This is a genomic window from Xenorhabdus budapestensis, from assembly GCF_017743015.1.
In the GTDB taxonomy this organism is placed as follows: Bacteria; Pseudomonadota; Gammaproteobacteria; order Enterobacterales; family Enterobacteriaceae; genus Xenorhabdus; species Xenorhabdus budapestensis.
Map to the genome: position 1 here is coordinate 2,451,702 of NZ_CP072455.1, position 230,686 is coordinate 2,682,387.

The window sequence follows — 230,686 nt, forward strand, 5'->3', positions numbered from 1 at the left end:
GAATAATATTCAGCCAAACGATAAGCATCACGTTCATATACCAGACGAACAACCATCCTATCTGTAATAAAACGAACTTTAGGCGATGTAAACCGATAACCAAACATGCCTTCTCCTGATATTTATTTTGCAAAAACTCTGAATAATTTATCGCTAATAAAAAGTAATATCATTGTCTCACGATAAAAAAATATCATCTATAAACCCTCTATCCTAAAGATAAGATTACGTCCAGAATGATAGAAATTTCATTATTTACTTCCTTATATCTCAATGGTGCGAAATGTCATCGGTTTCACAAGCCCGTAGTTTAGGAAAATATTTTCTGTTATTTGATAATTTACTGGTCGTTTTAGGATTTTTTGTTGTTTTTCCATTAATTTCTATTCGTTTTGTCGAACAATTGGGTTGGGCGGCTGTCATTGTTGGTTTCGCATTGGGGCTTCGCCAACTCATTCAACAGGGATTAGGGATCTTTGGTGGAGCTATTGCTGATAAGTTTGGCGCCAAACCGATGATTGTCACTGGTATGTTATTGCGTGCATCAGGTTTTGCCCTGATGGCAATGGCCTCTGAACCGTGGATATTAATACTTTCCTGTGCTTTGTCTGCTCTGGGCGGAACACTGTTCGATCCACCAAGAGCTGCGCTGGTGATAAAATTAACCCGCCCTCATGAGCGTGGGCGCTTCTATTCACTACTGTTGATGCAAGACAGTGCAGGAGCTGTGATTGGTGCACTGATAGGAAGCTGGTTATTACAATACAACTTCAATATCGTGTGCTGGATCGGAGCCGGAATTTTTGTTTTGGCCGCAATAGCTAATGCCTGGTTATTACCGGCATATCGTATTTCGACAATTCGATCTCCTATCAAAGAAGGCATGATAAGGGTCATTAAAGATCGACGATTCTTTTATTATGTACTGACCCTAACGGGATACTTTATTTTGTCAGTACAAGTCATGTTGATGTTCCCGATTGTTATCCATGAAATTTCCGGTAGCCATACAGCCGTTAAATGGATGTATGCCATTGAAGCCGCTATTTCCCTGACATTGCTTTACCCTATCGCACGTTGGAGCGAAAAATATTTCCGGTTGGAACAACGCCTGATGATGGGTTTATTTTTAATGAGTTTCTGTATGTTTCCAATCGGTTGGATCGACCAATTACATCTTCTGTTTGCCCTGATTGCCTTGTTTTATTTAGGCACAGTAACAGCAGAGCCTGCCCGTGAAATACTCAGCGCTGGGCTGGCTGATCCCAGAGCACGCGGCAGCTACATGGGGTTCAGCCGTTTAGGACTGGCTCTGGGTGGCGTATTTGGTTACACCGGTGGTGGCTGGCTTTATGATACAGGCCATGCTTTGAACATGCCTCAATTACCCTGGATCTTTTTGGGATTAATCGGCTTATTCACCATTTATGCACTTCACCGCCAATTTAATCAGAAAAAAATTGAGCCAGTCACCATTAGTAAACGTTAATGGTATAAGTAATGGTGTAAAATCTGCCCGTTGAAAATAAAGGAGACAATATGAAAAAATTTTTTTTAGGGGCAGCATTAGTGCTGGTTGGTTTACTCAGTGGCTGTGATCAATTCAAGGATATCAGTATCAATGAAGGTCTGCTTAATGATTATCTATTAAAAAAAATACATTATCAGAAAGATATCAGCATTCCTGGAATAACAAGTGCCAATATTAGCCTGGGAAATTTAACCAGCCAGATAGGCCGTCAGGATCCGGAAAAAATTGAACTGACCAGTCAGGCAAAAGTTGAAATTGCAACAATATTTGGGTCTATACAAACTGATATGAAATTGACTCTCAGAGCTAAGCCCGTATTTGATGCAGAAAAAGGCGCTATTTTTGTTAAGGGACTGGAAATTGTGGACTATCAGACAACACCTGAAAAAACGGCGAAACCCATCAAGGCATTGATGCCCTATCTGAACACTTCGTTAAGTGAATTTTTTGATACTCATCCGGTTTATGTTTTGAATCCAGAAAAAAGTAAGGTTGAAGCTGCTGCTACAAAATTCTCCAAGGAATTGGAAATTAAACCGGGTAAACTGGTTATCGGACTAACTGATAAATAATTTTAATTGTCGTTGAAATAATAAGGGGTAAATTATGATAAATAATTTGCCCCTTATTTTAGCAATAATTCACTCAATCATCGTCTGAAATGGAATTAACAAAGTGACAACATCACTCAGACTCTAATTCTTCACGTAATGCCTGTAATGCCTCACGGCTAATAATAGCCAGAGTTCGATAAAAACCACTGATGGCATGTGCTTCAACTTTTCCAAGAAATTGCCCACACCATGGCAATAAATATTCATCAAACAATGTTATTTGGGCCTGAACTTCATCTTCTGCCGCCTGCTCTTCTAACCATGATGCTGCCAGCAATAAAGAACCAAACTGATCTGCCGCAGTATCCGATAATGGCATTCCCCGCGCTATCAGGAATTGACGCACTTCATTTTCTGTTCCGTCAGTATAGTCAGAGCGACAAATAGCGACCTTAGCTGACTCTCCTACAAATAAAGCCTGATAATCAGACTCTATTACGGACAATTCGCAATTTTGTTGTAAGCGATCCAACAACTCATTTTGCTCTAAAGGCCATGCTTGTTTTAACTTTCCTTCAGCAACCATAGTCATCAAAGGTTGTAACAATGGATCTTGTGGTGCTCGATTAAACAGCGTACCCAGTATGCGGCAAATAATAGAAAATTCGTTCATGATTTAATTTAATCCCAACAACTTAAAATAAAACTACAACTTGAAAGATAATGGATATATTGTCCCTAATCCTCAGCCATGCTGTAAAGCTGCTTATTAATATCCAAGTGACATATCCACAAGGCCAGTTGGTGTTTCCCCTTGTTCTATTCGTTGGATATTTTCACTAATGATATCCATCGCCAGTTCAGGAATGGTCGTTGCGGCAACATGCGGCGTAATATTGATACGAGGATGAGTCCAGAATGGGTGCATATTTGATAAAGGCTCTTCTGCAAACACATCAAGCGTTGCACCTGCGATATATCCTTTATCAATGGCAGTCAGGAGATCTTGCTCAACAAGGTGAGAACCTCTTGCTATGTTAATAATATACGCTGCCTTTTTTAACTGACTGAATAACGATAGGTTTAAAATCCCACGGGTTTCAGGTGTATTAGGAAGAAGGTTAATCAACACTTTACAACCAGAAAGAAATTCACCTAATTGTTCCTTTCCATAAAAACCTTCAACATTATCAAATTCTTTTGCTGTCTTACTCCAGCAACGCACAGTGAAATCAAACTCCATCAACTTCCCAATCACACTACGCCCCAATACTCCTGCACCTAATACCCCAATAACGAAATCTTTCCGATTGTGAGGAAGTAGTAGCTGCCAAATACGTTGCTCCTGATACCGTTTATACTCATCCATTCGGCGGAAATAGTATAAAACTGAACTAATGGCATATTCCTGCATCTGACGCCCCATGCCAGTATCTTCGAGGCGAATCAATGGAACCTTAGCGGGTAACATGCCGGGATTGTTTAACTCTTGCTCGATAATGGAATCAACACCAGCACCCAACGCAAATATTCCTTTGAGATTTTCACGATTCGCTAACATTTCATAAGGAGGATGCCAAACAAGAGCATAATCAGCCGGAGCATGATCTCCACTGACCCAGTTTCTCACTTTGGCAGTGGGCAAACGCTTTTCTATTCCTTGGATCCACTCATCGGCATCAAATGAAGGGCTAAAAAAAATGATGTTCATATAATCTCGTTCCATTATTGTTTTTTGATAGATTTAACCGATTTATGAAAGGTTGCAAGTAACTATAGATGAATAGGATACGAAAATATTGATAATGTCACCCAGTTAACATATTTATTGCGACACGCTATAAAAGTGACATCCACTATTGTAAGTGTTTGCCAGGCAATCAAATTGTTTTTTATTTGTCTAATCAGTCAAAAAGCCTGAAAAAATCGTGACAAGTCTGTTGACGCCTGCACTGCTTTTCCCTATAGTAGCGCCCCGTTGCAGCGACGAACACAGAAAGAATCCCTGCAACAACAAAATATGGTGAGGTGTCCGAGTGGTTGAAGGAGCACGCCTGGAAAGTGTGTATACGTGAAAACGTATCGAGGGTTCGAATCCCTCCCTCACCGCCATATTTTGAAAAAACTAAAAATACGGTGAGGTGTCCGAGTGGTTGAAGGAGCACGCCTGGAAAGTGTGTATACGCGAAAGCGTATCGAGGGTTCGAATCCCTCCCTCACCGCCACTTCTTTAAGAAAGCCTGATTGTCCTCACTAAACCAATTTAGTCATCTTCTTCCGAACCAATTTCTTATCTTTGATTGTTCATCGCAACATAGATCACTTCTCACGAATAATTTTCTAATAAACAATTTATTAAAAATATTGGTGATCATTTTATTTTTTCACCATCTATTGTCTTCGACATTTGACCAACCTCTTTTATCATTACCTTTATTTCCTAACGTTAAGGAGCTATATATGTCCACTGTCGTGTTACCTCGTATTATGGAAATAGGTGGTGGGACTATCATCAATCTTGCGAAAATTATGCAAAGTATCCGCAGTAAAAAACCGCTGATTGTGACAGACAAAATGATGGTTCAGTTAGGTTATCTCGATAAACTGCAATCTATCCTGCAAAAAGCTGGTATTGAAAGTGATGTCTATGCTGACACAATACCTGAACCTACTGCTGCTTCTATTCAGGCTGGGATTGAAAAGGTAAAAAGTGGTTTGTTTGACGCCGTTATTGCACTTGGAGGAGGAAGCCCGATTGACAGTGCAAAGGCCATCGCCGTGATTGGTAAATTTGGCGGAACAATCAACGAATATCGTTTCCCCCGCCAATTCAATGAACAAGGGCTACCTGTGATTGCCATTCCGACAACGGCAGGAACAGGTTCAGAATGTACTCGCTTCACAATTATTACTGATGAAAAAACCGACGAAAAATTGCTTTGCATAGGTACGGGATTCATGCCGATCGCCGCTATTATCGACTATGAGTTGACTATCAGCGTTCCGGCAAGAACGACGGCAGATACCGGCATTGATGCAATGACTCATGCCATTGAAGCCTATGTTAGCCGGAAAGCCAATCCCTATTCAGATAGCCAGGCTATTGCTGCCATGAAACTCATCGGCCCCAACCTGCGCAAGGTATATCATGACGGCAATAATAAAGCTGCCCGTGAAGCGATGATACTGGGTTCAACTCTGGCAGGCATTGCTTTTTCTAACTCTTCTGTTGCACTTGTACACGGTATGAGCCGCCCTATCGGCGCTTTCTTCCATGTTCCACATGGTTTATCCAATGCCATGTTACTTCCTGCCGTTACCCGTTTTTCTTTAGATGCAGCCAAAGAGCGTTATGCCGAATGCGCTCGCGCACTAACTTTTGCAAAACTAACAGACAATGACGATGTAGCCGGTGAAAAACTTCTGATAACTTTAGCCGATTTGAATAAAGAGTTTTCTGTGCCGACACCAGAGCAATTTGGTATCAATAAAACACGCTTCTTTGAGGTTGTGGAAATAATGGCAAAACAAGCTGAAGCCTCCGGTTCACCGGGTAATAATCCGCGTATTCCAACGATTGCAGAAATGGTAGCTATTTATAAGCAATTGTGGAATTAATAGCCTGTTTATTACGGAAAAATAATACCCTGTTAATCCAGGGTATTGCCCAGCACCTGCATTACATGGCCTTCTTATATAATCAACATAATCTTGCCGATATGTTTGCCACTTTCCATCAATGTGTGTGCTTCAGCAGCTTGTTCTAGTGGAAATGTTTTAAAGATTTGGGGCCTAATCCTGCCCTGCTCCAACAACGGCCAAACTTTTTTATATAAATCGTGAGCTATAAATGCTTTATCTTCAATACTACGAGGACGCAACATTGAGCCAGTAAGCGTCAAACGCTTTTGCATCAAAGGGGATAAATTCAACTCTCTCACTTTACCACCCAACAAACCAATCTGAGCAATCCTGCCTTCTACAGCCGCCGCCAGAAAGTTTTTCGCTACATATTCTCCGGCAATCAGATCGACAATCACATCCGCCCCTCGCCCATTAGTCACCGAGTGAGTCTGCGCAACAAAATCTTCAGTCCGATAATTGATAGCAACATCCGCGCCTAATGAGAGGGTCGGTGAATTGGTTAAAGGAAAAGTTGGTCGCGTTTATGGTGCACTTATGCAGATCTTGACCATCAACAAAGGCATCCCGCTCGGCTACAACTGTGACCTGCAAGAAGATAAACCTATGCTGTGGGACGCCATTAATACCGTCAAATCGTCTGTCAGTATTAGTCATCGACAGATGATGACATCGATCTACCAATCTGAGCGGGCAACTGAATTATGCTGGAGAAATTTCTCTACGGTTACGGAATTGGCGAACCTGCTGGTGACTAATAAAAATATTCCTTTCAGGGAAACACACAAGATCAGTAGTATGTTAGTTCGTCAGTTAACAGAAATTCAGTCTGATCTACGAAACTTCGACTATATTCAAAAATACTTGGCTGAACACACGATCACTTTAAATATCGCTGAAATAAGTGAGTGTGTATCGCCAGACAAAGTAGTGCAGAAGGTTGAGGATTAAAACCGAACCAATTAAAGTACAGAGCAAAATATTTGAACGGATTATTGCTGAAGTTCATCACAGACCTCTGTTTGAATTTACAGTAGGTTTGTGGTGATAACTTTATCATCGACTGACTGAAAACCCTTTTTGCTCCACTATATTTAATAACTATTTAATAATATGACTATTTTCCCTAATGTTCTCATCAGTCCCTTTTTCGTTGGCCTCGGTCTGATTGTTGCCATTGGTGCACAAAATATCTTTATTATAAAAGTCGGACTGCAAAAGAAGAATGTATTTCTTACCGCAACAACCGCGGCTACGTGTGATACATTACTGATAGCCCTTGGTACTGTTTTCATGAGTAATTTGGTGCAATTAGTGCCAATGGCCTTATTATTCGCAAAGTGGGCTGGTGTTGTGTTCCTGCTGTTTTATAGCCTTAACTCCTTACTCAATGCATTAAGAAAGCATCCGAGAGGCTGGAATGTTCATGAAAGTCATGCTAACTCTGCTGTATCAAAACTCAGTAAAGGGATACTGATCCCCACTTTGGCATTTATTTTTCATACCGGGTTAATAACTATGTGACTGGGGTGAGCGAGTGAAGCCAACAAAAAAGCAACTTGAAATATAAAATGTATACTTGTATGATTTTTAAAGCTTATTTAACGCCTTTTTGCTTATTTTTATAATAAGGGATATATAAATTAAGTGTTCCTCCCCAAAAAATACCATCTGACAAACCACTGGCAAAGCCAAACAGCAAATTAAAGCTCAAAAAATGCATTAAAGTAGGATGGATAGCTATTGTAGCGGAAAGAATGAATTTGACGCAGAAAATGATAAGGATCACAATCAACGTTAAAGGGGTGCCCTGACGAATAATTAAATCACTTTCAGGTTTTTGTCTTAATCGTGGCTGAGAGTTCCATAATTTCCAGCCTATCGCAATACCTGCCAATATACCCACAATAAGCGACAGCAATGCAAAAACCTGAAAAACCGTTTCATGTAATACGCTGTAAACTGCCCAGATAAAAAACAATATAGGCAATAAAAACAAACGATTGGGATGCATTTCCCTATTGTCTAACGCCTTAATTCCGCGGAAAACCAAAAAGATAAATAAGAGCCAAACCCATATAGGTGTGTTTTTTATAACCATTAATATCGACATATCTTTCACCTTTCTCATATACTCTTCAGTTTTCAAGTTACAGCTTTTCTGGCTATATCTTGAAATCTATTGGTATAAAAAAATTAAGAGCCTAATACTATAGGCTCTTATTATAATTGTTCCTAAATGGATTCTCTATTTTGCTTATTTTTATTGCTGACAAGCTGCTACACTAAACGATCTTCCATATTCCCTAATCCAGAGGACATACCCGAATAATATGACCATCGGGATCTTCAACAAGAAAGGTTCGGCCAAACACCTCGGTATGAGGTTCCTGTAAGACTTTAATTGCAGGTTCCTGTTTCCATTTTTCAAACAATTTATCGATATCTTCACTGTTTGGTAACATAATACCGATTTCAGAAAATCGTGGAATTGCAAGATCTGGTTTTGTTCCTCCTGACCAAATAGCAAACAGCGCTTCTCCATCAGCAGGGAATGCCACATAGCGTGAGCTTACAAATATTGGTTCAGTATTAAAGATCATTTTATAAAACGCGGTTGAACGCTCAATATCAGTAACATAAACAAGCTGAAGATTAGGTTTAGCAAATATAGCCACGATATTACCCCCTATATTCATTTCATTAAATACATTTTTTATCAGTATTCAGATGAAACACTGATATCTCTTTTTTAATTTTTCCCTGGTGGTTCATATTTCTTATTTATTCAACAACTGCTTTCAATCTTAATACTGTTTCAACTAAATCATGTGTAACTTGTTTAAAGAGATCTTGAGACTGAATAACGGGAGTATTTACATCAGGCTCAAGTGACACCGCCAAATTAATACGGCGCGCTATTTTGTTCTCATCAATAATAATTTGATGACAAAACGTTAATATTCCTATGTTCGGTACACTGACCTGATCAGTAAATTCTTTATTTATTTCAATCTTTAAAAGATAGAAACGGATCTCTGGCATACCACTTAAGACCATTCTGCCGTATTGTCCGGTTTTTATTTCACCTTCAAATTGAAAAGATTCAAGATCAATTTCCCATTTTCTTCGTAAGTTAAAATCAACATAATGAGCCCAGATACAAGAGGGTTTGGCATTTACAGAGGAAGAAAAAGCCAAGGTTAACATAAAATATCTCCAACTAATCTATTGAACGTATTACTTAGAATAGTTGTAAAATATCAATACCAAGTGACAGTTTTTGTCAGCAGCCTTCTGGTTAGCAAGTTATTTTTTCAAATTCCCGCCACTCCTTCAGTAAAGATTGCCTTGAACGAGGGTAACACTGCCTTTCCACCTTCAGACTCATTATTCTGTCTGACCTGAAATGACGGAATGCTTCTCGTAATTCACACCAACCAATTACGATACTGATATTTTCAAAGTACCCCAACGCGAATGGCCAAATCGTTCTTTCAGACTCATTATCTTTTAGATCTAAATAAACGAAGGTAACTTTAAGCCTGGTACGGATCGCCTGCCTTATAGACTGAATATCGATCACGGGTTGAATAGTTGTTGCCGCTGGCCCAATTAATAAAGTATTGTTCTCTAAAAGTTGCTTCAATTCTGTTGGGATAACAGCCGCAATTTTACTGACAACGCTGTTTGCCGATTCTCTTAGTTGTGGATCAGCACGCTTGGCTACCCAATTGGCGCCTAATGCCAGTGCTTCTATTTCATTTTGAGTAAACATTAGTGGCGGCAAAACAAAACCCGGTCTCAAGACATACCCTATTCCCGGCTCACCTTCGATAATCGCGCCCTGCTCCTGCAAAGTAGCAATATCCCGATAAAGTGTTCTTAAACTAATATTCATTTTTTGTGCCAATACTTTCCCCTGCACAGGAAAATGATAACTACGTAACATTTCCATTAGAGATAATAAACGCTGTGCTCTGGACAATTCTCTATTCCTATTTAATTTGTTCAAAATAATCTAATAAATCATAAGCCAATTACTGAAATTAACTCAACTGAAACGCTGAAAGCATAATAGCCCTGCTTAAATAAACAAGGCTATTTATGTTTAAGTATATCTTGTGTATCTACCTGGCCTGATCAAGCTGTCACTAGTGGACGACGCCCTTTCCAAGGCATTGCTTGCTCCAGTTGTGCAGAAACCTGAAGCACTGTGGCTTCATCACCATAGCGGCCGACGAGTTGTATACCGATAGGACGCCCGCGGGATGGTTTCAGCCCCACAACGCCGCAACAGGAGGCAGGGATCCGGATAGAGCCTGCTCCGTCACTGGCTTCTCCGATGGGAACAATGCGGGCAGCAACGGCCGCTGCCGTACCACCGATAGACCCTCCGGCAGTAATGCCTTCTTTGCCGGTGTACCTTTCCATTGAGTAACCAGTTCTTTAAGTAAGAATGGTACACCGGCAAAGAGGGCATTATGATCGACAGAAGCAGCGGCCTCTCTGCCAAGATCATATAGCTTGTGGACTACAGCATTAAGCTCAGGATTAAGTCGTTCAATACACGTAACAGCCGCTTCCACCAGTTCCACAGGTGTTACCTCCCCCTTCTTCACCAACTTGGCTAAATCAAGCGCATCCGATTCCGTGTAGGTGTTAATAAGACTTTCAGTTACAGTCATACTCCCTCCTATCGAATAGAGACAAATCTACTTGTAATACTTATCGCTTTATCTATTTCATATTATATTGGTCTATACTTTTTATTTTCCGAATTGTACCTTTATGAATTGTAACTTGTAATTTTTAGATATATTCAACCAAATTTATATATGAATTATAAATAAAGACCTTTTCAGCCGATTTAGGCTAGGACTATCTTATTTATTGTCAATGGCGGGCTTAACAGGCATGAGATGACTTATTTTTATAATTATATTTTCCCGCACATAAACATTTGACATTACACTTTATATTAATAAAACTAACGGTTTTACCTCTAAAGGATTTAGGGAACAATGACTATATATGATTTAAAACCCCGTTTTCAGAACCTGTTGCGCCCTATCGTCATTCATCTTCATCGGCGAGAATGCACAGCCAATCAGGTCACATTGACTGCGCTGTTTTTGTCAATTTTTATTGGCTTGTTACTAAGTTTGTTTCCCTCTCCCCATCTCTATTGGATCCTGCCTATTTTTCTTTTTATTCGTATGGCACTGAATGCCATTGATGGCATGTTGGCGCGGGAACACAACCAAAAATCTCATTTGGGAGCCATTTATAATGAATTGGGGGATATCATTTCTGATGTGGCTCTTTATCTCCCTTTTTGTTTTTTACCTCATGTCAACAGTATCAGTCTGCTGCTTATTCTGTTTCTTACCATTCTGACTGAATTTATTGGCATATTGGCGCAAACAATCGGCGCATCACGGCGTTATGACGGTCCGATGGGGAAAAGTGACCGGGCTTTTGTCTTTGGGGTTTATGGATTGGTTATTGCAATTTTTCCCTCAGCTTTAGATTGGAGCAGTTATTTGTTTCCTATTGTAGCCATTTTACTCTTGATAACTTGCTATAACCGGGTCGTCAGAGCACTAAATGAAATCAGGCTGATCGAACAATCACAATCCAAATAGGCTTTCACATGATGCAGACATTCAATCAGCACATTGTTGAAAAACACTATTTCACCACATCTGATAATATTTCTCTGTTTTATCGTTACTGGTCACCGCCGTAAATAGCAGATTTACGGCTCATCTCATTGAATTAATTTCTCCAATGGTTTTAGTATCGACTCAACAACACTAACATCTCATTGATATGACAAGCCATAATCCCATTTTTGATTGAATGTTTCTTTATTATAGGTTTTAAATAATCTATCCCATACCAAAAATATAAAAGCATAATTTGTGTTATTATTTTCGGGTAATTTATCATGATGAGGTTCATGCTCAATAAACGAACAAGTATAAAAATACTGAACACATTCTTTCACTGTGAAATTATTAAAAAACACTATTCATTTGATTTTTATTTATTCAACGCTAATCTATCAGGTAACTTTTTGACGTATAACACCTTTATTAGACGATAAAAGCAGTATCCTTGTACTAATTACTTATTTTAGTCCACTGTGTGGGCAGCTTATTTTTAGGTCTTATATTAAAATGAATACTCGTAAAATTAATGGCATACGGTTATTTAGTGCATTTATTGACTCCTGTTGGAAGGAATCTTATTCTTTTTCCCGTTTTATCAAAGATGCTATTGCCGGGATCACTGTTGGTGTTATTGCCATTCCTCTGGCAATGGCTCTGGCAATAGGGAGTGGAGTTGCACCTCAATATGGGCTGTATACAGCCGCCATCGCGGGTATGATTATTGCCATTACAGGCGGTTCACGTTATAGCGTTTCCGGACCAACGGCTGCTTTTGTGGTCATTCTTTATCCTGTATCACAGCAATTTGGTTTGAGTGGCTTGCTGATAGCAACACTTATGTCTGGTATTATCCTGATTGTGATGGGATTAGCACGTTTTGGTCGGCTTATTGAGTACATCCCACTATCCGTTACACTTGGATTTACTTCTGGTATTGCTATCACCATCGCCACAATGCAGATACAAAATTTCTTTGGCCTGCAACTCACCCATATCCCCGAAAATTATATTGATAAAATTATTGCTCTCTCTCAATCTCTCCCTTCATTTCAGTTGAGTGATACGCTTATTGGCCTCACCACTCTTCTGATACTGATTTTCTGGCCTAAATTAGGCTTCAAGTTACCAGGTCATCTACCTGCCTTGGCTGCGGGCACAGCTATAATGGGATTGATGCACCTATTGGGGCATGATGTCGCCACTATCGGCTCTTCGTTTAGTTACACACTGGAGGATGGAACACAAGGTCAGGGCATTCCGCCAATCCTTCCTCAATTTGTACTGCCATGGAATTTACCTGGTTCAAGTTCTTCCGATATTAGCTGGAATACCGTCTCTGCGTTACTGCCCGCAGCCTTTTCAATGGCTATGCTGGGTGCTATTGAATCATTATTATGTGCAGTCATTCTTGACGGCATGACAGGGGAAAAACATCACTCCAACAGCGAGCTACTTGGACAGGGATTAGGTAATATTGTTGCACCTTTTTTTGGAGGCATTACTGCAACTGCAGCTATTGCCCGCTCAGCCGCCAATGTGCGTGCAGGTGCAACCTCCCCTATTGCCACAGTCATTCACTCCTTGCTGGTATTATTGGCACTGTTATTTTTGGCCCCAATGCTCTCATACTTACCTTTAGCGGCAATGTCTGCGATTTTACTGATCGTGGCCTGGAATATGAGTGAAGCTCACAAGGTTGTGGATTTAATTCGTCATGCCCCCAGAGATGACATCGTGGTGATGCTGCTGTGTCTGTCATTAACGGTGTTGTTTGATATGGTGATAGCAATTACTGTTGGCATTGTTCTGGCATCACTTCTGTTTATGCGCAAAATTGCCAACATGACCCGAATTAGTACCTCAGCAATGACAGATACTGAACAGGGGTTATTAGTTGTCCGGATTAACGGCCCTCTTTTCTTCGCTGCTGCCGAGCGCATTTTTACTGAATTGAAAGAAAAAAGTGCGGAATATCAGATCATTATTATGCAGTGGGATGCTGTCCCTGTTCTGGATGCCGGCGGGCTACATGCTTTTCAGGGTTTTGTGCGCGAAATGGCGAAAGAACAGAAGCACGTTGTAGTCTGTGACATTCCTTTCCAACCATTGAAAACACTGGCAAGAGCAAAAATCGTACCCATTGAGAGACAACTTAGTTTTTATGCTACCTTACCCAAAGCATTAAAAGAGATGAAGTTTAATTATTCTCCTGAAATTTGTATTTCAGCAGAAAAAACCAGCCATTGTTAAGATTCTTTTGGTTTATCCAAATAGGCATCAAACTGATTCAGTGGAACCATTTTTTTACGGGGTTGTCCATAACATTCATTGCTTTAGCGGCTTAAACTATCTGGGGTGACAACAATCTTGACAATTACCGTTTATAGCCTATCTTTAATAATACACCTTCATTCCACACTTCATTCATAATTTATTGCTTTCATTAAGAACTAACGTGTGTGCAAAATACATATAAACACTTAGAGTTCAAAATATTATAGATATAGCTGCGGAATGTCGGATGTAAAGTTTCTATTTTTCACTATTAAGGGAAACATCATGGAAAGAACATTTTATAACAATGCAGAAATACCTATTATTGTAGTTCTTAGGGGAGACTATCTGGACTCTGGCAGTATTGCTTCAGTCTTCAAGAAAATAATCCAACCTAAAGAAACAGTAACTTTTTCCGTTCATGGAGACTATATATCGAGACTTGAGTTTATTGTAGACCAGGAGGAAATTGAATTTAATATGAGTTTAAGAGTTCTGGAGAAAGTGCCGAAAATAACTAATCTTTTAAAATATGAAAAATTCGTTCTTAATTATAAGGAAATAAATGAAATTATTCCACCTGAATATTTTCAGATTTCTATAATTCCAATGATTTAATCACAATATAATATCGCTTAACATAACTAACAGGGGAGTTATGAAATGGATAATACTCTTCATTTTAATCCTGATAGGTATATAGCTAACTATACTGAATTCAATTTTCACGTATCTATATACCTTTACTTCAATAAAAGAATACCATTCTCAACAAAATATATAGAAGCTAATAAGTGGGTGTCCTTTAAGATTCCAACTCTTCCTATAGTAACTGGCATAGAATTTAAAAGTGTTACAAATGCATTACAACTGCGATATTTTGCACGCTCTATAGGATCAAAAAATCTTATGTCTATTTTTGAAAAACCAAGCATTCATCTTCATCAAGGAAGAGACGTTGAATTTTATTTTTATTTAACAAGTTACGTTCCTGAGGAACAAAGTTAATTTTATTTATATTTTTCAATCGATAAATATTAATTAATGCCAATCTATCCGAGATAAAAGCTAGCATATTGATATCATATCCAAGAACATATTAATTTTAACACAAATTTCTCAGCCATATTATAATGGGGTAATGAATCATTCATCGCTCCATTAAAATAAAAAATCTCTGTATATTCTGTGTAAAATTTAACATTTCAAACTTTTGGTTATCGGTCAGCTTTTTTATCTACGGGTAATTTAACCATTGACTTTAGAGGTCTAAAAAATCAATCATATGGCTTTCAAGCTGCAATTTGAAAAACAACGGATATACAAAAGCGGTTACAATAATATTTATCTGTAACCGCATATTACTCAATATTTCAATCGATTAAATTATTACTTACTGGTATTCAATGCCGGGAAACCTTTCACTACATCATCAACCGCTTTCATCTGCACCAAGAATGGCTCCAGTTTTGCCAATGGTAATGCAGATGGGCCATCGCATTTTGCATTTTCTGGATCCGAATGTGCTTCAAGGAACAAACCAGCAATTCCCACTGCCATTCCCGCACGAGCCAATTCAGCAACCTGCCCGCGGCGGCCACCGGAAGCTGCACCGAATGGGTCACGGCACTGCAAAGAATGAGTTACGTCAAAAATCACAGGTGAACCATTGGTCGCTTGTTTCATCACACCAAAACCCAACATATCAACAACCAAATTATCATAACCGAAGTTACTACCACGGTCACACAGGATCACCTGTTCATTACCACCTTCTTTGAATTTTTCCACAATATTGCCCATTTGCCCCGGACTAACAAATTGTGGTTTTTTAACATTAATCACAGCTCCGGTTTTCGCCATCGCTTCAACCAGATCAGTCTGACGGGCAAGGAAAGCCGGAAGCTGGATAACATCAACCACTTCAGCCACAGGTTGAGCTTGTGCAGGTTCATGTATATCAGTGATGATTTTTACGCCGAAAGTCTGTTTCAGTTCCTGAAAGATTTTCATTCCCTCTTCCAGACCAGGGCCACGATAAGAGTGGATAGAAGAACGGTTAGCCTTATCAAAAGATGCTTTGAAAACATAAGGAATGCCCAGTTTTTGTGTCACTGTGACATAGTGCTCACAAATCTGCATGGCCAAATCCCGTGACTCAAGAACGTTCATGCCACCAAACAATACAAATGGCAGATCATTTGCGACCTTAATATCACCAATATTAACCACTTTCTGTTGCATGCTTATACCTTCTGTTGTTAAGCGCAAATAAATTTGCTGTATTAATAAAACATAAAATCAGGTGCAGACATTTTGTCATCGCACGATAAGTGCTATTTAATTAAATACTATTTAAATTAAGTACTATTTAAATACTGTTAATGCAGTACTATTGGCGGTTGCTCTATAGAGTTAAGCTGCATTTTTATCATCTCTGAAATTGGGTCTTCAGGACAATGCTCCACAAAGTAACTCAAATCCGAAACAGCGATATGATTACAATCAAGCTGAGCATAAATAAGCCCACGATCACGGATTTCATACGGGTCATCGGGGTCAAACATCAATACGACCTCACTGGCTTTGAGTGCAAGTTCCATTTTTTTCTCTTCCATTAAAGAAACTTTGATCGTATCTGTAATCTTGCGCACGATGCTGCTGTTATCCGCTTCCTGCAAATCTTTCTTTTCCAACCGAACAGTCGGGCCAATGTTACCTTTCAACCAAACATCAAGGGTATGCTCATTAAGAGTCTCCCCATTCATGGGATTAATGAACCACGTAGGCTGATCAGGTAAATCGATGCGTAATATCAACTGCGTTGGAAATATTACCGGCTGTACAGGCATTGCCAATGCTTGAGCAATATGAGCAAACAGCGTACCCAGCGCAACTGGAGCGCCTTGACGTGAATGAAGTACACTATCCAACCATAAAGTATCCGATAGACAGTACACCCCATTTGCCCCACCAAATTTCCATTCCCGATAAAAAAGTGTCAGCAATGATTGCAATTTTGCCCTGGTATCATTGACTGAAGAAAGTACCTGCCGCGCTTCGTCAACCAACACAGTTAACTGCTCTGCCACTGAAATTTGTGGGAAATCAGGACGAATAGCCTTTGTAACCAAAATAATACCATCAATCAGAGGAGCATTATTGAATTCATAATTAGCTATGGGGTTCATTTTTATTCCATCGACCTACCGTGATACGTTCATTACCACCATAATCTTGAAAAGTCGCTATCTGATGATAACCCTTCTCTAAAAACAGGCTCCTAACAACAGCTCCCTGTTTCCAGCCATGTTCCAGTAACAGCCATCCATTCGGTAATAAAAAATGGCGGGCTTGTTCCACAATTGCCTTTAAATCTGCCAGACCATTGTGGGCAGCAATCAATGCAGTAGCTGGTTCAAACCTGACATCTCCCTCTTGCAGATGAGGGTCATTCTCGTCTATATACGGAGGATTACTAACAATCATATCAAATTGTCTGTCACCCACTGCAGAAAACCACTCACTTTGTAAAAAATTCACATTGTGAATTACGAGTTGTGAAACGATTTCCCCTGTATTAATTTTTTCCACATTATATTTCGCCAGTGCGACTGCCTCAGGATTGATATCAACCCCTGTCACATGGCAATCACGTCTCTCACTTGCTAATGCCAGAGCAATTGCCCCCGTTCCTGTACCAAGATCCAGAATTTTTGCGGGCGTTTCCGGCAACAACTCCAGCGCTTTTTCAACCAGGCACTCAGTATCAGGGCGTGGGATCAGCGTTGCTGATGATACGGTAAGCGGCAATGACCAGAACTCTTTTTCACCCACAATATAAGCAATCGGCTCACCTTGCATACGGCGAGCCAATAAATCATCGAGCTTGTGAGATTCTTCCTCTGAAATGAAAGTTTCACTGAAAGCAATCAGATAGGTGCGGGAACGTCCTGTCACGTATCCCAACAGGATTTCCGCATCACGTTTAGGGCTGTCACTATCAGACAAGTTATCAGACAACTGAGCCGCTGCGTATTGTAGCCAAAGTTGATAATTCATTAATCCTGCTCTGATAGTTATTCCTGTTCTGATAGGGCAGATAACTGATCGGCCTGATATTCGGTAATGATTGGCTGGATCAACATATCCAGTTTACCCTCCATCACTTCATCAAGACGGTATAACGTCAAGTTGATGCGATGATCAGTAACTCGTCCCTGCGGAAAGTTATAGGTACGGTTGCGATCTGAACGGTCACCAGAACCAAGAAGATTACGACGTTCTGAGGCCTCTGCTTCTTGACGTTTCTGCGCCTCAGCGGCACGAATGCGAGCAGCCAGTACAGACAAAGCTTTAGCCTTGTTTTTGTGCTGTGAGCGCTCATCCTGACATTCCACCACAATCCCTGTCGGAATATGGGTAATTCGAATAGCTGAATCGGTGGTATTAACGTGCTGTCCTCCGGCACCAGAAGAGCGGTAAGTATCAATTTTTAAATCACCGGGGCTGATTTCCGGCAATTCGGCTTCCGGAATTTCCGGCAGAACCGCAACAGTACAGGCAGAAGTATGAATACGACCCTGAGATTCTGTTTCCGGTACACGCTGAACACGGTGACCACCTGATTCAAATTTCAAATGACCATAGACCTGATCTCCTGAAACTTTCGCAATGATCTCTTTGTAACCACCGTGCTCACCTTCGTTGGTGCTCATAATTTCTACTTTCCAACGACGGGCTTCAGCATAGCGGCTATACATACGGAACAGATCTCCTGCAAAGATTGCAGCTTCATCACCACCTGTTCCTGCACGGACTTCAAGAAAACAGTTCCGTTCATCATCCGGATCTTTGGGTAACAGCAACAACTGTAGCTGCTGCTCCAACTCTTCATTACGAACTTTTGCGTCCTTAAGTTCTTCCTGCGCCATTTCCCGCATTTCGGGGTCATCAAGCATCATCTCAGCAGTCTGTATATCATCCTGAATCGTTTTCCAGGCTTTAAAACAGCCAGTTACATCAGTAAGTTGTGCATATTCCTTTGATAATGCGCGAAAACGCTCTTGATCAGCGATCACATCGGCGTCACCGAGATGAGCCAAAACTTCTTCATAGCGTTCTTGCAATGCTTCCAGTTTAGAGACAATAGAAGGCTTCATTCGTAATATCAGACCTTATTTAAAATAGGGTTAGTTGTGATCCAGCCCAAGGCTGTCCCGCAAGAGATTCAAGCGCTCAAAATCGCCATCGCTGGCAGCCTGTTGGAGTGATTTAGTCGGTATATGGATCAGACGATTCGTCAACTGGTGAGTCAATTGGTTGATGACCTGCTCTGCATCAGCACCTTGCCGTATGGATATTAATGCTTTTGCAGTCATTTCAGCCCTGATTTTTTCTGCCTGTTCCCGATATTCGCGAATTGTATTGACTGCTCCCTGGGAACGCAACCAATCCATAAAATGAGCGCTCTCTTGTTGTACAATTCCTTCAGCAATCACAGCAGCAGCTTTGCGCTGGGCAAGATTTTGCTGAATGATAGCCTGTAAGTCATCAACACTGTACAGGTAAACGTCACTCAATTTCTCAACATCCGGTTCAATATCGCGGGGAACAGCAATATCAACCAGTAACATAGGTTGATTACGACGTAATTTTAATGCCCGTTCAACCATACCTTTGCCAATAATCGGTAAAGGGCTAGCAGTAGAACTGATCACAATATCAGCTTCTGCCAGACGGGTATCAATTTCTGGCAGAGAAATAACTTCAGCATTAACCTCATTGGCCAGTGCATGTGCCCGTTCCTTCGTGCGATTGGCAATTATTATACGATTTACCTGATGTTCCTTAAGATGGCGTGCCACAAGCTCAATAGTTTCTCCTGCCCCCACCAGCAGAATATTTAATTGAGAGAGAGATTCGAAAATCTGTCGTGCGAGTGTACAGGCTGCAAAAGCGACAGAAACCGCATTAGCGCCAATCTCTGTTTCGGTTCTCACTCGTTTGGCAACAGAAAACGATTTTTGGAACAGACGTTCCAACTCTCCTGACAAAGATTGGTAGTTCTGTGACTCGGCAAAAGCTTTTTTCACCTGCCCTAAAATCTGCGGCTCTCCAAGCACCAGTGAGTCCAGGCCGCTAGCAACTCTCATTAAGTGGCTGACTGCTTCACTATCAAGATGCCAGTAAAGGCTTGTACTAAGCTCTTCAGGATTAAGTTGATGGTATTCACATAACCAATCGATCAATTGCTCTTTTAGATTATCCTGCTGCTCGACACTGAGATAGAGTTCCGTGCGGTTGCAGGTTGACAACACAACACCACCCCGCACCAACGGTTGCTGAAGCAGGTTATCAAGCGCAAGCCCTATCGTATCTGGAGAAAAGGCTACCCGCTCACGTAAGGAAACAGGCGCTGTTTTATGATTTATACCGAGTGCTAATAAAGTCATCTTAACTGCGTTGAGTTATCACGAGTATAATTCCATGACAATATTAATAATCATTCTCATAAACCTATATCCTTCATAAGGACTCTCATTGGTCGAGCATTCTACTTGATGCGACAATTCAATAAAAGTCAATCGAACAGTTCCGCTGTAATTATTCGAGAAATTTTGGCAAAACTTCGCTAAATTATCCCCTTGATTATAGACTTTGATGGCACATTAGTTCGCCACCAGACCATTTTGTCTGTCTGCCAAAGGTTACTGTATGAAAATAGGATTATTTTTTCGTTTACTTCCTCTCTCCGCTGTTTTGCTGACGGCCTGTACTGTTACGCAAGCACCGGTCGGGACAGGGTCAGCAAATTCTCCGCAATGGAATGATCGCAAACAACAACTACAAAATTTAAAGCATTATCAGACACGAGGTTCTTTTGCTTACCTGGCAAATGAAAAAAAAGTGTATGCCCGTTTTTTCTGGCAACAATATGCCGTTAATAATTACAAACTGCTGCTACTTAATCCATTAGGGACAACCGAGTTGGAATTATTTGTCCAATCAAATATGATCCAGATTACTGATAATGAAGGAAAGAAATATATCAGTGATAATCCTGAAGAGTTGATTTATCAACTCACCCATATGAACATCCCTTTAGATAATCTGAAAAACTGGATTATCGGCCTGCCCGGAAATGCCAAAAATTTCCAGCTAGATAAAAACTATCTGCTCAAATCCATAAGCGATAGCGCAAGTAATGAAGTCTGGCAAATAAATTACCAGGGATACGACACTTCAATCACTCCCGCGTTGCCAAACCGACTGGAACTCACTCAGGGCAATAACCGTATCAAATTAAAAATGGATAACTGGACTACCCAAGAATGACTTTGACCTGGCCTTCCCCGGCAAAATTAAATTTATTTTTATATATCACCGGACAACGCCCTGATGGTTACCACGAACTGCAAACGCTGTTTCAGTTTCTGGACTACGGTGATGAAATTACTATTACTCCCCGTCAGGATAACCAAATTCGCCTGTTAACTGCTGTTGAAGGCGTAGCATATGACGATAACCTGACCGTGCGTGCTGCCCGTTTATTACAGAGCCATTTATTAAAAGGCCATTTATTACAAGGCAATAACAAACTTCCAATTGCCAGCCCATATCTGGGAGCAGATATCCATATTAATAAACGTCTGCCAATAGGCGGTGGGCTGGGTGGAGGTTCTTCCAATGCAGCAACCGTGCTTATCGCCCTGAATTACCACTGGCAAGCCAATTTATCTGATGATGAGCTGGCACAACTTGGCCTCAAACTGGGAGCAGATGTTCCGGTATTTATCAAAGGCCACGCCGCTTTTGCAGAAGGTATCGGGGAAAAACTTCAACCAGCCTCTCCGGAAGAGAAATGGTTTCTGGTTGCCCATCCTGGAATTGAGATTTCAACCCCGACAATCTTCACAGATCCTGAATTAAAAAGAAATTCTCCGATCCGCGCTTTATCCGTATTATTACAGGCGCCATTCAAAAATGATTGTGAACCAATCGCAAGAAAACGTTTTCGTAAGGTTGAACAGCTTCTTTCATGGCTGTTAGAATATACCCCGTCACGCCTGACCGGAACTGGTGCATGTATTTTCGGCGAGTTCGAATCAGAAGCATCAGCCCGTAAGGTGTTTAATCAAGCCCCAGAGTGGATGCAGGGCTTTGTTGCGCGTGGCGTTAACATTTCACCATTGCATACATTCCGCTCTGGGATAAAAACATATTATTGAACCAATGAATAATTATACCCAACAGATTTCGAGTTACATCGCGGCGGAAAGAGAACAAATCCTTGGGAGCATAGATAATTATGTGACCAGGGTGAGTGAACGCAGCCAACAAAGAGGCAACTTGAAAGATAAAGGTAATGTTCAATTGGTCAACAATATCTCTCTGGACGCAAGCCTGAGGTTTTTCTCGTGCCCGATATGAAGCTTTTTGCTGGTAATGCCATCCCTGAACTAGCACAACATGTTGCCAACCGTCTGTACACAAGCCTGGGAGACGCTGCTGTCGGTCGTTTTAGCGACGGTGAAGTCAGTGTTCAAATCAACGAAAATGTACGCGGTGGCGATGTATTCATCATCCAGTCCACTTGTGCACCAACCAATGATAACCTAATGGAATTAGTCGTTATGGTCGACGCACTGCGTCGCGCTTCTGCCGGACGTATTACCGCTGTAATTCCTTACTTCGGTTATGCTCGTCAGGATCGTCGTGTTCGTTCAGCACGTGTGCCTATCACTGCCAAAGTCGTTGCTGACTTTTTGTCCAGCGTTGGTGTAGACCGTGTTCTCACGGTTGACCTGCACGCCGAGCAGATCCAAGGTTTCTTTGATGTTCCGGTTGATAATGTATTTGGTAGCCCAATTCTTCTGGAAGATATGCTCCAGAAAGATTTGGAAAACCCGATTGTTGTATCTCCAGACATTGGTGGTGTCGTTCGCGCCCGTGCTATTGCTAAACTGTTGAATGATACCGATATGGCTATTATTGATAAACGCCGACCACGTGCGAACGTTTCTCAAGTTATGCACATTATTGGTGATGTCGCTGGCCGTGATTGTATTCTGGTTGATGACATGATCGACACAGGTGGCACTCTGTGTAAGGCTGCTGAGGCATTGAAAGAGCGCGGAGCGAAGCGGGTGTTTGCTTATGCAACCCACCCTATTTTCTCTGGTAATGCTGTAGAAAACATCAAGAACTCAATGATAGATGAATTTATTGTCTGTGACACAATTCCTCTGGCTGCTGAGGTCAAGGCGTTGAACAAAGTTCGTACTCTGACACTGTCTGGCATGCTTGCTGAAGCAATCCGCCGTATCAGCAATGAAGAGTCAATCTCTGCAATGTTTGAACACTAAGGTATAGTACAGTGCAGATTTTGAGCACAAACTTATACAAGTGATTAAATAAGTCATCGTTGAAAAAACCCGTTGGTGCACCTGTATCAACGGGTTTTTCTGTTTTCTCTAATCCATGAGTTTAATAATTTCAAATAGTTTTAATTAAAAGACGGGATATTTATAACGTTAAAATAATTATTCATATCAATTAGTTAATTAATTTTACAAACATCATATTAGACAAAACAACAACCTGAATATAAGAACAGAAAAAAACCAACCTCATAACAGCTTAATAAATCATCTGGTACGTCCAGTAATTAACGTGAGTAACAATACTGGTATGGTGCCATGGATACTGCTAACCTGTCGGCCGTTTTCTGCTATGCCTTGTAAAGTATTGATGGTGAAGAATTGATATCCATTTCCGAAATACCTTCAAAAAAGCATGAATGACAAAAAATAGATAAGTCACACAACAATTATTTTGTTAAATATTTTTCATCAGAAAAGTCAAAATTCTCTAATGAAATTAACTTTAGATTAAATAATACAACATTGATTGCCACTTTAGTCCGGTTAATGAAAAGTATAAACACCAAATATTTTTTAGAACACATTATATACAAATAAACCAATGCGATATGGAATATTGTTAACAAGGAATCAGTATTTAATCCAAAGAGTTGTTATCAATAGGTTAACAGCCTGACTAATAGTATATCAATTTAAAATATTCAACCCATCAGCACCTCAAAATCTGACGAAGGGGCGTCAATCAGGCTTTGCTATTAGATGTCGATACGCTGATAAATGATAAATAAGAAAAACTACTTTAAGGAGAATGCTAATGAAAAAGGCATTTTTATTCACACCTGCACTGTTAGCGCTTTCAATCAACGCCGTTTCTAATGCTCATGCTTATGATAAGGTCTATGTTTTTGGAGATAGCTTAAGTGACACCGGAAATAGTAAGACAGATAAACTGGATATAGAACGCTTTACAACAGATGGAAAAAGTGAGCAACTTTATGCTGGGTATATTGCTCGGAAACTTACTGGCAGCGAATTAATACCTTCAAATGAAGGTGGAACTAATTATGCCAAAGGTGGGGCGACTTCTATTTGGGAATTAAATCCTAAAACCCCTGATAATACAACAAACAAACAAGTCAGCAGCTATCTGAAAAGTAATAAGCGAGCAGATCCTAATGGTATCTATATCCATTGGGTTGGTGGTAATGATCTTGCTGCGGCTTTGATAGCTGGTCAGAAGAATCCTTCTATTGCACACGATATTGTGCAAAAAAGTGCAAGTGCAGCCGCAGGACAAATTACACAGTTGGTAGACGCTGGAGCCGGATTGGTTATTGCACCAACCGTGCCTGATGTAGGTACAACGCCTAGACTTCTCGAAACAGTGCTCAAACAAGGTTTAGAAGACTACAAAATTGACAATGCTACAATCGAGTATACTCTGAAAGAAGTGCATCAGAGAATTAATATGCATGATATCCCCAGCGGTGCCGCCCGTGAGTTTGCTTTGCAACAATTATTTAAAGAATTATCGAAAAAGGCCGAACAGATACTAAAGGAAAAACCATTAAAGTCTGGCAAAAAGCCATTATCTGCTGCTGAAATTGAAAAAGAACTTACAAAGGGATATAAAAAGGCCAGCGAGGGTGCAACAAAACTCACCGATTTTTATAATAAGATAGTTGAAGATCAAATCAGCCAGAGCAATGGCAATATCCTGCGTGCTGATATTAACGGTCTGCTACATGAAGTAATCGACAACCCTTATATTTATGGTATTCAAAATACATTAGGTTACGCCTGCCCTCAGGGACAATCAGCTAGTGTATGTAGCTCCGATAAAGATAAAAATCCTGGATTTAATAAAGACAGAGAGTTTTTATTCTCTGATGAATTCCATCCTACCCCATTTGCACACAAAATTCAGGGGCAATATATCGAATCCATTTATGTCGCCCCATCACAAGTAATGACCCTGAACCAAATCAACCGTGCCCCGGTTAAGGGTGCTCGAGCTTCCCTTGATGGCCACCTGCAACAACTGCGCAGCGGGGGCAATGAACTGGGGAAATTTGGCGTATTCGGTGGCTATAGCGGCAGCCGTAATAACACGTTTACATTAGGTAGCGATTATCAACTGACAGAAGGCTTGTTACTGGGTGCACTATATTCTAACGACAAAACTGAACACTCCCCTACCTCTAATTTCACCTATAATGGGAATGCCCATGTAGCAACCGCCTATGGATTGTGGAACGTGTTTAATAACGCATGGTTAAGTGGTGATCTCCATTATGCCCGTATTAATTACGATAGCCTGACCCGTAGTATCCAACTTGGTGAAGCTACCCGCAGAGAATCAGGCTCAACCACAGGTAAACAATGGGGTGCCCGTTTTGCAGCAGGTTGGGATATCCCTGTCGCTGACGTCGTCACCACCAGCCCGATCATCCAGTTCGCCTGGGATAAAGGTGATATAAAAGGCTACCGTGAATCCGGCAACAATAGTACTTCCATGAACTTTAGTGACCAGAACTACACGTCTAAAGTGGGTACATTAGGTTGGCGTGTAGATACCCAATTGGGCCGTTTCAACCCTTATGCATCTGTTCAGTTTAATCACCAGTTCGGCGATACCCATTTCAAACTGCGCAGTGCCATTAATTCCACTAAAACATCGTTTGTTATGGATAGCGGCAAACAAAGCAAAAACTGGCGTCAATATACAGTAGGGGCGAACGCTAATCTGTTCGGTAACGTACGTGGCTTCGCTTCCGTAACCCGTAATGAAGGCAGCACGCAAGATCCTAGCTACAACTTCAATCTGGGTATCAATACCAGCTTCTAATGTTGTGCATGTATAAAGTGATGTATCTGATAAAACCATCGCAATAACACGCGTAACGCTTCAAAAGCGCAAGGAAAATGAAATCTCCTTGCGCTTTTGTATTCCTATCATGCTTTTTTCTCATCGTTCAACCTACGTATACATACGCCTGCATGGTGTTGACTTTTAGTATATATAGCCAGAAGTAATATCAGATAGAAATTATCAAAGGGATCAGCTCTCAACCAAAGAATACATAAACCGATAGGTTCGAGAAAAAATCAAAATAAATACCCCTTAAATATTCAAGGTTTTGTGCTGACTGCAAAGTAATGGCTACATTGACCGGGGAATTCAAATGAAAAAAGCACATTTAAGAATATCAGTGACAACAATATTTTTGGTTAATTTCATTACAAACGCCTATGCTTACGACAATGTCTATGTTTTTGGTGATAGCCTGAGTGACGGGGGAAATTATAGCCGTTTTACAACGGACGGAGCCAATAGCGAACTGTACGATGAGTATATTTCTCATCAACTTACTGGTAAGAAATTAATCCCTTCTAACGAAAAAGGAACTAATTACGCTCAGGGAGGTTCAACAGCCCTACCGATGCCACGGCAAGATCCTTATTTGAATATTCTTCAGCCAAATACTAAAGAACAACTTAATGATTACCTCAAACAACATAACGGAAAAGCCGATCCAAATGGTATCTATATTCACTGGGTAGGCGGTAACGATCTTGCTGAGGCTTTAGTTGCCGATCAGGATGACTTTTCTAAATCACATGAAATTGTCAATACTAGTGCCAATGCTACCACAGAGCAAATCAATCAACTCATTAAAGCTGGTGCTGGACTCATTATTGTACCTACTGCTCCCGATGTGGGAATGACACCTAAATTGTTAGAAACATTGATTAAAAATAGCTTAGAAAAAATAGGTTCTTCTAAAGAGAGGATCCAAGAAATTCTGGATAAAGTTCATAAGAAAATTGACCAGTATGATATCCCCAGTGATAAAGCCCGCAAATTCGCCCTTAAAAAAATATTTGAAGAATTAGCTAAAAAAGCCCAGGAGGAACTTGGAATACCCGCTGAAATAATTGAAAAAAAACTGACTGAGGCCTATGAAAAAACCAATAAAAATGCCTCAGAGCTTACTGATATTTATAATAAAGTGATAGATGATAAAATCAGCCAGAATAATGGCAATCTCCTGCGTGCAGATGTCAATGCTCTGATGCGTGAAGTGATGACAAATCCCTACATTTATGGCATTCAAAATACATTAGGTTATGCCTGCCCTCAGGGAAAATTAGCCAGTAGTTGTTCTTCTAAAGATAAAGAGTTTAATAAAGACAGAGAGTTTTTATTCTCCGATAGTTTCCATCCAACACCATTAGGGCATCAAGTTATTGGCCAATACATTGCCTCTATTTATATAGCCCCATCACTTGTGATGTCACTGACTCAAGTTAACCGACTCGCGGTTAAAGGTGTTCGGGCTTCCCTTGATGGTCATCTGCAACAACTTCGCAACGGAGGTAATCCACAGGGGAAAATCGGTGTTTTTGGTGGTTACACAAACAGTGGTAACCATGTTCTTACATTGGGTAGCGACTACCAACTAACAGATAGTCTGTTACTGGGCGCAGTATATTCTAACTACCAAGATGAACGCACCCTCGCCTCCAGGTTCACCTATGAGGGGCGTGGTCATGTTGTGACTACTTATGGCTTATGGAATCTCTATAACAATACGTGGTTAAGTGGCGATCTCCATTATTCACGAATAAATTACGATAGCCTGACTCGTAGTATCCAACTTGGCAAAGCGACCCGCAGAGAAGTCGGATCAACAACGGGTAAACAATGGGGTACTCGTCTTACGGCTGGTTGGGATATTCCTGTCACTAAGGTCATCACCACTAGCCCAATTATCCAGTACACCTGGGATAAAGGTAATATAAAAGGTTACCGTGAATCCGGTAACTACAGCACCTCCATGCACTTTTCTGATCAGAAATACACTTCCAAAGTAGGCTCTCTCGGCTGGCGTGTAGATACTCAGTTAGGTCGTTTCAACCCGTATGCTTCTGTTCAGTTTAATCACCAGTTCGGCGATACCCATTTCAAACTGCGCAGTGCCATTAATTCCACCAAAACATCGTTTGTTGTGGATAGCGGCAAACAGAGTAAAGACTGGCGTCAATATACAGTGGGAATCAATGCTGACTTTTTAAAAAGTTTACACGGGTTTGCTGCCGTAACACGCAACGAGGGAAGTGCCCAGGAGCCTGATTACAATTTCAGCCTGGGTATTAATGCCAGCTTTTAGCGCTAGTTGTATGTATACCTTTTGCCTTTCAAGTTGCAGCCAACAAGACTGCAACTTGAAATCTATTGGGCGTATGATAAAAATCTACAGTGCAGAGAGCTGACTCGATTTAAATTATAAATCGAGTCAGTTAAAAAGTGAGGTATTCGTTTCATATTATGTGTTTGTTATATCGTGTGTTACGTCAAAATCAGCAACATTTAAAAAATATAACGTAATAAGAATTATGAATGTTTATGTTGTTTTTTACGGCGATAACGCTCATCATAGTTCTTCAACCACCAATACTTATCGGTAACCTGCTCCCGCCCTCCGAGACTGGCTCCCCCCAGCCAAATCAATGCACCAACAAATAACCCCATTAGTGCGGCTCCTGCCAAAAATTCAGATTCACTAAAACTGAATATGTGGCTGAGTAAGACATAGGCTAAACTGATAAGCATTGCCATCATGCCTAATCCCATAAAAATATTACCCAGAATAAAGGCTTTTTTACGTCTCATAACCAACCTCCAATACTTTTTGTGAACGTAGTTTGTGAACGCAATTTGTCAACAAACGAACTCAAAAGCACGAAAGCAGATACCTCCTTTCGGACATTATAGCCATAATATCTGAGAGGTTATTGCGCTGACGATCACAAGCTGTACGATTTTTAACTTATTTCCCCTTTATTATCTAATATCACAATGGGTTTTGTACTCAAGCCTTCAGGCGGGTAAACTAAGCCTCTTTTTTTAATACCTTAATGCCAATAAGCGAAATCAAACTGTGAGTAATATAAAATTAATCGTTGGTCTGGCAAACCCCGGGGCTGAATATGCACAGACCCGACATAATGCAGGAGCATGGTTTGTCGATTTATTAGCACAACGCCATAATCAGCCCTTAAAAGAAGAGAGTAAATTTTTTGGTTATACCGCTCGTATCTATATGAATGGGCAAGATGTCCGTCTGCTTGTGCCAACGACATTTATGAACCTCAGTGGTAAGTCTGTTCTTGCTTTAGCCGGGTTCTACCGCATCCAGCCAAATGAAATTCTGGTTGCACACGATGAGCTTGATCTTCCCCCCGGTGTCGCAAAAATGAAGCTAGGTGGCAGCAATGGTGGGCATAACGGCCTGAAAGATATCCAGAGCAAATTTGGCAACAATCCTAATTTTCATCGTCTGCGTATTGGCATCGGCCATCCGGGTGATAAAAACAAAGTTGTGGGATTTGTTCTCGGCAAGCCCCCCGCCAATGAACAGAAACTGATTGATGATGCTATTGCTGAAGCTCTCAGCTGTACTGACATTCTGATGAAAGATGGTATGAATAAAGCCATTAATCGCCTGCACACTTTTAAAGCCAGCACTTAACAGATCCGGGGAGTAGTGCGTGGCGCGTCAGACTATTGCGTGTATAATAACGCCAATTTTTTATAACTCACCGACAGACTATTATCTGTCGGTTTATAAGTGATCAAAGGTGATAAATCTATGGGATTCAAATGCGGTATCGTTGGCCTGCCTAACGTTGGGAAATCTACATTATTTAATGCGCTGACCAAAGCAGGTATCGAAGCAGCAAACTTCCCTTTCTGCACTATCGAGCCAAACACGGGTGTTGTACCAATGCCGGATCCACGTCTCGACCAGCTGGCTGAAATCGTAAAACCACAGCGCATCCTGCCAACCACAATGGAATTTGTGGACATTGCTGGTCTGGTAAAAGGTGCTTCAAAAGGCGAAGGTCTGGGTAACCAGTTCCTGACTAACATTCGCGAGACGGAAGCGATCGGTCATGTTGTACGCTGCTTCGACAACGATAATATCGTGCACGTCTCCGGTCAGGTTGATCCCGCTGCCGATATTGAAGTCATCAACACCGAGCTGGCATTGTCAGATCTGGATACTTGCGAACGTGCTATCCAGCGCGTTCAGAAGAAAGCTAAAGGTGGTGATAAAGATGCCAAAGCTGAATTAGAAGTGTTAGAAAAATGTCTTCCTCATCTTGAACAAGCAGGCATGTTGCGCTCTTTAAACCTGAGCACGGAAGAAAAAGCTGCCATTCGCTATCTGAGCTTCCTGACGTTGAAACCAACGATGTACATTGCCAACGTCAATGAAGATGGTTTTGAGAATAACCCACATCTTGATATTGTTCGTGCCATTGCAGAACAAGAAGGTTCTGTGGTTGTTCCGGTTTGCGCAGCTATTGAAGCGGATATCGCAGAGCTGGAAGAGGCAGACCGTGAAGAATTCATGGCAGAGCTGGGGCTGGAAGAACCCGGTTTGAACCGTGTTATTCGTGCCGGATATCAGTTGCTGAACCTGCAAACCTATTTCACAGCAGGGGTAAAAGAAGTGCGTGCATGGACAATCCCGGTAGGTGCAACGGCGCCACAGGCTGCGGGTAAAATCCACACTGACTTTGAAAAAGGCTTCATCCGCGCTCAAACTATCTCATTTGAAGATTTCATCACCTATAAAGGTGAACAAGGCGCAAAAGAAGCAGGTAAAATGCGGGCTGAAGGAAAAGATTATATTGTTAAAGATGGCGATGTAATGAATTTCTTGTTCAACGTCTGATCTACGAATAAATTTGTTTATCTTGTCCTATACTAATCGATGATATTTATGCTTAAAATCCGCGTGATGACGCGGATTTTTCTTTTATAAGCCCTCAAAATATTGCAATAATCCTGCCTATTCTTAATATTCCAAGACGAAATTTTAAAAATCCATATTAAGAAATTTTGTTAATGGTTGAAGTGGCATTCAGGTTAACTATATTACAGTGATATTGCATCAGGCAGACCAAATCTACCAACATCACATTGATAAATTGATATTTTCAGCTATTCCTCAAGCCATAATCATTAAATAAAGTATGAAGATTAATTATATATGACTGCTATGAATAAGTTATTTAGGCAAGAAGCCTTAGATAACCAAAAATCCAAATGGACGGGAAAAGCACTATTGATAGCAAAAATTCCGGCATGGGTTATTTGTATTGCTTCATTAACTTTTTTAACTGTTTTATTTATATTTATTACTTTTGGAAATTATACAAGGCGTATTAGCGTTTATGGCGAGGTCATTACTAATCCCCATCCAATAAACATCTTATCTTCTCAACAAGGATTTATTTCAAAAGCATTTGTCAAAGCAGGAGACATAATAAAAAAAGGCCAAAAAATTTATCAGGTAGACTTCAGCCAAATTACGGAGTCAGGCAAAATCAGCACTAATACAAAGAACTCCCTCAAAAATCAATTAACACAAGTCAATAATATCATTCAAAACTTGCAATATAATAAACGCGTCACTTTAGAAAGCCTTGAAGAACAAAAAAGACAGTATGAATTATCCCACGAGAAGGATAGAATTATCGTTGAAAATGCACGTCAGGGCGTTGAATTTGCAAAAGAAAATATGAAAAACTATAAGAGCTATCAGAAACGAGGGCTTATTACTAAAGATCAATTTAATAACTATGGATACTCTTATTATCAGCAGCAAAATACATACCAAAATCTATACAGCCAATATATCAGCGATTCATTAAAAATCACAAATCTGAATAGTGATATTATGCTCAAAAAAGCAGATTTTGATAAACAAATTTCACAATACAAAATTCAACAAGATGATCTACAGCGGCAACTAGCCGAAATGGCTGCCAGTGGCTCCTTATTCATTACCTCCCCTATTGATGGGCGTATTGAATCACTTGGATTTACCGTGGGGCAAATGGTCATTACAAATGATAATTTGGCACAGGTGATCCCAAATGATGTAAAACCAACTTATTATTTAATCCTATGGGTTCCTAATAACAGTTTACCCTACATTACAAAAGGTGATGCAATTAATATACGTTATGATGCCTTTCCATTTGAAAAATTCGGCCAGTTTTCAGGGCATATCAATAATATTTCATATGTCCCGGCCTCCTCTCAAGAAATGTCTCACTATAAAAGTTCACCGATAAATAAGGTTGGGGAAAAAGCCGGATCTTATTATAAGGCGTTAGTCAGTCTGAATAAGAATCAGTTTAGTTATAATGGAAAAAAACTATATTTATCTAATGGCATGAAAGCCCAGTCTACTTTCTTCCTTGAAAAAAGACCTCTTTATCAATGGATGTTCTCACCATTTTATGATATGCAAAAAACATTAACAGGCCCCAACAATGAATAAAGCATCTTTTGACGTCATTACGGAAAAATTGAATTTAGGATTCAGAAGAAGAATCCCCAAGATTTTACAAACTGAAGCAGCCGAATGTGGATTAGCAAGTTTAGCAATGGTATTTCATTATCATGGGTTACAAATCGATTTATCCAGTTTACGCAGTCAGTTTGGAATTTCTACACGAGGGGCGACACTCCCTGTATTGATTAGTATAGCTACTACGCTCAAATTCAAAACCAGAGCTGTGTCGTTAGATCTTGATGAACTTCACGCATTAAAAACTCCCTGCGTTTTACATTGGGATATGAATCACTTTGTTGTCTTAGTGAGTGTAAAAAAAAATAAAATTACTATTCATGATCCAGCATTTGGCCAACGGGTAATGAGTACTCAGGAATTCTCCAAACACTTTACCGGTATTGCATTGGAATTATGGCCGGGTAGTAATTTTACTCCCGTAAAAAAGCAAAATAGATTACGTATCATCTCCTTGTTAAATAATATTCAAGGAATTAAATCTGCTCTGGGGAAAATTTTCTTCTTATCTATTGTCATAGAAGCTATTAATATACTGCTCCCAGTGGGGACACAATTGGTCATGGATCATGTTATCGTTGCTCAAGATCGTAGCCTCTTAACCATTATTTGCTGTGGTTTGCTCTTCTTTATCTTATTTAGAGTCAGTGTGTCAACGTTACGTAGCTGGATATCCATCACTATGGAAGCATTTGTTGATGTGCAATGGAAATCAGGTGTATTCGACCATTTAATGAAATTACCTTTAGCTTACTTTGAAAAACGTAAGTTAGGTGATATTCAGTCACGCTTCGGTTCACTAAATATTATTCGTACAACCTTTACCCAAAATATTGTTAATGGAATTATTGACACCATTATGCTGATCAGCGTCTTTGTTATGATGCTGCTTTACGGTAACTGGCTGGTTTGGATTGTATCAGGGTTCACTATTATCTATATAGTAGTCAGGTTCCTGACCTATCAATATTACAGACAGCTTTCTGAGGAACAGATAGTTAAAGAGGCCAGAGCAAACTCCCATTTTATGGAAACGTTATACAGTATTAATACATTAAAGGCGTTGGGGTTATGTGAAACCCGGGCAAAATCCTGGCTAAACCTGAATATTGATACCCTGAACTCAAATACTAAACTCAATAAGATAAATTCAATTTTTAATATCATTAATGTTTTTATTACTACTTGTGAACAAATTATCATCCTGTGGTTAGGGGCATCATTAGTGATAGACAACCAAATGACACTCGGAATGTTTGTTGCTTTTAACGCATACCGGGGACAATTTGCGGATAGAGCAAGTAATTTGATTGATATGGCAATTAAATTGCGCATGTTAAATTTACATAATGAGAGAATTGCCGATATCGTCCTCTCTGAACCAGAAAGAGAAGCCCCTGCGCGGGAAATCGGCATTTCAGGGCAACCTGTTGATTTGAGAATCCATGATTTATATTATCAATATGATAGCTTATCAAAGCCTGTGATATCCGGCTTTAGTCTTAATGTCAAAGCGGGAGAAAGTGTGGCCATTGTTGGCCCATCTGGGGCTGGAAAAACAACACTCATGAAATTAATGAGCGGGTTATTAGAGCCAGATAAAGGCACTATTTTAATGAATGGGCTTGATATTAATGTCATTGGTCTAAATAACTACCGGAAGTGTATTGCCTGTGTTTTGCAAGATGATAAATTACTTTCCGGCTCTATCGCTGAAAACATATCCGGTTTTGATCCTTCACCCGATATTGAACTTATACAAGAATGTGCTAAACGTTGCAGTATTCATGATGATATTTTATTGATGCCAATGGCATATGAAACACTTATTGGTGAATTAGGCAATGGATTATCTGGTGGACAAATACAAAGGTTATTGATAGCCAGAGCGCTTTATCGTCGCCCAAGCATTTTATTTATGGATGAAGCAACCAGCCATCTGGATTTGACTAATGAAGCGCATATCAATGAATCAATCTCTGCATTGAATATTACCAGAATTATTATTGCCCATAGACCATCAACAATTAAATCTGCCGAGCGTGTTATCTCTATGTTATAGATTTGATTTATTTTTCAATTGATTTTCTGCTATGCCTTGAAATATATAGTGAATATTTTGAGAAAAATCATTAGCCATTCTAATAGAACAGCTAATGATTTATATCTTATATAAAATTTAAAATTGATGTTCAGAACTTATCTGAATTAGTTATCACATACTGGTTCGATATATGGGGGAATAACTGGCCATGCTGGTCGAATGACATATGGCATATAATCAATTATGCGCTTTGCGTATTCGCCAATTTCTTTCAATGCTGGATCATCTTTCTTCATAACAGAGCCAGCACCTGAGACCTGGCCTAATTCAATGGTTGTTAACTCTTTCATATATCACCTCATTATTTAATTATTGATAACAATTGATATTAACTTCCTAGTACATTAATTAAAAATCATATAAAATCTATATTATTCTGTTTTATGAATATGCACTCTGAAATTTGGAATTTATTTATCATCGAAACTATCAATTATATCACAACCAAACTTTTCTAAAGCATCTGCCTCACCTTTAATAAATCCGCCTAAATCTTTCGAGATATAGCCTTCTTTGGTAAGGAAATCAACGGTATTATTAATTGCTTTATCAAGGACGTGAATACCGACTTTTATCGCTTTATGCCAGTCAAAAGCACCACCTGCAACCTGCTCTAATTCAATAATTGTTAACTCTTTCATATATCACCTCATTACTTATTAGTATCATCATTTAACTAAATTAGAACCATAATACATAAATAGATAATGGTTTTAATTATGGCTCCAGAAAAATTAAAATAATTATAAAGTGAGACAAAGAAATTCAAAAAATGACCCTAAAGTCATTGAATAAAATCTTTCTGTGATTCAGATCAAATTTATATTTTTCTGGAGCCAGCTTTCTCCGCTGTTCTGATATCACCATAAATTATTTGTTCTTAACTTTTATTAAACAACCAACCATTTATCACATACTATTTTTTGAGTAGTGATTATCTTTTCTATAAGAAACTATTTTCATCATCAATAGATAAAAGAAACTGATAAAAATTAATAATACTTATTTATTTGGCTACTTTCAATTTATCAATCATGACATACTAAAATCTGAAAATTAATATAAATCACATTAACCTGAGTATAGTTTTATTATTATTTTTTCACAGAAAAATCATCAGTAATTTTTAATAATATCTATACAGAATAGATGAATATCACCCTTAGTTTGATCTGATCAATACAGAAAAAGAGAGATACAAAGAAGGCAATAAACCAGTATTCCAAAGGGATACACCTACCGTTCAGCTGCACCCAACTACTTGCGCGCAACAATGATATGATTAATGCTGTTCACACTACATTAATTAGCGATTCTGGAGAGGCAAACCAACTATGCAGAATTCTCTTGACAGACTGAATCACAATGAAACAGAAAAGACGACTCCTCACGATAATTATTCGGACACACAAGAATGGCAAGAATTATTCAATCAATTTACCACCAATATCGGTGAAAAAGCGTTGTCTGAACTGGAAGAGAAGATTGCAGATGACCCTGTAGGTTATTGTTGCCGTGAGCTAAACAAACCAGTACATGAACTAGCAGAGCTAGAGCAGAAGTTCTCTTCGGTATTCATACCAGAAATTCCCATTGATACCGAAAAATATATCCAAAATTTGAATGAAAATGTTCTTAACCAAGTGATGCCTGTGTCATCCCCTACTTTTGTTGGTCATATGACATCAGCCCTTCCCAGACATTTACCTGCGCTTGGCAAAATATTGACCGCCCTGAATCAAAATTTAGTCAAACTGGAGACATCGCATGTTCTGACCGTACTGGAGCGCCAAGTGTTGGGTATGATGCACAAATTGGTATACGGTTGTGATGAGAGTTTTTATAAACAATGGTTGCACAGTGGTGATTATGCTCTGGCAGCCTTCTGTTCTGGCGGAACACTGGCTAATCTGACTGCCATGTGGGCATGCCGAAATCAGCTCATGCCAGCCGACGAAAATTTTGCCGGTCTCAAGCGTGAGGGACTAGCCAGAGGTTTACTCCATTACGGTTACAATGGAGTGGCGATTTTGGTATCAGAACTAGGACACTATTCGCTGAAAAAAACCGTGGATGTGCTCGGCTTTGGACAAGATGCACTAATCAGTGTTGATGCCGACAAAAATGGACAGATCTGTATTGATTCCCTCTACTCACATCTGAAAAACCTGCGTCAGCGCAATATCAAACTCATGGCAATTGTCGGAATAGCCGGAACAACAGAGACCGGCTCAATCGATCCGCTGGACGTGCTGGCAGATATCGCCGAGCGCGAGCAGTGTCACTTCCATGTTGATGCTGCCTGGGGAGGCGCGAGCTTATTGTCAGAACGCTATCGATATTTATTCAAAGGCATTGAGCGCGCTGATACTGTGACAATTGATGCTCATAAACAAATGTATGTCCCTATGGGAACGGGCATGGTACTGTTCCGCCAGCCTACTCTGACTGATTCTATCGCCCAACATGCCAATTACATTGTACGTAAAGGTTCGAAAGATTTAGGCCGCCACACCCTGGAAGGTTCACGCAGTGCGATGTCACTGATGTTACACAGTAACCTGCACCTGCTTGGCCGGCAAGGTTTTGCCCAACTAATAGATAGCAGTATCGAGAAGGCACAGCAATTTGCGGACATTATCCGCCAGCAGGAAGATTTCGAGTTAGTCAGCGAACCACAACTCTGTCTGCTTACTTACCGATATATACCGCCAATGGTATTGACGGCACTACGCAACGCCCCTGAATCTGTGCGGAAAAAACTACACGATACACTGAATATACTGAACCAAAATATCCAGACTATACAGTGGGCTGCCGGAAAGTTTTTTATCTCACGTACCAGTCTCAGACCCGTACAATGGGATCGACAACCAACAACTGTTTTGCGTGTTGTACTGGCAAATCCATTGACGACTTTGGAAATACTTGAGTGCATGTTGGAAGATCAACGCGAACTGGCACAACAAAATCCGTTATGGCAAACCTTACAGAACTTAATCAATTGAGATAACTTAATATCCGCTTCATCTTTCAATTTGTAATTCGAGCTCTATTGGATATATACCCAATAGAGCTTCTGGGATAATATGTATAAAAAAATAAATCGAAACGATCATTCCAGAATTAAATATATCCACCGCCCAAATAATACAAGACATTATTTAACCGTTTCAGCCATTAGATAAATATTATTTAAAACCAAACCTTTTAATTCAAATAAACATTTATAATGCAATCGATCACTTTCTCACTCTTTTCTGTGCAAGAAGTGAGCGAGTACAGCTAACTAACAAAGAGGCAACGTGAAAGACAGAGGGAACATATACTATGTTAATGAGATGATATAGAATTGTATAGAATTACACCTATGTTACTATCTAATTACTTGGGGAAATTATTTATACCTCTTTATTCTGCTATCACAAATAAACTCTATCAATTAACGAAAAAAATAACACACATAAATTAATGTAATATCTATTACAATCTATTACCTATGAATTGTGACTTTTATCACGATTTAAATTGATTAACATTTATGTTTATAAATCTTCCTTGAAATTTCACCAGAAAAAAATAACCATGTTGAGTCTCATTGACCAGTATATATTTTTTTATATTACTCATAATCTCCTATAATGGTTTATTTCTATGACTCTAATAGCTTATCTCTATCGTCAATCCTGGATATTGCTGCTTCTATCAACAATATTTGCATTAATCAGCGGGTTTACGGGTGCATCAGTAGTAGGCATGATTAGCCAGGGAATTACAGGTGCAGTTAGTCTCTCATCATTTATCTGGAACTTTTTTGGTATCTGCATTCTTTTTTTTATTACTAAGACCTTATCAGAAGTTCTGCTATCACATTTAACCCAGGCAACGATTTATTCCCTGCGACTGAGTCTGAGTAATAAAATATTACGGGCACCTTTCAAGAAACTGAACAATATCGGGAAACATGGCCTGTTGGCTGTTCTGACCAAAGATGTCGATGTGTTTATACACTCCTTTATGTTAGCACCAACCGCCTTTGGCAATATTACACTTATTATCGCTTGTTTCGGCTACTTAGCCTGGATTTCCTGGCAACTCTTTATCATTCTGACCGTTGTCTGTCTGCTCACAATGTATATCTTCTATTTCTTGGAAAAGCGCCCTATACGCCTGATGGAAGAGATGCGTGAGCAGGTAGATAAGATATACCTCAGCTTCCAACAGCTAATCGATGGCAGCAAAGAGTTAAAACTCAATAGTCAGAAAGGCAATGCGTTTATTGACAGAGTCATTTCTCCCGGCGCGAAAAAATTCAAAGAGATCTGTATTAAAGCAAATAACAACTACGCCTGGGTACTGAATGCCGGCTCGGTGGTCTTTTATATTGTCATCGGCTTTATGATTTTTGTTGTACCTATCTGGTTACCTCAAGAGCCTTCTAATTTGATGACAGTCACTCTGATTGTTCTATTTTTATCCGGCCCAATCAGCGAATTGATCGGCGCAATTCCAGAATTAAGACAAGCCGAAATTTCGCTACAAAAAATGAAACAACTGGATAGCGAGTTGGAAGAATCTCTGTATATACAACAAGCTAATACACCAAACCCATTTGCAAATGAACAGTCACTATCGCTTGAATTAAAAGATGTCGTTCACCACTACACTACCGACAAAGAAGATCGGGAGTTTAAACTGGGGCCGATGAGTCTGACTATTTCCCAAGGCGAAATTATTTTTATTGTCGGTGGAAACGGAAGCGGAAAGACAACACTTGCCATGCTGTTAGTCGGCTTGTTCGAACAAGAATCCGGCTCTATCTGGCTTAATGGTGTAAAAATGGATCAGACAAATAACGAACACTATCGTCAATACTTTGCAGCCGTTTTCTCTAATTACCATCTATTCGATCAACTGTTAAATACCGGAGCAAATGTTACCGAAAAAGCGACCCATTATATTGAAGCTTTAAACATGAGCCATAAAGTCAAAATCGTTGACGGACAATTCTCGACAACTGAACTTTCAGCCGGTCAGAGAAAACGCTTAGCCTTAGTGTCTGCTTATCTGGAAGATCGTCCTATTTATCTATTTGATGAATGGGCTGCGGATCAAGACCCTGTATTTAAAAGAATATTCTATACAGAATTATTGCCGGAACTAAAAGCTCGTGGTAAGACCGTTATTGTTATTAGCCATGATGATGCATATTTTGATATTGCAGAACGCGTAATTAAGTTGGAAGATGGACACATTAAAGAGGTAAACACCAATAGCCATCATTCTGGCTGAAAATGATCTAGATCAAAGACAACCTACTTATTATAAATATATCCTCGCCCATTTTGAGAGCCTCGTTAAACAGGCTCTTTTTTTATAGGATATATATATCATTTAGATTATTATGTTATATAAAATATTCATAATAATAACACTTATTACCTATAATAAAATTAGATATAAAAGAAAGGGAATATCACTATGTAAAGTTTTTTTATTTAATATATAATCTAACACCTTAAATACCATAATAAAGAAAAAATACAGCTTATATACAAAATGAAATTAACTTATAACTTTCCTGTGAAATGACATTCATGTCACTGTAATGTTTTTTTTATTACGTTGTACTTCCATCGCATTAATTTTCTGCTGGAAAATAAATTTATTGAACTTTATTTAACCAATATTTTTGGCCTTAAATTCTGTTCTTCTTTTTTGTTTTATCAGTTCTCAAGTTTTTGTTTTTCCATATACCCATAAAAGGGGAGCTATAAAATGAATTATCCTGATACATTGAAATCATTTGCTTTATCAGAAGCACAAAGCAGCCGTTGGTTTCAATATCAAATTAACCCGGCCCAAAGGGGGCAGAATAATAGTGCGTTTTGTGCCAGAGTTAAGGGTTTAACTGCTGAGAAATTAGAAGACGCACTCAATCATCTGATAAAACGCCACCCTATGTTACGGGCTAGTTTTGGTCAATATGACGGTAAGTTAGGATACCAAATAGCAGAAAATGCCGTGATTAAGATCACCAGACATGATGCCAGGGATCTGAGTGAAGAAACGCTACAACAAGTCGTTCGTAATGATTGCTGGCACGCTTTCGATCTGAATAATCCATTACGTGCTTATGCCAGTTGGTATCAATGTGATGATCAGGAAAGCGTCATGGTATTAACCTTTGACCACCTTGCCGTTGATGGCTGGTCTTATTGGATATTATTGGAAGAACTGGGCAAGCTCTTAACCGAACAAGAATTACCCCCTGCATCAGAACGCAGTTACCAAGACTATGTTATCTGGCAACAGCAATGGCTGAATAGTAACAATGCCAAAAAACAACAACAATTCTGGTGCGATAATCTGAGCGGCCATTTAACAGAATTACAATTGCCTATTAGCAATAAACCGGTAATTAACCAATTTCCCTCGGCAACAGATAAAATTACAGTTCCCGGCAAGCTCTCCGATACGCTGGCCAAAAAACTACTTACAATGGCGGAAAAATATGGCAATAGCCTGTTTGCAATTTTTCTGGCTGCCTATCAAATTCTGTTACATCGTTACACTGGTCAGGACGATATTTTTGTCGGCTCTATAATGCCAGGTCGCAGCCGGGCTCCCTGGGGAAAATTGGTGGGTGAGTTTGTCAACCCAGTAGCCTTACGCGGTCAAATCAATGGCGAAATGACTGTACAGGAACATATCTTACAAGCAGTTAAAACTATTCGTCAGGCTATCGAGAATCAAAAATATCCTTTCCCCAAAATCCTGGAACAAATTAAGGTACAACGGCACGCAGATACCCACCCTGTTTTCCAGACGATTATGACCTTTCAACAACCCAGATATATCAGTAACCTGGTATCACTTTGGATGGATCAGAGTGGCAGTACGACTGTGCACTGGGGAGGAGCAGAACTGCGATCTTTCCCATATCCTTATTATGCCGAGATGCCTGTTCCTCTGATGGTTAATGTTATAGAAGTCGATCAACAGATTAATTGCGGTTTTCATTATGATACTAAGTTGTTCGATGCTGAGTTAATCGCTCAACTCATGAACAATTTTTTCAACTTGCTGACAGTAATGGCAGATGATGATCAACAGACTATTGACAGCTTACCGTTGATGGATGAATCAGAACGCCAGCAAATTCTCTATAATTTTAATGCAACTGACGTCTCCTACCCACAAAACATTCTGCTTCACCAATTATTCGAACAACAAGTCAACTATGCGCCGGCAGCAATTGCACTGGTTTGTGATAACCAACAATTGACTTACGAGGAATTGAATCGTCAGGCCAATAAACTCGCACACGCTTTTGTTGCAGCCGGTATTCAGGCAGATAATCGCATCGGTCTCTGCATGGAACGTAGCCCGGCTATGGTCATCGCATTACTGGGAATATTAAAAGCGGGTGCAGCTTATGTTCCTCTCGATCCAGAATATCCGGCAGATCGTCTCAAGCATATTCTGACCGACAGTAGACCGGCACTTATCCTGAGCCATCATGGGTTACAAAGCCACTTACCAGACACTAATGCTCCTTTGTGGATATGGGAAAGCGAAGAATTGCAGGCAACTATCGCTGAGCAGCGGGAAGATAATCTCTCTATCACCGATTTGGGGCTGACATCGCGTAATTTGGCCTATGTTCTGTATACCTCAGGGTCAACAGGTTTACCTAAAGGGGTAATGAATGAGCATCGTGGTGTCGTCAACCGCTTACTTTGGGCTAAAGATGAATATCAATTGAACCCTAACGATCTCGTATTGCAGAAAACCCCATTCAGTTTCGATGTTTCAGTATGGGAGTTTTTCCTGCCTTTGATTTCCGGTGCTCAATTAGTTATGGCACGCCCCGGAGGTCACAAAGATCCCCTTTATTTGCTGGAAGAGATTGAATCCAGAGGTATCACAACCATCCATTTTGTTCCCTCTATGCTACAAAGTTTCATTCATCTCACTCCGGCAGGACATTGCCCTTCTTTACGTCAGATTTTGTGTAGTGGAGAAGCCTTACCGTATTCCCTGCAACAACAGTGTTTATCTCACTTCCCTCATAGTGAGCTGCATAATTTATATGGCCCGACCGAAGCCGCTATTGACGTAACATCCTGGCGTTGTGGATCAGAAAAATATGTCGATTTAGTACCAATTGGTCATCCTATCGCTAATACACAAATCTATATTTTGGATAAACATGATCGGCTTGTTCCTATCGGAGTGACCGGGGAAATTCATATTGGTGGTATTGGTGTTGCCCGCGGTTACTTAAATCGCCCTGAACTAACGGCAGAACGTTTTGTTCATGACCCATTCAGCAATCGCCCGGAAGCACAGATGTATAAAACGGGAGATTTGGGGCGTTGGCTACCTGATGGCAGCATCGATTATCTGGGCCGTAATGATTTTCAGGTCAAGATACGGGGAAATCGCATTGAATTGGAAGAAATTGAAACTCGCCTGGCCCAATGTGCTGGTGTTCAGCAAGTTGTGGTTGTTGCACGTGCATATGACTCAGCAGATACAAGGCTGATCGCCTACATCATCCCCCAATCAGGTACTACACTGAATATTCCTGAACTACGGGAACAATTGGGCAATAGCCTGCCTGATTACATGATCCCCAGCGCATTTGTCATGTTGGATGCTTTCCCACTGACATTAAGTGGCAAATTGGATCGCCGCGCTCTCCCCATTCCCGATCACTCATCAGTGATCACACAAGAATATGCAGCACCACAAGGTGAAATTGAAGAACAACTGGCTGATATCTGGCAAACGGTATTGAAGATAGATCGTATCGGACGTTATGACAATTTCTTTGAGCTCGGTGGGCACTCGCTCTTGGTTCTGCAACTTCAATCAAGAATTAATGAAATCTTTGACGTTGATATCTCTATCCAGCAATTGTTTGCACATCCGTCTATCTGCCAGCTTGAAGAGTGCATTATCAACGCTCAATTACTGCAATTTGACGCAGATTCCCTACAAGATATTTATAAATCAATGGAATAAATCTGGCTCTCAAATGGTACTTAAACATGAATAATAATGAATTAACATCTTTACCATTAGCTGAACGGAAAAGACTACTTGAGTTAGCCAAAGCCGCCAAGCTATCTCGTCAACATACACAAAAAGCAGAAATTCGCCCCCAAACCCGCAACGGCGATGTGCCATTATCCTGGACACAACAACGCCTGTGGTTTCTGACCCAATTAGATCCCGCAGCCCAGACGGCGTATCACATGTCAGTAGGGCTACATCTACAAGGTCAGCTTAACCTGAATGCGCTGCAAGCGGCTTTGGATCGGATTGTTGCCCGTCATGAGAGCCTGCGGACAACTTTTGTAGCCATTGAAGGCACTGCCCGGCAAGTTATCGGAGATGCCAACAGTGGTTTTGCTTTGACGACTGAAGATATCAGCCATTTACCAGAACCAGAACAACAAACAACAGTTGAAGAGCGCGCCCACCTTGAAGCTGTCAAGCCTTTCGATTTTACCTGTGGGCCATTACTCAGAGGGCATTTGCTCCGTTTGGCAGAAGACGAACATGTTCTGCTGTTGACCCAACATCACATTATTTCAGATGGCTGGTCAGTCAAAATATTGATACGTGAACTTTCTGCTCTTTATCAAGCTTTCAGTCAGGGGCAACCCGACCCATTACCTGAATTGATGCTCCAGTATGCTGACTATGTTCTCTGGCAACAACAGTGGCTACAGGGCGATGTACTGGAAACTCAACTAAATTACTGGCGCAATCGTTTACAGGGTGCGCCTGAATTGCTCGAATTACCCACCGACAAACCTCGTCCGATACAACAGAGTTACAGAGGTAACCGCGTCGATCTGGCATTTTCACCAGAATTAAGTGCGGGATTAAAAAACCTCAGCCAACGTCATGGCACAACTTTATTTATGACGTTGATGGCAGGTTGGGCAGTGCTGCTTTCCCGCGTCAGTGGACAATCCGATCTGGTGATAGGAACGCCGATTGCCAACCGTCCACAGCATGAGCTGGAACCTTTGATCGGTTTCTTTGCCAATACACTGGCATTACGCATTCAATTAGGTGACAACCCAAATGTCAGCGCATTGCTGGCTCAGGTGAAAAACTGTGCGTTAAGCGCTTATGAGCATCAGAATTTACCATTTGAACAATTGGTCGAAGCTCTGCGACCAACCCGCAGTTTAAGCCATAGTCCTATTTTCCAGGTTATGCTGACTCTCGATAATAAATCAGAACAAAAGAATTTTGAGTTAGCAGAACTAAAACTGAGTGAACTTCCTCTGGTCAGAGAAAGCGCTTACTTTGATTTGACTCTGTCACTCAATGACACCGAAAACGGGTTAATCGGTGATTTAGAATACGCCAGTGATCTGTTTGATCATGCCACGGTTGAACGTATGGCGGGGTATCTGCAAACCCTGCTGGCTGCGATGGTGGCTGATGATAGCCAGCCGGTGGCCGATCTGCCGCTCTTAACGCCGCCTGAGCGTACCCAGCTACTGACCGCATTTAATGCCCCCGCCGTCAGTTACCCGCCAGATCTGCTGCTGCAACAACTTTTCGAACAGCAAGTGGCGACCTCACCGGCGGCGACCGCGCTGGTGTATGGTGAGCAGCAACTCTCTTATGCCGAACTGAACCGGCAGGCCAACCAGCTGGCCCATGCCCTGATAGCAGCCGGCGTACAGCCGGATGACCGTGTCGCCATTTGTGTCGGGCGCGGCTTTGATATGATCGTTGGCCTGTTCGGTATCCTGAAAGCCGGGGCCGGTTATGTGCCGTTAGATCCGGATTACCCGACCGAGCGGCTGAATTACATTCTGTCCGACTGTGAACCGAAACTACTCTTGACCCAGCAACAGTTACAACCCCGCCTCACCACTGAGGTGCCGGTCTGGGTCATGGATCACAGTGATTACCTGAGCACGGTGACCCAACACCCCGGTCACAACCCGTCACCCCAGCAACTGGGGCTGGCCCCGCACCATCTGGCTTATATCATCTACACCTCCGGCTCTACCGGGCAGCCCAAAGGGGTGATGATTGAACACCGCAATGTGGTTAATTTTGTCCATGTCCAGCGTCAGACCAATGAACTGACCCCGGCGGACCGGGTACTGCAATTTACCTCGGTGGCCTTTGATACCACCGTCTCCGATATTTTCGCCACACTGGCGGTCGGGGCAACGTTAGTACTGCGCCCGGCGCATCTGCGTATCCCGGATAAAGCCTTTAGCCAGTTCTTACAAGCGCAGGCGATCACCGTCTGCGATTTACCCACCGCGTTCTGGCATTTGTGGGTACAGGAGATGGCGGCCGGCCGCTGTGGTTTCAGTACGTCTTTACGGCTGGTGATTGTCGGCGGGGAAAAAGCCGAGCTGCGCCATTTCGACACCTGGCAATCGTTAGCGGAAACCCCATCCTGCCGCTGGATCAACTCCTACGGCCCGACGGAAACCACCGTGATTGCCACAGTATGGCAACCGGACACCCCGGCAACTTGCCCGGCCGGCTCAGTGCCCATCGGCTACCCCCTGACCAATTCCCGCCTTTATATTCTGGATGCACAAGGGCAACCGGTGCCTGTCGGGGTGACCGGTGAAATCCATATCGGCGGCTCAGGCGTGGCCCGCGGGTATCTGAACCGCCCTGACCTGACCGGTGAACGCTTTGTCTCCGATCCGTTCAGCGATCAGGCCGGAGCCCGGATGTATAAAACCGGCGACTTAGGCCGCTGGCGGCCGGACGGCACGATTGAATACCGGGAGCGCAATGATTTTCAGGTCAAGATCCGCGGTTTCCGTATTGAACCGGGGGAAATTGAAGCCCAACTGGCGCAGTGTGACGGCGTCAAAGATGCGGTGGTGACCGCCCATGAAGATGAAAGCGGTAATAAGCGGCTGGTCGCCTATCTGGTGCCGCAACCTGATATTACGCTGGATCTGGTGCAACTGCGTGAGCAGCTGAGTACCCGCCTGATGGAATATATGCTGCCCGGCGCCTATGTCATCTTAGACGCCTTCCCTGTGACCCCGAATGGCAAACTGGATCGCAAAGCCCTGCCCGCCCCAGACAGTGCTGCGTTTGTGCGCCGTGAATATGCCGCACCGCAGGGTGAAATTGAACAGACACTGGCTGAAATCTGGCAGGATTTATTGGGCGTAGAACAAATCGGACGCCATGATAATTTCTTTGAACTGGGGGGACATTCGTTATTGACCGTACAGGTTGCCGCCCGTTTACGGGAGAAGCTGAATCTGGAAGTGACACTGCAAGATCTGTTCACTCACCCGGTGCTGGCCGATTTAGCCCCGTCGCTGGTAAATGCCGCCCAATCCGTCCAGCCGCTGATCTTACCCGCAGACCGCCAGCAGCCGTTACCCCTTTCCTGGGCACAGCAACGGCTATGGTTCCTGGCACAACTGGACAGCGCCGCGCAGGCCGCCTATCACATCGCCGGTGGCTTGGAACTGCACGGCGCTTTAAATCGGGCCGCCCTGCAAGCAGCGCTGGATCGCATCGTGGCCCGTCATGAAATTCTGCGTACCACGATCACCGTTACCGACGGGGAAACGCGCCAGATTATCGGAGAGGCTGACCGGGGCTTTGCCCTGATATACCAAGATCTCAGCCCGTTATCCCCGGCAGAGCAGCAAATGGCACTGGAAGCGGCAACACAGGCGGAAGCCCAGCAGGATTTTGATTTTGCGCAAGGACCGTTAGTCCGCGCCCAATTGCTGAAACTCGCGGATCAACACCATATTCTGTTGGTGACCCAGCATCATATTATCTCTGACGGCTGGTCACTGAATATTCTGACTAAAGAACTTTCTGCCCTTTATCAGGCCTTCTGCCAACAACAGCCAGATCCGCTGCCACCGCTGCCCATCCAGTACGCTGACTACGCCCTGTGGCAGCGCCAATGGTTGCAGGGAGACAGACTGAACCAGCAGGTGAATTACTGGCGCAATACACTACAGGATACGCCGATCTTGCTGGAACTGCCCACTGACCGCGTCCGTCCGCCGGAACAAAGCTATCGGGGAGATCTGGTACGCTTTACCCTGTCCCCTGCACTCAGCACCGGTTTACACACCCTGAGCCAGCGTCATGGCACCACCCTGTTTATGACCCTGCTGGCCGGCTGGGCGGTTTTACTGTCACGGATCAGCGGACAACCCGAAGTGGTTATCGGCACGCCGGTTGCCAACCGCCAGTACAGTGAGTTAGAGCCGTTGATAGGTTTCTTCGCCAATACGCTGGCCTTAAGAGTCCGGCTGGAGGATAACCCTACCATCAAACAGTTATTGGCCCGTGTTAAAGCCCATGCACTGGATGCCTACGCCCATCAGGATTTGCCTTTTGAGCAGCTGGTGGAGGCATTACAACCGCCACGCAGCCTGAGTCACAGCCCGATATTTCAGGTGATGATGGTTCTGGATAATACATCCAATCAACAGCGCTCCACTCTGCCGGAATTAACGCTCAGTGAACTGCCGTTAGACAGAAAAACCACCCAGTTTGATTTGTCGCTGTCACTCAATGACACCGAAAACGGGTTAATCGGTGATTTGGAATACGCCAGTGATCTGTTTGACCATGCCACGGTTGAACGTATGGCGGGGTATCTGCAAACCCTGCTGGCTGCGATGGTGGCTGATGATAGCCAGCCGGTGGCCGATCTGCCGCTCTTAACGCCGCCTGAGCGTACCCAGCTACTGACCGCATTTAATGCCCCCGCCGTCAGTTACCCGCCAGATCTGCTGCTGCAACAACTTTTCGAACAGCAAGTGGCGACCTCACCGGCGGCGACCGCACTGGTGTATGGCGAGCAGCAACTCTCCTATGCCGAACTGAACCGGCAGGCCAACCAGCTGGCCCATGCCCTGATAGCGGCCGGCGTACGACCGGATGACCGTGTCGCCATTTGTGTCGGGCGCGGCTTTGATATGATCGCTGGCCTGTTCGGTATCCTGAAAGCCGGAGCCGGTTATGTGCCGTTAGATCCGGATTACCCGACTGAGCGGCTGAATTACATTCTGTCCGACTGTGAACCGAAACTACTCTTAACCCAGCAACAGTTCCAACCCCGCCTCACCACTGAGGTGCCGGTCTGGGTCATGGATCACAGCGATTACCTGAGCACGGTGACCCAACACCCCGGTCACAACCCGTCACCTCAGCAACTGGGGCTGGCCCCGCACCATCTGGCTTATATCATCTATACCTCCGGCTCTACCGGGCAGCCCAAAGGGGTGATGATTGAACACCGCAATGTGGTTAATTTTGTCCATGTCCAGCGTCAGACCAATGAACTGACCCCGGCGGACCGGGTACTGCAATTTACCTCGGTGGCCTTTGATACCACCGTCTCCGATATTTTCGCCACGCTGGCGGTCGGGGCAACGTTAGTACTGCGTCCGGCGCATCTGCGTATCCCGGATAAAGCCTTTAGCCAGTTCTTACAAGCGCAGGCGATCACCGTCTGCGATTTACCCACTGCGTTCTGGCATTTGTGGGTACAGGAGATGGCGGCCGGCCGCTGTGGTTTCAGTGCGTCTTTACGGCTGGTGATTGTCGGCGGGGAAAAAGCCGAGCTGCGCCATTTCGACACCTGGCAATCGTTAGCGGAAACCCCATCCTGCCGCTGGATTAACTCCTACGGCCCGACGGAAACCACCGTGATTGCCACAGTATGGCAACCGGACACCCCGGCAACTTGCCCAGCCGGCTCAGTGCCCATCGGCTACCCCCTGACCAATTCCCGCCTTTATATTCTGGATGCACAAGGGCAACCGGTGCCTGTCGGGGTGACCGGTGAAATCCATATCGGCGGCTCAGGCGTGGCCCGCGGGTATCTGAACCGCCCTGACCTGACCGGTGAACGCTTTGTCTCCGATCCGTTCAGCGATCAGGCCGGAGCCCGGATGTATAAAACCGGCGACTTAGGCCGCTGGCGGCCGGACGGCACGATTGAATACCGGGAGCGCAATGATTTTCAGGTCAAGATCCGCGGTTTCCGTATTGAACCGGGGGAAATTGAAGCCCAACTGGCGCAGTGTGACGGCGTCAAAGATGCGGTAGTGACCGCCCATGAAGATGAAAGCGGTAATAAGCGGCTGGTCGCCTATCTGGTGCCGCAACCTGATATTACGCTGGATCTGGTGCAGCTGCGTGAGCAGCTGAGTACCCGTCTGATGGAATATATGCTGCCCGGCGCCTATGTCATCTTAGACGCCTTCCCTGTGACCCCGAATGGCAAACTGGATCGCAAAGCCCTGCCCGCCCCAGACAGTGCTGCGTTTGTGCGCCGTGAATATGCCGCACCGCAGGGTGAAATTGAACAGACACTGGCTGAAATCTGGCAGGATTTATTGGGCGTAGAACAAATCGGACGCCATGATAATTTCTTTGAACTGGGGGGACATTCGTTATTGACCGTACAGGTTGCCGCCCGTTTACGGGAGAAGCTGAATCTGGAAGTGACACTGCAAGATCTGTTCACTCACCCGGTGCTGGCCGATTTAGCCCCGTCGCTGGTAAATGCCGCCCAATCCGTCCAGCCGCTGATCTTACCCGCAGACCGCCAGCAGCCGTTACCCCTTTCCTGGGCACAGCAACGGCTATGGTTCCTGGCACAACTGGACAGCGCCGCACAGGCCGCCTATCACATCGCCGGTGGCTTAGAACTGCACGGCGCTTTAAATCGGGCCGCCCTGCAAGCAGCGCTGGATCGCATCGTGGCCCGTCATGAAATTCTGCGTACCACGATCACCGTTACCGACGGGGAAACGCGCCAGATTATCGGTGAGGCTGACCGGGGCTTTGCCCTGATATACCAAGATCTCAGCCCGTTATCCCCGGCAGAGCAGCAAATGGCACTGGAAGCAGCAACACAGGCGGAAGCCCAGCAGGATTTTGATTTTGCGCAAGGGCCGTTAGTCCGCGCCCAATTGCTGAAACTCGCGGATCAACACCATATTCTGTTGGTGACCCAGCATCATATTATCTCTGACGGCTGGTCACTGAATATTCTGACTAAAGAACTTTCTGCCCTTTATCAGGCCTTCTGCCAACAACAGCCAGATCCGCTGCCACCGCTGCCCATCCAGTACGCTGACTACGCCCTGTGGCAGCGCCAATGGTTGCAGGGAGACAGACTGGATCAGCAGGTGAATTACTGGCGCAATACACTACAGAATACGCCGATCTTGCTGGAACTGCCCACTGACCGCATCCGTCCGCCGGAACAAAGCTATCGGGGAGATCTGGTACGCTTTACCCTGTCCCCTGCACTCAGCACCGGTTTACACACCCTGAGCCAGCGTCATGGCACCACCCTGTTTATGACCCTGCTGGCCGGCTGGGCGGTTTTACTGTCACGGCTCAGCGGACAACCCGAAGTGGTTATCGGCACGCCGGTTGCCAACCGCCAGTACAGTGAGTTAGAGCCGTTGATAGGTTTCTTCGCCAATACGCTGGCCTTAAGAGTCCGGCTGGAGGATAACCCTACCATCAAACAGTTATTGGCCCGTGTTAAAGCCCATGCACTGGATGCCTACGCCCATCAGGATTTGCCTTTTGAGCAGCTGGTGGAGGCATTACAACCGCCACGCAGCCTGAGTCACAGCCCGATATTTCAGGTGATGATGGATCTGGATAATACATCCAATCAACAGCGTTTTGATCTGCCGGAATTAACGCTCAGTGAACTGACGTTAGACAGAAAAACCACCCAGTTTGATTTGTCGCTGTCACTCAATGACACCGAAAACGGGTTAATCGGTGATTTAGAATACGCCAGTGATCTGTTTGATCATGCCACGGTTGAACGTATGGCGGGGTATCTGCAAACCCTGCTGGCTGCGATGGTGGCTGATGATAGCCAGCCGGTGGCCGATCTGCCGCTCTTAACGCCGTCTGAGCGTACCCAGCTACTGACCGCATTTAATGCCCCCGCCGTCAGTTACCCGCCAGATCTGCTGCTGCAACAACTTTTCGAACAGCAAGTGGCAAACTCCCCGGCGGCGACCGCACTGGTGTATGGCGAGCAGCAACTCTCTTATGCCGAACTGAACCGGCAGGCCAACCAGCTGGCCCATGCCCTGATAGCAGCCGGCGTACAGCCGGATGACCGTGTCGCCATTTGTGTCGGGCGCGGCTTTGATATGATCGTTGGCCTGTTCGGTATCCTGAAAGCCGGGGCCGGTTATGTGCCGTTAGATCCGGATTACCCGACCGAGCGGCTGAATTACATTCTGTCCGACTGTGAACCGAAACTACTCTTGACCCAGCAACAGTTACAACCCCGCCTCACCACTGAGGTGCCGGTCTGGGTCATGGATAACAGCGATTATCTGAGCACGGTGACCCAACACCCCGGTCACAACCCGTCACCCCAGCAACTGGGGCTGGCCCCGCACCATCTGGCTTATATCATCTACACCTCCGGCTCTACCGGGCAGCCCAAAGGGGTGATGATTGAACACCGCAATGTGGTTAATTTTGTCCATGTCCAGCGTCAGACCAATGAACTGACCCCGGCGGACCGGGTACTGCAATTTACCTCGGTGGCCTTTGATACCACCGTCTCCGATATTTTCGCCACACTGGCGGTCGGGGCAACATTAGTACTGCGTCCGGCGCATCTGCGTATCCCGGATAAAGCCTTCAGCCAGTTCTTACAAGCGCAGGCGATTACCGTCTGCGATTTACCCACCGCGTTCTGGCATTTGTGGGTACAGGAGATGGCGGCCGGCCGCTGTGGTTTCAGTGCGTCTTTACGGCTGGTGATTGTCGGCGGGGAAAAAGCCGAGCTGCGCCATTTCGACACCTGGCAATCGTTAGCGGAAACCCCATCCTGCCGCTGGATCAACTCCTACGGCCCGACGGAAACCACCGTGATTGCCACAGTATGGCAACCGGACACCCCGGCAACTTGCCCGGCCGGCTCAGTGCCCATCGGCTACCCCCTGACCAATTCCCGCCTTTATATTCTGGATGCACAAGGGCAACCGGTGCCTGTCGGGGTGACCGGTGAAATCCATATCGGCGGCTCAGGCGTGGCCCGCGGGTATCTGAACCGCCCTGACCTGACCGGTGAACGCTTTGTCTCCGATCCGTTCAGCGATCAGGCCGGAGCCCGGATGTATAAAACCGGCGACTTAGGCCGCTGGCGGCCGGACGGCACGATTGAATACCGGGAGCGCAATGATTTTCAGGTCAAGATCCGCGGTTTCCGTATTGAACCGGGGGAAATTGAAGCCCAACTGGCGCAGTGTGACGGCATCAAAGATGCGGTAGTGACCGCCCATGAAGATGAAAGCGGTAATAAGCGGCTGGTCGCCTATTTGATCCCACAATCTGCAACAACACAATCTGCAACAACACTGGATATCATTCAGTTGCGCGAACAACTGAGTACCCGCCTGATGGAGTACATGCTACCCAGTGCCTATGTCATCTTAGATGCCTTCCCTGTGACCCCGAATGGCAAACTGGATCGCAAAGCCCTGCCCGCTCCTGACCGCTCCGCTATTATCAGTCGGGAATATCAGGCTCCTCAGGGGGAAACTGAACAGCAATTAGCGTCTGTTTGGCAAACCTTGCTGGGATTGGAGCAAATTGGACGCCACGACAATTTCTTTGAATTAGGCGGGCATTCGTTGCTGGTTGTCAATTTAATCGAAGAACTTCGCCAACGGGGTTTCACTCTGGAAGTCAGTACCGTCTTCTCCTCTCCAACATTGATGGCAATGGCAGCACGCCTGATGGATACTGCATTGGATGATACTGTTACATATGATGTACCACCTAACCTCATTACTGACGATTGCCAATCCATCACACCGCAAATGTTACCGTTAATTACTCTGACCCAGGATCACATTGACCAGATTGTGACTCATGTTTCTGGTGGTGTTACCAATGTTCAGGATATCTACCCGGTAGGGCCGTTACAGGAAGGAATTTTGTTCCATCACTTGCTGGAAACAAAAGGCGATATTTATCTGGACAATCTGCTGATGAGTTTTGACAGCCGGACACGTCTGGATACTTTCCTGCTGACATTGCAACAAGTCATTGACCGTCACGATATTCTACGCAGTGCATTTCATTGGGATAACCTGCCGGAGCCTGTGCAGGTGGTTTATCGCCATGCACCTCTGCCAGTCATCGAATCAGAGCTATCATCTAATATCGACGCCGTACAGCAACTGCGTGATGCGACAGATCCCCGCTCAATACGGATGGATATCACCAGAGCACCATTATTATCCGCCAATATTGTCAAAGATCCGCAAACTGACTGTTGGCATTTGGCATTGCTCTACCATCATCTGGTTTGTGATCATTTGTCGCTAGAAATGATCTTCAATGAAGTTGAAATGTTACTACTTGGGCAAAAAGACCATTTACCGCCTTCACTGCCTTACCGTAACTTTATCGCCCAGATCCGTTCGGTGCCGATTGAAAAACATCAAACCTATTTCCACCAGCTTTTGGGTGATGTGGATGAACCCACTCTGCCTTTTGACTTACTTGATGTACAAGGTAATCACGATGAACACGACGACTCAAATGAAAACAGCAAGATAGAAGAAGCTGAATTTGCTTTGGATGATGAGTTAGCTCATCAGATACGTGACTGTGCCCGTCAGCAGGGGGTCAGTGCCGCTGTTCTGTTCCATGTGGCATGGGCACAGGTTCTCGCACAATGCAGCGGACGGGAAGATGTTGTTTTCGGCACCGTCTTATTGGGTCGTTCTCAACGAGGAACAGATACCACTCAAGTGCTCGGTATGTTCATCAATACTCTGCCTGTACGTATTATGTTACAGGAACGTACTGTGCAACAGGTGGTCCAGGAAACTTACCAGCAACTCAGTGCATTACTGGAACATGAACAAACTCCGTTAGCCATCGCCCAACGTTGCAGTGGTATTCAGGCACCTCAGCCACTCTTTAGTAGTCTGCTCAATTTCCGTCATAGCCAACGACACGATCAACAGGCCAGTTCACCAGTTTGGGAAGGCATTCAGGCGTTCAGCAGTGAAGAACGCAGTAATTACCCCTTGTCATTGGATGTGGATGATTTTGAAAATGGCTTTGCGTTAACTGCTCAATGCAACCGTCAGGTTAACCCAACCCGCATTAACGCTTATATGGATACGGCGTTGAGAGCGCTGGTGACGGCATTACAAAATATGCCAAAGCAGCCTATTCAATCCATCACCATCCTGCCACCAGCAGAACGTACACAGCTACTGGCAGACTTTAACAAGGCCAAAGTTGACTGTCCTCAGGATATGTTGCTCCAGCAACTATTTGAACAGCAGGTTGCGCTCACACCTGATGCCATCGCGCTGATTCACGGCACACAAATTAGCACAGAGCAAATTAGTAAAGAACAGCAACTCACTTACGAAGAGCTGAACCAGAGAACCAACCAACTGGCTCACGCACTGATTGCAACAGGGATACAACCTGACGATCGTGTGGCGATTTGTGTCGAGCGTGGTTTGGATATGGTGGTTGGCTTGTTCGGGATCTTAAAAGCCGGTGCAGGTTATGTGCCACTGGATACAGACTACCCGACTGAACGCCTGAATTACATTCTGTCAGATTGTGCACCTAAGTTATTACTGACTCAGCAACACTTACAGACTCGCTTATCAACCGATGTACCTGTCTGGAACCTGGATAATCATCATCATACAGAGCTGATGGCACAGCAACCCACTCACAACCCAGAACCTCAACAGTTAGGGCTGGAACCCCATCATCTGGCCTATATCATCTATACTTCCGGCTCTACCGGACAACCGAAAGGGGTGATGATTGAACACCGCAATGTGGTCAATTTTGTTCATGTCCAACGTCAGACCAATGAACTGACCCCGGCGGACCGGGTACTGCAATTTACTTCCGTTGCGTTCGACACCACTGTATCGGATATCTTTGCGACACTCGCTGCTGGTGCAACTTTAGTATTACGTCCATCCGAACTGCGTGTACCGGATAACACATTTGCCCGATTCTTACAGCAACAGAAAATCACGGTGACTGATTTACCTACCGCGTTCTGGCATCTGTGGGTACAGGAGATGGCCGCAGGACGTTGTGGTTTCAGCCCTTCTCTACGGCTGGTGATTGTCGGCGGGGAAAAAGCGGAACTGCGTCATTTTATGACCTGGCAATCGCTGCCGGAAACCCGTTCATGCCGTTGGATTAACTCTTATGGCCCAACTGAAACCACCGTTATTGCTACGGTGCTGAAACTGGATAGCTCTGCTGCCTATACCGCAGAGACGTTACCGATTGGCTACCCTCTCGCCAACACTCGCATCTATATCCTTGATACACGGGGAGAGCCTGTCCCGATGGGCGTTTCCGGCGAAATCTATATTGCAGGTGCCGGTGTGGCCCGTGGTTATCTGAATCAACCAGAACTCACAGCTGACCGTTTTGTGCCCGATCCATTTGCTGAGTCACCAGCTGAACAGGCAAATGCCCGCATGTATAAAACCGGTGACTTAGGCCGCTGGCTGCCGGACGGTACGATTGAATACCTCGGACGCAACGATTTTCAGATCAAACTCCGCGGATTCCGCATTGAGCTGGGTGAAATCGAAACTCAGTTAGCGGCTTGTGAGGGAGTTAAAGATGCTATCGCCATGGTTCGTGAAGATGAAACGGGTGATAAACGTCTGGTGGCTTATCTGGTGCCACAACCTAATGCCACTCTGGAAATCGCCAGCTTACGCGAACAACTGAGCAATCACCTGCTGGATTACATGATCCCCAGTGCCTTTATTGTACTGGATGCTTTCCCGCTGAACCCGAACGGTAAACTGGATCGTAAATCTCTGCCTGCCCCTGACCGTTCTGCTACTGCAACGCGGGAGTATGAAGCACCACAAGGAGAAGCAGAACAACAACTGGCCGCTATCTGGCAAACCCTGCTGGGACTGGAGTTGGTTGGTCGTCATGATGACTTCTTTGAACTTGGAGGAAATTCTTTATCAATCATGCAATTATCAACGCGACTGCATGAAGAATTCCATCTGGAAATTTCAATTGCAGATATTTTCCGTCATTCAATCCTATCCAAACTTGCTGAACTTATTCTATCAAAACAAGTAGAAACCTTTTTTGACCAGGATATTAACGATATTCAAAAAGAGCTGGAAAACCTATCCGAGGAAGAGTTGCTTGCCATGCTAAATGGAGATCAACCAAATGGAGGTCAACAATGAATAAAAATGAACAAACACTGAATCAATTAAGGCAAGCAGTACTCCAGAAGAAACTGAAAGAACGCATTCAAAGTAGTCTGACAGCAGGGAAAGATCAGATCCCTGCCAGAAATCCGCAGCAGGAAATACCACTATCCTGGGCGCAACAGCGCCTATGGTTCCTTGCACAGTTAGATCCGGCGGCGCTGACAGCGTACCACATTCCGACCGCTCTTCATCTGCAAGGTGATCTGAACAAGCCGGCCTTACAGGCCGCGCTGGATCGGATTGTCGCCCGTCATGAGATCCTGCGTACTACGATAACATCGGCTGCGCATACGTTGACGACATTGACGGAAGATAAAGTTAAGGTTGAAGGAAAAACTGGGGCGGAGGGAACCGCCCTGCAAGTCGTTCATAATGCAGATTATGGTTTTTCTTTAATGACTGAAGATCTCAGCCAGTTAACCAAAGGGGAACAGCAGGCGACAATTCAGCACGCCATGCAGTTTGAAGCAACCCAGCCTTTCGATTTTGAAAACGGCCCCTTAATACGGGGGCAATTATTTAAGCTTGCAGAAGATGAACATACCCTGTTATTAACTCAGCATCACATTATTTCAGATGGTTGGTCAGTCAACCTGTTAATGCAGGAATTTTCCACCATTTATCAAAGTTTCTGCCACGGGATGCCTGACCCATTACCCCCACTGAAAATCCAATATGCTGATTATACTCTCTGGCAACGGCAGAAATTACAGGGTAAAGAGCTGGAGAAACAACTGGATTATTGGCGTAACGCTCTACAAGATGCCCCGACGCTTTTGACACTTCCGACTGACAGGGCTCGTCCTTCACGGCAAACCTATGCCGGAGGAGAGGCTGTCGTTACGTTGTCACCTGATTTGACCGGAAAATTAAAGGCTTTCGCCCAACGTCATGGTGCTACTTTATTTATGACCCTGCTGGCAGGATGGTCAATATTACTTTCCCGCCTCAGTGGACAAGATGATGTGGTGATAGGCACTCCCGTGGCTAATCGCAAACATCGCGATCTGGAGCCTCTAATTGGCTTTTTTGTCAATACCTTAGCGTTACGGGTTCAATTACAGAATAATCCCACTGTCAGCGAACTACTGGCACATGTGAAAGCGCATACTTTGCAGGCTTTTGAACATCAGGATTTTCCATTTGAACAATTAGTTGAAGCATTAAAACCACCCCGCAGCCTGAGTTATAGTCCTATCTTTCAGGTTATGCTGTCACTGGATAATACTCCCGGACAACAGCAGTTTGAGCTGCCAGAATTGACTATCAGTGAACTGGATCTATCCGAAGACAGTTCACACTTCGATCTTTCATTATCACTGCATGACACCGAAAATGGGTTAATCGGTGAACTGGAATATGCCAGCGATCTGTTTGACCAGGCCACCATGGAACGTATGGCGGGCTATCTGCAAACTCTTCTGGGCGCTATGGTTAGCGATGATTCACAACGCGTGGCAGATCTTCCACTGCTGATGCCACATGAACGTACCCAATTACTGGCAGATTTCAATGCCAGAAAGGCCAGCTATCCACAAGATATGTTGCTCCAACAGTTCTTTGAGCAACAGGCCGGGCATTCACCTGATGCTATTGCGTTAATTAGCGGTAAAAAGCAACTCAGCTACGCCGAACTGAACCAGCAGGCTAACCAACTGGCTCATGCCCTGATTACCGCTGGTGTGCAGCCGGACGACCGCGTGGCGATTTGTGTCGGACGTGGGCCGGATATGATCATTGGCCTGTTCGGCATCCTGAAAGCCGGGGCCGGTTATGTACCATTAGATCCTGAATACCCCACTGAACGTCTGGCTTATATTCTGTCAGATTGTGAACCTAATTTATTGCTGACCCAACATCATTTACAGAGCCGCTTAACTACCGAAGTGCCTGTCTGGGTCATGGATGATGATGACTATCTGGATTATGTGGCACAACAGCCCGACCACAATCCCGAACCACAACAACTGGGATTAGAGCCGCACCATCTGGCCTATATTATCTATACTTCCGGTTCCACCGGGCAGCCTAAAGGTGTGATGATTGAACACCGCAATGTAGTCAATTTTGTTCATGTCCAGTGTCAAATCAATGAGCTGACACCGGCTGACCGGGTACTACAATTTACCTCTGTCGCCTTTGATACCACTGTCTCCGATATTTTTGCCACTCTGGCCGTCGGAGCAACATTAGTGCTGAGAGATGCCCATCTGCGCATCCCTGATAAAAACTTCAGCCAATTCTTACAGGAACAAGCAATCACCGTTTCCGATTTACCCACCGCTTTCTGGCATCTGTGGGTGCAGGAAATGGCGGCAGGGCGTTGTGGTTTCAGCTCCTTTTTACGTCTGGTGATTGTCGGCGGGGAAAAAGCAGAACTCCGTCACTTCAACACCTGGCAATCGTTAGCGGAAACCCAATCCTGCCGCTGGATAAACTCTTACGGCCCAACGGAAACTACTGTGATTGCCACAGTATGGAAACCGGGCAGTCACTCCCCTTGTCTGACGGGCACCGTCCCCATTGGATACCCGCTCACCAATACCCGCATTTATATCCTCAATACTCAGAGGCAACCTGTTCCCATCGGAGTGGCGGGTGAAATCTATATCGGTGGTTTAGGCGTCGCGCGCGGGTATCTAAACCGCCCTGACCTCACCGCTGAGCGGTTCGTGACTGATCCATTCAGTGAACAACCTGATGCCCGGATGTATAAAACCGGGGATTTAGGCCGCTGGCTGCCGGACGGCACGATTGAATATCTGGAGCGTAATGATTTCCAGGTCAAGATCCGCGGCTTCCGTATTGAACTGGGAGAAATTGAAACACAACTGGCTAAATGTGATGGTGTCAAGGATGTCGTCGTTACCGCGCATGAAGATGAAAACGGCAATAAACGTCTGGTGGCGTATCTGGTGCCACATTCTGCAACAACACATTCTGCAATAACACAATCGGCAATAACACTGGATATCATCCAATTGCGTGAACAATTAAGCACCCAATTGATGGAATATATGCTGCCGAGTGCATATGTCATTCTTGATGCCTTCCCGTTAACGCCTAACGGAAAAATCGATCGCAAAGCACTGCCAGCCCCCGATCGTACTGCTATCATCAGCCGGAAATATCAGGCTCCAGCAGGAGAAGCGGAACAACAACTGGCAACAGTCTGGCAAGAATTGCTCGGAGTGGAACAAGTTGGGCGTCATGACAATTTCTTTGAGCTAGGAGGCCATTCATTATTAGTCGTCAGCCTGATCGAACAGCTACGTCAGCGCAATTGTGCTCTTGATGTCAGTGCTGTTTTTTCCGCTCCAACATTGGCTGCGATGGCAACCCATTTAACGATGCACGCCGGTTCAGAGGCAAACAGTCCGGTTATTCCACCAAACCTGATCCCAGATAACTGTCAGGCAATTACACCGGACATGCTGCCATTAGTCACGCTGTCACAAGGTAATATTGATCAGATAGCCGCCCAGGTAACAGGTGGCGTCAGTAATATTCAGGATATCTACCCACTCGGCCCATTACAGCAAGGAATTCTGTTCCAGCATTTACTGGAAACCGAAGGCGATATTTATCTCGATAGCGTCATCATGACTTTTGACAGCCGCCAACGTCTGGATACTTTCCTGCTGGCTATGCAGAAAGTTATCGATCGTCATGATATCCTGCGAAGTGCCGTCCAATGGCATAACTTGCCAGAGCCAGTACAGGTGGTTTACCGTCATGCACCACTTCCTGTTCAAGAGTTAACACTGTCAGGGGAAGACAGCGCGGAACAACAACTGCGCCACCATACCGACTCTCATTCGACACGTATGGATATTACAAGAGCGCCATTACTGTCCGCCAGCATTGCACAAGAACATCCTTCACAAGAACATCCTTCACAAGACCATTCTTCACAAGACCATACTGCACAAAAACCGCGTTGGTTACTGGCGTTACAGCACCATCATCTGGTTTGCGATCATTTGTCACTGGAAGTGATATTCGACGAAGTTGAAACCTTATTACTGGGACAGAGTGAAGATTTGCCTGCGCCCCTGCCTTATCGTAATTTTATCGCTCAGACCAAAAACGTTCCGTTGGAAAATCATCAGGCTTATTTCCAACAGCTATTGGGAGATGTAGAAGAACCGACTCTGCCCTTTGGCCTGCTCGATATACAGGGCAACCGCCACCAGATTGCAGAGTCTGTTTTCACACTGGACAGTAACTTGGCGAAAACGATACGGGATTGTGCCCGCCAGCAAGGTGTCAGTGCTGCGGTTCTGTTCCATGTTGCCTGGGCACAGGTATTGGCGAAATGCAGCGGCCGGGATGATGTGATCTTCGGTACTGTTTTATTGGGACGGTTACAAGGCGGAGAAGACACTGCAAGAATATTGGGAATGTTCATCAACACATTACCTGTCCGCATTGCCCTACAGGGTCGTTCAGTTCAACAAATGGTACAGGAAACGTACCAGCAACTCAGCAAGTTGCTGGCACATGAACAGGCGCCTTTGGCTGTTGTCCAGCGTTGCAGCAGTATTCCGGCTTCTTTGCCACTGTTTAACAGCCTGCTTAATTTCCGTCACAATCCGAGTGACAACGAACAAGACATATCACCTGCCTGGGAAGGGATACAGACTCTCGACACCGGAGAACTCAGCAATTATCCCCTGTCACTGGATGTGGATGATTTTGATGATGGCTTCTCATTGACCGCTCAGTGTAGCCAGCAAATCGATCCTGCTCGCATTAACGCCTATATGAACGTTGCATTAAGAGGGCTGGTGAACGCATTGCAAAATGCGCCTGAGCAAAATATTCAGTCTATCCCTGTTCTGCCACCCGCCGAACGTCGTCAGTTACTGGTAGATTTCAATGGTGCCAGTGTCGCCTCTCCACAAGATATACTGCTGTTACAACAACTATTTGAACAACAGGCATCTCTCTCACCTGATGCCATTGCGCTGGTTAGCGGTGAAGAGCATCTCAGTTATACAGAACTGAACCAACGTGCCAACCAACTGGCGCACGCACTGATTTCAGCGGGTGTACAGCCTGATGACCGCGTGGCTTTCTGTGTCGAACGCAGTCTGGATATGGTGATTGCCATGTTGGCAATATTAAAATCCGGTGCGGGCTATGTACCACTGGATTGCGAATATCCGGTGGTGCGATTGGCTTATATTCTGTCAGACAGCCAGCCTAAGCTGTTACTGACCCAGCAGCATTTACAAACGCGTTTATCAACCGATATACCAACCTGGATACTGGACAGTGACAACCATCTGGATGCGATGGCACAACAGCCGGCATACAACCCTGATCCACATCAGTTAGGGCTGGAACCCCGTCATCTGGCCTATATCATCTATACCTCCGGCTCTACCGGACAACCGAAAGGCGTGATGATTGAACATCACAATGTAGTCAATTTTGTTCACGTTCAATGCCAGACTAACGAACTGACATCATCTGACCGTGTACTGCAATTTACTTCTGTTGCCTTTGACACTACCGTCTCCGATATTTTTGCCACGCTGGCGGTTGGTGCAACATTAGTTCTGCGCTCTGCGGATCTGCGCATTCCAGATATCACCTTTACCGAATTCCTGCGGGAACAACAAATCACCGTTTCCGATCTCCCGACTGCCTTCTGGCACTTATGGGTACAGGAGATGGCAGCAGGCCGCTGTGGTTCCAGCCCATACCTGCGTCTGGTGATCGTTGGCGGTGAAAAAGCCGAACTCCGCCATTTAATGACTTGGCAATCCATGCCGGAAACTCATTCATGCCAATGGATTAACTCTTACGGCCCGACGGAAACTACGGTTATTGCTACCATCCTGAAGCTGGATAGTCATTCACCTTACATGGCAGAAACCCTGCCGATTGGTTACCCGCTCACCAATAGCCGGATCTATATTCTGGATAAAGACGGACAACCTGTTCCTCTTGGTGTTGCCGGTGAAATTCACATCGGTGGAGCCGGTGTGGCCCGTGGTTATCTGAATCGCCCCGATCTTACCGCCGAACGTTTTGTACCGGATACCTTCAGTGAACAACCGAATGCCCGCATGTACAAAACCGGTGACTTAGGCCGCTGGCTACCGGACGGAACAATTGAATATCTGGAACGTAATGATTTTCAGGTCAAGATCCGCGGATACCGTATTGAGCTGGGAGAAATTGAAGCTCAACTGGCGGCCTGTGATGGAATCAAAGATGCCATCGTTATTGCGCGTGAAGATGAAAACGGTGATAAACGTTTGGTCGCATATCTGATACCACAACCGGAAATGACATTAGATATTGTTCAACTACGTGAACAGCTTGGCACTCGCCTGATGGAATACATGCTGCCCAGCGCCTTTGTGGTTCTGGACACCTTCCCGCTGACTCCGAACGGTAAACTGGATCGTCAGGCTCTGCCGGCACCGGATCGCTCTGCAATTGTCAGCCGTGAATATCAGACTCCTCAGGGGGAAACTGAGCAACTCTTAGCAGCTATCTGGCAAACTTTGTTGAGGTTAGAGCAAGTCGGACGGTATGACAATTTCTTTGAATTGGGTGGTCATTCGTTGTTGGTGGTTAGTCTGATTGAACAGTTGCGTCAGCGCGGTTTTACTCTGGCAATCAGTGCTGTCTTCTCTTCTCCTTCATTGATGGCAATGGCGGAACGTTTGACCGCAACAGCAGCAGGAGACTGCATTACCTATGATGTCCCCCCCAATCTTATCTTTGACGACTGTCAGGCTATCACACCGGATATGTTGCCATTGGTCACGCTGACGCAAGACAACATTGACCAGATTGTGGATCAGGTTTCTGGTGGTGTCGCCAATATTCAGGATATCTATCCATTGGGGCCATTACAGGAAGGTATTCTGTTCCACCATTTGCTGGAAACAACCGGTGATACTTATCTGGACAATCTGTTGATGACTTTCGACAACCGCGCACGTCTGGATGAATTTTTGCAGACGGTGCAACAGGTCATTGCCCGCCATGATATTCTGCGCAGTGCCGTGTATTGGGAAAATCTGCCGGAGCCGGTACAAGTGGTTCATCGCCATGCACCAATGCCTGTCACAGAGCTGGGATTGTCATCTGAAACTGATGCTGAACAACAACTGCGTGATTATACCGATCCTGGCGTGGTACGTATGGATGTCACCAAAGCACCGTTATTGTCCGCCAGCATCGCCAAAGATCCGCATAGTGACAATTGGCTGTTATCCTTACTACATCACCATTTAGTCTGCGACCATTTATCGCTGAAATTGGTATTTAATGAAGTCAATGCTTTGTTACAGGGAAAAAGTGAGCAATTGCCAACACCTTTACCCTATCGCAATTTTATTGCCCAGACTAAAAACGTTCCCCTTGAACAACATCAGAGCTATTTCCAGCAACTACTAGGTGATGTAGAAGAACCTACCCTGCCATTTGATTTACTCGATATTCAGAATAATAACGATGAAATTGTGGAAGATGTTCTGACGTTGGATGATGACCTGGTTCAAATGGTCCAGCAATGTGCCCGCCAGCAAGGTGTCAGCACTGCGGTCTTGTTCCATGTCGCCTGGGCTCAGGTACTGGCACAATGCAGTGGTCGTGATGATGTCGTCTTCGGAACAGTTTTACTAGGAAGATTACAGAGTGGAGAAGAGACAGAGCGAATATTGGGAATGTTTATCAACACGTTGCCTGTCCGGGTTATTCTGCGGGAACGCAACGTTCAACAAACAGTACAAGATACTTACAAACAACTCAGTTCATTACTGATACATGAACAAGCACCTTTGGCGATTGCTCAGCGTTGCAGTGGTATTCCCGCTTCTCTGCCGTTATTTAACAGCTTGCTTAATTTCCGTCATAGCTCGGATGAATCTGACGAAGATGAACAGGATCTCTCATCAATCTGGGAAGGTATTGAAACACTCAACACGAAAGAGTCACGCAGCAATTATCCTTTATCACTGGATGTTGATGCTTATGATGATGGATTTGAACTGACCGCTCAGTGTAACCAGCAAATCGACCCTGCTCGCATCAATGCCTATGTGGTGACTGCACTAAGAGGATTGGTGACTGCACTGCAAAGCACACCGGAACAGAATATTCAGACAATAACTATCTTGCCACCAGAAGAACACGTTCAGTTAATGGTAGATTTCAACGGTGCTGAGATTGTTTATCCGCAAGATATCCTGCTCCACCAGTTATTCGAACAACAAGCCGTTGTTTCACCTGATGCCATTGCCCTGATAAGTGGTGAGAAACAACTCAGTTACACTGAATTGAACCAACGTGCCAACCAATTAGCCCATGCCCTGATTGCTGCGGGTGTACAACCGAATGATCGGGTAGCGATTTGTGTTGAACGCAGTCTGGAGATGATCATCGGCCTGTTCGGGATACTGAAAGCGGGTGCTGGTTATGTACCACTGGACACAGATTATCCGACCGAAAGGTTGAGCTATATTCTGACAGACTGCAAACCGAAATTATTACTGACTCAGCAGCATCTACAGCATCGTCTGACAACTAACGTACCGGTTTGGTTAATGGATGGGGAAGATTATTTAACTTCCGTAGCACAATATTCTCCCCGTAACCCTGAACCGCATTTTTTGGAGCTGGCTCCGCACCATCTGGCCTATATCATCTATACCTCCGGCTCGACCGGCCAGCCGAAAGGTGTGATGATTGAACATCGCAATGTAGTCAATTTTGTTCATGTCCAACGCCAGACCAACGAACTGACACCTGCTGATCGCGTGCTGCAATTTACGTCTGTTGCTTTTGACACCACTGTATCCGATATTTTTGCCACATTGGCGACGGGTGCGACTTTAATCCTGCGACCGACTGATCTTCGTGTACCGGATGGCAACTTTGCCCGCTTCTTACGGGAACAACAAATTACCGTTACTGACCTCCCCACCGCCTTCTGGCATCAATGGGTACAAGAATTAGCCGCAGGAAGGTGCGGTTTCAGCCCTTCTTTGCGTCTGGTTATTGTTGGGGGAGAAAAAGCGGAGCTTCACCATCTCAAGCTCTGGAAATCACTGCCTGAAACTCAATCCTGCCGCTGGATCAACTCCTATGGGCCAACGGAAACGACTGTCATCGCCACGGTATTAAAAGTAGATGGTCATGCTGCTTATACTGCGGCAACCCTGCCTATTGGTTATCCATTAACCAATACCCGCATTTATATTTTGGATATACAGGGGCGACCTGTTCCTCTTGGTGTTGCCGGTGAAATCCATATTGGCGGCGCAGGCGTTGCCCGCGGTTATCTCAATCATCCTGAACTCACAGGGGAACGCTTTATTCCTGATCCATTCAGCCAGCCAGACGATGCAAAAATGTATAAAACAGGTGATTTAGGATGTTGGTTGCCGGACGGTACGATTGAGTATCTCGGACGCAACGATTTTCAGGTTAAGATCCGCGGATTCCGTATCGAACTGGGGGAAATTGAAGCCAGATTATTCGCCTATCCTGGTATCAAAGACGCAATTGTTATAGTACGGGAAGATATTCCCAATGATAAACGTTTGGTGGCCTATGTAGTACCACAACCAGAAACAACGGTAGATCTGGAAAATCTGCGCAAAGCCTTACACACTAATTTAGCCAGTTATATGGTTCCCAGTGCTTTTGTGATCCTGGAGACATTCCCGTTGACACCAAACGGCAAATTAGATCGTCGGGCATTACCGATACCGGATAAATCCGCTGTTATCAGCCGTGATTATGAAGCTCCTGTCGGTAAAACGGAGGAGATCATTGCTGAAATATGGCAGGACGTACTCAGGCTGGAACGTGTAGGACGACATGATCACTTCCTGGAGCTTGGGGGTCATTCCCTGTTAACTTTGCAAGTTGCTGTTCGTCTGCAACAAGTATTAGGCAAAGATATCGGGATACGTGATTTGCTTGTCCATCCGACTATCAGTGAACTGGCTGCTTTTATGCAGTCAGACGCTGCGCTTTCTCAACAAGAAAATCTGGTGACCATCCGTAAAGGCAATGGTGACATCGCACTGTTTCTTGTCCATGCGGTAGATGGGGATATTCACTATGCTTACGATCTTGCCCCTTATATTGAAGTTGAAGATAGTGAACTATCAATTTATGGACTCGCGACCAGTGACTCCTACGCAGAAGAAGATGCACAACTCACCGTTAACAAAATGGCTCAAACATATATTGAATGTATCCGTCAGGTACAGGCTCATGGTCCTTATTATCTGGCAGGATGGTCATCAGGCGGAACTATTGCTTATGAAATAGCGTGCCAACTGGTCACCGATGGTGAGACAGTCAACTTTGTCGGATTACTGGATTCCGCCTCCAACTATCTGGAATTCTTCACTCCAGAAGAACAGCAAGCCGGAATACCATTTGAGAAAAGCACCACATTGCTTGAGTTACTGCCAGAAGGCATTCCGGAGCATTTCAGTGATGAACTGTATAGATTGGCTAAAAATCGTGATTACCAGGCAATGCTGACCTTTGCAGAACAGAACAATTTGCTACCACCACAAATCACGCTTGAGAATATCAACGATCTGCTGCAATTACGCCACAATATCGCTGTTGCAGCCTACAGCTATACACCATCTCCGGCAGCCATAGACGTTACTCTATTCAGAGCAACCGAAGAAGCGGCTCAGGGAAATACAACTCTTGGATGGGATAAAATTGTACCCAATGAACGACTGACTATTATCCCGATTAAAGGAGACCACGGTTCTATTGTGACGCAACCAAATATTCAGGATGTGGGTAAGGTATTACTTAAAGCGATTACAGAGAGGAAATAAAAACATGGATAACGCCCGTTTTTGCGGGCGTTATTTTTTAGATGCTAATTATAACTATTTATGCTACTTCCTCAGTATAAATAATACGTTAAAAATCCACTAATAGATAAAATAATAAACTTAAATAATTATAGTCAACAGTAAATTATTTTTATATTAGTTCCCTGGTGTATTAAAAAACAGATAATTTAGTTTTTTATTAATAATAATGAAACTTATATAGTTCACATACTAGAAAATATACTACCTTTAATATTACCTTCTTAATATGTTACTAAGATGCCAGTCTTTCTCTTATTTTTGAGTTCTTGTATTATAAAATATCAACCTATAAGATACGCTTATAAACACCAACATCTGACAAGATAATATCAACGAGATAATATAATGCAAGAGCCGAACAATAAAAAATCAACTGAAGCCGATGCTTTGCTTGCTAACATTTCACAAAACATTGATTTTTTGATGAAAAAAAACAATATAGACTCACAAACCCTAAGTAAATTGACAGGCCTTGGAATTGCTACGATTAACAGCCTTAGGCGTGGTGTTGGAAATCCTACTATTGCTACAGTCTCATCCATTGCTGATATATTTGGTGTGAATGTCGGTGAAATTACCGATGGTAAATTATCTGAATCCTATCGACATGAAGAAATTATTTCATCAATACCTTTAATTCGTTATGATGAATTAGATGGATATATATGTGGGAAAATAATCCACACCAATCTATACAAACTCAGTATCCAGGATAATCAGGAAGACTCACTTTTCGCAGTAGAATTTGGAAACAATCTTTTATCTCCGTACTTTGATAGTAACACCATTGCAATCATTTCCAGAACTGAATCAGTTTGTGACAGTGATATAGTTCTTGTAAAGATTAAAGATACACCTATTTGTTTCAGACAAGTCTTTGTCGGTGAGCGTGGAATTTATTTTTCAATATTAGGTATTGATAATGAGCGAAAAACAATATTCAGTCAAAATTACACAATAATTGGGGTTTTGATTAAATCAATTAAAAATTTAAAATAGGAATTTAATTGTGAATAAAATAATTGATTTTTTCAGAAGCATATTCAAACCTCGTTACATTTACAATTTGCAGAGGTTCGAGCCAATAAAAGAAAACGGATTCTACATCTTAAAAGAATTAGGTACTCATACATGCATAAAAGCAAGAGCAGAAGATATTTTTGAAAGTGATTTATTATATAACATCAATCCTTATGACATTATTTTTATAGCAAAATTTGAAGAACATGACCTGAAAGAAAAACAAAAATTCAAGATAATAGAAGAAAACAGAGATTTGTCATTCACTATACAAAATGAATATTCTCGCAGAACAATAAATGGAAAAGAACTGCTTTCAGAACAGAATATTATAGAGAAATTAGATCCTGCCAGTCTGATAAGAATAGCCTACATATCCGGATTAAAAGACGGAAGAAAAATCTCCGATGAAATTTCAAAATCAGAAAAAATAAAATCATCTAAATCTGCAAACTTAAAGGTAATAAAGTGACTCAAATTTATCCCACCAACTCAAGCTTCAAGTATAATTCTTTATTTATTTCTCTGTCCGTCACAATCATGATAACTTGTGATGTTCTTGTCTATAAGACTCTGGATTTTTATGGTCTTAAAATTACTTTTAGTGGAATTTTATTTTCTTTTTATTTCCTTATATCCACAGTTCAAACAGAAGTTTATGGTTATAGACAAGGAGTAAAAACAGTCTGGATCATGGTTTTATGCCAATCAATTTTTGTAATGGTCATTTTTATTGCATCACATACTCAGCCAGAAAATAACCAGATTTCAATGAATTTTAAGTCATTGTTTGGCGAATTTTGGCGCGTTATGGTAGGTACATGGACTTCTGTACCAATTTCTTACTTTATCAATGGCTTTGTAATATCTTCTTTAAAAAAAGTTTTTTTTGGCCGCTTCTTTTTCCTCAGATATATTATTGCTTCAATGCTCACCCAAGCGTCTCTTTTATTATCATCATACCCTATAAGCCTTTCTTCAAAATATAGTGTAAATGAATTAGTCATAATAATTTCTACAACTTGGTCTTATAAAGTAATAATGTCTATTATACTTTTACCTATCGGCATCATCTTAGCAGCTAAGATAAAAAATTTAGAATCTGCTGATGTATACGATTGGGGAATATCATATAATCCGTTTATTTTTGGAGGCAATAAAAAATGAAAGTGATTCAGTTAACCGATATACATCTGACTCAGAGAAGAGAAAAAACAATATTTGATGTAAACCTTTATGACAACTTCGATATTATTTGTGAGGAAATACGTCGCATTCAGACTATTACCGAAATAGAGTTAATTATAGTCTCAGGTGACATTACAAATGATGGTGACACAGACGCTTACAGCTATTTTTTAAATAAGATGGAATCACTCAATACACCTTACATTGCAATACCTGGCAACCATGATCTCAAGGAGAAATTTAATATTTCCCTTGCAGAAATCAAACCAAAATATCACATTACCTCTCGTGAATATAATCGTGACAATTGGTATATCACTGGTATCGACACTGTTGTTGAAGGTGAAGATTATGGTTTTATCACTAAAACTAACCTTGCAGAATTAGAAAAAAGAATTATTGAAAACAGTCATTTTAATATTGCGTTATTCATGCATCACCATGTCAAATCGGTTGGTACGCCAATTGTAGATAGCTGTATGCTGGAAAACGCTAATGCCCTACTGGCGCTATGTGAGAAATATAAGATTAAATTTATTGGTTGCGGGCATGCACACACTTCACGTATTTGGCATAAAAATGAGATGACAATAAGTGTTGCACCAGCAGTTTCATTCCAATGGTTATTAGGTACAGATACCGTCAAAACGGCAAAAGGCTTTGGTTTTAATATTATTGATTTTTCAACTGACTTATCGGTAGTTTCGTGTAGTTATTAATGTTTATACCCGTCGTCTTTCAAGCTGCATTTTTGTTGGCTGGGCAAATTCGTTCCCGACGAATTTGTCATTCCCTTGCCGCCGCGATGCAGCTTGAAATCCATTGGGTATAGTTTGGAAAGTTAGGCCACCAATTCCCGTGCCCGTTCCTCTATCCAATCAATAACTTCATCACTGGAAAACAAGTAGAAATGTTCACCTGCAAAAACTTTTTGTGTCACGGGCGTAGTAAATATTTCTCGCCACTGTGCCAACCACGGGACAGGAACGTGCTCATCGTGATCCGCACCAATCACATAGGTCTGACAGTTTATCACTGGCTTCGGCAACCGGGACAGAGAAGCCAGCAGACGAAGATCACTTCGCATGGCATCAACCACATATTTTCGCAATTCAGGATGTGTGAAAACATCCTGCGGCGTCTCTTCAAATTCTTCCAGCAAGTCTATTATTTCCGCTTCTGATAATGCCTCATTTCGTAAATCATCCGGAGCAGACGTTCCCCGCGCAGAAAGTATAAGGCCCAATTTCTTCTCCGGTGCCTCACTTTTTAATCTTCGGGCTATATGGTAGGCAAGCTCTGCTCCCAGGCTATGACCGAACAACAGCAAAGGCTTATCTTCTCCCAATTTCAATCGCTTGATCGAAGCAAGAAGGTCAGATATTACCGTTTCAGCATCTGTCTGAAATGGCTGTAAGAAACGCGAGCCCCTGCCTGCCAGTTCCATACAATAAGCTTCAATAAATCCAGACAGCCTCTGAGAAAGTTGCAGATAAGAGAAGCTGGAACCACCAGCATGATGTAAAAACACAAGTTGAACTTTCGCTTCTGCTCTTTCGAACGCAGGGTATAGGATTGAATCAGTCAAAATTAAGGCCTTTAGTTAATCTGGTTATTCGTCAAGTGAGTCAGAAAATACTTGGAAGTATCGGTAATTGGGTTAATACGATCTATTTTCTTCTCTGGTGTACTTTCCAGAGCGGTAACGATTTTCTGTAATATCGTTTGGAAAATGTCACAGACGCGTTCAAGATTAACCCCCTGTTCAGCCTGTGTGTGGATCACAAAGTCTTTGTCGATATCTTCAATACTGATGTAAATCGGGTGATCCGTGTGTTCCATAATGCCAGCGCTACTGAAAGACTCGGCACCAGAAGGCGTTAGTGCTAATAGTGGTTCTGCCGGAGAGATGTGACGTATTTCACTATGATAATAATTCAATATTGAAGTAAATAATGGTGCAGCTCCCGACAATTGTGATAATTGCTGTTGAAACGATTGCCGAGTCAGTGCCTGCGATACTTTTTGATGTTTGACCAACTGTACCAGGTTGTCTTGAACAAGCCAGAGGCACTCAAGCACAGGCAAGTTATCCAGACGCATATGAATTGGTATTATATGGATAAATTGCTCTGTCCCATTCTCAGTATCCGCGCCTGCAAGCATATGCCCTGATAAAACCGTGCCAAAAACAGCATCATTATGTCCAACCAGACAACCCATTGTTTTGCCCCAGGCCAAGTGAAAAATTGCAGCGACACCAACAGCATGGACTTTAGCTTGTTGACGTATTTGATTACACAAATTCTCCGGCAATAATCGCCACGCTTCAACCGCCATAGTACCGATACCTAAATATGTTTCCACATCGAATGGAGTTGAAGGCGGTTTATCATCTTTCAACAAAGGTGCCGTCATTTTAGGGCATTCCATCCCATTGGAGTCGATATCTGTTGAGTTGCAAGCCTGCAAATGAACGGCTAATTCGGACAATACAGGATATTGATACAGCATATGTGCTTCCACCATCAATCCGCGACGCCGTAATTCCTGTACCATTTTTATAGCTGACAGTGAATTACCGCCCAAATTGAAGAATTGAGCATGTCTGCTGACTTTTTTAACCCCGAACAATTCACTCCATACTTCAGCCAGTATTTTTTCAATCCCCTCTTTTGCCGGAGCGGAATCCTGTTGTTTAAGCTTTCCAATAGCAATAACCGGGAAAGCCTTGCGGTCAAGTTTACCGCTGGCAGATAAAGGAAAATGATTGACAATAACAATGGCTGCCGGCCGCATATAATCAGGAGCCACTCTTTTCATGAATTGCTGAATACTCTCTTTCACACTACTCTGTGAATGATGCTGCAAAGCACGTTCTGAAATAATCACGAAAGCAATCAACCGGTTGTCTTCTGAACTTTCACTTTTCTCCCGCGCTGTTTGTATCAGCACAACAGCATCACGCACAGCCGGATGTTTCATCAACAGCACTTCAATTTCACCCAATTCAACGCGATAACCGCGTACTTTGACCTGAAAATCCATCCGGCCAAGAATGTCCAGCAAACCGTCCTTCCGCCATTTCGCTAAATCACCGGTGCGATACATTCGTTTGGGAAGCGCACTATTTACCGCAATATTGACAAATTTAGCCGCGGTTTCTTCCGGGCGCTGATGATAACCTTCAGCCAGTTGTGCCCCCGCAATACACAGCTCACCCGGTGTTTCATCCTTAATAGCACAGTTCTTGGTATCGAGCAGATAGATTTCAACATTGTCAATCGGTGCGCCAATAGGAGGCAGAACCGGCCATTCTTCTGCTTTGCCTTCCAAAGTGTAAGCTGTCACGACATGTGCTTCTGATGGGCCGTAGTGATTATGCAGGCGGCAATGTGGCAGTGCATGGAAAAATTGCCTGATAGCGGTGGTAATAACCAATTGTTCCCCTGCCGTGATCACATCAATAAGGCTCTCTGGATAACATTCCTGTGCAATCGCCGCCATTGCCAAACCATTTAATGCTACATAAGGCAAAAATATTCGTTCAATCCGCTGCTCTGCAATAAACGTAACCAAAGCCAATTGATCCAATCGTAAATGATTGGAGATCAACACTAACTCCCCACCGCTGGATAAAGTTGAAAATATTTCCTGAAATGAGACATCAAAGCTTAGTGGAGAAAATTGCAACGTTTTTTTACCAAAGTAATCGCCTTGCTGATGAATTTGCCAGACCAGCATATTCACCAACGACTGATGAGGCATACAAACCCCTTTAGGCTTTCCTGTCGAACCTGAGGTATAAATTAAGTAGGCGAGATCTTGGGGGGTACAAACTCCTGTCAAGTTTTCTATGTCACAACTATCGCTATTGATATTCTCTTTATTACTGTCGGAAAAATCACACTGAGCTAAATCAATACATGCGATAGTCTCAGGAAATGATAATTCAATATCGCCACGGAAAATAACAACTGAGACATTAGAATCGGTCAAAATGTAGGATTGACGCTCAATAGGATAACTCAGATCAATCGGGACATAAGCAGCGCCGGCTTTTAAAACACCAATAACCGCAACAATCGCATCAATGCTACGTTCAAGACAAATACCTACCGGAGAAATTTTTTCACCATCATGATGGTAATGCTGACGGATATAATGCGCCAACCTGTTTGCTCTACGATTTAATTCATCATAAGACAATGATTGCTCACCAAATCTTATGGCAACAACATCCGGTGTTTTCGCTACCTGCTGCTCAAATAGTTCATGCACACAACAAAATACGGAATGACTTGAATGACGCTCTGACAATGATTCAACACGCATAGTTATCTTCCTTTTATTCCATAAATTGACTGTCATTCATGGTAATCAACTCATTATTCCGCGCAAATATCTGTCCTTCATTTTTTAGTTACCTCTTTGTTTACTGTAAATAGGTTAATTATGAATAGACTAGCTGTGAATAGAAATTAATTGACTCCGATAATATCAACATTGATAAAACGGGTATAGATTAATAATATCGAAACCATCTTTCTATAATAGAAAATATTATTTTCATAACTCTTTTTTTCATAATCATTGTCAGACTGGCATATGTTATTATGCAAATATCACGCTATATAATGGGAATAACAGAAATAATGGAAACACAACTAAATGATGTATCCAAATATTAAGCAAATAAAATTATATCCGGCCTGCACTACCACAGATAATGATTTTATTTTCCACAACTTTCTGCATTGCCAGTTTACCCGGTGTAATATATTTTCGTGGGTCATTGGCATCAGGATATTCTGCAAAATAGGCTTTTACAGCATCAGCAAAAGCAATTTTTAAATCTGTTGCAACATTGACTTTACAGATCCCAAACGTGATGGATTGACGTATCATCTCTTCTGGAATACCCGATGCACCATGTAAAACCAGTGGGATCTCCACATAACGGCGGATTGCCTCCAAACGTGAAAAGTCCAGATGGGGCTCACCGTGATAAAGCCCGTGAGCAGAACCTATAGCAACAGCCAGTGAATCTATCCCGGTTCGTTCAACAAACTCTTTTGCTGCGATGGGATCGGTATAGAAGCTATCCTGGCTGTCAACCTTCAAATCATCTTCCTGCCCGCCCAGTCTTCCTAGTTCTGCTTCCACGCTGGTATCGAAGCGCTGACACAATCGTACCACTCCAGCTACAGTAACTATATTTTTCTCAAAGGACAGATGAGAGCCATCTATCATCACCGAACGTATACCACTTTCTACTTTATGGCGGATATCATTGAGATCTTCATGGTGATCAAGATGCAGTGCCAGAGGAAGTTTATTGACGGCGGCGGCGACTTTACAGATAGAAACCATATATTCAAGGCCAGCATAGGTGAATGTGCCTGGTGTTCCGGCCAGAATGACCGGAGACTCCATTTTTGCTGCTGTTTCAACCACCACTTGCACAGTTTCCAGATTGTGTACGTTGAATGCCGGAACGGCATAACCTTCCCGCTGTGCTTTTTTCAACATTTTACTGTTAGAGATCAACATCATACTATTACCTTATCATTACCCTGCTATCACTTTATTATCGTCTTAGATGCCATCAATATCGGGCAGTGCCTGTTTTGACTGCTGCTGTTCATGCCACAGGCTGGTCAATCCGCGACGACCACACTCCAGAGCCATGTCACGAAATTCAATGGTGTTCATCTCATCACGCATTATCATCATTTCAACAGCCAACTGCATATTAGTCCCCGTAATCACCTGCCATTGCGGATAAACTAATTGTGGCTGTGTTAAAGCCAACTGTGCAGCCTGCCGGAAAGGAGAGCCGCCTAACAGATCTGTCAGGAAAACAACTCCTTTGCCCAAGTCACACACTTTGCTGGCTATGTACAATGCTTGGTACAGTTGCTCTGTCGTCATTCCGTCAGGAAAATCAACGGCAATACACCCCGGCTGTTTACCAATGATCTGCTCTACCGCCTGTAGCAAGCCACTGGCAAACGTTCCGTGCCCGGTTATTACGATACCTAACATTTTTTCTCCTTATAAAATTCCGACCAATTTACCAACAACCCCAAACACGGCTGTAATACCTATCAGCTTCACTGGTGAGAAACCACGTTTCATTAACCAGTAAACCAGCAATGTGAAGGTCAGAGGCAGTAAGTTAGGCATCAGCTTATCGAGTACATCTGTTTGCAGTGCGACTTTTGCTTCCCCTGCTTTCATGACAAAAGGTGTCGAAAGATGAACATAAGAAGCAACAAGAGCACCGATAACCGTCATACCGACAATTGATGCTGCATGAGAAATATTTTTCGTATGGATTTTCAGCATAGCTATGGCTTTGGTGCCGGTAAGGTAACCGTAATGCGCCAAACCAAAACGCAAAGCAAAATGTACAATATTAAACATCAACAGAAACAGAATTGGCCCCAGAACACTGCCTTGCAGTGCTAGTGATGCCCCGATACCCGCACAGATCGGTAATAAGGTCAGCCAGAACAGTGCATCACCGATCCCGCCCAATGGCCCCATCAAAGCAACTTTCACAGCCCGGATGGTAGAAAGTTTCTCCTTACTGCGTTCCATCGCCAGTACTAAACCGGACAGAAAAGTGACATCAAATGGATGAACGTTAAAAAATTCCATGTGCATTTTCATGGAATTTGCCAGATCATCGGGATTTTTATGCAGCTTACGCAGTGCGGGGATCAGTGTGTAGAGCCAGCCTCCCGCCTGCATACGTTCATAGTTAAAAGAAGCCTGTAACAGCAGAGAACGCAGAGCCATAACATTAATATCGCGCTTTGTTAACTCTTCCGCTGGGGTCGTATCAACATAGTCATCACGATCTACTGAACTGCTGTCTTGCTCTATATTCGCACCGTTTTTTTCGGACGCTGTGTTATCCAATGTATTAAATGCCATCTTGCATCTCCTTCGGTGAATTTGACTGGGATGATGTACCCTGTGTATTACCATCGTCGTTACGGGTACGGTTAAAGAAATCAATTAATGCAATCGCAAATGCGCCCAAAGCGATAGCAATAATAGGCAAATGCAGGAAAGTGACAGAAATAAAACCGAGGATGAAATAAGCCACATAGGTCTTTTTCATCATGACTTTCATCAACAGAGCAAAACCGATAGCAGGCATCATGCCACCAGCAACAGAAAGACCATCAAGCAGCCATTGTGGTGCTTTCTGCACGATGACTCTGGCAGTATCTGCACCAAAATAAATAGGTAAAAAAGACACAATGAAATAGAAGCAGAACAGGATAATGACACCAAAATAGTTTACCCATTCAACACCGCGCCAATTGAGCTTTCTGACCATTTGATCGCATTTGTGCATCATCGGTGAGTAAATGGTAAACAGCAGTGTTATACACCCCTGAACAGCAATAGAGAAAGGAACTGCAATACCAATCGCAACTTTGGGATCTGCCTGAGTGAGAATGACAAAAGTTGTTCCGATAATCCCCCCTATAACAACATTGGGCGGTTGGGCACCCGCTAGTGGCACCATGCCCATCCAGACAAGTTCTAATGAACCACCAACCAGTAAACCGGTCTGAATATCTCCTAAAATTAATCCGACCAACGGCCCGATAACAATCGGACGATGGATGTGTGTCAATCCATTGAACAGATCAATACCTGCAATCCCTGCCAGTATTGAGATCAAAAGCGCATCAACGAACATATTCACCTCCGTTATTTCAGAAGATTAGCAATATTTTCGCCTGCTTCGTCTGGCACCCGGCGGACTTCACAGGGAATGCCGCGTTTTTCCAGTTCACGAAAGGTGTCAATATCACTTTTATCAACAGAAATGGTTTTATGGACCTGAGTTTTTCCTTCTGAAAAATGCATGTTACCAACGTTCACAAACTTGATTGGTACATTACCTTTTACAAGCGTCAGCACATCTTGTGGTGTTTTACAGACGATAAAGATTTTCTGGCGCTCCGCAGCTTTATGAATGACATCAATAGTTTTTTGTAGGGTGAAATAGCGGGTCTGAACACCATCAGACATCACCATATCCATAAGCGATTGCTGAACAGGATCATTTGCTGCTTCATCATTCGCTACGACAACAAGGTTGGCACCCAGTGAATTAGCCCAGGTAACGCCAACCTGTCCATGGATCAAACGGTTATCAATACGGGTCAATAGGATATTTGGGGTAGACATTCTAACTCCTGTTACTTTTCTGATTCAGTGTAGGGATAAATTTGAACGCCTTTTACCACACGATTAACTTCACCTGTCGGGCATGGGTTATCAGGAGACAGGCCAAGAGACAGTGAGGTTTCAAAGCCCAGCATTTGAAAAAAAAGCAAATAGGGGAAAATAAGCCAGATATCCGGCAAATCAGTGGGAATTTCCAGAATATGAGTTTCTGCAACATTAGTTTCCAGTATCCCAGGGTAGGGCAAACTGCTTAAAACAATAATTTGTTTGGCCAAACCATCTTGTTTGAGTTCATTGAGTAAATCGATATCATAACGACGGCAATAAGCATCAGCCGAGAGCATGATAATCACCAGCGTATCATGGTCGATGATAAATTTCGGCCCATGCCGCACTCCCATGTTGGAATCGTAACGGGTTGCTATTCGGCCTGCGGTTAATTCCAACATCTTCAACGCCCCTTCTTCCGCAATACCGGTAAAACCACCTGCTCCCAACGCAACCATATGTTTAAATCCCTTCCCGATGATTTGCCGGATCAGCGATTGCCAGGCAGGTGCCTGTGTCTCACAGAGTACAGCCATCGTTTCCAGCGATTGTTTTTTTAATGGCTGCTCTGCTGTATCGAAATCCATATCACCAAGGAGTAACAGAGTCGCCAGCGCCATACAGCTAAAGCTGGACGTCATGGCAAAACTACGATCATTGGCTCCTTCCGGCATAATCAGCGAACAAACATGCGTCTTATTCTTTGCATAACGGGCCAATTCCCCTTCAGGATTACAGGTAAGGATCAAGTGATAACAGTCGGTTAAGAGGGAATCTACCAATTTAACAGTTGCCACACTCTCAGGACTGTTACCGGAACGGGCATAAGAGACCAACAGGGTGGGTTTACTCTTATCCAGATATTGCCAGGGTGTAGGGACAATATCCGTTGAAGCAAAAGCATGAACATTCAGTCCGCATTTCTTGCCACGCCTTCCAACTTCACGTAACCAGGGGGCTACAGCCTTACCAACGAACGCGGAAGAACCCGCACCACATAGAATAATCTGCAAATCAGGCTTTGTGAGCAATGGATGGAGAAAAGGCCGCCAGTATGGTTGGAGCACGTCCAGCTCCTGATATAAGGTGCGCCAAAGTCTGGGCTGATGCTGGATCTCCTCCGCAGTATAGTATGCCTGATGTGCTGCCAGCCACTGGGATGAATAAGGGAAAAAAGGTGTCATAACACAGCTCCTTCTGTCTCAGTTTCACAGGCCTCAGCGTAGTGAACCAATACCGAACGGACTTTATCCATCACCCACTCTTTAGGTTCATCGAGAGAAAGAAGACCCGCTTTGATGGCTTTGGCCTGTTCAGGCAAGTACTGGCTTATCATCGAAAAAGGAGCTGGCTGGCTGCGCAGATTCGACAGTAATTTCTCGACAGCCGCTTCTACTTCAGGGTTCGCCCAGTAATAGCGAATACGATCACTCAAACTGTACTGGCGATCGATATACTGTTGATGTGGATTACCTTTGTAATAAGAACGCCAGTATTCTGGTTGTTCACACATAACCTGCTCCAGTGTTTCACTTAAATGAGCAGCTTTTGACTCTCCATGCCATTCACGATCCAGCTTATCAAGGGCAAACAGACCTTCCCGCAAAGCAAAAGTTAAAGCTGGCCCTACTTTCAGTATGACAAAGTGATCACGAACCAGATTGTGATAAGTTTGTGGGGTCTGATAATCCGTCGAATGGGCTTCATAGACAATATGGGGTTGTGTCTCAATATATTGGCTGAGTGCCTGAGCTTTTCCCGGCTGATAATGTTCAATTTGGTGATGATCGAAATCGACTCCCGGCTGTACAACCAATGCAATGACTCGCGGCCAAACATGAGCCAGATGTGCTTTTTTCCATTCAGCCTGATGAATTTTCAGTGTAGAAGCCGCAGCAGCAGGAGTTGTAACCTGTACGCCGTCCAAATCTTCTTTGGCTCCTCCCGGTACAGGTACTTCTGTGCCAATCACATAGACAGGTGCCTCACCACCATTTACCTGCCAGCTACACTCAGCAACCAAACAAAGCCGGGCTGCACGCTCGGCTACAATTTCATCGGTCAATGGTACAGGATCATCTACACAGGACATAGAACAGTCGAGATGAATTTTACGAAATCCGGCAGCGACATAATCATAGATAAGGGTTTCAGCGAGTGCCATCGCTTCTTCAGCAAGGTGATCCTGCCAGGCATTAGGCCCCAGATGATCACCTCCTAGCCATATTTGTTCTCTTGGAAAACCGACAGAATCCGCGATATTCCATACTTTATTTCTAAAATCAATAGGTTGCATCCCAGTATAACCACCAAACTGATTGACTTGATTGGACGTCGCTTCAATTAATATGGAGGTTCCCCGCTCTTTAGCAAACCGCAGTGCACTTTCCAATACCCAGGGATGTGCGGAACAAATAGAGTAAATTCCAACCAACTCACCAGATTTATGGCGACGGATAAGCTGTAATAGCGATTGCATAATGTTTCATGTCTCCAATACCTTAAATACATTGAGTTTTAGTGTCATTTTTTAAGCTCTGCCGTTGTTGGAATCTTTGGAGAATAGGCAGAGTAAATAGATAATAATAAGCAAGAAATGACGGGTAAAAATTATTAAGCATTGGTATTAATAACACCTAAGCATTACAACAAAGGAAATCAATCGAAACTGTGATCCTGATTAAAAGTTTATTTTTTTAATCAAGCGCGAGTAAAATGCTTTTGTTTCATTATTAGACAAAAGATAATTTTTTCCGATTACTTTCAGTCGAATGTTTATAAGTGTGATATCCAATGGATTAGAAAAACTGTGATGATATATAGAAAGATATTATTCTATTTATCGTAAGTAAGAATAAATCATGGTGAGGAAAGAATGATAAAGTTCATCTGTAAAGATGAAAAAAAGATATATGAGGCTGGGGAAATTATTACACTCTCATAAATTCCCCAGCCAATAATATTTTCAATTAACTAATCGATGTTATTGGAAATCAGAAAGAAAATCAGACAATATCGGATTAAACCTGGCTGGTGCTTCCCAAAACGGTGCATGATCCACACCGACCAAACTAAATACTTGGTCTTGCCAAAGGTTTTGATAATTCAAATTTTCAACATATTCGGCATTGATGAAAGGATCACCTGCACCATTCACGATAGCCAAAGGTATTTTACTTGTTTCAGCCAATAACTTTTGATCTGTTGCCTGTGGGGAAGTAAAAGCTTCAAACATATATTGGCGTGACAACCCATCTGTTCTTGCTACTGCCTCAAGGATAAACGGCTCATGAGGAGCGTTAACGCCCACTGTTTGATAGGCATAATTCTTCACATCTTCTTCAGTGAAATCAACTTTCCCGGCAAGCCTCATATGCTCACTTTGACGAAAACCAAGTGCGACATTTTCTTTACCAGCAGCTACAGGGGGTGTACCACAAATCATCAGTCCAATCATTTTGGGGTACAGTGCCAGCATTTCCAGCCCGATATGTCCCCCTAATGACCAGCCCAAAACAACCACTCTGTTAATGCCGAGCTTATCCAGTACTTCAATAACGGTGCGGGCATAACCTGGCATTGAATATGTCTGACGTGGATCACTGGCATTAGAAGATGCACCATGTCCCGGTAAATCCAGAGCTAAAACCCGATAGTCCTTTTTAAAGTATTCTATCTGGTGGCGAAATATCTCTTTACTACTTGAATTACCATGTATTAAAAGAACCGGGAGCCGATTACCGCCAGTATCTAATACTGAAATACGAGCATAACAGGTGGATATATCATAGTAGTGAATATTAGTGTGTGCAGCAGCCATGATTCTATCTCCTAATGAGTGAATAGCAGAGTAATTTTTCTGCTAAAAAATACAGTAATTTATTGCATTTTATCTTGATACCTTATATGTCTTACATACTAGTGGCATGACACTACGGTATTTTTTGCCCCCTCTCAATTATTAACATTCACATACACCTGATTTTTTTTCTCAATGATTCTTAAATGAATAATAACTTTAGGAATTCATTATCATTATTTTTGAATTTGCCAGATTGATTCTTTCAATAACTTTCGGGTTCCAATATGAAATGTTTTTACTATGAAAAACATTAATTAACTATGGAATTAATTATGTTGAACAAGGACATGATTCCGTTCAAATTTCTAAAAGAATAAGTGGAGAAAACTATTAATTTTATGATTGTGACATCTATCTCTGTTCTCTATATTTCAAATAACTTATTACCCATTAATAGCATCTAATGTTACCAAGCAGTACCTTGCTAAATGAAAAATATGCAAGTCAGTGCGTATTTTAACGACAAATTACACAACATCTGGTCAATCAAACGGTCGTGTATTAAATAATCAACAAAGCAGCAACTTGAAAGATGAAGAGTATAGACTTAAAAAAATCATATTAATCAATAAGCCAGCTTCATAAAATGATGCTGGCTTATTTCTAAAAACTAATCATCAAAACGGTTTCGTAGGTAAATATTTACCATCCAAAGTTATTACTGCTCGGCTTCCGCCTTCTGGATCTTCGACTTTCTTAATATCTAATCTAAAATCAATTGCGCTAATAACACCATCACCAAATTGTTCATGTACTAATGCTTTTAATGTTGTTCCATATACTTGCAACATTTCATAGAAACGATAAATCGTTGGATCAGTTGGTACTCCAGTTGGAATTGAACCTCGCATAGGGACAGCCTGTAGAAGCTTTACCGCATCATCCGTAAGACCTAATTGTTCAACAACCTTCTTTGCTGCCTCTATAGGCAACGGATGTTGCCCAAGTAAAGCCGCCGTGACAAAAGCAACATTCATTCCTATACCATTTGCAATTTCTTTCCATGAAAGATTTTTAGCAAGTTTAGCTGCAATAATACTTTCAGTCAGTTCCAAGCGAGATGTTTGAGTCGTTAATATTTGTAACATGTTACTTTCCTGTGAGACAAATCTTGACGCTATAATGTAACTGCTTATTTATAATGTCTAAGTGTCATTTTTTATGAATCTTATTAATTTTTTTGAATAGTTGGTGTTTATGTAGATAGCTTCACGAAAAACCGTTGGATTTTCGAAATAGACATTATTGTCCGGCTGGCTTTACCCGGATTTATCATCCCTTTTATTTTGGTATACAACCCCGCATTATTGATGCAAGGCAGTGACTTGAATGTGCTGTCCATTCTTTACATGATAATGATGGCATTAATTGGTATTTATTCTCTCTCTATTGCAACCTCCAACTTCTGGATGATTAAGGTCCACTGGCTGGAAAGAGTTCTCTTCACTATTGCCGCTATTCTTTTAATCAAGCCGGACATATGGACAGATTTAGCGGGCAGAATGCCGATTGTGTTATCAGGTGGTATTCATCTCCTGCGCTATAAACATTACCGGACAGTATTACGGGACAATAGCAGCAAGCATGACCTTGGAGCCAATTGAGAAAAAACAATTAATTAAAGAGGCAAAGTAAAAATGTATGACGTTATTATTATTGGTGCAGGATTAGTCGGGCTTGGTACTGCCAATGCCCTGCAAGAACATCATCCACGCTTACGCCTGCTGGTATTGGATAAAGAAAAGAATGTGGCTGCTCATCAGAGTGGTCATAACAGCAATGTTGTCCATTCTGGCATTTACTACACTCCCGGCAGTCTGAAAGCACGTCTGGCGAAAAAAGGCAATCGAACGATATATCAGTTTTGCCAAGAACATGGCTTATATTATGATCGCTGCGGCAAAATTATTGTTGCTACGCAATTAAAAGAACTCCTTTTATTAGAAAATATTTATCAACGAGGTTTACAAAACGATCTTAATGTCAGTCAGTTATCACAATCTGCTTTGAAAGAACGTGAGCCTTATGTCAATGGTCTTGAAGCAATTTTAGTGCCGGATACGGGGATCGTGAATTATCAGGAAATTGCAGCAAAACTGGCTGAGATCATACAAACAAGAGGCGGAGATATTCATTGTCAACAACAGGTAAAAGCTATCCGTGAACATAGTGATTATGTTGAAGTACAAACTCAACAACGCGGTTATCAGGCCAAATGGCTGGTGAACTGTGCCGGACTACACAGCGACAGGATTGCTAGGCTGGCGGGCTATGATACTGGTATGAAGATTGTGCCATTCCGTGGTGAATATTATGTATTGGATAGTAGTAAAAACTATTTGGTCAATCACTTGATTTACCCTGTTCCCAACCCTGATTTTCCGTTTTTAGGTGTTCATTTCACACGCATGTACAATGGTAAACGGGATGTTGGCCCTAATGCAGTATTGGCATTTAAGCGTGAAGGCTATCATAAAACAGATTTCAATCTGCGGGATCTGACGGAAGTAGTGACTTACAAAGGATTCTGGAAAATTGCCACACGCTATTTCGATGAAGGCCTGGCAGAAATACGTCGTTCATGTTCACGTCAGCTTTTTACTGATAATGCCCGTCAGCTCATTCCTGATTTACAGCCCGAAGATATCATACCGGGATCAACGGGTGTTCGTGCCCAGGCATTAACAGTCGATGGCAAACTGGTGGATGATTTTCACTTTGTGACCGGCCATCGCTCACTGCACGTTTGCAATGCCCCTTCACCAGCCGCTACAGCATCATTTGAAATTGGCAGAGAAATTGTAAAACAATATTTTGAAACAATTTAAGTGCTGGATTGCCCAGAAGTAAGCGCACGGTAAACATGCGCTTACTGAAGTGTGAAGTGATCACAAAGCACCTAAAATAACTAAATTTGTTTTTTAGACATACCACTTTCACTAATGCTTATTAAAATAATTTCTCTAAAAGGCTATTAAAGTAATAAATATTATAGATATTAAATAAAATAAAACCTTGTCAAATAAAAACGCTCTCATTTATTAATTTTCATACGTCCAAATTTAAACAAATATTTTTTAAAACCATGTCTCAATATAAGAGTTACCCACTACCTTGACACATAATTCCTGCTCCTTATTCTAGTTTGACATTGTTGCAATAAACGTAAGGAGAATATCTATTATGTCTAAAACTCAGCTCGCCAATGGGGCTATATTTTATACCCAAAAGGATTACACTGGTAGTTCTTATCAATACCCAGAAAATAGTACGGAAGTAAATTTAATAGGCACTCCACTAAATGATAAGTTTCTTTCTGTCGAAGTTGGCCTGGAGTCAATAGTTTTTGCCTGGCGGCATGGCAGTGATAGTCAAGCAGGACAAATTTATCGCGAATGGGATACAAGTCAGGCTGATATTAGTGATATTCAAGGTTTGTCAAAGTTTATTGTATCTCCGTCAAACCGTGATTTGCTGGCAATAAAATTGATTAACGAATCAGGAATAGATCAGGTATTTAGGGCAAATATCCAAACTTATACCATTCCTGATGCAGTAAACTGTTATTCAGATGGCGACTATGAAGTCGTTGGCCTGATACCAAAAGATGGGCAACTATATGTTACCTCCGTAGCTGTATTTAATGATCAGAATATCGTAGTAACTCATGGTGCTGTTTATTTTAAATATAATGGCACCGACCTTGATATTGTTGCTTATGATGAAACAAAACCACCCTATATGCGGTTTGAAAAAGTCAGCAGTTATCATTTTAATTTCTATTTAGAAGAATTTCCTCAAAATGAGTAAAATGAAAACAAATTTGTATAGTGGGGAATTTTAATATAGCCCCTGAAAAGGGGCTTATTAATAATGACTTCAGTTCAAATTAATATCGCCAAACTAGCCCTAATGATAAATTCATTAATATTTACTCATTCGGATGTAAATCCACCCACAACAACTGGCTGTCTGCAACTAACGGTTTAATCGCTCCTTCCCGTATATCTTCCGGCAACCACCATGCACCTTGCCCAAAAGCAAGCTGAACAGAATTTGTGCCGGACATTTCCCAACGCCCTCTCAGAACATACAGCACCCCGCTGTGAGATGTCGGTAAACGACGTTCAGCAGTCACAACAGAAATTTCAGAACCCCAGGAAGAACGGCGAGTCAGGATATTAAAGCATTGAACAGATCCATCCAACAGTTCAGCATGTCCCCGAATATCACCGGAAAAATGGAAGGGGATCATTTTTTTCACCAACTCATGTTCCAGAAAACCCGGACTGGTTAAACGGATGCCTTTTCCCTTCAATAATACAATGGAGCGATCAATATCAGGAAATTGCCCCAGTGCCCCATTTTGATAAATAGATGTGAAGCAGACACGCCAAGCGAAATCATCAGCAACCGGCCAGCAAACAATATCCCTTACTTCTCCGATCCCTCCAGCCCATTGTTCTCTTGGTAACGTTGCATAATCGAAACATTTCATTCTCATGCTCCCCCTTTCACTACTCTTACTGTTCTACTTACACCTGAAGAGGCAATAAACGTCCAATTGCAAACTTCGCAAATAATTTTTCCTGCCGCAACCGAGAAACAATTAAAATGTGATTAATTACCCGTATTCCTTTAATAACATACGGCACAAACTTCCCAATGTTTTCATGGCTGCCGCCTGAATTTCATTCCACGCAAACGAAGTGTTCAACCGGAAAGCGTGATCAAACTGAGAACTGGTGGAAAACATGCTACCGGGTGCAATGCTGATGCCTTTAGCCAGCGCCTGTTGATATAACCGATTAGCATTGAAAGGCGGTTCGAATTCCAGCCAGATAAAATAACCTCCACGAGTGCTGTTAACTTTGACCGACGGAGGGAAATATTCACTGACTGCCCGCAGCATCTGAATTTGCCTTTGTTCCAATTGACGCCGCAACCGCCTTATATGGTTATCATACCCTCCCTGAGTCAGGTATTCCGCAATCGCCAACTGTGTGGGGATACTGGCTGAAACGGTACTCATCATCTGCAATTGTTGGATCTTTATCGCATGTTTTCCCGCAGCGACCCATCCGACGCGATACCCGGGAGCGAGACATTTTGAAAAGGATGCACAGTGCATGAAATTATTTTCCTTGTCCCATGCTTTGATTGGCATCGGCGGATCCTGATCAAAATAGAGTTCGCCATAAACATCATCTTCAATCAGGATAATGCCGCTTCGGTTCAGAATTTCAACTAACCGCTGTTTATTTTCTGTCGGCATACTGACACACAACGGATTCTGAAATCGGGACATCAGCCAGCAAGCTTTTATTTGATATTTACCAACAACTTCTTCCAGTACATCCAAATCAATACCTGTTTTCGGATCTGTTTTTATAGCAATAGCTTTCAAACGTAAACGCTCTATGGCCTGTAATGCACCATAAAAAGCCGGTGACTCAATCACTACCCAATCTCCGGGGGAAGTCGCTGACTGTAAACTAAAACTCAACGATTCCATTGCACCTGCTGTGATCACAATTTCATCAGGAGAAACATGGATACCTTGTGCGGCATAACGGCGGGATATGTTACGCCTCAATCGTTCATTTCCCGGTGGTAAATTAGCCAATGAACTGTGGGGAACAAAGCGACGAGCGACTGAGGCCAGTGTTTTGGCTAACTTGGGTTCTACCAGCAAGGAAGGATCAGGAAATGCGGAACCAAAAGGAACGATTCGTGGATCTTTACCCGCTTGTAAGACATCAAAAATTGAGGCGCTAATCTCCACATTTTCACTCAGATTCAGTTTCTTTCCCCCTTTTGCCGCTGCAAACGGTTTTATCCGCGGGGCAACATAATAGCCTGATTGCGGACGTGCCACGATCCAGCCCTGACTTTCTAATAATTGATAGGCTTGCAGCACCGTCATCAAACTTAATCCCGACGATTTCACCGATTCCCGCAGTGATGGCAGCCTGTCCCCCACTTGCCAAATGTCATCCTCTATCTGTTGGCGGATCGTTACTGCCAATTGTTCGTAGCGCGTCATATGCAGGCCTTTGGTTAAACTGCTATCCCCCCATCTTTCCAATTACAGTTTTGTTGGCTGCATTCTGAAAACTATAGGGTATATATTCAGAGTATTAATAATCTTTCACTATTATACCCGAATCCCTACATTTTATTTGCCTGCACCTTCTCACTTCGCTGGCCAGTTTAAGACCCTGGTATCTATTCAAGATAACAGTGAACCGAATCCCGGAGCGAATGTGCCTAGCCCAAGCTCTCACTCATAAGCGATCATCTTGTGTGGGATTAGCCCAATCAGTACACAAATTAGAATCTGCCTGATCCGATGAATCGGTAAACTGGATCGCATTCGTAGCACGACGATTCACTTTCAAATCGAAAATATCAAAACGGTTGTAATGCCCTGTTATGTCGTGCATCTGGCGGGGTTGAATACAACGGTTCAGATCAATTTCCGCATAGACAATTCCTTCTTTATCAATCAGGGGATGACCAATTACACGCCCATCCGGCCCGACAACTCCCGTAAACGCACTATTAGACCGTGCCAGCAATTGTTCAGCTTCGGGATGGCTGGCTGTCATAGCCTGTGCGATTTCCGCGGAAATAGTGGAACAGGAAACGAGGGTAAAAACCTTACCTTCAAAGCAATGCGCAGCCGCACGTAAACGGATCGCCTCAGCCATATCATAATCTGCTGGTGCAACAGGCAGGGAGATATAACTGGCAACATGTACCAGCTCTCCCTGAGATAACAAAGCAAAACGTGCCAACGGGTTGGTATTCTCACCACAGGCCAGCACCCCCAGTGGGCCAATACTCGTATCATGCACTTTTAATGAAGAAGCATCACCATTCGCCCATGTCAGTTTTTCAGCCCATGTCGGAACCAGTTTACGATGGCGTCCCAAAATACGCCCGTCATCAGAAATAGTCACCAGTGTGTTATAGAGCGTTGCAATACCTGTGGGACTGCGTTCATTCACGCCAATCACAACATTGATATGATGACGAGCAGCAGCTTGAGCGATTTTATGGATCTCAGCCCCCGGCACTTCAATAGCAGATTTGCACAGTTTTTCAAACCACGGACTGCCCTGAACGGGCGTCATTACCCAGTTCCAATAGGGATAACCCGCAATAAATACTTCAGGAAAAGCCACCAGACTGGCGTCATTATCTGCCGCCTCATGGATAAGCTGGCAAACGAGATCAACTGTCGCTTCTGTATCCAGAAAGATCGGCGCAGCCTGTACCGTAGCTGCCTTGAATTTAGGAAGATTCAACATATCAGGCTCCTGTTTTCTTTATACCCGCTATATGAATATTTACACAGCAATAACGGGGTGGCGCAAATCACCTATTTTCTCAAGATGTGCTTCAATGACATCCCCCGGCCATAGCCATTCCTGCGGATCACGTCCCGCCCCGACACCTGATGGCGTTCCTGTAGCGATGATATCTCCCGGCTCCAGTGTAATACCCTTACTGATATCTGCGATCAAAGCATTAACTTTGAATAACATATGATGAGTATTGGAATCCTGTTTAGTCACTCCATTAACTTTCAGACTCAAAGCAAGATTATGCGGGTCGGGAATGTCATCAGCAGTGACAATGCAAGGGCCGAAAGGTGCATAGGTATCCTGACCTTTAGAGTAGATCCACTGCCCGGCACGGCGACAGTCACGGGCACTCATGTCGATAATCAAACTATAACCAAAAACATATTTCAGTGCGTCAGACTCCGGTACACCCTTCGCACGCTGCCCGATAATCACGGCTAACTCCACTTCCCAATCCAATTGCCGGGTGATTTCATGATTGTGTTCAATCGCATCTCCCGGACCAATGATTGTGGTTGGTGGCTTAGAAAAAATAATCGGCTCTTTTGGCAGATCTTTTGCCGTATCGAGAGACAGACTGGATTCCTCAACATGTTCAACATAATTCAGCCCAATGCCGAAAATGTTTTTGCGCGGGCGGGGAATAGGAGCCAGAATTTCTACATTCTCCAATGGCCGGGCCACGCCGATTGGCCATAGACCTTCAAACGAATTTAACAATATGGTTGTACTGTTTACGGCCAATGGTCCCAATTCGATAAAGTCCAGCATGTTATCCGGTAAGACACTTCCGGCATGGGCAGCCAATTTTGCCAAATCCACCACATGATTATTTATAATCGCCCCCAACCGTGCAGCAGCGGTTATTTCGGTACGATAAGTGATTAAACGCATCTTTATTCTCCTACTCGTTGATGTCCGTCGTTATCGGCCAGGGCTTCTTCATAATACAACTGTAATGCCCGTATCACCGGCAGGTCGTTGAAACAGAATAAACAGGCATCTTCCGTTTGTGATGTATTGACATGTTCATGCAGTGCCCATGAAGGAACACAGAAAATATCCCGCTCCTGCCAGTCAAACCGCTGACCATCAATAACAGAATAGCCCTGTCCTTTCGCTACCTGATAAATGAAACTACCAGTATGCCTGTGCGCCTTACCAACGAATCCGGGGCGTAATAGCTGCATACTGGCACCAAGAGTTGGCATCACATGGCCTCCGGTCAGCGGATTAGTGTAGTGCATCAGCATGTCATCAAATGGTGAACCTTCTGAAACACGGGCATAACGTTGCAGCGCTGCATAGGTTGGCTCCCATTGATATTTGAACAATGGAGAATAAGGTTTATCCCAACCGATATTTTGCGGGCGCAAGGCCGGCGCTCCCCAAAGAGCAACAGAGGCATCTACGGGTTCTGTTACCGCCTGACGTAAATCAGGATGTACCTTATAAAAACCAGCTTCCAGTACATTGACCAACGGAATATCCAGACCGTCCTGCCAGATACATTGTGAACCATCAGGATCAACGCCATGTTCATGCCATGTCCCACCGGGGGTCAAAACAAAATCATTCGCTTCCAGCGGCATCTTCTGTCCATTAACAATGGTATAAGCTCCGCGCCCTTCCATAATAAAACGCAGAGCGGACGAGGAGTGAGCATGAGCTGATGCCGCTTCTCCCGGCCGCATAGTCTGAATCCCGGAATAAAGTAGCCCCACGGCACTGGATGAACCCGGATCTCCAGCATTGTTCAGATAGACCACACGACGACCCGCTTTTTCCGGTGTAACCAAATCAGCAGATTTCAGGACATGTTCACGCAGAACGCTATAACGCCAAAGTACCGGAACCGAAGCTGATTTCGGTTGCCACGGTTCAATTTTATTGGCGATTGTCCAGAGTGCGCCTGTTCTGTGCTTCTCCAGTTCTTTGTAATAAGCCAACAGTTCAGGGTTATCGGCTACATTAGCGCGACCGATAATATTTTCCCGATATTGATCATGTGGTTGGACATTTTCTTGTTGAGACATGGGTATCTCCTGTACGGATGGTAACTGTGATTTGGAAGCTAACCTGAAATCTATTGAACACCTCTCTGTATCTGCATCAATTGGTGTTCCAGTTGCTGTTTGCCGTAAAGATAGGGTTTCGGCCAATCAACGTTTGTCCAGCCATATCTGGCACATTCATGTAGCAACCAGGCCGCATCGGATAAAAATGGACGTGATAAAGCACAGAGATCGGCACGACCTGACGCAATAATTCCGTTGATCTGATCAGCGTCTGTAATCGCACCAACCGCTATAACCGGCACATTGCCCTCATTACGAATACGATCAGCCATCGGAGTCTGGTACATGCGCCCGTAAACAGGCCGTTGTTCAGCAGAAACTTCCCCTGTGGAGCAGTCCACCATATCCACCCCCGCATTGTGGAAGTGCCGGGCAATCAAGACAGCTTCATCAATGCTAGTTCCTCCCTCAACCCAATCAGTGGCAGAAATGCGCACAGATATCGGCAAATCAGCCGGCCAGACATCACGTACCGCTTTAAAAACAGCTAACGGGAAGCGAAGTCGATTTTCCAGTGAACCGCCATATTCATCATCACGCAGATTAGTTACTGGTGAAATAAAACTGGAAAGCAGGTAACCGTGGGCAGCCTGAATTTCCAGCCAATCAAAACCCGCATCAATAGCCCGGCGGGTTGCCGCGACAAACTGTGCAATAACCTCACTCATTTGTGCCCTTGTGATAGCTGCCGGAATTTGTGAACTCTCTGATAAATAAGGCACAGCCGATGCTGAAACCAGAGGCCAGTTTCCTTCCGGCAACGGATGGTCAGACTGTTCCCATCCCCGTTGGGTTGAACCCCGTCGTCCCGCATGCCCCAATTGAATACCGATCAGGGTATCTGTGTTCTGATGGATAAAATCGGTAATCAGCCTCCATCCCTGCACTTGTTGGTCATTCCACAATCCTGTGCACGCAGGAGTCACACGCGCCTGAGGTGAAATTGCTGTCATTTCGGCGATCACCAACCCCGCACCGCCCAATGCTCTGCTGCCAAGATGAACCTGATGAAATAACCCCGGAATGCCATCCACTGCCTTATACAGTAGGGTAGGGGAAACCACGACACGATTTTTCAGGGTTACTCCCCGCACCGGATAAGGTGTCAGTATCGGTGGAGTTAAGGGAGATTGTTGGTCAGGCTGCTGATTGAACCAACGTTCATAACTTTCCAGCCACGTTTTATCCCTCAACCTCAGATTTTCATGAGAAATACGTTGTGAACGTGTCAGCAAAGAATACGCAAACTGTTCCGGTGGAAAATCTTCATAGCGCGCTACATTTTCAAACCATTCCGTGGAGTTACGTGCCGCATTCTGGATTTTCAACACTTCCACACTGCGTACTTTCTGGTAATGTGACAAGCCCGCAGACAAATCTCCCTGATGCGTTTTCAGACTGTTAGTCAGTTCAATCGCATCTTCTAATGCCAGTTTTGTCCCGGAGCCAATAGAAAAATGGGCGGTATGGGCAGCATCCCCCATTAATACGATTGGTACATTTTTGCCGTTACCGCCCTCCGGCCTGATCCAGTGCACCCAATGATTACAGATGACACGAGGAAAACGGATCCAAATAGCAGCCCCGCGTAAGTGCGCTGCATTGGATATCAACTCATATCCATCCAGCCACGGTGCGAATATCTTTTCACAATATGCAATGCCCTCTTCCTGTGACATTTTATCGATACCTGCGGCCAACCACTCCCCTTCTGTCGTTTCAACGATAAAAGTCGATAGCCCTTCCTGAAATTGGTAGGCATGAGCCTGAAACCAGCCATGTTCTGTTTCAACAAACAAAAATGTAAAAGCATCAAATACTTTGTAGGTTCCCAACCAGACAAAACGGCAATGGCGTTGATCAACATCAGGTTCAAAGGCATCAGCATAGCGGGTACGGGTTTGGCTGTTGATCCCATCAGAAGCAATCAGCAAATCGGCATCGTATCTTCGGGCGATTTCCTGTTCGTCCTTAACCTGTGTTTCGAATACCAACTCAACCCCCAACTGCTGGCAGCGATCTTGCAGGATATTGAGTAATTTTTTACGGCCAATACCGATAAATCCATGACCGCCGCTACGATTTACCGTTCCCTTGAAGTGGATATCAATATTTTCCCAACGGCTGAATTCTGCACCAATGGTACTGGCTGATACCGCATCTGCCACATTCAGGTTTTCCAATGTTGCGTCCGAAAACACCACTCCCCAACCAAAAGTATCATAGGGACGATTACGCTCGATCACGACAACACGGTTATCAGGATTCTGTAACTTCATCAGCAAACCGAAATACAAACCCGCTGGCCCGCCGCCAATACATACGATGTTCATATTTTTTTTGTTCATGATTTATCTCCTGTTACACCATACCTGCCACGGCGCATAAGTTCAGTTCAGGGATTCAGTCAAGGTATTTAGTTAAGGTTATATAGTTGAGACATTGTTTTAATTAAGGCATTTTTTTAATTAAGGAATTGATTTAGTTAATGAGTAATAAAGTTCATCAGGGATTGGGATGGCCTGATGGGTATCCAGTGATGTCGTAACATAAGTCTGAACAGCACTCATCCTTAATTCTCCTTCCCTGCTGATACAGCGCTGGCGTAGTTTCAGTGATTTTTTGCCTATCTGTTCAACATTTAATTCCAGCCAAACCTGATCTCCCATTCTGCTGATCGCCTTAAACTCTGCCTCTAAATGAACAGTTGGCAGGCCAAAGCGATGCTTAGCAATATAATTGGCATATCCGATTGAAGTTAATTCATCGAACCAGTCTTCGAACAAATTGTTGAACATCACAAAATATTGGGGATAAAACACAATCCCCGCAGGATCACATTCAGAAAATCGAATCTTATGAGGCTGTACAAATCTAAGCAGGCTCATCAGTGACTCCTCCTCAATGTTGTCGTTTTAATACTGTCGTTTTAGTACTTTGTTCTAAGATAGTTGCTTCAAGATGCTGTTGGTACTCACGTAACCGGTTGCCATCTTCATCCGCTGATGCTGCCTCACGCAGTTGTCGCAAGTTGGCCGGAGACAGATGAACGAGATGGCGATCAATGATACCCATCAGGCTTTGAAAATTACGCAATCCACGGCTATGGGTATCACCGTATCCTTTAATCAACTGCTGACATAGGGCAATTTCCACAGCCAACTCCGGGTCATGTTTTGCCGCAATCACGATCCGCTGCAACCAGTTTTCAATCCGTTCGGTTTCATGCTGAAAACGCAAGGTACGGCGGCGGACACGGCGTAAACCCGCCAGCGTATACAGCAACAGAAATCCCCAAATTGAACTGGTGGTAATTACACGACCGCGGCTGAGTAGTTTTGTCAGTGTCCGGTTTACAAAATGAGGACGGGATAACCAGCGACCAACATTGGCGGGCAAGGTGTCACAGATCTCTTCCATTCTGGGATGAAAGAATTCATTAATTTCAACAACCTGTTTACTATGTGCCCGCACTTCTTTATGAACCCGCTCGAACCGCCTGGCTCTGATTTTCAGATCTGCCACCCGGATGGTATCTTCATAAGTCATCCACAACGCCAGATAACGGGCAGTTTCACACAGTAGTCGCTGATGATGTTTTCCAGTCTGCTCCATCAGATTCTGCAACCTCTCAAGATATAAATCGGCATAAGCCGGATCCTGATAATCCACCAAACGCCTGACTGCTTCAGCAGCAATCTCATGGGTAGAAGAAGGCAATGTTTTTCGAATATGCAATAAAAAAACGTTTATGCGCTCGTCATTGGTACAGTTATGGCTGAAACGATTACGATTTAAGCGGCCATATTGAGAATGCTCATGATGAGAACGATGATAGCAAGGCTGATAGCCAGACTCTTCTGACTGTACCCTGCTCAACCCCAATCCAAACGCTTGCAGGCTAGGTTTTACCCCCACGCCTCCTTTGATAATCGTTTTTTCAAAATGCATACGGCTGAATGGCAAGATCCCCGTACCACAGAGTGCCCCAAATAACACAGCACTAATCACACTACCGCTCTTTTCTGCCATCCATGCCATGTCAAAATGGACAAAACGCAACGCAGCCTGTCTTGATTGCTGGATCAGGACATGGCTATCCACACGCCCATCTCCCATTGCTGTTTTCTCCTCCATTGAGAATACACGGTGAGTTGAAGTGATCAGCGTAGTACGATCCGGCGTCACAAAGCCGCGCTGAACTGCGCGTCCGGCTTCCATTAACTCAGAAGCCAGTACAATATCCACATCTCCGGGCGTCGGCATTAATGCCAGTACCGGCGCTGGAACATCCGGATCATCTGCTCCGGGGAACAGTTCAACATAATAGATCGTCGCACCTGTCCGTTGTGCGACACCGGGTACGGATGTTACCTGAGCAAAATAACCATACTCTTCACTCAAATTGACGATCCAATCTGCCAGTACACCACCGCCTTCACCTCCCATTGCCAAAATCGCAATTTTGATAGGTTGGATTTTCGGTTTCATAATCGGAGACTGAATGGATGATGACATAAACATAATTTCCCCTTAGAGCCTACAGGGACTGGCTTTTAAGCGTCATATCGCTCGCGACGTTTAGTATCACAACGTTGCAAGTAACCGATGATCCCTTTACGAATCCAATGGAGCAACCGCTCCCAGTAGTTGGGGTTGGTTATGATCCGGGCCTTGAAAAAAGAGGGGCACAACGCCGCGACATGGGAAACTTCCCCGCACAATCCACAGCCCACACAGCTATTCAATACTGTTGCCACCGGATCGGTACGCAAGGGATCAGGATTTGGCTTAATCGACAGTGAAGGACAACCAGACAAACGAATACAAGAGTGATCTCCGGTACAAGTATCAGGATCAACGCCAAAACGTTCACGCACTATTCGTTGCCCTGCCGCTATTGCCTCTTTGTTCCTTTTCTTCTCACGGCGCTGTTTATTCAACATACATTCACTCTGTGCGACCACGACTTTCGGTCCCCGTTTACCTGTTGTCAGTGCTTCCCGCAAAGTATGGATCATGGCCTTGAGGTCATAGGTACGTTTGATCGTGCGTATCCACTTCACTCCAACACCTTTAACCGCTTTTTCAATATCATGACCCGTGCTGCGACTGGAGTTGAAAGCAGTTGAAGATGGTATATCCTGCCCACCTGTAGCAGAGGTGTAGCTGTTGTCCACAATAATGGTCAAATTGTCACTGCGATTAAAAACACTGTTAGCAATACCGCTCGTCAACCCGTTATGCCAGAATCCCCCATCTCCCATCACTGAAATCGCTCGCTTATTCGCGACTGGCGCACTTAATGCTGCCGCGCTCGCTGCACTTAGCCCATATCCCATCGTGGTATTCCCCAAATTGAATGGGGGCAAGATGGCAAACAGGTGGCAACCAATATCCGCACTGACATGATGTTGCCCCAGTTCCCGCTCTATCAGCTTCATAGCGGTAAAGATCGGACGCTCCGGGCAGCCCGTACAAAATCCGGGTGGGCGGGTATGAACCACATTATTTTTTGTAACTGATGATTTTTTGTCTGATGAGTTTTTATCTGATAAATCTTCAGCAGGTAAAGTAACAGCCGGAATGCGCGCCTGACAGGCAGCGACCGTTACTTCGGCTTCAACCTTGTCGTAACGTTCAAGGAAAGCACGAACTCCCGCCAACACAGTGGCTGTATCGTATTCTCCCGCCATTGGCAGTAAATCTTTACCATGTAACCGAATGGTAATATCACGCTGCCGTAAGATATTAGCGACATTTTGTTCTACAAAATTAGGTTGACCTTCTTCCAATACTAAAATTGCCTGCTTGCCATAACAAAAGCGTTCAAATTCCTCATCAAGCAATGGATATGCCACATTCATGACATACAGCGGAATCCGGCTATTACCGAACACATCCGCCAGCCCTAACAAATTTAAGGCTCTGATCACGGTGTTATAGCATCCTCCCTGCAACGCAATACCTATGTCATCAGCGCTTTCAGCAAAAAATTCATTCAATTCATTCTGCTGAATAAAGCGCACAGCAGCAGGCCAGCGTTCCTGAATTTTCTCTTTCTCATGTAAGAAACTGGCAGGAGGCAGAACAATGCGATTGAGCTCACGCGCCGGATTTACTAATGCATCTTTTATTTTGAACGCTGATACGCGATTATCTGCACAAACAAACCGACCATGCACATGACAGGCACGAATACGCATCTGCAACATCACTGGTGTATGGCTGGCTTCCGACAACTCAAACCCCATTTTTACTGCCTGCACAATTGAAGGCAGATTGGGACGCGGATCAAGCAACCAGATCTGGGATTTCATCGCAAACGCATGGCTGCGCTCCTGCATGATGGAAGAACCTTCACCATAATCTTCACCGACAATAATCAGCGCACCGCCTAAAACACCACCAGATGCCAGATTTGCTAATGCATCTGAAGCAACATTTGTGCCTACAGTCGCCTTAAATATGGCAGCACCGCGTAATGGATAATTAACAGAAGCAGCAAGTGTGGCAGCGGCGGTTGCTTCACTGGCGCTGTTTTCAAAACGAATACCATATTCGGAAAGGATTTCCTGCGCATCAGCCAGAACATCCATCAGATGGGAAATGGGCGCTCCCTGATAACCTGCAATATAAGCAACGCCTGATTCCAACAACGCTTTTGTCACAGCGAGTATGCCTTCCCCACGGAAAAGTTCGCCCTGACCCAGGCGTAATTTTTCCACTTCCTTAACAAATGATCGTTCCGCCATGATCAATTACCTCGTATTTCTGTTTTGCTACAGCTTGTTAAAGTTAAAAGAAGACCTTGAAAGAAAACAGGGACGGGTATTATGTAATGAGAGTATGAATCAACGGTCAATACATAATCTGTCATGTAATTATGATTTACGCAGTGTCTGGATAGAACATGCAGAGAGCGGATAAAAAAGCCCGTCAAAACAGATAAGAATGAGAGTGTTTGAAACTCATTACTATATTAATAATGAGTAAGGTTCCTCATGAATATATTCACAATCATATATCTTCCATTTAAGCAAAATGTGGATACTGCTAGTAGAAAACTGTATAGCTTTAATAAATGTTTAAAGAGGTATCTAATAATGATGGGCAATCAGTGGTCTCACTATTATTCTGATCCCAAAAGCTCTGATTCAAGGTACGCAGACCCAAAAAATGCAGTATCCAAAATTGAGTCTCACCTCAGTTCTCCAGAACATTTGCTTTTTTCATCCAATGATCTTGATGAAGTGAGATCGATGGTCGGTCGGGTGATGAAACCCCACCAGCTAAATATACTGGGTAGCAGCCGGAAGCTGGATGCCAGAATGCACTATATCCCGTTTGGAGACTTTTCCATAAGCCGCCTGCGTTACGGAGCTAATGTTGAAATCAATCCGAACGCATTGGGATCTTTTTTTCTTATTCAGATGCCGTTATCAGGTTGTGCCTGTATTGAAAGCGGCGGTCAGCACCTTGATTCAACACCGAATCTGGCATCCATCCTCAGCCCGGATCAGCATACCTCCATGCACTGGAGTGCTGATAATGACCAGTTTATGGTCAGGATCTCCCGCTCTTTGCTGGAGAGAACTCTTATCGGACAGTTGGGGCATCCTTTAGATCAACCACTGGTATTTGAACTGGGGTTTGAATGGCAACGTTGTCAGACGTGGCGCTGTCTGATGCTCTATCTGCTTGAATGTGCGACACAAGTACCTGATATTCTGCAATATAAACTTATTACTGGTCAGATTGAGCAATTACTTTCTGTTACCCTGCTGTCCACCCATCAGCATAATTACAGCGGCCTCCCCGCTAATCGTCGCTGTTCCATTCGCCCACGGCATGTACGAAAAGTGCAGGAATATTTACAAGCTCACGCCCATGAACCTATTACGGTAGAGCAACTTGCTCAAGTGGCAGGAGTCAGCCTTCGCAGTCTCTACTCCGGTTTCAGGGAATTTTTGGCTATCAGCCCAATGCAGTATTTGCGCGACTTGCGCATGGAACATGTTCGTACGGAGCTACTGGCAGGAGAAGCAAGCAATGTCACGGGAGTCGCCCTGCGTTGGGGGTTCGCCCACATGGGACGATTCAGTGCCGAATATAAAGCACGCTATGGTGAAACACCGAGTGAAAGTTTGAAGCGTGGGTGAATTTAAACAAAATACCTCCGATTATCTGATTATTAAAAATCAAGGCGGCAAGAACAAATATAATTCGAGATAAAAATTTATAATAAACGATCTTACCTTCATATATTGCTTATAATTAATTCATTATTTTAAATCTAAAAATAATAATTCTATCGAAGTTTTAAACTTTGTTCACCCACCAACAAAAATAATATTATTATATTATTAATAACTTACCAACAAAATAACTTAATAAAATTATTTATCAAAATAAAAAACACCAATATCGCAATCAAATCATCAGCAGATGATTATAAAGAGCTTTAAATATACTGCCTTACATCTATAAACCATAAAAAAATTGCCATAATAAACAAAAAATAATATAGACATCGACTCAAATGAGAATCACTATTGCATTGCAAAAGATTTTATGACCATGAAGTGACAAATAAAAGCAATAATAATATTACTGAAAACAAACTAAAAAGATAAGGTAGGTAACAAGGATGTATACTTGAAATATCGAAAATAAAAACTTAATCATTGGCCGATAAATATTAACTATTTTTCATGAAGGAGAGTGTTGAAAGATTGCGAGATTATCTGTAATAACATTATGATAGATGATGCCAATACCTGTTAACCGAAAATAACAATTTAATATTGAAAGATATAAAACAAAATATAGCATCCTTAATTATATCAATGCTAAAACATAAATTAATTAAGGTCAGGCAAATAATTAAATCTACTCATTTACACCATAAATTACAAATAACTTGTAAACGGAATACATTCGTATAATTTATTATGATAATATCTGAGAATTCATTGCATCCGAACTTATATCCCCTCCATCCTTCTCAGGAAGATGTGTTTTACGAACAAGCGCTTTATGAGAATAATCCGATACACAACCTCAATTGGTATACTGTAATAGAAGAAGAGGTCGATATAGCCCTGTTACAAAAAGTGTGGAACGTATTACATCAACATATTGATATGTTGCGCTTGCGTATATCGGTTAATTCAGATAATGAAGCGATACAATATATTGAAGAACAGAGTATACCGGAAACAATTATATTTCATGATGTTGCCATGCAGGCTGAACCAGAAAAATCAGCAATACTCTGGATGCAGCAACAACTTGAAATACCAATGGATTATTTGAAGGAAACGCCATATCAGATTTTCTTGATCCGTCTGGCTGATGAAAATTATTATTTCTTCACTAAAATTCACCATATTATGATTGATGGTGTCGGATTATACCGGCTTCATAAATATGTCCATAAATTATACAAATGCTTTAAGGATAGCACATCAATAGCATGGCTGTCAGATATTCCACAATATTTAACAACAATAACCAAGGCAAGAGAATATTTAAGCACTCTTCATTATGAAGAAGATAAAAATTATTGGCTTAATTTTCTAAAAGAAAATGAAATACACCAGTTAACGCCTTACTATAAAAATACAGGGCCTGGCAATAGTACGTTAATATTACCCCTTAAAACTAAAAAAGATTTACTTGTTTTTTGCAGTGAGCATAAAACTAACTTACTGGCTGTCTTTTCTGGTCTTATCACCATTATGATGATAGAACTTACCGGGCAACAAGAGTTGGTATTTAACACGATCACACATGGAAGAAGGGAAAAATCAGAAAAATATGTTGTTGGCATGCAGGCAAGTACGTATCCCGTGTATTGTCACATCTCAAGCACATCCAGTGTGATTGAACAGATTAAGCGAATGGAATTAGCACTGAAAGACAGTTATCGTCACAGTAAATTTCCTCATTCACATCTTACTCGGCTTGCGAGTCAGCATAGGTTTTCTTTACCCAACATATCTATATTTTATGAACGTTTTTATGAATCAGCCGCTGAAATTACCGAAAATCAATATTATCATCTGGATGAAGTATTTAATATTTATCCTATCGTCTTTCGATTGAAAGATTATGGATATGATCAGGAACTAAAAATAACGATAGATTATCGACAGGAATATTTTAGTGAACTGGATATCAGCAGAATACTTGAACGATCACAAAACTTATTCGTTGCCTTAATCAACAATCCTGCATTGTTAGTCAGTGAATTACCTATTTTATTAGAGCAGGAACGCCAAACATTACTGCATACCTGGAACCAGCCCGATATACCGCATCCGCAAGACCATACTCTCCAGCAGCAATTTGAGGCTCAGGCGGCAGCCAGACCGGACAGCGTGGCGCTGGTGTTTGAAGGGGAAACGCTGACTTACCGCCAGTTAAATGAACAAGCGAACCAGCTGGCCGCTGTGATCCGGGCACAGTATCAGCAGCAGCGCAATGAACCCATGCCTGTTGATACGCTGGTAGCTTTGTATCTTGATCGCAGTCTGGAAATGGTCATCAGCATACTGGCGGTGCTGAAAGCCGGCGGGGCTTATGTCCCGATATCTCCGCAATATCCGCCTGAACGTATCCGGTTTATTTTGCAGGATACAGCATCACCTTGTGTGGTGACCCAAAAACAGTATCTGGCAACGCTGGAAGAATATACCCGGACACAGGTTGAGCCGCCGGCATTGATAGCGGCGGATGATCAGGCCGTGACAGAAAACCCGCCGGCAGAAAATCCGGCTCCCGTAAGCGGAGCTATGGATCTGGCTTACGTCATCTATACCTCGGGCACAACCGGGCAACCGAAAGGCGTGTTGCAGACACATCATAATGTTGTGCGTTTATTTGCGTCCACTCAGGGAGATTATCAGTTTGACCAAAATGATACCTGGGTGCTTTACCATGCTTACACCTTTGATTTCAGTGTCTGGGAATTATGGGGCGCATTGCTCTATGGCGGGCGTCTGATTATTCCAACAACAGAATACACAAAGGATTTCGGCAGATTCAGCCGCCTCTGTTCTGATCAGAAAGTTACCGTATTAAATCAGACGCCGGGAGCATTTTATGCCTTTATTGAGGCATCACTGAATATGGATGCTGAATTTCCCCATCTTCGCTACGTGATTTTCGGCGGAGATAAACTGAACCCGGTTCAATTAAAACCCTGGTGGGATCATTACGGCGATCACTCTCCGGCCCTGATTAATATGTATGGGATCACTGAAACAACCGTACATGTTACCTACAGGAAATTAACCCAGGATGACGCGATAACAGCATCCAATATTGGCCGGCCGTTAAATGATATGTATGCCTATGTGTTGAATCATGCCGGGCAGCCTGTCCCTATTGGTGCTCCCGGAGAGTTATACATCGGCGGAGCCGGACTGGCGCGCGGGTATTTAAATCGGCCTGAACTGACCGCCGAGCGGTTTGTGGCAAATCCGTTTGCTACAGACGAGGATAAAGCACGGGGTTACTCCCGCCTGTATAAAACCGGCGATTTAGTCCGCTGGTTATCGGATGGCAACCTGGAATATCTGGGGCGCAATGATTTTCAGGTCACGATCCGCGGTTATCGTATTGAACTGGGGGAAATTGAAAGTGCACTGGCTTTGCACCCACAGATCAAGCAGGCGGTAGTGATTGATCGCGAACATGAAGGTAATAAAACACTGGTGGCTTATTTGGTTGCGGAAAATACGGTTGCGGAAAGCGAACTTTCAGATAATGAGCTGTTCAGACACTTATCTGACCGCTTACCGGAATATATGGTGCCGGCCAGTTTTACCCGTCTTGAATCAATTCCGCTGACCCTGAATGGTAAAGTGGATCGTCGGGCATTACCAGAACCTGTCTGGGTAAATAGAGACAGTTATGTTGCACCCCGCAATACACTGGAAACTCAGCTCTGTGCCATTTGGCAAGAGGTATTGGGGCTGAAACGGGTTGGCATTGAGGATAACTTCTTCCGTATTGGAGGCAACTCCCTGACAGCGGTTAAACTGACCGCCGCCATTCGCCGGGTTCTGGCAACCGAGGTATCACTGGCACAACTGTTTGAGCTGAAAACTATCGCTGGCCTGATAACCCAAATGGCACAGCAGACCTATACGGTTATCCCCCACCTGCCACAGGAGAGCTACCCATTATCGTTTGCTCAGGAGCGGATGCTGTTTATCGAGCAGTTTGAACAAGGCTCTGATGCCTATCATATCCCTTATCTGGTTCAGCTGGATAATGATGCCTGCCTGCCACTGTTAGAAACCGCCATTAACCGGCTGGCTGAACGCCACTCAGTAATGAAGATGGTGTACCACAGCGATGATGCAGGCCAGATTTACCAGCAAATATTGCATGAAAATCTGGTTATCAAATCCCAATCCTGTGACGATGTTAATGCGCTTTTGAACACCGTTCGCGCTGAAATAGCCACCCCGTTTGATTTGACCACAGAACCTAGCCTGCGCCTGTGTCACTATCCGGTTGCTGACAGTGCTGACAGCCACTATTTATTACTGTTATGGCACCACATCGCCATTGATGGCTGGTCAATTGATATCTTTATGGATGAACTGGCGGAAATTTACCACTCCTTGCGGGAAAACCGGGACAACCAGCTTCCGCCTCTGGATATCACCTACGGGGATTATGCCGCATGGCAACGCGACTATTTACAAGGTGACATACGTGAACGCCAGCTTGCTTACTGGCAACAGACTTTAGCCAGCCATGAATCACTGGCCTTGCCAACAGACCGCCCCAGACCTGCTCAGGTGAATTATCAGGGACGTAATTTCAGTTTTGTGCTGAATACCCGGCTTTCTGAACAATTAAGAAGTCTGGCAAAAACACAGGAAACGACTCTGTATACGGTGTTGCTCAGTGCCTTTTATGTCACGCTGGCAAAATTATCCGGGCAAAACGATATCATACTGGGGACTCCAACCGATAACCGCCACCATGTCCAGACTCAGCCCCTGATTGGGATGTTTGTCAACTCACTGGTCTTAAGGGCGCAGCTGCAACAAACTGTCAGCGTGGAAGTCCTGATTGGGCAGATCCATAAGCAGGTTGCCGAAGCCAAGGCCCATCAGGATATGCCGTTTGAACAGCTCCTTGATGCCCTGAATATTGAACGTGATACCGCCCGCCACCCGATTTTTCAGGTCATGTTTGGTTTGCAGAGCTTTGGAGAAAATCCGTCAGACAGCCGCCTGCCATTCAGGCCGGTGACTCTGGATGAGCCATTATACAGCCCCGCCAAGTTTGACCTGAGCCTGTTTATGTCCGATGGACAAACCGAGATTACCGGTTGCCTGAATTACGCAGTCAGCCTGTTTGATGAAGCCACCATCGTGAGGCTGACAGAAAGCTATCAACGGGTGCTGACCGCCTTTGTGGCAAACCAGAAACAACCACTGTCCGCGCTCGATATCCTGTCTGCACAGGAGCGCTATACCCTGCTGCATACCTGGAACCAGACCGATGCGCCTTATCCGCAGGATAAAACCCTGCAACAACTGTTTGAAGCCCAGGTGGAAAGAACACCGGATAACGTGGCACTGGTGTTTGAAAACGAAACACTGACTTACCACCAGCTTAACGAACGGGCAAATCAGCTAGCTTATGTGATCCGCGAATACTATCTGCAACAGAATTATCAACAACAGAATAATGAAACAATGCAGGCTGATACGCCGATAGCCCTGTATCTTGATCGCAGTCTGGAAATGGTGATCAGCATACTGGCGGTGCTGAAAGCCGGCGGGGCTTATGTGCCGATTTCCCCCGCCTATCCCGCTGAGCGAGTACAGTTTATTCTGACTGACATAGCGGCCCCCTGTGTGCTGACCCAACAGCGGCATCTGACCACATTGGCAGAATACATCCAAACACTCACGGAACAACCGGTACTCATCGCGGCGGATGACCGGACAATTACTACAGGCCAGTCTGTGGAAAATCCGGTGCGGATAAACCGGCCAACCGATTTGGCCTATATCATTTACACGTCAGGCACCACAGGTCAGCCCAAAGGCGTTATGATTGAGCACAAAAATGTGGCTCATATGGTGGCAACACAGGCTGAACTTTTTGATGCAACAAAGAGAACAAAAGCCTTAATGTTTGCTGCTTATGTATTTGATGGTTCTGTTTTCGAATTATTCCCCAGCTTATTTAATGGCCTGACCATTTACCTTTGCAGCGAAACAGAACGTCATTCCCATGCAGTTGCCAGACTCATTCAACGGGAAAATATTGAGATTGCCGTCTTACCCCCGGCCATCTTGAAATTGTTAATCGGCACGGAGTTACCCTCCCTGCAATTATTGGTTACAGCGGGAGAGTCTCCCTCCCTGGATTTTCTGGAATATTTCAGCCAATACAGCAGCGTACTGAATGCTTATGGCCCGACAGAAGCCACCGTTAAGGCGACCGGGAATGTGTATCAACGTGGGGACACTGCAACCAATATCGGCACAGCGAATAATAACGTCCGCCTTTACGTACTTGATAGTTATGGCAATCTGTCTCCTGTCGGCGCACCGGGAGAATTGCATATCGGCGGTGCCGGGCTGGCGCGGGGCTATTTAAACCGGCCAGAACTCACTGCCAGACGTTTCGTGGCAAACCCGTTTGCCACAGATAAAGACAAAGAATGCGGTTACACCCGCCTGTATAAAACCGGCGATTTGGTGCGCTGGCAACCGGACGGCAAGCTGGAATATCTGGGGCGCAATGATTTTCAGGTCACGATCCGCGGTTATCGTATTGAACTGGGGGAAATTGAAAGTGCACTGGCTTTGCACCCACAGATCAAGCAGGCGGTAGTGATTGATCGCGAACATGAAGGTAATAAAACACTGGTGGCTTATTTGGTTGCGGAAAATACGGTTGCGGAAAGCGAACTTTCAGATAATGAGCTGTTCAGACACTTATCTGACCGCTTACCGGAATATATGGTGCCGGCCAGTTTTACCCGTCTTGAATCAATTCCGCTGACCCTGAATGGTAAAGTGGATCGTCGGGCATTACCAGAACCTGTCTGGGTAAATAGAGACAGTTATGTTGCACCCCGCAATACACTGGAAACTCAGCTCTGTGCCATTTGGCAAGAGGTATTGGGGCTGAAACGGGTTGGCATTGAGGATAACTTCTTCCGTATTGGAGGCAACTCCCTGACAGCGGTTAAACTGACCGCCGCCATTCGCCGGGTTCTGGCAACCGAGGTATCACTGGCACAACTGTTTGAGCTGAAAACTATCGCTGGCCTGATAACCCAAATGGCACAGCAGACCTATACGGTTATCCCCCACCTGCCACAGGAGAGCTACCCATTATCGTTTGCTCAGGAGCGGATGCTGTTTATCGAGCAGTTTGAACAAGGCTCTGATGCCTATCATATCCCTTATCTGGTTCAGCTGGATAATGATGCCTGCCTGCCACTGTTAGAAACCGCCATTAACCGGCTGGCTGAACGCCACTCAGTAATGAAGATGGTGTACCACAGCGATGATGCAGGCCAGATTTACCAGCAAATATTGCATGAAAATCTGGTTATCAAATCCCAATCCTGTGACGATGTTAATGCGCTTTTGAACACCGTTCGCGCTGAAATAGCCACCCCGTTTGATTTGACCACAGAACCTAGCCTGCGCCTGTGTCACTATCCGGTTGCTGACAGCCACTATTTATTACTGTTATGGCACCACATCGCCATTGATGGCTGGTCAATTGATATCTTTATGGATGAACTGGCGGAAATTTACCACTCCTTGCGGGAAAACCGGAACAACCAGCTTCCGCCTCTGGATATCACCTACGGGGATTATGCCGCATGGCAACGCGACTATTTACAAGGTGACATACGTGAACGCCAGCTTGCTTACTGGCAACAGACTTTAGCCAGCCATGAATCACTGGCCTTGCCAACAGACCGCCCCAGACCTGCTCAGGTGAATTATCAGGGACGTAATTTCAGTTTTGTGCTGAATACCCGGCTTTCTGAACAGTTAAGGAGTCTGGCAAAAACACAGGAAACGACCCTGTATACGGTGTTGCTCAGTGCCTTTTATGTCACGCTGGCAAAATTATCCGGGCAAAACGATATCGTACTGGGGACTCCAACCGATAACCGCCACCATGCCCAGACTCAGCCCCTGATTGGGATGTTTGTCAACTCACTGGCCTTAAGGGCGCAACTGCAACAAACTGTCAGCGTGGAAACCCTGATTGGGCAGATCCATAAGCAGGTTGCCGAAGCCAAGGCCCATCAGGATATGCCGTTTGAACAGCTCCTTGATGCCCTGAATATTGAACGTGATACCGCCCGCCACCCGATTTTTCAGGTCATGTTTGGTTTGCAGAGCCTTGAAGAAAATCCGTCAGACAGCCGCCTGCCATTCAGGCCGGTGACACTGGACGATTCCCTGTACAGCCCCGCCAAGTTTGACCTGAGCCTGTTTATGTCCGACGGGCAAACCAGCATTACCGCTTACCTGAATTACGCAGTCAGCCTGTTTGATGAGGCCACCATCGTGAGGCTGACAGAAAGCTATCAACGGGTGCTGGAAGCCTTTGTGGCAGACCAGAAACAGCCGCTGTCCGCGCTCGATATCCTGTCTGCACAAGAACGCCATACCCTGCTGCATACCTGGAACCAGACCGATGCGCCTTATCCGCAGGATAAAACCCTGCAACAACTGTTTGAAGGCCAGGTGGAAAGAACACCGGATAACGTGGCACTGGTGTTTGAAGGTGAAACACTGACCTATCGACAATTAAACGAACGGGCAAATCAGCTAGCTTATGTGATCCGCGCACGCTATCAGCAACAGAATAATGAAACAATGCAGGCTGACACGCCGATAGCCCTGTATCTTGATCGCAGTCTGGAAATGGTGATCAGCATACTGGCGGTGCTGAAAGCCGGCGGGGCTTATGTGCCGATTTCCCCCGCCTATCCCGCTGAGCGAGTACAATTTATTCTGACTGACATAGCGGCGCCCTGTGTGCTGACCCAACAGCGGCATCTGACCACATTAGCAGAATACATCCAAACACTCACGGAACAACCGGTACTCATCGCGGCGGACGACCGGACAATCACCGCAGGCCAGTCTGTGGAAAATCCGGTGCGGATAAACCGGCCAACCGATTTGGCCTATATCATTTACACGTCAGGCACCACAGGTCAGCCCAAAGGCGTTATGATTGAGCACAAAAATGTGGCTCATATGGTGGCAACGCAGGCCGAATTTTTTGATGCGACAAAGAGAACAAAAGCTTTAATGTTTGCTGCTTATGTATTTGATGGTTCTGTTTTTGAATTATTCTCCAGCTTATTTAATGGCCTGACCATTTACCTTTGCAGCGAAACAGAACGTCATTCCCATGCAGTTGCCAGACTCATTCAACGGGAAGGTATTGAGATTGCCGCCTTACCCCCGGCCATCTTGAAATTGTTAATCGGCACGGAGTTACCCTCCCTGCAATTATTAATTACAGCGGGAGAGTCACCCTCCCTGGATTTTCTGGCATATTTCAGCCAATACAGCAGCGTACTGAATGCTTACGGTCCGACAGAAGTTACCGTCGGGGCAACCGGGAATGTGTATCAACGTGGGGACACTGCAACCAATATCGGCACAGCGAATAATAACGTCCGCCTTTACGTGCTTGATAATTATGGCAATCTGTCTCCTGTCGGCGCACCGGGAGAACTGCATATCGGCGGTGCCGGGCTGGCGCGGGGCTATTTAAACCGGCCTGAACTGACTGCCGAACGGTTTGTGGCAAACCCGTTTGCCACAGATAAAGACAAAGAATGCGGTTACACCCGCCTGTATAAAACCGGCGATTTAGTGCGCTGGCGCCCGGATGGCAAGCTGGAATATCTGGGACGCAATGATTTTCAGGTCAAAATTCGCGGTTACCGTATAGAATTGGGTGAAATCGAAAGTGCGCTTGCTTCCCATCCACAAGTCAAGCAGGCGGTGGTGATTGACCGTGAGCATAACGGTCATAAAGTACTGGCCGCTTATCTGGTCACAGATGCGATGTTATTAAATGAAATTCTGGTTGAGCACTTATCTGAGCGTTTGCCGGAATACATGGTGCCGGCCAGCTTTACCTTTATTGATTCGATTCCTCTGACCCTGAACGGCAAAGTGGATCGTCGGGCATTACCAGAGCCGGTCTGGGGGAATAAAAACGGTTATGTGGCGCCACGCAATGCACTGGAAACCCGGCTCTGTGCCATTTGGCAAGAGGTATTGGGGCTGGAACGGGTTGGCATTGAGGATAACTTCTTCCGGATCGGTGGTGATTCGATTGTCAGTATCCAGTTGGTCTCCAAACTGCGGCAGGCAAGCTTTTCACTGCAAGTTAAATCGATTTTTGAAGCACCGACCGTGGCCCGGTTAGCCCTGCTGCTGACACAATCATCATCCACAGAACAATCATCATCCACAGAAAATGTGGTTGCCGAACAGGGATTATTAAGCGGGAAATTTGATTTATTGCCTATCCAGCAAACTTTCTTCGACTGGGATTTACCGAATCCACACCATTGGAACCAGGCATTTATGATTCGGCTTCCCGGTAACATTAAGACGGCACAGATTGGACAGGCCCTGATAATGCTGGCTGAACGACATGATATGCTGCGTGCTCGCTTTATCGATACCGGAAACGGCTACTGTCAGTGCTATTCCGAGGTTCAGGACTATTCCTCCCTTTTACAGCACTGCAATATCCGAGGATTAAATAAGGAAGAGCTACATCAACAATTGACCCAATGGCAAAATGGGTTCGATTACAACAACGGGCCATTATGGCAAGCCGGGCACCTTACCGGGTATGCTGATAGCAGTGCCCGGTTATTCTTCGCATTCCACCATCTGATTATTGATACTGTGTCCTGGCGAATCATTGCTGAAGATATGCATTTGTTATTACAGGGCATAACATTACCACAGAAGACCAGCAGTTATCGGCAATGGGTAACCGCTGTCCATCATTACGCACAGCAGCATCAGGATGAAGTGCCCTACTGGCAACAAGTGATAGCAGGAAACAACATCAAACCCGCGCAGGGTGATCTCACTCGTCACCTGTTGAGCATTTCTACTGAGATGACGGACATACTTCTGCATGAAGCCAACACCGGTTACCATACTGAAATTAACGATTTACTGCTAAGTGCACTGACACTGGCCCTGCAAAAGACTTTCTCCCAAGCCGTAAACCACATCCTTCTGGAAGGACATGGACGGGAAACCATTGATAACAAATTGGATATTTCTGAAACCGTGGGCTGGTTTACTACAATGTATCCCGTTCGTCTGGCAATGCAGACAGATCTTACTGAAACCATCATTTACACCAAAGAGATGCTTCGTACTGTACCGAACAAAGGTATTGGTTACAGCACGTTACATCAAGCAGGACACCTGACCGACGATTTACCGATTATCAGTTTCAACTATCTCGGCCAGTTAGGAGGAGTCAGCCATCAAGACTGGTCCATAACCAGCGATGATTGTGGGACTGTGATAGCTAGCGAAAATAGCGGTCATTTACTACTGGGCATCAATGGTGCCATTCAGATGGGAAAACTACAATTTAGTGTGGATTCCCGCTTGCCACAGGCCCGGACAGAGATGTTTATCACAGCATTTGAGAAAGCACTCAACAGCGTCATCGCTACTGGTCAAAAGCAGGCCCAATCAGGAGGAGTAAAAACGCCCAGTGATTATGCTATGGAAGGGCTTTCAATCAAGCTTTTGTGCAATCTTCAACAGAGGTATCAGATTGAAGCACTGTACCCTGCCACCAGCTTGCAGCAGGGATTTATTTATCATCATCTGGCTCATCCACAAGATGATGCCTATCGTGTACAAATGCTGCTGGATTATCACACCAACGTCGATTTTGCTATCTACCAACAAGCCTGGTCACTGGCTTCGCTACGTTTCCCTATTCTCAGAACTGCATTTGACTGGGAAGAAAAAATATTACAGATCGTGACAATGGATACCAGTATTGGGCCAGCGAACTTCAAGATTAAAGATATCAGTCAGTTATCAGAAGAGAACCGAAACAAGGCGATTGATGAAATCCAACAACAAGATCGAACCCGGCCCTTTAATTTAAGTCAGCCCGGCTTAATCCGTTTCACTCTCATCAAGCAAAATGGACAGTTAGTCACAGTATTAATCACACAACATCATTGCATTGCCGATGGCTGGAGTAATCCGATTCTATTGCAAACTGTGCATGAGTATTACAACCAATTGATAAGCGGGCAAACGCCTCTGATTGTGGTGGAACAGGCTTATCTGGCAACTCAGCAATATCATCTGGATCATAAAGCTGAGTCAGATACCTATTGGTCGGAACGTAAAGCACAATTTCAAGGAGCCAACAATTTTTCTGCTCTGTTAAGTCATCACGTTGATTTAACGCAGATAAAAACGGTGGAAAAACCCGCTGAACAGCAACTCACTGTACAAGGAAGCGCTTATGAGCAACTTAAGAACATGTCCAGGACACAAGGTGTTACTCTGAATGTGATACTGCAATTTGCCTGGCATAAATTACTGCACAGCTATACGGGTGATGAACAGACCATTGTGGGCACTACCGTATCCGGACGCGATGTTCCAGTGGATGAGATTGAATCCAGTGTTGGCCTGTATATCAATACATTACCGCTGATGGTGCAATGGGATCAGGCAAACAGTGTGGCTACTGTTTTACAGGACATACAGAAAGATATCGCCGCACTCAATAGCCACAGTGCCGTTTCACTTGCCAGTTTACAATCCGATGGAGAACGATTGTTCCATAGCCTGCTGATCTTTGAAAATTATCCAGTTCCAGTCGCGAGCGAAAACAAGCAAGGTATAGAGCACACCCTGACATTCCGTCAGGCCGTCGAAAAAGTGGAGTACCCGATTTCGTTGATGGCCTATGAGCAGGGCCACAGTCTAATAATGAAATTAAGTTATGGTGAAGATTGGCTGACGGAAGAACAAGCCCGACGTTTGCTTTGTCAGCTCGAACGTATTTTGCACGCGGTAGCATGCAACCCGAATCAGTCACATACGTCAATAACATTCCTCAATGAAGAAGAGCGCCATACCCTGCTACATACCTGGAACCAAACCGATGCGCCTTACCCGCAGGATAAAACCCTGCAACAACTGTTTGAAGCCCAGGTGGAAAGGACACCGGATAATATCGCGCTGGTGTTTGAAGGAGAAACACTGACCTACCGCCAGCTTAACGAACGGGCAAACCAACTGGCTCATCATCTGATCGCATTAGGGGTTCGCCCGGACGACAGAGTGGCGATTTATGCCGAGCGCAGTCTCTATTTGGTCGTGGGATTGTTAGCTATTCTCAAGGCCGGTGGTGCTTATGTGCCACTTGATCCGGCACAGCCAAGCGAGCGGTTGGTCTATATGCTTAAAGACTCCGCACCTGTCGCATTGCTGACCCAAACGGCGTTGTTTGATGCCCTGACCAGCACCATGTCTGCGGCATCCTTACTGGCCGATTCTTTATCAGTAAATTCATTACCGATCATCACACTCGACAATCAGGGATCGTTAATAGCAACCCTGCCGGTTCACAATCCGAATATCTCAGAGCTGACTGCCGCCCATCTGGCTTATGTTATCTATACTTCTGGTTCAACGGGCCAGCCCAAAGGCGTGATGAACAGTCATCAGGCCCTGTGTAATCGGTTACTGTGGTTTGTTTGCGATATCGCGACATCGCCGCTGGTAGCCGCACTGAAAACCAGTATCAGCTTTGTCGATTCAATCACCGAAACACTGGGCACGTTGCTGGCTGGTGGCAAATTGGTGGTTTTCAACAACCATGATGTGAAAGATCCTATCCGTTTCAGTCAAGGTTTGCGCCACTTCGGGGTCAATTATCTGGTAGTTGTACCTTCACTGCTCAAACTCTTGCTACAAAATCGCGATGATAGTGATTGTCTGAAACCAATTCGCCTATTAATTTGCAGCGGTGAACGACTCGCGCCTGAGCTGGCACGACAGATTGTGACACATTACCCTCAGCTTCGGTTGTTCAATTTTTATGGTTCTTCCGAAATCAACGGCGATGCCACATGGTATGAATACCGTGCTGCTGAGGGTATACCGGAAGTCTCCGTGATCGGCAAACCGATCGCCAATATCCAAAGCTATATCCTTGACGGCTCTGGTCAACCTGTTCCCGTCGGGGTTACGGGTGAAATCTATATTGCTGGCCGAGGTGTTGCCCGTGGCTATCTGAACCGCCCGGAATTGACGGCTGAACGTTTCCTTATCGATCCATTCTCCCCACAGCCCAATACACGTATGTTCAAGACGGGTGATCTCGGTCGCTGGCTGCCTGATGGTAATATCGAGTATCTCGGTCGCAATGACTTTCAGGTCAAAATCCGCGGCTACCGCATTGAACTGGGGGAAGTTGAAAACGTCCTCACTTCTCACCCACAGGTAGAACAGGCGGTGGTAATTGACCATAATCACAACGGGAATAAAATCCTGGTCGCGTATCTGGCGGCAGATGGAGCACTGTCTGATGACACCCTGATCAGGTATCTCTCTTCCCGTCTGCCGGAATACATGCTGCCTGCCAGCTTTACTCGTATTGAATCCGTCCCGCTGACCCTGAATGGTAAGCTAAACCGCCACGCCCTACCTGAACCAATCTGGGGGGATCATAACAACTATGTCGCGCCCCGCAATGCGCTGGAAACCCAGTTATGTACTATTTGGCAAGAGGTATTGGGGCTGGATCAGGTTGGTATCGACGATAACTTCTTCCGTATCGGCGGTAATTCCTTGATGGCAATTAAGCTGACCACAGCGATACGCCATGAAATGGCAGTTGATATTCCTTTAAATGTTTTATTTAATTGCAAATGTATTTCTTTGTTATCTCAATGGCTAAAAACAGATAATGCAAAATTCAGCTTACTTAATTTCTTAACACCTGAATCAATTGCAATCAATAAATTGTTTATGGTTCATCCTGCTAATGCCGGTAGTGAAGTCTATGAATCTCTGGCAAATACCTTATCTGATGTGTATAACTGCATAGGCATCGATAATTATAATCTCTACTCAGATAATCAAATAGATTCACTACACCAAGTAGCTCAAATCTATATGGAGTTAATTCTGACAGAAACTGCTATTGATCAACCTATTCACATCTTAGGATGGTCATTAGGTGGACAATTAGCGATGGAGATTGCATTTAAATTAGAACAGCTTGGAGCAAAAAAAATTCAGCTATTCTTATTAGATGCTATCATTAATAACGATGAGTTAGAAGCGCTTAGAAACAAACTAGATATGTCAAATAAATATAAAGAGATTACTGAGAAATTACAGGCAATGGGCGCAAGTGATACTTATATCAATAAGGTATTGGAAGCAGTACCATTTGAATTTGGCATCGCTAACTGCAATTTAAGTGGAAAACTATCCCACACTAACATAACGTTATTTAAAGCTGGTAAAATGAGTCCGTTTAATAAAGAAGGAACTGGGTTCACGATGAATAAATTGATAATAGAAACACCGGATAATAATATTTCCCAATGGACAGTCAATCCATTATCAATTAAATTGATTGATGATCGTTATCACGAAAATATTATCGAAGCTGTTTCCATTATCAGCACAGAAATAGTCAATACATTCGAAATTAAGGATAATGTTACTATACCCTATAGATTTCAAGATGCAGTGTAGCCAACAAAGCTACAACTTGAAAGATGACGGGTATATAAATTAACTTAATGATTATAACGAGGCTGGCACTGCTGGCCTCGTCAGTCAGGATACGAGTATTTTACCTGCCTATTTGATCCGGTAAAAATAATCCTGAATTAAAACGGAACCGCAACTTTTAAGCAAACCTGTGAACCAGCCGGACGATTAGCTACGGCAAGATCTTCCTGCCACTTCAATTGCCACCATAAAACGAGTGAAATAATTTGATCAGCGCCGCGCAAGCTGACGGGCAACAAGGTAGCCGGAAGTCCCGGCTAATCCGGGACCAGGATGTGTTGAAGCCCCAATATGAAATACATTACTGACAAAAGTTTGATGTGCTTGCGTACCTTGCGAAGAGGCAAAAGGACGCAGCCAGAAAAATTGATCCGGTGAGCAAATTCCCGAATAGGGATCTCCCCCAACCAAATTGCAATTCAATGCCTGTAAATCTGCCGGAGAATACGCCTTACGGCCAACAATCGAAGATGAAAAACCGGGAATGACAGTTTCCAGACGAGACTGTACGCGATCTGCAACCGCTTCACGGACTGTTTCATTCCATTTGCCATCGGCAGGAATAGAAATTTCGCCCAAAGCATCCCCTTTCAAATAGCCGGGTAATTCCTGCATCTGAACCCATAGGATCCATCCTCCTTCGGGAGCTCTGGAAGCATCAAGAACGGTTGGTTGCCCTATAGCCAGTGTCGGATGACTCGGCAAATAACCGTTATTAGCCTGTGTGACAGACAAACAAACCTGTTCCATACTCTCCGTTAAATGAATAAGCGGCACATGACGTAACTCCGGTTCACACCATGATGGAGGAGTATTCAGAGCAAAGTGAAGCTGCATCCCGCCACGTCCGTAACGATAGCTCTGTGCACGTTGCCGGACTGTATCAGGAATGTCATTCAACAAATGACCATAAAGCTGTTGAGGAGTTACATTGCACACTACAGCATCGCGGGCGTGATAAACCCTTCCTGCTGCTATCACACCAAAAGCACAGCGTTTTTTTCCATGCCCTTGCGTAATGATACGGTCAACCTGGGTATGAGTAAGGAGCTGGCCACCATGCTGTTCAATGATCGCCTGTAACGCTTCAACGATGCGAATACCACCGCCTTTAACGACTGGCATTCCTCCTGCTATCACAGCAGCAAAGGTCAATTTGCCAATCAGGGCAGAGCCGGCATCATCCGGCCCCAGCCCGGTATGTAGTGTCCACGGCGCAATGAGAGCGCGACTGAATTCAGACTGCAATTCTCGTTCAGACCAGCGCCGGAAAGTTTCCAGTGAGTTGCCGAAAAATTCTGTTAATCCACCAATGCCACGTTTTCGCCACTCAGAGAACAATAGTTTGAGTATTCCAAAACCATAAGGGTTTTGCCCCAGTAAGCCAAAGATCAATGCAGCATCATCATGAAGAATCTGTTGTGTCATGCGGCGAAATGCTGCCCCATCTTTTGGCGCAATTGCATCAAACTGCAAAGCCGAAGCCAGAATACTCTGCTTTAAGGCGATTCCCCTGCTATTCGGTTGAACCAGCCCGGTTGAATAGTCACTGTGTATGAATTCCAAACCTACTTTTTCCAGTGCGGGCTTCAGCACTTGATAAGCCGGGCTGTTTAGAAATAACGGATACCAGCAGGAGAACACATCATGGGTATAACCGGGAAAAAGTTCTTCTGTACGAATACAACCGCCTGGTATGGCATTCCGTTCCAGTACCAGAACAGATCTCCCCCATATAGCCAACAGAGCAGCACATACCAATGAATTTATCCCACTGCCAACGATGATCACTTGCGGTTTAGCACTACTCATGATGCCATTCCTGCGGGCTGTTCAACCAAAGCCAGGACACGCAGTGGGCTTCCTGACCCTCCCTCAATCTTGAGAGGTGCGGCAATAATTACTGCGCCGGTTGGCGGTAATAAATCGAGATTTCGCAGACACTGCAAACCGTATTTATTCGCCCCGTGCATCAAGGTATGACAGGGATAAACCAGCGGCCATGAATAGGATTGACCCGCATCGGTATTAATCGTCTCTACTCCGAACCCCCGAATATTACGTTCATGGATCAACCACTCTACCGTTTCCTGACTCGGCCCAGGCGTGTGAGCACCGTCATCACGCATATTAAGGAAGCGAACCGGATCATCAGCCCGTTTCGACCAATCCGTTCTGAACAGTAACCATGCCTGGGCAGGAATACGTCCGTATTGTTCTTCCCATGCCTGTAAAAACTCAACCGTCAGTAACCAATCTGGATATCGTGCCACCTGTTGACTAGCATCCACCACCACCGCAGGCGCGATAAAATTATGCAGGGGAATAGTATCAACTGTATTATCTGAATGATTTTTACCGCTGATCCAATGTACCGGAGCATCAAAATGGGTTCCCGTATGCTCACCGCAACTGAAATTATTCCAATACCAGGCCGGGCCATTCTCGTCATAATGAGAAATACGTTCCATTTTAAATGACCAGACTTGTCCAAACTGTTCCGGTAACTGCAAGGCCGGAAAACCAGAGGACAACGTCTGGGTGAGATCGATAATCCTCACACTTCCCTGAATTAGCGCAGTAACAAACGCATTTAGTGGGTTTTTCATTCATCTTCTCCCAACATCTGAACAAAAAAGACAGAATGATCGATCCTGACTCTGTGGATCTCAGAATACAGCGCAACCAACGAAACTATTATTTGCAAGACGATGGATGACAGAGGGCTGTTATATTTCCCGAATATCATGCAATGCAGTAAACATGCCAGCATGAAAAACCAATGGCTTTCCTTCAATGCTGGCAATACGCTTTATCTGACCAATCATTAACAGGTGATCACCAAGATGGGTTTGCTGATGATTAGCACAAACCAGTGTCGCTATTGCGCCATCAATTGACGGCATCCCTTCCGGCGTTTCCTGCACAGGAATACCCTGAAACTTATTTTCAACTCTTGGATTGGCAAAACGCAGAGCCAGTTCCTGATGGTCACAGCCAAGGATACTGATGGTGAAATATCCACAGTTACGGAATACAGACAAATTGGGAGAATGATTAACCAGACTCCAGAGTATCAACGGCGGTTCCAGAGAAAGTGAAGCAAATGAGTTGATGGTCAACCCGACGTTCCTTCCGTCAGCAGTGCGTGTTGCAACAATAGCCACCCCCGTTGGATAACATCCTAAGAGTGTGCGCAGTGCTCTTGTTTCAAATTCTGCCATACCCCACTCAACATCAGGCAACGGTATTTGGCTGTTCTGAATATTCATAGTCATATCGGATACCCCGCTCAGAACCCGCTCTTCTCGACAATTTGCGAATGAGCGGTCTGCGCATTACGGGTAGCCAGCACATGAATATATGCTTCACAGGCATCGCTATCCCGCCACCACGGAAACAATACCGGAGGATGATTAAAAGCACTGGCAATCGTACTGGCGAGAGCAGGTAATTTCTGGGCAGCTCCCAACAAACTCAGGATATGGGGTTTTGGCGGGATAAGCAGGCTGTTTGTCCATTCCACAACATACTGACTATATTTCCAGAATCGGTCGAATGTGTCATTCATCCACTCTGCCGTAAAGGGTTTGTCACCACGGGCAAGAATGGCTTCGTAATAAACTTTGCAGGCTTTAGTTGCGTTATTGGAGCCCTGCCCGGTCAGCGGATCATTTGTGACTACCGCATCCCCCAACCCCAAAACCTGACGACCAGAAGGCAATGTCAATACTGGTTTGCGTACTACTGGCGCAAAACAGCCAGCCAGAGTGCCATTTTCATCGGTAAGTTCTATCTGTTCACAACGTGCCGCTTCCCACGGCAAGAAAGTTTTGAGGATATACTTGCTATAGGCCAGATGTTCCTGCGCTGTTCTGACCTCTCGCCAGCCATCCATTGCTCCCCCAGAAACCCCTTCAAAAACCATAATGTCACAAGGGCCGCTCAGGGTCAGGGCAGGAAAAACGAAATATTCCCCCACTCCTGGGATCAAGTTAAAAGAAACACGGGAATATTCGGGGACTGGCAACATACCATGCACATAAGTCAAAGCTAATGCACGCTGGGGCTTATCATAAGGAGAACGGGAAGCATCACGCTCCAACAATCTCACGATTTCCCCCTTTCCTCCAGCCAAAATAACCAACTCATGACTGGCTGTCAGTTGTTCCAACTCGGCAATACCCACATCACGAATTTCCAGATTACCGCCGCAAGAAGCAAACTGTTCCATCCAAAATGGCATCTTGATACGCTGATCGACAGCCTGCGCGTAGTTATTGAGTCGTGCACTCCAGTCAATCACCTTTTCATGCGGAATTTCAGAATGAGGAACAGTAAAACCGATACCTTCAACGGGCGGGCATTGTGTTTCCCACTGATCCAAACCTAAATTACGTTCAAATTGCAAAGAAGAATCGAACATACACTGACTCGACATTACCCGGCCAGTTCGGACATCATCAGGCGTGCGATTGGTAACAACAGTTACCTGATAGCCTTTATCAAGCAGACCAAGAGCCAAAGGCAGTCCGGCTTGACCACCTCCGACAATAGCTATACGACACATAATATTTACTCCTTCGGATTGTGTTAGATCTGGAATCACTACTATTCCTATTTCTCCTATTCAGCCAAACGAGAAATAGCAGGTTTGGCTTGCTCAGGCCCCATTGCTGAATAGCCGCCATCAACGGCGTAGTCAGCTCCGGTTACAAAACTCGCTAAATCAGAAAGAAGAAATGCAACTACCTGAGCGATCTCTTCAGGATCTCCAACACGGCCAAGCAAGTGATAATCTGCGGCAACTTCATCCGTTTTCTGACGATTACCCTGAGTCAATTCATCCATGACCCGTGACCAAGTCCAACCCGGCGAGACAGAGTTCACACGAATGTGATCAGCGGCATAGTCCATTGCCATGCTGCGGGTGACTTGCAATAAGGTGGCTTTTGAAGCGGGGTATAACCAACGGCCTGTCTGGGCAATAGAAGATGAAATACTGGTGAAATTGACAATCGCCCCACCTCCGGCAACCATAAAATAAGGGTGTACAAACTGAGCTGCCCTGACGGCACTGACCACATTAATATTTAGTGCGGTCAGCCACGTTTCGCGACCAGAGACTACACCATCATCCAGATAAGTTGCAGCGAGATTAACGAGGCAGTTAAGGCGACCATAATAAGCAGCAACCTCATGCACTCCCTGAGCAAGTTGTTTATCATCGGTAATATCGACATGCCAGAAACGAATGGAATCCGGTCGGAAATTACAGGCCTTCTTTCCCCCTTCCCGGTCAATATCGAAAATCGCAACTTTAACACCATATTCACTCAATACGCTGGCAACAGTTGCACCAATTTTAGTAGCACCACCAGTGACAATAGCGACTTTATTATTTAAGCCTTTCATGAGTGATCCCCTTATATCATATATACCCAATCCATTGCTATTCAGTGTATTAATCAGTAATTAATGAATCATGAGAGATATCATTACGTGAAATGGAGAAAGTCAAATAGCCAATATATGCAGAAAAGATCCATTCAGTGCAGGTATGTATAAATCCAATATTTAATACTCAACTAATTTTAATGTTACAACCATTGGAATATGATCGCTGACCAAAGGCCAGTTTATATTATCCCAAATCATTGCTTTCGCTTTTTTATTAGATGCTTTGATAAAATTGCCGTTCTATTATTCACCATCATTAATATCAATAGTTATTCACTTGGTGATTATACAAACCACTGACTATGTTATATGTTGCAATCTTTAATCAGATTTTTTTATTAACTAACTCATTTTTATTATGGGCATATTGAATTTTTTCATGATATTTCCTCAATTAAATTTAATGTTTCTTCATTGTTTATCATATGTTATACATTTGATCTCAATTAAACTGTTATATAAAACAAATAAAAAATTGTTACTGTTATATTCAAAATCCGTGTGCTCTACTTGTCCTCACTCTTTCACTTCTTTTACCCAATAGGGTTCAGTCAAAAATAAGAGGTCACTATGTTCGGGTTAAGTGCCCTTGAACTCGCAAGGATACAGTTTGCATTTACAGTTTCTTTTCACATCATCTTTCCTGCCATTACGATAGGTTTAGCCAGTTTTCTTGCTCTGTTGGAAGGTTTATGGCTGAAAACGCGCAATACAGACTACAAAACGTTATACCACTTCTGGGCGAAAATTTTTGCAATTAATTTTGGTATGGGAGTGGTTTCTGGTTTAGTCATGGCCTATCAATTTGGCACTAACTGGAGCTTCTACTCTGATTTTGCAGGAACTATCACAGGCCCTTTACTGGTCTATGAAGTATTGACTGCATTTTTCCTTGAGGCAGGATTTCTTGGCGTTATGTTGTTCGGCTGGCATCGGGTGGGTGAAAAACTTCATTTTTTTGCCACCTGTATGGTCGCTCTCGGAACGATTATCTCCACTTTTTGGATCCTGGCATCCAATAGCTGGATGCAGACGCCGCAAGGTTACGAAATTGTCAATAATCAAGTCGTTCCTGTAGATTGGCTGGCAGTTATCTTTAACCCTTCTTTCCCTTATCGCTTGCTGCATATGGGAACAGCGGCATTTCTTGCCTCAGCATTCTTTATTGCTGCTTCTGCTGCCTGGCATTTGCTGAAAGGCAATAATTCATCGGCCATGCAGAAAATGCTGTCCATGGCGATGTGGCTGATCCTGATTATTGCTCCGTTACAAGCCATGATTGGTGATTTACATGGACTGAATACACTGAAACACCAGCCTGCCAAAATTGCTGCGATGGAAGGCCATTGGGAAAATCATCCCGGTGAGGCTACGCCACTCATTTTATTCGGTATTCCTGATCAAACAGCAGAAGAGACACGTTATGCAGTTAAAGTTCCCTATCTTGCTAGTTTGATCCTGACACACAGTATTGATAAACAAGTTCCGGCATTAAAAGAATTCGCACCAGAAGATCGCCCCAATGCTTTCATGGTGTTCTGGTCATTCCGCATCATGGTTGGATTAGGGTTATTAATGATTATGGCGGGCGTTTGGGGACTGTGGTTACGTTATAAAAAGCGCTTGTACCAGAACCGGACTTTCCTCCGTTTTATGCTCCTGATGGCACCTTCTGGCCTGATTGCCATTTTGGCCGGATGGTTCACCACTGAAATTGGCCGCCAGCCGTGGGTCGTCTATGGTTTGATGCGCACAAAAGATGCTGTTTCGGCCCACGGTGAGATCCATATGAGTATCAGTTTGCTGATTTTCTTTGTCGTCTACAGCGCCGTATTCGGTGTCGGTTATGCCTATATGATGAAACTTATCCGCAAAGGCCCCAATAAGGAGTTAACAAATGGGCATTGATCTCCCTCTGCTTTGGTTCCTGATTATTATCTTCAGCACTATGATGTACATTGTGATGGATGGCTTTGATCTTGGTATCGGTATTTTATATCCCATGATTAAGCAACAATCAGACCGTGATTTGATGATGAATTCGGTAGCGCCTGTTTGGGATGGTAACGAAACCTGGCTGGTGCTCGGTGGTGCCGGGTTATTTGGTGCTTTCCCTCTGGCATATGCTGTTATTTTGGATGCACTGGCGATCCCATTGACGATTATGTTATTGGGGCTGATATTCCGTGGCGTGGCGTTCGAATTCCGTTTCAAGGCAACGCCATCGCATCAACCCATTTGGGATAAAGCGTTTATTGCTGGTTCAATTATTGCTACTTTTACACAAGGCATTGTTGTCGGCGCAGTTATTGACGGTTTCCCAATCGAAAATCGCACCTATATCGGCGGTGCTTTCGATTGGTTCTCACCATTTCCGCTATTTTGTGGTTTTGGTTTGCTTATTGCTTATGGACTGTTGGGATGTGGCTGGTTGGTGATGAAAACCGAAGGACATTTGCAACAACAAATGTATGGTCTTCTACGTCCGTTAACCTTATTGATGATGACGTCCATCATTATCATCAGCTTTTGGACGCCAGCTTCTCAACCCGCTATTGCCGAGCGCTGGTTCAGTTTCCCTAACCTGCTTTTCTTTATGCCTGTACCATTACTGGTCATGTTTTCAGGCTGGAAACTGCTGACTGCCAATCAGAATAGCAGCCATTACACACCATTTTTAGCTGCACTGTTATTAGTTTTTATGGGCTTCAGTGGATTGGGGATCAGCATCTGGCCAAATATCATCCCTCCGTTTATCAGTTATGAAGAAGCCGCCTCCCCTTCTCAATCACTGGGTTTTATGCTCGTTGGCGCGCTATTTATTATCCCGATAATATTGGTTTACACCTGTTGGAGTTATTATGTCTTCCGAGGAAAAATTACCCATGAACAAGGCTACCACTAAAACAGAGCACACCCATTCTCCATTATGGAAAAGATTGGGCTGGATGATAATAATTTGGTTTTGTAGTGTATTAGCACTTTATGCTGTTTCCACTTTATTTCGTTTTTTAATGACAACAGCGGGTATGAAAATTAAGTAATTATTAGATTTTCTACCAATTTAATATTTTCATATTTATTCGTTTCTTCGTTATACCCATTGTTTTTAATTTTTTTAGCATTTGAACTCATTTTCCCCGGTCACAATGGATTCTGTGTCTGGGGATTTATTGAAACTCTCTTCCAGGAAAATAATTTACTTCCAAACTTAAAGACCGATTTAGAAAACAATCAATGGTAACATATCTATTTTAGATATTCATCCAGATTATTTTAATATTAACAAGCATATATTTATACACTATAAATATATTCTCAACCATATTGCCTTTTTTGAGGAAAATAATATTTATACTAAATTTATATACGGAGTTTGATATGATCAAAATAACATTACTTACTTTTTCAGGGCGGGAAAATTATCAATGGTTTTTTGACGGAACTGATATCAAACCATTATTAGATTTCATGCGAGATAAGAGAAAGGGAATAAACTTTGGGATAAGTGAGAGAAAGCTCGGATTTTCTGGTTTTTTTGTCGAAATTGAAGACTCCGCACAAGGATCAGCACGTCAATATGGGCTGATTAATTCATTTCATGTCTGTGATGGTATAGCGGAAGATCTGCAAGACAGTAAAGAGCTTGGCTTGGTTTTACTTGAAAAATTTACCCAAGATAATCCACTCAAAAAACATATAAAACAGGAAATACACGATCTCCGGTCAGATAACTCTGATACTTCCCTAAGCACTGAACAAGAAGATGAACAGGAATACAAAAAGACTGAATTTAATCGAATACACGAACCAAGTTGGCATATGTCAGTAAAATTTACCGACCCATTATCTGGACGAGTTTATGATATAGATGCGGCCAGGTATAACCAGGGTTTCTGGAATGATCCCACGCGCATTGCTCTGAATAATTGTTATGCTTACGCGTGTAACTATGCAAGTAACGATTATCCTCAGCCCGGCAGTTACGGTGGTAAACCAATCACATTTCCTTATACAAAACGTTATCTTCAGGCTGTTATAGATGGGGCTATAGCAGATGGATTAGTTAAACTTGATGAACTTACAGATGCACAATATCATCCCAATTATGTTATTGCTCTCTATACTATGCCAGATAATTCATACAATTGGGATTACCATTGGTATCGGTTGGTTTTAGATCAGTACCGAACTCAGATGTGGGCACATAAACTTGGCAGAGAAAGGGTCAGAAAAACAGATAACCAGAGAAAAATTATAAGAGATCCTAACAAAGCCGACCGAGGAAAATATACTGTATTCGGAGGGTATTTTGTCGTAAATAATCGGGTGAAGATAAAAGCTTAAAATAATGTATAGCAGCAGAATTAAAGTTCATCATTTATAATATAATTAACGGGTTCACACTTGTAGTGTTCTATCACCGATGGTTCTATCATAGATAGAATAACTGCGTTATATAGAATAGAGGGGAATCCCCTTTTCAGTTCATTAAGGCCCATGAAAAAACCGGTGCTAAGACGACCACCTTTTTATTGGTAGTTCGGTCTCAATCACCAGTTCACTTCCTAAAAATAACAATCCAATATATTTTAGTTATTTTTTACAATTACCTGCCAAATAATACCCGGCTTTCCGAGCTTCAGATTCCGAACGAAAATAAATAGCATTTTTATCAGCTACTGTCTTATATCCGGAGCAATGTGCAAAATGATAAATCTGGCTGTTTTTATTGCCTTTAATTATTTCACTTTGAGTGACTTTCGTCGTTGATTTTTTAACTGAAACCGGCTCAGTAACTGATTGGTATGAATTTAAATTTTGACTATTATTTTGCCTACTAAACCTTTGACCAGAATTTTTGTGCCCTAATTGCCATTTCTTACTCCCTGTAACAAATGGGTTATGGTGCCCCATAATGCGGGCGATTCGATTATCCCGTTCCCGCTCCCAGGCTTCTACCGGATACTGACGATCCCATGCTATCATTAATTGCTGTTGCTGGTGTGACATCGTCAAATTATAGCGATCATGCATATAAAAATAGACTCTGGCGACCATCCCTTTCACTTTGTCGCGCGGTTCAAAAAGGCGTAATTTAAAATCCACTTTACTGCTACAGGCACCATACATATTAGGTAAATTTCTGGAAGCCATTCCATAACTCAAATTACTGCGATCCCCATTAACTTCACCAATGGAAGGTGCCAGATTGTGCATATCCGATTCTATCGCACGAAATATCGGATCATTATCAACACAGTTTTTTCTTCCGCCATTCTGCCAACATTGTCTCTGATGACCAAATACCCACGCTGGTACAATATGTTCCCACTCGATACGCTCAGCACGGGTTTGTTGTGCTCTGATTTGATAATTACAAGAGGCCAGGTCGACACGCCCGCCACTTTTACCTACCCATTGCCAATTACAGCCACAATACAAAGTACCAATGCCTGATTTTTCTTGCCCATCATAAACATATTTTCGTGATTCTACTTTAGCCTGCTCAAAGTTGGTCGGCATACTCCATGCGCTAAAAGATGCAATGAATGCCAAAAATAAAAGATAATTTGTCCAAAGGCGAAATTTATTGTTCAAAATAATACCTATTCACTTGTTGTATCATACCAATCTGGTATCCTGCCTGATCAGACAAATAAATGACACATATTATTTATCGAATTTCTCTTACATGGATACTGTAGGATCAGTTTGCTATTTTAATTTGTTAAAATCAATATCACTTAATGCATAGAATAAGTTAATTTATTGCACTTTTAAAGACTCAATTACTCTGTTTATTAAGCCATTAAAATCTATTTGTCTGAGTAAAATTAAATCAACTTTAATATTTTTAATAAAATAAATGACGATCAATACTAAATTTGAACAGCTTGAACACGAACCACTGGATGTTGTAAAGAAATACTCATGAAATTAAAGGTTACTATCAACACTATTCATATTTCAGAAAATCATTTACAAATTCAGGTTTTCATTGCAGGTAAAAATCAGTTAGATATTACTTTAAATTCGTTCTCTGATGAACTATAAACCTGCCCTATGTTTAAGAAAAAAACACAAAAACCCATTTATTTTTCTAATAGTTCTTTGTGTTTTGTTATTAATCTATTACCCACTTCGTTTCTTTTTGGGTGAGAAATGGATAATGACAGCTTTATTATTATGGATGAAAGTGACATTTTTCCATATCAAAAGTTAGCATAAAAATATCACTTCTGGATATTTTATATCATTAAACTAACTTCCATTGAAATTCTTTAACCAGGAATCTGTCATTCCCTTTTTAAAATATTAATTTTTAAGAAATTGTAACATGCATTCATTATACCTTATTATCATCACGCCTTTTTCCCTCTTGTATAAAATCATCTTTTTATAAAAGTAAAATCAGAAAAGAATTAAATTCATCTTACAAATACAAAACATCAATCATAATTTATAGTTTTAAATATTTCTTTCGTTAAAGAAATATTTAAAACCAATAAAAATAAGTTATTGGTTGATAAAAAAAAGTGATTTGAAATAATCAAATAAAAAACACACCTTATATAAATCACAACCATCCTGAATTTAAATTCTATTAAAGAGGAAATAATAAAGATAAAATAAACCCTAAAAAACCACCTACAAAATTAAGATAAAAGACAATAATATCAATAAATTACAACAGAGAAACCACTTTAATACAGTCAACCTAACCAAAATTATCATTAATCACCTTATTAACTTTTTAAAATTATATATAGGGCAATAATAATATGAAAAAGATAATTTTACTTACCAAAATTTTCCTATTCAGCTTTTTCATTCCTATTGTTAATGCTGATTCAAATCATAATGGTTACGATGTTGCCAAAAAAATAACTCAAAGGTACTTTGATAATCAAAAGTATTGTGGAGATGACGGTCTACCTGCATTTTTATGTTCTGGTGTTTTACTGAGAGGAACCGTTGCTTCGGATAAATATCACTCATGGAATCCAAGCCCACATTCCCAAGAAAGTGGCGGTGTTTCATTCTCCTATTTGAGACATGATGTTAAGGATATTGAACTCGCTTATGATTACAAAAATGGTTATATTTTTTCTCCATATATTGAAAATCCTGCTGATAAAGTTCGTCCCGAAATTCTTTGTTATTTTCCTATTGACGGAGATACGATAAACAGAAGTGACAAAGGATGTGGCCCCGATTCAGGAAATCCAAACAGCATTCCTTGTCAACAACAGGGAATTACCACAGCAGAACAGTGGGTCAATCATTATAAAAATGTTGTTAATTCTAACCGTTTCGCCCAATGTGGCTTTGATGTCACAGGAACAGGGAGCGCAGATGCATTTATGCAAGGAATTAAAGTTCGCTCACTGATTCAGTTACCATTAAATAACGAACTAATTTTGGCTACCTGGCCCCAAAATATCCCTGATAAATTGCCTATCGAAGCCTTCTTTTATCGTTCTGAAGGGTTGAATAGCGCACAACATGATCAAAGAGATTTTTATCAGGTTACAGGGATAATCATACCAATAATACAGATGACACTCCCTTCTGATGAAAATCAAAATGTTAGCTTTAGCTATAAGCCAGAAGATCAAGTTATTAATCCCTAGAATTAACAAATTGAAATTACGAACATCTAATTAAAAACAACAAAAACTATATCTTCATGAAAGATAAATTTAAAATAAAAACCTTAAGAGACTATATAGAAAATTCATATATTAAAAAACCAAAAAAATTTCACATTAAATAATGTAGAAAGTACAACAACCAAACTAATATTTACATAACAGAAACAAGAGGTATTCAATGAAAAGTTTATATGATGTAACACTTGCTCCACCTACTTTTCCACAAGCAGATGGAACGGGTACTATCTACATACATAATCTTCAAGCAATGGAAAATGAATTCATAATAATGTATGTACCACACTATCCTGATGCTGATGTTGGGGATGAAATAATTGGCTATCTTTGTTTGCATGGTGATTGTTCAAATAGTGAAAATGGTGCTGTTATAAAATCATCGTCATATTATATGACGCCTGATAGGGTAGATCTTCCTCCATATGTTTTATTGTTTCATATAAACGAAATTTCTATATATGGTAAATTTCAAGCTCATTATAAAGTAATCAGTCGTGGGAATGTTAATGAGTCACAAAGAGTAAATATAAATCTTACGTATTCGGATATATCCAGCTTGTCAAGCTATATTCCCAGAGCACCTGATGCGACAGGAAATCAAGGTAATTTACTGACAAAAGATGATTATTATAAGTTAGATCGATTGAGAATAGATGTGCCAGTTTATGATGGAATGGCTTCTGGGCAGGTAGTCAATGTACAATGGCAAGGTCGTAAAGGTATTATATACTCAACACTACCTCAGACAGTATATGAAGTCATGCCGATGACATTCTATATTCCTCGGATGGAGTTTATTGATACAATTGGTAATACAGCAAAAGTACAATTTAAAGTAGAGAAATTAGTCAATAACACTGCTACGTATTCAGGAATTTTACATCTTGAAATTGAAGGACAAGAGCTTAATTTACCAGCACCCACCCTTTTCTACCGTGGTGATAGCACTATTCACGTTATGATAGAGTATTCTGATATGTCATTTGATCAAACAGTAGAAATCCGTGCGGTAGGTAAAACAGTGCTACAGACTCATTATAAGCAGGTTGATGATCAAAACCAAATGGCAGTACCGCTACCTGCTGATTGGATAGAAGAAAATAGAGGGCATCTGGTACTGATTGATTACGCAGTCGGTAGTATGTATCCCGGAAGGGAATATAGTTTTTCTCGTGTATTACGACAAATTCTATAAAATAAAACTCTGTGAAATATATAGAAGCTCTTTGATCTCTGACAAACCTCGTTTAATCCAGCGAGGTTTGTTTTTGCACTTCTAACTGAAAACTATCTTCTTATAACCATGGTCAACAATATATTTTTTATTAATAGTACCACAATAGATCTTTTTTTAACCATTAAATGAGGGCGTAATTCATGAAAATAGAAACCATCGATTTGAGTGTCTTAACAAATTGGGTTCGTCTTTTGGCAGATTTCTTGTCAAAATTAAAATACCTAACTAATATCAAATACGAATAGATTAACATCATTTAATGGATAAAAATACAGTTAAGACACTGTTAGTATCAAAATCCCTGAGGTGCTTATTATATGCTATCATATATTAGTAAATTCATTGTTCTTCTCTCTGTGCTTTATACATTATTGATACCATCTACAATGATAAGAGCCTTTGCTGATGAAAACCTAACAACTGAAAAGTCTCTTCCCCAAGAAAAAGAGAGAAAAGATAATTTAGCTATCCGTGTTAACGAATCAAATAAAAAAGATGATATACAGAAAGCAGATAACTTTTCAGAAACTGAATTACCTAATTTTATTACAAAAAATATCCAGACAGTAGGTAATATACTGTCATCATCTTCTTCTGAACTAGTTGAACAAGCTAAATCTTATGCCTTAGGTAAATTTAACAGTACCATTGCCTCCGAAGCCCAAAAATGGTTATCTCAATTTGGTACAGCAAAAATTAACTTTGGTCTTGATAGAAAAGGTAAATTGGAAAATAATTCATTAGATCTGTTATTACCCCTTTACGATAATAAAACGGATTGGCTCCTCTTTTCCCAATTAGGTTATCGCAATAAAGACAGCAGGAATACAGTTAACCTTGGTTTGGGAGGACGCTATTTTTATCAAAACTGGATGTATGGCCTGAATACATTTTATGACTATGACCTTACAGGTAAAAACAAGCGGATAGGATTTGGAGGAGAAATTTGGGGTGACTATATCAAACTCTCTGCCAACACTTATCGTCGCTTAAGCGACTGGCAGATTTCACGGAATTTTGAAGAACACCATGAACGCCCCGCCAATGGTTATGACATTAACGGAGAGTTCTTTCTGCCTGCCTACCCTAATTTAGGAGGCAAACTAGTTTATGAACAATATTTCGGCGAAAACGTAACCTTATTCAATCGGCATACCAAGCAGAAAAACCCCAGTCTGGTTAAATTGGGTGTGACTTATACGCCGATTCCATTGATAACCATGGGTGTGGATTATAGACAAGGTGAAGGTGGCCGTACTGAAACACAATTTTTGGCGAATCTAAATTATAGACTGGGAGTTCCTTTAGGCACTCAGTTATCACCAGAGAATGTAGCTGCTATGCGTACATTGGCAGGAAGCCGTTATGAATTGGTCGAAAGAAATAACAATATTGTACTTGACCATAAAAAAATCCCGATTGCTCAATTTTCTGTTCCAGAAACGATTGTGGGTTATAGCCATATGCAAAAAAACATTTCAGCTATATTCCCTGCTGATGCATCTATTAAACAGGTCCACTGGGCTATCAATGAAGAAAAAATATTTGAAAGCAAAAACGGGAAACTTTCTTCCAAGGTAGGTAAATCTATTCAGATTACATTACCGAAATTTTCACTTGATGAAAAAAATAATTATTCTATTTATGTTTTTGCTGAATTAACTAATGGTAAAAAAATAGGACCTAAGCAGATACAAGCTCTTGTCATGCCTTTTATGGTTAAAAAATGGAAAGAAGGAGAGCCTGTTTACATTATTCCAGAAAGAACTTCAAGAGATGATGGTAAGGCAACTTATATTCTTAAGCCTGTAATGACTTTTGATACAGAAATAGGAGCTCCAGTTCCTTGCGCTATTATTGAAAATTATCAATGGGCGACAGAGCCACATAATGATCTGGAGATTAAAATTGAAAAAGGCACAGCATCAGACGATTGCCCGAATATTGATAATTCTAAAAGCTCAGGAGATAAAATTCCTCTTACAACTGATAAACATGGGCGTATCACACAAAAAGTGACCTTAACTAGTGATAAAAATATTGGTAATGTAAATGTTTACCTGACAACAGATGGTGTACGTAAATCAATAGGAAAGATAGGGCATGAAGAAGGCAAAAAACCAACCATTCAGAGTATGACATTAGAACCATCAAATGGGTCTGTTCTTCCTGGTGGTTCATATAAAATTATAGCAACCATATCAGGTACGGATGATAAAAACAAAATCCCAGTTAAATGGAAACTCATGAAACCACAAAATGCAGGTCTATCGCTATCACCTTCAGAAGAAACCACAACTGTATCGAATGAAAAATTAACAGCAACATTGACAAGCAGTTCACAGAATACTCCCCCAGGCACTGTTGCTGAGGTGTGTTTGACTATTAACGGAGAACCTGAATCTCAAAAAACACATAAATGTATAGAAGTTAAATTTAAATCTCCGCCGGTGGATTTTGATATAGCATGGGTCAAACCGATCAATTTTGATAAAGATAAACCATTACTTGGTGATGGAAGTAGTGCATATACATTTGAAGCATTGATTGTTAAAAAAGGCACAGCAGGAACAACAAATGAGCCAATTGAAGGAAATACTTTCAGTAATGTATTATGGACTACAGAACCTGATCAGAAAAGTATTCATCAATTGCAGTTACATTCTACAGCTAACAGTATGACTACCGGGACTAAAAAAGATAATAAACCTGGAATCTTAACAATTACGTTAACAAGTAAAGTCGGGATTGGGTATATTTCAGCTTACAATAGTGATTCAAGTAAGGTTGGTCCTGGTGTTAACGTGACACTAACCATGCAAGATCCAAAAGGGCTTCCTGTTCACAAAACTTCCGCACATGTTATTTTCAAACCTAAAGATGAGCCAGCAGGAATACTTCTTTATAATGTACTTAGTGACAATCAAGAACCACAGAAAAAAATATTAACTCAGGACGGAAGACCACATAGTGCTTTCCCATCTATTGCAGGACAATTGATTAAATTAAATTCAGGCGATTTTGTGTCTACCGACAATGATTATGTGGGATATGATATTGATGGAGGTCATGACCTCTATTCTATTATTATAGATGGAAACGGGAAAATGCGTTTTTTAGCTCCAGGTAATCCAGTAATAACCTTATTTATTACAAAACCCAATAAATCACAATATGCATATAAGTATATCGCAGACATAAAAAAATATTATACAGTAGAAGGTACTATGAGGTCTTGGAATGATAATCCATCTTGTAAAAATTTTAATGAAGAAAATGTTACTTTAGAAGATATAACTCATACTCTTGGTGATGAGTATGGAAAAAATAAACTTCATGATTGGGGACTGCTATATGGTAATGATCAGAATAAGACTAATGCAAAGATTTTGGTGACAAAAAAGAGTGTTTCTGATGAGGATGAATATGGAGTATATGATCTTATTTCTGGTAAATTCATTTCAAATAAAAATACATTAGGATTCTTATTATGTATTAGAAAACCATAAGATTGAAGTTATCACTGAAATATATGGAAATATTCAACTTCTATAACTGTCTAAATGCTCATGTTTAACATAAAAAGCAATTACATAAAATCGAGTACAGGGTCTTATACGGATTCAGTTCAACATAATGTTTCAGATAGACCTTTATCATCTTATCTGTTAACTATATTCCTTTCATAAATAGTGAGAGTATTAACCCGCGGGGTATTTAGATCGGATTTCATGCGGCTACAAGCCGCATGAAACCTAGATTCCTAAATGAGGTAAATTGCCACCCCGTTAATATCAGTATTTGGTGTTTTCTTACTCTGCGCATCGCGCGGGGCAAGGAATACTCTTATCATTTTGGAAAGCTATTTAGTCACAACTGTACTTATTGCGTTAATCCAACGTTTTTATCGTGATAAAATAAAGTTATCAACTGATAACTTATTTTCATTATACATATTTATGGTAAATGCATTATGATTGTTTAAATTTCTATTTGAAAATTTTTATTCTTTATAACTATTATAGTTTGTCTATGTTAACTATAGGGTTTTATATAAAACACATACAAAAAATAATATTAGCATAAATATAATTTATTGGAGTTATATATGAATATTGAAAATGAATTATTACAAAAGAAGAAACCTGATCTGGTTATCGTTCCATCAATAGCTAGTGGTTCAGATGTGCTTCCTGGGCAATTCCTTTCTGTGACTATAACGTTAACATCGGCTTCTGTACTTCCTGATACAATCAATGTAAAGATTACAGAAGATACTAATCATACTGTATCGTTAATTGATCAATCTAAGTGGAATACTATAGATCAATATTCTGGCAGTGTGACAGTTAAACTACAAATTGATGAGAGCTTAACACAAGGAAAGACTGCTACTTATACAATAGCACCTATCGCAGTTGGTGTTGCTTTGCCCGAAGCTCAGCCACAATCAGTTAGTTATAATGTTAAACAACTGAATGGTCGCTTTATTGAATTTAGCCCCGAAGAAAAATATATTCCGACTCCAGTTCAGGAGAACAGTATTAGTTCTGCCAGGAGTCAATATATTACACTTTCAACCACACTCAACGATATAAAGGGTGCAGCAATCAAAAATCTGGAAATTTTGGTATCAACGGATACTTTAGAAAGATTAGGACGAGTTTCTCTTGCCACAGACGAACAGTCCCCTAAACTTATCACACCCCAAATGATTTATGGTAAAGGTGCTTTTTACATTAAAAGCGATGACAAAGGAAAAATTAGTTTTCGGGTATACCCTAAACAGCATCAACCAGTACGGCTTGATTTAGATGCCGAAGTTGTAGGTTCTATTTCACCCCGAACTGCAAGTACTATTTATGTTGTCAATTTAACTCGCTATCTGCCAACAATGGCTTATCCAAATATCTTAGAAGCCGGTGAAGGTGGAGAGCTTACACAAGATTTAGGGGGTTCAAACAAATTTCATGTTGAGATTCAATCCTATCCTAACTACCAAGATACTGATAATATTATCTTCTTTATTAAAGATATGGAGACACATCAAGTTAAACAGTTAGGTAAAATACGTAAACTTAAAAGCATAACTAATCTGGATAGTTATCGTTTTTCATTCCCTTATGATGACTTAATGCTTAATCGAGACGAGTCTATATATTATGTTATTGCACCAATGAAAGGTGAACTACAGTATTCTGATATGGCAGGTTTAACTTATGTTGGAAACTCGGAATCTTCTCCGCTTGAAAATATTTCCCGAATTTACGATGAGGCAAAAGTTTTTTCCAGTTACGCGAATGCTAATATTAATGTCTATACTGATAACGCAGATGAATTAGTTGATGGGGATGACATCATAATAACTACCATCAACCAACAAAAACAATATGTTGGTGATAAGAGTGGAGAGGGTGTAACCGGTTTATATGTGACCGTATTCGGAACCAATGATTCAAATAATACTAAATTACCAAAACTTGGATCATCAGGGTATGTTAATTTGTATATTACTTCACCTACTTCCCGGAAAAATCAGCAAAAATATCCTTTTACGTTACCATCTCAGGTTGATCAAGGGCAACCGACATCACATATCATGGTTTCTATACCTTATTGCGATCTCAACCGTGTAGCAGGACCTCATTTGGGAGGAACCGGTTCACTATATTTTGACTATTATACTGAAGATGCTTCTGGTACTAAGACATACAGCAAAGTGTGGCGAGCTAATATTGATACAGTATATCCAGAGCAAGCAGAAGATGATAATGATGGTTGCCCTCCTTTGCCGACAGAACAGCAAAATTAACAGATAACTATCAGTGATGGAGTTCAAAGCGAATTCATTACAAGGAAGTAATCGTTTACTTTTTACATGTGGTTAATTTAAGTTGAATTTAAATGTGTTTAATGTATTATAAATATATTATTTCCTTAGAATAGGCATAGATTAACACATCTAGATATCCATAAATATCATTATCTAATCTTTATACTTTCAAAGTAATTTAACAAAAAATATAGTTATTCATATTTTATTACTCTATATTATAATATGATTTTTAATTCATTATAATTGAGCATTCTTATCAAGTAGTTAAACTAATATTGATATTAAGAGAGGCTATAAAATGAAAAGAAATATATCAATAGATGAAAACACGATATCGATGTTTTTTGAAAAGGAATTTATGCAAGTACCAGATAGAGATAATTCATTATCAGAAAGTAAATATATCAGAGCAATAGCATTGATTAGAGATAAGGAAGGTATCACATTACCTAATATTTCTGTTGCTATTTTAGAAACAAAATATACTAATTTTGATGATGTTAACCTTTATGCTACTGATAAAAAAACTCCTCTGAAATCGCAAAATATTAACACTAAATCTCGCGGTTTCTTTATTGATTCTGATGATAACGGGCAATTGATTTTTTACATTTACCCTAAAAGATTAACATCATTAGTGTTTCAAGTTGAATCTTGTGTACCAGGGTTAACGGGACACGTGATATCAAAAAATAAGATATTTATAATTGATAATAATAAAGTAGATCATGAGCTTCCACCCATTGATATTGAAGGAAATGGTGAATATTTTCAAGGGGATCCTGAAACAAGTTATTTTAATATGCTCATTCCTTCTTATTTTGACGCTAAAGTTCATGATACTATTCTATTTTTTGTTGATAATACATACAGTTATCAATCATTTTCCGTAGAAAACCTAGATGATTTAGGTAATAGTTATAAGTCATTGCCTTATAATATTTTTCCTGATAATAAAAAAGTTGGCTTTTCTTATACTATTGTTGATCATTTAGGTAATTCCAGATCTTCAGATGAATTAACCATATATTATAGAGGGGGAGGGAAAAATAAACCATTAGACGATTTGGAAAGAACATATAGTGCATGTAAAGTTTACAATAGTTATGGTATTTCTAGTGCTCATCTTCTTGTGAATAGCATAAATAGTAGGATACATGAAGTTGATGTGAAAAATCGTTGTAATAATGAACATCATGAGGGATTGTTCATTCAGATAGAAGGAACAAATGATCCTACAGATAAAACAAAAGTTCCAGTAGGTGCTGAAGTAACATTATATTTATATATTAACTCTGTTAGGTATCAAATTTCACAAATTTATCAGTCAGCCAAAAAGATAATGGAACTTCAAAAAGGAATTTATGGTGATAATAAAATAACTTTCGGCATTCCCTTTAAATATGTTGGACATATCTTTAGTGGACAAATTTATTTAGATTATAAAGTCAATTATTATGGAGATATTTCCTACGGGAAAATATGGGAATCACAAATTAATACAATCCTTCCTGGAGGAGATGCTCATCCAGATAATGATAATTGCCCTAATGAAAAAACCTGGTCTGGTATATGGTAGAATAGTTTTTATTAGTGAAATATCCTTTATGAATAGGTGATGATTTATCATTGTTAACTTTAATATGAAAAAATTATATTTTATAAAGGTGATTTATATATGATTTGTATGAGGTGAAATATGTTGAAAGCAGAAAAATCAATATGTTATGATAGTATTGATTTAATTTTATCTGTAAAGAATGGGGCTGATATTGTTATTGGTCAGAAATTTTATCTTGAAATTTTAATCAGTTCAAAGAATAAAATTCCAGACTCATTAAATATAGAAATAGAAAATCAGAAAGGATTTGAACACATAGAAAATATTCGTGGTTTTAGTTTGTTAAAAGATAAAAAATCAGCCAAAATGGAAGTTTATTGTATTGTTGGAGATATTGATTTATTAAGTCCGGGTGATGAAATTTCCTTTACTCTTTCAGGCATTGAAAGAGTAGTAAAATATTATGCAAAGAATTTAATTAAACATACTATCCAATTGTATAAAGATAAAAAAATATGTATAACACCAAGTGGTCGTAATCAATTGTCTAATAATAGTGATCATTATGTTAGATATTATACCAGATTATTTGATACTCGTGGTCAGTTACTGAGAAATACTCCTATTCAGATTTTTTCTGAAATTAAAGATCATATAGAAAAAAAAGTCATTATTACTACTGATCCTAGAGACTCAACACAGATACCTCAACGTATAATACCATTTATTCATGGTGATAAAATTGAGGTAACAGTTACTAGTGATAACGAGGGAAGAATTAGATTTAGAGTTTATGCAATGCGAAACAAGCCTGTCATCTTGGAGCTTATCAGCAAAATGGAAGGAGTTGGGCATCAATATTATTCTGGTAATATATATATCATTACATCTTCACCTATTAAAGAAGAATATTTACTCGATGAACCATATATTTTTGAACTTTCTGGAGAAGTATTAAGCGGAAATGGTAGGAAATTATTTGAGGTTCAGATTGGCTCTTATACTAATTCATCAATAACAGATAGTGTGTTATTCTTTACTAAGAGCAAACCTAATGGTTCATTAGATCCTGAAGGGTTAGTTTTACCTGTAAAAAAAATTTCCGATGCTTCTAATCCAGGTGACAATAATTACATTTTTAGAATGCCAAGAGATATTTTTCCATTTAGAAAAAATTCAGAATTTTACTATGTAATTGCTCCTATTCATGGAATAAGTCAGTATTCAGGTAAGAGAACTGTTAGATATATAGGTAATGAAACTAATGCTCCGAATAAAGATGTGAAAAGGACGTACAATATACCTACTATATTTTCAAGTTTTGCGGATATTAATAATGATCCAAAACTTGAAAATTCAGAAAAATATATTATTCTAAACAATGAAAACGTGAATTTAGAGAAGATATCTAACTATCCTATAAGTGGATATGAATTGTATGTGAAAATTTTGGGGACTAATGACGAAAATGATCCTTCTTATCCTATTTGGGGGGGGAATGTTTATTTAAGATTATATGTTAAATCGAACAATAAAAATTTTAATCAAACATTAAAATTCATAGTTCCTAATGAACCTGACAAAATAGCAGGAAAAACTTCCACTATCATTGTAAAGTTTAAATATCCCGAGTTTAATGAGATTAAATCTGATCCTAACACTGGTGCTCCAGGTGTTATTTATTTTGAATATTATACAATTGACCCATCTACTCAAGAAAAAACGTATAGCCATTACTGGAAAAGTATGATTGATACAGATAGTTATGAATAACAATTGTTTGAAGTTAATCAATTATAAGTATATTTTTGGTTATATATAAATGGTTAGTTGTTGTGATATAGCGGTAAGACATGAATAAAGTTGATATCTATTGTCTATTGTCACAAATCACAAGATGTCAAAAGGCATAGCAAAGAAACTCCTGTTATCGTTGCTATGCCTACAATAAGGTATTTCAGTTAGAATAATCTACCAGAACCTGCAAACCAATCAACCAGTTTAAAACCATATCAGTTACTGTTAGCCATTGAATACCAGATGAGAATATTATGTATACCATGGCTTATTGAGAGTATAATAAACAATACTATTTCCTAAACCCTAAATCATCATCTTGTTCACCGCCACTAATCTTTCTGGTTAACTCATAGCAACGTATTATTTTACTTTCGTTAATCAAAAATCTAGTAAATACTTCAAACTCAATATGTTCACCATCTTTTTTTATCGCTTTTACTATGTGGTGTGTATGGACATTATTTTCTTTTTCCGCAATGGATAAAATATTGACATTCACACTTATCAAAGTCTCTTTTAATAAATTTATGTGCGAAACAAAATCATTAAAATTAAGTTCAATACCATTTACTACTTGAATATAATTCTTGGAAAAATATTCCTCAATAGTTGAAGTTAAATTATTAGCATCATTATTTTCAAGTATATGTTTTAAAGAATTTATCACTATATTAGAATAAGACAAAATATCCCCCTCTGTACCCGTCGTCTTTCAAGTTACATCTTGAAATCCATAGGGTATATAAACAAAGAAAACAATGGTTACAATCCCGTTAACTGTGATGGGCTTTGAAATTGATCAGAGTAAACACCCAACAGATAAAAATTTCTGCTGGGTGTAACACTTTAGTACCCGGTCATACGGGAACAGTCTAGATTAACGAACGACTAATACAGAGATATTTGCATATCCTACGATACCCGAAGCGTTCGAACCCAGTAAGTGGGTTGAGATATCAGGTCTTCGCGAACCGACGATAATCAGGTCTGCATCAATCTCGCGAGCAGTAGAAAGCACTTTGTCGCGTGGAGAACCAAAGGCAACAGAGTACGATACTCTCTCCTTTGGCAAATTGATTTTTTCTACCACTTTTTTGAGTTCCTCTTCGGAATTTGCAATGGCTTTTTTCGCAAAGGCGCTCAGTAAATCATAATGATAGCTATAGCTTACAGAAAATCTCGAAATATCAGGAACTGAGTGAAAAAGATGAACTTTTGCATCAGAGATTTTTGCCAAAAATTCCGCATGCTTAAGTGCATTATCAGTCAGATGATCTTCAGCAATATCTATTGGAACTAAAATCATTTTATACATATTTACTCCCCTGTAATCGAATATATACCCGTTGTCTCTCAAATTGCGCTTTGCCAGCAACATATTAAAATATATAGGGTATATCCGCTAACCATTACGTTTTAACCATCAATAAAACCACAACAAAAACCGATAATAGTTACCAAATTGAAATTATCAATGCGAATAACTATCTTACAACCAATACAGATGTTTTCGCATATCTGACAACTGCCGCAGAGTTAGAACCTAATAAGTGGGTAGTAATATTTGGCCGCCTTGAACCAATCACGATCAAATCGGCTTCAATTTCATCTGCTGTAGAAGTGATTTCGTCTCTTGGTGAGCTAAAAGCAATTGAATAACTGATACGATCATCCGGTAAATCAATGGAAGCCGCCAACTTACCCAAATCTTCTTCAGCCCTAATCGTCGCTTTGTCTTTAATTTCCATGTACCCTAATGCATAAGCATTAATAATCGCGGATGAAATAGGTAATACATGTAAAATATGCAACTTGGCACCTGTTTCTCTGGCAATGTTAAGCGCGCAGTGAACAGCCTTGCTTGTCAGTTCATCTTCAGAGATATCTACTGGTAATAAAATAGTTTTGTACATATGCACGCTCCTATTATTTAACTACCTAAATTAGCGAATTCTCCAAGTATATTAAGATCCAGAATAACTTACTGTGAGTTGTCTAACAACTCAACATTTTAGCGCTTATCCAAACCAATAAATAGGGATTTAACCTGACAAAACCACAAGCACAACTATTTACTTTAAATTAAAAACATTGGGAGATTATGGCAGCACATCAAAAAAGTCTGGTACACAGATTTTAATCTGTGATGCAGTGAAAAATCGGCTCAATAGCAAAAATAAACATAAAAAAGCGCTGAATATCAGCGCATTATAATAAGATAAAAATCGCATTAATCTTTTTTCTCTAACGGGAAAGGAGCCGGATGCTTTGTGTTGTAATTAAAGGTATACATGGCTGTTATGACCATCATTACCACCAGCGTCCAAACCACTTCTTTTGCGCCTGTCCCCAATACGGCCCAAATGCAGTAAATAAAGGCAATAAAGGTAATCACAATATAACGCGTTTTTTCTTGCCCAAAGTGACCATGACCAAGCAGCACCAAAGCCGCACAGGTGTACAAATAAGGTATCAGAGTGAAAATCACTGATACAGATGAAACCAAACTGAATTCTTTCGCCGCGTCAGGAGAAATACTACTGAACTGCACAATCGTCATCAAAACACCCAGGATTAATAACCCATTCACTGGCGTTCCGGTTTTGTTCACTTTGGCAAAGATTTTAGGGAATAAGCCATCATCTGCTGCAGCTTTTGCTGTCTGCCCGGCAAGCAATGTCCAACCTCCCAATGATCCTAAACATCCGGCTGCTGCACAAAATACTACTATTGCACCAGCAGTATCGCCCAGTGCCAGACGTGCCGCATCACCAAACGGCGAAGATGAAACGACTAATGTCGCGTTGGGGAGCATTCCCATAATGACACTGCTGGACAGCACATAACACACAGCAGCAATCAACACACCGCCAATAGTGGCAATCGGTACGTTCCGTTTTGGGTTTTTGACGACTCCCGCTGCAACTGAGGCACTTTCAACACCAATAAAAGACCACAAAGTAATGTTTAAAGTACTTTGAATGGCACTAAAAGTATCTAATCCACTGACATTCCAGGCATTCATGTAGGTTGAGCCACTGAACCAGAACCAGCCAAATACAGCAACTGCCACAATAGGGATCAGGGCGAGTGTTGTTGCCACAGCTTGTACTCTGGTTATGACATGCGGGCCGATAATATTCAAAAATACAAATATCCACAGTATTACTATACAGGTGAATGTAGAAATGATTGGATCTTTCAGGATAGGGAAAAAATAACTGATATAACCTACCCCAATCACGACCATAGCAATATTACCAATCCAACAGGCCAGCCAGTAAAGTACGTTGGTCTGATAGCCTAAAAATGGCCCGAAGGCTCGTCTAGCATAGGCATAAGAACCACCCGGGCTATCATCCAGCGAAGAAATCTTGGCATATACCATAGATAACCCGACCGCACCGATGATGGTCACCAGCCATCCCAGGATAGCAATCCCTCCCGTTGCTGCCAGGCTCGCAGGCAGCAGGAAAACCCCCGATCCCATGATGTTCCCCGCTACCATCAGCGTAACGGGGATTAAACCCACTTTTTTAGTGTCTGCAACCGTAGTCATAGTTTATTTTCCCTTACGCTTTATACACATGACGTGATAGATACCATCAATAATCTCTGTTCCTTCCGTTTCATGCTCAAAGCCAGGGAATTCACAATCCCATTTTTGCAATGCATGCAAGTAACCAATTTGCGGGCTGTTTTTGTCACCAAAGTTTTCCCCTGACATCAACATGGGAATGCCGGGTGGATAAGGAATAATTGAGTTCGCCGCAATGCGATGGGAAAGTTTATCGAGTGCCACCAATTCCACATTATTGGTCACAATCGCCTGATAAGCCGCCCGTGGTGTCATATCAATTTCAGGTAATGCAGCATAAGCCTGATTCAGTTTTTCACCCGGGTGATTCTTATGTAAGTAAGCGAACATTTTATCGCCTAAATCTTTTACCCCTAACTTGCCATATACTTCTTGATATTCATTCACCAAATCAGGCAATACTTTACTCAAAGGTGTATTCGCATCGTAATGATGTTTGAAGGAAAGTAAGGTATTCAGCAAAGTCCCCCATTTCCCTTTGGTAATTCCCATTGAGAACAGGAACATGATTTGAAAATCAGTCGTGCGCGTCGGGACAATACCATGTTGACTTAACCATGCCGTCACTAACGCTGCCGGTACACCCTGTTTTAATAACTTACCATTATCTCCCATACCCGGTGTCAGAATACTGACTTTGATAGGATCAAGCATACTCCAGTCATTGGGTAAATCCTCAAACCCATGCCAACTGTCACCCGGACTCATCGTCCAGCAGCTTTGTTCTTTGGTCAGTAACTGTTTTGGCGCATCTGCAAAAGCAATTTTCTTACCGGTCGCAGGATCTGTCACTTTCTCCTGATTCCAGGGTTTAAAGAACCAATCACCCTTTTTACCAAAATCCCGATACAGACTTGCTAATGCCTGACGAAAATCGACTGCTTCCTCAATCACTTCCTGTGTCAAAGAATAACCGCTGTTACCATCCATCATTGAGACAGCAACGTCATTTGAAGCACAGATCGCATACAAGGGTGATGTTGTCGCATGCATCATATAGGCTTGATTAAATCTTGAGAAATCAACCGGATTGCGGCCATCACGTACATGAATGAAAGAGGCTTGCGAGAGTGCATTCAATAGTTTATGAGATGAGTGAGTAGCAAAAACGGTTGGCCCTTTATGCTTTTTAGGATCACCCCGCATGGCATAATGATCATGATAGATAGGGTTAAAACGAGCATAGCCATACCATGCTTCATCAAAATGTATTCTATCAACGCTTTTATCCAGCAGGTTTTGTACATGTTTGGCGTTATAGCAAACACCATCATAAGTACAATTCGTCACAACGGTATAAACGGGTTTTTGCTTCACCCTATCTTTGGTCAGTGGGCTCTGTTTCAGCTTTCTCTGGAGTGTCTTCGTCTCCATTTCCTGCGGATAAATGGGGCCAATAATGCCATATCGGTTACGGCTTGGCAGCATATAGACAGGCTTTGCCCCGGTCAGAATAAGCCCCTGCTCAATGGACTTGTGACAATTACGGTCAATGATAACGATGTCATCTTCTGTCATGCAGGCTTGCATTATCGTGCGGTTAGAGCCTGATGTACCGACAACAACAGAATAAGAATGGTCTGCACCAAATACTCTGGCTGCGTTTTTTTCACTCTCGCCAAACGCCCCGCTGTGATCCAACAACGACCCCAGTGAAGATCGCTCAATTCCCATATCCGTACGAAAAAGATTCTCTCCGTAATAATCATGATAAATGCGGCCAACGGGTGTTTTATTAAACCCAACACCGCCCTGATGACCTGGCGCTGCCCAGGAATATTCATAGACTTTTCTGTAATTCATCAAGGCTGACATCAATGGCGGTAATAATTGTTGGCGATAACGGTGCATGGCTGCAATAGCCCTGCCGGCAATAAAATCTGAGGAATCTTCAAGTATCCAGGCAAATTCAGCTAATTGCTCCAACATCTCATGATTCAATAAAAATACAGTTTTTTCCCGATCGCTTAATAGAAATACCGGTACATTTTCCTGACGCTCAAACAGTTTATTCAGCAATTTTTGGATCTGCTGAAATAAGTCATCATCCATCAATGCACAACTTACCATTAAACAATCAAACGGCTCGTTAGCTGCAATTATCGTATAACTGTCATCAAAAGAGTCTGCAATAACAACTTCAACGTCCCGTTCAATTAATTTATCTGCCAAGCGGTGTATTGCATTTTCGATATAGTAGCTATGATGCCTTGTACCCACTTCGTTTTTTGCTATCAATACCTTCATGATGTTTTCCTATCAAAATGACAAATGAACTTAGTGTTACCTGGCGCTTGCCATAGAATGATTGACACAATCAGGAAAATTAAACGGCTATCACCACTATAGCATTGCATCAAAATTATTTTTCACAGTTCTGTATGAGCCATAACATGAATATCGACAATTTAATAACATTATCTAACTATTTGTGAGCATATAAGTTTCTAGCTTAAAATCACATTGATTAAATATAGTGGTTATTTTTGATTGTGCAATCCGATGATAGTTATACCTGAGAGGGAATCAGCCATTGAAGTAGCGCAAAGGACCATCAGTTATATACAAAGTTTAGCGACGAATTGCAGCGATAAGATGGTGCCTGATTACACACGACCGTACACTACAATCACTGATATGACAGTAAAAGGAGGTAATTTGCAGGAAGATATAACACAATACCATCATCAAAATTGTAGTTATTCGGTGATTGATATTACAAAAGAGTATATAAGTGTGGTTAATCGGGGCGTTGCAACCCATTTAGTGAGAATATAAAAGATAATATATTCAATAGGATAATTACTAAACTATTTTCTCTGTCTCATTTCATAAAATCTTATTACCATAATAAAAAACCCCAAAAAGGATTATATTTTAATATTGGATAGTATACTCCAGGGGCAGTAGCATTCTGCTAATGAGAAATCAGAAATAATCAAATCTGCTTATCTTAAGCTACCTAAAAAATAATAATGGAATCCGATTGTGAACAAAGAATATTCCCCTTGTTTTATTAAGCTCAACCATGTTTTTAATCCAGAAATCAGGATATTTTGCTTTCCTTATGCCGGAGGCGGCAGCTCAACTTTTGTTCCTTTTGCCAGAAAAATCAGAGCAAACGTTGAATTTTTAGTTATTCAATCGCCGGGTAAAGGAGCAAGATTCAAGGAAAAACCTTACGACGACATGAAGAGCCTGATTGAAGACTTATATGTCAATATAAAACCATTATTGAATATACCATACATCTTTTTAGGACACAGTTTAGGCAGCCGAATAGCTTTTGAACTGTTAAGAAAAATCGATGCAGAATCATTACCATTACCCATTGAATTTATCGCCTCAGGTAGCAGAGGACCGCAAGTTTCTGCCATCCGAAAACCAATAAGTGCTCTAGAAGATAAAGAGTTTACTATTGCATTGCAGGAATTTGGGCGCGTTAATCAACAGATTATTGACAATGATGAATTACTCTCACTGATTTTACCTGCCATAAAGGCTGATTTCAAAATATCAGAAGAGTATTATTATTCTGGTACAGCATCTTTTGCTTGCCCTCTAACGGTATTCGGCGGAACAAATGATGCTCTGGTAGCAGAGCAAGAACTCTATTCCTGGTTCGATTTTTTCGAGCAGGATAAAAAAGTCATCGTTTTTGAAGGCAGCCACTTCTTTATTGATGATAATAATGACCCGGTTATCGATGCTGTATCAAATATCCTTGAATCGAAAATATCCAGACGACCATACACACTCCTATCAAGTGCTTAACTAATGCTTTGTAAGAGAACAAATTCCTGGTCACATAATAGCCTATGTTTCTGGGGATTCGTTCTCTTGCCGCTGTAATGCAACTCGAAATTTATTAGGCATATTATAAGAAGTTCAAGATTATTTTTTGAATCACATGAACACTACCTATATTCTTGTGCTGGCGCGAAAATAAATAAACTATCCTTTTATTTTTCTTTTCAAAAATCAAAAAAGGAAGCTTGTTTCTTTCTTCATGCTCGCATCATTTTCTTAATCGGTATTATTCCTGACGTATTGGTTTTTTCCTGATTGAAAGCCATGCTATTCCTGATGTGCTTTTAAACTCTGTCTCAATGATTGGAACACAAAGCCTACATATTGAGCCAAACAGTACACTGGGAAAATATTTTGTGGCTGTTTATGGCTTATTTCTACAAGCGATCTTTTTTATTGCTATTGGATTTGTAGTTACACCATTTGTTCATCGTATACTGCATAGCTGGCATATTGATGAAGACGAAGATAAGAAGAAATAATTCATAATTCTAACTTTATGCCGTGCCGAACCAGTGCATTATTGTGATAAATATGACAATTACAACAAAGCGAAATAGCTATACCTCAATCATATTGGTATAAAATTTCAAATAATTATCTCAAATATATGAGGCAGAATAATGAATAAAGGCAATTGTTTGTGTGGGGCAGTAGAAATAAAAACCAACCAAAGTATCGAAAGTATCAATGCCTGCCACTGTGAAACATGCCAGAAATGGAATGGAGGTCCGTTTTTATCTGTAGATTGCAAAAACGATTTGCAAATAGCGGGTAATGAAAATGTTTCAACCTATCCATCTTCAGAGTGGGCAGAGCGGGCTTTCTGTAAAAACTGTGGAACTCACCTCTTTTACCATCTGCATCAACCTAGTACTTATATTGTCCCTGTAGCACTATTTGAAAATAGTAACTCAGGAAAATTATCTAAGCAGATCTATGTCGACAGCAAACCCGGCTATTACAACTTTGTTGAAAAAACACCAATGTTGACTAAACAGGATATTCTTAACTTATTTAAATAACCATTAGCATGAGGGGAAATTCCCCCTCATTGCATTTTTCAAGACAAATAAGCTTTATAACAAACACATCTCATAAAAGATAATTACTTTTACATTTATTCTATTGATATGTAACAATTTTCTTTCTGTTTTACACTAATCCCAGTATAATATAGTCTTTATTATTAACAATTTAATTTGACTTGAGCGTCAAAGTGATTCTATGTCGAATTATATTATAAAAATCATAAAGATAAATTCAGTACATCCATTGGATTTTCTTGAATTGTCACTATTTTCAGTAGGTATTACGTTGGTGGAGAAGTTGTTTGATTAATGTTTTATTAGTTGATGATCACGAACTAGTTCGCATTGGCGTTAAAGGCATACTTGATGACGTGCGGGGAATTAAAGTTATAGGAGAAGCCAGTAGCGGAGAAGATGCCGTTAAATGGTGCAGGTCAAACACCACGGATGTTGTTATGATGGATATGGGAATGCCGGGAATAGGAGGCCTTGAAGCCGCGAAAAAGATCATCCGCTATTCCCCGGATACCCGCGTAATTATGTTGACTATCCATACAGACAGTTCCCTGCCGACAAAAGTTATGCAGGCCGGAGTCAGAGGGTATTTAAGTAAAGCAGCAACTCCTCAGGATATGATCAACGCTATCCGAACGGTTTATGCAGGGCAACGTTATATCTCTCCTGATATTGCCCAACAGATGGCACTCGATCAGCTATACCCGCAAAAAGAGAACCCGTTGGATGAACTGTCTGAGCGAGAGCTCCAGATCATGACAATGATAACTCAGGGTAAAAAGGTGAATGAGATATCGACGTTACTCAATCTCAGTCCAAAAACAGTAAATAGCTACCGCTATAGGATGTTTAACAAACTGAATATCAAGGGTGATGTAGAATTAACTCATATAGCAATACGCTGTGGTTTGCTTAATACACCCAATATGATAAATCATAGTGGATGATAAACAGTGATGGGCGGTAAATTGTGGCAGAACAATTTGATTCAAAGGCATTTTTAAAAACAGTAACCAGTCAGCCAGGTGTTTATCGGATGTATGATACTACTGGTACAGTGATTTATGTTGGTAAGGCTAAAGATCTGAAAAAGCGGCTATCCAGTTATTTTCGTGCACAAGTTGGCAGCCGCAAAACAGAATCACTGGTGAAAAATATCTCTCAAATCGATGTCACCATAACTCATACAGAGACAGAAGCACTCCTACTTGAACACAACTACATCAAACTTTATCAGCCCCGCTACAATGTATTACTGCGGGACGATAAATCTTACCCATATATTTTCTTAAGTGGTGATATACACCCTCGTCTGACCATATACCGTGGAGCCAAACATGCTAAGGGGGAATATTTTGGGCCATTTCCAAACTCCCATGCAGTACGTGACACATTAACACTTTTGCAAAAATTATTTCCCATTCGCCAATGTGAAGACAACGTATACCGCAATCGTTCCAGACCCTGCCTGCAATACCAGATTGGCCGCTGCCTTGCCCCTTGTGTCAAAGGGTTTGTGACAGATGAAGAGTATCAACAGCAGGTAGAATACGTCCGCCTGTTTCTGTCCGGCAAAGACCAGCAGGTACTGACCAAGATGGTTAAAAGAATGGAAGATGCAAGCAAGCAGCTTAAATTTGAAAACGCAGCACGTTATCGTGATCAGATTCAAGCTGTCCGGCAAGTTACTGAACGGCAGTTTGTCTCTGGTGGAGAGGATGATCTGGATGCTATCAGTGTTGCTTTTGACGCAGGCATAGCATGTGTACATGTTTTATTCATTCGTCAGGGTAAAATTTTGGGTAGTCGCAGTTACTATCCCAAAATCCCAATCGGCACTAAATTAGATGAAGTAGTACAGACTTTCCTTGGTCAGTTTTACCTTCAGGGTAGCCAGAACAGGACATTACCAACAGAGATCTTATTGGACTTCTCATTACCGGAGAAAGAATTACTGGAAAGCTCTCTTTCTTCCTTATCCGGCAGAAAAGTGCATATTCAACCGCGCCCAAGAGGTGACAGAGCCCGCTACCTCAAACTGGCACGCACCAATGCAGCAACAGCATTAGCCACTAAACTTTCCCAGCAATCGACAATTCACCAACGCCTGGCTGCACTTGCTGAATTTGCAGGCATTGAAAAAATTCACAGAATGGAGTGCTTCGACATCAGCCATACTATGGGTGAACAAACTGTTGCATCCTGTGTTGTATTCGATAGTAATGGCCCTGTACGTTCTGAATATCGTCGCTATAACATAACGGGAATAACAGCAGGAGATGACTATGCTGCGATGAATCAGGTCTTGCGTCGTCGATACAGCAAAGCGATTGATTCAGCCAAAATTCCTGACATCATCTTTATTGACGGCGGCAAAGGACAGTTAACGCAAGCAATAGAAGTTTTCCGTTCATTAAATGTCGAATGGGATAAAAAACATCCCAAACTGATTGGGGTAGCAAAAGGAAGTGACCGTAAAGCAGGTTTGGAGACTCTATTTTTCACAGCAGAAAGCGAGGGCATAGCTCTTCCCTCTGACTCGCCGGCATTACACATCATTCAACACATTCGTGATGAATCTCATAACCACGCTATAACAGGTCATCGTCAACGTCGGGAAAAAGTGAAAAAGACCAGTACACTGGAATCTATAGAAGGAATTGGGCCAAAACGTCGACAAATGCTGTTAAAATATATGGGAGGATTACAGCCTTTACGCAACGCAAGTGTAGAAGAGATCGCAAAAGTGCCTTCTATCTCTTATTCACTGGCAGAAATAATCTATAATGCGTTGAAACACTAAAAGTATTGATGCACCATACTGATAAACTTTACATGGTCAGATAGTTACTAAGCATTATGCAATTAAATATTCCAACATGGCTTACCCTGTTTCGTATTGCCTTAATCCCGTTCTTTGTTTTGGCGTTTTATCTGCCTTTTCAATGGGCACCGATGTTATGCGCCATCATCTTTATTATCGCTGCTGCGACAGATTGGTTTGATGGTTTTCTTGCCCGCTTATGGAAACAGACAACACGTTTTGGTGCATTTCTTGATCCAGTTGCAGATAAAGTAATGGTTGCTACCGCATTGGTACTGATAACTGAATATTATCACTCCTGGTGGATAACATTACCGACAGCAACAATGATTGCACGAGAGATCATTATCTCTTCCCTTCGGGAATGGATGGCTGAATTAGGAAAACGCAGCAGTGTAGCAGTTTCCTGGATGGGAAAAGTCAAAACAACCGCACAGATGGCTGCATTGGTTGCTTTATTATGGCGTCCTAATGTTGAATTAGAAGTTAGTGGATTCATCTTATTATACGCTGCTGCCATCTTAACATTCTGGTCAATGTTTCAATATTTGAGCACAGCATGGGGTGATTTGAGTGAAACATGATCTAAACGACGCAAAAATCACCGAATAAACAAGTTTTATAAATAATTGTGTTGACTCATTTCGCGAAATAAGTAGAATGCAACGCATCGAACGGCACATGAGGCTTACGAAATAAGTTAAGTAAATCAAGCAGTTCGAAAGAAAAGCGGGAATAGCTCAGTTGGTAGAGCACAACCTTGCCAAGGTTGGGGTCGCGAGTTCGAGTCTCGTTTCCCGCTCCAAAAAAGGCGCGTTGGCAGAGTGGCCATGCAGCGGATTGCAAATCCGTCTACCTCGGTTCGACTCCGGGACGCGCCTCCAGATTCAGCCCAGGTGGTGAAATCGGTAGACACAAGGGATTTAAAATCCCTCGGCCTTTAGGCTGTGCGGGTTCAAGTCCCGCCCTGGGCACCAAGTTAAAAACCACTGATAAAACAGTGAGTTCGGGAATAAAAAAGGCCACCGCAAGGTGGCTTTTTTCTTTGACACAAATCACGTTCACTATTCTTTCACTATATCTTTTCACTATATTTATTAACCTCCGATTTAAGAACCCCGTTCCTGTTTCAATATCCCTTACAAGTAAAAGACCATCGCCCCCTCCTCACTTCGGCGGTTCCGGCCATGCGATATCGGGGGCAGTGGAACAGTCGACCCGGTTGAGCAACACCCGGTATTTGCGCCATTCGGTTAAGGCAGCTTTCTCTTCGCTTGTGGCCATGTCAAGTTCAACAGCGTCCTGTAACGGGGCTATCGCATTGGTAGCCTGTGACATACGATAACGCTTCTCTGATTCGGCCTGTTGCTGTAGTTCCTCCGGTGTCGGTGGAGGCGGGTCTGCCAACATGGGTAAACCATTCTCATCAGCCACAATCTGCTTCCCGTTTGCCTGTCCTTTAAACAGATGGTTGTGCAACTCATCACTGACAGGTTTGAGGTCATCAGGATAGTCACCGGGTTCTGAATACGGCCGGTAAACAAAGCCCGATGCTGAGGCACTGTAAAAATAATCATAATCTCTGTTGAATTCGGGTTTTATTTTTTCAATACCCATTATTACCTCCCAATTGCCCACCATGCCACTGGATGCCCGCTGTCATTCAACCAGTGACTCAGCCACCCATTCCCCCACTGGGTCCCACGAATATCTCCCCACGGAGTCAGTGCCGCAGTCCCTGCAAAAAAACCGTCATCAGCACTCATTTTCCCCTTTGCTGAAATATCCTTCTGAACTGAAAGATTTCCCTGAGATGAAATATCACCATTCACTTCTCCTCCGGTACGGCGATCCAATGAATGATGCGCCCTGTCCACCGTATCCCGCAGCCCAAGATTGTTAATGAACGTATTCTTGTCCGGGATATCCGCCCCGTTCTGCGCTTTGTCAAGGCGGCGGTTGGCGTTGTCGTTGGCATTGGTGGCATTTTGATTTGCTGTGTTTGCATTGGTGAGCGCATTTCCGGCTTCTTTCAGTGCCTGATTTGCAGCAGTAGAGACTTGTTGTACCGCTTTGGGTGTCGCCGCCATATTCTCGGCGTGGCTATCTGTGGCATTACTCAACTTCGTAATGCCGGCTGTGGTGATCGAAGCAGCGGGTACATTGGCGCTGACTGTAGTTCTTAATGCATTGAGCAATCCGGCCTGTAATGTCTGTAAATTGCCATCATCCAATACATCCTTGCCTGTCGTTTCCGCGATAAACTGCGCCACCACGGTAGCGATGACGGCGCTTTGCCGCCAGACCTTATTCAGTTCTTGTGATTTCGCTACACCAGAACTGAATCCGTTAGTACGGGCAGCCAGTTTGCTGTATTCGTCGTTGGTTAAGACGTTTGCCCCGTCTGCAATGCCAAAAGGCAGAAATTCATTCTTTGCCATAATCCCCTCATAGTCTGACCGCCCAGCCACCGGTATCAAAACCGGCAACCACGTCATGTTGAATGTCAAAACCAAACAGCCCGCAATGGGCTGAATGTGACATACGATAACGCTTCTCTGATTCGGCCTGTTGCTGTAGTTCCTCCGGTGTCGGTGGAGGCGGGTCTGCCAACATGGGTAAACCATTCTCATCAGCCACAATCTGCTTCCCGTTTGCCTGTCCTTTAAACAGATGGTTGTGCAACTCATCACTGACAGGTTTGAGGTCATCAGGATAGTCACCGGGTTCTGAATACGGCCGGTAAACAAAGCCCGATGCTGAGGCACTGTAAAAATAATCATAATCTCTGTTGAATTCGGGTTTTATTTTTTCAATACCCATTATTACCTCCCAATTGCCCACCATGCCACTGGATGCCCGCTGTCATTCCCACCTTCAGATTTTGTTGATGCATAAAATTGATGATTATTCACCGGATACCCAAATGCGTTATCTATTCTAGACCCCTGCGAGGTATTATTTGTTACAAATACGTGAAAACATTCAACAGGAAACGCCCGTGGAAAATTAAAATTCCTGCCACTCGGAGCAAGCTTTCCCCATTGAAGAATGATGCCTGTTGTAGGGTCCAGCCACCAACCCTGACTGTCCTCCATAAATTTAGCTGACGGTTTTTCGGCAAGCCTGTCATTCAACCAGTGACTCAGCCACCCATTCCCCCACTGGGTCCCACGAATATCTCCCCACGGAGTCAGTGCCGCAGTCCCTGCAAAAAAACCGTCATCAGCACTCATTTTCCCCTTTGCTGAAATATCCTTCTGAACTGAAAGATTTCCCTGAGATGAAATATCACCATTCACTTCTCCTCCGGTACGGCGATCCAATGAATGATGCGCCCTGTCCACCGTATCCCGCAGCCCAAGATTGTTAATGAACGTATTCTTATCCTCGATATCTGCCCCGTTCTGCGCTTTGTCAAGGCGGCGGTTGGCGTTGTCGTTGGCATCGGTCGCGTTTTGAGTTGCCTTGTTCGCCAGTTCCTTAACTTTCTCTATCCGAGAATCGATTTCCTTTGTGGTATAAGCACCCACATCGCCTGCATTCAATAAGATATCTGTCGACAACACTTTGCCATTCACCTTGCGCTCTGTCGGCACACGGCTATTTGCATTCTGATTGGCCGCATTCGCTAAATCATAGGCGACCTTTACGGCTTTCGGCGTGGCGGCCTGTGTTTCGCTATTGCTATCGGTGGCATTGTTCAGCACCACAAAGCCTTTCTCTTTCAGCGTAGCAGCAGGATGCCGACGGCTTTTTTCATGCTCGCTGATAGCCCTAGCCACGACCGCATCCGCATACTCGCGGGTGGCCAGTACTACAGACGGATCAATCTTCAATGTCACCGCATCGGTATGACTGACAATCAGCACCATGCGGATAGTCTGCGTTCTGCCTGAGCCTTCCTGCAACTGTGGTTTGTAGGTTTCGGCACAGTTTGCCACCGCCATCAGTACGCCGTTCTTATCAAACAGGCCAATTTCCCGTATCCACCAACCGCCCTCATGCTCCGGGATAACCTGCTCAGCAATAATCTGGTGGGTATTCTTGGGATCAATGCTCAGCACATTAATGGCCGCCCGGCGTTTTTCGTTGATCAGTTTGGTCTGGTTGCTGTCCGGCGTGGGTAAACTGCCATTGCCATCCCCCACCGCCATATGCGTAATTTCAATTTTCGTGCCCAGTGCAGCGGCATTCGCCAGCCTGTCCGCGCCGAGGCGGGTTAACAGGGCAAAATATTTACTCATGCTTCAATCCTCATCGAATCAATAATATGTATACCTGCGCCGATCACATCAGCACCCGTCACCGTGAGACTTTCCGCCAGATAGGGGTAAACGGTCAGGATATCGCCGTCATAACTGGTAACGGCACCGTACATTGTGCCGCCGGTTTCCAGTTGGATGGACATGCCAATCAGGTGACGCGAGGCCGGTTTGGCATCAAAAATTAAGCGCTCCAGCTCGTGATAAGTGACTTCGGTGATGCCGGTGTCCATCACGCCGATATCTAACCGAAACGTGCCGGGCGGGTCGTTGTTCTGCCACCACTCAATCACGCGGATCAGATAACCAAACGGTTCAACTACGCGACGAATAGCGCCAATCGTGCCCTTGTGTTTATGGATAAACATTGCCGCTTTAATGGATTCGCGTTTAACGATTTCCGGCCAGTCCATATCCCAGCGATCCACTGACCATGCCCACGCCAGATAAGGCAGTAACCTGACCGGACAGCGATCCGGCTGCCATAAATCACGCAGGGGAACGGGAATATCAGCCAGACTGCTGAGGGCTTCGGCGGCGGCCACTTCCAGCGGGGACGAACCAACCGGTAACAGGCGGTTATTCATCCGACCCCCCGAGCGTGATATGGGCTGAGGTGCAGTAACTGGCCTGAGTTTTGTCCAGGATCATATCCTTGGCTGGTTTTTTCAGCTCCACCCGCTGCACACCGGGCACATGGAGCGCGGCAAAAATGGCACTGCGCACAATGTCCCGGCCAATCCGGTGCTGTTCAGCGGTATAGCGGGCCAACCGTGTTCGGGCGTCCTGCAATATCGGCTCATATTCCGGCGTCGGGTACAGGTACAGCACAGCTTCAATGGCATAGTTGACTATCTTGGCCGACTGTACCGTCAGGCGATCCGCCACCGGGCGAACGTCCTCGTCATTCAGGGCATGAGTGACAATATCGACCAGCTCACCACTGGCTGCGCCGTTCCCGTCACGCGAGAGAATACTGACCGTCACACAAGCCGGCGACGGGCTGATAACGGAAGCATCGGCAACCCGTCCGTCAGCACTGCGGGCATGGTATTCATAGGATGCCACCGGTCCCGCCACGCTTAAACCCTCAAACGCCTGCGGGATACGCACGCGAAAATCCGCGTCGGCTTCCAGTACCGCCGGTACGGGTGGCACAACTGCATTATCAGCCGGTTGCAATACCAATCGGCCGACATTGTTATTCGCGCCCAACTGGTCTAAGTCACTACCCCGGGCAAACGCTACCATCGCGGCGCGGGCCGCTTCATTGATGCGCTGGCGTAACAGCAATTCCCGGTACGCATTTTCCTGCAACAGTTTGGTCAGCGGTTCGGATTCCAGCGCCAGTGTGCGGGCGATGGTATCCCGTTGCTCCGGCGGATACAGAGCAATCAGTTTTTCCCGGCGCTCAGCAAACAGGGTGTCAAAATCCAGCGGTTCAACCACATCGGGCGGCGGTAACAGGCTTAAATCAATTGTTGGCATAGCGTCACCCCACCGGAATGGAAAGCGAAAAAGGCAGATTATTCTGGATATTCACCCCGCTGATCTCGACCGATAATTCCCCCTGCTCCGCTCGCAGGTAATTGATAGCCTCTAAGCGGATGCGGGGTTCCCAGCGCAGCAGTGACATATAACACGCACTCATAATCTGGAGGCGCAAGGCCGGATTTTGCGGCTGGTCAATCAGATCAGGCAGCAATGAACCATAGTCCCGGCGCATCACCCGTGAACCTATCGGCGTCATCAGAATGTCGGCGATACTCTGGCGAATATGGTCACTGTCTGACAATGTGTGACCGGTGTGTCTGTCCATCCCCAGAAATTGCATCAGAGCGGCCCTCCTGAGGTACTGTCACCTGACCAAACGCCAGTGTGTCGGTGTGAATCGACCACAATCCCGTTCGAGCTGAACTGGCCGTCAGTATGGGTGATATTGCCGTGCATCGTACCGCCTTGGCGGATCGCCAGACTGCCGGTGGTCAGGTGATTAGTACACATCACTACCGGAGTCGCTAACGTGATCTGCTCGCTGGCGGTACAGGTAATTTGCGGGGCAGTCACCTGTACCGACACGGAGGCCGTGACACTGGCGGTTTTAATCCCGTTGACCATTAAGGCACTGCTTTTCGGTTCATATTCCATCACTGCCCCGTCAGGGAACGCGATATGTACGGCATCGGCAGACGCAGAGGGTGCAATATGAGCAGCAGAATAAAGTGATCCCGCCACAAATGCGGTGGTCAGTTCACCGCCCATCGCCAGCACCAATACCTGCTCACCGACACTCGGTGCCCACCATGTCCGGGATGTGCCCGCGCGCTGGGCTGTCCAGCGTAACCAGTCTGTCTGCAATCCGCTGATATGGACGCGGCAACGCTGGCTGCTCAGATCCACCGCGGATACCGTCCCTACCCGCACGATATTCATTAATAATCGGTAAAGTTCTGCCGGTGTCATGTCATGCCTCCGCCAAATCGTGATAAATCAGTTCAATCAGTTTGACTTTTTCGTGCTCACTGAGTCCCAGCAGTTCACGGCGCGGATATTTCACCTGTGCCAGTGCATTAATACTGCCGGTCAATCCGTACTGGTGCTGCCGGGCAATGGCGGCCGCTTTTCCCTGAAAACCGACGACAGCCGAATCCGCTGACGTGCGTATTTTTAACAGCCGGGCCGTTCTCAGGCGTGGAAACATCGGGTCACGCCGGGCGGTTGTTGTGCGGGTTTCACTGCGATTAATTTCCAGATAGCGATCAATCTCGCTACGATAAAATGACCGCACCGCACCTTTATCTTCATCAAAACCGGCGATCATGCGCCCCCGGCGGCCACGGGTGGCACGCCAGTTTTTCAGAGAACGGGCATTGCCCCGGTAAATAAAGCGAATGCCCTTCCGTGAGCGCAGAATACGGCGGCGGCGGGGTTCATAACCGGAACCGTCGGTATTTTTCTGGCTGCGGATACGCTTTTGCTGGTCAGAACGGATAGCGGTTGCCAGTTGTCGCGCCAGCCGGCTGCGATAACCGGGGGCCGTCGTGGACAGCAGCCGCTGTAATTCATTTTCCAGTGAAAGCAACAAACTGCCCTGACTCATGCGGCCTCCGTTTTATCCAACAAGACATCCCATGCCGCCAGTGACCGGGCATCCGGTAACGGCTCATCAAGATGGGTCGGCGTCAACCGGCCTTTTTCCCGGTTCACCACGACCCGTTCAGAAACCGGCAGCGTAAACAAAATGTCGGCCGTGTCGTTATCGAGTAAATCGACTTCAAAGCGAAAGCCTTCTTTGCGACGTTCCGGGTTAAACAGTAAATCCGGCTGATGCAGTCGCGCCCATGCCAGTATGGGGATACTGAGATTATCGAGCGGGTTCGGGTAATCCAGCGCCAGCACTTCCAACTGATAGTGGTAGAGAAAAGACGCTGATTGTGTGCCCGTAGCCATCAGGTTCCCTTTGGTGACAAACACTTCCAGCCGATCCGGATTCTGGTTGAAAAATGGCTCATGCCTGACAATCATTTCCCGCAGTAAATTAGGCTTTAACATGGCTCACCTGCATTGTGTCTGAATGTATGCCTGCAACCCCTGAATCATTTGCGTTGAGGTGGCAATGCGCTCTCTGAGTAACCAATAATTTCGGACAGCGGCGTCTGTAGGTCGGGCGTCGGTTGCAGTAACCACGCCGGCGGGGGCAGTGGTTTCAGACACGGGGCACTCAGCTTTGATGTACACCCGCTCAGGGTGAGCCACAGAAGCAGCGTGCAACCGGTCAATTTCAGCTTTGGCATGAGTCAGTTCCTGTAACCGTTTCGTATCCTGTTCATGCAGTGCCTGGAGGCTTTCTTGTTGCTTCGTGTTGATAGCCACTTGTGCTGACAGGGATTGATTAAGTGACTGGTTTTCATTTCGCAGCGCCATATTGTTATTAATCAGGTAATGGCAGAAGAAACCGATTAACGCGATGCTAACGAGCGAGAAAACCTGTAATTTCCAATTCATAGCAGCGCAAACGCTTTTTCAAACGTCGCCTCGGGATAAGGTTGCTGACCGTTCTCGTGCCGGATGATGGATTTAGCCAGCGCCGTCAGTGTCACTTTATCCACATTAATCACCTGATGCGGATCAATCCCCAATGCATTGGCAACGCCCTGGATATACGCCGACGTGTTGTTTTCATTGGTGGGTGCCCAGCGATCTATCATTTTGGCGACACTCTGATAGCCGTTTTTGTGGTAATTAGACAGCAGTTTCATCAGTGCCCGAATGCCATATTCCGCAGACTCAAACCGGCAGAACCGCGCTTCAATCTTCGGGTCATAGGGCAATAGTCCCTGCCAACGATTAGCCGGGTGATAATCAATATTGCCGGGATTATGATTCCGGATCCCCCTACTCATGCGGTTTATCTCCCAAACGTTTATTGATGGCACGGGTCGCAAATTCACGCAGCTTTTCCACACCAATAAAACCCACTGCCCCGCCCAGTGCCGGTGACACCGTGCCGGGAATGCCGAACAGCTCCAGTCCGCTGGAAATCCCCCATGACAGCGCCCCGCAAAGCAGCGGTTCAACCCAACGGTTGCGGCGTTCTACCCCGTCATAAATCAGGCGGCCATAACAGATCAGGACAGCCAGCAAAGAGCCGGATATCTGCGGCCATGAATTCTTCAGGCCATTGATCATCTCGACCCATAAATCCGGTTGGTCTTTCATTGTTAGTGTCAGTCCCATAATTGAATGATGTCCTGATTGGGCGGCGGGGTGATATCCGGCAGCTCCACCCATTGACCGGCGGCCAGTTGCGTGATGAGACAGAGATCCGGGTTCGCCTCCAGTACCTGCTCAACCACGCCCTGTGTGCGGCCATAATGACGCCAGCAAAGCAAATCCATCGAATCCCCCTGCAACGCCCTGACCCGCATCAGACCAACTCCGCGACCATGCGATTTTTTCCGAGCATATCCCGTATGGCGTTCTGTCCGTCCCTGCGCAGGTCATCAATTTGTGTGCTCAAGGCTTCCGCGTGCTTTTCTCCGTCGCGCGTGGTGTCGATATCGCGATAGTTTTCAATCAGCAGCGCTTTGGTGAAGCTGTACACCGCATGGCGATAGCGGAACACATGCGCCGTGGTGTCATTGATGACCGGTGACGGCACCGCTTCCAGTGACATGACACCGTGGCTTTCCTGCTCATGCTGCCATGTCACCAGTTGCTGATTGACTGACAACACCGCTTCGCTCGTCATGTGCATCAGGCGCGCTGTCGTCACTGCCCCACTCAGACGCATGGAATTACGCAAATCAGCCAGCATGATCACCGGCCAGAATGCCCCGGCGGTGACTTTTGCGCCGCCATCATTGAACTCCTGTGGGTTATCCATGGGTCGGGGCTGTTTGGTTGCGACTAAGCTCATCAGTTCCACCTGTGTTAGCAATAAGCGGCGGTGGACGGTAAAACGGACAAGGCTTAAAAGCCGTTCGGTTCACCGTGCCGCCGGGCACGCGGGGTGCATTCGGTTAGCGGGAAGAGATCTTCTTCGCCGCTGTTGTCTTGGTTTTGGCCGGTTTCTTTTCTGTCGCGCCGGGCTTCGGCGGTGCCGTGCTATCCTCAGCCTTTTTCAGTTCCCGTGTCAGGGTTTCGATATCTTTCTTGACCCCGATATTGGCGAACAGTAACAACGCCTGCTGCATCAGGGATAAAGCCCGTTCTTTGTCTGCCTGCTGCGGGCTTTTTCGCAAGGTATACGCCAGCGTTTTAAGCAGCTTGGCTCTGACCTGATTTGGCATATCCAGCGGCTCAACCAATACAAAGAGCCATTCCAGAATCGCCAGCGATATCGGTGCAATGGCGTCACTGCCGGCGGCAAAAATGGTCAGGGCTTTATCGCAAATCTCATCCACCAGTAACGGCCCAACCGTGCGATGATAGCGATCGGGCAGTGGCAGATTATGCCGGATAACATAGTCCGCCAGTGTCAATGCGCGCTCATAGTGGCCGATATCAATTTGCCAGATCATGATATGCGTCAGCACTTCGTCAGCCTGCCCGGTATCCGCACTTAACACACCATCAATCCAACTGTCATAGGCCGCTATCACTTCGCCTTTATAGGCAATTTTTCGCTCTGTCCCTTGCAGGTCAGACAGCCGTGTCTGATCGATGCGTAAGCGGTGCAATATCTGCTCATAGGCGGTCAGCGTTGCCGATGACATCTGTTCATCGCCACGGCGTGCCGCCATCGTTCGCTGCCAGTGTTCTTGTGCCGGTGTCAGCATCATTCCCCCTTGACCCGATGCCGGCGGAATCCGACACCGGAAACTGTGGTTTAGTCCGCGCTGCCCTCAGCACCCGCAAACGAAATACCTTCAATCAGGCAACTCAGGCCGTAATCTTCAATGACATAGCCGTCATTACTCTGGGCATAGGTGGCAATACGGTTATATTCCGGCTCATTTTTGATGTAGCGGTTGTATTTGCCTTTCTGCCAGTAAAGCGACAGGTTTTTAAAGGTGGTAATTAAGATTGCCCCGTCCGGGAAGAACGGCGCACGGAAGACCGGTAAACCGCCCAGCGTGCTGAGTTTCATCAGCTCATTGCCCGCCAACAGCTCCATATTAGGGTTATGCTGGCTGTGCTGGTTCAGGATGCGGAAGTTCTTCTGCGTGGTCAGGCGCGAACCGGTAATGGCAATCAGGCCGGGCGCACTCTGGTGCCACGGATCTAACAGCGATGTGACCGCGTCATAAACCACAGAATCATAGTTGCCGTAGTCCCCTTTCTGGATGATTTTCCCCTCCTCATCACGACGGGTCAGCGTAATACCCCTCATCACACGCTGTGGGGCGTGATTGCGCAGCCGCTGCAACCAGCCGACATTGACATCCTGTAACAGCGGGTTTTTCTCCCGATCGGATTTCACGGCGACTGACGTACCATTAAAGCCAATCATCAGACGGTCATTGGCCTCTTGCTGGACAATCTGCTGACTAATGAGTTTCTGAAATTCCGGATGACCGGCCCACGCATCCAATTGGGTATAGCCAATGTAGGTGTCGAAGTTGGTTTGTTCGCAGCGATAGCGATTTCCCGCTAAATCATGGACGCTGACCGGCTCGCGGCGATCCGTAGTGGAGGTATTGCGGCTGGCAATGGTGCGATGGACACCGACACCAATTTTCTCTGCTTCCTGTTCAATCACGCCAAAGGAGTTGATTTCTCTCAGAAAGGGGCTACTTTCCATCTTGGCGGCTTCCAGTTTCTGCTGGACAGCCGGCGCAACCGTCAACTGAATATGGTCGCCTTCGCGCTTAACCCCGTTCAATTTGCCTTGCTGGTCAAGGTAGGACAGATATTCCTGACGTCCTTCGTTACTGAGTGACATAGATAAAATTCCTGTAAGCAATCAATTAATAATCAGCCAACACGTGGGTTGAACCGCTCGCGCCCGGTCGATGCACCGAAGAATCATCCTGCTGGCTCAATTGGCTTTTCAGTGTGCTGAGTTCCGTTGTCAGTTGCGTGAGTTGTTCCGACTGACTGGCACACAGCGTTTCCAGTGCAGACAATTTCTGACCCTGATTGAGTGCTTCGCCGCATTTCTCCGCTGTTAACTGCACCATCTCACGCAAGATGTTAAGTTCGGCGTTATTGTGTTCGCGGTGCAGCCCCAGCGCCTTTTTCACAGATAAAACAAACTTTTCGCCGATAGATTTATCCTCGGTCGGGTTCGGTTCCGTGGCTGCCAGCATTTCAACCATGGTTTCCAGTGACGCCGACAAATAGCGATCATCACTGGCAGGTAAACCGCGTTCCTGCACACTGAGCCTGATTAATTCCGTCCCGACAGCGGCGGGCGTATCCGTCAGCGCAATGCCGGTCAGATAGGCACTCTGGGTCTGGGGAAAACGCGAGTAAAATTCAATGCTGGAGAACACTTTCTGCCCGGTCTGATTCAGTTTGAACAATGCTGCGTCTTTCTCTTCATCCAGTTCAACAGTGGCCTCCAGTGCCAGCTTGCCCTGTAACGGGCCGTCTTTGACCTCATAGGCACGGGCGGACTGCACCAGCGCAAACTGACGAAATGTGCTGTCCGGGTATAGGCTTTTAACGTGTTCCAGATTTAAACGGGCGGCATACAAACGCGGGTTATAGCTCTCCGCCATCTGCTGGATCTGTTCGCGGGAGACGGCAAACCCGTTCAGCGTCATTCCCTCGGTACAGACCGTTAATTTAATGGTTTTTGGCATGGTTGCTTTCTCCAACAAGCCATTTCGGGGTTGTTCGGTTGATGGCGCTATGTTGGCAGTCAGCGGCGTTTTACTCAAAGCCTTCGCCATGTCACGGCACGGTGACAGATGGCAGGCATGGCAGTCCGCGCGCGGGTTGTGGGAAAGTAAGCACCATGATGATGACAACACATGATCCCCGACAAGAAGCCAAAAGTTTGTACTGGCAGGCCTACAGCATTGCGCAAATTGCAAAACGGCTGGGCGTCAGTGTGAACACCCTTTACTCCTGGCGGCGGCGGGATAAATGGGATAACGCGAACCCGATTGAACGGGTGAGCGATGAGCTGCATGTGAAAATCCTGCGTATGCAGGCAAAAGACGCCCTGACCCCGCATGATTTCAAAACACTGGATTTTCTTTATCGCCAGTTAGAGCGATTTGATCGCCATGAGGTGAAAAAAGACAAACAGACCAAAGCGAAAACACCGAAAAATCATTTCAGCGCCGAGCAAATCTCGGAACTGCGCGCGATGGTGTATGAATCCCTGTTTGAATACCAGAAACGCTGGTACAAACAGAAAGAACGCCGTAACCGCATGATATTAAAATCGCGCCAGATTGGGGCGACGTGGTACTTTGCCCGCGAAGCGTTGATCACGGCACTGGAAACCGGCAATAACCAGATATTTTTGTCAGCCAGCCGGGCGCAAGCCTACCAGTTCAAAAAGTTTATCCAGATTATCGCCCGTCAGGTGGGGGTTGAACTCAAAGGTGGTGACGAGATTATTTTATCCAACGGGGCCACACTCTATTTTCTCGGTACGTCAGCCGCGTCAGCGCAATCCTATACCGGTGATCTCTATTTCGATGAGTTCTTCTGGGTCAGTAATTTTCTTAAGCTGCGGAAAGTGGCTGCCGGGATGGCGACCCATATCGGGCTAAGGCGAACTTATTTTTCTACGCCATCCAGTGAAGAGCACGAAGCCTACCCGTTCTGGACAGGGGATTTTTTCAATCAATCCCGGCCCAATAAGAAACAGATTACGATTGATACCCGCCACGCCACTTTACAACCCGGCGTTCTGTGCGGGGATAACATCTGGCGGCAGATTGTTACCATTCATGATGCTATCGCACTGGGGCTGGATCGGGTTGATTTGGATGAAATCGAGAGTGAAAACAGCCCCGCCGATTTTGACAACCTGTACCGCTGTATCTTTGTGAAGGCTGGCGAACGGGCCTTTGACTATAACGACATCATTAAATGCGGGGTTGACGGTTACAGCGAAGAAGTCTGGCCCGACTGGAAACCTTACGCCCCACGCCCACTGGGACACAAAGGCGTCTATATCGGCGCTGACCCGACCGGCACCGGCGGCAATGGTGACGGATTGGGGTTGGTGGTTATGTCTCCGCCCGCCGTCAGTGGGGGTAAATGGCGGGTGATTGAAGCGCTGCAATTTCGCGGGATGGCGTTTGAAAAACAGGCTGATGAAATCCGCAGACTGACCGAGCGCTACCATGTGCTGGGCATCGCCATTGATGGCACCGGCGGAACGGGGGAAGCGGTGCATGAACTGGTGTGTAAATTCTTCCCGGCCGCCACCTTACTGAGATATTCCGCGCCGCTGAAACGGATGCTGGTCATGAAAGCCCAGATGCTGATCCGCTCCGGCCGGTTTGAATATGATGCCGGTATGAAACAGGTCGCCACCTCGTTTATGTCCATCAAGAAAATCATCACCCCAGGCGGCGTAGTGACTTATGACGCTGACCGGATGCGCGGCATTGATCACGGTGATATTGCGTGGGCCGTCATGAATGTTCTGCATGGAGAGCCGATATCAAGCGACTCTGGCGGGTATACCTCTTTTGTCACGGAGTTTTAACCATGAATACTTTTCTGCCGGCTGAAACCCAGCCTGACACAGCGAACGATCCCAGAGCGAACCTGCCTGACGGCGCAGCCCAATGCGCTGCGTTTACCTTTGATACGCCTACACCGATGACGTCCGCCGGGGATTTGCTGGATTGCATGGAGTGCGCCAAAAATGGCCGCTGGTATGAAACCCCGATTGATTTTTACGGGCTGGCGCGGGCGTTCTCATCGGCGGTCTACCATCAGTCACCATTGTATTTTAAACGCAATGTGATCATGAGTTGTTTTGTCCCGCACCGGTGCTTGTCCCGGCAGGATATGGCGGCGTATGTGCTGGATTATCTGGTGTTCGGTAATGCTTATCTGGAACGGCGCACTCACCGACTGGGCGGGCTGTTAACGCTGAAACACGCGCCGGCCAAATACACACGCCGGGGCGAAAAAGCCGATCGGTACTGGTTTGCGGAAAGCTGGAACAAAGAATTTGAATTCCGGCCAGACAGCCTGTTTCATTTGATGAACCCGGATATTCATCAGGAAATTTACGGCCTGCCGGAATATCTGGCGGGATTGCTGTCGGCCAACCTGAACCGCTCCGCCACCACCTTCCGCATGAACTACTACGAAAACGGCAGTCATGCCGGCGTGATTGTCTACCTGACCGATCCACTGGCCGATCCGAAAGGCGTCGATAACCTGAAAGCGTCCCTGCAAAAATCCCGGCGGGATGGCGCTTTCAAGAACCTGTTTGTGTATGCCGCCAACGGCAAGAAAGACGGCCTGCAAATCCTGCCGTTCAGCCAGATCAGCGCTAAGGATGAGTTTACCAATATCAAGGAAGCGACCCGCGATGATTTGCTTGCCATGCACCGCGTCCCGCCTCAATTGATGGGCTTTTCCCCCTCAAACGGCGGTAACTTTGGCGATGTAGAGAAAGCGGCGAAAGTGTTTGCCATTAATGAACTCACACCCATTATGGAGAGCCTGAAATCTATTAACGATTGGGTTGGGCAGGAAGTGGTACGCTTTGCGCCTTATGCCTTGCTGGATGCCCTTAACGGCAAGAAATAACCTACCCATTTCGGCCTACCCACGCACACTGCGCTGAGTATCTTCACTCAATCGCTCGGTGTGCGTTTTTCTTGATTTTCCATCGCATTACCTGACTGATAAGTCTAACGCGCTGTAGTGGCTCGTTGGTACGACGTGATGGCACGGTTTCCGGTTATCGTGCTCGCCGAGAAAATGTGTCTCTCTACGCCCTTTGCGCGCGCTTGCTCCCCCGCCTCGCCCGCACACAAAAGGGATGTGTTTTTGTGCAGTTTTGCAGGGGCGGGGAAACCTTGCCCGTGCTGGCCTTGCATGGGGTTGGTATGTACAAAAAAACTGTGCCATTTTGCTTAATTTTCTGCAAAGAAAATCAGCTATAAAGATATTTTAATATCATCAACACCACAAGCACGCGCATAGCGACTGAGTGTATCAATGGAGGCCTTAACGATATTTCTTTCTATTTTTGATACTGTCGGGGGTTTGATACCCATTTTTTCAGCAACCTGAGCGCTGGTCAGCCCGGCATTTTTCCGCCATTCAGCCAGCATATTCTGCATCTCAATCGCTAACTCAAGCTCTTTCTCTTCTTCCGCTAACGCGGTTTTAAATCGGGGATTTTCTTTGGTTCTTTCTTCAATATAGAGGTCTAAATCATCACACATCATATTTCCTCTTAATCTCTTGATGGTTCTGTCATTTCATTTCTTCGTGCAACCGCTATTCTGAGTTCATTCAGGGGAGTAGCATTGGTTTTTTTCACAAAGCAGCGTAACAGATAAATTTTCTTCCCGGCCGCATAACAAAAAAAACTTCTGGCTATGCCGTCTTTGGCTTTTGCTCTTAGCTCAAACAGCCCTTTGTATCCCTCGATCGGCTTTGAATGCGGCTCTCTTAGGCTGGTTGGGTTTTCTCTCAATCGCTTAATTAACGCCACCATGCGCAGTTCCAGTGAATCGGGCAGTGATCTGAGTTCTTCCTTAAAAGCATCATGAAACTTAATTTCAAACATTCAGCAATCCCCTCTTAATGCTCAAATAATAGCCCTCAATCTAAATTAGCACAAGGACTAAGTTAGCTTTTAAGCTAATATTTCTGGCGTTGTCACATAAAAATAACCCGCCTTGAAAGCGGGTCTAGTGATAACCGCGTGACATGTCACGCTATCATAATTTTACTGCATGCCAGCCCAACGTAGCCCAGCAAGCTGAATCACCCGAAAAGCAGCACTCCGTCACCGGAAGCGCATCACCACATTTTTCACATTGCTGCGCGGCCAGTGCCTGCATTTTCTGACATAACGCTGCATCATCTTTGCGGATCAGCAACGTCAGATATTCAACCACCTCATAAGGATCGCGCCCCGGTCTTCTCAGTGAACAATTACGCTTTAACATCGCCAATTCCTGATTATCGAGTAACAATTCTATCTTGGTAACGCCAGCTTCCTGCTGGCGTTGACGTTGGGCGGCTTTGCGTTCTGCGGAGGATTTAGCCATTGTGATTATCCTCTAAAAATAAGAATTCCGGCAGCCAAATCACGTTTAACTATTTGGCGCAAGACCTTATCCCGACGCGATTTAGCCATTTTAGGCCCACCCTGACAGGCGTTATTTTTGGCATTTTTTCGCCATTTTTTATAGCAAGCACAGTACACATCAAAATCAATTCTCAATAATTCATTGGCTGTTGTCAGTTTTTTCATTGTTGCCTCGTCTGCATTAAAATTCGTTTCCCAATCCATGCCATCACAGACACCGCCATTGAATTGCCGATTACCCGGTAACGATGGCCGTCAGGGCAATCAGCCGCAGCCTTGCCATTCCATGGAATTTGGGTGTGATTATCGGGGAAGCCCTGCAACCGCTCACATTCAACCGGGGTTAAACGGCGAACAGCACCTTGTGTTGTAATCAGGTCAGTGGCACTCTTATCATCCCTGGCTCGCAGTGTTGAAGAAATATCATCCGTCCGGTACTCACCAAACGAAAGCAACCGGTATGTTGATACCAGCCCGCTGCCACGCTGGGAAAATATTTCCTGATTGCTCATCCCGATACCTCCAACATTGTGGCTCTGATTTAATGTCGGGTGCGGGTTTACTCCTGAGTCCCAGTGACTGCCGATAACAACACGGATCCCAGACTTTCCGGTAACTGTTTTCCCCGCCGTTCCGCGCGGCTCAAGATCCCGGCGCACGCTGTCTGGCTCAATAAGTATTTTTGCGGGACAGGCGTCTGTTCGAGCACTTGCGATAACAAACACGCGTCGGCGGCGTTGGGCCACTCCGAAATATTGAGCATCAAGCACTCGCCATGCGACAGTTCGCTGGGGACCAGACACATAACCTGCGTTTGTCCATTTTTTCCCTGACGGCTGTAACGGATCATCTTCTCCGGCAAGGCCAGCAAGAAAGCAACCGAAGGCATTATCTTTGCTGGATAAGACACCGGGGACGTTTTCCCAGACGATAATGGCGGGCTGTTCGCCGTTCGTTGATCTGACTGAATCAATAACATTTGCCAACTCCACGAATGATAAGGTTAATTGCCCCCTTTCATCGCCCAGCCCATTACGTAACCCCGCAATGCTGAACGCCTGACAGGGTGTTCCGCCGACCAAAATATCCGGCGCATCGGCCTGATTTTCGGCAATAATGGCCGGAATTCGGGTCATATCCCCCAGATTTCGGACATAAGGCCAGTGATATCGCAGCACTTCACCGGGGAATTTCTCAATTTCACTGAACCACGCCGGAGACATGCCCAGCGGTTCCCATGCCACGCTGGCTGCCTCAATACCGGAACAAACTGAACCGAATCGCATATTCACGATAGGTTTTTCCTCATTTCACCCATTTTCTTAATCCGCGCCCGCAACCCATCGCGGCGCGCCTCTTGCTGCCGTTCCGATTCCACCGGAATAAAACTGCCATTCGCCCATAACTTAAGTGGCTGTTCTCCTATGCTAATTTTTCCGCTACTGATTAATGACTGGGCCATCAATCGGCTAAAATTCATCCCGATTGAATCCGCATAATCGATAACTTTTTCCACTAAATCTTTATCTTCGTTAATCGTCCTTCGTGCCTCCGTACAGTTATTGACAGAACTCCAAGGGGCGGCGTTGCCGCCAGAAAAAGCCAAACCCTCACCCGCAGATACCGGGCTGGATTTAGGGACAATTTTCCATTTCACTGTACGAGTAACAAAAGAAGAGCACTCGCCCAATCGGGGCGAGTAAATACCAGAAATACGTTGAACATCTTCACCGTAGACATTGCCTTGTTCAGTCACTTCATACGCAAGGCGGACAGTGAGATCTTTGCGGGCAACCAATGCGCCGCCCTGAAATTCGGTATAGGCTGACCAGTTGCCCACATCGGCGGCAAAGCGGACGTTATCCATATCCTCATCAGGCAAAATCTGGTCATCGCCCCTTAAGCGACGCAGTTCACGCCAGACAGAAACCGGGGCGCCGCCAATCTGCTGGAACTGACGAATGCGCCATCGGCTCGCCCAGGCGGAAACTGATCGCGACATATCCTTAAGGCTTTCCCCAGTTTCGCTATCCACTTCACCATCCAGTGCGTAACCATCAATATTTTTTGAGATATATTTAGCAATGTAGCCGGTTGCACTGCCCTGCTCAGGATCAATCGGTTTCACCAGAAAACGGGCATTACGTGCCACTTCGCTATTGAGTTCGTGAGCGTCTTCCTTCATCGCATAATGGCGAGTAACATCGCGCATGGGTTCGACGTGTTCGGGACGCATAAATAACAACAAGTGCCAGTGAGGTGTACCATCGTGGTGAGGTTCAACCACCCGAAAACCAAACACGCTGATCCCCGCACGGGAATACGCGGCGCGGATTTTTGCCCAGACACCGCATAAATATTTTTGCGTATCACGCGGGCTGGCGCCGTTCCAGTTCTTCACAAAACCGCCGCCACTGTGTGCCGAATGGTATTTAGACGGGGCCGTTATCGTATAGAAATCACCGACGCAACCCATTTCATTGGCTAAGTCTTCAAACCCTCGCATGCGTACCATCAGCTCACAGCGACGCACGGCAGGGTTAGCAATGCTGCCTAATATCTTGTCAACAAGTGAAGTGCGTTCACCCTCTTCATTTTCCAGCTCAAACTGTTGCAGGAATTCCCAGCTACGGCGCTTTTGCTCTTTCCATTCATGCAGGGTATGGCGGGAAACATAGGGTGAAGCGGACTTCTGCACCTGACCGACTGCAATCGCCATATGCTCTGCGCGAACATCACGCATCCGTTTCAGGCGGGCATACCACCACTTATCCGACATCAGGCGCAACAACGCCGCACAAAGCTGATCAACTGTCACTTTGCCGCCCTGGGTAAGCTGTTGCCAGTAAGGGGGCGTTGTTCCGGTTTGATGCGCCAGCTTTGCCATTCGCTGGCAGACCTGAAGAAAATTCATCTTCGCCTCGTCCTGATCTGCCGGAGGCTGGTTAACATACTGCGCCGAAGCATCTTCGTAGCTGTCAGACATAAAACGGGAAATTTCCCACGCGAGCTGCTTAATCTCTTTGCGCTCTAATGTGACCAGTCGTTCTAACTGCTCAATAAAGGGAAACGGGGCAACGCCTGATGCGCTGTGTTTGAATTGATACTGCTCAAGGACTTTATTCAATCGTGGTAATACGTTCTGACCCAATGTCTTACGTAAAAACGCATTAGCACGACGGCGACCATTGCGCCCGGATTCTGTATAAATCTTTTTATAACGACCGGAAAAATAGGTTGCCAGAAAATCCGGCATCTCACCTATATATTGATGCCGCCAGTTGTGGTCGGCAGGGTTAATTTCCCACAACAAACGTTCAGCCAGCGTTGCATCTGTGGGCAACCCCGGCTGACATTCTTCACTTTGGCGACGCTGGGAAAGTAAAGCGTCGCTGTTGTGTTCAAGCAATTCGCTCATGCACACGCCTCAAGCACTGCAATAATTTCTTTTGCAGGCTGACGGTTGCCATTGGCGGCAATCGTGCGCGGGGCGTCTATTTCATGGATGGTGAAACCAAGATCAGCATACAACTCTTTGGCTTCAATCGAATTGGAAACGGTGACCGGCACACCGATATCATGATGCAGAGTGTGTAAAACCATAGCCAACAGCTCATGGTCAGCAGGGATAAAATTCACCTTATGATATTGGGTGAATGTCTTACCCTTAGCGAGATACGGCGGATCGCAATAAACCACGTCGCCATGTTCAACACGTATTAATGTGTCCTGCCAGTCAGCATAATGAAGTGTGGCAGCCTGAGATTTATCGGCAAACGCCCAAATCTCAGCGGCGGGGAAATAGGGTTTTTTATAGTTACCAAAGGGTACATTAAATTTACCCTTGCGGTTATAACGGCATAGGCCATTAAAGCAGTGGCGATTTAATGCTAAAAACAAACTGGCGCGATCTAATTTATTACCAAAATTACCCGAAAATTCACCGCTGAAATTAAAAACATTCCTCAGTTCATAAAACTCATCTTTATTCAGAACAAAGGAAAACCAATTTGCCGCCGCTTTTGTAAACTGATCACAGTCAGTTTTGATACTCTGATACATATCAATTAAATCGGCGTTAACATCTGCCACCAAATATGCTGGGTAATCCGTGTTCATCATGACCGCACAGGAACCTGCAAACGGTTCAACCAGTCGCTTACCCGCAGGCAGATGTGGCAATAACTTATCCATAATGCGGGCTTTTGAACCCGCCCATTTGAGGATGGTTTTATTTGCCATTGTCAGCGCCCTCATAAAAAAAATACTCAGGCGTTAATAATGAATATTCATAAAATGAAATATTAATTTCACAGAGACTATCTAGCCCGCTCTGAAAATGATGGACTTCATCAATGATTACTGTGATCCGGTGCTCTATATCATCAAGCCAACCATATCCACCCTCCTGAGAAAGCACTACATAATCCCCTTTTTTACAGTTGGTCGGTAAATTTTGAATATCAAAAATATTCTCAATACCCACACATCTGACAATAAAGCACTGGTTTAATCTATCGAGTGTTTCGACATCAATTTCTTCGCAACAACTATCTAAAACACCAATACAATGGTTTTTATTATTTTTAATGGTGGTGAAATCAGTTTCATTAAGATTAACAAAGTGAATATTCGCCATCTCACACACTCCGATAATGTTTTTGTTTCAGTTCGAAAACTTCCTGACATGGCGCACAACGGGTCACACCTGCAATCACTTTGCGACGCTGTTCAGGGATCGGTTGATCACACTCTTCACAATGAAAAGCCGAAACCCCAACCGGGCGGTTTACATGTGCTGCAATTTTGCGTTCCAGCATTTCGTCAGCGTGTTGGCAAGCGCGGTCGATAACATCAAACATAATTCCACTCCTGCGCCTGACGCTCGATGTTGTCCGCTTCACCAGCCAGCAATTCACAAACAGCGACGTAATCCAGTTGCTTTGCCCGTACATGAGATGAAAGTGTGCGAAGGCGTGAAGCAGAGCGTTCGGCTAAGGCCTTGCGCTCATCTTCCCGGTTTATTTTTATCAGTTGTTCTATCTCCATTATTCTGTTTCCTTTCTTTAGGTAATAAAAAGCCCTGCGCGTTGACGCATAAAAGCAATTAAATTAAATCGATAAATTAATGCGATATTAATTCCGGCATTTTCAATTTATTCGGCAACAAACTAGCAACCGCCTTAAATTGATGAATGGCAGAAATTAATGACCGCTGCTCTTCAATAGTGAAATCTTTAAGTTTATTATCAAATTGCGATTTATCAAAACCCGCCAAATGGAATATTAAATGTAATACCCGTTCATTATTTCGGATTCTGTTATTACTGCGATCGCGCATCATATCGATAAAATCAGCCAGTTGGCTATTTAACTCACCACTTTTTTTAGACTTTTTAAAAATAATGGCATGGGCTTTAGCTGAATGATTCATGCCATCAATTCTTTCATCGACTGTCTGTGATATAGCACGGTACGGTTCTATATTAGCCATAGCATCACCTTTACAATATGGATAATAATGGGGTTAATATTATTGTCGCTAACCCAATTGAAACAAATGTCATCATCAATGGACTTTCTTTTTTATAATTACTGCTTTTGACTTTGATATTAAAAAAGTCTTTACTGCTAACTTTATATTTATGCTGCACCCGCTTTAATTCGTTCATGGATTCTTATCCTGTATAATTGCTGGCAATATCTGACTGCCTCATTACGGGAATCAAATAAACCGTGACTACAATCGCCCTCTTCAACCTGATAACGCGATAACGGGCGAAGTACATTCTTCGGTAACGGACGCACTAAAAAGACGCCGTATTTGATTCTGCCCTTATTTAATTCCACTGGTGTTGGAAGAGTATTTCGCATGTTAATTACCTCTGTTGGATAATTTATTAGCTGTTATTATTAATATGGTTTAACAAAGTTTATTGGCATTTGTGACGATTTAATTATTTCAACTTCTTTTCGTGCCAAAGTATGAATAACATCAAGGACAGACTGTAAATCATCGATATGAATTACTTGACCTATATCGTGATGATTTTTAATCACCCTGCTAATATCCTGCACTAGATCAGCTTTTTCGACAGCACCTAGCAACTTAACATGATGAACGGAATCGTTATTTTTCCCCTCAACGGTGCTAGTGCAGACAAATAAATTCTTAAAAGGCGTCATTGACTCTGCCGTATTGAGAGCTTTCTTAACCGTATCTACCACCGATTGGGCTTGTACTTGCGGTTGAGCCTGCACTTCCCCAAACCCAATCCGCACAGATTTCTCAATATGATAATTACTCCCCGTTGCCATTTGCATAAATTGCGCCAGTGTGTCCTGGATAAATTCAGGCGTGATTTCAACTTCTTTTTTGACATCACTAAACACATCATGAAGGCGTGACATCATAGTTAATTGCAGTTTCGAACGTTCCATAGATGCTGATTGTTTCATTTTATTACCCTCTGATTTTGGCTAAGCACTTCACCTATTTTTGATTGCATCTTCCAGCATGGCGATCATATTGACCTGAATCTTTTCCTTACCCCCTTGCTTTGGACGGATGATTATTTCGCCTCTGCTTACCATTGCACGACAAGTATTTTCTGGAATACCACTAAGCTCAGCATACTTACCAATCGAAACGTAAGGTGAAACAACGTAATAATTGATAATGATTTTTTTCATTAGTGACCTATTCCACTTGAACTTGAATAGATTTTTTCCCAGCCAAATAATAAATACGAGCTAAACTTGATTTAGAACGGATTTCTTTGAGCGATAAGGCTTCCAACTCCTCGTACTCTTCTAAAGACAACCGTATAACAACTTGCTTTCCAGAAGCTACGCCTCTCGGCGTTCGTGACCGTTGAACATGTTTATCGTGTGACATAATGTTATATTGTGATCCACTAAGTTTAAGTTTTGATTATTATTGAACAACATATTGGTCAAGCAAACACAGAGAATGAATTTATGACATCTATTGGGGAAAGGATAAAGGAAATACGTTCAAACATGGGGCTGAATCAAACAGATTTTGGCGCTTTAGTTGGGTACTCAAGAAATGCCCAAGCCTATTATGAACGTAATGAAAGATCACCTGACGCTAAGTATTTAGCAGCACTAGCTAATCTTGGAATTGATGTTATGTATGTTCTTACTGGCATCAAATCAGACCTGCCAAAAATAACTGTCGAAGAACAAAAATTGATTGAACACTATCGTGCGATGAGTGAGGAATCACGTGTAAACATGCAAGCAGTAGGCTCTTCTTTTGCACAATCATCCCCTAATAAACAAGCTAAAAACGGATGATTATTCAAATTTTAACCGTTTACATAATTGACCATTATTTAAATTAATTTTATTACAAAAAGGAAAGTGTATTATGCCTAGATTATTGGCTTTTGTATTATCAATGTTTTTATTAACTAATATAGCTCATGCGGCAAAGTGGTATGAAGACGGTAACCTACATAAATCTAATGGCATAGCTTGGCAGAACGCAAGTGAGAAAAATAAAGTTGCCACTTGTTCCGATTTTATTGCTGGTATGTGGATTGATGATGAGCTAACAGATAAAATTTCAAAAAAAATAAAAACTGTTGATGATATTAAACCATATGCTAAATTTTTAGCCAGTCAACTTGATGATGCTTTTGCTCCTGAGCCTGATGCAAAGAAAAACGAACAGATGTTTGAAAACCAAAGTGTTTCTTCTGCCGCTACTATGATTATGTTAATGATGGGTTGGTATAAAAAATAATATCGTGAGCGAAGCTTGTACACAAATTTATGTACAAGCTCGAACAATCAGGCAATCAGAGAGACGTTAACGACTCTACAATGTTCGGGTCTTTCTCTATCAAGCACAATAACTTTAATGCAACTCCTGACGGAGTGCGCCGGTTCTGTTCCCAACTACGAATCAATCCTAGACTTGTTCCCATCATTTCCGCGAACTCATGCTGTTTAATCCCGAAATTTTCCCGGATAGATCTAACATTTGGGATAGCATGGCGGTGCACATGCTCTGGTTTAGGCTGAATTTTACCATTCTCAATATCAACCATTTAATGTATGCTGCTTAGAAGATCTTCAAATAAACTCTTATCCATAAATTAACCCTCGTTGTGACTACTCCCCATCTATCGGGCGAGGCTTTTTGGTGAGTCACTACCTTAAATCATTACAGGGTAATAGTTGGGTTTTCAATACCACACGCTCTGGCATAACGGGCTAATGTATTGATACTTGCCTTATCAACGTTAGATTCCATCCGGCTTACGGTTGAAGGATTAACCCCCATAATTTTAGCGATTTCCTGACGGGTTAATCCTGCATGTTCCCGCCATTGTTGCAAGGTTTCTTGTAATCGCTCTTTTCTGGTTTCTTCTTCGTATGCTGCGCGGTATTCTGGATCTTTCATCCATTCTTCGTGTAGTTCTCTATGCGTTTTTAGTTTCATTAAGCAACTCCTCTAATCTGGACTTAGCCAATTCGATATCATGCCGTGAGACTTTTTGTGTTTTTTTAATAAAAACTCTTAAAATAATTATGTTGCGACCTGATTGATAGACCCAAATCCCTCGCGCAATATCCGTTCCCATTGTTCGCAGCTCAAAAAGACCATCACCTAACGATTTTGTATGTGGCTCTCTTAACTTAGTTGGATCTGCTTCTAACTTTTCGACCACCTTATCGTATTTAACTTTGATATTAAGTGGCAGTTCTGCTGCTTCAATTTCAGCCTCTGGGTGATAAAATACGGTATAGCTCATTCTCCTTCCCTCCCGTAATTTGCATTATAACGCAATATTGCCTTATAATGCAAATATTCTTATCTCGTAGTTTAGAATTTAATTCCTGTGCAAATAATGATATAAAAAACACCAAAAAAATAATAACTATTAGCAATTATAACCATTGAATATGTTCCGCTTGTGTCGTAATGTTACATTAACAATCACTATTTGATTGTTTTTTAATTATTAATTTATAAATATCCAAACAAGTCGGAGACACTTTAATGAGTACAATGGGAAGCAGAATAAAAGAAGAACGTGAACGTTTAGGATTAAGCCAGAATGAGTTTGCAAACATGGTCGGATATTCATTTATTCAGCAAATCTGTTATGAGCGTGATAACTCTCCTTTGGGTAGATTGTATTTACAGGCATTAACAAAACACGGCATTGATACACTTTACATTATTACAGGGAACAGGCTTCGTCCTATAAATATATCGATAGAGGAACAGGAAATAATAGAAAACTATCGCGCCATGAATACGGCGTCACGCTTAAAGTTACCGGCTGTTAGCCATGAGTTTGCATACAAAAGAAATATCGAAAGCATAGGGAATAAATAATTACAGTCCTTGGTTGGTCTATATTTACCAATTGAGGCTGTAAAAATTTATTTCCTATTTTGTTTTCCCATCTGGTCAACCACATTATTGGCCGTTTAATTAACTTTCAAAAAATGAGCAATAAAATCCCCTATGGCTGTTAGAAAATTATCTTCTGGTAAATGGATTTGTGAATGCTATCCCAATGGCAAAACTGGCCCACGGATCAGAAAACAGTTCGCAACCAAAGGCGAAGCAATGGCTTTTGAGCGGAAACTCGCCCCTAAAGATATATCAGCAGATGACGTCAAGCAGGCCGTAAAGCTAAGTGATTTGGTTAATCGCTGGTATGAAATGCACGGCAAAATGCTTAACTCTGGCGACTCACGAAAGTCTAAACTGGATGCAATTTGCTTACGAATGGGCGATCCTTACGTTACCGAATTCGATAAAAATATGTTCGCGGTCTACCGTGAGCACCGTCTTAATGGAAAATGGAACGCGAAAGGCAAAGCGGCACCAAAACAAGCGACACTTAACCGGGAACAATCTTACCTACATTCCGTTTTTGCTGAATTAAAAAGGTTGGGTGAATGGGAGGGAGAAAACCCGCTTGATGGCGTTCGTCAGTTTAAAGAAGGTGATCAGGAACTGGCATTTCTTTATGAAGATGACATAAAGTGTATTAGTTCAGACTAGATCTGACACTTCGATTTGAAAAGAAGAGAGTTACCCGCTTTGATTAAAGGTGCTGAATCTTAAATCAAAGAAACTAAGAGGTAACTCTCATGCTACATACTAGCAATCCAATTATTAAACACAAAGCGGGTCTTCTCAATCTTGCAGAGGAACTTGGCAATGTATCCAGAGCCTGCAAAGTGATGGGCGTATCACGAGACACTTTTTATCGTTATCAAGAACTCGTTGAAACTGGTGGCATTGATGCGCTTATCAACCAAAGCAGAAGGGCACCCAATCTCAAAAACAGGGTTGATTCTGAAACGGAACAAACGGTTGTCAAATACGCCATTGATTATCCGGCATACGGACAAGTGAGAACCAGTAACGAGCTGCGTAAATTAGGTGTATTTGTCTCACCGAGTGGAGTGCGTTCTATTTGGCTAAGGCATGACCTTGAAAACTTTAAAAAGCGCTTACTGGCGCTCGAAAAACACGTTGCTGAGAATGGAATCATCCTGACGGAAGCACAAGTTGTCGCACTTGAGAGAAAAAAACAGGATGATGAGGCCTGGGGTGAAATCGAAACCGCTCACCCCGGTTATCTAGGTTCACAAGATACGTTCTATGTGGGCAACTTGAAAGGTGTTGGTCGGATTTACCAGCAGACTTTTGTCGATACCTACAGCAAGGTGGCGTTTGCCAAACTCTATACCACCAAGACACCGATTACCGCGGCTGATATTCTTAATGACAAAGTGCTCCCTTTCTTTGAGTCGCATAAATTACCGATACTGAGGATTTTAACAGACCGGGGGACAGAATATTGTGGTCGTGTCGAACACCACGATTATCAGCTTTATTTAGCGATAAATGATATAGACCACACGAAAACGAAAGCGATGTCGCCCCAAACAAATGGTATCTGTGAACGCTTTCATAAGACTATGTTGAACGAGTTTTACCAAGTCACATTCAGAAAGAAATTGTATAGCTCACTCAATGAACTGCAAAAGGATCTGGATGAATGGATGGATGACTACAACCATCATCGTACTCATCAAGGAAAAATGTGTTGTGGTCGTACGCCAATAGAAACCTTATTGGAAGGCAAATTAATCTGGGCTGAAAAAAATCTCACCCAGATTTAATCTGACAGGCACTGCATCAAAGTGGGTGACTGTCAGATCAGGTTTGAACTACTACAGTTTAAGAAACCTTCATCGCCAGACAAGGGGTTTGTGTCTGACAATATCTGCTTCCAAAAGTGTGCAGATGTACCGCAATACTTGCTCTCCCTTTCAGGCTACGGGAATTTTATTTCGCCGCTTAACGTTGATCCTTGCAGGCGATAGGATCGTTTTAGTTATAGCTCCATACATTATCTATTGGATTGAAGCGAGTCAAATGTTTGTTCAAGGTAGAACAACACACAACTTTTACCAGCTAGTAAGATGCCCGCGATGATTATCGCGGGCGCTATTACCCATTACATTTAGTGCCAGTTGGCAGCCAGTACAGGTTGCAGCCGTTGTTGCTCAACATCGCTGAACATTGTGGTTGCAGGAGCTGATGGTGCAAATGCAGCCATAGACTGAACAAGGTGCTCAACCTCACTATCCATCAAGCGATGACCATCACCGACCATAATGCTTGCTGGTCGTTCAGGAGAACTGGCATACCAATTATGCAGCGTGACCTCCTGTTTGCTACCAATGACCGAAATCTGCAAATCCTGCCCAGCATGCTGGAATCTCAGATTATCAAGACTGATATCCTTTCCTAACACCAATTTGCCCATATCACCGCTAAATTCTAACTCATTGAATCCATGCCCGACTTCTACAGTCGACATAGTACCACTGGTCAAAATATTGTTATTACCATCACCAACTTTTACCATCGACATAGTACCGTTAGCAATAATATGGTTATTACCACTTCCTACTTCTATTTTAGCCATAGTACTACTGGACTCGATATTGTTATCGCCATTTCCGGCTATTAGTTTGCCAACATTGCCGGTAATGATGTTATTACCATCACCTAGCGTGATATCAGCACCTCGTCCTGTTACATTGATCTTATTATCACCATGTCCAGCGGCTAGTTTATCGACATTTCCAGTAATGATATTGTTACCATCACCTAACGTGAGGTTGGCATTTCGTCCTGTCACATTGATCTTATTATCACCACGTCCAGCAGCTAGCTTATCGACATTGCCGGTAATGATGTTGTTACCATCACCTACTTTAATCGTCGGCATAGTACTACTGGATTCGATATTGTTATCGCCATTTCCGACGATTAGCTTTTTAACATCACCAATAACGGTATTGTTACCATTACCTAGAGTGATATCGGAACCACTTCCCGTCACATTAACCTTATTATCACCATTTCCAGCGACAACTTTGTTACCGTAGGCTTCCACAATGATCGTTTTACTTTCATCTCCCAACGTAACTTCGGCAAAAGTATTTTTAACTATAACAATATTGGGATCAGTGGTTATTGGTGTCGGTTCTACTACTGGATCAATTTTCGGAATAGTAATTGGTTTCCGATCAACAAGAGGAATCATAATTGATTCCCAGTCAATAGGTGGAATAGTAATTGGCTTCCGATCAATATCAATAGAAGGTATGCTCGGTGTCAATGAGTCCGGCACTGTAATAGTTGATGTATCAGGCGATTGCGGCACGACTGGTTTGACCGTGGGTACCAAGTCTGGTGCATGTTCCGCAAAAATGAAGTCGGCTGCATCGATCTGTGAAATATCCAGAGTATCGAGATAAAGCAGTTCCACTTTTGAATCAGCACCGTTTGCCCCATTAAACGTGACGTTAACGCCATGAATTTGTGACAACCCATTGATCGTACCACGATTGCTTTTAGTGATAGAAAGTTGACTAAAGTCAGTGATGCCAACTTGACGCAGATCGATCTTATCGATTCCGTGGCGGAACCCACGTAATGCGTTTCTGTAATTATTAGCACCGGGTTGAGCTGCTATAACAAAAGTGTCTGATGTTGCACTATCATGGCTATAAATAGTTCCATCCAAGCTAAATTTCATCTGACCCTGAGCATCGGTACTGAGCGAGACCCTATTGCCTCCGCCATTAAGGATCACTGTTCCCAGGCCTTCTTGTGGTTGGTGCGTAGAGGTATCACTACTGGTGTAGGTCATTGGTGCGATAAAGGAATCCTGGAACTTGAAATTCTCAGCACTAATTCCAGTGATTTGCTGATTTTTCAGGGTAATACTCTGGTTGTTATCCAGATCAACCTTAACATCCTCTCCCTGCTGAGTCAGTAGCAGGTCAGCAAATGTTTTTCCACGAAACCCGACCAGATCGATGATTTCGCCACGGGCGGCCTCGAAATTACTGATAATATCGCTGCCAGCTTCACGGCGGTGAACCACAAAGAAGTCCTTACCCGCACCGCCAATCAGCGTGTTGTTTCCACGCCCGCCATCTAGCAAGGCATCAGTATTACCTGCAACCAGCGTATCGTTGCCATCACCGGTGACAATGTTATGAATGCCCGATGGATCCTTGATAGTTAACGCGGCACCGCCAATGCTGGCAACACCGGTCTGCAAGTTGACCGAGGTATCGCGTGAAACCGCCGCCGCATTGAGGGTATTACGCCCACCCGTCACGCCATTAACTGCATCATCCAGTACTGCACGGTTGGCTTGCCCGACCACCGACTGGATATATTCGTCGGTGTAAAAATAAGTATTATCCGGTGTACTCTTGCTGCCGTACAAACGGAGTGACCAAGCATTTAGTGTGGCTGGCAGACCCGAATTTGCACTGGTGACTTGCAGCGTCCAGTTACCCGCCGAGTTTTCACCAAAATCATGGGTCGACATAAAGCTGTACTTGAACGTCCCCGACCGGCTGCTACCCATATCAGTCGCACTCGCGCCCGGCAGGCCATCTGGAATCTTACCCTGGCGATCGAGCAATATGCTCTGAGTGCCATCGGGAGAGATCAGTTTGAGCGTTAAATCGCCAAGACGACCCACCTCGGCGTCAAAATCAATTTCGATATGCTCAATGTTCAAACCAGCATTCATAGCAATGGAGGATGACAGCGTTTCACCCGCAGCCAGGGTTTTGCCAAGAGCACCGCTGGAAGCACTATAGACGTACTCGTTGGCAGCCGTGCTTTGCGTCATCCAAGACTCGGCCAAGCGAACAGCGGCTCGTGCATCGACTGCGCCAAAACCATAATCATTACTGGTGTGCATTCCACCGCCATTCCAGTGATGGCCGCTATTGTCGCTCCATTCGGTGGATGGGTCATTTACCTTGCGAGCGGACAGTGCAAGGATCTGCTGCACATCACGATAGCCCAGGTTCGGGTTGGCCTCAAGCATCAGTGCAACAATACCGGAGACGATCGGTGCGGCAAAGCTGGTGCCTTGCATACTGGTATAATCATTACCGAAAGTTGAGCCACGTTCGGTTTTCAGCATATGGCTGGTCGATACCACATTACTGCCCGGTGCAGAAACCAGCAGGCTGGCACCCGGGTTCGAAAACGGTGAAGAACCAATCTGCAAGGTCGATAAATCGCCCTGTGCGTTGATCGCACCGATTTGTACAGAAAAACGGTTGTTACTGGTCAGTGAACCCTGAGCATTGCCGCCTGCCGCACGATCATTACCGCCAGCTGCAACAATAACTGTCCCCAGTCCTCCACGGCCATTAGACGCCGCGTATTGGGCATTCAGGCTCAGAGATGCGGCGGTATTTATGGAACCATCCTGAAAACTACTGAGCGCGAAATCGTTGGTGAATCCCCAGCTATTGTTGGCAACGTCAAAGCTGACCATATGCCCAAGTCCCGCAAGGTCGGCTCCGTCATTAGCCAGATAATAGCCACCCAATGTAGCGCCATGGGCAACCCCTACGCCACCTATATCGTTCTTCGTGGCAACCATTACACCCGCCACCATCGTCGCATGGTTGGAGACCACGTTTGGCAAGGTACCATTGGCTTGTTGAGTTTGCAGCCAGGCTTTGTCAACATTCGCTGCAAGATCGGGATGAGCGATATCAAAGATTTCAGGCCCGGTGGCGAATTTGCCGCCCGGTTCGAACTGACCGATACGCACGCCTTTGCCAGTATAGTCTTTCCAAACCGGCAGGATGTTGGCATCGCTCAGATACCATTGCTGAGCAGCCAGTGGATCGAGCGGGACTTCGGGGGTCAGTAAGGTAGCAACGGCACGCATTGGTGCAGTTTCCCCACTGCTTAAGTCAACGACTGATGCCGAAGGATTATCGGCTGCATCAGTAACACCATATTTAAAGCTGATTAAGCCGGTGTAATCGGCATCCGGTGTAAACAGGACATCGCCCTGGGCGGTGAGACTGACCGTACCACCTATTGCATCTCCAACATTGGCAATGCGCAGGTCGCCCTGGCTGTTAAGACGTTGATCGTTAGCCAGCAGACTCTCGGCGGAAATCAGATGAACCTGGGTACGAGAAAAGACCTTACCGTCCTTATCATGGGTGAGGACATCCTCGACAGGCATCGCATTGGGTATTTGTAAATCAACCGCCGAAATATCTGAAAAATTAAGTTTCTGGATATTTTTCAGCGTCACCGTGCCGTCACGTCCGGCAACTTTGTCGACCACGATATATCCACTGTCAGTGCGGGTAATTTGATAGTCCCCGTGGTTGCCATGCAGGCTGACTATGTTGACCCCCCCATCGCCATCAATGGTGGCATTACCGTGCCCTACTTCGATAATGTCATCACCCACACCGCCGAAAATCTTATCGTCTCCACCACCAGCGTGAATAATGCTGCCACCTTCGGAAGCATAGATGATGTCGCCCTGAGGTCCCGCATAGATGACCGCCTTGCCACTGCCACCAATGATGGTATTGCGTCCACCGCCGCCGACTAAGACATCATTACCCATTCCACCCACCAGAGTCGAATCGCCGGAGCCTCCCTTGATAAAGACACCATTGGCTCCACCACTTCTGATGACATCACTGCCACCTCCACCTTGTGCGACAGTCAAACCGGCCTGAGCCATGTTCAGTTCTATACCTTTGTTGCCAACAATGATTGCAGTATCGTGTCCGCCATTACCGTGGATGTTTTTCGTATCGTCAGAGGCACTGATAACAAAAACATCATCGCCGGCACCACCAACATAGGTATTGCTCCCCGCACCTCCGACCAGCCAGCTGCCGGTTTTTGCTGCAATCAGGGTATCATTACCGTTGCCACCATAAAGATTGCTCACACCCAGTTGCTCCGCATTCAGAGTTTCACCGGTTTCACTCTGGCTGGCGTACGCCGTGGTCGTGATATCGTTGTGGGTAGAGGTCACTCGTGTGCCAGTTCCCTCAGTGCTCAAGATATTGCTGACGGGATCACCGAGAAAATCAACCGCCAGCATTTCCCGGGTTTCGCCATTGATGGTGAAAGATCCACTGGCAACAACTTTGTTCCCATCACGCACCTCGGCTTTATCCGAGGATCGGACACTAATCTGGGTAATACCCAATTCTGCTAATGTCTTGAGCTCGCCCGTATCGACTTTCGCATCGTGTGAACCATCAACCCAAACCCTCAATTGGTTCCAGATAGGATCACGCTCATCAATCATCCCGTCCTTATTGGCATCTTCACTGGCCAGTGCACCGAAACCATCCTTGAATTTTTTCTCGCCTGCAGCACCGTTTATCCCGGACTTGCCGCCGTAATACTCAGAGAACATCTGGCTAGCATTTTTTATCTGACCACTCCCATCGTCAATCACCAATATTCCGGTATTGCGATCCGCCCAGCCACTGCGCTTGAGCGTGCCACTGTTATCCATGTCGAACAACACGCCATCACGGATGTCAGTCATGTGTACGCCATTACCGCTCAGATCCAATAACAGAGGGTCAACATATGTGTTGAACGTTGTCATCGCTGATAAGCCGTTCAACGTCACGGCGTTGCGTAGGCCAAAGTCCAGTTTGCTCGTGTCTCCGGGCTGGTAGAAGGGTTTGTAGAACTCCGACAGATAGGTGTTGGGCCGCACATTGGGGTCAAGCTGCATTTCACCAGGACGAATACCTCCGGTGGCAAGGCCGGCCATCTGGGTAGAGGTAAAGTCTGTTTTGTTGAGAATATCTCCGAGGACAGATATTTTGTGTGTCGCCGCATTTTGGATATAACCGTTGGCAACATCCTGCTGCGCCTTATTTTCGCCCTGAATATGTTTTTGGGGCTGTGGGGAGGAATTAATATCAATGTTAATCAAGTTTGTTGACGGTCCAGGGACACGCTTACTTTCATCCGGGGTTAACCATAAAGTTTTAGTGACATCTCTTGCATCATGATACTCATAATATTGACCATCACGAACCAGATGGTTACTAATGATTTCAGCCCCATTAAATTTTAACATATTATTCAAAGGAATAATGTTATTCACGGGAACCAGATTTCCTTGCATGCCATGCGTATTGTATCCAATAGATGTTAATGAAAAGAATACGAAATCTACGCAACTATTGGTAATAACATTGTATTCTGTTTTCCTAAATCCCCCAACTTTATCTGGATTTTCTGAAAAGGCGATTAACCGTTTGCCCTGCGCTTCCGTCAACGCGACGGTGACTTCATACGCCGTTTGTTTATAGGCAGCATTATCATGCTGCGTTACTTGTCCTTCGCCCTTAGGTTCACCGAGCCTTGATTCGAAACCGAAACTTTGCTCCTTGCCGTTCTCGTCTCTGATGACATACCACATATGGCCCGCCGATGACGGATGTACCTCTCCCGCTTTGTGGCTGCCCTTATCTTCCTGATAAACATACTCTGCCCCCTGCTGAGCCACTTTATAGGTGACCGTGTATTTCTTTTCCATACTGATTTTTCCTCGACGTGTTATTGCATTGGTTTTTTCCACAGACATCAGATTTTTGGATCGTAATAACCGAACTCGACAAAACTTTCGATCCCCTTAAAGGCGGGGATATCCTCCAAAGAGGTAATAACTGCAGAGTAACGCCCGGGGGATAATGAAAATGATTTAATGTCCCGTATAGCCGCATTCACATATTTTTCTTCATAATAGAAACTCAGCCCTCCGTCGTTTCCTCCTGCATTGATTTTCTCGTCAAAAAAAACCTGACCATCTTTAACGAGATGGAGTGAAACTGGAGTGATGACCCCCTCCTCATCAATACTCCCGTAAAATTTACTTCCGAATAATCGAAGTCGTCTTAACATTTCGTCATAGTCATTCCCCTTATCAAACAGCAAAGCAAACTGATATCCTCCCTCCTGTGGGATTTCAAAATCAAAAGTCACTGACTGACCGGCCTTGGTGACATCAACGGGTTTACGTATTGTTTCCGCTCTCTGATGGCAACCGCTTAACCCCGAGACGAACCCGGTACAACGGACCAGTCCGGTAAAGCCTAAAAAAAAGAGGATTAACCAGCCACAAACTAAAAAAATAAGGAGATAGCCCCAGTGCCGAGGTAATACCTTCATTTTGTTGCTCCCAATAAAGTAAGATGACAAAAAGTCTCAATAATCACTTATCCCACCCCGGGAAAACGGTAAAAATAACGCGCTGAGTCCGACAGAAAGTCCCTAAAGCGCCTTCGGTTTTTAACGCTCCCGCAAACTTTCATCGATATGCTGCCGTAACGGGCTTAGGAAGTAATCAATCACCCGACGCTGATCGGTTTTTATTTCTGCTGTTATCGACATGCCCGGAGACAGTGCAACTCGCTGACCATTGACCAATAGGTGATCCGACTTCAGACGAATACGGGTGCTATAGATAAGCCCACGCTTTTCATCTTCGATAGCGTCGTTTGATACACTGAGCACTTCACCATCAACGGTTCCGTACTTAGTGAAATTAAAGGTTTCCACCTTAACGGTGACCGATTGACCTATGCGGACAAAACCCACATCCTTGTTTTCCAGCATGGCTTCTACTTCTATCGGTTGGTTTGCGGGGACGATGACCATCAGTGACTGAGCCGGTGTCACCACACCACCAACGGTATGGACTGCGAGTTGTTGAACTGTGCCCGCCACTGGTGCGTTGAGGCTGGTCAGTTTTTTCTGGTGATGGGCTTTTGCCAGTTCCTGCCCCAGAATTGCTGCTTTCTGGTTAGCTTCCTGTTGCAGGTCAAGCATGGCGCGACGATTTTGCGCAACAACAGTTTCACGCCGACGCCATGCTTCCTCCTGAGCGGCAGCGTGCTGCAAGACACTGGCCTGCTGGACGCTTAACTGACGCTGCAGATCCAATCGAGTTTGCTCTTTTTCCAGATATTCATGTTGCGACACATATTGTTTCGTCAATAACCGTTGGTAGTCCTCGGTCAGTTTCGTGGTAATCGGCAGTGTTTTTCTCAGACTGGTCACCTGAGCCTGAGCAGACTGGATTTCGGCGCTGCGCTGGTGGATTTCGGCATCCACTAACTCCAGACTACTACGGTATTCCTGATATTGCCCTTGAAGCCAACTTTGAGCACTGAGCACCTGTTCTGGATTAGCGTTGGGAATCGTTCCTACCAGTGACGCTGGTGGGTGTTGCTGATTGATCGCATCAAGCATAGCAGTGCTTCGCGCACTATCGATACGCGCAGCCAGCAGTTCGCTCTCAATCCGATTGACATCAGCGTTCGCAGTTGTCGGGTCGAGTTCGATCAATAACTCGCCAACTTTCACTGACTGACCGTCATTAACATGTATCGCTCTGACTACTGCTGTGTCACTGGGTTGAATCAGTTTGGTTTTACCATTGGGAACAACTTTTCCCGGCGCGACTGCCACGACTTCGATTTTGCCGATGCAAGCCCAAAGCAATGCCAATAAAGCGAAGCCCATGATGCTCCAGATGAAAATTCTCGGCGCTGGATGAACCGGCGTTTCCTGCAACTCCAAAGCTGTTGGTAAAAACTGTAATTCATGGGGAAGGCGCGGTGGCACATCCATGTTTTTACGTTGACGCCAAGCCTGACGCCATATGCTGCGATAGCGCTGCAATAAAGAAAGAGTGGCGCTCATACGAAATCATTTTCCTTGAGTCGGGGAGGATTTGTCTTGATCACTTCTGCCTCTGGTTACGTTATTAGCCAGTATCATCTACGTTCTGGATAAAACCTTCAGCCTTGCTGCATTTGGTACAGTCGTGAATAGTGACCGTTCTGATACGCCAGTAACTCGGCGTGAGTACCTTGTTCAACGATTTTTCCACGATCCATCACAAGGATTCGGTGAGCGTCGCGTACTGCTGACAACCGGTGGGCAATAATGATGACTGTGCGTCCCTTGCAAATGCTTTGCATGTTCTGCTGAACCACCCGTTCAGATTCATAGTCCAGCGCACTGGTTGCCTCGTCGAAAATCAAAATACGAGGATCACCAATCAAGGCACGGGCAATCGCCACCCGTTGTCGCTGACCGCCCGAAAGTGACGCACCGTGTTCACCCACTATCGTGTCGTAACCTTCCGGCAACTCAAGGATAAATTCATGAGCCCCAGCCATTTTGGCGGCATGCATAACCACTTCGATCGGCGCTCCGGGGTCGCTCAAAGCGATATTTTCACGAATACTGCGGTTGAATAGCATATTGTCCTGTAACACTACGCCTATCTGTCGACGCAACGAGGAGACATCAGCCAACGCCAGATCCATCCCATCGACCATAACCCGCCCGCGCTCCGGCACATAGAGCCGCTGCAACAGGCGAGTCAAGGTACTTTTACCTGAGCCGGAGCGACCAACCACGCCAATAACTTCTCCGGCACCAATACTCAAATTGACGCCACTCAAAACCTCAGAGCCATCGGGACGATAGCGAAAATGCACCTGCTCGAATGTAACCTGCCCTTTGAGCGGCGGTACCGTACTACGTGTAGACTGAGATAATTCAGTATGGGAATTGAGGATGTCTCCCAGACGCTGCACCGAGACCCCGGTTTGCTGGAAGCTAGTCCATAGCTGGGCCAGACGCATAATAGGGCCGCTGACACGACCGGCCAGCATATTGAATGCGATCAGCTCTCCCACCGACAGTTGCCCTTCTATCACAAGGCGGGCACCCAGCCAGAGTGTGGCAACCGTTACAAGTTTGCCGATAAGCGAAACACTTTCATTAGCGAGAGTCGATAAGGTCTGGGTTTTGAAACCCGCGGCCACATAAGCCGCCATCTGGTTATCCCATTTACGGATGATTTGCGGCTCAACCGACATTGATTTCAGGGTATCAATGCCGTTTACCGTTTCAACAAGAAATGCCTGATTTTCAGCGTTGCGCGTGAAGCTGTCCTGTAACCGCTTACGCAAAAGCGGGGTTATTAAAGCCGAAACCAGGGCATAGAGCGGCAAAGACAACAACACAATGAGGGTCAGCCAGCCACTGTAAAAGAGCATGACTAGGATGAAGACCAGGGAAAAAAAGACGTCAATCATCAGCGTAATGGCGTTACCGGTGAGGAAACTGCGAATGTTTTCCAGTTCGCGTACACGTGCAACAGAATCACCGACGCGTCTGGACTGGAAATAAGCCAGCGGTAAATTGATTAAATGCCGAAACAAGCCCGACCCCAACTCTACATCAATCCGGCTGGTCGTATGCGAAAACACATAGCTACGCAGACCACTCAAGGCTGACTCGAACAGCATAATGCCCAACAGCCCCGCAGCGACAACATCCAATGTCGTCAGGCCGTGGTGTACCAGCACTTTGTCCATGACCACCTGAAAGAACAACGGTGTCACCAGGGCAAACAACTGCAAGGCAAAAGACCCCAGCAAAACTTCCCCCAACAGTTTGCGGTATTTAACGATAGCCGGGATAAACCAGGTGAAATCAAAACGTGAAGATTCACCAGGCAGACTATTACCAGAACGCACGAGCACCAGTTGCCCAGTCCAGCGCTGCTCAAGCTCCTCAAAGCTGATAACTTCAGCGCGAGCTGAATTTGGAACCTGAATCAAAGCTTTTTCCTGATCTACCTTGGCTAAAATAAAAAACTTTCCATCTTGATCAATGGCAATAGCGGGTAATGGTGTGTGTTCAAGTCTGGCAGGTGTGGTATGCACAGCCTTGGCTTTCAGCCCTGACTTTCGTGCAGCCAGCAATAGCTCCTGCTGAGTAATACCTTGATTGGCGCTAGAGAATTCGTGTGAAAGTTGTTCGATTGAGATGGCTATGTTGTGAAACCTGGCCAACATGGCCAGGCAAATCAGTCCGGTATCCAGTTCCGGGGAAAAATTCGGCGACTCAGTGCTCATTTATTCTTTTTTCCATATTGCATATGTGACTACTTTTGCAAACCAAAAACATTCAATAATGCAGGCGATTGCAGATTAGGCATTATCAGTTAATGATATGGGTATGTTCAATAAAATTTATGAATATTGAATGAGAATTAAAATATTCAGTAATTTTAACTGCCTAATGGAATAAAATGATAATTAACTCGCATTTAAAAAATACATTAATGCCATTAATTAGTGTATTCATCTAAACCTAAGTTATCCAAGAAAGCGCTATGATGAGATAATATGATTAATTAAAAATTAATAAGCAAAATTCAAATTATCTTTGGTAAGAGGGGAAAAACTTAAACCGTATTTCTGTTTATTTTTCTGAATGGAACAAGGTGTATTTGCCTGTTCCATTGTGTATTTTATGAAAGATTATTTGCCTTTCATAATCCCCTCTGCATCACCATCTGTCCGGGCATACAGGCTAATTGCCGAGCTCCCCTAAGTTCTGCCTTACACTGACGCGCTGCGCTTGTCTTCTCCATGTTGCCGGGCTAATACATTAACCCGGTAACACGGAGAACTAAAAAAATGCCTGCCAGAAAACAACTTACCTCCTCACCCGTTCCTCGTTTTTCTCCTCACTTTTTGTTTTCCTCACTGCAAAAACAGGTGAGGAATTGAGATTTATTTATCCTTAAAAATCAATGCGTTTTGTGTTCCTCACTTTTTTCCTTATTTTTTAATTTTCATTATTCTGGTTAACAATGGTGAGTTCCTGCCCGTTACGGGTAATCAATCCTTCTTGTTCTAACTTGGTTAGCCAGCGGCTGAAATTCTTCACATTTACTCCCATCGCTTTTTGTTGTGCTTTAATAAATTCGGACACTTTGGTAAAGGAATAGAATGACTTTAATTAAGATACGTGGCGGAAACATTATGTTGAGCAATCTAAACCCGGTGCTTTAACCCCCGATGAGCGACAGGAGTTGTTGCAGCTTCGTAAAGAAAATAAACAGCTGAAAATGGAGAAGGAGATCTGAAAGAAGGCGAGCGCCTTCTTTGCGAGAGAACTGCTGTAAGATGTTGGTTCATAAAAGAACATGCAGAGCCATTTCCCATTTGCCAGTTATGTCGCGTGATGAAAGTCAGTCGTTCCACGTTTTATGCCTGGCAGGCAAAACCCGTTCGGTTACTTTCTGATGAGCAACAAGCATTACAGCGAAAAGCGACGACGCTCTTTAAAGAAAGCCGGGAAAGTTTAGGCTATCGGATGTTGGCGAAACAATTACGCAAAGAAGGCTTTACCATCAGTGACTATCGGCCCCGAAAGCTCATGAATCAGCTCGGATTATCCGTCAGACAGCGGCAGCGCTACCGGGCTCCGCGCAAAGGTAAAGCGATATCAACAGCCTGTCATCTACTTAACCGGAACTTTAATCCGTTGGCGCCGAATGAAGTTTGGGCAGGAGATATCACCTATTTGAAGACGCCCGAAGGCCTTAATGAAAGCGTATCACTTACGTCAGCCGTCACAAGGCTGTGTTTTTCATAGTGATAGAGAGAGCCAATATACAAGCCAGCAATACCGGGACTTGCTCAGCAGTTATGACATGAGAGCAAGCCAGGGGGATGTCGGGGCGTGTTGGGATAACGCTGTTGTCGAACGTTTCTTTGGCAGTTTGAAACAGGATTGGCTCTTCAAAACCCATCATGAAAACCAGGCAGAGAGGAAAAAAGATGGATTGGATTATCTGCATTATTACAATTTAACACGATTGCACACGGCCAATAATGATTTAACACCCGTGGAATATGAAATGGCCTTCGTAAAAGTGTCCGATTTTTCTTGAGCAGAACACACCGATTGGCGTTGATATCGCAAAACATCTGATTCAGATCCACTTCATCAATGAGCACACTGGCGAAGTGGTTGATAAGCAGGTATGTAACCAGGATTTTCTGACTTTCTTCAGTAACCGGGAACCCTGCCTGATTGGTATGGAAGCCTGTGGTGGCTCTCATCACTGGGCACGCGAACTGACAAAACAGGGGCACAAGGTACGACTGATGCAGGCCCGGTTTGTTAAGGCGTTCCTGATGGGCAACAAAAATGACGTGATGGATGCCCGCGCTATCTGGATGGCGGTACAACAGCCCGGTAAGGCGATAGCCGTCAAAACAGAAGAACAACAGTCAGTACTGGTTCTGCATCGTTCACACAGGCAACTGGTCAAGTTCAGAACCGCACAGATTAATGCCTTGCACGGTACGCTGCTGGAATTTAGTGAGACCCTCCACAAAGGCCGGGTAGCGTTGGACAAAGAGTTACCAATAGCACTGGAACGACTGAAAATGCGTCTTCCTCCGTATCTCATCACCGTGCTGGAGGAGCAGTACAACAGGCTTGGTGAGTTGGATTCACAGATAAATGTCCATATTAAAAGTAAAGATTTGTAATTTTAATTGTAATGACACTAATACTAGCATAGCGTCAAAAACTATAAGGATTATTCCACTTAATACATCATGGATTAAGTAGTGACAACGGAACGAACCTCCCGAGAGCATAGGTAATCGCATGTTTATAAAAGATGGTTTTCGGGAATTTTTCTCGTTTGCAATTAATCAATTTGCAATTTGAGAGATTAAGGAATATTAAAGCTAACTATTGTGAATGAGTATATGCATCAGATAAATGTAGATCATCCTAATATAGATGAATTTTTCCCTTTTGATCAAAAATACCTTCGATATCATAATGATAAACTAGGAAAAGGATTATGTTTTGGCATTAGCTTTTGTCTTTTATCACATTTGGTATATAAACAAGGTTCAGATATATTATGTCCAAAGATATCATTCAATCTTACAAGAAAATATATGGATAGACTGAAATTATCATATTCACTTCGTGATGATCTGTATCAATATATTATCAAAAAACAACAATATGAGTTTCAGGATAATTATCTTAGGTCATCAAAAAGTATAAATATAGATGAACAAAATGGTTATGGTATGTTATCTATGGTTCGTATTGACAATGATAATAGCCGTAGCGCTCATCCCAGCTTTCATTATAATCGTCATATCTCAATTGATAATCACATAGGGGTTATAGTTTGGGATAATAGCAAATTATTTATATTTGATCCAAATTGTGGTGGTTATTTATGTTATTCAATTTGTGGAGCTTTCAATAAAGAAATGTTTCCTCATCTTATTGATAGCTTAATTGATAATATGTATAGGAGAACAACTCGGAACGGCCATTCTAGAATTAAATATATACACAAACCAAACAATATAAGACATTACTTAACTGATGTTGTTATTAGGTAAACTTTATTTAATTTTAATTCATTTAATTTGGATAACTATCCAGAATTACAGAAATTTTTTCACTTCTGCATAGTAGTGAAAAAGTTATTTCTTCATAGCTACGCAACCGTACAACAGAGCTAATTACATTAATTGAGGAAAATGACTTGAAAATAAAGAAGTAATGATGGTATGGAAGCTGTACTAACTTGTGTGGAGTCTCTCAAAACACACATGTTCGTCTTCTCCTATATAAATATTAGTTCATTCATAAATTAAAAGAGACTTTTTTGAGTTGATACGCAAGTCTGATCATTACAATCGTTGACGTGAAAAATAAGTCATGTGAAAACATGGCTCTCAACATATGATAGAACTTAACTATTCTCTTCATATGAAAATTAACCTTAGCACAGAAAGAAAACCACTAATAATTAAAAAATAAAATTAAATCAAATAGTTGAATGCAAAAATAACAAATAAATTTAGGAGCATAAAAAAAGGCACAACATCAATTAACAAAAATAAATTCAATTTATTAAACTAGTTAACTTAATTTACTAGTACCGGGCTGAAATTAAAACTGACTGGTAAAACAGCGAGTTAGGGAATAAAAAATCCACCTTCGGGCGACTTTTTTCTTTGATATAAATCACATTCTAATATCCATTCCTAATATAATGGCGACAGCATTTTTCTCCCCTCTCTTGTTGAACGACAAAAAACTGCAAAAATCATGTTATTGGCTAAGTAGTAAAACTCAGAAACTAATATCTATTATGCTGATGCTTTAGTTACTTATTGCTATAAACTACGATAAGTTATAGAAAGTGATGCAAATTTCATCAACGATAGAGGTATAGATTTTATTAATGTCTCACCAGCCATTCTGTGTCATCCTTAAACTCGCAAACATACAAGCGACCAAATCTATAAAACAACCAATTGAACTCACTCTCCAGTTTTGATGAACCAATTTTATCGATGTTCACCGGCGGATAAGTTGCCCGCCTTCATGTCGCCAAGATATTTCAATTAATTTACCTGGCTGAATTATCAATACATGTTGTTGATTAAATGAGGGAACTTAATATGAGCATACAAAATAATAAACCAGATACACCAATCTCAGAATCAGAAGATAGTGATTTTGTCATCGTGCCAACTCGGAAATATGTGAAGGAATCTATCGAGGAACACGCTCAAAGCCGTAACCACCCTGATGCAACATTGGAAGATAAAGGATTTGTAATCTTGAGTAATGATGTTGATAGTGATAGCCAATTACGTGCAGCAACATCAAGAGCAGTGAAAAAAGCATATGATTTAGCAAATACTGCCAATCAGAATGCAATTAACGCGAATAATAATAACTCCAATGCATATCTGGAAAAAAAACAAAACGGTGCCGATATTCCCAATAAAACTGAATTTGTGAACAATCTTGGATTAACCGAAACAGTGATTTTGGCACGAAATGCAGTTTCCTCTAATGGTGGAAGTTATCAGGGATATTTTAAATTTGCTCAGGTGGGAACTTCGTCTAAGGGAAATAACTCAGTTACATTAATATCTACTGATGGAGCCTCTAACACACCAGTATCATTTACCAATTACGAATGGTATAAAAATAATGTCCAAACTGGGATTATTCGTGGTAATGACACGAATATGTTGGGGTATGCTATTAATATTAACAATACACGCGTAATGACCCTATCGGAAGGAGGCGATCTCACAATAAGAGGAAGTGCCACAATAAAAGGAAATTTCAAAATAGGAGGAAATCTTATAATAGGAGGAAATGTCACAGTAGGTGGTTTTAAAATAACTAATGATATTGATAGTGGAATCAGCGCTACCCACTCAAATGATACTTTAGGGGAAATAGAAGATACTATCGGTAATTCTGACTTTCTTATAAATTTCATAGATAAAAAACCAGATGGATCAATTAGAAGTGTCCAGTCTCTTCTGAAAGGAGACGGAGTAGTAATGTCAACTTCTCATTACCAACTTGATCCTAATGGTTTTGTAAAAAAAACATCTCCGATCATCAACATCTGGAATGACGGTAAATTTGAAACAAATAAAGAATCTCACGGAGCAGTCGTCGAGCACATTTCTGAAGGGATTTACCATATCAAAGGTATTCCAGGTATTAATATCGATATGGAATACGGTGGAATAGAAATCCCGTTATGTAAAAACAAGCTACCGTTAATTTGGGTCGATCACGAAACCCTACCCGATGGTTCTATCAAATTAATGACTTATCACTGAGAACATTCAGACGTCCCCACTTTCGCCAGAAATACACAGGAAGGATATGCTGATGGTGATTTGATTGATATTCCCAATGGCAGGTTCATTTCTGTTCGAGTACAAATGCCTTCTGCTAAAGACTAGATTTAGAAGCTAATTTGGCAGAATGGAAGGCGTTTTACAACTATCACAGACCACACGGTGGCTTGAAAGGTAAAACGCCTTATAAAACTCTTGTTGAGAAAATGAAAGCTTAAAAATGATCTGCCAGTCGAAGTCAGAGATCTCACATAGCATAAGAACCCAGACAAAAATCCCATTTTAGCTTCGAACCTAACGCGAGAAAATCAACTTAATTTCTTATATCTTGAACCCTCATTAACCGACGGATCAGCGGCGTTGCAATGAACGTACTCAAAATAGCCATGATAACTAGCATGGTAAAGATATTAGGCGGCAAAATCCCCAAATCATAACCAATGTTGAGAACAATAAGTTCCATTAACGCTCTTGTGTTCATTGAAATGCCAATAGTTGCAGCAATACGGCGATTTTCACCTAATAATCGACTGGCAATGTAGGTTCCGCCAAACTTTGTAACAAACGCCAACAAGCATACCAGTAAACACATCATCCATTCATCGGGTCCACTAAGGCTACCAATATCTGTACGAAGCCCCGTATACGTAAAAAATATCGGGAGAAAAAATACATGCACCAAACTACCAATACTTTCTTTCCAGCGTATGACAAACTCTCTATTTTCATGCAACACTACCCCAATAGCAAAGCTACCGATTAGAGCAAAAATCCCCAGATAACTCGTTACAGAGGCAGACAAAAATAGAACAATGATAATGCAGGCCATAACAGTATGGCTAAGTCGCTTTTCTTTTCTTAATCTCGAAGAAAGCCAACGACGCAGAAGTGGTCTGACAATCAAAAATATCAGTATGATATAAATAACTATACCAAATATGTTAAACATAAATTGATCAAACTGATAATTGGAAACAAAGAGTGTCAATATCGCACCTAATAGTATCCAACCAACTATATCATCAATTGCGGCTGCCCCGATTATTAAAGCCGCTGTTCGCGTGTGAGCCAGCCCCAACTCCATAAAAATCCTTCCCAGAATTGGAATAGCAGTAATCGATAGCGCTAAAGCAAAAAATAATTGGAAAGCATTCTTATCAGGACGTGGGACTGTCATAGAGTTCCATATCCATTCAGCAGAAAAGAAACCTACCGTGAAGGGCAGAAAAACACCCGCAATACTTATCACAGCGACCGCAAATCGACTTTTTCTTAATTTCTCTCCGAATTCAAATTCAAGCCCTATTTCAAACATTAATAAAATGAGCCCAATCTGAGAAATTCCTATGAAAATCGTTGAGCTCTCTTTTGGAAAAATACTTTCCATTAGTTCTGGAAATAACGCTCCTGCTATACTTGGCCCTAAAACCAAGCCTGCCAATATTTCTCCTGCAACGGCCGTTTGCCCTAAAAAAGAGCGGCTAATCCAAACAAAGAGTCGTGTAACAATAAGAATAATAATTAACTGATATAGCAATCTCAATAAAATCTCCTCAGCCGAGGAACCAACAGCCGATGCACCTTCATTTACCAATGAGGCAATTAGCGTATTATTTTTTTCAGTCATATCAATAAATTCCATTTAATGTTAAATGGAATGAAAGATCCAAGACCATTCATTCACAAATAAACCATTATTGAAGATATATAAAATACATATAAATAACTTCCACTAAAGATAGTGGTAATAAGTTTCATATAAAAAAGCACTGTCAGGTTTTGTAACTGTAATGATTCACCTCTCATTTTTTAAATAAAAAGAATCAGAGGCATATATCAACACCAAATAATAAAATTTATTTGGCATGAAAAGATACACCGCATTTAATTACATGATTATACCCGTCGTCTTTCAAGTTATATCTTGAAATCCATAGGGTATAAATCACTTTAACATTATCAATTTCTATCTATATAATGACCTCTAATTCTTATTTATAAAAATAAATCCCTTCTTTCATGATAAACTTGGCTTAGCCATGAAAAAAGCATGTTGGGGGAGTGCTTTTACAATAATTAAATGTTTTGTAGCAATGCCAATTTAAACTACAGAATCAATATATTTTAACCATGATGACCAAAATAAATAATAATTGACCATTAACTTTTAATTTAGTTATTTCAGGCAACTTTATAATAGTTGCCTGTGTACATCCTAATAATAGCGATTATCCCTGTAACATACAGAAGATATTCAATTTATTACCGTCAAGATCTCTGAAGTAAGCAGCATAAAAGCCATGCTCGCCACGAGGGCCAGGTTTTCCTTCATCCATTGCTCCAAGAGCAATAGCTTTGTTATACACTTGATCGACCTTTTCTTGACTATCAACATTGAGCGCAATCATTCCCCCATTACTCACGGTTGCCGGATTACCATCAAACGGCTTAATAATGCACAGATTTGTCACATTAAAATCCGGCCCCCAGGCGATAAAAGTCGGTGTTTCCATGACACGCTGGGCGCCTAACTCAGCAAGCAGCTCATCGTAGAATTTAGCTGCACGGGAAAAATCATTCGTACCCAATGTGATATAACCAATCATTGCCACTCCCCTATGTTCTATTTTTACAAATATCAAAAATGAGTTTATTGGAGATAAACAAAAACCGCAATTTATTGCTTAAATTTGATAGATCGCTTAACAAAATAGAACAAGGATAAATTTAATATAATACCAAATTAATATAATCACTATTAGTTCATATTACATTTTCGTCATTTATGCCCTTTTTATCCCATCCAATCTGGCTTAGGTCTAACTTGCCATTTTTATTTATTGGAAATTCCACTACCCTTGCCGTAAAATCCGGCAGCATATAATCAGGAAGATATTCTTTTAATAACTGTCTGATTTCTTTATGCTTAATCTCATCAACTGTATTAGATTGATATACCACAACAATTTTCAAATCGTTTTGTTCTTGTCTATATCGTTCTTGTCTATATATAGTGGCAATAGCATCTTTTACAAAACTTAATTTCCGCATTGCATTTTCAATCTCACCCAGTTCAACCCGAAATCCTCTAATTTGAATCTGATTATCGATACGTCCCAGATAACACAACTCACCATTTTCCATATACTGAGCAAGGTCACCAGTACGGTACAAATTTGCAGATAATTTTTCAAAGGGGTTAGTAATGAACTTCTCACGGCTTAACTCCGGGCGATTTAAATAACCATTGGCAACGCCTAAACCTGCAATATACATCTCTCCAGCCTGATTTTCTTTTACTGGCTGACCTGCCTCATTTAATAAGTGAATTATCACGCCTGGTAAAGGTAATCCAATCGGGCTTACATTACTGATTAAATCATCGGGGCTAATCTTATGAAAAGTAACATGTACTGTTGTTTCTGTAATACCATACATATTGATTAATTCAGGTCGTTGATAGCCATACTTGTCTGTCCATTGACGAAGGCTTGATATATTCAACATTTCTCCACCAAAGATAACGTATCGCAGGCTAAGAGGTTCTGTTTTGTTTGACATATAGTCATCTGTCTGGAGCAGTAATCTAAATGCCGTTGGAGTTTGATTTAATACCGTTACTTTTTCACGTACTAATAACTCATAAAACTTGGGAGGATTGCGACTGATATTATAAGGAACCACCACCAGTATTCCTCCTTTTAAAAGCGCTCCCCAAATTTCCCAAACGGAGAAATCAAATGCTATTGAGTGAAAACAAGTCCAAACATCTTTATCGGAAAAATCAAATAGTCTTTCTGTCGCACGGAAAAGATGAATCACATTGTAATGTGCGATTGGTACACCTTTTGGTATCCCTGTTGAACCAGAGGTATAGATAACATAAGCCCATTGCGTACCCTTAATATCTTTCTTGGGGTTTAATGCCAATGAATGTAAAAGTGCCGGATAGTTACTATCAAAACAGAAAGTCTCACCCGAAAAACCAGATAGCCCACTCAAATATAAATTCTTTGTGATGATAATGTCCGGTTTTGCATCATTAAGAATCGATTTTATTCTTTCAGCAGCATTATTAATATCTATTGGCAAATAGGCATAACCTGCTTTCAATATCCCAATAATACTGATAACCATTTCAAAGGACGGTTCCAGAAAGATACCTATACATTTGCTTCCTGGTACTTTTGCCAGTAAATAATGTGCGACCTGATTTGCTCTCTTATTCAGCTCACCATAACTCATTCTCTCTTTATTTAATATCAGCGCTGTTTTTTCACAATAACGTTCAACTATTGATTCAAACCATGAAATCAGTGAGATATTATCCAAATCATGCTTAGTTAATCGTTCATCAAGATCTCCTGAATAATCTTGAGCAGAAATTAAACCAAGTAATTCTGATAATACTTTCTGTTGATGCCTTTCAGACATATTCAGAAAATTTTCTTTATCCATTTTTAACCCTTTAATGAGTTTTAGATACCGAAGAAATAGATAAACTTTATTCCAACATAACTTTCATTACGGAAGCTGTATAACAGATCTTCGGAATTTAAATTTTCAAAAATAGCACCGTTTAGTGATAATTTAAAATTGTCGCCTAATCGTCGGCTGCCATTAAATGTCCATGCCCTGGAACCGTTATGAATATCCTGAGTCACGCCTAAAAACAAAACCAAATCTTGTTCATCATTGGCAGAAAATTGAACGCCTGCAAAAACATCATTTTCAAAGGGGGTATCTGAAAATTTATTACGAGTGTCTTTCATATATTCCAGAAAAAAAGTCAAATTAGCACTGCTTCCCCAAACGCCATAACGGGTATATTCCAAACCGCCTGAATAAACCAAAAATGATGTTTTAGGACTTGTCGAAAAATGCCGGTCTTTTTGCCTGTAAGCGCCTTCCCATTTAATGATCCAATTATTAATGTTCCATTGATATTCCAATCCAATCTGCTGAATCTGCCCATAATAGGGAACCAGTTGATTGTTACTGTTTAAAACAAGCTCCGGTGTACGTTCAGTGCCATTAAAATAGGATAATCCTAAATCGACGTTACCTAATGTATGATGGCTGCGCACGGCAAAATCCAGCTTTGATTTTTTATCAGCATGCTGATAAACGGCATTGCGAGTGTCAACATCCAATTCGGCACGTAATCTCGCTTTGTGGCCAGGAAAAGTTCTCTCTCTGAATCCGGTAAGAAGAAACAGATCAAAAACGCCCCAGTCATTCACTTTGGTTATATTAATCATTGGCTGACCAAGTTTTTCGTTGCCAAAAGGGTCATCGACCAAATCTGACTGATTAATAATATCTACAGGGTGACTAAACTCCGTAGTTCCCCAAAAGACTTTCCTGAAACCAGCATAAAGTTCCCACGAATTATAGATATATCCCCAATATAAATCTCGTGGCTCAAAAGGCTCCCTGTTATTGCTGCTGGAGTCTTTCCGATACAGCACATCCATAACCAAGTGTTGGTTGCCGTTATCCCACCCTGTAAAGTACTTTCCTCCTGCCTGCAACGAATGGCTTTCAGTTTCCTGCTCACCAGACACGCCATTTTCAAAGAAAACCCGCTGTTCCCATCCTACAGATAGATCGAATTTTCCTGCTGATACATTCCAACAAACGAACATTGCCAACACACTGACCAGTTGTGAAATAAAGCTCCTCTTAATATTGACTATTGACCACATCGTCTGTACCTCCAGGCGCTATCTCGTTCTTTTCAAGGCAGCAATGTCAAAATCCCGATCCGTTAAACCAGCCTGAAATTGAATATTTCTCACCAGCAATTTCGTTGTTTTGTTCGATTGATGGTTCTTCATCGTAATTTCTAAAGAACGCCAATACTTATCCATATAAAGTTGATAGTCGTCGAATGTTCTTGTTTTCAACAGCGCATTACGACGATCGTAGTAATCAATTCTGATAAATCGGTAGAAGTCTTTGTCTATCCACACAATCTGCCGGGCATATCCTGATTCTTTATCAACAGGTTTTCTCTCAACAATAAAGCAGCTTTGTTGTCCACAAGGCTTTTCTCCCAAGTAGTTGTACATTTTGTATTTCTCAATCTCTTCGGAAGCCAAGTCTTCATAGGCAAATTCACTTCCCATAAAAGATCCCGATTTATTGCTGGAAGAAATACGCTTTACACGCCGTGATGCAGGTAAATATATCCATTGCTCATCATCCCGGTCTAAATGTGTAAAGGCCAATAAGGCTGTGCCTTTTATATCTCTGGGTTGCTCAAAAAAAGTCAATAATTTATCGCCATCCCCGGCGACTTCCAGCGTACTAATCTTTAAATAACGATGACTTTCCTGACCTTCCGCATTTAATAGCGTCATCTTGAGATCAGTAACCGTATCACCAAAACCATTATCTCTGGCGATAGCCTCTTGTATTATTTCTCTCCCCTGCTCCTCTGAAGCAAATGTGGGGAAACTGAGTAACCCAAAAATAAATAGATATGCCAATGAGAATCCTTTTATTCTTAAAATCTGAACAAAGAATTTTTTCATTATGTTTTCTCCTAAATACATCCTAATTATTCGTTCAATGCACCACAGCAAGCTATCAGGTCATCGTCACATTTTTATCATCAGTGGTTCATCAGGAACGGTGGGTTTCTTTTTCTTAGTCTTACTGTCTATTGCTATCAACAACGTCGGCAACAACAAGAAATCAAGCAAGAGTGCAAAAGTCACCGTCATGACGGTAAAAATCCCCATTTGCGCATTCATTAAGAAATCTGAATGCACCATAGAGCCGAAGCCACAGATAAAAATGATGCTGGTCGATAGCAGAGCTATACCAACCGTTGAGAAGGAATAACGCACGGCATCCTCTGGTTCCATTTTGTGTTCACGGCGTGCACGGAGATATTTGTACACAAAATAGACTGTGTCATCGACAACAATACCTAATGTCATGGTCGCGATTGTTGCGGCCGCTATTCCCACAACGCCGTCAATGATGCTCCATAAACCGAAGGCCATAAAGATGGGCAATATATTAGGTAGCATGCTAATCAATGCATATTTCACACTACGGAAAACGATCCCTAGACAGAGAGTGATAATTAGAAACGAGATAGCCGTACCGACTAATAACCCTTTGATATTGGTGTTCATTAGATAGGTGTACATTAACGATGCACTGGCGGCATGGGCGTGCATTGATGGAGGCGCATTATTAATAAGCCACTTCTCATGTGCCTCTTTTGCCTTTTGCATTTCAAAGGTACTTAAATCAGAAAAAGTGACGGTCATTTTGGTTGCTGAACGACTGACATCAATCTGATCGTTAAGATCTAACCCCAAAGGCAGAGACATTTCATAAAGCAAAAGGTATTGAGCAATCGTTTCTCTGTCTGTCGGTAACTGGTAGTAAGCTACATGATCCCCATTCATACTCCGGTTGATGCGTTTCACTGTGTCAGTGATAACATTGACATTCATCACTCCCGGCTGAGCGCGTGACCAATTGGCAAACTCATCCACTTTTGCCATATATTCAGGTTCATTTATTCCTCCTTCTTTCCCTGCACCTAACGAAAACTCCATATTGAAAAGCCCGGTTAAATGATCTTGGGTAAAGTCAGAGTCATCCCTGATTTCAAGACCTTTGGCAAAGTTTTTGACAAAATTTTCATCAACCGTCAGCCTGGGTATAAAGGCAAGCATGATGAGTCCAAATGTCACTGTACCAAACTGTAGTTTTCTCCTGTTATCGATAATCCAATTCGCCAGAAATTCAATGGAAAGCTGCTTTTTCTGTACACCGGGTTTCACTCTGACAGGTAAAACAGCCAGCAACGCAGGCAATAAGAATAAGGCATAAAACAGTGCTGCCCCCATTCCTATTGCCGTCATATTGCCCAAATCGTGAAAAGGGGGTGCATCACTCAGATTTAGTCCCAGAAATCCCACAGCAGTGGTCACACTGGTAATAATTACCGGAGTGAGATTGACCCGCAAACTCTCCATTATTGCGTCATGCTTACTGTCCCCCAGTTTCATACGATTAATGACAGTCACCAAAATATGAATACTGTCAACAACCGCCAGCGTCATGACGATGATGGGGACATTGGCGGAAACCTGAGTCAGTTTTATTCCCATGTATCCGGCTGCCCCCAATGCTGCAATGATGGAAAAAATAATCACCAGACAGACGACAAAGGTTGCGCTAAACGATCTCAGCACCATAAAAGTCAGAATAAGTACAATCAGAAATACAACAGGTATTGTTGTTGACATCTCCTTGATGCTGATTTCGGGAAAGGCATTTGACATCATTGCCACACCCGTTAGATGGATATCAATATCCGGGTACATTTGTGTGTACTGGCTTTTCAGTTGACGCACATACCCTGCGACTTCAGCAACAATTTTGTCGTCTCCGTCTGGCAAGCGCACAGACACATTGACTGCGGTCACATCACCATTTTTAGAAATGATGCGTTTGACTAACAAAGGTTCATCCAGCGCTGTTTTCTTGATCTCCACCAAGTCATGTTTTGTTAACTTTGCCGCATCAGGAACCAGTTTCCTGATTTCCAGATTGTCATCATCTGCTTTAGTGATCTGAAAATTAGTTATAGAATCAACACGATACGCATTTGGAACTTGCCAGGCATCTTCTGTTAACTTTTCAACTATAGAAAGAAACTGTTTGCTGAAAACATTGCCATCCTTCGGTGCCAGTACAATCAAAGCGCTATCACCATTACTATAAGTTTTCTGCATTGATTCATACGCATTCAAAAATGGGTTTTCCCGGCTGAAAAAGACTTTATAACTACTGGTAAATGCCAGGTTCTCCATTCCCTTGAAGGTAAAAAACAATACAATGCAGACCAAAATAAGATTGAGATAACGCCTTTTCACAACCCAACGCGCATAACCCGATGCCGCGTTATCTACCCAGTTAGAAGGTTTCATGCCCTGTCCTTATATAAAAACAGCCTAAAGTGTAATTTCGTATTTTTCTTGAGAGGCCGAAGTCGAAATTGCCTGCTTTCGTTTTTTCGATTCAGGGAGTTGCCCTTTTTCTGGTGGTCGTGAGTTATGGATCCAAACCTCTGCCAAAATAAGATGGATGGTGAATCCAATCCACAAAGACAGTGCCAGGGCTTCACCAATGTCTTTTCCTCCGATCTGGATAAAAAGCGGAATAAAAGCATGCATTGTGGCGGGACCCAGTGAAATCATGTAACTGCGGATCATCCACTGGCGATGAAGCTCAACCTTCCTCTTTAAAATCATTGCAATAGATCTCAAAACGCAAAACATCATGATGAGAGAAAATAAAATTGATGAAACCGTTTCTGATGTACCGCCAACTGGAAACAGAATTCCCATTAAAATCCCGGTCACACCCACCACCATAACGGTGATAAAGAAACAATATCCTGACCACTTATGCACTTTTGGCCATTTTCGCCTGACACGATCAACGAACTGAATAGGCCCTAAGATATAGAGCACAATGCCAGTAATCAAATGCATATAGGACATATAGTGATGTTTAATATATTCCATATCATTAGCCTGATTAGGATTTAACAGGTTGGGTTGTATATTGCCGCTTGCCCCTTCTGCCACCCACCAAGTCCGATAGATGCCGTGAATTATCGTGCCCAAGCACACTATCGCGATCCATGACCAACAAAATCGAACCAGTATCTTGTTGTGTAATTTCATATCTATTCCCTCTTAACGTTTTGCCAATCACCAGTGGCTACAGGATGTTGGGATCAGCGAAAGTAGATTGACTGAGTGTGAACTGCTCAATAACATCAGCTACCCGTTCTGGATACGTTGTAATGAAATAGTGATGACCCTCTTCTAACGTGATCAAACTGACTTCATGAGCACACTGTTTCCATTTCAGATACTGAGACGCATACTTTTTGGTTAGAGGATCTTGCTTACTCACTAAACTCACCAACGGGGTTTTTATCCGCCAATCGCCCCGTTTTTTCTCGTATTGATAAGCCAGCCTTGCATCTTTCCTGAAACGGGATACTAAAAAGCGGGCAACAGAATCCTCCAGCCCCTCATTAGTGGGAATTCCCCACTTTTTGAGTAACCGTAATAAGGCGCCATCGCTTTTATGTTTCCATCGATCATTGAACGGCAGATAGCGAATAATTCGTGGTAATGGGAAAGCCGCCGCAGTCACTAAAAACTCGGCGGGCTTTCCTTTTAATTCAAGTCGCCGGACAATCTCCAGTGCCAAATAACTTCCAACACAATGACCATAAATGACCACTTTTCCTGAAATTTGCTCTACTATCTCTCTGGCACACAGTTCGGCAATCATGTCATAGTCCATGTCTGCTTCTTCGTGCCTGCTGCCAAATGCATTACCGGGGACTGTGACACCATAGACTGAATAGCCGGCGTTCTTTTTCGCTAACGCGTGAGCCAATGGCTGATAGACCGTTGCCGCCGCCCCCGCATAAGGTACACAGACCAGCGTTATCTGAGTCTTTTCCTGACCTCTGTGCAGTAATGACAAAAGCCCCTTTGCTACGTTTTCAACTTCTGCGCTTCCAACGCCGGATATATAGGGAATTATTCCTGCGATCGTGGGTGCCTGATAAAACGGGATTAAAGACAGCTTATTTTCAGGAAATACATCCTGAATGCGGGACAAGAGTGTGATTGCGGTTAACGAGTGCCCCCCTATTTCAAAGAAATTATCGTTAATACCAATTTGTTTCAGATTGAGAACATCTTTCCAGATATCCGCCAGTTGTTGTTCAATAGCAGAGGATGGCGCAACAAACGCTTTATCGGATATTGGTGTCGCCTCTAATGCAGCCAGTGCCTTTCTGTCGAGCTTCCCGTTACTTGTGACTGGCAACTCATCCAAGATAATTAGCTGCGCAGGAATCATAAAATCCGGTAAATGTTGTTTCAGAAAAGCATTCAGTTGTTTGATAGAGACAGCCACATTCGGGTGTAACACCACATAGGCGGTAATAAAATTACCAGCATATTCATCTTCCTTTAAAAGAACTGCTCCAGCTTTAACGTCCTTACAACTCTTCAGACATTCTTCAATCTCACCTAATTCAATGCGGAATCCCCTGACTTTGACCTGGGTGTCAATCCTGCCCAAAAATTCAATGTTGCCATCTGCTGACCACCTTGCAAGGTCGCCTGTGCGGTAGACTTTTTCTGCCGGATCGTATGAAAACGGATTAGAAACGAAACACTTCGCAGTCAGCTCCGGTAAATTTAAATACCCTTTTGCCAGACCAGCACCGCCAATTAATAACTCCCCTGGCGCCCCAATCGGCAAAAGGTTCATGTGGTCATCTACGATATACAGTTGAGTATTGGCAATAGGTTTCCCTATAAACGTTTTTTTATCTTGCCGCTTTTCCGCTTCCCAATAACTGACATCAATGGCGGCTTCGGTTGGGCCATAGAGATTATGGAGTTTGACCTGCAATTTTTGGTTTACGCGCTCCAGTACGCTATACGGCAATGCCTCTCCGCTGGTAAAAATACGCGTTAATGAAACACATTTATCGCTGCCACGCGTATTGATGAACACATTCAGCATAGAAGGAACAAAATGGCAGGTGGTGATTTTCTGTTCGCAAATCAGCCGGATAAGATAATCAGGATCTTTATGTCCTTCAGGAATAGCAAAGACCAGTTTCGCTCCTGATATCAATGGCCAGAAAAATTCCCATACGGAAACATCAAAACTATATGGCGTCTTTTGCAGGACGTTATCTGTTGCATTCAACCGATATTTATCCTGCATCCAGCGAAGCCGATTGACGATAGCGGAATGCGATAACATGCATCCTTTGGGAGTACCTGTCGAACCTGATGTATACAATACATAGCACAGGTTATCCGGCGTGCTCCCCACAGGATTCGGCAAAACGTTGTGAGAATGCAATTCGGTACGCTGAGCATTTAAAAACACCAGCTTCCCATTAAAGTGAGTAAAAATTGACTGATGATGCTTCTGCGTTAATACAACGGAAACACCCGAATCTTTCAAGATATAAGCAAGGCGCTGAGCAGGATAACCAGGTTCAAGAGGAACATAAGCCCCGCCTGCTTTTAAAATACCTAATAAACTCACAATCATTTCCACAGAACGCTGCATACAGATAGCGACCCGTGTTCCCACCTGAACGCCAAGCTCCTGCAAACAGTACGCCAGTTGGTTTGCTTTCACATTGAGTTCTTGGTACGTCAGGGTGACATCTCCAAATACCACCGCCACTGCTTCCGGCGTTTTTGCTACCTGTTGTTCAAACAGTTCATGGACGCAGCACGCATCTCCCAGATTGACTGAGGTACGGTTCCATTCCTCAAGGATTTGCACAGACTCTTTCTGATCCATCAGAGGAAAATCAATCAGCTTCCGCTCAGGTTGTTCAACAACTTCCTGTAATAACCTCTCTAAGTGTTCAATGACTCTCAACGCAGTTGATTGGCGATATAAAGAAGGGTTGTATTTGATGTTTAATGTGAATGTTTCCGCTGCCTCAACGACTTCTAACATGAACTCATATTCTCCGGTCTGAGAATATTGCGTTAAATGTTCTGCCGATGTGAGTTTGCCTAAGGCCGGAGATTCGCTTTGCGGCATAGCTTGTTGATAGACGAAAGCCATCTGAAACAGCGGTGCATCATCCATGCTCTGAGACAGATTTAATGTTCTTACCACGACAGGAAAGGGTAAGGCATGAGCTAATCCATCCAGTACCTTCTGTTGTAACGTTCTCAGATACTCTGGATAGTATGTATCCTGTGATAGCTGGCTGCGAATAGGGATAGGATAAACATAATAGCCAATCTCTTCTCGCTGATATTCTTCTGTTCTGGCATCCGTCGGCATACCAATGACAATATCGTCCTGCCTGGTAAAACGGTGAATAACTAACTGGAATAGACTTAAAAAAACGGATGACAAGTAAACAGAATGCGTGCTGGCGAAGACTTTTAATTTCGCTGAAAAATGTGCGGATAACATCCGTGTCAATGTTTCTCCTTGATATTTTTCAACGTTCAGATATGAGCTGTCCGCCAGCAATTTTGTTGAAACAGGTGCTCCCGCCAGTGTATGAACCCAATAATCTAACCGACGTTTTCCTTCGTCACTTTGTAAAAGTACTTGTTCGTACATAACAAAGTCATACCAGCTGCCCTTGCCTGTCTCAACAACAGGCTTCTGATTCAGCGACAATTGGTGATAAAAGTTGAATAACGCAGAGACCATTGGATTAACAGAAACGGCATCCACAATAATATGATGTGCACACAATAAAATGAGGGTCTCTGTTTCAGACAGATACAACAAATTGACCCGTAACAATACATCACTATTGAAATCAAAAGGTTGATTTATCTTCTCCGACAGATAGGTTTCAAGTTCCCGCTCAGTCAATGACATCTCTGTTTCAACATTCACCCTTAACGCACTTTGGGGATTATTGAATATTTGGGGGTTATTGAATAAATAAGGACTCCCTTCCTCTTCGAAAACCGTTGTTGACAGTATGGGATAGCGCCTGACCAGTAAATCCAACGCTTGTTGAAATAACTGTAAATCTATCAGGCCATTCACCCGGAAACACACCGGACAGTTGTAAGCGCTATTTTGGGGCGCGTGTTTATGGAGAACCCATAACCCTTTTTGGCCTTCTGATAGCGGATAGGTTTCAGGTCTTCTCGCCTGTTTGACAGAACCATTTGTATTTACAGCCTGAGCTTGTACAGTCTGAATCTGCTCCTGATGTCCAGATGTCGCGCTGGCATTCACTTTTATTTCGCCATATTGTTCCATCAGATAATCCGACAGCTCAGCCACTGAGTTTTTCTCCAGCAAAATCGCGATCGGAAGACTCATCCCCGTATATTGCTCCACCATCCGTACCAATTTTACTGCCTGAGATGATGACATCCCCAAAGCAAACAGGCTCATACTGCTATCAATTTGCGCTAAAGGTTGTTGCAATATGCGGGCAATCAGGGAAAGCAGGAGCTCTTTTATACTGAGCGATTTTTCTCCTGCTGTTTGTAATGGTGAAATACCGCCCGCCTCCGCCATTGTGTTATGAGTTTCATAAAGCGGATAAATCGGCAGTGGCATTTTGGGAAGCGGCTCGTTCCTGTAAAAATGCCGCCAGTTCTGCCATTGACCATTGACCCAGGCTTCTGCAATCTCATGATTCTGCTCCACACTGAATACCAAGCGATCTCGCCCGTCTGCTCCAATGCAAGAAACATTACTTTGATAAATACCGATTCCAGAACCTTCTGCAATCCATTGTTTCAGCTTTGTCAGAAGCTCGGATAATGAGCTGGCGGGAATGGCTAAGCGCTGATTAAAATGTTCCCGTCCTGACTGGGTTACTGCAAATATCTGTTGCAGCATTATTTTCCTGTTATTTTCTTCCCCGTTATTTTTCAATTCCGATTCAAGAAAATGCGCCCAACGTTCTGCATAACGTCGCAGACAGTCCGATGATTTCGCTGACAAAACAAACAATTCCGGCAGGCTAATATTCGCTCGCTCCTGCAAACATTGCGCTGACGGATGATAGCTTTGCAGCAACAGATTGGCATATGAGCCAGTGCTGCCAAAGCTATTCACCATAGCCAGTTTAGGATGTTGCCGGGTTCCCTGCCATTGACGCTGTTCAGCCACAATATTTATCGGACTGCCATCCAGTTTTATCAACGGATTAATGGTGTTATATGGCATGACGGGTAATAAACACCCGTGCTTCATTTGCAACAGAACTTTCGTTAACTGTGATATACCTGAGGCGGACTCAAGATGCCCAATATTTGGTTTCAGTGTGCCGACAAACAGAGGAGAATGACGTTCAGCAAAGGCAGTCTGTATTGCGAGAATTTCTGACGCATCACCGAATACAGCACCTGCGGCAGCGGCTTCGATATAATCTACAGCGTCTACATCATAGCCTGTTTTCTGTAGTGTGCTTTTGAGTAGTTCACTCTGCTGTTTCATTGAAGGGACACCATAGCCCGATGCTTTACCGCTATGGGCAATACTGCCTCCTTTTATCACTCCCCAAATATGATCGTTGTCTGCTTCTGCCTGAGAAAGCGGCTTTAACAGCACAACGCCAACTCCCTCTCCCGGAATAATTCCAGCCGCTTCTTCTCCAAACACCTGTGCATCTGTACGTTCAGAAATCATGTTAAATCGTTTGAGGTTAGTAAAGTGGGAGGCGTGCGCAAAAAGATTTATTCCACCTGCAACAGCCACATCGCAGTCACCCTGCGCAATCGCCTGACATGCAAGATAGATCGACGTTAATGAAGATGAACAACTTGTATCTACGGCAATACTTGGCCCCGTCCAGTTGAAAAACCAGGATACCCTGTTCGCGATTGATGAGAAGGTAGAACGGCTGGCTGACTCCGCAGATGTCTCAATTCCTTCTGCTGAGCAAGCAGGATCATTCCACATCACACCTGTGAAGACGCCAACACGCTGCCCCAGACTCTGCAAATTTTCGCCGTTGTATCCTGCACAGTCTAATAGCTCGTAAACACCGGTTAAAAAGCAGGCTTCCTGAGCAGACACTCGTTCCAGTTCGGTTGCTGAAATGGCAAAAAAGTCAGAATTAAAATCCGTAATCGAATTAACAAATCCCCCCCAATGTTCAAAAAGTTCCTTTCTTCCCCAACGGCTATCAGGGACTTGGGAGAAACAACATTTCTGCTCTTTGAGGTTATTCCAGAATGTTTCAACGTCTGGTGCACCAGGGTATTTCCCCTGTACGCCAATAATTGCAATATCCTGCCCCTGCGTCTCAATGCTGCTGTTCTCATGCTCCCAGAGCTGTGCTTTCTCCACCAGCCCAAAAGCCATACCTAAAAGTGTTCGCTGGCTCTCCTTGAGCTTCAGTACGTCAGCTAAAGAGGGTTCATCAACGCCAGATAACGGGCAGGAGCCAATAGGGTAGTACGCTTGTTGTTGTGAAAGCAGTTGGACTATCGCACCGATTTCAATTGCAGCAAAAAAATCACTTTTCTCTTTATACAGAGGGCTAATACCATCGTATTCAACCACAAAATATAAGCAGCAGTGCGCATTGTCATAATAGGTGCGGTTATAGTAAAAATGACTATTGTGCGGCAACTCATCCGATGAAATTTTATCCAGCTTGTGTTCAACCGGATTATAGTAATAAAACCCGGTTGAAAATCCCCCGACTCTGCCAGGTTTTATCTCGACATAAATCTGGACACTGTAGGTTCCGCCAGCCGATGGATAGAGATATCGATGACTGCCATCAATAAGCATAGCGTTGAGTGCACTCAGCCACCCCAGTACACTCTCTTTTTGCATTGGTGCATCATCAAATGACCTGAAAGTGCGGCGAACGTTATATTGATGCTGAAATTGCTCTGGCGAGAGAGTCTTGGCCCGAACAGTGTCATAATTGCTGTTCAAATGGCGGATATTGAGCTGTTTTTCTTTAAATGCCTGTTTTTCTGATAATGATGACAATACAGACAGTTCATTACCCACCGGAAGAACGGGGTTTTTCCCAAACTGTTGTAAGGTCTCTGAATGTTGACTGCCTGCTATGACAGGCTCTCCAGCATCCTGCTTATTGTTCTCAATCTGCCTGGTAATCAAATAACTCAGGCGCGCCATTGTGGGAGTATGCAAAAACTCATCAAGGTCAATATCAACGTCAAAACGTTCCCGAATACGGATCAGCAACAGCATGATTGATTTCGATGTCATTCCCTGATCAAACAGATCATTACTGAAATCAACTGAGTGCTCAATCATTAATATATTAATTAATTCATTGATATGGCTAATATTACATTTTCCGCCCATAGATGTTCCCCTGTTTCTCCTCATCATGATGGCATTCCGTCCACTGTTGCAGAGTCCCGCACATAATAGTCAGCAATACCTTTCTCTTGATGCCCAAAATTGAGCATTTCATCTGTAAAAAGCCATTTTTTGAGACAGGAACAATATTGTTGGAATACGGTCGAAAATTCGTTCCGGCCGGACTCCAGCATGTCCCACTGGAGCCGAAGATAGGATGAATTGAGTACAGTAGAAATATTATCCAAGACAACACCCGGTGTTTGAGAGACGCTATATATTGGTTCAGGAAAATTCGTGCCGTAAGCTAACAAGCAGGTGTAAACAATGGGGAAATGTAAATTGGGATAATGCGCTGCCACTTCCAGTTCATCAACGGAGCTATAGTGTCGATCTTTATCAAGCTGCGCCTGAACCCGGAGAATGAGCCGTTCTGATGTTTGGTCTGTATCAACATCAGAAAAACTTACCCAACTGAGACGAGTAAATACGCCTGTAGTGGTTTCGAGCAGTTCAGCATATCTGTCCCAGGAAACGACGGCGATGGTAATAGGTTCATGTTCCCCCGTTTTTAACCTATGCCAATTTAAAACTGTTAAACCGAAAGCTGCCAGCAGGATACTATCAACAGAAACACCAAGCTTTTCAGCCAGCGCCTGTATCTGTCGGTAGTAAGGCAATACCTGGGTAAATTGTGCGGGAAGTGACGCTTGTTGCTGTGCTACTGGCGTTAATCCATTAAGCCCCTGCCTCATCCGGGAGAATTTATCATGCCAATAATCCCTCGCCGTTGAACAGGCTAAAGCACTTTGCTGATGCTTATAATGAAGGACAACATCCTGAAATGTGATGTTCTGTACCGGTAATCTATATACCTCTGATTTATATTTGTTAAACAATTGGTTAAGGATCAGAAAAATACTTTTTCCATCAATCAAAACAAAATCAAAATTGACAAACAGGCGATTTTTCTGCCCTCCAAGCGTACACACCCGAATGCGATACCCTGGGTATTCACCCGCTGAATAATGCGTCAACAACATTTCATTGCGTATTTCATTGCATCGCTGATGAAATGTATCCTCTGTCCCGATCACACTTTCGGTCAGAATAGTATAATCAGGCACCTTATCTAACACGCCCTGATGCAACGAAGTCAGATAACGTGTTCTAAGCACCGGGTGATAAGCAACAACGTCATTCCAGGCTCTGGCTAACCGAGGTATATCGAGCACATCAATATCAAACTCAAGATGGCAGCAACAAACTTTGCCCCCCCGTTTCACGGGCATCATTTGCCCCGCATATAAGGCTTTTTGAATGCCAAGCATAGGAAAAGAGTTGTTATGTGCTTTCTCTGAAACAGATCGTGCCCGGGCAATCAGTTTTTGACGATAAGCGTCAAACAAGGTAATGACAGAACCTTGTTCCAGTAACGCATGCGCGACATACCAACGGTAGACCAACCGTCCGTTAACCTCAAAGACATGATGATCCAGCGCGACCTGAGGCGTCGTATTCATCATATGTTGAATAGACCAACCACCCGCAGGATCAGGTTGTTGAAATGCAGAAGAGATTAAATTAGTGAAAACCACCGGCAAGCGTATGTCTGCACGTTTAGCCGGATTCTGGCGTAATTTCCTGAGTACATTGACCGCGCCAACAAAGCTATGATTAGCATCTCTGTCTAGCTGTTGCTGGCAAGCCATGACCCGCGACTGAAAAGTGTGTTCAGGCTGCCATTCCGAGACAAAAATATTGCTATTGGCCAGCAATCCAACCAATCCGTTTATCTGCTGATTGATGGCCAACCGATTGAAGTTAGTCAGATTGAGGCTAAAACGCGGTTGTTCGGTAAACTGATGAAGCACTTCACAAAATACACTCAGCAATACAGCTCCTGTTGAACAGGACCACATATCGGCCTGTGTCTTTATTGCCGACCATAATTCGTGATCCAGTTCGGCACTTAAACAATGAACGGTTTGCTGCACAGGATATTGAGCAAGATGATATTTCAGCTCAGGCCCCGGCGATATATCATCCAATTTATCAATCCAATACTGCATGCTGTGCTGAAAGTGCTCGCCTGTGCGAATCTGTTCAACTAAGGTGAGGTATTTCCTCAAAGAATAGGTTGCTGGCAATTCATATTCAGGATCTTCTGACAGATGATGCCACTGTTCTATCAGCAAAAAGACACTGGCCGCGTCAGTGATCACCTCATCCAGTGCAATCTGCACAACGGTATGTTCAGTATCCACTATAAATGCCCTGATTTCGAAGTAGGGCCAACGAGCTAAGTCAAATACTTTACAATTCAGTGCCGCCCGGCTGTTTGTCAGATAATCGGCTTTTTCTGAATCTGAATATTCCGTTAAGTCAATGACAGGCAAAGAATGATAGGCATAATCTTCCAGTACCTGTTGTTGAAAATCGTGGTTAACAACCGTATGCAGGGATTCATGATGATCAACTAAATGGTTCCAGGCCGATTCGATTTGTTTAAGTGATATTGATCGTGCGATATGAAGTTCAAAATAAAGTGTGCTACCAACACGTTGACCATAGGTGGATAGTGCCCGTCCAATCACAAATGACTCTTGCAATTCAGAAAGCGGGAAGGCTTGCGCGGAGTTTTCTTCTGCTGAAGGGAGCAAAAACGCTGCCGCTGCTGCAATTTGTTCTTCTGTAAGCCGCTTACCGGTAAGCAAATCATCGACCAGCGCTCTCACATTTCGTTGTTCATAAAAAATCGTAAATTGGAGGGATACACCGAAAACAACCTGCCAAAAATCCAGAAAACGGACGATATGCAGCGATGTCAGATGCAATGTTGAAAAGGGTGTGTTCACCGACGGGATTTCATGACCGATAATATTTTCCAGTGTCCTGACGACGAATCGTTCGGCCTTTTCCCGCAACGCCATCGTCCGATCGGAAAGAAAAGCGAATCCGTTATCAGCGGATAAATGGACGTCATGCGTGCTGGTTGGCAATGATAATGCTGTTTCAACTGCCTTTAATTCGATTTTACAACGCTCAAATGAGTAAACTGGCAGGCTGATACGTCCGGGTAGTCTATTCCGATATAGCCGGCGCCATTCAATATTTGCTCCTTTAATCCAAGCACTAAGTAACTCACGCTGGTTATTTTCCGCTAGCCAACCATTAATTTTCTCTTGCCACACACCTTTTTCAAACTGATCGGCATTACCGGGGGCAATGATGTTTTCACTGCTGCACTCACACCGTTTAAGCTGCTGGCATAAATCATCCAGACTTTGAACAAGAAAACCTGTACGAACCGGCATACTTTCCCTGCCGACCTGTAAGGTAAACGCCAAACGCGCCAGCACAAGCTCAGTTCCATTACCGCTGCTCTCAGATTGATACAACGATAAAAATGCATATAGCTGTTTCACGCGTTCTTGCAATGCGTTAACGGTTTTTGCCGAAAGAAGAATGACACAGGGGAGGTTTATCTCGGTTTCCGGCTGTTCGGGCCGTTCGTTCTCTTGCAGAATAAGATGTGCATTTGTTCCACCAGCACCAAAACAAGAGATGCCAGCGATTCTTGGCATGTTCATACCTTCCCCGTTGTCTTGTCTCCATTCCATTAAAGCTGAATTAATTGAGAAAGGTGTCTGCTCAAAAATGATGTCGGGATTGAGCCGTTCACCATAAAGTGTTGGTGCAATCGCTTTATGTTGCATCTGGAGCAAGACTTTAATGACACTACCCACACCTGACGCCGCTTCACAATGACCGAAATTCGGCTTTCCCGAACCAATCAAGCACGCAAAGTGACGGTTACCTGAGCGCTTCTGAAAGGCTTTTGTTAATGCGCCGACTTCAATCAAATCGCCATACCGAGTCCCTGTACTGTGTGCTTCGACATAACTGATTTCATCCGCGTTGACCCCTGCTTCTGTCATGGCCTGTTCAATCACCACCTGCTGTGCTTTCGGCTCCGGAGCACCAAATCCGTTCGATCTTCCATTTTGATTAACCGCACAGCCTTGGATCACACCATAAATATGCGCACCTTCATTTAATGCATCCTCTAACCGTTTTAATACCAAGACACCAATCCCTTCTCCCGGTATATAACCATTGCCACCTTCACCAAAACTGTTAAGTTCAGGCGCTGAAGACAGCATTTTCCGGCGGCTAAGGGTTAAATATTTATTGGGATGAAGAGTCAGATTCACACCGCCGACGACAGCAGCGTTGATGCGTCCTTGTTTCAGATCCTGACATGCGAGTTGAATCGCGACCATGGAAGACGTACACATGGCATCCAGGGTAATGCTTGGCCCGTGGAAATCCATAAAATAAGAAAACCGGTTAGCGATACTGGCCTGACTACCAACTAATCCAACCGGTTGCTCCAGTTCATCAGATGTCACGTCATGCAGTTGATACTCACTGTACATGGAACCCACATAAACGCCGACCGCTTTTATTCCATCCTTTTCTCTCTTCCCGTCAGCAGCAAGCGTCTCAGGTGTATAACCTGCATCTTCAATCGCTTTCCACGCTTCCTGCAAGAATAATCGCTCCTGAGGATCCATTGCGGCGGCTTCGTTTTCAGAAATGTCGAAAAAAGCAAAATCAAATTCATCAACACTGTCCAGAAAGCCGCCCCATTTGCTAAAGTGACTACCAGTATGCGTATTTTGCTTGTTTTCGTGATAATAATGCCGCCAATCCCAGCGATCCTCGGGGATCTCGCTAATACAGCGCTTACCTTGTTTAAGGTTGTCCCAAATCTGGGCGATGTTCTCTGACTGCGAATATTTTGCACTTATCCCGATAATGGCAATGTTCAACCGATTATCAGCGGTATTCTGTCGCTGGTTGACAGAGGGTTTGCAACATTCAGGCTCCTTCTCCACGGGAAGAAGGGAGTTATCTGCATGATGAGTCACAGTTTGTGCCAGATAGTGAGCAATATCGGCAATACACTTATATTCATAAAATAACGTTTTAGGCAGCGAACCAAATGTTTTTTCCAATACCGCAACCAGTTGTACTGCGATCGCCGAATCAATACCGTATTTGTCCAAAGGTTCAGAAGTACGCAACTGTGTTGATGCTATGCCTAACTCCTTACCTATAATCGCTTTTAGTTGTCCGATTATGGTCTCTGGTACAGGCTGATTTTGCTCGGGTGGCTGATGATCTTCTGTCTGCAACACAGCATGAGATCCTACAGATACCCGTTGTTCCCGTACCCGTTCTCGCGTTGAAAATCCCTTTATCGCAACACAGACGGCACCATTGTTGTCACAGATGACGATATCCATCTTCCTGATAGGTGATTGTGATACAGACGATGCGGAACCTGTCACCCACGCCCATGCTTCATCTTTAACCGGCCGAATAACGCTGATTTCATCAACGGCAAAAGGGATCGGTGTGACTACCCCCTGTTTGAGATCTTCTGTTGTCAGTAATCCCAGACAGGCAGCCTGTAGCGCACCATCCATAATGGCAGGACAGAGCGTGAACGGTATTGATTTAAACGGCATTGATTGATGGGCAAACTCATAGACAGGAGCGTTATCAGCTATAAATGCCAGCTTCGCGAGCACAGCGGTGTCCCCGTTAGGGGTTTTCCCTATTGTGACTTCCTGAATAGCTTGATGCTGCGCGCCAATCTGAATACCAAGCAGTGAAAGTACGCCGTAACATTGTGCGGTGGTTAATCGACGTTCCTGGCAGTATTGTTGATACTGCTCAATGTCCAGAGAAGGCCTGTGTTGTAATGGTGAAAAAACAATACTCCCGACAGTAAAAGGATCAGAATACCAGCCATCGGCTTCTTCATGCTTTGCGGTTCCTAAAGCAACACCAAAACTAAAAACGCTTTCTTCTTCAAATGAAGTCTCTGGTTTAATATTCACCGTCAGAGCCAATGTTTGTTCGGTTTCTGCCATGATGACTGGCTTCGCCCAACCCACGTTGCGTAAACTTAACTGATTTGTTGCCGATAGATTTGTGACCGATGGAATACCCGCATTTTCTGCACTGTCTGACCGCAATAACATTGCTGTATGCCGTACAAACTCAAGATGGACCACACCCGGAAGAACCATTTGCCCATTAACCACATGTTCACACAAGTAAGGCTCGGTTGCGTTGACACGGAACAGGCAGGTTTTCTGTTCATCATTCAATGGCGTATTCAATGGTGTAGTCGATCCACCAGTGGAAAATGGCGGGTAATGGATGTCACCTAAAAATGCCCGGACGGGCAAACCTGACAGGCGGCACGGAAATGTATTTCCCCATAAATGTGACCAGTCTGGTTTCTCACCTCGTAACCAACGCAACAGCAATTCAGGGATCATCTCATCTGCCAGAGAGGAAGAGAGTGATTGTTGCGTCTGTAAAACCGATCTTAACGCCTCTTCCTGCCGAGGTTCGCCGACATTTTGAATAAAAATATCGCCATTCAGTACGCTATCTAGCTGTGATATCAGTTCAGATAAATGGGATGCGCCCAATATTACCCGATATTGACGCGCTTCACGGGACTGCAAGGTGAATGCCAAACGCGCTAAATCAACATGTTGTTTCTGTAAATCTTGTTCCTGTAAATATCGTTTTATCTGAACGATATGATCACGTAACGATGCTTCCGAATGTGATGATAGCGGTATGAATACCAGCGTTGCTTGCTTAGCGTGGGTATGTTTTTGTCCGATAAACTCTTTAACAACGACATGGGTGTTATACCCACCTCCGGCAAATGAATTAATGCCGGCAATTCTGGGTAACGTGTCCCCTTCCCGCGTAGTAGATCCCCATTTTTTATTTTGATGATTCAGATAGAGTCCGGATCTCTCTATCGCCAAACTGTCATCGATCTCACTGAGTCCCTGAATCCCGATAATGGTCTGATGACGCAATTGCAGTAAAACCTTCACCAGTGCCACCAGCCCGGAAACAGCCTCAGTGTGCCCAATGGCACCTTTTACGGTAGATAAATCGATGTGATGATCGGGTAGGAAAACTTTCTTTAAGGCGGTAATTTCGGTGAAATCTCCTGCTCTGACGCCGGATGCATTACACTCAATAACGGAGAAATCATCTGCCGATACCCCCGCATTCTGCCAGGCTTTCCTGATGGTTTTAGCCTGCTGTTCAACATTGGCAGAAATAAGGGAGAATGTCCTTCCGCTATTATTTGCCGCGCCTCCGGCAATAATGGCATAGATATCATCACCATCTTGTTGCGCTTTTGGCAACGACTTAAGTACCACAGAGACAACCGCCTCTCCCCTGAGTTGCCCTTTGCTTCGCTTACTAAATAGCTCAGGCGCTGCCGCCGGCGACAAAATCCCATCTTCACGCGCAATAAAACCATAAGGATGCAGGAAAAGACTGGTTGCACTAACAATGGCTTGATCTGCCTGCCCTGAACGAATCAAATCACACGCCCCAAGCAATGCAGTGATGCCCCCGGTACATTCGGTATTAATAAATTGGGTGGAACCTTGAATATCAAGAAATCGGGCGATCCGGCCCGATGACATGGCCGGTTCATTACCGGCCCAATAATAGAAATTTTCCTCTACATCTTTGTCTCTCAACAATTTTTCATAGTCATTAGACAGCGCTGAAACAAAAAGCGCTGTACGATCACCGCTCACATCCTGGTTTGCATGACCGCTGTCTTCAATGCTTTGAATAATGGTCTCAAGCAGCAAACGATGCTGAGGATCCATGTACTGCGCGACTGTGGGTGGGATCTGGAAGTACTGTTCATCAAACCGGAAAATATCATTCATGAAACCAGCAAAACGAATGATCGTTCCGGCAGATAACCAGGGGCGATCCTCAGGAAATGCAGAGAAGCCCGACTTCCCTTCAAGCAGGTTGTTCCAGAACTGAGCTACAGAATCCGCCTGCGGAAAACGCCCTGCTATGCCAACAACTGCCACTTGCTCATTCTGAACAGATTTGGGTGACGACGGGATCTTTACCTCTGCGTCATTTTTCAGCCGGGATTTTGTCTCTAATGGCAGTCTTTGCCCCCGAAAAAGTTGCTTGAGACGTGTTTCATGCTGAGGAAAATCAAGCCCCAGGAAAAACAGATAGTTCTCAGGATAAGTTTGGATTTTCGTAATATATCGATCGTCCATCTCAAGCTTCAACACACAAAACATGCCATTCAGGCTGGACAAAACAAAGGGAGACGCTTGTATTAACTCCATTCGGACAAATAAAGTTAAAGTGTTTCTGTCGCGAATAAATAACTCATCAAATAGCGTTACTCCCTCCTTCCCTATCGCCGTCCGCAATGCGTAAATAAAACTTTTCCATTCAGCAATTCCATGACCTGTGATATCGCCGTTATAAAATGTCAGCGCCGGGTGTAGCAGGCTGTCAATTTGACGTAACGCACCATGACCAAAGACAACATCAACAAGCTGTTTAGCCCGTTCATTCATTCGTATGGACTGTTCATCACAGGCTGTATGCAAAAACCCATTTTCTTTAACCAGCAAACGGTGTTGCCAGGCCGGGTAAGAGAGACGTTCTTCAGAAAGCGGGGGGCCTAGCAGAAAAAGAAAGTTCTGAGCTTGTTGCCATAACTCAACGATCTTGCCGTCACTAATACGCATTGCGATCTGACAAAAGTTAGAGTATTCACCACCAGCAATAACATCATCATGCCAGCGATCCGCTTTCCAACGATGAAATAGATGTAGAGTATGATTCTGGACAATAATGCTTTCCGGGATCAGTTTTAAATTGGTAATGTTCAGCCTGACAGACTGAATAAATTCCTGAAACGCCTGAGCGCTATTCAACTCATTACCCTGCATATGGCAAACACAGGTTTGAGCAAAAAGATGATTAAAAGCGTCAGAAGATAATTCTCCTTCCCATGCCGCTTTTAACCCCAGAACAAACTCCGTGTACGGATGTTGCAGTAGCCAAGTCGTTTTATCGGTCATAGAAATGCCATCCATTACATAATCATATGAATAATTGAGGTTTTTCCTGTCTTACTTTGCTGTCTTTTAAGTAAGGCAGTCGTACCTGCTGTTCTATTAACTTCAACTGCATGAGTTTCTGAAAGATTAAATTGGTCTGCTGTTGGCGCTCTTCGGGACGGGCATGGGTTGCTATTTGTCTAAGAAAATCGAGATACTCCTTGTCAACGGTGATATTCTCCTGCCACAGCTCACGTGCCACTTTTCCGCTGGTTTTTCCATCTATCTCATCAAGCAAAAAGAAAGAAGTGATACGATTTCTTGCCTGTTCAACAACACCACTTAAAAATTTAAGCGCGTCCACGGCGCCAATATTTGATTCCATGAAGGTGTCATAAATCGTCTGAGTTTTCGCAAAACCACTTACGTGGGTAGAGTAATATTCACCATAGATTTCCGGTGATTGAATAATTTTTGATGCGATAGAGGACATAAAGGTCGCGATACTTAAATTTGAGCCAGAGGTGAACCATGTACTGGTTCCACTTCCTCCAACCAACGCCCAGTTCTTGCCGGTAAATCGTTCATACATGAAGTGTTGTGTCGGGAGACTGACGACTTCCCGGCGGCATGTGAAATGTGTTGAGTAGTCTAATCCCCGTCTCTGGTAGGCTTTTGTCAGTAAGGCAATAATTTCTTCCGCCGTGCGATCTCTAATATCTTCAGGCAACATACTAATACCAACGGAGACATAACTGCCCATCGGTATCAGCCAGGAAACCCCTTTTAGCTGATCAAATTCTTCATCTGCACTCAGCAAGGATGTCGCGTGGATCCAGGGAAGTTCATTTGAGTCACAAAGCTTGCTGCCCGCTCTTTGATAATAATGGGTAAAAATTACTTCACGACGACTATCGAGCTCGGTATAAGGCAGCCCGATTTTGCGTCCTAATAAACGGATGTGGTTGGTACAATCCCACACATAAGAAGGTTGGATAATCTGTCCGTTTGACAGTTGAAGTAATGAAACCCTGTCACTGTCCTCAGCATATTCAACATGTTCGACTAACGCTTCAATCCAGATACACTCGGGAGCCGCAATAACTTTATCGTAAAGTGCTTTATCAAATCCAAGCCTGTCGATATGAATAAAATGCTTAGGAATATCTTCTTCCATGAAAAGCGAAGCCAGCGATTCGAAAAAGTGAAACCGCAGCCCGGCAACTAATTCTCCCATAAAAAATGGTGTGAACTCTTTGGGGTAGAAATGACGGGACATATTTTTAAAACGCCGGGCAAATTCAATACTCACCACTTCAGTCATCGATTCACCCAGTTTTGGCATATCACCGATTTCTGGCTTACCGATGATGATATGAGGGATCTTATCCTGAATAAGCTGATGGCTGATGAGCATACCGGCAATGCCACCACCGATAATCACCGGAAGATGTTGTTTGATATCTCGGCTCATTCCCGCCGTATAAGCGTTTTCGGTGAATGTGAGTGGGGACGAGACAGTCAGTAATCGCTTGACTGCTGATGTCTGGTAGGTCATCAGGTAATCAGCAAATTTATCCAGCGTTGTGAATTCAAACAACACACCGGGATGTATCTCTTCATCCAGAATACCGGAAATCTCATCCGTAAAGATGACCAGCGATTTAGAATCAAATCCCAGATCCTGAATATGTACCTCAGTGCTAATATCACCGCTCTGTTGCAATACTGCTTTTGCTATTGTTTTCAGTGACTGCAATAACATATTTTTTTCATTCATTTCACTCATCTCTGTACTCCCTTTTTCAATACCGTATTTTGTGACGTTATCCTGAATAACGGACTTAATTCGCGTGTGGTGACCAAACCATTGGCAGTGATGACTCATGGCTGTCACTCCTGTGACTTATTCAAAACTGGCTCATCAAAAAACCAATATCTCTGCTCATCAAACGGGTAGCCGGGAATATCAACGTATACCCCCTGACCATGAGCAAAAGCCCGCCAGTCTATGCAAGCGCCCGCAAGCCAATCGCCCGCCAACTGTTTCAACGCAGGTAATGCAGTGGAAAATTCAACCTGTTTTTTGGAGGAGCGACTTTTTGAAGAAACCACTCCCATCGCAACCACCCCCTCTGTAGGTGCCCCGTTTTGCTCCGTGATAATCCACTCCAGCGTTGTGATGAGTTTTTCTAAATCATTAACGATGATCGCCGCGCGGAATGGCAGATCCGAGCGGCCAGTCTGAACACTGTAAGCCAGATTTCTTAACGTAAACGCGTTATCATTGCTGGCTGATTTTTCCTGATGTATATAGTCCAGCCACTGACTCAGATAAGCTTTTAAGGTTTTCTCGGATTTCGCAGAGATGGGGATTAAAAAGTGCTCTTCCCTTTGGGAGAATACCGATGCCGATGCCGCTGACGGATAAGGTGCTTCCAAAATGACATGCGCATTTACCCCCGTGATCCCAATCGAGTTCAACCCGACTCGCCTTGGCTGTGTTTTGTCTGAGTTGGTTTGTTGCCACAAGATCGGCTCACACGGAAAGAACAAGGGCGTATTTTCAATAAAAATCGAGGGGTGTAATTTAGAGAAAGAAGCAATAGGCGGGATTACTCCATGCTTCATGGCCAATATCACTTTAATCAGTGATGCCATACCAGAAGCGGCTTCCAGATGACCAATGTTGCCTTTCACTGCACTGACGACACAACGATGTGAAACAACCTGATTTGCTGAGAAAACCTTTTTAAAAGCCGCAACTTCGCTGACATCATTAAATTGAGTCGCAGAGCCATGAGCCTCAATATAATCAACCGAACAAGGATCGATTCCCGCTGATTGATAGGTATTTCTGATATTTTCTTCTTGTTTCTCAACACTCGGTGCCATTGACGAGAAGGCACTGCGGCCATTGTGAGAAATTCCTACACCCCTGATGATTGCCCGGACAGGATCATGCTCAAGGCGCGCCTGTTCCAAAGACTTAATCATGACGGCGCCTACGCCTTCGCCCCGGATATAACCATCTGCCGTGTAGTCAAAAGGGGCCATTTTGCCGGACTGGCTGAGAATTCCGCCCTGATCCCGAATATAAAACTCCATAAAATCAAGGATAACTTTAACTCCCGTGACAATGGCGACGTCACAATCCCCCTGTAAAATAGCCTGCCGGGCTTTTTGCAGAGCGACAAACACACTGGCACAGGCGTTATCGACCACTTCACTCGGCCCGGTAAAATTGAAGAAATAGGAGATCTGATTAACCATCATGCCCAGACTGAGGCCAGACTGTAATCTGCCACATTCTCCAATGTTGTTGATCAGAGAATTGCTCTTAATCAGGGATTTGTAATCGGTGGAATCAACGGCAACAAATAATCCGACTTTACGCTGTGTGAGGTATTCCAGCTCATAACCAGCATGTTCAACACATCGCCAGATACACTGCATGAGCAGGCGTTGCTGTGGGTCCATCTGTTTTGCCGTTTCGGCATCAATGCCCCAGAATTCAGCATCAAACTGATCGATATCCTGTAAAAAACCGGAAGACTGCATACGTTTTATCGCATCTTCCTTGTCGGAAGGTGTGATAATGTGACGTCGTTGCCACTCTTCCTGCGTGATCCCTTGAATAGAAATGGTTTTTTGCACAATGTTCTGCCAGTACGCTTCCGCATTTTTAGCCCCCGGAAACGCACAGTCATATCCCACAATGGCAAAAGATGGCATCGTGGCAGGGACAGGTATCGCCGGTGATGGTTTGTCAGGAAATGATGTGTCAGGAGATTGAGTGCCTGAAGTGGCTAAATGGATCTGCTCTGGCAAAAGCTGTATCAGATGTTCTGCCACACGGTTCAGTGTGTTGAATTCTAGCAAGCTCGCCTGTGACAATGTTACCCCAAAGCGGGAATTAATATACTCGGCCAGCTCAATTAGCCCGACAGAATCCATGCCATAGTCGCCAAACTGCCGGTGGATATCTATTGCATCACTACGCATACCCAATAGTTCAGATAATTTTCCGGCAACAATATCAGCAACCTCTTTAGCTGATGAAGCCGTTAAAACCCCATTGGCTGTCTCTGAGGAACCGGGTGCATCCACACACTGTTTGATTTGATCAATGACTTTGTTAGCAGTATCTAACGCTAAAAACGTTGCGCCGGTATAGTTCAAGTCAAAATGCTGATTAAGATAATTACCTAACTCACTCAGGCTCACAGAATCCATCCCATAATCACCAAACTGGCGATCCCTATCGATATCTGTACCTTTTATCGACAACAGTGCAGATAACCCCTCCAGCACCGTTTTATCAATATTTTGCTCGTGCGATAGATCTTCATTATTTAATTCTGGCAGCGGTTTGACAGGAGAAGGATCGTCAGAAAATCTCAGGTAATTCCCAATCTTTTGACCATCGCCCTTCATCACACCAAACTGTGAGAAAGGTGAACGAAGCGCCATTTCCAGTGTTTCCAGCGCGGTTTTTGTATCCAAGGGCACAATACCAAAGGTATCAAACAGGTATTTTTCCACCCTCGGCGTTACGTTCATGCCGCCTTCCTGCCAAAGAGGCCAGTTAATTGACAGACTTTTTCCGTTCCTTTTTTTCTGCCGAACTAAATCCTCACGATACTCAGCAAAATTATCCAGAAAGGCGTTTGCCGCCGCGTAGTCTATCTGGCCGATATTCCCCAGAGAGGCAAGTGAAGAGAACATGATAAAAAATGCCAGCGGCTCGTGTTGGGTAACTTCATCCATCAGACAGGCCGCCAAAGCCTTCGTGGCGATCACACGGTCAATATCCTCCTCGGTTTTATTGATAATCAGAGCATCATGGATGACACCGGCACAATGGATAACACCGTACAGAGAGCCAAAGCGCTGCCGAATAAGCGTGATGGTTTTTTCCAGCGTTTCGCGGTCATTGACATCGCACGGCACATATTCGGCTTTTATTCCGCGTCTTCTTAGTGCATTCAGTTGAGCTTCTTTATCGGCATCAATGGCAGAACGCCCCGACAGCACAAGATGTGCCCCCGTTTTTGTTCCGATATATTGCGCAATCTGGTATCCCAATCCTCCCAGACCACCGATAATCCAAACCACCCGGCATTCATGATTAAGCCATTCATGATTAAACAAAGAAGGAATATTCGTTAAAGCAGTCGGTTCTACCGCTTTTTGACGCCATACAAAGCGATGCCCCTCTTTCTGGTAGAGCACAGCGATATCTTGATTTGAAGAAAGGAGTTCTTTTTCAGCATGTCGGCAGAAAGTTTCACCGTCTGCATTGTCCAGTGCGGCATCCAGAATAAGTTTTGTCTGTACCGCAGGAAACTCCATGCTGATGGTTCTGAGTGCGCCCAACAAAGCGCGATAAGGCAATCCGCTCTCTTTCCACGGCGCAAAAACCGCGATTAAGGCGGGCAATGCCTGGCCAGAACGAATTCGCTGCTGACAATAATCAACTAATCGCAGAACGAGACCGGACAACGAGGCAGGACATGGATTCTCTGTATGAAGATCATTCTCGGTATAGAGGTAATGTATGTGCGCCGCACCAGATATCGAAGCCAATTCAGTCAGTGAAGTTTCATCCACATCCCCGATAACAAATAAGTCAGTGCTCTCAGGTTTGATTGCGCACGCCATTCTCTGACGGATATCACATCGTTCCCAACCCGATGTATAGAACAGCGTCGAAGTAGTATCTTCCGTTGACTCAGGAAAAATTGATTCAGCAAAAGTCTCTGCCTGAACTTCCGACTCAAGTATCCAGTATTTTTCCCGGGCAAAAGGATAAGTCGGTAAACTTAAGCGGCTTGGCCGTATAGGAAAGGATTGGTAATACGCTGACCAATCAATGTTATGCCCCTGAGTCCAAGCGCTGGCTATCTGTGCTAGCTGCTCATACTCCTCTTCATGCCTGTCTTTCCCGGCATAAACAGGAATAATTAACTGTTTTATGTAGTTAGATTTTTCTACTCGTCCCATCCAGCAATGCGTTGATGGTAAACAAGAGAGGGAAAATGCCTTTAAGCTATCAATCAGAGCGGAAAGAGAATCCACAATAAAGGTGATCCTCTCCTCCATCTCTTCCCGTCCTGTCTGCAAGGTATAAGCAATACGATGCAGGTACTCCGCTTTGGACGTCTCTGAGCACCATTTTGCCTGCTCTCTGAGATACTGTGACAGGGTTTGCGCCAATTCACGATGCTGTTCATGCGTTTTTGCAGATAGCGGTATAACAACCCATTTTGGCCAGTAGGCCTTATTGACGGGATTTAAGCCGTTGTTCTGAATGTATTCTTGTACAACCAAGTGAGCATTTGTTCCTCCGGCACCGAATGATGAAATACCTGCCGTTCTGGGATGCTCCGCTTGATTAACTTGCTGTCCCCGTTTGCTGTGAGCTATCTCACCCAACAGCGGCCTTTTCCAGTCCGCAAGTTCACGCTGTACATAAAACGGTAAGACGTCAAAATCGATATTGGGGTTTAATGTACTACTGTGCAAAGAAGGCACTAACTGTCGGTGCTTAATTTGCATGAGTACTTTGGCAACCCCCGCAATACCCGCCGCACTTTCGCAATGACCAATATTGGATTTTACCGATCCTATTGCGCAGAATGCGTTCTCTTGTGTGTCGTTCTCTTGTATATCGTTCTCTTGCAAAAATTGCTGGAATGCCCGGTTGAGACCTGCTATTTCAATAGGATCACCAAGCGAAGTTCCTGTTCCATGCGCTTCAATATAGCTAATGGCACGCGGATGAACCCCGGAAGACTGGATTGCCTGAGAAATAACTTCAGCTTGCGCGATAGGATTAGGTACGGTGTAGCCGTTGGTTTTGCCTCCGTGATTGACAGCGATCCCCTTGATAACGCCATAAATATAGTCACCATCCTCAATCGCTTTCGCCAAAGGTTTCAGTAAAACGGCACCGACCCCTTCTGCCGGAACATACCCGGTTCCTCCCTCGCCAAAGCTCTGGCATCGCCCCTCATCAGACAAAAACTTAGACTGCCCCAGGATTAAATATTTATTAGGATGAATAGAAACATTGACTCCACCCGCCAGAGCCATCTCAATATCACCCTGTCTGAGTGCCTGGCAGGCAAGGTAAATTGAAGTTAGTGAAGAAGAACACATGGTATCAACCGCAAGACTGGGGCCATTTATATTAAAAAAATGCGATACCCGGTTTGCTATTGAGCCAAAACTTCCGGTCACGATGGACTGCTCAAGCACATTCCCTTTTGTCAATTCCTCTATGCTATAAAACTCATATTCTCCATACATGACACCTACATATACGCCCATCTTTTTCGGTAGCCGTGTCCAGTCACGGGAGCCTAATGTTCTGTGGCTATATCCCGCATCCTCAACTGTTTCGTAGGCGCATTGTAAAAATAACCGCTCCTGCGGACTCATCACGCGCGCATCGCGCGGTGACAGGTTAAAAAACAGCGGATCAAATTCATCAACACCATCAATAAAACCGCCCCATTTGCCATAGGTTTTGCCTCGTTTGGTTTTATCCATGTCGAAATGGCGTGAATGATCCCAACGCTCAAAAGGGATCTCAGTAATGCAATCCTGACCTTCTTTCAGGAGCTGCCAAAACTCATGCATATTTCTTGCCTTGGGGAAACGTCCGGCTAAACCAACAATAGCGATGTCACCTGACTCTGTTGTGCTATTGGCTACTTTGTTTGCCTGAGAGACAGCGTTTGTTTGAGAAACAGAAAGCGGTTCTGTTCTGCCGGCAACCTGTTGCATCGGCAGGCGAGAGTCAGATGTTATTGATTTCGGTTGGATGTTTTGTTGGTTATTTTGAATCCGCGCCAGCAAAACAGGGTGATGATGTTTAACAAAATAAACCGCCAGTTCCCGAATGGTGAGATATTCAAAAAACAGGGTTTTAGGGAGTACACCGAAGTCCTGTTCCAGTGCCTCTGTCATCTTGATGGACAAAATGGAATCTATTCCATACTTCTCCATGCTGGCTTCTTCATCAATTTCTGCCAAGGGGAGACTTACTGCCTTGCACACAACCCGCTTGATCAAATCCACCGCTGTAGATTCGAGATCGGATGATGCTTGTATGTCCCCTTGCGTTGACTGACCAGACTGGGCGACGAGTAAATTAACGTTATTTTCTGCATTTGATGGGAATATGGCTTCATAATAAGGGCGAATCCCCAACATTCCTGCTCTGAAACGTTCTATCGCCCCCCCTTCCATCAACATCAATTCACCACTGAACTTCTCATGCAGTGCCTGATACAAAGCCTGAAGCGCCATGCGACGGATAAATTCATCCTCACTCACACCGTTATATTGGGGCAGGATCAATGAAAGTGTTTGCCTTTGAGTCTGTGCTGATTCAGGACACTGTTGGCTGTGACGTGCAAAGTTGTTCACAGCGGCACAATAGGCAGAGAACATTGGATGTTCAGAACAGCCTAATACACCATCCCTGCAAGTCAGTATCGTAAAGAAATCAAGCAATAAGCCATGAGTAGCCTTTTCCAGCAGCGACAGTCCCTGATAACGTTCAAGTACTGAGATTATGGTTGCTTTCTCTGCGTACTGCGAATCCGTAGCGAAGCGTTTACCTACACAGAAAAATACGCCGCGCAGTACACCAAAATTTTGCTCAATTCTGCCAATAAGTGCCGCTAATGTAGCGGCATCAAGACAGATCACCCCGTCATCAATTACTGTCGTCTTTGACGTTATCGTAATTTGGTATTGATTTTCTTCAGATTCTCTAGAAACTATTTCACTCAAAGCAATAGCGATGGCTGAATCGGTATGTTCTGTAATGTCCTTGGCAATAAAGCGCCCCATACTGCCGTCTTCATCAACAATCAGATAAACGGCCTTTTCTTTCCAGGGAGGTGTTAACGCATTGACATTCCTTTCAGAAGAACAGTTTTCAGGAGACCAGACAGACCAATGAGGGACCCAACGCTCCCCGGATTGCCACAGTACTGCATCATATTTTATCTGTGAGGTTTCCCCTGACAGTTTCTCAGCCAGTCCCTCTGTCTCATCACAATAAATCGTCTGACTAAGCAGATTCGCATTATCCTGATAGGCCGTTTTTAATAGCGCTATCACCATGGCATATTCAGGCAGTACTTCTGCTTCTGGCAATACAAGCTGAATAAGAACAGGTTCTGTGGGAGGAGAGCTAATAAGCCCATTAATTTTTTGGCAAAGCGTTATGACATTATGTTGCCTCTTTGACAAATCTTCATCATTACGAAGCTTTGGCAAGACAATATACTCACATGCGTCAGTATCAGACGTGAACCGTTCAGATTGAAGATTATCCAGTTCACATAAGAATACGATACGTTTTGCGAAAGTTCGTAACGCAGCATCAGAAGACAACGCCTGGTTTTTCCACAGAGGTTGTAATAAACAAGGTTCAACCTCTGCGGGTAGTGCAGATTGCGCACCGAACCCCCGACAACTGAAACCTTTAAACCGGATGCACACCTTTCCGTTAATATCACAACAATCTACATCAACTTTTGGGAAAGGATCTGAGGCACTGCTGTCAGCACTATAACTAATCCAGGCCCAGTGTAATTGGGATTTTTCGTCATGAA

The 230,686-nt window shown here is 43.5% G+C and carries 154 protein-coding genes, 5 tRNA genes and 5 pseudogenes (2 of these 164 only partly in view); 66 read left to right on the forward strand and 98 right to left on the reverse strand.

The window, feature by feature from the left end:
* Nucleotides 1-107: the beginning of a ribosomal protein S5-alanine N-acetyltransferase gene (rimJ, locus tag HGO23_RS10755; protein WP_209026611.1), read on the reverse strand. 466 nt of this gene lie to the left of the window's left edge; the window shows 107 of its 573 coding nt (coding positions 1-107); it begins with the start codon at nucleotides 105-107; its stop codon lies beyond the left edge, outside the window.
* A 176-nt stretch (nucleotides 108-283) separates the two neighbouring features.
* On the opposite strand from rimJ, the gene mdtH reads away from it, so the two are divergent.
* On the forward strand, nucleotides 284-1,489 hold the full coding sequence (mdtH, locus tag HGO23_RS10760; protein ID WP_099135946.1) for a multidrug efflux MFS transporter MdtH: 1,206 nt from the start codon (nucleotides 284-286) through the stop codon (nucleotides 1,487-1,489).
* A 50-nt stretch (nucleotides 1,490-1,539) separates the two neighbouring features.
* Nucleotides 1,540-2,103: a lipoprotein gene (locus HGO23_RS10765; RefSeq protein WP_209026612.1), complete on the forward strand. Its 564-nt coding sequence runs from the start codon at nucleotides 1,540-1,542 to the stop codon at nucleotides 2,101-2,103.
* 112 nt (nucleotides 2,104-2,215) lie between these two features.
* On the opposite strand, the gene HGO23_RS10770 is transcribed toward HGO23_RS10765, so the two are convergent.
* Both HGO23_RS10770 and ghrA read right to left on the reverse strand, forming a co-directional pair.
* The gene (locus HGO23_RS10770; RefSeq protein ID WP_099135948.1) at nucleotides 2,216-2,758 is read right to left on the reverse strand and encodes a TorD/DmsD family molecular chaperone; all 543 of its coding nucleotides are present in this window, start codon (nucleotides 2,756-2,758) and stop codon (nucleotides 2,216-2,218) included.
* 96 nt (nucleotides 2,759-2,854) lie between these two features.
* A complete protein-coding gene (ghrA, locus tag HGO23_RS10775) occupies nucleotides 2,855-3,796 on the reverse strand; it encodes a glyoxylate/hydroxypyruvate reductase GhrA (protein WP_209026613.1) in 942 nt (313 codons plus the stop codon).
* A gap of 311 nt (nucleotides 3,797-4,107) precedes the next feature.
* On the opposite strand from ghrA, the gene HGO23_RS10780 reads away from it, so the two are divergent.
* The 3 genes from HGO23_RS10780 (at nucleotide 4,108) to HGO23_RS10790 (ending at nucleotide 5,703) form a co-directional block, all read left to right on the forward strand.
* Nucleotides 4,108-4,197, forward strand: a tRNA-Ser gene (locus HGO23_RS10780).
* 23 nt (nucleotides 4,198-4,220) lie between these two features.
* Nucleotides 4,221-4,310 (forward strand) — tRNA-Ser (locus HGO23_RS10785).
* 235 nt (nucleotides 4,311-4,545) lie between these two features.
* Nucleotides 4,546-5,703, forward strand: coding sequence for an iron-containing alcohol dehydrogenase (locus tag HGO23_RS10790; protein ID WP_209026614.1), 1,158 nt, complete (start codon nucleotides 4,546-4,548; stop codon nucleotides 5,701-5,703).
* A 74-nt stretch (nucleotides 5,704-5,777) separates the two neighbouring features.
* Here HGO23_RS10790 and HGO23_RS10795 read toward each other — a convergent pair.
* A pseudogene (locus HGO23_RS10795) lies at nucleotides 5,778-6,218 on the reverse strand (zinc-binding dehydrogenase); the annotation flags it as partial.
* 7 nt (nucleotides 6,219-6,225) lie between these two features.
* On the opposite strand from HGO23_RS10795, the gene HGO23_RS10800 reads away from it, so the two are divergent.
* Nucleotides 6,226-6,678, forward strand: a complete 453-nt coding sequence (locus tag HGO23_RS10800) for a lyase family protein (RefSeq protein WP_099135952.1) — start codon at nucleotides 6,226-6,228, stop codon at nucleotides 6,676-6,678.
* Nucleotides 6,679-6,840: 162 nt separating this feature from the next.
* Nucleotides 6,841-7,251, forward strand: a complete 411-nt coding sequence (locus tag HGO23_RS10805) for a LysE/ArgO family amino acid transporter (protein WP_209026615.1) — start codon at nucleotides 6,841-6,843, stop codon at nucleotides 7,249-7,251.
* A 73-nt stretch (nucleotides 7,252-7,324) separates the two neighbouring features.
* Here HGO23_RS10805 and HGO23_RS10810 read toward each other — a convergent pair whose 3' ends face one another.
* The 5 genes from HGO23_RS10810 to HGO23_RS10830 all read right to left on the reverse strand — a co-directional run bounded on the left by HGO23_RS10810 (nucleotide 7,325) and on the right by HGO23_RS10830 (nucleotide 10,161).
* Nucleotides 7,325-7,876 carry a DUF6622 family protein gene (locus HGO23_RS10810; protein WP_244589906.1) on the reverse strand — a complete coding sequence of 184 codons (552 nt, stop codon included), beginning with the start codon at nucleotides 7,874-7,876 and terminating at the stop codon, nucleotides 7,325-7,327.
* Between the two features lie 157 nt (nucleotides 7,877-8,033).
* Entirely contained in the window at nucleotides 8,034-8,405 is a 372-nt protein-coding gene (locus HGO23_RS10815) for a VOC family protein (RefSeq protein WP_209026616.1), read from the reverse strand.
* Nucleotides 8,406-8,511: 106 nt separating this feature from the next.
* Nucleotides 8,512-8,937, reverse strand: a complete 426-nt coding sequence (locus HGO23_RS10820) for an SRPBCC family protein (protein ID WP_099135956.1) — start codon at nucleotides 8,935-8,937, stop codon at nucleotides 8,512-8,514.
* Between the two features lie 91 nt (nucleotides 8,938-9,028).
* Nucleotides 9,029-9,715 carry a helix-turn-helix transcriptional regulator gene (locus tag HGO23_RS10825; RefSeq protein ID WP_099135957.1) on the reverse strand — a complete coding sequence of 229 codons (687 nt, stop codon included), beginning with the start codon at nucleotides 9,713-9,715 and terminating at the stop codon, nucleotides 9,029-9,031.
* Between the two features lie 155 nt (nucleotides 9,716-9,870).
* On the reverse strand, nucleotides 9,871-10,161 hold the full coding sequence (locus tag HGO23_RS10830; RefSeq protein ID WP_099135958.1) for an amidase family protein: 291 nt from the start codon (nucleotides 10,159-10,161) through the stop codon (nucleotides 9,871-9,873).
* A gap of 590 nt (nucleotides 10,162-10,751) precedes the next feature.
* Here HGO23_RS10830 and HGO23_RS10835 point away from each other — a divergent pair.
* The 4 genes from HGO23_RS10835 to HGO23_RS10850 all read left to right on the forward strand — a co-directional run bounded on the left by HGO23_RS10835 (nucleotide 10,752) and on the right by HGO23_RS10850 (nucleotide 14,687).
* The gene (locus tag HGO23_RS10835; RefSeq protein ID WP_099135959.1) at nucleotides 10,752-11,375 is read left to right on the forward strand and encodes a CDP-alcohol phosphatidyltransferase family protein; all 624 of its coding nucleotides are present in this window, start codon (nucleotides 10,752-10,754) and stop codon (nucleotides 11,373-11,375) included.
* A 537-nt stretch (nucleotides 11,376-11,912) separates the two neighbouring features.
* A complete protein-coding gene (gene dauA / locus HGO23_RS10840) occupies nucleotides 11,913-13,655 on the forward strand; it encodes a C4-dicarboxylic acid transporter DauA (RefSeq protein WP_099135961.1) in 1,743 nt (580 codons plus the stop codon).
* A gap of 309 nt (nucleotides 13,656-13,964) precedes the next feature.
* Nucleotides 13,965-14,297, forward strand: coding sequence for a hypothetical protein (locus tag HGO23_RS10845; protein WP_209026617.1), 333 nt, complete (start codon nucleotides 13,965-13,967; stop codon nucleotides 14,295-14,297).
* Between the two features lie 45 nt (nucleotides 14,298-14,342).
* Nucleotides 14,343-14,687: a hypothetical protein gene (locus HGO23_RS10850; protein ID WP_209026618.1), complete on the forward strand. Its 345-nt coding sequence runs from the start codon at nucleotides 14,343-14,345 to the stop codon at nucleotides 14,685-14,687.
* Nucleotides 14,688-15,068: 381 nt separating this feature from the next.
* On the opposite strand, the gene kdsA is transcribed toward HGO23_RS10850, so the two are convergent.
* The 5 genes from kdsA to hemA all read right to left on the reverse strand — a co-directional run bounded on the left by kdsA (nucleotide 15,069) and on the right by hemA (nucleotide 20,134).
* Nucleotides 15,069-15,923 carry a 3-deoxy-8-phosphooctulonate synthase gene (gene kdsA, locus HGO23_RS10855; protein ID WP_209026619.1) on the reverse strand — a complete coding sequence of 285 codons (855 nt, stop codon included), beginning with the start codon at nucleotides 15,921-15,923 and terminating at the stop codon, nucleotides 15,069-15,071.
* Between the two features lie 137 nt (nucleotides 15,924-16,060).
* Nucleotides 16,061-16,870 (reverse strand): invasion regulator SirB1, encoded by an 810-nt coding sequence (gene sirB1, locus HGO23_RS10860; RefSeq protein ID WP_099135965.1) that lies wholly within the window; start codon nucleotides 16,868-16,870, stop codon nucleotides 16,061-16,063.
* Nucleotides 16,854-17,741 (reverse strand): peptide chain release factor N(5)-glutamine methyltransferase, encoded by an 888-nt coding sequence (gene prmC / locus HGO23_RS10865; protein ID WP_209026620.1) that lies wholly within the window; start codon nucleotides 17,739-17,741, stop codon nucleotides 16,854-16,856. The genes sirB1 and prmC overlap by 17 nt, the downstream gene beginning before the upstream one ends.
* A 17-nt stretch (nucleotides 17,742-17,758) precedes the next feature.
* Nucleotides 17,759-18,841: a peptide chain release factor 1 gene (gene prfA, locus HGO23_RS10870; protein ID WP_209026621.1), complete on the reverse strand. Its 1,083-nt coding sequence runs from the start codon at nucleotides 18,839-18,841 to the stop codon at nucleotides 17,759-17,761.
* Between the two features lie 30 nt (nucleotides 18,842-18,871).
* Nucleotides 18,872-20,134 carry a glutamyl-tRNA reductase gene (hemA, locus tag HGO23_RS10875; protein WP_209026622.1) on the reverse strand — a complete coding sequence of 421 codons (1,263 nt, stop codon included), beginning with the start codon at nucleotides 20,132-20,134 and terminating at the stop codon, nucleotides 18,872-18,874.
* Nucleotides 20,135-20,396: 262 nt separating this feature from the next.
* Here hemA and lolB point away from each other — a divergent pair, with 262 nt between their 5' ends.
* The 5 genes from lolB (at nucleotide 20,397) to HGO23_RS10900 (ending at nucleotide 28,239) form a co-directional block, all read left to right on the forward strand.
* Nucleotides 20,397-21,017, forward strand: a complete 621-nt coding sequence (gene lolB, locus HGO23_RS10880) for a lipoprotein insertase outer membrane protein LolB (protein ID WP_209026623.1) — start codon at nucleotides 20,397-20,399, stop codon at nucleotides 21,015-21,017.
* Nucleotides 21,014-21,910 carry a 4-(cytidine 5'-diphospho)-2-C-methyl-D-erythritol kinase gene (ispE, locus tag HGO23_RS10885; RefSeq protein WP_099135970.1) on the forward strand — a complete coding sequence of 299 codons (897 nt, stop codon included), beginning with the start codon at nucleotides 21,014-21,016 and terminating at the stop codon, nucleotides 21,908-21,910. The genes lolB and ispE overlap by 4 nt, the downstream gene beginning before the upstream one ends.
* Before the next feature lie 189 nt (nucleotides 21,911-22,099).
* Nucleotides 22,100-23,047 (forward strand): ribose-phosphate pyrophosphokinase, encoded by a 948-nt coding sequence (locus tag HGO23_RS10890; protein ID WP_209026624.1) that lies wholly within the window; start codon nucleotides 22,100-22,102, stop codon nucleotides 23,045-23,047.
* Between the two features lie 832 nt (nucleotides 23,048-23,879).
* Nucleotides 23,880-25,913, forward strand: a complete 2,034-nt coding sequence (locus HGO23_RS10895; RefSeq protein ID WP_099135972.1) for an autotransporter outer membrane beta-barrel domain-containing protein — start codon at nucleotides 23,880-23,882, stop codon at nucleotides 25,911-25,913.
* A gap of 337 nt (nucleotides 25,914-26,250) precedes the next feature.
* On the forward strand, nucleotides 26,251-28,239 hold the full coding sequence (locus tag HGO23_RS10900) for an autotransporter domain-containing protein (RefSeq protein WP_209026625.1): 1,989 nt from the start codon (nucleotides 26,251-26,253) through the stop codon (nucleotides 28,237-28,239).
* A 224-nt stretch (nucleotides 28,240-28,463) separates the two neighbouring features.
* Here HGO23_RS10900 and ychH read toward each other — a convergent pair whose 3' ends face one another.
* Nucleotides 28,464-28,742: a stress-induced protein YchH gene (gene ychH / locus HGO23_RS10905; RefSeq protein ID WP_209026626.1), complete on the reverse strand. Its 279-nt coding sequence runs from the start codon at nucleotides 28,740-28,742 to the stop codon at nucleotides 28,464-28,466.
* A 268-nt stretch (nucleotides 28,743-29,010) separates the two neighbouring features.
* On the opposite strand from ychH, the gene pth reads away from it, so the two are divergent.
* The 4 genes from pth (at nucleotide 29,011) to HGO23_RS10925 (ending at nucleotide 34,522) form a co-directional block, all read left to right on the forward strand.
* A complete protein-coding gene (gene pth / locus HGO23_RS10910) occupies nucleotides 29,011-29,601 on the forward strand; it encodes an aminoacyl-tRNA hydrolase (protein WP_099135975.1) in 591 nt (196 codons plus the stop codon).
* Between the two features lie 120 nt (nucleotides 29,602-29,721).
* Nucleotides 29,722-30,813 carry a redox-regulated ATPase YchF gene (ychF, locus tag HGO23_RS10915; RefSeq protein WP_209026627.1) on the forward strand — a complete coding sequence of 364 codons (1,092 nt, stop codon included), beginning with the start codon at nucleotides 29,722-29,724 and terminating at the stop codon, nucleotides 30,811-30,813.
* A 318-nt stretch (nucleotides 30,814-31,131) separates the two neighbouring features.
* Entirely contained in the window at nucleotides 31,132-32,430 is a 1,299-nt protein-coding gene (locus HGO23_RS10920) for an HlyD family secretion protein (RefSeq protein ID WP_244967781.1), read from the forward strand.
* A complete protein-coding gene (locus tag HGO23_RS10925) occupies nucleotides 32,423-34,522 on the forward strand; it encodes a peptidase domain-containing ABC transporter (protein WP_209026628.1) in 2,100 nt (699 codons plus the stop codon). The genes HGO23_RS10920 and HGO23_RS10925 overlap by 8 nt, the downstream gene beginning before the upstream one ends.
* 146 nt (nucleotides 34,523-34,668) lie before the next feature.
* Here HGO23_RS10925 and HGO23_RS10930 read toward each other — a convergent pair whose 3' ends face one another.
* Nucleotides 34,669-34,854 (reverse strand): hypothetical protein, encoded by a 186-nt coding sequence (locus HGO23_RS10930; protein ID WP_209026629.1) that lies wholly within the window; start codon nucleotides 34,852-34,854, stop codon nucleotides 34,669-34,671.
* Between the two features lie 120 nt (nucleotides 34,855-34,974).
* Nucleotides 34,975-35,205, reverse strand: coding sequence for a hypothetical protein (locus HGO23_RS10935; protein WP_099135979.1), 231 nt, complete (start codon nucleotides 35,203-35,205; stop codon nucleotides 34,975-34,977).
* A 693-nt stretch (nucleotides 35,206-35,898) separates the two neighbouring features.
* Here HGO23_RS10935 and panP point away from each other — a divergent pair.
* The 9 genes from panP (at nucleotide 35,899) to HGO23_RS10980 (ending at nucleotide 70,696) form a co-directional block, all read left to right on the forward strand.
* Nucleotides 35,899-37,572, forward strand: a complete 1,674-nt coding sequence (gene panP / locus HGO23_RS10940) for a pyridoxal-dependent aspartate 1-decarboxylase PanP (RefSeq protein WP_099135980.1) — start codon at nucleotides 35,899-35,901, stop codon at nucleotides 37,570-37,572.
* 646 nt (nucleotides 37,573-38,218) lie between these two features.
* The gene (locus HGO23_RS10945) at nucleotides 38,219-39,856 is read left to right on the forward strand and encodes a cyclic peptide export ABC transporter (RefSeq protein ID WP_099135981.1); all 1,638 of its coding nucleotides are present in this window, start codon (nucleotides 38,219-38,221) and stop codon (nucleotides 39,854-39,856) included.
* A 486-nt stretch (nucleotides 39,857-40,342) separates the two neighbouring features.
* Nucleotides 40,343-43,597, forward strand: a complete 3,255-nt coding sequence (locus HGO23_RS10950; RefSeq protein ID WP_209026630.1) for a non-ribosomal peptide synthetase — start codon at nucleotides 40,343-40,345, stop codon at nucleotides 43,595-43,597.
* Between the two features lie 26 nt (nucleotides 43,598-43,623).
* Nucleotides 43,624-56,856: a non-ribosomal peptide synthetase gene (locus HGO23_RS10955; RefSeq protein ID WP_209026631.1), complete on the forward strand. Its 13,233-nt coding sequence runs from the start codon at nucleotides 43,624-43,626 to the stop codon at nucleotides 56,854-56,856.
* Complete coding sequence (locus HGO23_RS10960) at nucleotides 56,853-67,727, forward strand: non-ribosomal peptide synthetase (protein WP_209026632.1); 10,875 nt, start codon at nucleotides 56,853-56,855, stop codon at nucleotides 67,725-67,727. Before HGO23_RS10955 ends, HGO23_RS10960 begins: the two co-directional genes overlap by 4 nt.
* A gap of 387 nt (nucleotides 67,728-68,114) precedes the next feature.
* Nucleotides 68,115-68,768 (forward strand): helix-turn-helix domain-containing protein, encoded by a 654-nt coding sequence (locus HGO23_RS19660; protein WP_244589908.1) that lies wholly within the window; start codon nucleotides 68,115-68,117, stop codon nucleotides 68,766-68,768.
* Nucleotides 68,769-68,778: 10 nt separating this feature from the next.
* A complete protein-coding gene (locus tag HGO23_RS10970) occupies nucleotides 68,779-69,261 on the forward strand; it encodes a hypothetical protein (protein WP_099135985.1) in 483 nt (160 codons plus the stop codon).
* Nucleotides 69,258-69,956 (forward strand): VUT family protein, encoded by a 699-nt coding sequence (locus HGO23_RS10975; protein ID WP_099135986.1) that lies wholly within the window; start codon nucleotides 69,258-69,260, stop codon nucleotides 69,954-69,956. The genes HGO23_RS10970 and HGO23_RS10975 overlap by 4 nt, the downstream gene beginning before the upstream one ends.
* Complete coding sequence (locus HGO23_RS10980; RefSeq protein ID WP_099135987.1) at nucleotides 69,953-70,696, forward strand: metallophosphoesterase family protein; 744 nt, start codon at nucleotides 69,953-69,955, stop codon at nucleotides 70,694-70,696. The genes HGO23_RS10975 and HGO23_RS10980 overlap by 4 nt, the downstream gene beginning before the upstream one ends.
* Nucleotides 70,697-70,818: 122 nt before the next feature.
* On the opposite strand, the gene HGO23_RS10985 is transcribed toward HGO23_RS10980, so the two are convergent.
* The 11 genes from HGO23_RS10985 to cynS form a co-directional block, all read right to left on the reverse strand.
* Nucleotides 70,819-71,565 (reverse strand): thioesterase II family protein, encoded by a 747-nt coding sequence (locus tag HGO23_RS10985; protein ID WP_099135988.1) that lies wholly within the window; start codon nucleotides 71,563-71,565, stop codon nucleotides 70,819-70,821.
* 11 nt (nucleotides 71,566-71,576) lie between these two features.
* The gene (locus HGO23_RS10990) at nucleotides 71,577-74,312 is read right to left on the reverse strand and encodes a non-ribosomal peptide synthetase (protein ID WP_209026633.1); all 2,736 of its coding nucleotides are present in this window, start codon (nucleotides 74,310-74,312) and stop codon (nucleotides 71,577-71,579) included.
* Between the two features lie 366 nt (nucleotides 74,313-74,678).
* Nucleotides 74,679-75,533: a tagatose bisphosphate family class II aldolase gene (locus tag HGO23_RS10995; RefSeq protein WP_209026634.1), complete on the reverse strand. Its 855-nt coding sequence runs from the start codon at nucleotides 75,531-75,533 to the stop codon at nucleotides 74,679-74,681.
* Between the two features lie 42 nt (nucleotides 75,534-75,575).
* The gene (gene agaF / locus HGO23_RS11000; protein WP_209026635.1) at nucleotides 75,576-76,025 is read right to left on the reverse strand and encodes a PTS galactosamine/N-acetylgalactosamine transporter subunit IIA; all 450 of its coding nucleotides are present in this window, start codon (nucleotides 76,023-76,025) and stop codon (nucleotides 75,576-75,578) included.
* 9 nt (nucleotides 76,026-76,034) lie between these two features.
* On the reverse strand, nucleotides 76,035-76,922 hold the full coding sequence (locus HGO23_RS11005; RefSeq protein ID WP_209026636.1) for a PTS system mannose/fructose/sorbose family transporter subunit IID: 888 nt from the start codon (nucleotides 76,920-76,922) through the stop codon (nucleotides 76,035-76,037).
* Nucleotides 76,912-77,703: a PTS N-acetylgalactosamine transporter subunit IIC gene (gene agaW / locus HGO23_RS11010; protein ID WP_209026637.1), complete on the reverse strand. Its 792-nt coding sequence runs from the start codon at nucleotides 77,701-77,703 to the stop codon at nucleotides 76,912-76,914. The genes HGO23_RS11005 and agaW overlap by 11 nt, the downstream gene beginning before the upstream one ends.
* Nucleotides 77,704-77,714: 11 nt before the next feature.
* Entirely contained in the window at nucleotides 77,715-78,197 is a 483-nt protein-coding gene (gene agaV, locus HGO23_RS11015) for a PTS N-acetylgalactosamine transporter subunit IIB (RefSeq protein ID WP_099135994.1), read from the reverse strand.
* Between the two features lie 11 nt (nucleotides 78,198-78,208).
* Nucleotides 78,209-79,429 carry an SIS domain-containing protein gene (locus HGO23_RS11020; protein WP_209026638.1) on the reverse strand — a complete coding sequence of 407 codons (1,221 nt, stop codon included), beginning with the start codon at nucleotides 79,427-79,429 and terminating at the stop codon, nucleotides 78,209-78,211.
* Nucleotides 79,426-80,724 (reverse strand): D-tagatose-bisphosphate aldolase, class II, non-catalytic subunit, encoded by a 1,299-nt coding sequence (locus HGO23_RS11025; protein WP_209026639.1) that lies wholly within the window; start codon nucleotides 80,722-80,724, stop codon nucleotides 79,426-79,428. The genes HGO23_RS11020 and HGO23_RS11025 overlap by 4 nt, the downstream gene beginning before the upstream one ends.
* Before the next feature lie 504 nt (nucleotides 80,725-81,228).
* Complete coding sequence (locus tag HGO23_RS11030) at nucleotides 81,229-82,065, reverse strand: alpha/beta fold hydrolase (RefSeq protein WP_209026640.1); 837 nt, start codon at nucleotides 82,063-82,065, stop codon at nucleotides 81,229-81,231.
* A gap of 659 nt (nucleotides 82,066-82,724) precedes the next feature.
* Nucleotides 82,725-83,195 carry a cyanase gene (gene cynS / locus HGO23_RS11035; protein WP_209026641.1) on the reverse strand — a complete coding sequence of 157 codons (471 nt, stop codon included), beginning with the start codon at nucleotides 83,193-83,195 and terminating at the stop codon, nucleotides 82,725-82,727.
* Nucleotides 83,196-83,417: 222 nt separating this feature from the next.
* On the opposite strand from cynS, the gene HGO23_RS11040 reads away from it, so the two are divergent.
* The 3 genes from HGO23_RS11040 to HGO23_RS11050 all read left to right on the forward strand — a co-directional run bounded on the left by HGO23_RS11040 (nucleotide 83,418) and on the right by HGO23_RS11050 (nucleotide 85,917).
* Nucleotides 83,418-83,711, forward strand: a complete 294-nt coding sequence (locus tag HGO23_RS11040; protein ID WP_145956625.1) for a DUF3394 domain-containing protein — start codon at nucleotides 83,418-83,420, stop codon at nucleotides 83,709-83,711.
* Nucleotides 83,712-83,744: 33 nt separating this feature from the next.
* On the forward strand, nucleotides 83,745-84,935 hold the full coding sequence (lhgO, locus tag HGO23_RS11045; RefSeq protein ID WP_209026642.1) for an L-2-hydroxyglutarate oxidase: 1,191 nt from the start codon (nucleotides 83,745-83,747) through the stop codon (nucleotides 84,933-84,935).
* 355 nt (nucleotides 84,936-85,290) lie between these two features.
* Nucleotides 85,291-85,917: a beta/gamma crystallin domain-containing protein gene (locus tag HGO23_RS11050; protein ID WP_099136000.1), complete on the forward strand. Its 627-nt coding sequence runs from the start codon at nucleotides 85,291-85,293 to the stop codon at nucleotides 85,915-85,917.
* A 121-nt stretch (nucleotides 85,918-86,038) separates the two neighbouring features.
* On the opposite strand, the gene HGO23_RS11055 is transcribed toward HGO23_RS11050, so the two are convergent.
* The 9 genes from HGO23_RS11055 to HGO23_RS11095 form a co-directional block, all read right to left on the reverse strand.
* Nucleotides 86,039-86,611, reverse strand: coding sequence for a HutD/Ves family protein (locus HGO23_RS11055; RefSeq protein ID WP_099136001.1), 573 nt, complete (start codon nucleotides 86,609-86,611; stop codon nucleotides 86,039-86,041).
* 120 nt (nucleotides 86,612-86,731) lie between these two features.
* The gene (locus HGO23_RS11060) at nucleotides 86,732-88,153 is read right to left on the reverse strand and encodes an aminotransferase-like domain-containing protein (protein WP_099136002.1); all 1,422 of its coding nucleotides are present in this window, start codon (nucleotides 88,151-88,153) and stop codon (nucleotides 86,732-86,734) included.
* Nucleotides 88,154-88,394: 241 nt separating this feature from the next.
* On the reverse strand, nucleotides 88,395-89,423 hold the full coding sequence (locus tag HGO23_RS11065) for a carbon-nitrogen hydrolase family protein (RefSeq protein ID WP_099136003.1): 1,029 nt from the start codon (nucleotides 89,421-89,423) through the stop codon (nucleotides 88,395-88,397).
* A gap of 39 nt (nucleotides 89,424-89,462) precedes the next feature.
* The gene (locus HGO23_RS11070) at nucleotides 89,463-90,374 is read right to left on the reverse strand and encodes a fumarylacetoacetate hydrolase family protein (RefSeq protein ID WP_099136004.1); all 912 of its coding nucleotides are present in this window, start codon (nucleotides 90,372-90,374) and stop codon (nucleotides 89,463-89,465) included.
* Nucleotides 90,375-90,376: 2 nt separating this feature from the next.
* A complete protein-coding gene (locus HGO23_RS11075; RefSeq protein ID WP_209026643.1) occupies nucleotides 90,377-91,516 on the reverse strand; it encodes a cupin domain-containing protein in 1,140 nt (379 codons plus the stop codon).
* Between the two features lie 50 nt (nucleotides 91,517-91,566).
* A complete protein-coding gene (locus tag HGO23_RS11080; protein ID WP_244967782.1) occupies nucleotides 91,567-93,906 on the reverse strand; it encodes a bifunctional salicylyl-CoA 5-hydroxylase/oxidoreductase in 2,340 nt (779 codons plus the stop codon).
* A 120-nt stretch (nucleotides 93,907-94,026) separates the two neighbouring features.
* Nucleotides 94,027-94,446 (reverse strand): acyl-CoA thioesterase, encoded by a 420-nt coding sequence (locus HGO23_RS11085; RefSeq protein ID WP_099136006.1) that lies wholly within the window; start codon nucleotides 94,444-94,446, stop codon nucleotides 94,027-94,029.
* Between the two features lie 13 nt (nucleotides 94,447-94,459).
* Nucleotides 94,460-96,076: an indolepyruvate oxidoreductase subunit beta family protein gene (locus HGO23_RS11090; RefSeq protein WP_244967783.1), complete on the reverse strand. Its 1,617-nt coding sequence runs from the start codon at nucleotides 96,074-96,076 to the stop codon at nucleotides 94,460-94,462.
* 38 nt (nucleotides 96,077-96,114) lie between these two features.
* Entirely contained in the window at nucleotides 96,115-98,313 is a 2,199-nt protein-coding gene (locus tag HGO23_RS11095; protein WP_209026644.1) for a thiamine pyrophosphate-dependent enzyme, read from the reverse strand.
* Between the two features lie 351 nt (nucleotides 98,314-98,664).
* On the opposite strand from HGO23_RS11095, the gene HGO23_RS11100 reads away from it, so the two are divergent.
* Complete coding sequence (locus HGO23_RS11100) at nucleotides 98,665-99,720, forward strand: AraC family transcriptional regulator (RefSeq protein WP_244967784.1); 1,056 nt, start codon at nucleotides 98,665-98,667, stop codon at nucleotides 99,718-99,720.
* A gap of 792 nt (nucleotides 99,721-100,512) precedes the next feature.
* Complete coding sequence (locus tag HGO23_RS11105) at nucleotides 100,513-115,389, forward strand: non-ribosomal peptide synthetase (RefSeq protein WP_209026645.1); 14,877 nt, start codon at nucleotides 100,513-100,515, stop codon at nucleotides 115,387-115,389.
* Between the two features lie 249 nt (nucleotides 115,390-115,638).
* Here HGO23_RS11105 and HGO23_RS11110 read toward each other — a convergent pair whose 3' ends face one another.
* From HGO23_RS11110 to HGO23_RS11130, 5 genes are all read right to left on the reverse strand, one after another.
* Nucleotides 115,639-117,240: a phytoene desaturase family protein gene (locus HGO23_RS11110; protein WP_244967786.1), complete on the reverse strand. Its 1,602-nt coding sequence runs from the start codon at nucleotides 117,238-117,240 to the stop codon at nucleotides 115,639-115,641.
* Nucleotides 117,237-118,037 carry a cyclase family protein gene (locus HGO23_RS11115; protein WP_209026646.1) on the reverse strand — a complete coding sequence of 267 codons (801 nt, stop codon included), beginning with the start codon at nucleotides 118,035-118,037 and terminating at the stop codon, nucleotides 117,237-117,239. Before HGO23_RS11115 ends, HGO23_RS11110 begins: the two co-directional genes overlap by 4 nt.
* A gap of 120 nt (nucleotides 118,038-118,157) precedes the next feature.
* Nucleotides 118,158-118,706 carry a flavin reductase family protein gene (locus HGO23_RS11120; RefSeq protein ID WP_244590001.1) on the reverse strand — a complete coding sequence of 183 codons (549 nt, stop codon included), beginning with the start codon at nucleotides 118,704-118,706 and terminating at the stop codon, nucleotides 118,158-118,160.
* 14 nt (nucleotides 118,707-118,720) lie between these two features.
* A complete protein-coding gene (locus tag HGO23_RS11125) occupies nucleotides 118,721-119,998 on the reverse strand; it encodes a styrene monooxygenase/indole monooxygenase family protein (RefSeq protein ID WP_099136961.1) in 1,278 nt (425 codons plus the stop codon).
* Nucleotides 119,999-120,054: 56 nt separating this feature from the next.
* Nucleotides 120,055-120,843: an SDR family oxidoreductase gene (locus HGO23_RS11130; protein WP_099136962.1), complete on the reverse strand. Its 789-nt coding sequence runs from the start codon at nucleotides 120,841-120,843 to the stop codon at nucleotides 120,055-120,057.
* A gap of 615 nt (nucleotides 120,844-121,458) precedes the next feature.
* On the opposite strand from HGO23_RS11130, the gene HGO23_RS11135 reads away from it, so the two are divergent.
* From HGO23_RS11135 to HGO23_RS11150, 4 genes are all read left to right on the forward strand, one after another.
* Nucleotides 121,459-122,796 (forward strand): cytochrome ubiquinol oxidase subunit I, encoded by a 1,338-nt coding sequence (locus tag HGO23_RS11135; RefSeq protein WP_209026647.1) that lies wholly within the window; start codon nucleotides 121,459-121,461, stop codon nucleotides 122,794-122,796.
* Nucleotides 122,786-123,793, forward strand: coding sequence for a cytochrome d ubiquinol oxidase subunit II (gene cydB, locus HGO23_RS11140; RefSeq protein ID WP_099136964.1), 1,008 nt, complete (start codon nucleotides 122,786-122,788; stop codon nucleotides 123,791-123,793). Before HGO23_RS11135 ends, cydB begins: the two co-directional genes overlap by 11 nt.
* The gene (locus tag HGO23_RS11145; protein ID WP_169923090.1) at nucleotides 123,774-123,932 is read left to right on the forward strand and encodes a DUF2474 domain-containing protein; all 159 of its coding nucleotides are present in this window, start codon (nucleotides 123,774-123,776) and stop codon (nucleotides 123,930-123,932) included. Before cydB ends, HGO23_RS11145 begins: the two co-directional genes overlap by 20 nt.
* 337 nt (nucleotides 123,933-124,269) lie before the next feature.
* The gene (locus tag HGO23_RS11150) at nucleotides 124,270-125,235 is read left to right on the forward strand and encodes a hypothetical protein (protein ID WP_209026648.1); all 966 of its coding nucleotides are present in this window, start codon (nucleotides 124,270-124,272) and stop codon (nucleotides 125,233-125,235) included.
* 249 nt (nucleotides 125,236-125,484) lie between these two features.
* Here HGO23_RS11150 and HGO23_RS11155 read toward each other — a convergent pair whose 3' ends face one another.
* A complete protein-coding gene (locus HGO23_RS11155; RefSeq protein ID WP_244967787.1) occupies nucleotides 125,485-126,489 on the reverse strand; it encodes an endonuclease in 1,005 nt (334 codons plus the stop codon).
* Nucleotides 126,490-127,673: 1,184 nt separating this feature from the next.
* Between HGO23_RS11155 and HGO23_RS11160 the strand changes: the two genes are divergently transcribed.
* From HGO23_RS11160 to HGO23_RS11185, 6 genes are all read left to right on the forward strand, one after another.
* Nucleotides 127,674-128,525, forward strand: coding sequence for an N-acyl homoserine lactonase (locus HGO23_RS11160; RefSeq protein ID WP_209026649.1), 852 nt, complete (start codon nucleotides 127,674-127,676; stop codon nucleotides 128,523-128,525).
* A 199-nt stretch (nucleotides 128,526-128,724) separates the two neighbouring features.
* Entirely contained in the window at nucleotides 128,725-129,759 is a 1,035-nt protein-coding gene (locus HGO23_RS11165; RefSeq protein WP_099136969.1) for a hypothetical protein, read from the forward strand.
* A 359-nt stretch (nucleotides 129,760-130,118) separates the two neighbouring features.
* Entirely contained in the window at nucleotides 130,119-133,310 is a 3,192-nt protein-coding gene (locus tag HGO23_RS11170) for an inverse autotransporter beta domain-containing protein (protein WP_209026650.1), read from the forward strand.
* Between the two features lie 599 nt (nucleotides 133,311-133,909).
* The gene (locus HGO23_RS11175; RefSeq protein ID WP_099136971.1) at nucleotides 133,910-135,613 is read left to right on the forward strand and encodes a hypothetical protein; all 1,704 of its coding nucleotides are present in this window, start codon (nucleotides 133,910-133,912) and stop codon (nucleotides 135,611-135,613) included.
* A 322-nt stretch (nucleotides 135,614-135,935) separates the two neighbouring features.
* On the forward strand, nucleotides 135,936-137,216 hold the full coding sequence (locus HGO23_RS11180; RefSeq protein WP_209026651.1) for a hypothetical protein: 1,281 nt from the start codon (nucleotides 135,936-135,938) through the stop codon (nucleotides 137,214-137,216).
* Between the two features lie 120 nt (nucleotides 137,217-137,336).
* The gene (locus HGO23_RS11185) at nucleotides 137,337-138,971 is read left to right on the forward strand and encodes a hypothetical protein (RefSeq protein ID WP_209026652.1); all 1,635 of its coding nucleotides are present in this window, start codon (nucleotides 137,337-137,339) and stop codon (nucleotides 138,969-138,971) included.
* A 316-nt stretch (nucleotides 138,972-139,287) separates the two neighbouring features.
* Here HGO23_RS11185 and HGO23_RS11190 read toward each other — a convergent pair whose 3' ends face one another.
* From HGO23_RS11190 to adiA, 5 genes are all read right to left on the reverse strand, one after another.
* Complete coding sequence (locus HGO23_RS11190; RefSeq protein ID WP_209026653.1) at nucleotides 139,288-139,683, reverse strand: nuclear transport factor 2 family protein; 396 nt, start codon at nucleotides 139,681-139,683, stop codon at nucleotides 139,288-139,290.
* Nucleotides 139,684-139,875: 192 nt separating this feature from the next.
* Entirely contained in the window at nucleotides 139,876-140,313 is a 438-nt protein-coding gene (locus HGO23_RS11195) for a universal stress protein (protein ID WP_099136975.1), read from the reverse strand.
* Nucleotides 140,314-140,482: 169 nt separating this feature from the next.
* On the reverse strand, nucleotides 140,483-140,911 hold the full coding sequence (locus HGO23_RS11200) for a universal stress protein (RefSeq protein WP_209026654.1): 429 nt from the start codon (nucleotides 140,909-140,911) through the stop codon (nucleotides 140,483-140,485).
* Between the two features lie 317 nt (nucleotides 140,912-141,228).
* A complete protein-coding gene (gene adiC, locus HGO23_RS11205; RefSeq protein ID WP_099136977.1) occupies nucleotides 141,229-142,557 on the reverse strand; it encodes an arginine/agmatine antiporter in 1,329 nt (442 codons plus the stop codon).
* Nucleotides 142,558-142,560: 3 nt separating this feature from the next.
* Nucleotides 142,561-144,843 carry an arginine decarboxylase gene (gene adiA / locus HGO23_RS11210; protein ID WP_209026655.1) on the reverse strand — a complete coding sequence of 761 codons (2,283 nt, stop codon included), beginning with the start codon at nucleotides 144,841-144,843 and terminating at the stop codon, nucleotides 142,561-142,563.
* 741 nt (nucleotides 144,844-145,584) lie between these two features.
* Between adiA and HGO23_RS11215 the strand changes: the two genes are divergently transcribed.
* The 9 genes from HGO23_RS11215 to HGO23_RS11255 all read left to right on the forward strand — a co-directional run bounded on the left by HGO23_RS11215 (nucleotide 145,585) and on the right by HGO23_RS11255 (nucleotide 151,253).
* A complete protein-coding gene (locus HGO23_RS11215; RefSeq protein ID WP_169923103.1) occupies nucleotides 145,585-146,370 on the forward strand; it encodes a thioesterase II family protein in 786 nt (261 codons plus the stop codon).
* 392 nt (nucleotides 146,371-146,762) lie between these two features.
* Nucleotides 146,763-146,888 carry a hypothetical protein gene (locus HGO23_RS19940; RefSeq protein WP_280529518.1) on the forward strand — a complete coding sequence of 42 codons (126 nt, stop codon included), beginning with the start codon at nucleotides 146,763-146,765 and terminating at the stop codon, nucleotides 146,886-146,888.
* Between the two features lie 141 nt (nucleotides 146,889-147,029).
* Nucleotides 147,030-147,431, forward strand: a complete 402-nt coding sequence (locus HGO23_RS11225) for a GFA family protein (RefSeq protein ID WP_099137334.1) — start codon at nucleotides 147,030-147,032, stop codon at nucleotides 147,429-147,431.
* Between the two features lie 308 nt (nucleotides 147,432-147,739).
* A complete protein-coding gene (uvrY, locus tag HGO23_RS11230) occupies nucleotides 147,740-148,399 on the forward strand; it encodes a UvrY/SirA/GacA family response regulator transcription factor (protein ID WP_209026656.1) in 660 nt (219 codons plus the stop codon).
* Nucleotides 148,400-148,422: 23 nt separating this feature from the next.
* Nucleotides 148,423-150,255, forward strand: coding sequence for an excinuclease ABC subunit UvrC (gene uvrC / locus HGO23_RS11235; protein ID WP_209026657.1), 1,833 nt, complete (start codon nucleotides 148,423-148,425; stop codon nucleotides 150,253-150,255).
* Nucleotides 150,256-150,311: 56 nt separating this feature from the next.
* The gene (gene pgsA, locus HGO23_RS11240) at nucleotides 150,312-150,860 is read left to right on the forward strand and encodes a CDP-diacylglycerol--glycerol-3-phosphate 3-phosphatidyltransferase (protein ID WP_209026658.1); all 549 of its coding nucleotides are present in this window, start codon (nucleotides 150,312-150,314) and stop codon (nucleotides 150,858-150,860) included.
* Between the two features lie 145 nt (nucleotides 150,861-151,005).
* Nucleotides 151,006-151,081, forward strand: a tRNA-Gly gene (locus tag HGO23_RS11245).
* A gap of 5 nt (nucleotides 151,082-151,086) precedes the next feature.
* Nucleotides 151,087-151,160: transfer RNA gene (locus HGO23_RS11250), tRNA-Cys, on the forward strand.
* Nucleotides 151,161-151,166: 6 nt separating this feature from the next.
* Nucleotides 151,167-151,253, forward strand: a tRNA-Leu gene (locus HGO23_RS11255).
* A 190-nt stretch (nucleotides 151,254-151,443) separates the two neighbouring features.
* Here the strand turns inward: HGO23_RS11255 and HGO23_RS11260 are convergent.
* The 18 genes from HGO23_RS11260 to HGO23_RS11345 all read right to left on the reverse strand — a co-directional run bounded on the left by HGO23_RS11260 (nucleotide 151,444) and on the right by HGO23_RS11345 (nucleotide 162,964).
* Nucleotides 151,444-151,893: a tail fiber assembly protein gene (locus tag HGO23_RS11260; RefSeq protein WP_244967788.1), complete on the reverse strand. Its 450-nt coding sequence runs from the start codon at nucleotides 151,891-151,893 to the stop codon at nucleotides 151,444-151,446.
* 2 nt (nucleotides 151,894-151,895) lie between these two features.
* Nucleotides 151,896-152,717, reverse strand: coding sequence for a phage tail protein (locus HGO23_RS11265; protein WP_244967789.1), 822 nt, complete (start codon nucleotides 152,715-152,717; stop codon nucleotides 151,896-151,898).
* 7 nt (nucleotides 152,718-152,724) lie between these two features.
* Nucleotides 152,725-153,099 (reverse strand): tail fiber assembly protein, encoded by a 375-nt coding sequence (locus HGO23_RS11270; RefSeq protein ID WP_209026660.1) that lies wholly within the window; start codon nucleotides 153,097-153,099, stop codon nucleotides 152,725-152,727.
* Nucleotides 153,100-153,101: 2 nt separating this feature from the next.
* Complete coding sequence (locus HGO23_RS11275; RefSeq protein WP_209026661.1) at nucleotides 153,102-154,523, reverse strand: phage tail protein; 1,422 nt, start codon at nucleotides 154,521-154,523, stop codon at nucleotides 153,102-153,104.
* Complete coding sequence (locus HGO23_RS11280; protein WP_209026662.1) at nucleotides 154,520-155,128, reverse strand: phage tail protein I; 609 nt, start codon at nucleotides 155,126-155,128, stop codon at nucleotides 154,520-154,522. Before HGO23_RS11280 ends, HGO23_RS11275 begins: the two co-directional genes overlap by 4 nt.
* The gene (locus HGO23_RS11285) at nucleotides 155,121-156,029 is read right to left on the reverse strand and encodes a baseplate assembly protein (protein WP_209026663.1); all 909 of its coding nucleotides are present in this window, start codon (nucleotides 156,027-156,029) and stop codon (nucleotides 155,121-155,123) included. The genes HGO23_RS11280 and HGO23_RS11285 overlap by 8 nt, the downstream gene beginning before the upstream one ends.
* 4 nt (nucleotides 156,030-156,033) lie before the next feature.
* Nucleotides 156,034-156,375 (reverse strand): GPW/gp25 family protein, encoded by a 342-nt coding sequence (locus HGO23_RS11290; RefSeq protein WP_209026664.1) that lies wholly within the window; start codon nucleotides 156,373-156,375, stop codon nucleotides 156,034-156,036.
* Complete coding sequence (locus HGO23_RS11295; protein WP_209026665.1) at nucleotides 156,375-157,004, reverse strand: phage baseplate assembly protein V; 630 nt, start codon at nucleotides 157,002-157,004, stop codon at nucleotides 156,375-156,377. The genes HGO23_RS11290 and HGO23_RS11295 overlap by 1 nt, the downstream gene beginning before the upstream one ends.
* A gap of 1 nt (nucleotide 157,005) precedes the next feature.
* Nucleotides 157,006-157,641, reverse strand: a complete 636-nt coding sequence (locus HGO23_RS11300; RefSeq protein ID WP_209026666.1) for a phage virion morphogenesis protein — start codon at nucleotides 157,639-157,641, stop codon at nucleotides 157,006-157,008.
* Nucleotides 157,638-158,093: a phage tail protein gene (locus HGO23_RS11305; protein WP_209026667.1), complete on the reverse strand. Its 456-nt coding sequence runs from the start codon at nucleotides 158,091-158,093 to the stop codon at nucleotides 157,638-157,640. Before HGO23_RS11305 ends, HGO23_RS11300 begins: the two co-directional genes overlap by 4 nt.
* A 3-nt stretch (nucleotides 158,094-158,096) precedes the next feature.
* The gene (locus tag HGO23_RS11310) at nucleotides 158,097-158,546 is read right to left on the reverse strand and encodes a lysis protein (RefSeq protein ID WP_209026668.1); all 450 of its coding nucleotides are present in this window, start codon (nucleotides 158,544-158,546) and stop codon (nucleotides 158,097-158,099) included.
* Nucleotides 158,543-158,944, reverse strand: coding sequence for a structural protein (locus HGO23_RS11315; protein ID WP_209026669.1), 402 nt, complete (start codon nucleotides 158,942-158,944; stop codon nucleotides 158,543-158,545). The genes HGO23_RS11310 and HGO23_RS11315 overlap by 4 nt, the downstream gene beginning before the upstream one ends.
* A complete protein-coding gene (locus HGO23_RS11320) occupies nucleotides 158,937-159,260 on the reverse strand; it encodes a phage holin, lambda family (protein ID WP_209028769.1) in 324 nt (107 codons plus the stop codon). Before HGO23_RS11320 ends, HGO23_RS11315 begins: the two co-directional genes overlap by 8 nt.
* Before the next feature lie 8 nt (nucleotides 159,261-159,268).
* Nucleotides 159,269-159,469, reverse strand: coding sequence for a tail protein X (locus tag HGO23_RS11325; RefSeq protein WP_209026670.1), 201 nt, complete (start codon nucleotides 159,467-159,469; stop codon nucleotides 159,269-159,271).
* Nucleotides 159,469-159,960 carry a head completion/stabilization protein gene (locus tag HGO23_RS11330; protein ID WP_209026671.1) on the reverse strand — a complete coding sequence of 164 codons (492 nt, stop codon included), beginning with the start codon at nucleotides 159,958-159,960 and terminating at the stop codon, nucleotides 159,469-159,471. The genes HGO23_RS11325 and HGO23_RS11330 overlap by 1 nt, the downstream gene beginning before the upstream one ends.
* Nucleotides 159,961-160,063: 103 nt before the next feature.
* The gene (gene gpM, locus HGO23_RS11335; protein WP_209026672.1) at nucleotides 160,064-160,825 is read right to left on the reverse strand and encodes a phage terminase small subunit; all 762 of its coding nucleotides are present in this window, start codon (nucleotides 160,823-160,825) and stop codon (nucleotides 160,064-160,066) included.
* A 47-nt stretch (nucleotides 160,826-160,872) separates the two neighbouring features.
* Nucleotides 160,873-161,928, reverse strand: a complete 1,056-nt coding sequence (locus tag HGO23_RS11340) for a phage major capsid protein, P2 family (RefSeq protein ID WP_209026673.1) — start codon at nucleotides 161,926-161,928, stop codon at nucleotides 160,873-160,875.
* Nucleotides 161,929-161,953: 25 nt separating this feature from the next.
* Nucleotides 161,954-162,964 (reverse strand): GPO family capsid scaffolding protein, encoded by a 1,011-nt coding sequence (locus HGO23_RS11345; protein ID WP_209026674.1) that lies wholly within the window; start codon nucleotides 162,962-162,964, stop codon nucleotides 161,954-161,956.
* Between HGO23_RS11345 and HGO23_RS11350 the strand changes: the two genes are divergently transcribed.
* Together HGO23_RS11350 and HGO23_RS11355 are read left to right on the forward strand one after the other, a co-directional pair.
* A complete protein-coding gene (locus HGO23_RS11350; RefSeq protein WP_209026675.1) occupies nucleotides 162,949-164,664 on the forward strand; it encodes a terminase large subunit domain-containing protein in 1,716 nt (571 codons plus the stop codon). The two genes, HGO23_RS11345 and HGO23_RS11350, sit on opposite strands and share 16 nt — an antisense overlap.
* Nucleotides 164,665-164,666: 2 nt before the next feature.
* Nucleotides 164,667-165,725 (forward strand): phage portal protein, encoded by a 1,059-nt coding sequence (locus HGO23_RS11355; RefSeq protein WP_244967790.1) that lies wholly within the window; start codon nucleotides 164,667-164,669, stop codon nucleotides 165,723-165,725.
* A gap of 353 nt (nucleotides 165,726-166,078) precedes the next feature.
* On the opposite strand, the gene HGO23_RS11360 is transcribed toward HGO23_RS11355, so the two are convergent.
* The 14 genes from HGO23_RS11360 to HGO23_RS11425 all read right to left on the reverse strand — a co-directional run bounded on the left by HGO23_RS11360 (nucleotide 166,079) and on the right by HGO23_RS11425 (nucleotide 173,937).
* Nucleotides 166,079-166,372, reverse strand: a complete 294-nt coding sequence (locus HGO23_RS11360) for a helix-turn-helix domain-containing protein (RefSeq protein ID WP_209026676.1) — start codon at nucleotides 166,370-166,372, stop codon at nucleotides 166,079-166,081.
* Between the two features lie 8 nt (nucleotides 166,373-166,380).
* A complete protein-coding gene (locus HGO23_RS11365) occupies nucleotides 166,381-166,716 on the reverse strand; it encodes a type II toxin-antitoxin system RelE/ParE family toxin (RefSeq protein ID WP_209026677.1) in 336 nt (111 codons plus the stop codon).
* 154 nt (nucleotides 166,717-166,870) lie between these two features.
* Complete coding sequence (locus HGO23_RS11370; RefSeq protein WP_209026678.1) at nucleotides 166,871-167,203, reverse strand: hypothetical protein; 333 nt, start codon at nucleotides 167,201-167,203, stop codon at nucleotides 166,871-166,873.
* 5 nt (nucleotides 167,204-167,208) lie between these two features.
* A complete protein-coding gene (locus tag HGO23_RS11375; protein WP_209026679.1) occupies nucleotides 167,209-167,409 on the reverse strand; it encodes a DUF7301 family protein in 201 nt (66 codons plus the stop codon).
* The gene (locus tag HGO23_RS11380) at nucleotides 167,406-168,530 is read right to left on the reverse strand and encodes a DNA cytosine methyltransferase (RefSeq protein ID WP_209028771.1); all 1,125 of its coding nucleotides are present in this window, start codon (nucleotides 168,528-168,530) and stop codon (nucleotides 167,406-167,408) included. The genes HGO23_RS11375 and HGO23_RS11380 overlap by 4 nt, the downstream gene beginning before the upstream one ends.
* A 2-nt stretch (nucleotides 168,531-168,532) precedes the next feature.
* On the reverse strand, nucleotides 168,533-170,662 hold the full coding sequence (locus HGO23_RS11385; RefSeq protein ID WP_209026680.1) for a replication endonuclease: 2,130 nt from the start codon (nucleotides 170,660-170,662) through the stop codon (nucleotides 168,533-168,535).
* Nucleotides 170,659-171,486, reverse strand: a complete 828-nt coding sequence (locus HGO23_RS11390) for a DNA adenine methylase (RefSeq protein WP_209026681.1) — start codon at nucleotides 171,484-171,486, stop codon at nucleotides 170,659-170,661. The genes HGO23_RS11385 and HGO23_RS11390 overlap by 4 nt, the downstream gene beginning before the upstream one ends.
* Entirely contained in the window at nucleotides 171,476-171,883 is a 408-nt protein-coding gene (locus tag HGO23_RS11395) for a hypothetical protein (RefSeq protein WP_209026682.1), read from the reverse strand. Before HGO23_RS11395 ends, HGO23_RS11390 begins: the two co-directional genes overlap by 11 nt.
* Nucleotide 171,884: 1 nt before the next feature.
* Complete coding sequence (locus HGO23_RS11400; RefSeq protein WP_209026683.1) at nucleotides 171,885-172,106, reverse strand: TraR/DksA family transcriptional regulator; 222 nt, start codon at nucleotides 172,104-172,106, stop codon at nucleotides 171,885-171,887.
* Complete coding sequence (locus tag HGO23_RS11405) at nucleotides 172,099-172,293, reverse strand: DUF2732 family protein (protein ID WP_209026684.1); 195 nt, start codon at nucleotides 172,291-172,293, stop codon at nucleotides 172,099-172,101. Before HGO23_RS11405 ends, HGO23_RS11400 begins: the two co-directional genes overlap by 8 nt.
* A 76-nt stretch (nucleotides 172,294-172,369) precedes the next feature.
* The gene (locus HGO23_RS11410) at nucleotides 172,370-172,738 is read right to left on the reverse strand and encodes a DUF5347 family protein (protein ID WP_209026685.1); all 369 of its coding nucleotides are present in this window, start codon (nucleotides 172,736-172,738) and stop codon (nucleotides 172,370-172,372) included.
* A gap of 149 nt (nucleotides 172,739-172,887) precedes the next feature.
* Nucleotides 172,888-173,118 carry a hypothetical protein gene (locus HGO23_RS11415; RefSeq protein WP_209026686.1) on the reverse strand — a complete coding sequence of 77 codons (231 nt, stop codon included), beginning with the start codon at nucleotides 173,116-173,118 and terminating at the stop codon, nucleotides 172,888-172,890.
* Nucleotides 173,119-173,157: 39 nt separating this feature from the next.
* Nucleotides 173,158-173,703: a hypothetical protein gene (locus tag HGO23_RS11420; RefSeq protein WP_209026687.1), complete on the reverse strand. Its 546-nt coding sequence runs from the start codon at nucleotides 173,701-173,703 to the stop codon at nucleotides 173,158-173,160.
* Between the two features lie 30 nt (nucleotides 173,704-173,733).
* A complete protein-coding gene (locus tag HGO23_RS11425; protein ID WP_209026688.1) occupies nucleotides 173,734-173,937 on the reverse strand; it encodes a DNA-binding protein in 204 nt (67 codons plus the stop codon).
* 237 nt (nucleotides 173,938-174,174) lie between these two features.
* Between HGO23_RS11425 and HGO23_RS11430 the strand changes: the two genes are divergently transcribed.
* Both HGO23_RS11430 and HGO23_RS11435 read left to right on the forward strand, forming a co-directional pair.
* The gene (locus HGO23_RS11430) at nucleotides 174,175-174,567 is read left to right on the forward strand and encodes a helix-turn-helix domain-containing protein (RefSeq protein WP_209026689.1); all 393 of its coding nucleotides are present in this window, start codon (nucleotides 174,175-174,177) and stop codon (nucleotides 174,565-174,567) included.
* A 73-nt stretch (nucleotides 174,568-174,640) separates the two neighbouring features.
* Entirely contained in the window at nucleotides 174,641-175,018 is a 378-nt protein-coding gene (locus tag HGO23_RS11435) for a hypothetical protein (protein ID WP_209026690.1), read from the forward strand.
* A gap of 55 nt (nucleotides 175,019-175,073) precedes the next feature.
* Here HGO23_RS11435 and nadS read toward each other — a convergent pair whose 3' ends face one another.
* From nadS to HGO23_RS11450, 3 genes are all read right to left on the reverse strand, one after another.
* Nucleotides 175,074-175,325, reverse strand: coding sequence for a NadS family protein (nadS, locus tag HGO23_RS11440; protein ID WP_244967791.1), 252 nt, complete (start codon nucleotides 175,323-175,325; stop codon nucleotides 175,074-175,076).
* A 116-nt stretch (nucleotides 175,326-175,441) separates the two neighbouring features.
* Nucleotides 175,442-175,720 carry a helix-turn-helix domain-containing protein gene (locus HGO23_RS11445; RefSeq protein WP_209026691.1) on the reverse strand — a complete coding sequence of 93 codons (279 nt, stop codon included), beginning with the start codon at nucleotides 175,718-175,720 and terminating at the stop codon, nucleotides 175,442-175,444.
* Entirely contained in the window at nucleotides 175,701-176,033 is a 333-nt protein-coding gene (locus tag HGO23_RS11450) for a type II toxin-antitoxin system RelE/ParE family toxin (protein ID WP_209026692.1), read from the reverse strand. Before HGO23_RS11450 ends, HGO23_RS11445 begins: the two co-directional genes overlap by 20 nt.
* 248 nt (nucleotides 176,034-176,281) lie before the next feature.
* Here HGO23_RS11450 and HGO23_RS11455 point away from each other — a divergent pair, with 248 nt between their 5' ends.
* From HGO23_RS11455 to HGO23_RS11465, 3 genes and pseudogenes are all read left to right on the forward strand, one after another.
* Nucleotides 176,282-176,623 carry a helix-turn-helix domain-containing protein gene (locus HGO23_RS11455; protein ID WP_209026693.1) on the forward strand — a complete coding sequence of 114 codons (342 nt, stop codon included), beginning with the start codon at nucleotides 176,282-176,284 and terminating at the stop codon, nucleotides 176,621-176,623.
* A gap of 132 nt (nucleotides 176,624-176,755) precedes the next feature.
* Nucleotides 176,756-177,283: pseudogene (locus HGO23_RS11460) on the forward strand (phage integrase); the annotation flags it as partial.
* Nucleotides 177,284-177,390: 107 nt separating this feature from the next.
* Nucleotides 177,391-178,431, forward strand: a complete 1,041-nt coding sequence (locus tag HGO23_RS11465) for an IS481 family transposase (RefSeq protein ID WP_209026695.1) — start codon at nucleotides 177,391-177,393, stop codon at nucleotides 178,429-178,431.
* Between the two features lie 344 nt (nucleotides 178,432-178,775).
* On the opposite strand, the gene HGO23_RS11470 is transcribed toward HGO23_RS11465, so the two are convergent.
* From HGO23_RS11470 to HGO23_RS11485, 4 genes are all read right to left on the reverse strand, one after another.
* Nucleotides 178,776-185,195, reverse strand: a complete 6,420-nt coding sequence (locus HGO23_RS11470) for a S8 family serine peptidase (protein ID WP_209026696.1) — start codon at nucleotides 185,193-185,195, stop codon at nucleotides 178,776-178,778.
* A 47-nt stretch (nucleotides 185,196-185,242) separates the two neighbouring features.
* Entirely contained in the window at nucleotides 185,243-185,827 is a 585-nt protein-coding gene (locus HGO23_RS11475) for a DUF5625 family protein (RefSeq protein ID WP_209026697.1), read from the reverse strand.
* 120 nt (nucleotides 185,828-185,947) lie between these two features.
* Nucleotides 185,948-187,363 (reverse strand): HlyD family type I secretion periplasmic adaptor subunit, encoded by a 1,416-nt coding sequence (locus tag HGO23_RS11480; RefSeq protein ID WP_209026698.1) that lies wholly within the window; start codon nucleotides 187,361-187,363, stop codon nucleotides 185,948-185,950.
* A 98-nt stretch (nucleotides 187,364-187,461) separates the two neighbouring features.
* Nucleotides 187,462-189,597: a type I secretion system permease/ATPase gene (locus HGO23_RS11485; RefSeq protein ID WP_209026699.1), complete on the reverse strand. Its 2,136-nt coding sequence runs from the start codon at nucleotides 189,595-189,597 to the stop codon at nucleotides 187,462-187,464.
* Nucleotides 189,598-190,714: 1,117 nt separating this feature from the next.
* Between HGO23_RS11485 and HGO23_RS11490 the strand changes: the two genes are divergently transcribed.
* The 6 genes and pseudogenes from HGO23_RS11490 to HGO23_RS11515 form a co-directional block, all read left to right on the forward strand.
* Nucleotides 190,715-191,128, forward strand: a complete 414-nt coding sequence (locus tag HGO23_RS11490; protein WP_209026700.1) for an IS3 family transposase — start codon at nucleotides 190,715-190,717, stop codon at nucleotides 191,126-191,128.
* Between the two features lie 58 nt (nucleotides 191,129-191,186).
* Complete coding sequence (locus HGO23_RS11495; protein ID WP_209026701.1) at nucleotides 191,187-191,426, forward strand: integrase core domain-containing protein; 240 nt, start codon at nucleotides 191,187-191,189, stop codon at nucleotides 191,424-191,426.
* Nucleotides 191,416-192,003 (forward strand): annotated as a pseudogene (locus tag HGO23_RS11500) (IS110 family RNA-guided transposase); the annotation flags it as partial. The gene HGO23_RS11495 and the pseudogene HGO23_RS11500, both read left to right, overlap by 11 nt.
* A gap of 255 nt (nucleotides 192,004-192,258) precedes the next feature.
* Nucleotides 192,259-192,918, forward strand: a complete 660-nt coding sequence (locus HGO23_RS11505; protein ID WP_209026702.1) for a hypothetical protein — start codon at nucleotides 192,259-192,261, stop codon at nucleotides 192,916-192,918.
* Between the two features lie 1,071 nt (nucleotides 192,919-193,989).
* A pseudogene (locus HGO23_RS11510) lies at nucleotides 193,990-195,306 on the forward strand (phage tail fiber protein).
* A gap of 11 nt (nucleotides 195,307-195,317) precedes the next feature.
* Nucleotides 195,318-195,419: pseudogene (locus HGO23_RS11515) on the forward strand (integrase core domain-containing protein); the annotation flags it as partial.
* A 95-nt stretch (nucleotides 195,420-195,514) separates the two neighbouring features.
* Here the strand turns inward: HGO23_RS11515 and HGO23_RS11520 are convergent.
* From HGO23_RS11520 to HGO23_RS11570, 11 genes are all read right to left on the reverse strand, one after another.
* Nucleotides 195,515-196,828: a cation:proton antiporter gene (locus tag HGO23_RS11520; protein WP_169923038.1), complete on the reverse strand. Its 1,314-nt coding sequence runs from the start codon at nucleotides 196,826-196,828 to the stop codon at nucleotides 195,515-195,517.
* Nucleotides 196,829-197,429: 601 nt separating this feature from the next.
* The gene (locus HGO23_RS11525; protein ID WP_099135658.1) at nucleotides 197,430-197,807 is read right to left on the reverse strand and encodes a VOC family protein; all 378 of its coding nucleotides are present in this window, start codon (nucleotides 197,805-197,807) and stop codon (nucleotides 197,430-197,432) included.
* Nucleotides 197,808-197,964: 157 nt separating this feature from the next.
* Nucleotides 197,965-199,659, reverse strand: a complete 1,695-nt coding sequence (locus HGO23_RS11530) for an amino acid adenylation domain-containing protein (protein WP_209026705.1) — start codon at nucleotides 199,657-199,659, stop codon at nucleotides 197,965-197,967.
* Between the two features lie 20 nt (nucleotides 199,660-199,679).
* Nucleotides 199,680-200,909, reverse strand: a complete 1,230-nt coding sequence (locus HGO23_RS11535; protein WP_209026706.1) for a hypothetical protein — start codon at nucleotides 200,907-200,909, stop codon at nucleotides 199,680-199,682.
* 18 nt (nucleotides 200,910-200,927) lie between these two features.
* Nucleotides 200,928-201,740: an outer membrane lipoprotein-sorting protein gene (locus HGO23_RS11540; protein WP_209026707.1), complete on the reverse strand. Its 813-nt coding sequence runs from the start codon at nucleotides 201,738-201,740 to the stop codon at nucleotides 200,928-200,930.
* Between the two features lie 66 nt (nucleotides 201,741-201,806).
* Nucleotides 201,807-204,164 carry an efflux RND transporter permease subunit gene (locus HGO23_RS11545; protein ID WP_209026708.1) on the reverse strand — a complete coding sequence of 786 codons (2,358 nt, stop codon included), beginning with the start codon at nucleotides 204,162-204,164 and terminating at the stop codon, nucleotides 201,807-201,809.
* A gap of 24 nt (nucleotides 204,165-204,188) precedes the next feature.
* Nucleotides 204,189-204,926: a DUF2306 domain-containing protein gene (locus tag HGO23_RS11550; RefSeq protein WP_209026709.1), complete on the reverse strand. Its 738-nt coding sequence runs from the start codon at nucleotides 204,924-204,926 to the stop codon at nucleotides 204,189-204,191.
* Nucleotides 204,927-204,963: 37 nt separating this feature from the next.
* Entirely contained in the window at nucleotides 204,964-212,094 is a 7,131-nt protein-coding gene (locus HGO23_RS11555; RefSeq protein ID WP_209026710.1) for a non-ribosomal peptide synthetase, read from the reverse strand.
* 23 nt (nucleotides 212,095-212,117) lie between these two features.
* Nucleotides 212,118-221,069, reverse strand: coding sequence for a beta-ketoacyl synthase N-terminal-like domain-containing protein (locus HGO23_RS11560; RefSeq protein WP_209026711.1), 8,952 nt, complete (start codon nucleotides 221,067-221,069; stop codon nucleotides 212,118-212,120).
* Between the two features lie 22 nt (nucleotides 221,070-221,091).
* Nucleotides 221,092-222,936 (reverse strand): phosphopantetheine-binding protein, encoded by a 1,845-nt coding sequence (locus HGO23_RS11565; RefSeq protein ID WP_209026712.1) that lies wholly within the window; start codon nucleotides 222,934-222,936, stop codon nucleotides 221,092-221,094.
* 5 nt (nucleotides 222,937-222,941) lie between these two features.
* Nucleotides 222,942-230,686 carry the 3' portion of an SDR family NAD(P)-dependent oxidoreductase gene (locus tag HGO23_RS11570; RefSeq protein ID WP_209026713.1) on the reverse strand. 2,614 nt of this gene lie beyond the right edge of the window, so 7,745 of the gene's 10,359 nt are visible here — the last part of the coding sequence; the start codon falls outside the window, past its right edge; its stop codon occupies nucleotides 222,942-222,944.

Coding starts and splice junctions, on each gene's coding strand:
- HGO23_RS11225 (WP_099137334.1), top strand. CDS start 147,030: ATGAATAAAGGCAATTGTTTGTGTGGGGCAGTAGAAATAAAAACCAAC.
- ispE (WP_099135970.1), top strand. CDS start 21,014: ATGACTTTGACCTGGCCTTCCCCGGCAAAATTAAATTTATTTTTATAT.
- HGO23_RS10895 (WP_099135972.1), top strand. CDS start 23,880: ATGAAAAAGGCATTTTTATTCACACCTGCACTGTTAGCGCTTTCAATC.
- HGO23_RS10945 (WP_099135981.1), top strand. CDS start 38,219: ATGACTCTAATAGCTTATCTCTATCGTCAATCCTGGATATTGCTGCTT.
- sirB1 (WP_099135965.1), bottom strand. CDS start 16,870: ATGAACCCCATAGCTAATTATGAATTCAATAATGCTCCTCTGATTGAT.
- HGO23_RS11350 (WP_209026675.1), top strand. CDS start 162,949: ATGATGATGACAACACATGATCCCCGACAAGAAGCCAAAAGTTTGTAC.
- HGO23_RS11420 (WP_209026687.1), bottom strand. CDS start 173,703: ATGAAACAATCAGCATCTATGGAACGTTCGAAACTGCAATTAACTATG.
- HGO23_RS11455 (WP_209026693.1), top strand. CDS start 176,282: ATGAGTACAATGGGAAGCAGAATAAAAGAAGAACGTGAACGTTTAGGA.
- HGO23_RS11150 (WP_209026648.1), top strand. CDS start 124,270: ATGATCAAAATAACATTACTTACTTTTTCAGGGCGGGAAAATTATCAA.
- HGO23_RS11375 (WP_209026679.1), bottom strand. CDS start 167,409: ATGAAAAAACTGACAACAGCCAATGAATTATTGAGAATTGATTTTGAT.
- HGO23_RS11470 (WP_209026696.1), bottom strand. CDS start 185,195: ATGGAAAAGAAATACACGGTCACCTATAAAGTGGCTCAGCAGGGGGCA.
- HGO23_RS11070 (WP_099136004.1), bottom strand. CDS start 90,374: ATGCGTTTAATCACTTATCGTACCGAAATAACCGCTGCTGCACGGTTG.
- HGO23_RS11540 (WP_209026707.1), bottom strand. CDS start 201,740: ATGAAAAAATTCTTTGTTCAGATTTTAAGAATAAAAGGATTCTCATTG.
- HGO23_RS11320 (WP_209028769.1), bottom strand. CDS start 159,260: ATGAAAGACCAACCGGATTTATGGGTCGAGATGATCAATGGCCTGAAG.
- HGO23_RS11160 (WP_209026649.1), top strand. CDS start 127,674: ATGAAAAAGATAATTTTACTTACCAAAATTTTCCTATTCAGCTTTTTC.
- HGO23_RS11485 (WP_209026699.1), bottom strand. CDS start 189,597: ATGAGCACTGAGTCGCCGAATTTTTCCCCGGAACTGGATACCGGACTG.
- HGO23_RS11265 (WP_244967789.1), bottom strand. CDS start 152,717: ATGGCAAAGAATGAATTTCTGCCTTTTGGCATTGCAGACGGGGCAAAC.
- HGO23_RS11285 (WP_209026663.1), bottom strand. CDS start 156,029: ATGCCAACAATTGATTTAAGCCTGTTACCGCCGCCCGATGTGGTTGAA.
- adiC (WP_099136977.1), bottom strand. CDS start 142,557: ATGACTACGGTTGCAGACACTAAAAAAGTGGGTTTAATCCCCGTTACG.
- HGO23_RS11530 (WP_209026705.1), bottom strand. CDS start 199,659: ATGGATAAAGAAAATTTTCTGAATATGTCTGAAAGGCATCAACAGAAA.
- HGO23_RS11200 (WP_209026654.1), bottom strand. CDS start 140,911: ATGTACAAAACTATTTTATTACCAGTAGATATCTCTGAAGATGAACTG.
- HGO23_RS11195 (WP_099136975.1), bottom strand. CDS start 140,313: ATGTATAAAATGATTTTAGTTCCAATAGATATTGCTGAAGATCATCTG.
- agaW (WP_209026637.1), bottom strand. CDS start 77,703: ATGTTCGTTGATGCGCTTTTGATCTCAATACTGGCAGGGATTGCAGGT.
- HGO23_RS11080 (WP_244967782.1), bottom strand. CDS start 93,906: ATGAACAAAAAAAATATGAACATCGTATGTATTGGCGGCGGGCCAGCG.
- HGO23_RS11355 (WP_244967790.1), top strand. CDS start 164,667: ATGAATACTTTTCTGCCGGCTGAAACCCAGCCTGACACAGCGAACGAT.
- HGO23_RS11325 (WP_209026670.1), bottom strand. CDS start 159,469: ATGCGGGTCAGGGCGTTGCAGGGGGATTCGATGGATTTGCTTTGCTGG.
- HGO23_RS11040 (WP_145956625.1), top strand. CDS start 83,418: ATGCAAGGCAGTGACTTGAATGTGCTGTCCATTCTTTACATGATAATG.
- agaV (WP_099135994.1), bottom strand. CDS start 78,197: ATGTCTACCCCAAATATCCTATTGACCCGTATTGATAACCGTTTGATC.
- HGO23_RS10830 (WP_099135958.1), bottom strand. CDS start 10,161: ATGGAAAGGTACACCGGCAAAGAAGGCATTACTGCCGGAGGGTCTATC.
- HGO23_RS11400 (WP_209026683.1), bottom strand. CDS start 172,106: ATGTTTGATGTTATCGACCGCGCTTGCCAACACGCTGACGAAATGCTG.
- gpM (WP_209026672.1), bottom strand. CDS start 160,825: ATGATGCTGACACCGGCACAAGAACACTGGCAGCGAACGATGGCGGCA.
- HGO23_RS11090 (WP_244967783.1), bottom strand. CDS start 96,076: ATGTCATCATCCATTCAGTCTCCGATTATGAAACCGAAAATCCAACCT.
- HGO23_RS11380 (WP_209028771.1), bottom strand. CDS start 168,530: ATGCGATTCGGTTCAGTTTGTTCCGGTATTGAGGCAGCCAGCGTGGCA.
- HGO23_RS11025 (WP_209026639.1), bottom strand. CDS start 80,724: ATGCAATCGCTATTACAGCTTATCCGTCGCCATAAATCTGGTGAGTTG.
- HGO23_RS11495 (WP_209026701.1), top strand. CDS start 191,187: ATGAGAGCAAGCCAGGGGGATGTCGGGGCGTGTTGGGATAACGCTGTT.
- HGO23_RS11065 (WP_099136003.1), bottom strand. CDS start 89,423: ATGTTGAATCTTCCTAAATTCAAGGCAGCTACGGTACAGGCTGCGCCG.
- HGO23_RS11525 (WP_099135658.1), bottom strand. CDS start 197,807: ATGATTGGTTATATCACATTGGGTACGAATGATTTTTCCCGTGCAGCT.
- HGO23_RS11170 (WP_209026650.1), top strand. CDS start 130,119: ATGCTATCATATATTAGTAAATTCATTGTTCTTCTCTCTGTGCTTTAT.
- HGO23_RS10900 (WP_209026625.1), top strand. CDS start 26,251: ATGAAAAAAGCACATTTAAGAATATCAGTGACAACAATATTTTTGGTT.
- HGO23_RS10920 (WP_244967781.1), top strand. CDS start 31,132: ATGACTGCTATGAATAAGTTATTTAGGCAAGAAGCCTTAGATAACCAA.
- HGO23_RS11545 (WP_209026708.1), bottom strand. CDS start 204,164: ATGAAACCTTCTAACTGGGTAGATAACGCGGCATCGGGTTATGCGCGT.
- HGO23_RS11165 (WP_099136969.1), top strand. CDS start 128,725: ATGAAAAGTTTATATGATGTAACACTTGCTCCACCTACTTTTCCACAA.
- HGO23_RS19660 (WP_244589908.1), top strand. CDS start 68,115: ATGCAAGAGCCGAACAATAAAAAATCAACTGAAGCCGATGCTTTGCTT.
- HGO23_RS11390 (WP_209026681.1), bottom strand. CDS start 171,486: ATGGCAAATAAAACCATCCTCAAATGGGCGGGTTCAAAAGCCCGCATT.
- HGO23_RS10835 (WP_099135959.1), top strand. CDS start 10,752: ATGACTATATATGATTTAAAACCCCGTTTTCAGAACCTGTTGCGCCCT.
- prfA (WP_209026621.1), bottom strand. CDS start 18,841: ATGAAGCCTTCTATTGTCTCTAAACTGGAAGCATTGCAAGAACGCTAT.
- HGO23_RS11175 (WP_099136971.1), top strand. CDS start 133,910: ATGAATATTGAAAATGAATTATTACAAAAGAAGAAACCTGATCTGGTT.
- nadS (WP_244967791.1), bottom strand. CDS start 175,325: ATGGTTGATATTGAGAATGGTAAAATTCAGCCTAAACCAGAGCATGTG.
- pgsA (WP_209026658.1), top strand. CDS start 150,312: ATGCAATTAAATATTCCAACATGGCTTACCCTGTTTCGTATTGCCTTA.
- HGO23_RS10790 (WP_209026614.1), top strand. CDS start 4,546: ATGTCCACTGTCGTGTTACCTCGTATTATGGAAATAGGTGGTGGGACT.
- HGO23_RS10950 (WP_209026630.1), top strand. CDS start 40,343: ATGAATTATCCTGATACATTGAAATCATTTGCTTTATCAGAAGCACAA.
- HGO23_RS11505 (WP_209026702.1), top strand. CDS start 192,259: ATGCATCAGATAAATGTAGATCATCCTAATATAGATGAATTTTTCCCT.
- HGO23_RS11465 (WP_209026695.1), top strand. CDS start 177,391: ATGCTACATACTAGCAATCCAATTATTAAACACAAAGCGGGTCTTCTC.
- HGO23_RS11405 (WP_209026684.1), bottom strand. CDS start 172,293: ATGGAGATAGAACAACTGATAAAAATAAACCGGGAAGATGAGCGCAAG.
- ychH (WP_209026626.1), bottom strand. CDS start 28,742: ATGAGACGTAAAAAAGCCTTTATTCTGGGTAATATTTTTATGGGATTA.
- HGO23_RS11365 (WP_209026677.1), bottom strand. CDS start 166,716: ATGTTTGAAATTAAGTTTCATGATGCTTTTAAGGAAGAACTCAGATCA.
- HGO23_RS11120 (WP_244590001.1), bottom strand. CDS start 118,706: ATGACTATGAATATTCAGAACAGCCAAATACCGTTGCCTGATGTTGAG.
- ghrA (WP_209026613.1), bottom strand. CDS start 3,796: ATGAACATCATTTTTTTTAGCCCTTCATTTGATGCCGATGAGTGGATC.
- HGO23_RS11410 (WP_209026685.1), bottom strand. CDS start 172,738: ATGGCTAATATAGAACCGTACCGTGCTATATCACAGACAGTCGATGAA.
- HGO23_RS11475 (WP_209026697.1), bottom strand. CDS start 185,827: ATGAAGGTATTACCTCGGCACTGGGGCTATCTCCTTATTTTTTTAGTT.
- HGO23_RS11550 (WP_209026709.1), bottom strand. CDS start 204,926: ATGAAATTACACAACAAGATACTGGTTCGATTTTGTTGGTCATGGATC.
- HGO23_RS11480 (WP_209026698.1), bottom strand. CDS start 187,363: ATGAGCGCCACTCTTTCTTTATTGCAGCGCTATCGCAGCATATGGCGT.
- HGO23_RS11275 (WP_209026661.1), bottom strand. CDS start 154,523: ATGAGTAAATATTTTGCCCTGTTAACCCGCCTCGGCGCGGACAGGCTG.
- HGO23_RS10820 (WP_099135956.1), bottom strand. CDS start 8,937: ATGTTAACCTTGGCTTTTTCTTCCTCTGTAAATGCCAAACCCTCTTGT.
- HGO23_RS11445 (WP_209026691.1), bottom strand. CDS start 175,720: ATGAAACTAAAAACGCATAGAGAACTACACGAAGAATGGATGAAAGAT.
- HGO23_RS10770 (WP_099135948.1), bottom strand. CDS start 2,758: ATGAACGAATTTTCTATTATTTGCCGCATACTGGGTACGCTGTTTAAT.
- adiA (WP_209026655.1), bottom strand. CDS start 144,843: ATGAAGGTATTGATAGCAAAAAACGAAGTGGGTACAAGGCATCATAGC.
- HGO23_RS11395 (WP_209026682.1), bottom strand. CDS start 171,883: ATGGCGAATATTCACTTTGTTAATCTTAATGAAACTGATTTCACCACC.
- HGO23_RS11330 (WP_209026671.1), bottom strand. CDS start 159,960: ATGAGCTTAGTCGCAACCAAACAGCCCCGACCCATGGATAACCCACAG.
- HGO23_RS11185 (WP_209026652.1), top strand. CDS start 137,337: ATGTTGAAAGCAGAAAAATCAATATGTTATGATAGTATTGATTTAATT.
- HGO23_RS10935 (WP_099135979.1), bottom strand. CDS start 35,205: ATGAAAGAGTTAACAATTATTGAATTAGAGCAGGTTGCAGGTGGTGCT.
- HGO23_RS10765 (WP_209026612.1), top strand. CDS start 1,540: ATGAAAAAATTTTTTTTAGGGGCAGCATTAGTGCTGGTTGGTTTACTC.
- HGO23_RS11125 (WP_099136961.1), bottom strand. CDS start 119,998: ATGTGTCGTATAGCTATTGTCGGAGGTGGTCAAGCCGGACTGCCTTTG.
- HGO23_RS11370 (WP_209026678.1), bottom strand. CDS start 167,203: ATGGCTAAATCCTCCGCAGAACGCAAAGCCGCCCAACGTCAACGCCAG.
- HGO23_RS11260 (WP_244967788.1), bottom strand. CDS start 151,893: ATGGGTATTGAAAAAATAAAACCCGAATTCAACAGAGATTATGATTAT.
- HGO23_RS11385 (WP_209026680.1), bottom strand. CDS start 170,662: ATGAGCGAATTGCTTGAACACAACAGCGACGCTTTACTTTCCCAGCGT.
- HGO23_RS11565 (WP_209026712.1), bottom strand. CDS start 222,936: ATGAGTCATCACTGCCAATGGTTTGGTCACCACACGCGAATTAAGTCC.
- HGO23_RS11520 (WP_169923038.1), bottom strand. CDS start 196,828: ATGACTGAAAAAAATAATACGCTAATTGCCTCATTGGTAAATGAAGGT.
- cydB (WP_099136964.1), top strand. CDS start 122,786: ATGGGCATTGATCTCCCTCTGCTTTGGTTCCTGATTATTATCTTCAGC.
- HGO23_RS10995 (WP_209026634.1), bottom strand. CDS start 75,533: ATGATGTTGATCTCTAACAGTAAAATGTTGAAAAAAGCACAGCGGGAA.
- HGO23_RS11135 (WP_209026647.1), top strand. CDS start 121,459: ATGTTCGGGTTAAGTGCCCTTGAACTCGCAAGGATACAGTTTGCATTT.
- dauA (WP_099135961.1), top strand. CDS start 11,913: ATGAATACTCGTAAAATTAATGGCATACGGTTATTTAGTGCATTTATT.
- HGO23_RS10845 (WP_209026617.1), top strand. CDS start 13,965: ATGGAAAGAACATTTTATAACAATGCAGAAATACCTATTATTGTAGTT.
- HGO23_RS11360 (WP_209026676.1), bottom strand. CDS start 166,372: ATGATGTGTGATGATTTAGACCTCTATATTGAAGAAAGAACCAAAGAA.
- HGO23_RS11295 (WP_209026665.1), bottom strand. CDS start 157,004: ATGACACCGGCAGAACTTTACCGATTATTAATGAATATCGTGCGGGTA.
- kdsA (WP_209026619.1), bottom strand. CDS start 15,923: ATGCAACAGAAAGTGGTTAATATTGGTGATATTAAGGTCGCAAATGAT.
- HGO23_RS11005 (WP_209026636.1), bottom strand. CDS start 76,922: ATGGCATTTAATACATTGGATAACACAGCGTCCGAAAAAAACGGTGCG.
- HGO23_RS11020 (WP_209026638.1), bottom strand. CDS start 79,429: ATGACACCTTTTTTCCCTTATTCATCCCAGTGGCTGGCAGCACATCAG.
- HGO23_RS11340 (WP_209026673.1), bottom strand. CDS start 161,928: ATGTCACTCAGTAACGAAGGACGTCAGGAATATCTGTCCTACCTTGAC.
- HGO23_RS11100 (WP_244967784.1), top strand. CDS start 98,665: ATGATGGGCAATCAGTGGTCTCACTATTATTCTGATCCCAAAAGCTCT.
- HGO23_RS11110 (WP_244967786.1), bottom strand. CDS start 117,240: ATGAGTAGTGCTAAACCGCAAGTGATCATCGTTGGCAGTGGGATAAAT.
- cynS (WP_209026641.1), bottom strand. CDS start 83,195: ATGTTACAAATATTAACGACTCAAACATCTCGCTTGGAACTGACTGAA.
- HGO23_RS11490 (WP_209026700.1), top strand. CDS start 190,715: ATGAAAGTCAGTCGTTCCACGTTTTATGCCTGGCAGGCAAAACCCGTT.
- HGO23_RS11085 (WP_099136006.1), bottom strand. CDS start 94,446: ATGAGCCTGCTTAGATTTGTACAGCCTCATAAGATTCGATTTTCTGAA.
- hemA (WP_209026622.1), bottom strand. CDS start 20,134: ATGACTTTATTAGCACTCGGTATAAATCATAAAACAGCGCCTGTTTCC.
- HGO23_RS11030 (WP_209026640.1), bottom strand. CDS start 82,065: ATGGCTGCTGCACACACTAATATTCACTACTATGATATATCCACCTGT.
- HGO23_RS10960 (WP_209026632.1), top strand. CDS start 56,853: ATGAATAAAAATGAACAAACACTGAATCAATTAAGGCAAGCAGTACTC.
- HGO23_RS11450 (WP_209026692.1), bottom strand. CDS start 176,033: ATGAGCTATACCGTATTTTATCACCCAGAGGCTGAAATTGAAGCAGCA.
- HGO23_RS11305 (WP_209026667.1), bottom strand. CDS start 158,093: ATGTTAAAGCCTAATTTACTGCGGGAAATGATTGTCAGGCATGAGCCA.
- HGO23_RS11425 (WP_209026688.1), bottom strand. CDS start 173,937: ATGAAAAAAATCATTATCAATTATTACGTTGTTTCACCTTACGTTTCG.
- HGO23_RS11415 (WP_209026686.1), bottom strand. CDS start 173,118: ATGCGAAATACTCTTCCAACACCAGTGGAATTAAATAAGGGCAGAATC.
- HGO23_RS11050 (WP_099136000.1), top strand. CDS start 85,291: ATGTCTAAAACTCAGCTCGCCAATGGGGCTATATTTTATACCCAAAAG.
- agaF (WP_209026635.1), bottom strand. CDS start 76,025: ATGTTAGGTATCGTAATAACCGGGCACGGAACGTTTGCCAGTGGCTTG.
- HGO23_RS11560 (WP_209026711.1), bottom strand. CDS start 221,069: ATGACCGATAAAACGACTTGGCTACTGCAACATCCGTACACGGAGTTT.
- HGO23_RS11105 (WP_209026645.1), top strand. CDS start 100,513: ATGATAATATCTGAGAATTCATTGCATCCGAACTTATATCCCCTCCAT.
- HGO23_RS11315 (WP_209026669.1), bottom strand. CDS start 158,944: ATGAGTAGGGGGATCCGGAATCATAATCCCGGCAATATTGATTATCAC.
- HGO23_RS11055 (WP_099136001.1), bottom strand. CDS start 86,611: ATGAGAATGAAATGTTTCGATTATGCAACGTTACCAAGAGAACAATGG.
- HGO23_RS11075 (WP_209026643.1), bottom strand. CDS start 91,516: ATGTCTCAACAAGAAAATGTCCAACCACATGATCAATATCGGGAAAAT.
- HGO23_RS11535 (WP_209026706.1), bottom strand. CDS start 200,909: ATGTGGTCAATAGTCAATATTAAGAGGAGCTTTATTTCACAACTGGTC.
- HGO23_RS10990 (WP_209026633.1), bottom strand. CDS start 74,312: ATGCGTGTTGAATCATTGTCAGAGCGTCATTCAAGTCATTCCGTATTT.
- HGO23_RS11115 (WP_209026646.1), bottom strand. CDS start 118,037: ATGAAAAACCCACTAAATGCGTTTGTTACTGCGCTAATTCAGGGAAGT.
- HGO23_RS10980 (WP_099135987.1), top strand. CDS start 69,953: ATGAAAGTGATTCAGTTAACCGATATACATCTGACTCAGAGAAGAGAA.
- HGO23_RS10850 (WP_209026618.1), top strand. CDS start 14,343: ATGGATAATACTCTTCATTTTAATCCTGATAGGTATATAGCTAACTAT.
- HGO23_RS11270 (WP_209026660.1), bottom strand. CDS start 153,099: ATGGGTATTGAAAAAATAAAACCCGAATTCAACAGAGATTATGATTAT.
- HGO23_RS11145 (WP_169923090.1), top strand. CDS start 123,774: ATGAACAAGGCTACCACTAAAACAGAGCACACCCATTCTCCATTATGG.
- HGO23_RS11310 (WP_209026668.1), bottom strand. CDS start 158,546: ATGAATTGGAAATTACAGGTTTTCTCGCTCGTTAGCATCGCGTTAATC.
- HGO23_RS11435 (WP_209026690.1), top strand. CDS start 174,641: ATGCCTAGATTATTGGCTTTTGTATTATCAATGTTTTTATTAACTAAT.
- ychF (WP_209026627.1), top strand. CDS start 29,722: ATGGGATTCAAATGCGGTATCGTTGGCCTGCCTAACGTTGGGAAATCT.
- lhgO (WP_209026642.1), top strand. CDS start 83,745: ATGTATGACGTTATTATTATTGGTGCAGGATTAGTCGGGCTTGGTACT.
- HGO23_RS11060 (WP_099136002.1), bottom strand. CDS start 88,153: ATGACGCGCTACGAACAATTGGCAGTAACGATCCGCCAACAGATAGAG.
- HGO23_RS10805 (WP_209026615.1), top strand. CDS start 6,841: ATGACTATTTTCCCTAATGTTCTCATCAGTCCCTTTTTCGTTGGCCTC.
- HGO23_RS10925 (WP_209026628.1), top strand. CDS start 32,423: ATGAATAAAGCATCTTTTGACGTCATTACGGAAAAATTGAATTTAGGA.
- HGO23_RS11280 (WP_209026662.1), bottom strand. CDS start 155,128: ATGAATAACCGCCTGTTACCGGTTGGTTCGTCCCCGCTGGAAGTGGCC.
- HGO23_RS10930 (WP_209026629.1), bottom strand. CDS start 34,854: ATGAAAGAGTTAACAACCATTGAATTAGGCCAGGTCTCAGGTGCTGGC.
- HGO23_RS11180 (WP_209026651.1), top strand. CDS start 135,936: ATGAAAAGAAATATATCAATAGATGAAAACACGATATCGATGTTTTTT.
- panP (WP_099135980.1), top strand. CDS start 35,899: ATGCAGAATTCTCTTGACAGACTGAATCACAATGAAACAGAAAAGACG.
- HGO23_RS11095 (WP_209026644.1), bottom strand. CDS start 98,313: ATGGCGGAACGATCATTTGTTAAGGAAGTGGAAAAATTACGCCTGGGT.
- HGO23_RS10955 (WP_209026631.1), top strand. CDS start 43,624: ATGAATAATAATGAATTAACATCTTTACCATTAGCTGAACGGAAAAGA.
- HGO23_RS11290 (WP_209026664.1), bottom strand. CDS start 156,375: ATGCAATTTCTGGGGATGGACAGACACACCGGTCACACATTGTCAGAC.
- mdtH (WP_099135946.1), top strand. CDS start 284: ATGTCATCGGTTTCACAAGCCCGTAGTTTAGGAAAATATTTTCTGTTA.
- lolB (WP_209026623.1), top strand. CDS start 20,397: ATGAAAATAGGATTATTTTTTCGTTTACTTCCTCTCTCCGCTGTTTTG.
- HGO23_RS11555 (WP_209026710.1), bottom strand. CDS start 212,094: ATGGGCGGAAAATGTAATATTAGCCATATCAATGAATTAATTAATATA.
- HGO23_RS11130 (WP_099136962.1), bottom strand. CDS start 120,843: ATGAAAGGCTTAAATAATAAAGTCGCTATTGTCACTGGTGGTGCTACT.
- prmC (WP_209026620.1), bottom strand. CDS start 17,741: ATGAATTATCAACTTTGGCTACAATACGCAGCGGCTCAGTTGTCTGAT.
- HGO23_RS11300 (WP_209026666.1), bottom strand. CDS start 157,641: ATGAGTCAGGGCAGTTTGTTGCTTTCACTGGAAAATGAATTACAGCGG.